We start from the raw sequence: 216,032 nt of genomic DNA on the forward strand, positions 1-216,032 counted from the left end.
TCACCCAAACTTCAGGGCAGAGCTTCGTGTTCCGACTTGGCACGCTTAGGGAGCTGGAAGCTCAGCCAGGCAAAGCCGATCTGGATCGCATCAAGAAGGGAATTGAACGTGGTGTAATCCCTTCAACAAGCCTGTTCGCACTGCAGACCCCGGTCAGTCTTGGTTCACTCCAGAACAATCGCTACCCCGTCACCAAAGGTTTGGAGTTGGGGCAGAAAGTGATCACCAGCAATCTGTTGAGCCTCCGCCATGGCGTGCCCGTGAAGGTGAACAACTGAGCGCCTGAGCCATGTCTGCATCCAATAATTTCATCACTCGACCGGTTCTCACCACGGTCTGCAGCATCCTGATTGTGATCGTGGGTTTGATCGCGATTCCGATCCTTCCGATTGAAAACCTGCCCGACATCGCGCCGCCCACCGTCAAGGTGCGTGCGAACTACACCGGAGCCGACGCCATCTCCGTGGAGGAAGGTGTCACCTCGGTGCTGGAGCAGCAGATCAATGGTGTGGAAAACATGGACTTCATCAAGTCCAACAGTTCGGCTGATGGTGTGAGCTCCATTGATGTGGCGTTTGCCAGCGGCACCAATGGCGACATCAATCAGGTCAATGTTCAGAACCGGGTCTCGCTAGCTGAACCTCAGCTCCCTGAAGAAGTTCGCAAAGCTGGGGTGACCGTCAACAAGGCCTCCAACTCAATCCTGCTTGTCTACAACTTCGGCAGCGAAGATCCAGACCAGATCACTTACAGCGCTGAGACGATCAGCGGCCTTCTTGATCTGAATCTCACGGACTCGATCAAGCGCGTGACCGGGGTTGGTGATCTCACCTATTTCGGCAATCGCAAGCTGGCGTTTCGCCTTTGGCTCGATCCAGACAAGCTCACGACCTTCGGTCTCACCTCAACGGATGTTGTCAACCAGCTGTCCAGTCAGAACCGTCTGGTGCCTGCTGGCCAGGTGGGCGGTGAACCATCACCAAAGGGGCAGCAGTTCACCTTCACAGTGCAGCTCCAAGGCCGTCTGCGCAGTATTGAGGAATTCGAGGCGATGGTCGTGCGCACCGCCGAAGAAGGCGGTCTCGTGCGATTGCGGGATGTGGGAAACGTGCAACTCGGGGGTGAGTCCTATGCCGTGAGCGCAACGGATCTCCAGGGCGTCCCTTCGGTGGGACTGGCCGTGTATCAGCTCACCGGAAGCAATGCGCTTGAGGTTTCCGATGGAGTGAAGGCGGTGCTGGCTGAGTTCGAAAAGACCATGCCAGTGGGCATGAAGATGGAGAAGATCTACGACAACACCGACTTCATCACCGCCTCCATCCAGGGCGTTGTGAATTCTCTGCGGGATGCGGTGGTTCTGGTGGTGTTGATCCTGTTTCTGTTTCTGCAGAACTGGAAGGCCACGCTGGTTCCAGGAATTGCCATCCCTGTCGCGCTGATCGGCACCTTCGGGCTGGTACTTGGTTTCGGCTTTTCGCTGAATCAGCTCACCCTGTTCGGTCTTGTGCTCGCGACTGGTCTGGTGGTCGATGACGCCATCACCGTGATCGAGGACACTTCCAGCAAGAAAGCCGAAGGAATGACGGCGCTTGAGGCGGCCAAAGCCACCATGGATGAACTGTTCTCCGCGGTGATCGCTACGTCACTGGTGAAGTTCGCGGTGTTTCTGCCAGTGCTCTTCTTTCCCGGGGCCACGGGAACGATTTACAAGCAGTTTGCGGCCACGGTGATCTTCTCGATCGCCATTTCCACCTTTAACGCCCTCACCTTTTCGCCCATGCTTTCGGCGTTACTTCTGGCACGCGAGTCGAAGGATCCTGGCCGCAAAACCTATGCCATCGCCGGCACCGTGATCGGTTTCGTCTATGGCCTGCTTGTGGTTGGTGGAGGTGCCGCGCTGGCGCTGGCCCCCACTGCCATCGGAGCCTTGGTCGGGCTCTTGTTGGGGCGCGTTTTGGATCGTCCGGCCACACTGCCCTTCACCATCGGTGGAGCCATGACCGGTTTGATCCTGGTGGGCGTGAGCCGCATTCTGCCTGTGGTGATTTACCCCGCATTGGGCTTGGGCTTGGGCTGGTTGACCCCGGTGATTTTCGCCAATTTCAACCGCGGCTATGCAGTGATGGAAAGCCGTTACTCCGCTGCCTTGCAATGGGCTCTTGGCCGGCGAAAGCTGGTGATGAGCATCCTCGGTGCTGGCATCCTGCTGACGGCTGTGGCCTTTCGTGCCATCCCCGGTGGGTTTGTTCCGATTGAAGACCAGGGCTATGCCATCGGCGTTGTGCAGGCGCCAGAGGGTGTATCCACCCAGGTCACTGAAGCGATCAATCAACAGGTGGCCGCAGTGCTGCGCACCGAAAAAGACATCACGGCCGCCTCCGTTTTCAGCGGTGCCAGCTTGGATGGCAACAGTCCGAATAAGGGCTTGTTTTTCTTCGGCACCACCAACTGGTCGGATCGCCAGAAGAAGGACCAGTCAGTGGCGTCGATCGTGGAGCGTCTCAATCAGAAGCTGGCGGCTTCTGTGGATGGTGCTCGGGTGTTTGTTGTGGAGCCTCCCTCCATTCCGGGTTATGGCACCGGCGGTGGTTTTGAGTTCCAGCTGCTCGACCAGAGCGGTGGTGCTTACAGCCTTGCGGAGTTCAACGCCACAGCCAGCCGTCTGATCCAGGCCGGCAATGCCGACCCCGAACTCAATCGGGTTTACACGTTCTTCTCGCCCGAATCACCCCAGATTGAAATCCAGGTCGACCGGGATCGGATGGCCGCGGTCGAGGTGGACTTCGGATCAGCGATGCAGACCTTCAGCGTCAATTTCGGCGGTTTGTATGTGAACGACACCTTCCAGGAAGGCAAGGTGCGTCGTGTCTATGTGCAGGCCAATGCAGAAAGCCGAGCCACACCCGAGCGTCTGTCCGCTGTTTACGTGAAAAGTGCCGCAGGTGATCTGATTCCGCTGTCTGAATTTTTCACCGTTCGGGAAACCTATGGCCCCACGGTGGTGCCCCATTTCAACCTTTACCGGTCGATCAAAATTGAAGGCACGCCCGCTCCTGGCAGCAGTTCCGGTCAGGCCATCAATGCCATGAAGGGGATCTTCGAAAGCGTGAACCCTCAGGGTCTCAGCTTTGACTGGACCGGTATTTCCCGGGAAGAAGTGAAGGCGGGTGCCCTTGCGGTGGTGATCTTTGCGCTCGGAATTCTGGCGGTTTATCTGGTGCTCTCCGCCCAGTACGAGAGCTATGCCGATCCCCTAATTATTTTGATGACCGTTCCTACGGCCATGCTCGGCGCCCTGATCTTTTTGGCGTTGCGTGGTGAGGTGCTCAACGTCTACGCCCAGGTGGGCCTTGTGATGTTGATTGGCCTTGCGGCAGGCAACGGCATCCTGATTGTGGACATGGCCAATCAGCGCATGCAGGCGGGTGCCAATGCGTTGGAGGCCGCGCGTTATGCGGCGAGCTCGCGTTTGCGTCCAATCCTGATGACAGCGATTTCTTCGTTGTTTGGTTTCGTTCCACTGGTGTTTGCCAGTGGAGCAGGCGCTCGGAGCCAAACATCACTTGGTGCTGTGGTGTTCGGTGGTTTGTTGGTGGCCACTGTGTTGTCGTTGTTTGTGGTGCCAGTGTTTTATGTGGTGATGAAGTCATTGCTGGGCCAGGCGGATGGGGCCATCGGTGGTCCAGAAGCAGGGAATGATTCGGGATTGATCACCTCATGACGCAGGGCAATCGACCCGGTGCTGACACCCAAAAGCCAGCTGACTTCAACGGCTATAAGGTTCTCTGGTCTGCATTGATCGGTGCCGGGATCGGTGTGGTGCTGTCGCTCTTTCTCGACACCTTCATCCGCAACACACCGGCGACCATTCGCCAAACTCGGCTGCATTACCTCTACGGGGTCGTGATCTCTTCGGCGGCTCTCTTCAGTGCCTCGATTGAGAGCATGCGCCAGCTTCAGGACAGTGCACCGGAAGAGGACTACCGCACGGGCAAGTCGATGGCAGGGAAGTCTCGTCGTTAGACGAACCTCTCCCTGCCAGGTTGGATGACCTGATCAGGTGATCACCGTGGGCTGATCCATGCCGGTGCGTTGTTGGATTTCAGCCAGGTCATTGATGGCGTTGATCATCTTGGCCAGGGCGATCTGAGGATCCTGGTTGAGGTCCCCGGTGTTGGGAACATAGCTCTCTAGGTAGACCCGAATCGTGGCCCCCTTAGTGCCAGTTCCGGACAGACGAATCACTACGCGGCTGCCGTCGTCTAGAAGAATTCGCAACCCCTGCCCCTGTGTTACCGACTGGTCCACAGGATCGATGTAGCTGAAATTGTCAGCACCGCTGATGGTCTGACCAGCAAAGGTTTGCCCCAACAGGGAGGGAAGCATCATTTCCAGGCGGTCATAAAGGCCGTGGGCGGCTTCCGTTGGGACCGCTTCGTAGTCATGGCGCGAGTAATAGTGCCTGCCAAAGCGTTGCCAATGGCTGTTCATGATGTCTGCGACGCTGCACCGGCGGACGGAAAGGATCTGCAGCCAGAACAGCACGGCCCACAAGCCGTCTTTTTCGCGCACGTGATTGCTGCCGGTTCCAAAGCTTTCTTCTCCACACAGGGTGATCTCGCCAGCATCCAGCAAGTTGCCGAAGAACTTCCAACCCGTGGGAGTTTCGAAGCAGTTGATGCCCAGATCCTTGGCGACCACATCCACCGCTGCGCTGGTGGGCATGGAACGGGCAACGCCCGCCAGCCCCCCTGCGTACCCCGGGGCGAGGGTGGCGTTGGCCGTGAGCACCGCGAGGCTGTCGCTGGGATTCACGAAGCAGCGGTGGCCCAGAATCATGTTGCGGTCACCGTCTCCGTCGCAGGCGGCTCCGAACCGGTACCCATCACCTTCGAGCAGAAGCCCTGCGAGGTCGTGGGCGTAAGTCAGGTTGGGGTCTGGGTGTCCCTTGCCGAAGTCCTCGAGGGGGATGCCATTGCGCACGCTCCCGGCTGGTGCGCCGAGCAGGTCTTCGAACACCCGTTTGGCATAAGGCCCTGTGACGGCATGCATGGCATCGAAGGCCAGCGGAAAGTCGCTCTTGAGCAAGTCGCTGATTTGCTCGAAATCAAACAGCTGCTGCATCAGGGCGACAAAGTCATCGACGCCATTGACAATTTCGACCTGCATCGCACCGATCTGATGCGTTCCCGGTTCTTCGAGGTTGAGGGGCTTCGCCTCGGCGATTGAATAGTAATCGAGTGTTTTCGTGCACTCGAAAACTGCATCGGTGAAGGAGCTGGGCGTGGGGCCGCCGTTGGCGCCATTCACCTTCACGCCAAAGTCGCCATCGGGCCCACCGGGATTGTGGCTCGCCGAAAGGATGATGCCTCCGATCGCTTGTCTCTGGCGGATCAGATTGGAGGCTGCGGGGGTCGACAGGATGCCGCCTGTGGCGACCAACACTTTGCTGAGCCCATGGGCTGCTCCCATGCGCAAAATTACGTCGATGGCGCGTCGGTTGCCGTAGCGACCGTCGCCACCGAGCACGAGGGTGCCGCCCTGCACGCCAGGCAGAGTTCTGAAGACCGCTTCAATAAAGCTCTCGAGGTAGTGAGGCTGCTCAAATTGTTGGCTGCTCTTGCGCAGTCCCGAAGTGCCAGGTTTTTGGTCAGTGAAAGGAGCGTCGAGTTGCACGATGGTGTGCGTGGGCTCGGCCGAGGCGGAGGCTGTCATCCCGTGCGGGTGGGGCGGATCTACGGAACCTAAACATGCCTGGACAAATCCAGGGTGTTCGGGGCAACCACTTGTCGCAGCTACTTTTTGTTCATCGCGTCGGCTGAACTGTGATGGAGATCGATCGCCCCAACGCAGTTCCTCTCTCCCAGGAGCAACAAGAGCTCATTACCCATGTCCGTCAGCGGTTGGAGTCGATGGTGTCCAGCCATGGCTTAACGGCTGATGACGTGGGCGAACTGATCCCGGAATTGCGAAGACATCCTGCGTTGAGCAGTGAACTGATGCAGCAGGTTCGCGATGAAGTGGAGCGCTTGCTCCCGGGGCAACGCTTCAGTTTCGACTGGGATTAACACCGGGGTCGCTCATGCCTGTGTGGGTGCCTGCGGCGCTGGTGCTGGAGCCTTCGCGCAGACCACAGTGAGTCTTCGGGCTGGGCGATCAATGCTGTCCCGCCGTTGAAAGCTGTTGGTGTTGGCCACATGAGACGCCTGGATCAATTCCCAGAGGGTGTCTTTGCAGGCGGCTGGAAGTCGTGGGTGATCCATCAGCGGATCGGCAATGCTTCGGGTCTGGTCGCAGTTGGTGAGGTCATTCTCCCGTGAGCAGCTGTAGGCGAGCAGCTGCAGCGAGCGCATCTCTTCTTGAGTGGGCATGGGAACGAACTTGACCTGCGTGAAGGCCGCGGGGGGCAGCATCAGCACAAGCCCCAAGAGGGACAGCGGCAATCTCACGGAGGGTGAATCAGTCATTGCAAGAGCATTCTGGCCCGACTGGTGTGGCGATCGGTCATCGGTGTTTGGGTTGACCAACGCCTTGCTTGCTGGGGATCAAGTTGGAGACGACCGGGTGTGGTTTTTGGAGGGATTGCTGTTGTCCAGTTTTCGACTTGAATTGTGTCAGCGGATGTTGCCAATGATCAATGTCAATGGATTCATCTTCGTGAATGGAATCTTTTGCAGTAGTCGTGATTCATTCATGGATCTGAGGTGATTTCTCCCCTTTGCTCTCCACTGCCGCACAGCGCTTGCTGACGCTCCAACTTGCGCTGCATTCGCAGAGTGATCCCCAGCTCAGCACTGCGCCACATTCGATTCATTTCACGGGTGAAATGCGCAGCAAGCTTCGGTGAGTGGATCACCAGCAGGGTTTCATCGTTGGTGTGTGCTGCAGATGGCGACCAATTGAAGCTCCCGGTGATCACCGTTTTGTTGTCGATCACGGCGAACTTGTGGTGCAGTTTGTCGCCACGCGCGAGGAGCGGGGTGCCGATGTTCTTTAACGGTGTAGTCAGGGGTTGATTGCCAGCTTCGAGTTTGCAGAAACGGTCTGGCAGTGCCAGTCCCAGCAGGTCCAGGACCTCTGAAAAGAAGCGGCTGGCAAAACCGGGATCAGCCAGCAATCGGATCGCCACGCCGGCGTTGTGGCGCTCAGTGAGCACGTCGGTCAGTGACTGCGCTGAGAACACGAACAAGGCCATGTCGATGGTTTGTCGTGCTTTGGCCAGCGTTCGGCCAATCAGGTTCAAGCCATGCTCCGGATCCTGTGGGGAATGGGGTGGGAACAGCACTTCCACCCTGATGCCGTCGATGCTTGCGACCTGTGGGCCTCGCCGCTCTTTCCCTCGACCGAAGCGGCTGTTGTTCAGCCCTGAGGGTCCGTCACCCCACATGAGTTCGAACTCCTCGCGGAATATCGCAGCCAGATCCATGCTGTCGATGCTGAGGAGATGATTCACGTTGCCCCGGCTATTCGGGGCACCGACATCACCATGCAATCCCGAACTGGTGAAGTTGGCGCTTCCTGTCACGACACGCCGTTGGTCCACCACGATGAATTTGTGGTGCATCAGGCCGCTCCCGCGACTGCCGTCTTCGGTGTCGTCGATGATCGGTACACCGCCGCGCTTCAGGATGGCAACGGCATCACCTCGCATCCGTTCTTCAGCGCTCAGTTGGCCGTCACGGTTGCGATCGGCGAGCTTTTGGAGTTGATGCAGGCGTTGACGGCCACGGGCCGGCAGGTCCGTGGGGTGCAGCTCGGTCCAGGGCGTGCTGTAAGTGTTCTCCAGAACCACGTGAACCTTCACTCCGTTCTGGCTGGCCTGCACCAAGGCCTCAGCGATGGCGGGCAATGACAGCTCTTGAACGGCCACGAGCAGTTCGTGCTCGGCGCTTTTGATCTGTGCGATCAACGCCTGTTCGAGGTTGTCGCCATTGCGCCATTCCCCCGTGAGCGGATGGCGGTAGCGGCTGCTGTCGCGGTGGTTGAAGTGCAGCGCAATTCCCTTGGGTCTTGGAAGTGGCTCGCTTCCATGTCCCACCACCTCACCGGGCTGGCTGCAGCTCAACAACAAAAAAGACAGCGTCGAAGCCACAATCGATGCCGCTTTCGGCGGGCATGCTCTTGGGCCCATGGGATCTCACCACTCCTGTGAAGGCAGTGTTCCCCTGTGCGGATGGAGGGTTAGTGGGGCATTTCTGCTGTGCTGAGCATGGTCACAAACCAGAGACTGCTTAGCACCAACGCCACGCCCACTCCGGCGCCGATTCCAAGTTTCGCCATGGTCAGAGGGACTAAGACGGGAAAGGCCATCGCTCCCACAAGGGGAGTGATGGCCACAAACCAACGGAGGGTGTTCCGTTTCATGGTCACGAGATCAGAACCACTCAGCTTTGGCTTCGCTGGCGGGATTGCTGTTGTCTTCCGGTGTCACGCGCTCGAAATTCAAGGTGATGTTGCGCTTCTGTTCGCCATCGGCAGCTGTGGCTTCGATGGCGTACATCTGCTCGCCGTCGCGGAAGGGCACCTGAATGCGGAAGGTACCTTCGTCAGAAAGGGGAACTTCTTCGCCGCCGATGGTGAGGCATGCCGAGGGATCAGTGGCGCCGTAAACGATCAGCTCGGCGTCAGCCACTAACCAGAAGGTGCGCTGGCGAGGGGCGACACCACCCAGACCTGATTCGTTGCGTCCGCTGGCCCAGAGTCCAGCGCCGGAATCGCTCAGTCCGCGCTGGTCACCCGCCATGGAGTCTTGCTCATGCAGCACTTCGGAACCCACCCTGCGGCTGCGGAAGTGGGTGGTCGCACTCTGATAGAGACGCTCGTGCAGACCGCTGTCGCTGGGCTCGGCGGGCGGGGCGACTGGCGCGGGAGCGGGGGCTGCCGCTTCGAGGCTGAAGGGAACGAACTGATCGAGAATCTGATCGCTGGGGTGCAAGGCGGGGACGCGGGCCACTGAGGAGAAGGCCAAGGAGATCCAGTTGCTGCCGGAACGAAAACCAAGTTCAACGCGGTAGTCGCGGTCGCACAGAGGGACAGGCAAATACCACTCGGTGCTGTGACTATCGACGGGGACCTCCTGGAGAGTGTGCGGGTGAGACGAACCGTCCTGTAGGCCAGTGACGTCTGCGAGGCGGAGGCTGAGGTGCGCGGCGCCTTCGGCTTGAGCACGACGGCGATCGCTGTCTGAAATTTCCCAAAACACGTAGGCCCATTGGGGATCCCTGGGGAGGAACACCACACGGGTGGTCGCTTGAGACAGGGCGGGTGGTGTGAGTTCAGCTTCAATGGCCTTGAGGTCGCCACCACGACGTTCTTGCCGCTCAGCAATCGCTGAGACCAAGTCTTCTTTGCTCTTGCGGCTGTAGAGAGTGACGCCTAGATCGCTAGCCATCTGACGCAGCTGACGCAGGGTCATGCGGGCGAGGGATGTGATGGCTTGCGTCACGTTCGAACTACCGGGTTTCTTTGGGATCAGTTTGCTGGAGATTTTTCTTTTTCAGGGCGCCAAGAGGCCCGGGGTCAGCATCTTCTGACGGCAATGCCCTTGGAGGGCCTGTGATCAACAAAAAAAAGGAGCCCCTCGGGGCTCCTTTTTGAAGGATTGAGCTGGGCTTGGACTCAGCGGCCGATGCTGCGGAACGGGACCTTGGAGAGGTAATCGATATCGGCGCTGCCGGTCGGTGACGCACCCATCCCGGAGGCCATGCCGCGGACCCAGGGGAGGTAGTCCTCGGTATATCCGCCGCGCTTGCGATTGGCGCGCTCGGGCAGAGCCTTGGCTTTGCCGGTAAAGACGATCTTCGGGAAGCCCAGGATTCCCCGGTAGTACTCGTCGTAGCGAGGCGTGGTGATGTTGAAAGGGGTTTCGCCGAGATCACGGCCAGGCAGTACGCGATTGCGCTGATAAGGCACCGTGTCGTAACCGAAGGCGCTCAAGTATTCCTCGCTGTCGAGCAAGGCATCGACCATGCCTTCGATGCCTTGGGAGGCAATCACGATGGACCAGGAAATCTCTTCCGATTGGCCGTGGGTCTTGCGGCCGAGGATTTTCTGCACAAGGTGGCGCACCACCTTGTAGTTGGAGTTGAAACCGTAGAAAGTCCGCTTGAAGGTGTCAGAGAGGCAGAGCCCACGAATGAAATCGCGGACCGTGATCTGACCGTTCCGAAGCTGGGATTCCAGGAAGGCGTCGCGGTCGCTCTTGAACGCGTGAAAGAACACCTGGCGGTACGCCGACTCGATGACCGTCTCAACGTTGTCAGCGTCCATCGCGATATCCATCTGCAGAGAACGTTCGTTCTCGTCGGATGCGACGCGGATGGGAGCAACGCGATTGTTTTGCGTGGTCGGTGCGTACTGCAGGAGAGGAAGAGCCACGCTGTTCGGAACACACTGCAACGATCGTAGAAGTGCGAATGAACGTGCTCCCCGCGGCTCCCTGGGCTACTCACAGTCCGTAACAGTGAGTGCTCACCATCCGAACGGCGAATGCACAGCTGTTGACGGAGCAGTTCCCCCGCTTGAGCCGTCTTCCTTCAATCGGGTCTCAACGCAGAAGGACGCGTTGTTGGACAGACCTTCCACCGTGCTGGAGCGAATCCGCACATCGACTCCCGAAAAGCTGAAGCGCTCCCAAACGGTCATCATCTCGTAGCTCGTGCAGAGAATCAGGCCATCCCTGTCGTCCATGCTGAACGTGGATGTGGCAGGAGATTTTTCTGCATAGCCCTGGTCTCTGAGCATGGTTCCCGATCGTGCGGACGCGCTGTCGCCGATCAAGGCAAAACAGGTCTCACCGTCGTGGGCATCTCCGTCGCGATCCCAGGCCATGGAAGCGCTCCAGCGCACATGGCTTCCTCCGATGATCCGATCTGGGTTTTGGCCGTGCTGACGGGCCATCTCCAGCAGCCGTGGATCGTCGATCTCCAGGTCGTCCACAACGATCAGAGATCCGCCGGCCTCGGCGCGACGGTGCAGCAGGTGGTGCACGCTGCGTTGGGATCGCCAGCTGCCGCAGCTCAGGCGGAAAAAGGTCGGCGCATCGGGGATGTCCAGGGTCATCAGCGTCGAATGCAATCGTTTGGATGATCGCAGGACGCAGTCGTCAACGTGATGGCCTGATTGCGAAGTCACGATGACTTGGAGCTTTCTAGCCGTTGCCTGCTGTCGCTCTCGCTGTGGCGGATGAGATCGTCCAGGCTGAGCTCGAGAGGGCTGATGCCTAGGTTGTTCGCCAGATTTTCCAGCTGTATTGCGATCACAGTGAACTGGATCATCAGGAGCTCCAAGAAGTCGGGGTCGTCGACCAGTTGCGGCTGCTGCTTGCACCAGCTCTGCCAGCGTTGGCGGTTCGGAAGCGGTCCCTGAACAACAGGGCGAGCCATGTGCTGGAACGTGGCCAGGCAGTGAGCCTGCAGCCTGAGGTGGTGACGATCCAGTGTGGGCAGCAAGGTGGCTTCGATCGCTTCGATCTGTTCACGGGATAGAGGTCCTGTCCCTGGGATCGCGTCACTGGTCATTTGTGAAGGTCTGACTTCGGCTGGGGGAGCGGATTGGCCTGGGGTTTGATTTCAAATCCACAGGAGTGTCCGGATTCCAATCGCCAGTGAACCCGTTCCACTTGGCAGTCCTGAAAGGTCATGCGAATCACTTGTAATTCCTGATCACAGACCGCTGGATGCTCTTCGGCAATCCGCTGGACGGAACAGTGATACTCATTGATGCACCACCCCGATCCGTCGGTGGCCGGCACCATTTCGCTGACATACCCTTCGTTGCTGCGCAACTGAACCAGGATGCGGATGCGTTCTTCGAGGGAGCCATCGCCGAGTTGACGTCTGTAAAGGTCCGCTTTATGCAGAGCCTGGCTGTTGAGCAGCGTGGCCAGGGTTTCGGCTGGGAGACTCGTGACCATTGACTCCAGCAGGTCGATGGCGAAGGTTTCGCTGCCGTCTGGAAAGTGCTGATGCCCTTGTTGCGTGAGTCGCCATTGGTTGGAGGGACGTCCTGGCCCTGCTGACACCGCACTTGATTCCACCAACCCTTCATCTTCGAGGGTGCGTAGATGCCTACGCATGGCTTGCACAGAGATATTCAGCTGACCCGCAAGGGCAGACGCACTGACTTGGCCCTGCCTCAGGAGCAGGGTCAGCGTCGCTTCACGTGTGGGAGCTTGCGCGGACGCGCCCATGGATTCAGGACGATACGGTCACGATGCCACGGGATCAAAGCAACTGCCTTGGGATTCAATTCAGATTTTGTCGAGACCTGGATCGGTCGCCATTGAGGGAGCGGTTGGGATCCAGGGTCCGTCACAATGAGCTCGACGTCGGGTGCCCGATCCGTGCCCTAGGCTCCGAATACGAAACTTTTCTGTTTCGTATCTCCCCGGCTTCGTTCCTCTGCCAGTTTCGTTGTCATGACTGAGTCCCCTGCGGGCAACCAAGAACCGACCGCGGAGAGCCTTGAAGTGATCCGCAAGTTTGCTGAAACCTATGCCCAGCGGACAGGCACCTATTTCTGCAGCGATCCCGGTGTGACGTCCGTGGTGCTGAAAGGACTTGCGCGCCACAAAGATGAGCTGGGAGGTGCGCTGTGCCCCTGCCGCCATTACGAGGACAAACAGGCCGAGGTATCGCAGGCCTTCTGGAATTGCCCCTGCGTGCCGATGCGAGAGCGCAAGGATTGCCATTGCATGCTCTTCCTCACTGAGGACAACCCGTTCCGTGGTGAGGAGCAGACGATCACCACCGAAACCATCCATGCCACTGCAGGCTGAGTGACATGACATCCACCTCCACCCGTGATCTCGTCAGCAAGCCGTACAAATATGGCTTTGTCACGGACATCGAGACCGACAAGATCGCCAAAGGTCTCAGCGAGGAGGTGGTGCGTCTGATCTCCAAGAAAAAGGAGGAACCTGATTTTCTTCTTCAATTCCGCCTGAAGGCCTTCCGGCACTGGTTGACCCTTGAAGAGCCGGATTGGGCTGAGTTGGGTTATGACCCAATCGATTATCAAGACATCGTTTATTACGCAGCTCCCAAGCAGCAGGAGAAAAAAACCAGCCTCGATGAAGTGGATCCCAAGCTTTTGGAAACCTTTGACAAGCTCGGTATTCCGCTGAGCGAGCAGAAGCGTCTGAGCAACGTGGCCGTGGATGCTGTCTTCGACAGCGTCTCGATTGCCACCACTTACAAGGAGAAATTGGCAGAGCACGGGGTGGTCTTTTGCTCCTTCAGTGAAGCCGTGAAAGAGCACCCCGAGCTGATTGAGCGTTATCTCGGGACTGTTGTTCCTAGCAATGACAACTATTTTTCCGCACTGAATTCTGCCGTTTTCAGTGACGGATCCTTCGTCTTTATCCCAAAGGGTGTGGAATGCCCGATGGAGCTTTCCACCTATTTCAGGATCAATTCAGGGGATACCGGTCAGTTTGAGCGCACTTTGATCGTTGCAGAAGAAGGTGCGTCGGTGAGCTACTTAGAAGGCTGCACCGCTCCGATGTTTGACACCAACCAGCTGCACGCGGCGGTGGTGGAACTCGTGGCTCTTGATGATGCGTCGATCAAATACTCCACGGTTCAGAACTGGTATGCCGGTGATGAAAATGGTGTTGGCGGCATCTACAACTTTGTGACCAAACGTGGCCAGTGCCGTGGTGATCGAAGCCGGATCAGCTGGACACAGGTGGAAACTGGGTCTGCCATCACTTGGAAATATCCCAGCTGTCTTCTTCAGGGTGCCGATTCCGTCGGAGAGTTCTATTCCGTGGCACTCACCAACAATCGTCAGCAGGCTGATACCGGAACAAAAATGGTTCACATTGGTCCCCGAACCCGCTCCACGATCGTGAGCAAGGGCATCAGTGCTGGGCAATCGAGCAATAGCTACCGGGGTCTGGTGCAGATGGGGCCGAAAGCCAAGGGTGCTCGCAACTACAGCCAGTGCGATTCGATGCTCATCGGCGATCAAGCTGCCGCCAACACTTACCCCTACATCCGTTCGCAGCAGCCTCAGGCTGCGATCGAACATGAGGCCAGCACCTGCCGCATCTCTGAAGATCAGCTGTTTTATCTCCAAAGTCGAGGCATCGGTTTTGAGGAGGCGGTTTCGATGATGGTGAGCGGCTTTTGCCGGGATGTGTTCAATCAGCTTCCAATGGAATTTGCTGCTGAAGCCGATAAGTTGTTGGCGCTCAAGCTTGAGGGTTCTGTGGGCTGAGTCTTTCTTTTCCCATCTCTATTCATCGTTTCTCATTATTCATCTCTTCCGTGATTCGTTCAGACGCCGAGTTGCTCCTTGATATCACCGACCTGCATGCTTCGGTTGACGACAAGCCCATCCTCAAGGGCGTCAATTTGCAGGTGCGAGCCGGCGAAATTCATGCCGTGATGGGGCGCAACGGCAGCGGCAAAAGCACGTTGTCGAAAGTTCTCGCAGGTCATCCCGCCTACCGTGTAACTGCTGGAACTGTGCGTTATCGCGGCGAGGACCTTTTTGACTTGGAGCCTGAAGATCGTGCCCGCCTGGGTATCTTTCTTGGTTTCCAATATCCAGTGGAAATTCCGGGCGTCAGCAACCTTGAATTTCTACGCGTCTCCACCAATGCTCGGCGTGATAAGCAGGGGCAAGAAGAACTCGACACCTTCGATTTTGAAGATCATGTGCGCGAGAAGCTCAACGTGGTCCAGATGGACCCAGCCTTCTTGGAGCGCAGTGTGAATGAAGGCTTCTCCGGCGGCGAGAAGAAGCGCAACGAGATTCTTCAGATGGCTCTTCTTGAGCCTGTGGTGTCAATCCTTGATGAAACGGATTCCGGCCTCGATATCGATGCTCTCCGCATCGTCGCCGGGGGTGTGAATCAGCTGGCGACGCCCGACAACGCCACGCTGTTGATCACCCACTACCAGCGTCTACTCGGTGAGATCACTCCGGATTATGTGCATGTGATGGCAGCGGGTCGAATCCTGCGCACCGGTGGTCGTGAGCTGGCACTCGAGCTCGAGGAAACCGGATACGACTGGGTGGATCAGGAACTGGCTGCTCAGGGGGTGGCCTGATGATGGCCAACAGTGTGCTCGCACCAGTCCAAGAACGCGGTCGTGCGGCCCTCGAACGGTTGGGCCTGCCAACCCGTCGGCAGGAGCCCTGGCGACTGACCGACCTGAAGCGGCTTGAGTGCATGGCGGCGTTGCCGCTCAGTGCAGATGCCAGTGATGGATCATTGCCGTTCAGTGCTGATGGCGTGTTGCGTCTCGTTCTGAATGGTCAGGCCAACCCTCTTGAGGGTTTGACCTTGCCGCCCGGCATCAGCGTCCTCTCCGAAGCAGAGCTCAAACAGGCTCTCGGGCATACGCTCGACCGCTGTGGCTGCGCCGAGGCTTGGCCTGTGGAGTTCAACCACGCCAGAAGCCGTCAGGTGCTGGCTCTGCGCATTCGTGGTTCGGTTCCACCGCTTGAAGTCGTGCTGACCGGTGGCGATGGACTCACAGCGACGCGCGTGCTCCTTTTGCTTGAAGAGAAAGCCTCGCTCGATCTGTTGGAGGTGGTGCTCGCAGATGGGACCAACGCTCACAGCCACGTGATCGAAGTCCATCTGGGTCAGGAATCCCAATTGCGACACGGCTTCCTCGCGATGTCTAGCGGAGCCGCCTCTCTGTTGACTCATTGCGCTGTGGAGCAAGAGCCCCGCAGCCGCTATGCCTTCACGTCGGTGGTGCAGGGCTGGTCGCTCGGCCGGTTGGAACCGCGCGTCGTTCAGGTGGATGGACAGGCCACCACCACCATCAAAGGGTTGGCAGTCACAAGCGCAGAGCAGCAGCTCGCCACCCACACATCGGTGAGTTTCAACGGCCCTGAAGGCGAGCTGGATCAACTGCAGAAATGTCTGGCGGCCGATCGTTCGCACACCATTTTCAACGGTGCCATCAACGTTCCTCGCGAAGCGCAGCGCACCAATGCCGCTCAGCTCAGCCGCAATCTTCTTCTCTCCGATCGCGCCAGAGTCGACACCAAGCCTGAACTAGAAATCGTTGCTGACGATGTGCGCTGCGCTCATGGCGCGACGGTCTCGCAACTTCAAGAAGACGAGCTCTTCTATCTCCAGAGTCGAGGCATCGGTGCTGCTGACGCCGCAGCATTGCTTTTGCGTGGAGCCTGCCAGGAGATCATCGGGCAGCTGCCGGAAGCGGCCCAGGTCTGGAGCCCGCTGGAGCGGGTCATGGAAGGACTGAGCTCATGACGCTGATGCAGTCAGCTCAGTCGCAGGCGGATCTCGGCGTCTTGCTGGCCCGGACCCGTGCCGATTTCCCGATCTTGGATCAGCAGGCTTCCGATGGCAGGCCGCTGGTTTATTTGGACCACGCTGCCACCAGCCAGAAGCCGCGTCAGGTGCTTGAGGCTCTGCAGCGTTACTACAGCGCCGACAACGCCAACGTGCACCGTGGTGCCCACCAGCTCAGTGCCAGGGCAACCGAATCGTTCGAGGCAGCCCGCGCGACAACCGCTGATTTCGTTGGTGCAGCCAGCGCCACTGAAATCGTGTTTACCCGCAATGCCACTGAGGCAATCAACCTTGTGGCGCGCACCTGGGGTGATGCCAATTTGCGCGAAGGCGATGAGGTGCTGCTCACGCTGATGGAGCACCACAGCAACCTAGTGCCTTGGCAGCAGCTGTCTCAGCGCACCGGTTGCGTGCTTCGTCACGTCGGCGTCACTGAGACCGGTGAGCTGGATCTCGATGATTTCCAAGCCAAGCTGAGCCCGCGAACCCGCCTGATGAGCCTTGTGCACATCAGCAATGCTCTGGGCTGTTGCAATCCGCTGGACGTGATCATTCCTGCGGCGCATGCCGTCGGCGCTTTGGTGCTCGTGGATGCCTGCCAGAGCCTGGCTCACAAGCCCATCAACGTGGCGTCTCTCGATGTTGATTTCCTTGTGGGCTCGTCCCACAAGCTCTGCGGACCTACGGGGATGGGCTTCCTGTGGGCACGGCAATCGCTTCTTGAAGAGATGCCGCCGTTCCTCGGCGGCGGCGAGATGATTCAGGATGTGTTCCTCGATCACAGCACCTGGGCGTCGCTCCCTCACAAGTTCGAGGCGGGAACACCAGCTATCGGTGAAGCTGTGGGTATGGGTGCCGCCATCCGTTATCTGCAGTCCATCGGGCTAGACACCATTCAGGCCTGGGAAGCCCAGCTCACGGGGCATTTGTTTGAACGCTTGCGGGGTATCGACGGACTGCGCATTCTTGGGCCGACTCCTGATCAGCAGTCCGGTCGCGGCGCCTTAGCCACCTTCCTGGTTGAGGACGTGCATGCCAATGACATCGCCGCCATGCTCGATCTGGCGGGCATTTGCATCCGCAGTGGTCATCACTGCTGCCAGCCTTTGCATCGCCATTACAACGTGACCGGTTCTGCGCGAGCGAGCCTCAGTTTCACCAGCACGGTGGATGAGATTGATCGCTTTGCGGACGAACTTCAGAGCGTGATCGCGTTTTTCCGCGAACACGCCTGAAGCATCCGCTCATCACGCTGGTGCGTCGCTGTTGGTGCGACGGCGCCCAAGGCTCAGACCCAACAGCAGGGAGGTCAACGTCAGCACCAACGCTGCAGCGCTGAAGCGAGGCAGTCCCCAGCTGATAATCAGTAGAGGTGAGAGTGCGGTCACCAAGCCCCCACCCAGAAAGGGTTCAAACAGCAGTTGCTTGAAGGAAAAGGCTTCCATGGCTCTGCTGCGTCCCCATGGATCGGCCATGCGCAGCAGCAGCAGTCCTGTGGCGGTCACGCCCGTTGCCTGACCGAAATCGGCGATGCCTCGTTCGAACCAGTGATCGCGGAAGATGCGCGGCGCTAGCCAGAGGAAAGCGCAGACGTTCCAGCTCAATCCCGCGATGGCCAGGGCCAGGAAGGGGATCCAGTTGTCTTCGAGCAACGGCAGGTTCAGGCTCGCCATCGCTGCCGTGATCAGCAGATCCATGGCGAGAGATCCCACACTGGCCTGAGCCACAGCGGACACCAGCTGTGTCTGCTGGGCGCGTTGCAGGATCATCTGCACGATCAGGCCTCCCACCATGGTCAGAGGGAATACGGGAATGGCCTGGAGCAGCTTGGCGGTTTCGGGTCCACCGAACACTCCCCCCAATCCGGTGAGACTGGCTTTGAGAAGGATGCCCAGACCCACCGCACCTCCGGCGAGCGCCACATTCACGGTCAACGAGTCGATGGTCATCGACCGGGCTGATTCCGGCTGGATCGTGCCTGCTGCACGTTCCAGACTCAGACGCTCATCGGCGGAGATGGGGTCCTGGTCTGTGCTCTTCAAGCCCTTGCGAGTGCGCCCGGTGGCGGTGGTGCCGTCTGGATCTCCGCTCACCAGCCAGTTGCGTCCGCGCCCGATCACCACGAGGGCGCTCCCCAGCAAAACGGCCGTGAGCACGCCCACTGTTGCCATGGCCAGACCCAGCGTTTCACCAGCCGGAAGCCCGAGTTCGCTGAATGTCGCTCCCATCCCTGCCGCCGTGCCATGGCCACCTTCGAAGCCCACTTCGATCAGTGCCGCCAACAAGGGGCTCGATCCGAGCAAAGGCTGGAGCACCAGCAGAACCAATAGGCCTCCCACCAGGTACTGGCCGAAGCCGAGCACCATGCCGAAGGCGGTCTGCCCTGCCGCCCGATTCCAGATCACTCGAGGGCTCGGCAAGGTCTGGCCGAGGAACAGCGTTGCGAAGACCAGTGCAATCAACACTCCAGGGGTTTGACCCCAGATCCGGTAAACCCGCTCGGGAAAGATGGACCAGGGACCGAAAGGACCGATCAACAGTCCGAGCAGTCCTGCCACGAGGGCTTCCGGAATGCCCAGAACCCTCAGCCAGCGCAGCCTTTGCCGTAAGGCCATCCCCAGGAGCAGCAGCAGACTGAGCCCGGAGAAGGCCACGAGAACATCAAACAGCTTGAGTTCCAAGCCCGCATTGCAAGTGTGGGCAGGTTGCCATCTCCCGTGGTGCGCTGGTCGTGGCGGGAAGCGGGGAGGCAAATTGATCAAGGTTCTCCGTTCACCCCCGCGCATGAACATTGACGGTCAGGCCTGGCGCACTATCGGCCTGGAACCGGATGGTCGATCGGTTTGGGTGATTGATCAGACGCAGCTTCCTCATCACTTCTGCACCCGCACCCTTACCAGTTGTGACCAGGCGGCCTCTGCGATCAGCACGATGGTGGTTCGCGGGGCTCCGTTGATCGGCGTGACGGGTGCCTATGGCCTGATGCTTGCGCTACAGGTCGATCCCAGCGATGCGGCTTTGGTGGCGGCCTTCGATCAGCTCAATGCCACCCGTCCGACGGCAATCAATCTTCGCTGGGCCCTGGAGCGGGTGCGTGACCGTGTGATCTCGTTGCCCCTCAACGAACGTGCGGCAGCCGCTAGGGAGGAAGCCGGTTTGATTGCAGATGAGGATGTGGCCATGTGCTCGACCATCGGTGATCACGGTCTCGGGCTGTTCCAGCAGTTGGCGGCGGCTCGTCCCCCTTCCCGTCAGGATCAGCCGTTTCAGGTGCTGACCCACTGCAATGCCGGCTGGCTTGCCACCGTGGACTGGGGGACAGCTTTGGCGCCGATCTACAAGGCCCATCGCGCTGGGCTGAAGGTGCACGTGTGGGTTGATGAGACCCGCCCCCGCAACCAGGGCGCTTCCCTCACGGCCTACGAACTTGCCTGTGAAGGGGTGCCGCACACCGTGATCGTCGATAACGCGGGTGGTCATCTGATGCAGCACGGAGAGGTGGATGCAGTGATCGTGGGCACCGACCGCACCACCCGCCGTGGGGATGTGTGCAACAAGATCGGCACCTATCTGAAGGCGCTCGCAGCCCACGACAATCACGTGCCCTTCTATGTGGCGTTGCCGGCCTCCACTATTGACTGGACCCTGGATGACGGTGTCGCTGAGATCCCTATCGAAGCGCGGTCCGCCGCTGAGGTGACGGCGATTCAAGGTCGGGTGCTCACAGGGGGCGCTGCCGGTGAGCTGGCTCAGGTGCAGCTCACGCCGGATGGGAGTGATGGATTCAATCCAGCCTTTGATGTGACTCCAGCACGGCTGGTCACGGCCTTGATCACCGATCGCGGTGTTGCCGAAGCCAGCGAGCCGGGGCTTCAGGGGTTGTACGGCTGTGGCTGATCCACAGCACCAGCTGCTGCTGCGTCAGCAGCTGGTGAGCGTCGGTCGTCGCATGAACGACATCGGTCTCAATCAGGGAACTTCTGGAAATCTCTCCGTACGCATCGAGGGCGGGATGTTGGTCACCCCGAGCTCGCTTCCCTATGAGCAGATGCAGGCCAATGATCTGGTGGCCCTTGATCTGAAGGGGCAACCGCTGCAGTCAGGCCAGCGACGACCGTCATCCGAATGGCGACTGCATGCGGATGTGCTCGCTTCACGCCCCGAAGCGATGGCCGTGCTTCATTGCCATCCCATCCATGCCACCGCTCTGGCATGTCATGACCGCGGCATTCCCGCCTTTCACTACATGGTGGCTGTGGCCGGAGGGGACGACATCCGCTGTGCTCCTTACGCCACCTTCGGCACCGCTGAGCTGTCGAACCACGTGGTGACAGCTCTGGTGCAGCGCCATGCCTGTCTGCTGGCCCGGCATGGACTGGTGACCTTGGGCGCTGATTTGGAGGCGGCTCTGCGGTTGGCGGTGGAGGTGGAGACTTTGGCGCGAATGTATTTGCAGGCTCTCCAGCTGGGCGCTCCTCCGCTGCTGACAGCAGCGCAGATGCAGCAGGTTCATGCCCAATTCAAGGGCCTGCACTACGGACAACAGGATCAGAGTCCGAGGTGATGACGGAAGAACGTTTCCGTGGCTTCCAGAACTTGGACCTTCACCGCGCTGTCTCGGAAGCCGTGGCCTTCTTCGGCGAAGGTCTGCACGTCAACCGGGATGCCCTTGGCCCTAAGGGCGGCTGCCATCCGTTCGGTCTGCTCAGGAACGACGACCTTGTCTTGCAGGCCCTGGAAAAAGATCACGGGGCATCGAATCCGATCGGCATGCTGCAGTGGTGAGCGTTCCTCGTAATGCGACTGTTCCTGCGGCCATCGACCCACCAGGGTGTCGAGATACCGCGCTTCAAACCGGTGGGTTTCCTTGGCTAAGGCACTGAGGTCACTCACTGCGTAACGACAGGCTCCAACGCGGAAGACATCGGTGAAGCAGAGGCAGGCCAGGGTGGTGAAACCCCCGGCACTGCCTCCTTCAATGGCGATCCGCTCCGGGTGTGCCTTGCCGGCTTGCACCAGTGTCGTTGCGGCGGCGGCACAGTCCTGCACATCCACCACCCCCCAACCGTTATTGAGACGTTCCCGGTAGGACCGTCCAAAACCGGTGGAGCCTCCGTAGTTGACATCCACCACCCCCCAACCGCGGCTGGTCCAGAACTGAATGCCCAGGTTGAGGCCGCGGCGGGCCATGGCGGTGGGTCCGCTGTGGCTCTTTACCAGCAAGGGCGCTTCTTGGTTTGCGCCTGCGTTGGGCGGGTAATACCAGGCATGGGTGCGCTGACCGTTGGCGCCTTCAAACCACAATGGTTCCGCGGTGCTGATGGCGTCAGGCTCCAACACCGCCTCGGTGGCAGGGGTGTGCCACCACGTGCCGCTGTGAAGGTCCAGCTCCAGGAGCCCCTGGCCGATGCTGTTGTTGCTGGCGATGGCCACGGCTCGTCCGGCATCGGCATCAAGATCCGCAAGGTCGTCGAAGGGCTGAGCCACCGGGCTGGTGCCGCCATCACTGGACAGCCGTGTGAGCTGCCAACGCCCCTCGGTGCAAATCGCAGCCAGCAAGTGAGTGCCATCCCAGGCGGTGGTGCGCATGCCGAACACCCACTGGGGCATGGCGGTTTCCGCCTGCATCGGCCAGGGACGCGCCCAGTTCTGGTCGTTATCAGAGGCACTGGCACTGCCGTGGTTGGCTTGGCGTAAGAGGTTCCACCAACCGCTTGAATCCTCCGCAGCCACCAAGGTTCCGTCTGGCAGCCAGAGGGGTTGAAACACGGAGATGCGCTTCTTTGCGCTGGGGCGGCTGCCTGCCAGGGTGTGGTGGTTCCCAAGTTGGCCTTGGGTGTCGATCGAGGCGCAATGCAGCTCTGAGGCATCCCAGGGCATCGCCGGCTGCTGCCATTCCACCCAGGCCAGCTGTTGAGCATCCGCACTGATGGCTGGATAGCCGGCGAAATCAGCGGCGCTGTGCAGCACGAGCGGTTCTTGATCGCTCCGATTCAGAGCAGCGCTCACGAGGTGGTCGCGTCCATCCCGCTCCAGCACACCAAGCCACCGCTGTCGCTGCAGATCGATCACGCCGCCTCCCAGGGAACCCGTGCCTGGTGCAGTCAGGCGTGTGAGCGCTGATGCGGCTGTGAGGGCCGTTGGCTGCGGCGATAGCAATCCTTGCCAGCTCTGCTGCCAAAGGCAGCGGTCCTGGTCGTCAACCCAGATGAGGAGCAGTTCGTCCCCGTTCGCTGCTGCGGAAAGAGGCCCACCGCCGTATTCATGAATGCGGCAGCGCAGGTTGGTGGGTGCCGGTGTTAGTTCCTGCGGCGTGATGTCGGGCTGGCCCCAGGGCCTGATCAAGGCCGTGGTGCGCCCTTTCTCTTGAGGGCGCTGTTCCAGCCACAGCACCCAGTTCCCCAGCAGTCGGGGCTCTTTGAACGCCGGAGACCGTCCAAGGGCAGTCCGGGCGGAGAGAGGCTGGGGACGGCTCATGGGAACGTTTCGTGCTCAGAGGAGACTGCCTAAGATCAGCGCAGACAGGACGCAGGTTGAGACCTTGGCAAGGAGCTTCGCCCAGTTGGCACGATCTGCGGAAAAATCCGGCTCGACGGTGGCTGTCCCGAAGACACCTCTTGAAGTTCCCCCGCTTGAGATCCACACGCTTGGCGATGACGTCTTGCGTCTCGATGCCCGCCGGATCGGCAAGGTGGATGCGACTGTGCGCGATCTGGCCCGCGACATGTTGCGCAGCATGTACACCGCTCGTGGGATCGGCCTGGCGGCGCCTCAGGTGGGAGTCCATAAGCAGTTGCTGGTGATCGACCTGGATCCGGAGAACGCCAGCACGCCACCGTTGGTGCTGATCAATCCTGAAATTGTTTCCGCCAGCGCCAGCCTTGACACCTACGAGGAGGGCTGTCTGAGCATTCCCGGGGTGTATCTCGATGTGGTGCGTCCCAGTGCTGTGCAGGTGAGCTACCGCGATGAGATGGGGCGTCCCCGCACCATGAAGGCCGATGGATTGATGGCCCGCTGCATCCAGCATGAGATGGACCATCTCACCGGCGTGCTGTTCGTGGACCGTGTCACGGATGTCGGGGGACTCGACAAAGAATTAAAGGATCATGGCTTCCAGTCCTCTGACGTTCGCGCCCTCTCCTGATCCCATGCCGATGAAACCTCTTGCAGGGCTGTTTTTGGCCCTCGCCTGTGTGCTGGGCATCGCCGCCACCGGAAGCGTCTTTGAGCTCTCCTATGGAGACCCTGATCTGGGGGTCGCTACAACGCGCTGGATTTTGGGTCTGAGCCTTCCCGCCACCGTCGGGTCACTTCTGGTTGCGATTCGGCTGAACAAACCGGCCTGAACCCGCAGACGCAGCACCTCCTCACTTTTACGATCCCAACACATCCTTCTGCTCTGATGGCCCGTCTTCGGATCGCCGCTGCCGCTCTCGCTGTCTTCGGCTCCACCCTCATCACGGAGCTGAACTCCTCGGTGCGTGCGCAGGGCTCCCTATTCACTTTCGCTGATGTAGACGAATCGAAATTCGTTCTTGTAGCAGCACCGATCGGCTCTGGGCCCAGATCTCAGCTCAACATCTACGAACAGAGAACCAGTGCCCGTCCCTGTTACGAGGTCAAGGGAAGTGCTCCTGCCGTGGTCGATCCCCTGATGGCGACATTCGACTTCACCGGGATCTGCAACCGCTACATCGATGGCAATGGCTATTCCCTGCGCATCGGTGGAGACGACCTGGGCACGCGCTATCGACTCTCGGTGACCAAGACGGCTGATGACATTGAGTTGATTGCCGTTCCCACCAAGAATCCAGCCCAACCCACGCTGGTGGTGGCTAAAGCCGGTGGTCCTGGCAACGGTTTCATCCAGCTAGTGCTTGAACCGGGCTGGAGTTTGAAGCGTCGTCAGTACGGCACCAAAACTTTGGGCCATCTCTACGTGTATCGCGATGCCATCCAGCCAGCCGCTGGCGTTGAGGAGCAATCGGCTGATGCGGAGGCTGCTGATGCGGAGGCCGCAGACACCACCCAAGACGGTGGCGCTGAAATGACTCCCTGAGGCCGCTTGCTAAGTTGGAGAGCTTAAATCCCTGCTTGTTGAATGACTCAGGTCACGGTCGGCGAAAACGAAGGCATCGAGTCGGCTTTGCGCCGGTTCAAGCGTCAGGTCTCGAAAGCAGGGATCTTCGCTGACCTCAAGCGTCTGCGTCACCACGAGACCCCGATCGAGAAGTACAAGCGCAAGGCTCAACAGCGCCGTCGCCGTCGCTGATCCGCGCACCGAACAGGCTGAAAGTTCGGTATTTCGGCCTGTTGGCGTCGTCTCTTTCTGCGCCGAGACTGAGTGAAGAGACGAGGCTGATCATGGGTCGCAAGTTCGATGAATTCCGTTCCTGGGTGATGGAGACCTTGTCTCATGCCATGGGCAATCCCAGGGAAGAAAAGTTGACCAACCCTCCGGCCATTGGCCCACAGCCCTACAGGGATGTGCCTGTGCATGGCCGCTGAGGTGCTCTTAGGTCATTCGTGGTGATCTGGCGTCAGGATTGCTCGAGATCAAAACTTCGAAAACAGAGCGCTGACGCCAGGTCGGCAACATCGACTGATTCGCTAGCGCGAAGGTCGGCAACGCTCCTGGCCACACGCAGCAGGCGCAATCCACTGCGAAGGCTCAGCCTGCGGGCATGGACGACGGCTTCCCAGCGATCGATTGTTTCGGCACTGAACTGACCGCTCTCGTAGAGCGCTTTGGCGTCGAGGTCTCGGTTGGTCCTTTGATCTGGATTCCGTTCCATCATTCGTTCTCTCGCCTGCAGGATCGTTTCCGCATTCAGGCGCGGCTCCAGATCTGTCGCGTCCTCGCCGAAACAGTGCCGCAGGTTGTCGGCAGCGGGAACCTCCAGTTTCAGTTGAAGATCCAGGCGGTCCAGCAGGGGGCCCGACAGTCGATTCCAGTACCGCTTGCGCTTGAGCTCGCTGCATGTGCAGCGGGGATCCCCGGCCCATCCGCAGGGGCAGGGATTGGTGGCAGCCACCAGAGTCACGCGACTAGGAAAGCGACAGCGCTGACGCGATCGGCTGAGCCAGATCGCTCCCTCTTCTAAAGGCTGCCGGAGTTGATCCAGCAGAGATCTGGGAAATTCCGCCATTTCATCAAGGAACAACACGCCTCCATGGGCCAGGCTCAGTTCTCCTGGGCGTGGATGCGCGCCACCCCCCAGCAAGGCCGCTGATGTAGTGGTGTGGTGCGGACTCCGGAACGGCCGCGTACGGATCAATTGCCCATGACCTCGGGTTAAGCCGGCAATGGAGTGGAGCCGAGTGATTTCTAGCGACTCTTGCCGTTTCAGGGGTGGAAGCAGGGCTGGCAATTGATGCGCCAGATGTGTCTTGCCGCAACCAGGCGGCCCCACCAACAACAGGTGATGTCCGCCCGCGGCAGCAAGGGCCAGTCCTTGCCGTGCCACGCGCTGGCCCGGGAGGTGTGCCAAGGGGGTGTTGGGTGAGGAGCAATTGGGTGATGAGCTGCTGGTCGGAGGTGGGGGCGGGGCCGATGGCGTGGCCAGCATCGATGCCTTTGAAGGATGGTTTTCGCCGAGTTCCCTGCTCACCTTGAGACTCTTCACCAGGTCATGCAGTGTGTTGGCGCTGATCACAGTCAGGTCGTCCACCAATGAGGCCTCTGCGGCGTCCTCGCCGGCCACGACAAGCCCGCGTGCCTTCTGCTCAGCGGCCTGGCAGGCAATCGCGAGAATGCCGCGGCAGGGCCTGATGCTCCCGTCCAGTCCGAGTTCGCCAGCGCACCAGAGTCCACGCAGGACGGTGGCATCCAGTTGTCCGCTGGCCACCAGTAGTGCTAAGGCGATGGGCAGATCGAAGCAGGGGCCCTCCTTCCGCAGGTCGGCAGGTGCCAGGTTCACCACCACCCGCACCAGAGGACCGCGGAAACCGCTGTTGCGCAGCGCGGCTCTCACCCGTTCGCGTGATTCCTGGATGGCAGCATCGGGTAGTCCCACCAGCTGGAGGCCAGGCAGTCCAGGGGCGAGGTCGACCTCCACAGTCACAGGGATGGCGTCGAATCCGAGCAGAGATGCGCTGAGGCAGCGTGCCAGCATTGGCTTGGTTAGGCGGTGCACGGTTCATGTGCCCCGCCTGTCTCATTTCCCCCTGCATGCGAGCTTCTGCGCCATGGCCGAGGACACGATCTTTTCCCGCATCCTGCGGGGCGAGATTCCCTGCGATGAGGTCTACAGCGACGACCGTTGCCTCGCCTTCCGCGACGTCGCGCCTCAGGCTCCGATTCATGTGCTGGTGATCCCGCGCGAGCCGATCCCCAGCCTGCGTGAAGCCAGCGATCAGCACGCTGCTCTGCTCGGTCACCTTCTGCTGGTTGCCGCCAAGGTGGCAAAACAGGAAGGTCTGGATGACTGGCGGACGGTGATCAACAGCGGCGCTGGCGCAGGGCAGACTGTGTTTCACCTGCATGTGCACGTGATCGGCGGTCGTGAGCTCGCATGGCCTCCCGGCTAGGCCTGAGCTGGTCAGAATGTCGTCATGATCAATTCTTCTGTGGCGCCTGCTGCTGGCCTTTCGGGCCAGCTGAAGAGGCTTCGTAACCTCGCCCAGCCATTTTTCCTCCCTCTCGATCAGGCCTCCGGTTGGCAATTCTCATGGCTGCTGCTTTCGCTTCTGTTCTGCGTGGGTGGCCTGGTGTTGGTGGCCCTCACGGGCTTGATCAATCTTTTGGAGCAACTGCTTCCAGTACTGACTGAGAAATATTTCGGTGGCATCAGTACCACCATTGATGGCATCTGGAGTGGCTGGTGGGGTGTCGTTTTTTCAGCACTGTTTGTGCTGGGTGCATCGTCATTTCTGCTGATGCGCCAGCAGCTGCGCAATCGACGCTGGCTGCATTGGCTCTTGCTTGGGGTCATTGTGCTGATGTTGCTCGCGGTCAATGGCATCAATGCCGGAATCGGATTTATTGCGCGAGACATCACCAATGCCTTGGTTGCGAGACAGCAAGAGGGCTTTAATCGAATTCTCGCGATTTATGCATCTTGTTTTGTTGTTGCGTTGCCCATCCGCACGGCTCAAATTTATTTTACGGCCAAGCTCGGTTTGATCTGGCGTGAGTGGCTATCGAGTGGATTGATCGATGAATATTTGAGTAATAGGGCTTATTACGTCTTGAACCCAAATGACGAGCAGTCGACGGGTCTTGATAACCCTGATCAGCGAATCACGGACGATGTGAAGGCATTCACTGAGCAAAGTCTGTTGTTTACACTGGGTATTTTTGATGCAATTTTAACGTTTTCGCTCAATATTCTTATTCTTTGGACGATTAGCCAAAGGTTAACATTTTACCTTTTTGCCTATGCGCTTTTGACGACAACATTGCTGGTTTTTGCTGGGCGCCGTTTGGTGCGAATTAACTTTGACCAGTTGCGTTATGAGGCGAATTTTCGTTATGGCTTGGTTCACATACGCAACAATGCCGAGTCAATTGCCTTTTATGCGGGGGAGGAGCCTGAGCGCCAGGAAACGTCCCGAAGGCTTGGCACAGTTGTGGACAACTTCAATCTTTTGATTGTGTGGCAGGTGATCATTAGCGCCATGCAACGATCGGTGGGATATGCGGGCATCTTTTTCCCTTATTTGATCATGGCCGGTCCGTTTTTTGCAGGCGAGATCGACTACGGGCGTTTTGTTCAGGCGGGATTCGCGTTCAACATGGTGGAGGGTTCACTGCTGTTTGTTGTGAACCGCATCGATGAACTCGCCAAATTCACGGCCGGTGTGACGCGTCTTGAAGGCTTCCAGAGTCAGGTTGAGCAAGTCAGTTGCGACACCATCGATGTGTCGCCTGTCCAGCAGGCGTCCAATTCGATTGTGATCCGCCATGCCGACCTCACGCCTCCAGGGAGTCAGTTGCCCATCCTCCGCGATCTGAGCCTCAGCGTTGGGGAGGCGGATCGTCTGCTGGTGGTGGGTCCCTCCGGTTGTGGCAAAACCTCATTGCTGCGCATGATTAGTGGTCTCTGGACTCCCAGTCGTGGCGATGTGATGCGACCGGCTACTGGAGACTTGCTGTTCATTCCCCAGAAGCCCTACATGCTGCTGGGATCGTTGCGCGAGCAGCTTTGCTACCCCACGGACGAAAGCCGCTACAGCGACGATCAGCTTCGTCATGTGCTTCAGGAGGTCAATCTCGGCGGATTGCTCAACCGCTATCCCGATCTTGACGTGAAGCAGGATTGGCCCCGGATCCTGTCGCTGGGTGAGCAGCAGCGGCTCGCTTTTGGACGGTTGCTGCTCAACGCACCGCGGTTCGTGGTGCTGGATGAAGCGACGAGCGCTCTGGATGTGGCGACAGAAGATCGGCTCTACTCGCTGCTACGCCAACGCGAACTCTCTGTGATCAGCATCGGCCACCGGCCCACGCTGAAATCGTTCCACGACACCGTTTTGGCCTTGGATGGTCAGGGTGGCTGGCAGCTCCTCCCTGCCGCCAGCTATGACTTTGGGCATTCCTGATCCCTGCGCATGACCACCAGCAGTGCCGACGCCAATGGCCAGGGGGCTGAAGCCGAAGCGATTCCGACCCCCAGTGCCACCACGACAGACATTCCCGCTTTCGGCTGGAGTGCTTACGCCGAACGGGTGAATGGCCGTTTCGCGATGATCGGATTTGTCGCCGTGCTGGTGGTTGAAGCCATCAGCCATGACACGTTCCTGCACTGGGCTGGCCTGGTGTCCTGACCGCGTGCAGCGACTCAGGGCAGACGGATCAAGTCAACGTCCCACTGTCCCCTGCGACTCACCTGAACAGCGAGTAGGCGTCCAGAGCCGTCGAGGCTCACGTTCCTTGGAACGCCTGCGGGTTCCAGGGGCAGTCGTTGCAGCAGTCCAACGTTGCGTCGGTAGAGGTTGAGTTCGGTCTGCCCGTTGCGCTGACGCACCAGCGCAATTCTGTCGCCATCAGCATTGACGCTCACACTCACGGGTTGTGCATCCGCCTGATTCAGGCCTGGCAGTGGCACTGGTGAACCGCTGCTTAGATCCACCAACTCGATGCGCTCGCGTCCGTTGCGGCTGGCGATGGAGACCATCCAGCGGTCGCTCAGGTCTGGCCAGCGACGACTATCCGCGCTGCGTTGCAAGGCGCTGCTGATCGCTGTTTGCGGTCTGAGTCCTGATCCGCTGCAACTGGCAAGAGAAAGGCTCGCCAACAAGGCGATGATCACCCTGTCAGGCCTGGTCATGGCGTGGACTCCATCGGAGTGCTCTGGCGCAGGCCTCCTGGGTTGTCGGGTTCCAGCACACCGCTGAGATCGAGAATCTCCACCTGCCAGCGACCGCGTTCTGCGGTCTGAACGGCCAGGCGCCGCGCATCCGGTGCAAGGCTCAACCGCACTGGGTTGCGCCCCGATGGGAGTCGCAGGGGGTGGGCGCGGCCGCTAAGGCGATCTTCCACAAGAACCATCCGGCGGTTTCCCCGTTGGACGATCACGGCCAGATAGCGCCCGTTCCAGCTCAGAGAGGGTGAGCTATGGGGCTGGTTTCGATTCAGGTGGCGAAGTGGCAGCGATCGCCCATCCCGAAGATCTTTCAGCTGAACCGTCGCGCGGCCGCGTTGGTCCGTAATCACCGCCAGCTTGCGTCCATCACCGCTCAAGGCAGGTTCCTGTTGCTGTTCAGGCAGGAGCGATCCAGGGGCACGTTGGGATCTGCCGCTGCACCCGGTCGCCATCAAGCTGACCACGAGCAGCAGCAGCGGGGTGAAGTGGATCAGTCGTCGAAGCGGGAACTGTTGTCCCGTGGACGGGAACTCCGGGGTGGCGTCCGGCCAGGCTCCTGTGGGCGGACGGCTGGGGACGAGGCGGCCGATGAGGGAGCTGCTGATGATGGAGCGTTGTTGGTCCGTCGGCTGGGGCTGTAAGCCGCGTCTTCGGCAGCTTGCCGATATGGGGTGCCCTGCGGAACCCCTGGCTGCCCGTTCATGGGTGCACGGCTGCTTGCCGAGGGGCGGGACCCTGAAGGTTTGGAATCATTCACAGCTGCACGAGGAGAGGCTGTGCTGTCGTTGCGTGCAGCGGCGCTAGGGCGGCTGCCGCGGCGTTGATCGTCTTTGCTGGTGCGGCGATCGCCAAAGTTGGGACCCGAAGTTGAACCCTCGTCATCGCGATTGCCGAATCGCGCCATCCGACGGTCCTGCTCGCTGTCACCAGCCCAAGCGGAGGATGCATCGGGGCGGCCCCGCCTGCGGCTGGCGGCCTGCTCGGGGATGGCGGCTCTTGAGTTCCGGCGCGGGCGATAGAAATCTTGCTCCGGTCCTTCCGTCTCATCGAAGTCCTGGGCCGCAAACCGTCGCCTGACGGGCTGGGGTTCATCGAAGCGGTCGTAGCTGTCGTCGTAGCCACGCATGCCTCCAGCTGGAGCCCTTGCTGGAGGCTCGTCATCGAAGTATGCGGAGCGACGGGCTTGCTCTGCCGAAACACCTCGCAGGCGAACGCTCTCGTAGGCAAAGAACACTGTTGTGCCCGCCAGCAGGAACTGTCCGAATTGAAGGATGGGATCGAGTCTCCAGCCCTGGAAGAACAAGATGCCGCCGCACAGAAGACCGATGGCAGCGAAGAAAACGTCGTAGTCGCGGGCGAGAGCAGGTTTAAAACTGCGCATGAAATAGAGCATCGCCCCGCCCACGGCAAGAACGATGCCCACAATGCTGGCCCAGTTAAGACTGGCGTTAACCACGTTGAGGCCCTCTGATTGGGTGGTCCGGTCACTAGAGACCGGAAACTTTCACACCCAGTTTACGAAGCGCGCCAGCGGTATCAGAGCTTGCGGTCGACCTGGTCGGTCTGACTGAGGAAAAACAGGCCGATCGAGGCGGGGACCACCACAATCACGGCACCCCAGGCCAGGCTGCTGAGGAAGTTGGCGAGGGATGGGGTCATAACGATCGAGTCGGAACCGACGTCTAAAGACTGAATGGAGCAGATCTTAGAGATCAGCGACGACTTTCTACGATGCCGTGGCCAATGTTTTGAGCTTTGTGACGCCGACGATGCTCCAGGTTCTGCCATCGATCCATCTGATCCTTGGCCTGCTCCTGGCAGCTTGGAGCCTGATGTTCTTGATGCGGATTGTGCTCACCTGGTATCCCCAGGTGAACTCGGCCTCAGGGGTCTGGGCGTTCGTGATCTGGCCGACGGAGCCGGTGCTGTCGCTCACGCGCCGTGTGGTGTCTCCCATCGGCGGAGTGGATGTCACGCCAGTCATCTGGTTAGGGCTCGTCAGCCTGTTGCGTGAGCTGCTCGTCGGGCAGCAGGGGGTCCTGTCTCAGATCCTGATGCGCGCTCAGATCGTGGCCTGATGTCTGGACGGGGTGTTTGCTGAGCGAGCCGACTCAGGGGAGCATTTCCTGCTCGACGAATTTGGTGTGCACATCACCATTGATGAATTCCGGCCTATCCAGCATTTCCAAATGGAAGTCAACGGTCGTAGGGATGCCGGTGACGGCGCATTCGTTGAGTGCTCGTTTCATGCGTGCAAGCGCATGGTTGCGATTGGTTCCCCACACGATCAGCTTCCCAATGAGGGAGTCGTAGAACGGTGGGATGTCATAGCCCGTGTACACGTGGCTATCGACGCGAACGCCGGGGCCGCCGGGGGGGAGCCATCCGGTGATCTTTCCCGGTGCTGGTCTGAAATTGTGGCGAGCGTCTTCGGCGTTGATTCGACACTCGATGGCATGACCGCGCAGCTGAATCTCCTCTTGACGAATGCTGATCGGTTCGCCACCTGCGATGCGTAACTGCTCGGTGATTAGGTCGACACCGGTGACCATTTCGGTTACAGGATGTTCCACCTGAATGCGGGTATTCATCTCCATGAAATAAAAACCGCCGTTGCGATCCAGCAGGAATTCGACGGTGCCCGCGCCTTCATAGTTGATGCTGCGGGCTGCCGCGACGGCGGCGTCGCCCATGCGGCGTCGCAGCTCAGGATCGAGGGCCGGACTGGGAGCCTCCTCGAGCAGTTTCTGGTGACGGCGCTGGATCGAGCAGTCGCGTTCGCCCAGATGCACAACGTTGCCGTGACGATCCGCAAGCACTTGCACTTCCACGTGACGCGGCCTGTCGATGAATTTCTCCATGTACAGCCCGGGGTTACCGAAGGCCGCTTCCGCCTCGCCCTGAGCAGCCTTGAAGAGTGTGTCGAGCTGATCAGGGCTCTGAACCAGGCGCATGCCGCGACCTCCGCCTCCGGCAGTGGCCTTGATCATCACCGGGTAGCCCATGGATTCGGCCAGGGCTGCGGCCTCTGAAGGATTGGCTAGGAGCCCCTCACTGCCGGGAACGGTCGGGACACCAACCGCTTGCATGGTCGATTTGGCGGTCGACTTGTCGCCCATCGACCGGATCGCGTGCGGCGATGGGCCGACGAACGTCAAGCCGTGGTCGCGGCACATCTCCGCAAACTTGTCGTTCTCGGCCAGGAATCCATAGCCGGGGTGGATGGCATCGACCCCCCTGGATGTGGCTGCCGCAAGAATGTTGGGAACATTGAGATAGCTGCGGTTGCTCGGCCCCTCGCCCACGCAAACCGCTTCATCCGCCAACTGAACGTGCAGAGCATTGCGGTCAACGGTGCTGTACACAGCGACCGTGCCAATACCAAGTTCCCTGCAGCTCCTCAGGATTCTGAGAGCGATTTCGCCGCGGTTGGCGATCAGCACCTTGCCGATGGGCATCCCGCAGTTTCAAAGCCAGGGCGGATCGTATCAGTGACTGCGTTTACCGTTCCTGCGCGAGAGAGCATCGACGTCTGGGCTTGCTGGGGATGGGCCCCCTAGCCGGTATATTTCTCTGCGATACAGCCCGAGTGGCTGAATCAACCACGCGGATGTGGTGGAATTGGTAGACACGCACGTTTGAGGGGCGTGTGGCTTCGGCCTTGCGAGTTCAAGTCTCGCCATCCGCATTCTTTTTCCCAGCACGATCCGGCACGCGTGACGCTCCGAACCCCGGATCCAACGCTTTCAATTCTGTTTGTGTCCAACGGTCCGGGTGAATTGAGCACCTGGGTCCGCCCCTTAGCGGAAGCGTTGCACCGCCAACTCCTGTTGCGGCCCCGCGCTCCGCAATCGGCACTGAGCCTCTCTTTGGTGCTGGTGCCCTGTCCCAATGCCACAGGACAGGAGGCGGATGCAGCAAGTCGCTGGAGCCAGTTCGACCGCATCATTCCGGCACGTCACTTTTGGTCTCTGCTGCTGCGTCCCCAGCGGTTTGGCAGCTGGCCATCGCAGGGGGTGGTGGTGTTTTTGGGGGGCGATCAGTTCTGGACGGTGTTGCTCTCAGCGCGTCTTGGTTACCGCCACATCACCTACGCGGAATGGGTGGCGCGATGGCCCCGTTGGAATGACCGCATCGCGGCCATGGCCCCGTCGGTGCGCGATCAGCTGCCCAGGCGATTGCGTTCCCGTTGCGAAGTGGTGGGAGATCTCATGGCCGATCTCTCCAGCCACGCCCGGGCTCAAGACCCTCTGCCTAAGGGGGAATGGGTGGCTCTGTTGCCGGGATCCAAGCCGGCCAAGCTTTCCGTTGGCGTTCCTTTCCTGGTCGAGACAGCGGACCGTTTGGCGGCCGAGCGTCCTGGGTGCCATTTTCTGCTGCCGGTCGCTCCCACCACCAGCGTTGAGGAGCTGCTTCGGTATCTGGAGCTTTCCAATCCCATCGCGGCGAGTTATCTGGCCGGTATCCAAACCCTGCTGCCACCGGGTGATAGCTGGCCGTGGCGGCGTTTACTCACCCGAGCAGGAACACTCATTCATCTGCAAGAAGAACCGCCAGCCCATGGTGTGCTCAGTCAGTGCGCCCTCGCGCTGACCACCGTGGGTGCAAATACTGCTGAGCTGGGGGCTTTGGGAGTCCCCATGATTGTGCTGGTGCCCACGCAGCATCTGGGGGTGATGCAGGCCTGGGACGGATGGATGGGGCTGGTGGCGCGGCTCCCGGGGTTGAATCGTGTGATCGGGTGGCTGTTGAGTGCCTGGCGCTTGCGCAATCACGGTCTTCTGGCCTGGCCCAACATCTCCGCGGGCCGCATGGTGGTGCCTGAACGAGTGGGTCCGATCACGCCTGCTCAGATCGCCATGGAAGCATCGGAGTGGCTGCAGTCGCCCGAGCGGCTTGAAGGTCAGCGACAGGACCTGAGGGCCTTGCGTGGACAGCCCGGCGCAGTAGCGGCTCTGGCGAAACAGGTTCAGGAGCTGCTGCCACTGGCGCTTTCCGACTAGCTTTTTTCAAGTGCAGCGCCTTGACCATGACCAGTCCAACTTCCGTCGGTGGCGATCGAATCGAACGCTCTCCGGAGGAATGGAGGGCGCAGCTCACCCCTGAACAGTTTCAAGTTGCCCGTCAAGGGGGTACTGAGCGTGCCTTCACTGGTGCTTACTGGAATCACAAGGAGGATGGGATGTATCACTGCGTCTGCTGTGATGCCCCCTTATTCAGTTCACGCACCAAATTCGAGTCAGGCACCGGTTGGCCCAGTTTCTGGGAGGGTGTCAGCTCGGGTGCGATCCGCACCAAAGAAGACCGCACCCACGGGATGGTCCGCACCGAGATCCTCTGCGCTCGTTGTGATGGACACCTGGGCCATGTGTTCAAGGACAGCCCCACTCCCACAGGGCAGCGCTACTGCGTCAACAGCGCTTCTCTGCAATTCAAAGGGGCAGATGCCGATTGATTTGATCTGAATGGGATCTGGTGAGCAATCACCAGGGATCATCCAACGGTTCATTCGGAGCCTGCTGCTCTTGGGGGGCTCGCTGTGGCGGTTCTGGATCCCGAGGGGCGCGATTGCGGGGCTCAAAGTCCATGGGCAGCCGCTCTCTTTCCATCGGTTCGACGTCCAGCGGAGCCCCCGGGCGTTCCACGGGTCGCCTGGACGCTGGGCGTGGCCGATCGTCGTAACGAGGTCTTTCGTCGTAAGCAGCAGGTTGTTCCCAGTCCCTGCGAGGCTCATTCAAGCGGGGTTCGGGATCTCTGTAGGTGCGCTCCTGTTGTTCCAGGCCACGGCTGCGATAGCGGTCCGGATCCCGGTAGGGCTCCGGGTCGTTCATCGGCATCTCGTCGAGGTAACGCCGCATTGTTTGCTCTTGTTCCCGAGGCTGCTCGAGTTCGACGTATTCCAACTCCGGTTGCTCGGCTTGGAAGGATTCGGCCTGGGACGCCTCGAGCTGACGGGGTGCTGATTCCGTTGGCTGGCCGGAGCTCAGCTGGTTCTCGACAGGCACCACGTTGAGCCGATAACGATCCCGTTCCTGCTCGTCCCAGCTGGAGCCCCCAACCCCGAGCTTCTCCAGGAATCCACTGTTGAGCTGCTTGAGCTTCTCTTCAGCTCCTTCGTAAACAATGATCCGGTCAGCGCCACTGCTGACGATCTCGTCCACGGGAATTTCCCAGGTGCTCAGGACGCCCTCACCCAGGAGCGGCACCCCCACCGCACCCATCACCAGGGTGGTGAGATCACCGGTTTCGATATCAAAGGAGAAGCCGAGCACCCGGCCAAGCTGTTGCCCGGATTCAGTGATCACTTGGCAATTGATCACTCGGCTGTAACGGTCCGCCGAAAATCCTTCGCTCAAAGAATCTGCTGAGTCGACCAGGATGACGTCGCCGACCTGACGGATGCGATCGAGCGGCATCCAGCGCGGCAGGCCCGGCAAAAAGCGTGTGAGGGGGTTGTCGCGCAGCCCCAGAGCCACCACTTCACGCCGGTCGATGTCCACAATCACCTCGCCCACGACGCCGAGGCGACGTCCGCTGTCGCGGGTGATCACCTGTGTGCCCATCAGTTCCGACCTCAGCCAGAGGCGGTCACTGGGCACGTTGGCCAAAGGATCGTTCGTTGTTGACGACAAGCTCAACCGCAGGCCTCAGCCGGAGTGATTGCGGCCATTTTGACGCAAGGACTCAAGGAGGGAAGATCAGGCGGCATCCGGAAGGCCCACCACCTGAGTGTGGGCGCCACGTGCCTGGGTGACGCCAATGGTGCGTGTCGAGGCACCGATCATCGGCCTCCGGTGGCTTACCACCAGAAACTGGGCCTGTTCGGCTTGCCGTGCGATCAAGGCGGCGAGACGCTCCACATTGACCCCATCGAGGAAGCTGTCGACCTCATCAAGGGCATAAAAGGGAGAGGGGCGGAAGCGTTGCAGAGCAAAGAGAAAACTGAGCGCCGTCAGCGATTTCTCCCCTCCGGACATGGCCGCTAGCCGCCGAACCGCTTTGCCTTTGGGATGCGCCACCAGTGTTAGTCCTCCCTCCAGGGGATCGTCCGGGTTGTCGAGCTGAAGTTTGCCGTCGCCGTCGGACAGGCTGGCGAAGATCTCTCTGAAATGGCTGTCCACCGCGGTGAACGCCTCCATGAACGCCTCCTGCCTCAGCGTGGCCACCGTTTCAATGCGCAGCAGCAGTTCCTCGCGTTCCTGGCTGAGCACATCCAGGCGTTCTCCAAGATCCCCAAGCCGCTGCTCCAGCTCCTGGAGCTCTTCGAGAGCGAGCATGTTGACCGGTTCCAGGGCTTCCATGCGGCCTTGCAGCTGCTGCAGTTGTTCCTGAAGCTGCTCTAGTCCTGCTTCGCGCAGGTCGTCGCTGATCTCCGGAAGCGGATTGGGAAGGGTGTTGCGCAGTTCTTCCAGGCGGATGCCACCGCTGCGCAGCTGCTCATCCAGGGCCGCGCGTTCTTCTCGCAGTCGCTCCAGCTCCCAGCGAGCCTGCTGCAATGCCTGGCGCTGTTGGGCCACTACCGCTTCGGCCTCATCCCGGGCCCGGCGCTCTTCTCCGAAACGCGTCTGCAGTTGCTGCTGCTGGGCTTCGAGTGACTCGCGACGGATTTTCAGAGCCTGTTGCTGTTCTCTCCAGCGGCCATGGGCGTCGGCGAGGGTCTGCACCGCTTGCTGCAGCGACTGTTCCTCCCGTTCGGTGCTCTGTTGCTGATCCGCCAATCTCTGCTGGGAGAGTTGGCGGTCACGTTCCTGCTGAAGTAGGGCATCCCGTTGACGGCGGGCCGTTTCCAGTCCCGCATCAGCCTGTTCCAGTTCCTGCTGCAGTGCCTGCCAGCGCTCGGCATCACCGTTGGCTTCCACTGCGGACTCCTGCTGGTTGAGCTGCTCCAGCTCGGTGTGCATTGGGGTCAGGCTGGCCGTTAGTTGCTGCAGCCTTTGTTCATGGGACTGCTGGGCTTGCTGTAGCTCATTCAGCTTGCGTTGACGCTGTTGCACGCGTTCCAGCAATGGGCCATGGGCGCGCTTGGCGGCCTGACGTTCGGCCTCCAGCGCCGCCTGGCGTTGCTCCAGCTGACGCAGCGCGGGACGCTGCTGATCCACCGCTTCCACCAGCCGTTGTTCTTCCCGCCTGCAGGCGGCGAGGGTTTCACCCAGTTCCAGCAGTCGCTGGCGCAAGGGGGCGGCCTCGTCACCATCACTGCTGATGCCGAAGCTCAAGCCGCCGCTGCGTTGGGAGAAGCTGCCACCGGTCATGGCGCCGCTTTTCTCGAGCAATTCACCTTCTAAGGTCACCGCGCGCGAGCGTCCTAGGAACTGACGCGCGCTACTGAGGTCAGAGAACACCTGGGTGTCTCCAAACACATAAGCGAAGACGTCTGCGTAGATCGGCTCATAGCGAATGAGATCCACAGCGCGACCCACCAGGCCTCCAGCACCGGTGGCTTCCGGGCGTCGTCCCCGTGCCATGGCGGCACCACCACCACCGGGTGCGCGGATCTTGTTCAGCGGCAGAAAGGTCAAGCGTCCGGCCCGTCGACTTTTGAGCAGATCGATGGCGCGTGCGGCGATGCGGTCGTCATCCACCACCACCTGGCCCATGCGTGCACCGGCGGCCACTTCGAGCGCCAGCCGGTGGCGGTCTTCAACCTCTCCAAGCTGGGCGACCGGACCATGAATGCCCTCCAGACCGGATTCCAGCAGCAGCCGGAGTGCGCCGGTGCCTCGGCTTTCCTGCAGCGCTTCCCGACGGCTGTCGAGACGGGCGATGTCCCGTTCAAGCCGCGCTTGCTCCTGTTCCAGCCGAGAGCGGGTGCGTTGCTGAATCGCGACTGACTCCAGTAACTGCTGAAGCTGTTCCTTGCCGTTTTTGATCGATTCGAGCAAGGTCTGCCACTCCTGCTCGAGCTGTTCGAGAAGTCCCTGAACGCGTTGATCCTCAGCGCCGTCTTGGTCACAATCCTGTTCCAGCTCACGCTGGCGTTCCTCGTCTTGGCGTCGGCGTTCCTTTAGCTGTTGACGTTCCTCTTGCAGCGGCTGAATGGATCTCAGCAGTTCCTGTCGCCGCCCAGAGCGTTGCTTCTGTTCCTCCAGCCAGCTCCCGGATCGGCCAGCCACTTCTCCGAGCCGACGCCGAGACAGTTCAACCGCCGCTTCCGCCTCTCTGCAGAGTTGCTCCACCTTCTCAAGGCCATCGGTATCGGTCTGGAGGTTCAGTGTGTCGCTCTCGGCTTGGAGCTGGCCGCGGCGGGCCTGAAGCTGATGCCGCAGCCCCTGGAGGCGTTCGCCCTCTTGTTGATGCTGTGCCGCCTGGCGCTCCAGTTCGCGGCTCTGCGGATCCAAGCCAGCCAGTTCCGCCTGCACGCTTAGAAGCTGGTCTTCTCCCAGTGCCTTAACACTGTTCTGCAGCGTCTGAAGACGCTTCGCTGATTCCTGCAGCGTGAGATCCCGTTGCTCGATCGTGCGCGCATCACGCTCGTCTTGTTCGCCCAGTTGCTGCTGGCGTTGCTGCAAGCGTTGACGTTCGGCCTGGGCGGCTTCAAAGGCCAGCACAAGCTCCTGGCGCCGTCCAAGTTGCACCTGTTCCTTGAGCTCCTGGTAAGCGCGTGCCTTGGCGCAATCTTTCTCCAGTCTCTGGCGGGCTGTCAGCAGCTCCTGCTCCACGATCCGACAGCGTTCCTGTCGTTCCTGAACCTCATCCAACTTGCGTCGTGTTTGCTCGATGCGGGTGTCGAACAGGGCCACTCCGGCTAGTTCATCAATCAGCCCGCGGCGATCGCGGTTGCTCATCGACACGATGCGGGTGACGTCCCCCTGCATCACCACGTTGCTGCCTTCCGGATCGATGCGTAGACGCCGCAACTGGGTTTGCAGTTGTTGAAGGTTGCAGGGGATGCCGTCGGCGCTGTAGCTGCTGCTGTAAGAACCGCCCGGCATCACCCGTAATTTGCGCGTGACCGTCCATTCCCTCTGATCCGCATGGATCCAGGGGCCTTCATCCGGGGCCTCCAGGCCCTCTTCGGCTGCATCGGGCTGCCAGTCCGACAGGTCGAAACGCACACTCACGGATGTTTCCGCTGATTTGCCGGCCTTGAGAACGCCACTGTTGACGAGATCGGGCAAGCGATCTGCGCGCATGCCACGGCTGTTGGCCAGGCCCAGACAGAACAGCACCCCATCCAGGATGTTGCTCTTGCCGGAGCCGTTGGGTCCGGTCACTACCGTGAATCCCTCCTCAAGAGGGATCGTCATGGCCCCACCGAAGGACTTGAACTGCGTTAGCCCAACCTGATTGATATGTACCAACAGGGGCCACGGCTGTTAGCTCATCGAAATTAGCGGAGCTTCGGAAAACCTCAAGTGCTGTCTTTAGAAAGCGTTTTGCTGCTTCGCAGACGGCATTGATTCCCCTCCAAATCCAGCACCACCTGCTCGGGCAGACCGATCATTTCCAGACCCGAGAGGAGCACGTGAATCGGCGCTAAGGGGTCGGGAGGTAGGGGAGCGGCCATCGCGCCGCCCACCACACGGCGAGCCCAACCTCTGCCGCCAGAGACTGCGGCGGCCTGCCGATCGAGCCACACCAACCGATGCGGTGGCAAGGCGGTGGCTCTGACTGCCGGGCCATCGAGGCCAGGAATGGCATCCAGTCGCCAGCTGCGGCAGCTGTCACCGTCTTCCAGCAGCAGATCGAGATGGCAGCCGCGCGGATCGTCCGGAGCACCGAAATGCTCCAGCAGCACGTAGCGCAGCGGATGCGCACCCATGGGTTTCCTCCGGCTGTCACCACCCTTACCCTGCGTGAGGATGTCAGCACCGTCATGGATTCAGCACCATCCCCTGCCGACGTGCCTGAGCAGTCGCCCGATCTGGCGCATCGATTCCGAGATCGTTTCGAGTCGCTGGTGCCTGAGATCCAGCAACGTTGGCCTGAGGTGACGCAACAGGCACTCGAGGCCACGCGCGGAAGCTTTGATGAGGTGGTGCAGCTGCTTTCGAAGCACAGCGATCGCGCCGGTCATGTGGTCAGCATCCAGCTCGAGGAACTGCTGCATCAGGCTGGGGATCGCACAAAGCATCTGGCAGACAGCCTGGATCCTTTGGAGGAGCAACTGGAGCGACTTCTGGATGAGCTCAACCAAACGTTGCGGCCCAAGATCGAGAAACCTGTGCGTGAGCGCCCCTTGCTGGCGTTGGCGGTCGCGGCCGGTGTGGGTGTCTTGGTGGGTGCCATCATCCGCGGCGGTGGGAGGTCCTCATGAGTGAACTGCCGCGTCAGCAGGACTCTCGGCCCCGTGGCCTTGGAGCTGCTGCCAGAGTCACCGCGCTGGCGGGATCCGTCATGGATCTCCATGTGCGCATCGCCCTGCAGGAGGTGGACCGCGAAAAACGCCGCCTGATCAGTGGTGGCGTCTTCTTGGCAATGGGTGGAACACTCATGCTGCTCGCCCTGGTGACAGCTGAAGCGGCCTTGCTGGTGTGGATGCTGGAGGTCGGGGGCTGGTCGTTGCTGCGATCTTTGCTCACGCTGGCTGTGTTGAATCTGGCCGTTGCTGGCGTCAGTTTGCGCATCGGCGGACAGGTGCTGAAGGGACCCTTCTTGCCGCAGACGTTGGATGGTGTCACCAAGACGATTCGTGCGCTTCTCGGCAAGGTTTGACCCTGCTCAGCGCATGGAGGCTTCTTGCACGCTCGATGGGGCGCGCAATCCGTAGTGAAGCCATCGGCAGTCAAGACCTCCATTGCTGACAGGGATGCGTTTTGAGGCTTTGAGCCTCAGGGCTCCTGTGAGCGAGCGGTTTCCGCTCAGCAGCCAGAGCTGCCAACCTGCAGCGTTCTGTTTCGCGTAAGTGCCAAGGTCGCGATAAAGAGCTTCGAGTTGCTGTTCATCGCCAATGCGATGGCCGTAGGGCGGATTGCAGACCAGAACGCCTGGTAAATCAGGAAGTGTTTGATCCAGAAAGTCGCCTGTGTGGATGTTGATGCATGCCTCCAGGCCTGCGGCTCTGACGTTGTCGCGCGCTTGCTCTGCGATTTCAGGGTCTTGTTCAAACCCCACGATGGGAGGAAGGGTTTGTGGCTCGCGCTGGCGAGTGCGAGCTCGATCGCATTCCCGTCGCCAAAGCTCTTGATCAAAATCGGCCCACCCCTCTAGCGCGAATTGACGTCCGAGCCCTGGGGCCTGTTGGAGCGCACTGAGCGCTGCTTCGATCAGCAGGATGCCCGAACCGCAACAGGGATCCACCAAGGGTGTTGAACCATTCCACTCGGTGAGTCTGATCAGGCCTGCTGCCAGGTTTTCCTTGAGTGGAGCCACACCCATGGCGGCCCTGTAGCCACGGCGGTGCAAGCTGCCGCCGCTGCCGTCGAGGCTGAGCACGGCATCGCCTCGTCCGAGGTGCACCTGCAAGGAGAGATCGGGATTCTGCAGATCAACGGAGGAACGTTCACCCCAGAGGTCGCGCTGCTGGTCCACCAGGGCGTTTTTCACCTGCAGAGCTGAGTAGTGGCTGTGGTTCAGTCCTGGCGCTGTGCCGGTGACATCCACCCGGAAGGTCATGGAGGGATGGAGCCAGCGCTCCCAGTTCATGGCCCGTCGGATGCCGTCATAGAGATCGTCTCTCCCCAGACAGGGAAAGCGGGCCATCTGGCGCAGCAACCTGAACGGCAATCGGGCCTGGAGGTGCAACCGATAGAGGCAGGCCATGTCGGCCTGGAAGGCGGCTGCACGCCGAAGTGGTCGCACCTCATGAGCCCCAAGGGCCTGAAGCTCTTCGCAGCCAGCGTCTTCCAACCCCTGGGGAAGCACGGCGACTGCGGAGATCCGGTTTTCACGACCCAACGGCAGTGCTCCCGGTCTGCACTGCTGTCAGAATGACAGGGTCCGGTTTTCCGGACTAGGTGATCCACACCAGTGTTTCGGACAGCGGTTCGATTCCGCTCAGCTCCATTTCTTCTTTCTCGGGGCTGCAATGGTTTCGACGGGGCATGAGGAGGGTGACTGAAGCCTGCTCGGTGAGAGCAAACCCGTAACTGCGAACAACATCGTTCGTTTCTCCCGTCAAGCAGCCCCTGTTGCTGCCTGACCCATTAAGGGAGATGGGGTGAGGTCAGCCTTATCACCCAATTGATCCACGGGGGCTGGAAGGCCCCCACCACCATTCCAGGGCAAGGGATTTCAGAGATTCAGTCCGTTGACAGAATCCAGCCCGTTGACAAGGCGTTGACAACGATCGGGGCATTCAGCCCACGTTGACAAAATTCAGCGTCCAGGCGATCGAGCACCATCGCCACCAGCAGACGCTTGCTGTTCCAGGTCAGGTGGGCCAGCAACAGACGCACCGTGGTCGCCGCCACCTCGGGGTCACCGGTGGCCAGGCCATCAAGCCATGGGCCCTCCAGCCTTTCCAAATCCGCCAGACCCTGAAGACACGTCATCTCGACGTTGGTCGTGGCGGTTCCCGGCATGGGCGTTTGTTGGCAACGCTTCAGTTTGGCGGCGGTGCTCACCACCAGTGCATTGACCACAAATGCACCCGGTTTAAAGCTGCTTCTCGTAGGCAACACCTCGGTAGGTCAGGCTCACAACTTTTTGGATCGCCGTCTGTGCCTTCAGACGATTGAGGATGTACTCCCCCCTTCTGTACTGCATCAGGTGGATGCGCTCAGAACGTTCAGCGATCAAGGCTCTTTGTCCAGAAACCGGGATAAAAGCATTGATTCGCCGCATCAAATCTGAAGCTAAGTGGAAGCTCCAACTGGGCTGGCGTCGGTGCTCACCGCCAGTCGGAATTACAAAAAAAGCGCCCCCGCAGGGATGCTCGAGTTTCAGGATTCCAGGGCCTTTTTGATCCGCCGCCGGTGGTCTGAGATCCACCGTGCCGCCCGTGCTGGGTCAAGCTCAGCAATCGCCGCCTGCAACAAAACCGCTGTCATTCCTGACTTCTCAAACGGATTTGATGGACTGATCTTGCTTGAATCAACGCCTGCCATCTTGCAAGCACGATTCAATAGTTGAATCTGATTTGGTGTCATGATTTACGGGCTGCAATGTCCCTAATTGACACCCTAATTTTAGCGAATGCGTTTTATCTACTTTGACTCAACTGCCCTTATCTATGCCAGGTATTGAAGGCTGATTGATGGAGTTAGTCAGACTAATTAGCAATGATAAACCTCTGTCAATGCAGGGGCTTTGGGGGTGTAGGCTCAACAATTGTGGCTGCACTCGAACGTCCAAACTCCCTCACAGGCTCCGCCAGCTGTAGCTTCCAGCTCCTCGACTGATAATTCTACCGATTGCATTGATTGAACATCTTCTGCAGTAATTGAAAAGCCTGCGTCTTTGGCGATTTCAACAGCAGCTTCAGGGGAGGCTGCTGCCTTGAGCTTGTCCTGAAGGCTGGTGTCAGCCATGACCTTCTCTAGGAACGCTTTGAGTTGCTCTTCTGACATTGGAGGGCGTGGAGCTACAGCCTGGTCATAGCAACGTTCGGTAGCGGTGTCAGTTAGTAATAAAACAGCGCGCTAAATGCGGGCGATGGTATTAGGTATTGAAGGCTGATTGAAGGGGTTAGTCAGACGATTGAAGCAATAAAAGCTCGTGACAATGCAGGAGCTTTGGGGACGTAGGATTACTTGCGCTAACCCAACCCCCAACCACAGGTCGCTGTGGGGTATCCCCCGCCGGATGCGCCCTCTAGCTCCTCGTCTGAAACTTCTACCGTTGCCGATTGCATTGATTGAACATCTTCTGCAGTAATTGAAAAGCCTGCGTCTTTGGCGATTTCAATGGCGGCTTCAGGTGAGGCTGCTGCCTTGAGCTTTTCCTGAAGGCTGGTGTCAGCCATGACCTTCTCTAGGAACGCTTTGAGTTGCTCTTCTGACATTGGAGGGCGTGGAGCTACAGCCTTTTGATAGTCACGATTGGCTTCAACGACTCAAACGGTCATCGATAAGCCACCAAACAGCCACTTGCGCATGGGTCGCATGCCAGGGCAACGACCCCATGGCTCAACTACTACCTAATTGACCCCCGCCACCAGCAATGGCAGCAAGGGCAACAGCATCCAGCTCGAAATCATCGAACTCGTCATCGTCATCCATCTGCCTGAGGAAGCCACGCACCTCTTCCACGGTGAGGGTCATCCCCTTCTCTGCCGCAATCTCCACCATGCGCTGGATCGAGGCATCAGGGTCTGAGGTCATCAGCTTGAACAGCTCACCCTGCACACTCATCGGCACCGCATCACGCATTGCCTTGAACTCGTCCAGGGTTGCCATCAGCGGATCTGCAGCGTGACTCCGTTGTAGCCCTGATGCGGCAACAGTTCAGCCACCCGGATCGAACCGGGTGACCCGCTTCAGCGCACTTGGACCCGAAGTCCTTCCTCGATGCGGTTTAAAGATGTTTGCTCGGAGTGAGTGGCGAGCATGCCAATGACGGTGAAGGCGATAACCAGTGCGCAAGCCATGAGCTGAGAAGTGTGTGGTTTGGGGTCTCCCCCTTCGATGCACACACCATCTCGGGAATCACCAAACGACTCGATGATCTGCCTTAAAGCAACCTGTGATGTTGCTCACAGGGTTTTAAAAGCACTGCAATGACTCGGTTTCAAAGACTCACTCCCCAGTTCCAGCCCACCATCCGATCTGCTTCCTCCTCGTTAAGTCATGGCACCGTGAAGTGACGCTTCAGCTCGTCAACCACATCCAGCAAAAGCTTGTAAAAGCCCAGCTCAAGCAATGACCCGTACCCAAAACTTTTTCGCACGTCATACAAGTATCAGTTCAATCAAGAGCATGACGGTCATCAATATTTCCAGTGTCAACGGTTTGGTTGAACTGCTGTAAGTGTTGATGACCGTCAGAAGAATCTGAGGTATGGCTAACAAGGATCGCCCGCTCGTTGATCATCATTCGCCCTAGGCTGGTGAAGTGGGTTGGCTGGCGAACGCTCAAGATTGGTGGTACGGATCAAACTCGCCGTCATGCCCACACTTTTGGGTTTCTACAAAAAATCAGTCTTGTGAGTACATCGTCGAAGTCTTAGTTAGTTTCATCAAGTACGCTGGGTTGGCACATCAAAATAATGAACCAGATGCCGCCTATAAACGGAACCAGGCTAATAAAGATCCACTGCCATTGTTTGCCAATGTCGCGAAGCCGACGAACCACGAGCGAAAGATTGGGGAAGATGCTCGCGACTCCATAGAAAAGGGTTAGAACAGCTCCAAACTCTGATGCATTTCCTAGCGATTGCAACACGAGTATGACGATGAACTGGGTGAGGAAGAACCACCAATATTCGGCTCTTGTTGCTTTACCGCCGTAGGTGAAGGCCTTTCTCCAAGCAGTAGTGAATGCTTCTGCAGGTCCCATGTGACTCAATGCAAGGTCTCCGTGCCTTGTTTTAGAGCTCAACAGAGCGACTGGCAGCACGAGGTTCACTACAGCACACAAAAGAGAGAGTCGTGCTAGTCGCAGCTTGTAGCCCACCATTCACATTCGTCGTATCCCAGCTGTCAGCTAGCTGCCCCAGCACAAGCATTGGAGTCCGCCGGCCGCGCCATCACTGCTCATCTACCGAAAGCCCCGCTTGAGATGTTTATCGCTCTTCAACAGAAATTGTGAAGCCTGCTTCCTTGGCAATGCCTCCAATGGCATCAGGGTCGGTGACACCTTTTAGCTTTTGTTGAAGCGCTGGGTCTGACTGAATGGCTTCCAGAACGCTTTGGTTGCTCTTTTTACATTGGAGTAAGTGATACTATAATTTAGCTGTAGCAACGGTCAGCACCATTTCGCTGATTGATCTTCAATGAGGGCGTTGGCTACTAGAAGACTTCACGAAATGCTCAAGCTTTCTTCTCTAGGCGTTTCTCGGACCTTACAGCACGCGTGCGGGTGGGTTTCCCTCGGTCTGAAACAAGCACGCTCTGCATCTGATGTCGATATCGAAGCTGGGAGATTGCACTCCTCCTGCTGCAGCTTCCAGCTCCTCGTCTGATACTTCTCCCGATTCCATTGATTGAATATCTTCTGCGGTAATTGCAAATCCTGCTTCTTTGGCGATTGCAATCGCAGCTCCAGGGGAGGCTGCTGCTTTCAGCTTTTCCTGAAGCCCGGTGTCGCCTTTGACAATTTCTAGAAAGGCTTTGACTTGTTCTTCGGACATTGAAGTGAGTGGGACTTCTGGCGTCTCCTAGCCACGATCGGCTTCAACGACTCAAACGGTCAGGGATGAGCCGCCAAAGAGCCATCTGCGCATGGGTCGCATGCCAAGGCAACGGCATCCAGCTCGATGTCATCGAACTCGTCATCGCCGTGCATCTCCCTGAGTAAGCCACGCACCTCTTCGGCGGTCATCGTCATCCCTTTCTCAGCAGCTCTCCACCATGCGTCGAACCGAAGCATCAGGTTGTTGAGGTCATCAGCCTGAACAGCTCCCCTTGCACATTCATCGTCACCGCATCTCGCATGGCCTTGAACTCTTCCAGCGTTGCCATCGGTCTTTGTGTGGAATCCCTGTTCGGGGTTGCGCAGCGACCGCCAAGAGATCTATCACGGACATGTAGCGACCGCTACTAAACGTTCACTCCACTTCTGTGGGGCGCAGCTCGATCCAAGCCATGGAACGGGGGCTTGGGCTCTGCAGGAGCTGTGATGACCGCGTTGTATTGGAACGGTTCAGCATTTGCACCAGTGAGGAAGACTGCCGCTAAGAAAGAGGCGGTTTTACTGCATCTGGAAGCAGCTTTCATGGGCGCCGATGCCATCCCCTCACAGAAGCACCGAGGATTGATGTATCTCCGCCAAAACGGATTCGCAGCAACCCGCTGAGTCTCTCAAGCGCTGAGTGGAGTGGTTTTGCAGACAACACCACACATCACGGCGTTGCAAGGCGGCTCTTTCTGAGTGCCCAGGGGTCTTTTTAGGGGTCTTTGGGAATCCAATCGGGTGACGGCCTACTCCACGTCCAGGTGATTTAGCGCCATTCCCTCCTCGCCATCGACTGTTTGCCGGTCCAATGACCCAATCAGTTACGGCAACGTTGTTGAAATCCCACTTCCCTGCTCCTAGAACCAGTCTTGAATGAGTCCCTACTTCCGATGAGAGCTGTCGTCACTTCACTCGTCCTTGTCTCGTCAGCCATCGCTGCACCGGCCTTCGCCCAAAAGGAAATTCCCAAAGCTCCGGGGCATGACCAGTGCCCGCTGGGTTACGTCAACACTCTGGGAACAACCTGCGTCTCTCCCATCTACTACGAGGTTGCGCCCACGAATGGCGGGGCATGCTTAGAGGGGTGGATGAACATCGGCGCTGGGTATTGCAAGAAGAAAACAGGTCCCCTCGGAATCCTCTAACCACCTCCGGAGCGATCGGCAAAAAGGTGGCTTCGTTGCCACCCTTCACTATCAGAATTCCAGCACTCTGTTGATCTGCTGCCGGTTGTCTCCCTGTTGTCAGGGGAATGCTGAGGCACAACGCCATCGAAGTCAGGGAAACCCTGCAGAGATCAGGAGGCCGGGAACGATGCTCCCTTCCCGGTGCTGACGATGCAAGCGCAGCTCGGCATTATGCGCGGACTAACTCTCGATCCATGCTGCGCCGTCTCCCCATTGGATTACTGGCGTCTGCTGTTGTCATGGCGCCACTGCCAGCTTTTGCTGAGCATTGCGACAATCAACCCACAGCTCGGGCTTTGATTGCCCCATGGAATGCTGCCGACCAGGAGTTCCTTGGAGGACGCACATCAATCAGCTATTTCTTTGAAATGCGGCGACGCCGCTATCAAGTGGTGTATGGCAATGCCAAAGGGGAAATTATCCCAGGCTCACCATGGCAAATGATCGAGTCTGATCCTTTTTATGACGAAGAAAAAACCTTGGGCATTGAGCTGATCAGGGCCACTGATCGGTTGATCAGCCTTGATTTTCGGGAGGTTCGGCGGGCCCAAGATGCTGACCTGGTCATCGTTGGATACTGCGATAAGAACGACGAAAAAGAGGGAGCGCTTGCGCAGAATGCTGGAGGGACTCAATACATCATGATCTTGAATGGATGTCGGGGAATCGCTACTGGGCAAGAAGATCCCGTCTGGTTATTCCTGCACGAATTTGGCCATGCCCTTGGCCTTGAACATCCCTTCTCAGACGTCGATGGGGATTGTCTCTATGACAACCAGCCCTTTTCAAAGGCTTCTGCGCATGCAGGGATAACGGTGATGGCTTACAAGCCAGGACCAGGTCGTCCGCCTCGGTTTTTTACTGATTATGACATTGCTGTCTTGCAGAGAATCTGGGGCTCGGAATGAAGAAGGGACTCCCATGATCGATGGATCAATAACTCTCTTAAATAGTCATTGGGTTTCAGGAATGCAGGACCAAAGCAAAGCAAGCGCACTGGGTGCAAGCCGATACGCACTCAGTCTCTGGTCAGGGGTAGCCCGTGATTCGTCAGACAAAACGTCTTAACGCCATTGATGCGTGGAAGAAGATGCAGCAAAGAAGCTTGCAACGGTCTTAGTCCCTGTGCACTTAACACTCTTCAAGGCTGCGAATGGTGCCAGGTCTTGGAGCTTCTGTTGAAGCGCTGGGGCTGATTGATTGCTTATTCGCCTTCATCATCTGGCTGCTTGGCCTTCCAACGTTCAAACCAAACAGCGACTGCGAGGGACACACCCATGGCAAATCCAGCACCAATCAGAACCACGCCAACTTCGACCGGCATCAAGACCACCTGTTACTGCCCCAAATCATCGGACAAGATCGACCATGGGTACCGGGGCACTTCCGCTTGAAGAGATCCTCCAGCCAATCCACTGCCGTAGGACTTCGATCAATCAGCTGACTGGAGCGATGCCGTGCCGCCACACCAGCCAGTTGCTGCGGAGTACTGCAAGCAACAGCTCAGACTGGGCTTTCAATTCAAGATGTGCTGAATCACGATTGCTTCATGGCCTCGAAGTTTTTCCACGTTCACCACGAGTTCCGTGCCGGTAAAGCGCAGCAGTGGTGGGAGACAGCGCAAGCTGCGATGGCCCCAGGTGGTGGTTGGGATGAGGCAGTCGCTCAAAATCTCGAAGCGGGTTTCTACAACCACGCCTTCTGCCCTGTTGGACCTGAGGGGCCTGCTTTCTGCATCTGGGAAGTCCGCGAGGGAATCACAGCAGAGGAGTTTCAAGAGTTCATCGACGGCCCCAATGGCGTGAACTTTGGATTGGGTGCATGGATGAATATTTGCAAGGAGATCAACATTGAAATGGCAGGGAACCCTCCGTATCCAAGGAAGTTCTGAAAACAATCGCGAATCAGTGCAGTGGTGATGAGCCATGCTCCCGCCAGAGCTCTGATCATTCAGGCCGAAGTTCGTCATCATGGTGATCGATGACACATTGTGGTTTGGTTCGTTTGGCTACGACTGAAGTGTTGTCTGATGGGTGGACATGGGTTTTGACGAACTGGATCGCACGACCAGGTACATCGTTGATGCCAAGGCTCGGGCCAGTGCAATGCTCGATGAGCAAGCTCCAAAGCTGACTGCTCTTGAGAAGGCCATTTGGGTGAAGTTAAAGCGGGATGAACGTCACTCACCCAGATAAGGGAGGCTTGAGGGTGTTGCAGTTCCTCAGGAGGGGGATGAAGAACACCTGTTGCGGCGTCCGGAGTTTTGATTTTTGAACTTTGACGCGCGTTGTGCAGTCATGCTCGGCATATTCTTTTGGCTTCATTGATCTCTGTTTGCCAGCAGTCTTTTGCAATCAATGAGCCAAATTTTTAGTTGAAATGCTGTTTTGCAACGTCAAAAGGCTATCGCGATCGATGCGATGGTATGAAAAAGGGTTGAAGTTGACCTGCCGATAGGTCGTTCCTTGATCGGCTGCTAGAAATTCAAAATTTCAATGTCTGCTCCAGATCTCTACGTGCGCCCGTGGTTTGGAGAAAGTCGGATTGGACGATTTCTCTAAACGGATTGTCTGCGTCTGTCGCGAGTTTGCACTCGACTTTGACGATTTCCTCGCTGATTCGTGTGAGTCAGAGTCATGGCGCGACCTTGTGGTAAAAGCAGACTCGGACTCCCCTCGCGCCCCTTCAGTCACTCAATTCATCCGTCGTTGAACTGGATCAGCCGTTCGCGTCCCCTTCAGCAAGTTTGCGGTGGGCTTTGTTTGCTTTTCTGATGATCTTCTGTGCTTCCTCTCGAGACAGGCAGTCTTGGGCCTTCAGCTGTAGCTTCTTGAGCTTGTGATGTTGCTTTTCAGGGTTCAATCGCTTGAAGGCTTTGGTTAAGAGCAAGTAAAGCATCTTAGGCCTTGGCTTGAAAGCCCCCGCGTTCATTCCTGGAGGCCACGTGCGACAGCGTTGCCTCAAGCGAACCTCGTCGATTTCTGTCCTTGGCGCATCGCTGAAGCTTTTCGGCCATGTGAGCCTCTGCATGACTTATTGCTTGACATGGCTAAGGGCGGAACTCGTTTTCTTTGTCGAGATCTCGATACCGATTTAGGGGAGAGACAACCTGGCCATCTCACGGTGATCGTCGAATTTGGATCTCTTGCTGAAGCGAAGGCGGCCAATGAAGCTTCCGACGATCAGGAGATTCTCAAGCTTCGACAGCCCCATGGCGATGTTTCCTTGTCCATCATCGAAGAGGCCGATCATGCTACGCATTAGAACGCATTCATCTCACTGAAATGGGCATAACTCTGTTGGTTGTGTCTCTGTCTCCCTGCTGTTGGGTTCTTTGATTTCGATGCTTTGGCTAAATTCAAGCTCATCAAGGTGAATGGCACCTGGTCTCTCATCTGTTGGCTCATTTCAGGACAATCCGACCAAAATTTGCTATGACGGACTGAGTGCATCAAGTGTTTGAGGCGTATGCGGCTGATTCGATTGATCCCCTTGCTTGCCGCCGTTCTGGTTGTCCATCCGAATGCACTACATGCATCAAGCATAAAGGCCGCTGGCAACATTAAGGACGAATTTGAGCGTGCCCAGGCGTGCGATTACTTCGAAGCTGAATTCATTAGTGATGTTGGCGTTTACACCGATGAGAAAGTGAGATATTGCATCAGTTCTGATCAGAAGGAATTGATTTATGTGATGGCAATGGGGACCTCTTGGGTTGTGCCATTCAATCGCCAATATCGTGCTGATGGTTTTGTCAACTATGTCACGTTGGAAGACGATCGCCTTGTCCTCTATCAGAAGGAGAATGGTGTGGTGACGCGGAAGGTTTTGGGTCGCCGTCGCTGATGAACTCCTTGATTGCTGCGCTCTGTTGAACCGATCGACGTGTTCCTGCTGATACGGACTCTGGGAGTTTTCATGCGACGATTGTGAGGAGTCAATTGTTTGAGTGATGTTTTTGATGCACTGGTCGTTCAAGACCGGTTACCACGAAATTGCCGCGAAAAAGTTCCTGGCGACAGGCGCTCCTTTCCCGCAATGCAAGTCTTTCAAGCGCTTGCATGGTCCTGGTTCCTGCGAGGGTTGGATCCTCGTGGAAACAGATGATCCCAAGGTCTGCTATGAGCATGCTGCTGAGTGGGCAGAAATCATGCATTGGACCGTGACGCCTGTCTGCACGGATGAAGAGGCGGCGCCTTTGATTGCCAAGGTTTACGGCTGAGTCCGTCATCCCACCAGGGCCGCCTTGCGCTTTGGTTCTGGTGGTCAATATGGGTATTCGATGCGTAGCTCTTCGCTTGTTGCGGAAAATTCGGTTTTGTCGACGTGCAAGCGGGGTTGGCACATGCTGATCACTGATCCCACACAGTCTTCATGCAGAGGATTGTGTGCATTTTTTCTAGATTGAATCAAGATTATATGTTCTAGAAGGATTTAAACTAGGTCGAAGGGCTGGACGCTTGACCGATATTTGTTGCGTTTACGATTTTGATAGGGTCATGTTTGTTTTTAATGAGTTTATAGATTCATTTCGCCTGTTATCGACTTTTTTAATATGCAGGTGTTCGTTGGTTAAGGCTTTTCGTTGCTTGATTTATGGTTTCCCAGGTTGTGGGATTCTCTCTAGCTAGTCGTCTTGGATTGATGATGTAGCATTTGATGTCTCTCATGATGCTTTTCGGAGACGCGAACAGGTGTTCAGAGATTGATTGATAGGTCCATCCTTGGTTCCTTAATGCCATGGCAATGCGCACCCGTTTGGATCTCCAACCCATGCTTGGACCAAGCCTCCTCGAGATGCTGCATGATGTTGTGTTCATGGAATTGCCGAAACTTTGATCATTTTCGGTAGTTGGTTTTTCCACAGTGAATGTTATGGCAGTGTTCTGTGTGCCGAATGAAACTTTTTAATGGATCAGTTGTTCTTGTGGAAGCACTTTTCAGGTGAATGTCCTTTGCGATTGATTGTTCTGCATGGATTGATCATTTGATACACGGTTTGCGTTGGAATCTCTATTACTTTCGTAGAGGTTTAGCTCAGGGTTATGGAAGCTGTAGATTGTGGGAAAGTGAAGTCGCTAGTCGTTGAGCTTTATCTAAATGCAACTTGTTCTGGCGTAATCAGCAAGAGTCAATTTCAAAAGTTGACTCAATTAGAATGTGTTGCCGATGTAGGGGAGTTGAAGCTTATTCGTCATCTCAATCTGCTGATTAAAAGGCGTGCGATTCGTATTCATAGGATCGCCTCTTGAGTCTTATTTTCACCTGAATGTTGTGCTTGATACTTGGATTGGTGCTTTTTAGAGCTCAGTGTTCCAGCTTCTCTTTGAAACTATTCAAAACTAGATGCCTCGTGGCTCCTCCTACTCTTTTTTGGGTTGATCTACAGCCCTCTTTGTATTGTCTGAATTCAAGACTTGCTCAGCGGTTAAGCCACTCTTTCACTGTGCGTCGTTGGTCTTTTTGCCATGACCCTGATGAAACTTGTTCCATTGATACTCTTCATAATCTTCTTAGAGAAACATTATTGGATGAAGATCAGCCCTCTCATCTGATTGGTCACGGCATCAGTGGCACAGTCGCATGCCTTTTCGCGCATCGTTACCCAGAGTTAGTGCAATCCCTCACGCTACTAGCGGTCGATACAAAGATTGCCAATCATTGGTCTTCTCACTACTTTCAGATGAGACGACAATTGCCTTGCTCAAGGTCGAATGTCTTAGCTCATTTGTCATCCTTATTGATCTCTAGTCAGCACTTGCGCGCTAAAGCATTATTTCCGCGGCTTCTTGAGAAGTGTCTTGATCAAGACTTTGTTGATGGCTCATTGCTGGATCACCAGCGATTGTCGGGCTGCTTGCAAGTACCTTCGATGCCGATGCTTGTTCTGAATGCTGCTAATGACATTGTGGTTGATTCTGGTTCTCATGCGCGTTGGGATCGATTGTTAAAGCCAGGCGATCGCTATGTAGAGGTGGAGCAAGGGAGACACTTTTTCCCTGCAGACAAATTTATGACCGCAGCTGATTCCATCACTAAATTCATTACTCTTGTGCCTGATCAGTGGCGCAACTTCGATATGCAGTCGACTAATCATTCTTCATTGCTGGGAGGCCGATCATGACCGATATCATTGAAGCGGACGTTTTGATTATTGGTGGAGGTCCCGCTGGCTGTGCTTGTGCTCTTTATGCCGCGCGATCGGCATTGAAAACGATTGTTTTGGATAAAAACCCTGCTGTTGGTGCTTTGGCGATTACGCATAAAATTGCAAATTATCCAGGAATATCAGCTGACACTACAGGTTCGGATCTTCTCAAGGTGATGCGTGACCAGGCTGTTGCTTATGGCGCTGAGTACCAGCAAGCACAGGTTTATGGAATTGATGTATCTGGTCCTTTGAAGTTGGTCTACACACCTGTTGGTGTCTTTCAATGTAAAGCCTTGGTTTTGGCTACAGGCGCAATGGGTCGGTCGTCAGTGCTTCCCGGTGAAGATGAATTTCTGGGGCGTGGTGTCAGTTATTGTGCCACTTGTGACGGGGCTTTCTATCGAAATCAGAATGTTGTTGTTTATGGAGCGAATCAAGAGGCAATTGACGAAGCGATGGTGTTATCGAAATTCGCCTCAACCGTGTATTGGGTGACAAACGCAAAGCCAAGCTCTTCAGCTTTGGGAGTTCAGCATCTTGAGTCTGCCCCGAATGTCAAGCGATTAAACCGTACGCGTTTGTTGTCAGTCGAGGGTAATGACTCAGGTGTCACGGGTGTCATGCTTCAGAAGTTAGGAGAGGATTGCTCTGCAAATCTTGAGGCCAATGGAGTATTTATTTACTCCACAGGCAGTCTTCCTATTACTGACTTTTTGCAGGGCCAGATTCCGCTTCGAAGCGATGGGGGTGTGGACGTCAATGCTGACATGATGACGGCTGTGGAGGGTGTGTGGGCTGTCGGTGATATCCGTAATACGCCTTTTAAGCAGGCTGTTGTTGCTTGTTCGGATGGCTGTATTGCCGCCATGTCGATTGATAAGTTTTTGAATCACCGTCGCGATATTCGTGTCGATTGGGTCCATCGATGAACTTTTCCTGATGCCAACATGCCCGCTGTTAGGCGGGCACACTGGCGTGAGGGAGTCTGTTTTTAGGCTTCGGAGTTGATCTGCTGGATCCATGCACTTAGGCGCTGATCTGTGAGTTCCGACTCGTTGTCCTCATCGATAGCCAGCCCGCAAAACTTGCCATCGATCACGCTTTTCGATTCGTCAAAAGTGTAGCCTTCTGTAGGGACTTTCCCGATTAATTTTGCCCCTGATTGCAAGAAAGCTGTGTAGAGCTCTTCCATGGCATCACAAAAGTAATCGCCATAGCCTGAGGAATCTCCTAGGCCAACGATGGCAACAGCTTTTCCTGCAAAGTCTTTGTCTGGAATCTCTTGAATCAGGTCATCCCATGCTGTTCCAGAGCGTGCTTCATCGGATCCCGTGTTCCATGTGGGAATGCAGCAGATTAGTTGTTCTGCGTTGACCAGCTCATCGATTGAGCTGATGTTGTCTACGTCTTTGGCCTCCGTGCCTGGAATTAATTCTTTTAAGCGGTCAGCTACATCCTCGGTTTTTCCTGTGGAGGTAGCGAAGAAGATTGTAAATGCCATGTGTGATGTAAATCTTTCTTATTCTTATTGAGCCTCTTCCGTGGGTGGATGGCTTATGACTTCATCCTGTGTTGTAGGTATTACAAGGGTTTGTAAGGTTGATACAATCTTGCTCGCGTTGAGATACTCCTTTCGCTGGTTGCCGTGAGCTTTCATCTTTTTTCGTGATTGCGTTTGATGGCGCTGTACTCCGATAGTGCCTGATCAAAGCCCACCTCTCGAACGCGTGAAAGCCAGTGCTTTCTCTTGATTCCATCCGCTTCGATGTGATCAATGAAGGATTCGAGTATTTCTCTTCCGGCTAGTGGCATCGGTTTAGGAAGACTTTGCTCCAGCATGCCGTCATCCAGACAGGAGTCTGTGTGCTCTTAGGCTTCTGCTGGTGTCGTAAGTGTCCTTTGTGCGGAAAATTTGGTTCGCTTTGCCGTGCTCTTGTGCGTCTGCTTTTGTGCTGCTTCCGTGTCGCTTAGCCTTTGTTGATTTGGCTTTTTGAATTTTTGATTTGATTTGATGTGTGCGGATGTTGTCGTCTTTTGGGGCTTGATCTCAGTAGCCAAAACCATACTCCTATCAGGGTTGTAGTTGGAACGATGATCACTAACAGTTGGCTAATGATCAAAACTCTGGCATCAGGATCCATGGTTCGTGTTCTGCTTTTTGCTCTCTAATTGGTGATTTGTCTGGGATTCTGATGTCAGGAGAGTTTGATTTGTTTCAGTGTTAGCCCAATCCAGGAATATCTGGGCCGGGTTTCACGGTTTGTGGATCAGGCCATGCTCCTTGGCCGAATAGGGCGTCTCCGATGCGCTGAAGCAGGCTTTTCTCCTGGCTGAGCTCTTGGCGAACGCTCCATTCAATTTCTTCCAGCTCGCTGGTTTCTAAGCCAAGTGCTGCGATCAATTCTCGGTACGCGGTGCGCTCCAGAGCATTGATGTCTTGTTGGTCGCCAGGGTTTCTGGACACACCTGCCACCAGGCCGGCAATCCGAGCGGCCAGGCATCGGTCTCCAGCTGTGGAGAGTTGTTGGGCCAGTGACGACAGGCTCGGCAGCGCTTGGCGGTCGCTCCCTGCTTCCGCCTCGATCCCCAGTCGTTTTGGCAGTTCCATGATGAGGTGCTCTTCCTCCTGCGAGATCGAGCCATCGCTGAGAGCGATCACCTGGGCAATCAGCAGCAGGGTCGAATGGTTGGAAGCACGCGTCATGGAGAGCTGATCATCCTGTCTTCCTGAGTCTGCAGCCAATGGCCTATGGATCAACCGTTCAGCCAGTTGGCAGCCTGTTGAAGAGCATCCAAGCGCTCATCCACCAGCTCGTGGATGCCGAACTGCGCCAGGCGTCGTTTGACCTTGCCCTTAGCGCCCGTGACGAGCACCCGTCGATTGTTTTCCTGCGCTTCTTCCACCATGCGTTCGATCGCGAGGCTTGCCGTGACGCCGAGGTGTGGCACATCGGTGATGTCGAGCAACAGGATTCGGTATTGCCGCACCAGCATCATCCGTTCACTGATCCCCTTCGCAGCACCGAAACTCAACGGCCCGTGCAGGTGGAACAGGATCAAGTCGTCGCCGCAGCGCTCCAGGAGCTGCTGTTCCTGTGTGGACAGGTGAGCCGTGCCGGTGTCCATGCTGCCTAGCTGATGGTCGGTGATTGATTCGATCGTGAGCAGGTTGGCCACAAACATGCCAACGACAACGGCACCAATCAGGTCCCAGAACACCGTCATTAACAGAACGCTCCACATCACCAGCGCTGTTTTCTTGGACAGGCGATGGGCTCGGCGCAGGAAACCCCAATCGATGATGTCGAGTCCCACTTTGATCAGGATTCCCGCCAGCAAGGCCGTGGGGATGCCTGCTGCTAGCGGGCCTGCACCCAGCAGAAGCAACAGCAAAACGATCGAATGGGTCATGCCGGAGAGGGGTGTGCGTCCTCCGGACTGGATGTTGATCACTGTTCGCATCGTGGCTCCAGCCCCAGGGAGTCCGTTGAACAGTCCAGCAACCGTGTTGGCGATGCCTTGACCCACCAGCTCACGGTTGGAGCGATGGCGAGTGTGGCTGATGTTGTCCGCGACCAGGGAGGTCAACAAGGAGTCGATCGCACCCAGCACGGCCAGCACAAGGCCTGCTCGAAGCAGGAGTGGCCACTGTTCCTGCCAGTTCGGAAGGTTGAAGCTCAGGCCACCCCCGGGGATGGAGCCGATGCGGGCCAGTCCTTCTGGAAAGACCAGCAGAGACAGCGGAGTGATCAAAACGAGCGCCAGCAGGGGTGACGGAATCCATTGGCTGATCCGCCGTGGAGTGGTGAACACCACCAGAAGGGTCACCAGGCCAACGATGAGAGCCGCGGGATTCGGCTCAAAATCACGGATCACCATCTGCAGCGATTGCAGCACTCCGCCCCGGCTGTTGATCCCCAGCAAGGGTCCGATCTGCAGGGTGAGGATGATCACTCCGATCCCCGACATGAAGCCGGAGACCACCGAATAGGGAACCATCGTGATGTAGCGCCCCAGCCTGAGAACGCCCATCAGGATCTGTAGCAGTCCGCCAATCACCACGGCCGCCATGACCAGGGGCAGCATGTCGCCATCTGCCAGATCTCGACTGGCACCAATGGCCGCAAGCGTGCTCACCACCCCGGCAACAGTGACGCTCATCGGGCCGGTCGGTCCACTCACCTGGGCCGGTGTGCCTCCGAACAAGGCGGCCAGAAAGCCAGTGATGATCGCCCCATACAGGCCATAGATGGCCCCTCCGGGCCCGAGAGCTGCATTGCCAAAGGCCAACGCCAGCGGCAAGGCCACAACGGCGGCGGTGAGTCCTCCGGTCAGATCACCTCGCCAATGCTGTCGACTGAAGCCAACGAAGAGGGCGGGCCGGCGCAAGGGCATGGCGTTAAGGGTTCGCACTCATGCCTGACCAGCGCTGCAGTTCCTCAAGCGATTGCACGCCGACACGACGATCACCGTTCGGCAGGATCCAGGTGGGATATGCACGGATTTCAGCGGTCTGACAGGCAGCGGCCTGAATCGGGAACTCATCGGGCTTGGCGCATTCCACATACGGAAGTCGGTTCACGGCATCCCCGAACAGGCGACCTTGGTATTGACAGGCCGAGCAGCGCCAGGAGCCGTAATAGAGGACCTTGGAAGCCCTGAGGTAATCCGCGAGTGCCGTCGGATCCGGTGCGGCGTTTACGGCCTCGCTACTCAACACAACTGAGCTGCCGCCAGCAAGGGCCGCCAACAGAAGAAATCTGACCATGGCCGAAATGTACGTGTGGTGCGACGTACGGGCATCCCGACTCCTGCTTCGGTGCCGAACCCCGGACGGAACTGGGACACTGGGGATCATGTGGAGCCCTCGGGGCTGAACGATCACCATGGCCGGCAGTGGCTACCGCGACTACTTCAAGGTGCTGGGAGTGGACCGCGGTGCCGATGCCGATGCGATCAAGCGCGCGTTTCGCAAGCTCGCGCGTCAGTACCACCCTGATGTGAACCCCGGCGATAAGGCAGCGGAAGCGAAGTTCAAGGAGATCAGTGAGGCCTACGAGGTGCTTTCGGATCCGGACAAGCGCCGTCGATACGAGCAGTTTGGCCAGTACTGGAATCAGGCAGGAGGTGGAGCTGGAGCAGGGCCGGGTGGTTTCGACGTCGATTTCGGTCGGTATGGCAATTTCGATGACTTCATCAATGATTTGCTGGGTCGTTTTGGTGGGCCTGGCGGCGGTGGGTTCGGCGGCGCACCCGGTGGCTTTGCTGGCGGAGGGTTTCCGGGGGGAGGCTTCCCTGGTGGTGGTTTCGGAGGGGGTGGGTTTCCCCGCAGCGCGTCACGGGCTCCCGTCAATCTCGATGCTGAAACCAGCGTGAAAATGAGCTTCGGTGAGGCCTTCCGCGGAGCTGAGAGAACCTTGTCGGTGAACGGTGAGCGCGTGCAGGTGCGCATTCCAGCCGGCGTCAAGACTGGATCTCGTCTGCGTTTGAAGGGGAAAGGCAATCTGCAGCCAGGGACCGGGCGTCGCGGTGACCTCTATCTCAATCTCGACGTGCAAGCCCATCCAGTGTGGCGTCTTGATGGTGATCAGCTCCGCGCCGAATTGCCCGTGTCTCTCGATGAGTTGGCGCTCGGTGGCACGGTGACAGTGATGACTCCCGATGGGGAAGCCGAGGTGTCGATCCCTGCAGGGACAGCACCCGGACGCAGCCTTCGTTTGAAAGGCAAGGGTTGGCCGGTGAAATCGGGTCGTGGCGATTTGCTGCTCAGCCTCAGCCTGCGCTGGCCGAGTGAGTGGTCTGAAGAACAGCGAACTCTGTTGGAACAGCTGCGGGGAGCACGCCATGAAGATCCGCGTGGAGACTGGCTACAGAAGGCCCGCCTCTGACAGGAAAGGCAGGGTTTGACGCCTACGATCGCCCTCCATTGAGCCACGCCCGTTGATGGACATCACCTATCGCCCTCGCCGCCTGCGCCGTTCACCGGCGTTGCGTGCCATGGTCAGGGAGACGGGTCTGTCTCCTGCTGATTTCATCTACCCCCTCTTCGTGCATGAGGGCGCCGATGTGCAGCCGATCGGTGCCATGCCGGGTGCTAATCGCTGGAGCCTTGAGAACCTCACCGGGGAGGTCAAGCGGGCCTGGGATCTCGGCATCCGTTGCGTGGTGCTCTTCCCCAAGGTGGCTGAAGAACTCAAAACCGAAGACGGTGCTGAGTGCTTTAACGAGGATGGCCTGATTCCTCGAGCCATCCGCCAGCTGAAGCAAGAGCTTCCTGAGATGGCGATCATGACCGATGTCGCCCTTGATCCTTATTCCTGCGACGGACACGATGGCATCGTTAGTGAGCAAGGGGTGGTGCTCAACGATGAAACCATCGAGCTGCTTTGCAAGCAGGCGGTTATGCAGGCCCGTGCTGGTGCGGATCTGATTGGCCCTAGCGACATGATGGATGGGCGGGTCGGTGCGATCCGTGAAGCGCTCGATGACGAGGGCTTCGAGCATGTGGGCATCATCAGCTACACCGCGAAATACTCCTCGGCCTACTACGGCCCCTTTCGCGAGGCGCTCGACTCAGCCCCCCGCGCTGCCGGCAGCAAGCCCATCCCTAAGAACAAGGACACATATCAGATGGATCCCGCCAATGCCAGGGAGGCCATCACGGAAGCCCAGCTGGATGAGCAGGAGGGTGCCGACATCATGATGGTGAAGCCTGGACTGGCCTATCTCGACATCATTCATCGCTTGCGGGAGGAGTCCGACCTGCCGATTGCTGCTTACAACGTCAGTGGTGAGTATTCGATGGTGAAGGCCGCAGCGGAGCGTGGTTGGATCGATGAGCGCGCGGTTGTGCTGGAAACACTGCTCAGCTTTAAGCGGGCTGGAGCGGATCTGATCCTCACGTATCACGCGTGTGATGCGGCGGAGTGGTTGAAGTAGGGGTGATTCTGCTGCCGACGGCTTGAACGCTGGAGCCTCGGCCCAGTCGCTGACATGGATGGTCTCGCTGGGCTCATCTCTCGTTCAGGATCAAGCGCACTACAGAATGAGCCGATCTGGAGAGCTCATTCATGTCTGCGGTGCAGCGCCTGGGTCATGTCGCCATCCGCGTCAACGACATGGAACGAGCCGTCGGCTTCTACACCGATCTCGGCATGCGCATGGTGTGGGAGGCCGACGACTGGTGCTACCTCGAAGCAGGAGACTCAAGGGACGGTCTGGCCCTGCTAGGGCCGAACTACAAGGCTGCCGGACCGCATTTCGCCTTTCACTTCCGCGACCGCGCAGAGGTGGATGTTGTGCATGCACGCCTGAAGGCCTCCGGTGTGGCGGTGGGTGGTGTGCACGACCATCGCGATGGAACGGCATCGTTTTATTTGCGTGACCCAGAGGGCAACTGGTTGGAGATGCTCTACGAACCGCCTGGAGGGATTCCATCCAATCAGCCAGGCGGGACGACGACCGGTTGATGTCTGCTTTCGAGGAAACCCTGGAGCTGCTCGAGTGGCCGCGGCTGTGTGATCACCTGTCCAGTTTCGCCAGCACGGTCCAAGGCCGTCGCGCCTGTCGTGTTGGTTCCCTGCCGGAGTCGCTGCCCGCCAGCCTGCTGCTTCAAGCCAGAACGCTGGAAATGGCCGCGCTGGATGGTCTGCTGGAAGGCGGACTCAGTTTCCAGGGCGTCAGTGATCTGGACCCGATCCTGCTGCGCTGCAGCAAGGGGGGGACCGCCTCCGGTGAGGACTTGCTGGCGGTGGCTGAGACCCTCGGGGCGGCTAGGCGCTTGCGCCGTCAGATTGATGATCCGGACTTGCGCCCGCACTGCACCGCACTGCTGGTGGATGTGGCCACACTGCCGGAGCTTGAACAGCGCCTTAAATTCGCGATCGAAGACGGGGGGCGCGTTGCCGATCGCGCCAGTGCGTTGCTTGAGGGCCATCGACGGCAGTGGCAGGAGCTGCGCGCCCGGCGTCGCGACAAGTTGCAGGAGATCATCCGGCGCTGGGCGTCCCATCTGCAGGACACGGTGATTGCGGAGCGCCATGGTCGCCCCGTGCTGGCGGTGAAAGCTGGCGCCGGAGGTCAGTGTCCCGGCATGGTTCATGACAGCTCCGCCTCCGGAAGCACGGTGTTTGTGGAACCCAAATCGGTGATCGATTTGGGGAACCGACTGGCCGATCTTGATGGCCGCATTCGCGAGGAAGAGCAGCGGGTGTTGGCGGAGCTGAGTGCTGCTGTGGCTGAGCAGGTGGATGGGCTGCAGGCGCTGATGGTGGTGTTGCTTGAGCTGGATTTGGCACTGTCGCGCGGTCGCTATGGCCAGTGGCTCGGCGCTGTGCCTCCCCGCCTGGAGGCCTCAGAGAATGCGCCATTCGCACTCAAGGACCTCCGCCACCCCCTGCTGGTGTGGCAAGAGCGAAAAGAACAGGGACCTGCCGTTGTGCCGGTCAGTGTGGACGTCTCCAGTTCCCTGCGGGTGGTGGCGATCACCGGTCCCAATACGGGCGGGAAAACTGTCACCCTCAAAAGCCTAGGCCTTGCGGCACTCATGGCCCGTGCCGGCCTCTGGCTCCCCTGTGGTGGGATCCCGACGCTCCCCTGGTGCGCCCAAGTGCTGGCTGACATCGGGGATGAACAGTCCCTGCAGCAAAGCCTTTCCACCTTCAGTGGCCATGTGAAACGCATTGGGCGCATCCTCGCTGACGTGGATTCCGGTCCAGCACCGGCCTTGGTGCTGTTGGACGAAGTGGGTGCAGGAACGGATCCCAGCGAGGGCACGGCTTTGGCGACAGCCCTGCTCCGCACCCTGGCGGATCGGGCGCGGCTCACCGTGGCAACCACGCATTTCGGGGAGCTCAAGGCCCTCAAATACAGCGACCCGCGCTTTGAAAATGCGTCTGTTGCGTTCGACAGCGAGACCCTGTCTCCGACTTATCACTTGTTGTGGGGGATCCCTGGACGCAGCAATGCCTTGGCGATCGCCACCCGTCTGGGCCTGGAGACGGGCGTGATCGAACAGGCCCGCAGCCTGTTGTCACCTGGAGGAGAGGGTGAGGCCAACTCTGTCATCCAGGGCCTGGAGGAACAACGGCAGCGCCAACAAGCTGCCGCTGAAGATGCCGCAGCCCTGCTGGCTCGTACCGAGTTGTTGCATGAGGAGCTTCTTCAGCGTTGGGAGACGCAGAAGCGTCATTCCGCAGAACGTCAGGAACAGGGGCGGCAACGGCTGGAGACCTCCATCCGTGCTGGCCAGAAAGAGGTGCGCCAGCTAATTCGTCGCCTGCGTGATGATCAAGCAGATGGTGAGACCGCACGCAAAGCAGGGCAGCGCTTGCGCAAGCTCGAAGATCGTCATCGCTCGACCCCAGAGCGCCGAAATCATCAGGGTTGGCGCCCCCAGGTCGGAGACCGCATTCGTCTGCTCGCCCTGGGGAAAGCAGCTGAGGTGCTAGCGGTTTCGGACGATGGTCTGCAACTTCAGGTGCGTTGTGGCGTGATGCGCAGCACCGTGGAGCTGTCGGCGGTGGAAAGTTTGGATGGGCGCAAGCCTGAGCCGCCCCAGGCACCTGTGGTGCAGGTCAAGGCTCGTCGGGGCAGTGGTTCGGCAGGGGTGCGCACCGCGCGTAACACCGTTGATGTGCGTGGCATGCGCGTGCACGAGGCCGAGGCCGCAGTTGAAGACGTGCTGCGTGGAGCCAATGGACCCGTCTGGGTGATTCACGGCATCGGCACAGGACGCCTGAAGCGTGGGCTACGCGACTGGCTTGGATCCTTGAACTACATCGACCGGGTCGTGGATGCCGATCAGGGGGATGGTGGCGCCGGCTGCAGTGTGATCTGGGTGCGCTGAGTTCAGTCGTTCAATTCAGCATGGTTCAGCTCAGTTTGGGCAGAACCGGCTCGTCATCGTTCAGGCGGCTGGCCGCCACGGGGCTGATCGCGCTTCCTTGCTGATCGAACAAACGCCATCCGCGCGGATCCGGCTCAAGGTGGATGAGAGCCCCAGGCACGGCATCGAGGCCGGGTTCGGCTCTCACCTGCACCAAGTGGTTGCCGTTGAGCAACCGGCAGGTAACCAGTTGTTCGTTGCCCAGCACTTCGCTGTGGCTTACCTCTGCTGGCAGATTGCGGTTGGTGGCAGGAGCCACCCGCAGTTGTTCAGCGCGGATCCCCCCACTGAGCTGCTGACCTTCCAAGGGGTCCAATGCATCGGCCAAGGGGCCTTCCACACTGAGGCGACGCTCTCCGAGCATGAGCGTCTGGCTTGGCCCCACCTGCACGGGAAGCACATTCATCGGAGGACTGCCCATGAACTGGGCGACGAACAGATTGGCTGGCCATTGGTAGAGCTCCATCGGTGTCCCCAGCTGCTGCAGCTCCCCTTGGTTCAGCACTGCGATCCGATGCCCCATGGTCATCGCCTCCACCTGATCGTGGGTCACGTAGAGGGTGGTGGTGCCCAGCTGGCGCTGCAGTTCCACGATCTGTTTGCGCGTGGATCCGCGCAATTTGGCGTCGAGATTGCTGAGGGGCTCATCCATCAGAAACACCGCCGGTTGCCGGGCCATGGCCCGGCCCAGGGCCACCCGCTGCTTCTGCCCGCCTGACAACTCTTTGGGACGTCGATCCAGGAGACGGTCCAGTTCGAGTGCGGCGGCCACTTCCTGCACTCGATGCTCAACCCTGGCTTCCCGTTGGGAGTTGTATTGCAGTCGCTCGGGGAGCCAGCGTGTGCTGCGATGCAGCTGATCCTGCAGTTGGTCGACGGTGGATCGCTGACGGCTGCGCCGCAGTCCGAAGCCCAAGTTGTCGCGCACGCTCAGGTGTGGGTAGAGCGCATAGCTCTGGAACACCATGGCCACGTTGCGCTTGGCGGGACGCAGCTGGCTGACAGCCTGATTGCCGACCCAGATCTCTCCGGAACTTGGCGCTTCCAGTCCGGCCATCAAACGCAGCAGGGTGCTCTTGCCGCATCCGGAGGGGCCGACGAGCACCAGGAATTCGCCATCATCGACGGCGAGAGACAGGTCTTTGATCACCTCGACGGGGCCTTCACCACCGCGTGCTGGGTAGCTCTTGCTGAGCGCTTCAAAGCGAACGCCGGCCAAGCTCAATCTCCCGTGCCTCGCGATCCTAGGGTTGGTGGTTGGCCACGACCGAGGCATTTCGTGCAGTTCATCGACCAGGCGCGAATCACCGTGAGGGGCGGCCGTGGCGGCGACGGCATCGTGGCCTTTCGGCGTGAGAAGTACGTACCCGCAGGGGGCCCCTCTGGCGGTGACGGCGGCCATGGCGCTCATGTGGTGCTGGAGGCGGATTCCAACCTTCAGACCCTGCTGGATTTCAAATACAAGCGCTTGTTCGCTGCCACTGATGGTCGTCGTGGTGGCCCCAATCGCTGCACAGGGGCATCGGGCCAAAATTTGGTCATCCCTGTTCCCTGTGGCACCGAGGTGAGACACCTCTCCACCGGCATCCTGTTGGGGGATCTCACGTCAGTGGGTGAACAGCTCACCGTCGCCTTTGGGGGGCGAGGCGGTCTTGGCAATGCCCACTATCTGAGCAATCGCAACCGTGCTCCGGAGAAGTGCACGGAGGGGCGCGATGGTGAGGAATGGCCGCTGCAGCTCGAGCTCAAGCTCCTCGCGGAGGTCGGCATCATCGGCTTGCCCAATGCGGGCAAAAGCACTCTGATCAGCGTGCTGTCAGCGGCACGTCCAAAGATTGCCGATTACCCCTTCACCACGTTGGTGCCCAATCTGGGTGTGGTGCGACGGCCCACCGGGGATGGCACAGTGTTTGCTGACATCCCGGGGCTGATTGCCGGTGCCGCGCAAGGCGCCGGACTAGGGCATGATTTTCTCCGCCACATCGAGCGCACACGGCTGTTGATTCATGTGGTGGATGGTGGTGCTGAGGATCCCCTCGGTGATCTGCGTGTGGTGGAGCGAGAGCTCGAGGCCTATGGCCATGGTCTGGTGGATCGTGAGCGCATGCTGGTGGTCAACAAGCTGGAGCTGCTGGATGACGCTGGTCGCGAAGAGCTGTCGGCGCAGCTGGAGCAGGCCAGCGGCCAAAAGCCTCTTCTGATCTCTGCGGCGATGGGGCAGGGGCTGGAGGCTCTGTTGAACCGGGTGTGGGCCGAACTGGGGGTCTGAGCCCCTCGCGCCTGTTTATGGGCGTGGGCACATTTGCACTTGTGTCGGGTGCTGGCCGTGGCGATAACAGAAGCACCGCGAGAACGTCTCATGACTTTCTTCACTTGTTTCGACAACCATGGTCAACTGATCGCCCGTTGTCAGACGCCTGCTCAGATTGAGGCTCTTCGTCGCCGGGGCCGCCCCATTGCAACGGTGCACGCCATGAAGCCTGAAGAAGCTGTCGTCTGCACGCTGACCGGCAGTCCCGCAGAATTTGATGAGGAGCAGTGATGGCTTGGCCATCAAAAAGCGGGGCCTTAGCCCCGCTTTTGAGTGATCCAACGCAGAGGCCAAAGACCGCTCAGTCGTCGTAGACGCGGCACTCATCGGCATCAGGATTCGCTTCGCAGTAGAGCTCCAGGGGAGTGGGGTCGTGGCTGTCGCCGGGATGCTCTTTCTTGTAATCCTGAAGAGACTCCAGCTCTTCGCTGATATGGCGAATTTTGGCGTCGTTGCCCTCGGCTTTAGCCGCTTCAAGATCGGTCAGGTCTTTCTTGATGTGTTCGTCGATCGATTTCATGGCAACGCGGCGTGTCCAAGCCGATGTCAACCTCTTCACCTTACGGCTGTCGAACGGGGCTGCCAGCACCCACGCCGAACCGCTGGTTTCCGTAACAACACCGTTGCAGCATTTTGGTGACCTCAGCTACCAGCAAAGAAGAGTGGGCTGGTGGTCATGGTCAGGATCCGACATCGTCAGGGGCGTCATTTCATGGATGATGAAGGGCGGATGTTCTGGATTAATGGTCCGGAAACGTTTTGCTACCTCTCTGAACAACGCCAGTGGCGCACTGGTCTGAGCTTTCAAGATGTGCTCGAGTGGAAGCAATGCGCGCCGTCGGGACTGGTGAGCCAGCGGTTCAAGTCCGTGCAGGCGGCTTGCGAAGCCTTTGAGCACAACCAGGTGCTCTGGTCGCATGACCTCTATCTGCGCCGGATGGGTGACCAGATGGCGCTCCATCGTTCTGCCTCGGATTACCGGCCAACGGCGATGAAACTGGCCGAAGCGTCAGGCCGGTCGGTCAGGCCGGCTCCCTGGATCAGTGAGGAGCCGGCCTGCCTGAGCTGCCCGATCCCTTCCATGGCGGAGGGTGATCACCCAACAGCGCCAGCAGTGGATGAACTGCTCCATCCGCGTCGCCGTCGACGCTCGCTCAGGGAGCCAGTTCACTGAGCTCAAGCCAGCGTTCCTCGCTGTTGTTCAGCGTCTCCAGCAGAGTGGCCAACTCCTGACTGAGGCTTGTCAGATCGCCTGTCCCTGAGGCGATGGCCTGCGCAAGTTCTGTTTTGCGTTGCTCCATCTGGGGCAGCTCGCGTTCCAGTGATTCCAGCTCCTTGGACTCCTTGAAACTGCGCCGTCGTGGGCCATCGCTGGGTTTCGGAGAAGCTTTTTTCTTGCCGGCCACATTCGTTCGGCTGCGATTGGCTTGGTCCGCAGCCGCTTTCTCCAGCTCGCGTCGGTAATCCAGGAACGCGCTGTAGTTGCCTTCGAAGCGTTCCAGTCGTCCAGCCTCGAAGCAGAAAAGGCGATCGACCGTGCGATCTAGGAAGTAGCGGTCGTGTGACACCACCACCACACAGCCACGGAAGTCTTCGAGTAGGTCTTCTAGGACGCTCAGAGTTTGCACATCAAGGTCGTTCGTGGGTTCATCCAGCAGGAGCACATTCGGCGCCTGAATCAACATCCGGCAGAGGCTCAGACGCCGGCGCTCTCCACCCGACAACTTGCTGAGGGGGCTGTGCTGCTGGGCGGGGGGGAAGAGGAAGCGCTCCAGCAACTGAGAGGCGCTCAACTGTTCCCCACCAAGGTCAATCCTGGATGCGGCCTCTTCGATGAATTCGATCACCTTGCGTTCCAGCCCACGACCTTCGGTGAGTGCATCGGTGTGTTGATCGAGATAGCCCAGGTGAACGGTCTCACCAAGGCGCAGGCTGCCGCCGGTGACGTCGCGTCGTCCCGCGATCAGGTCCAGCAGGGTGGACTTGCCGCTGCCGTTGGGGCCGATGATTCCGACGCGATCCTCTGGGCTGAAGCTGTAGGTGAAATCCTGAAGCAGCACTGGGCCGTCCGGGGTGCCGTCGGCCGTGACCATCAGCTGTTCCGCTTCGATGGCGAGCTTGCCGATCCGGCGGCTCACACTGCTCATCTCCAGCTGGGCACGACCCTGTTTCACCGGCGCTTCGCGCATGGCCTCGATCCGCTGGATCCGGGCTTTTTGCTTGGTGCTGCGTGCCTTAGGGCCTTGCCGCAGCCAGGCCAGCTCCCGGCGCATCACGCTTTTGAAGCGTGCGGCTTCCGCTGCGTCGGCCACCTCCTGCTCCGCCTTGCGTTGGAGATAGGTGCTGTAGTTGCCCTCGATGCTGGTGGCCTGACCGCGGTTCACCTCCACAATCCGTCGTGTCACCCGGTCGAGCACGTAGCGGTCGTGGGTGACCAGCACCACCGCTCCGGGGTAGCGATCCAGCCAGCTCTGCAGCCACTCCACAGCAGCGGCGTCGAGGTGGTTTGTCGGTTCATCGAGCAAGAGCACATCCGGGCTGGCCACGAGGGCCGAGGCCAGCCCAACGCGTTTGCGATACCCCCCGGACAGATCCTCCACTGGTCGATGCAGATCACTAATGCCCAGGCGTTGCAACACCTCTTGGCACTGTTGCTCCAATCCCCAGGCACCCTCTTCATCCATGCGCTCGCTCAGGGCGCCGAGCTCCTTCATCGCCACCGCGTTCTCGGGATCACGGGCCACGGCCTCCGACACCGCACTGAATCGCAGCAGCAGCTCACGCTTTTCTCCACAGCCGGCGAGCACCTGTTCCAGCACTGTTAGGCCTGGCTCCACAACGCTGTCCTGACCGACCAGTTCCACGCGCAGCCGCGATGAGCAGCGACGTTCTCCACCCCCTAGGGGTTCCTTGCCCGACAACACCCGCAGCAGGGTGGATTTACCGGCACCGTTGGGACCGATCAGTCCCACGCGGTCATTGTCACGGATGTGGAGCGTGAGGTCCTCGAACAGGGTTCGGATGCCGAAATCCTTGGAGGCATCAACCAGGCTGATCAGACTCACGGGTTGGCGACTTGGCGCTGGGCGTCCAGATAAGCAAACACGCTCTTGTCTCCCACGTCGGCCGCTGCGTCCATGCCGAATTTGCGCATCGACAGCACCAGGAGCAGCAGGGCGGCAATGAGCATTAGCCCCATGCAGCTGCTGGTGCCGACCAGGCCCGTTAACCGGCCCAGAAGGGCGATCGGCAGCAACAGGGTGAGGCCAACAGCTTCCGGGCGTCTGAAGCAGAAAAATTCTTTGAACCCAATGCCGGTCAATGCCGCGAACAGGGGGCCGACGGCCAGAATCCAAAGGGGATTGAGGCCAAGGGTCTGGAGGGCTTGGCCCGGTGAGACCTTCCACATCAGCACCAACCACCCCAGGCAGCCCATCAACCAAAAGAGTTGCAGCGCTTGATGCAGTGGGCGCAGGTAGATATGAATCCACTGCAAGGCCAAGCCAAGCCCGATGCAGAGCGGCATTAGCCAGACCCAGGCCCACTGGCTGCCGATCAGCCACCAATGGAGAAGGCCTGCGGTCATGGCGATGCCGCTGATGAGCAGGCAGAACCGGTAGCGCTGTACCTCCGCACGATCCGAGGCGGTGATTGTGAACGGCCCGTACACACCGTCGAACTGGGGATCGGCCATGGTCATGGCTGCGGGACTGGTTGATTCACCAGTGTGCTCAAGCTCGGTCCATCCGGGACGATCCCCCCGGGATGGAGCGGGAACAGGGCGCCGAAGTAGTCATGACGCCAGGCCGCGGCATCACAAGTGGAGGCCACTCCCGGCAGGTTGAGGAACCGCTGTCTCCAGGTCCATAGTGCTGGGAACATCCACAGCGGCTGGGCACTACAGCCGAACAAGGGGGCGTACACACTTTCCCAGCGAATCAAGGTCGGAAAAAGGCGCACATCCGCAAGGGTTAGGACCTCCCCGCACAGCCATGGCCCTGTTCGACGCAACGCCACTTCGGTGTGCTGCAGGGCTTCGAACAGGGCGGAGCTGGCTCGGTCGTAGGCCGCCTGCGTTCTGGCGAAGCCGCAGCGGTAGACCCCGTCATTGACCGCGGGTTGCAGCAAGGTCTGCCATCGCTCGATGGCGTCTTTCAGGTGCGGCGGTGACAAATCCGGCGCACCTGCTGCGGCTGGCCAGCGGTTCAGCGCAGCACTCAGAGGGCTGCTGTCATTGCCCAGAAGCCTGGCTTGGCTCTCTGGTCCAGCACCGGGGTCCACCAGCACGGGAACCGTGGCCCGCAGGCTTGGTTCGGCGCCGCAGTACCGATAAAGCTCCAACAGGCTTGAACAGTCCAGCCAGCTGGGCTCCAGCCGCCATCGCCCTTCGTTGTGATCTGCTGTGGCCATGAGCACTTGGATTGAATCGGTCAGACCGCGCAGTTGCACCATCAGCCACACCCGATGGGCCCAGGGGCAGCTGCGACCGATGATCAGTCTTGGCTGCCATGCCGGTTCACGTCGCTGCAAATCGTCAGCATCGAGAACTTCGGTTTGCATCGGTTGGCTCTCGGGGCGCTGATAGTTGCCTTGGCTGTCGGCCGGGCCGAGGCCGCCCATCAATTGCCTCCATTGCCACTGCCAGCCCTGTCGGACGCTGCGCACCACCAGCGGAGGGATTGACATCTCAGTTCCGTTTCGTTGCATTGTCCGCCAGGCTGACGGCGAGTGCAGCGTTGTGATGGCAAAGCCCCGAGTGCTGGTGGTGGCGGGCACCCACGGCAATGAGATCAATGGCCCCTGGTTGCTAGAGCAATGGACCAGCAATCCATCTCTGATCGACAGCTGCGGTTGCCAGGTGGAGACCATCATCGGCAATCCCGGTGCCCGTGCTGATGGGCGTCGGTATCGCGACCGGGATCTCAACCGCTCCTTCCGTCCCGACCTTCTCGAACGCGTCAGAGAGGACCCCGATCAAGCGGATCAGGAGATGCGGCGTGCTCATGAGCTATTGGAAGCGTTTGGACCGCACGGCCAGACCCCCTGTGATTGCGTCATTGATCTGCACAGCACCACAGCCGCCATGGGCAACTGCATGGTGGTGTACGGACGCCGGCCGGCTGATTTGGCACTGGCGGCTCTCGTTCAAGCCCATCTTGGTTTGCCCGTCTATCTCCACGAAGCAGATGCGGCGCAGCAGGGATTCCTGGTGGAACGCTGGCCCTTTGGCTTGGTGCTTGAGGTGGGCCCAGTGCCTCAGAACGTGCGACGCCACGACATCGTCGACCAGACCAGGCGCGGGCTTCAGGCCTGCTTGGAGGCGCTGGCCGCGGTGATCGACGGGTCAGCCCGCTATCCCGAACAGCTCGTGGTTCATCGTCATCTCGGCAGCATTGATCTGCCAAGGGGGAATGACGGTGGTGCATCAGCCCTCATCCATCCCCAGTTTCAAAATAGTGACTGGGTGCCTCTGCGTAGGGGCGATCCGTTGTTCATCACAGCCGACAACACGATCGTCCCTTTCGATGGTCCTCAAGGCGCCGTGCCGGTCTTTATCAATGAGGCGGCCTATGCCGAAAAAGCGATCGCCTTCAGTCTCACTTGCCGTGAATGCTGGCCCTTGTCACCAGACTGGGACAAGGGACTCCGATCATTGCTGAGTATGGATTAGCGGGGTGAGCCGTTGTAGAGGATGCTGTCGACCGTCCGGCCATCCGGTGAAATCTGAATCTCGGTTTCGGTGGTGGCATCACTGCCGTCCTCAGGCCAGCCAGGGGCCCCACCTAGAAACTGAAACGTGTAACCGCTTGGATCGTTCTGAAGGAGGCAATCCCCACCCCCGGAGCTGGTCTCGAGCATGCACGGTTGGGGGCGATAGATGCTCAATCCACCGTTTTCGGCAACAGCGGTATTGCGAGCCAGGTTGATCGCACGCACCTGCGCTGCAGGCACAGCTTCTTGACCCTTCACCGGTGATAAGGCGAGGGATCCTGTTCCGGCGATTAACGCCAGAGCGGTCAAGGTGGAGACGTTCATGGTCTTAAAGAAGACCTCTCCATCAGAGACATTTCGGAGACATTGAAGTTGTCTCTGTCAACAAATCAGTCGTAGTCCCTGGATCAAGAGGCGCCAGTCACCTCACCTCATCGAATTGGGCCGTTGTAGGGAACCGCCAGGATTCTGGTGCCGTCTTTGGAGACGACCACAGTGGTCTCGAGGCTGGGCTTGGGTGGCTTCTGCTGTTCCCATCCCGGCGCCCCCCCACGGAATCGGAAGGTGAAGCTTTCGCTGGTGCTCGAGACAAGACAGGCGCGTGCTCCCGTTTCGTACATGCAGCCTGCAGCTCGATAGGACGTCAGTCCTCCGTTGAGGGATTCTGCGCGCATCCTTGCCAGATTCGCGGCGTGGGGTTGAGCCATGGGCATCGAGGGTTCTGCACGCACGGGTGGCGTCGGCCCCATCGTGAACAGCAAGCCTGTGATGACGCTCAGCAGTCGGACAATCCGAAGAGCGGAGGCCACGTCAGCTTGGCCTTGCCGTTGGGATGGTGTGTTGACTTGGGCCAGAAACGGCACATCTTGACCTGGCTGTTTCAGAGGTCGAGAGTCGACCTCGACCAGGCTGTTACTCATCCGCACGCCCACGTTCCTTGCTCGAGGGTGCAGGGCAGATCGCTCACGGTGCCGTTTTCCCAATAGATCCTGACGCGATCGTCTGCGGTGCCGCTGCGGAAGGTGATCGATTGAATGGGTCCTGGAGGGATACGGTCGCCGGCGTCGTCGCTACGACTCAGGGCACTCACCTGTCGCTCCAGTTGCTCCAGTCGAGTTTGCAGGCGGTTGATTTCACCGCCGTTGCTTTGTGATGACGACGAAGATTGGCTTGATTTCGGCTGACAGGCTCCCAGCAAGGCCCCTGCCATCAGAACGAAAGAGGCCATCACCAGAGATCGCGTGACGGACGCTCTGAAGAGATGCATAACCCCAGTGGTCGATGCTCACCAGTCTGGGCGTTTAGCGCTGTTCGGCCAGTCGTTCGCTCCAATACACAACAGCACCCTGGGCTTCGAGTTCATGACGCCGATGGCGCGCATGCTCGGTTGGCACGGTCTCTTCAAGCCGTTGGCCCGAGATTAACCATCGAATCAAAACCACTGGCGTCTCATGAGACACGATCCGAGAATCTTAAGTGATCCTTTAGCCGATTTGCTCGTTTCGTCGTTTTATGAACCACCAGCTCAACGGTTCTTCATGTCAGCTTCATGAACGTGCCTACACGTTGCGCAATGTTGCTTTACACTCTGGCTTGGCAGGGCTTCCTGCCCTTCCATAACCCGTCTCTTCGGAGACATTCTTTCCCGTTCTCATGACCACCACCATTCAGCAGCGCTCCGGCGCCAATGGCTGGCAGTCCTTCTGCGAGTGGGTCACCTCCACCAACAACCGCCTGTATGTGGGCTGGTTCGGTGTGCTGATGATCCCCACCCTGCTGGCTGCCACCACCTGCTTCATCGTTGCGTTCATCGCAGCACCCCCCGTCGACATCGACGGCATCCGTGAGCCCGTTGCTGGCTCCCTGATCTATGGCAACAACATCATCTCCGGTGCTGTTGTGCCCTCCTCGAACGCCATCGGCCTTCACTTCTATCCCATCTGGGAAGCTGCCTCTCTCGACGAGTGGCTGTACAACGGCGGTCCTTACCAGCTGGTTGTCTTCCACTTCCTGATCGGCATCTTCTGCTACATGGGCCGCGAGTGGGAACTCTCCTACCGCCTCGGCATGCGCCCCTGGATCTGCGTTGCTTACAGCGCACCTGTGGCTGCTGCCTCCGCCGTGTTCCTGGTGTACCCCTTCGGTCAGGGTTCCTTCTCTGACGGCATGCCCCTGGGCATCTCTGGCACCTTCAACTTCATGTTGGTGTTCCAGGCTGAGCACAACATCCTGATGCACCCCTTCCACATGATGGGCGTCGCAGGTGTGTTCGGTGGATCCCTGTTCTCCGCCATGCACGGTTCCCTGGTGACCTCCTCCTTGGTGCGTGAAACCACCGAGAGCGAGTCCCAGAACTACGGTTACAAGTTCGGCCAAGAGGAAGAGACCTACAACATCGTGGCTGCCCACGGTTACTTCGGTCGCCTGATCTTCCAATACGCCTCCTTCAACAACAGCCGCAGCCTGCACTTCTTCCTGGCTGCCTGGCCCGTTGTCGGCATCTGGTTCACTGCCCTGGGCGTCAGCACCATGGCTTTCAACCTGAACGGTTTCAACTTCAACCAGTCCATCCTTGATGGTCAGGGCCGCGTCCTGAACACCTGGGCTGATGTGCTGAACCGCGCCAACCTCGGCATGGAAGTGATGCACGAGCGCAACGCTCACAACTTCCCCCTCGACCTGGCTGCTGCTGAGTCCACTCCTGTGGCTCTGCAAGCTCCCGCCATCGGCTGAGGCTGAAGTCTGCAAAAGATTCAGCTTCGGTTGAATCGGAAAGCCCCCTCTCACGAGGGGGCTTTTTGTTGGCTGATGCGTTGAACGACTGAACCGCGTTGAGGACGCTCCCACTGGGTGCTGCGTCGACGGGCCTCGGCAAAACCAGGCGCAACAATGGTTGTTGGGAGCAGATCTATTTGCATCTCAGAGAAGCTGTTGAGGTTTAGCGTTCTTTCGGAGACCGATTGATCGGAAGGAGACCAATCCAGCAATGTGAGCGAGGCCGGTGAGGTGACGCTGCTGCCGATCAGTCGCCGCGGTCCGCTGCCCATCGCGCCAAGGCTCAGCAGTCGAAGCCCCAGAGCCTCAGCGGGATACCAGGCATGGTGATGACCCGAGATCACGAGATCCACCCCGGCTTCGCGTAGCTCAGCAGCCAGCGATGCGGCGTTGAAGATGCATTCGCCAGCGCGTGCCCGGCCCTGGCTAAAGGCCGTTATGGGGAGATGGCCCACAACAAGGCAAAGGTCATCGCTCTGACGCTGCGGTGACTTCAACGTGCGGGAAAGCCATTGCCGCTGAGCACTGCTCACAGTTGCGGATGAGGCATCCATCACGACGAGAAAAAGACCTGGTTCATGCCAGGCGTACTGAAATGGAAAGTTCTCCCCTGCCGTGAGCCCTGATGGCAGCTCCTGCTGATGCTTGTTCCAAAACAGTGAGGCCTGCTGCCGCTCCCGCGCATAGATCCAGCGGCCTTGAGATCGTTGACTTGATGCGTCGTGATTTCCCATCGCTGGAAGTAGGGGAATGCCAGCCTCCTGCAGTGGCCGTCGCACGAAGGTCTCAAAGCCTTCCCACATCGCTGCGAGCTGGTGGTCGGAGAGCGATGTTTTTTGGCCCGCGACCATGTCTCCGGCGCAAATCACCAGGTCGGGCTTCTGCTGCAACAGAAGGTTCACGCCTCGTCCAACGCTGGCGCCATAGCTGGTGCTGCCGTACGAGCTGTTGAGATCGCTGATCAGCCCAATCCTGAGGCGCTCTGCTTGGAGTTGGGGAGGGCTGGTTGGTTCGGAAAGATGTGGTTGCGAAACCCCTTGTCTCAACAGGAGCTCCAAGGCCGAGCCCGACGCAGCGGCGCCGGCCATGAGCCGCAGAAAGTCTCGCCGTCCGGGCTGCTTCATCGGCTGAGCTTATGCCTGAATGCAGCCCATGCCATCAGCTGAGACTGAAGCTGAACACGATTCAGCTTGAGTTGAATCACCAAGCCCCCGCCGAGCAGGTGGCTTGGTGATTCCTTTGCAGGACCATGAAACCCTTGAAGACAGTTGTTTCGCGTCGCAAGGTGGTTCGCTTGATTTCAGCTGATGTGGCTCAATATTGAAGGGTCTTGGATTTTTAAACCAGAGAATTGAATGACATCAAGCCTTTGCCTGGCGTCAATCCAGGCCTAACTCCTTGATGGGAAGGCGAGCCGGCTCTTGCCAAGGTCTACAGAGAGTGTCAGCAGTGAGGGATTGAAAGTGATCGTTTTACAGGTTTATTTTTGCTTTTTAAGATTGCGCCTGCTTGTTTCTCGCTTTTGCCTGGTTTTTCAGTGCAAAGATTGGACGATTGCTTGGTTTAAAGCGCCTTCGATGGGCTCTGAAACTCTGTGCATTGCACTGGGTGCGGCTTTGGCGAATTCAGACCATCACCACCGATCAAGCCATGGCTGATGTCAGGGTTGCTGATCTTCGGTCAACTCTTGTGTGGTTGGTTTGGGTTGTGCTTCCGCTTCCATGGTCAATGGCGCTGAGTCTTGGGTGAGCCCACGCTCATCTCCTGACTGCGCATCATCCCCTGTGATTGCCTCGGTTGGCGACGGTGCGGGAGCTTCTGGGATCGGTGGAGGGCTCAGTAGCTGTCGGGCTTCAGGGCTGTTTTCGTTGGGTTGTTCTTTGGGACCGACGACATCCACTGCGGTGCGTTGAACCACCATCCTGAAGCGAATCGGTTGGCGGCGATTGATTTCCTCCTGCACTTTCGACACTTGTGTGAATGTGGGGCGGTTGGGGTCAGCGACACGCACAACCACACGAATCACCGGTGGGTTTTGATCCCAATCGATATCCACCCGCTCCACATCAACGGATTCAGGGTCTCCGAAGGTGAGGGTCTCCTTGGTCAGAAAGCGTTGAATGGTCCTTTGCACGATGTCTCTCGTGTTGTCTTTGCGGGCCTGCCCCAGCAGGCTCACAAAGCTGCTTCCCAGGGGAATTAACAACAGGCCTGTGAGCAGAAAACTGGCTGCACTCAGGTGACTGCGACGCAGTACATGGCGGAATTGCTGATCTTTCCAAGCCATCAGCATGAGGCCGCCAGTGAGGATCCCCAGCAGGTTGGTGGTGAAAAGCAGGCCAGCTCCGGAGGCCTCGCTCCAGCGCTGATGCGATAGCAGCAGACCCATGACACAGACCGGTGGCACGAGGGCGACGGCAATGGCTGTTCCTGCCACGGAACTCACCGCATCACTGCGCAATTTGGCGTAGGTCGCCAATCCCCCAGCCACGAGGGCAATGCCTAGATCCAGAAGGTTGGGCTCGGTCCTGGTCAGGACTTCTGCTCCGAATTTGGGGAGACCGGCCACCAAACCCAGGATCAACGACAGCAGCGTGGTGGTGGATACCCCCACCAGCAGAGTCCTGAGCGATCGTCCCAACAACCGCACCTCCCCAAGGAGAATGGCGAAGGCAGCAGCCCGCAGCGGTGTGATCCAAGGGGCAACCACCATCGCGCCGATCACCACAGCAGCGCTGTTGGCAAGCAGCCCCAGCGTGGCGATCAGACTTGCCCCCACGCTCAGCACGAGAAACACCTCATTCAGCTCTGCATCACGCATGTGACTGCGGTGCAGTCGCTTGAGCTTCCTGCTGGACAAGCTGTCCGCGTTCATGGAGTGTCAGACGGTCAGTGCAGTTTGGTCTGTCTGACCCAACGATTCGCCCCAAATGCAGGGATCATTCCAAGCCGATGACCTGACTTGAACAGGCGACCCACGCTTTACGAAAGCGTTGCTCTACCAGCTGAGCTACATCGGCGTCCCTAGGAAATTAACATTCGAGGCCCCGCAAAATCCTTTTGAACGACGGACCTGGTGGAGATTCGCGCTTGGATCCCGCTTTGCGTAAGAGGCTTCTGGAGGAGTCTCGTACGCCATGGAGAGGCCTGCGCCGCTTGCTCTGGCTGGCGTTGTTTGCGTCCGGTGGCCTAGGCCTTTTTGTGATGACCTTCCGCCTCTCCGCCGGGGATCAAGTTGTCATCAGTGACCTCACCATCCAGGTCGGGGCCGTCGTCCTCTTCGGCTTCCTGCTCTGGTTCGATCGATCCAGAGACAGCTGATTTCAGCGATTCGGCATCGTCAGCCGAGTCTGCAGGTTTCTGTGAGGGTTCAGCGTCTGCCGCAGGGTCGTCTGTTTTCGGCTCCTCGGTCTCAGGTTGTTCTGGTTCGGGCTCTTCAGGTTCGGATTGGTCCGGTTCGGCGCTGTCCGGTTCAGCCGCCGCTTCAGGCCTGCTGCTGAGGTCGTCAGTCGCGCTCAACGCGGGCCCGTCCTCTTCCGAGCAGATGGATGCTGGCGTTTCGGGGTCCTCGGCTTCAAGGGCGTCAGCTTCGGGGGCTTCGGTGGTGTCTGCGAGCTCCGGACTAGCGTCGGCGTTGTCTTTGGGAGTGTCCGTCCCTGACTCTCCTGTTTCGAGCTCTTCTGGTTCAGCCGCCGTTTCAGACCTGCTGCTGGGGTCGTCAGTCGCGCGCAACGCGGGCTCGTCCTCTTCGGAGCTGATGGATGCTGGCTTTTCGGGATCTTCGGCTTCGAGGGCGTCAGCTTTGGGGGCTTCGGTGGTGTCTGCGAGCTCCGCTGCTGCTTCGGGCTCACTGGCATCAGCGGTGGAGTCGTCGACGCCAGCAGCTGCCGCGGTTGGGGCTGGATCGGGGGTTTCGGGGGCCGGCCATTCGAGGGCTGGCAGTTGCAGGATGCTCAGCCCGAACGACACGGTGCGATCACGCAATTCAGCTTCGCTGATTGGCTTGATCTTTTCAAAGGCCTGGTCTGGTTGCGTGAGAAGCCAGATCGACTGCCAGAGCTGTTGCCACTGCCAAAGCATCAAGGTGAGGAGGGGACCTGCCAGCAGAAGCGCAGTCAGACGGCTGTCATTGGCTAGCGGTGACATCTGAGTGACCAGGAGGGCCGATCGGTCGATGCTCCAGAAGCTCAGCAGAAGGAGTGTCATCCCCAGAACAAGAGTCGCCTTCAGGGCAAGTGTCTGAGGTAACGCGCTGATGCGCCGTTGATCAGGACTCCGCCCAGGCAGGGGAAGACGAACCAAGAGCATGGAGCCCCAGTCCGCAGGGCGTCGCCATAACAGGAGGCCCGGTCCGATGACCGCCAGTCCCCAGATCAGAAGGCGTTCGAGAGCCGGGACTGGACCCAGCGCAGGTCCTGCAAGCAGAAGCCTGAGCAGCTCGAGCTCCAGGGGAATGACGGCAACGGCCATCAACTGGAGCCAGAGCAGTGGCTCTCGGCGCGTGATCATCAGGTGGTGAGCTTGCGACGCTGGGTCACCATCTTGAAGGCTTCGATGCGATCACCGTCTTGCCAGTTGGCAAAGCGATCGGTTCCCACCCCGCATTCGAAGCCCGTGGCCACTTCTTTGACGTCGTCCTTGTTGCGTCGCAGCGAGTCGAGATCGCCTGCGTACACGATCTCTTTGCCGCGATGCACGCGCACCTTGCAATTGCGCTGCAGTTTGCCGGTGGTGACGTAACAACCCGCCACAGCGCTCTTGCCGATGGTGAACACAGCACGCACCTCGGCTTCGCCCAATGCTTCCTCCACCAGTTCCGGTTCGAGCAGACCTTCCATCGCCAGCTGAATGTCTTCCAGCAGCTTGTAGATCACGTCGTAATCGCGAACGTCGACGCCATTGGCATCAGCAGCTTTTTTGGCACCCGATGCCATGGACGTGTTGAAGCCAATGATCACCGCGCCAGACGCAGCGGCCAGGTCCACATCGGTTTCGGTGATTTCTCCTGGTGCGGAGAGCAGAACACGAACCTGGACTTCATCCTTGGGCAGTTGTTCCAGGGATCCGAGGATGGCTTCCACGGAGCCCTGCACATCGGCTTTGAGGATGAGGTTGAGCTCTTTGAGTTCTCCTTCATTGGCTTGGCCGGACATCGCGGTGAGCGACACCCTGCGAGACGCCATCTGCTGAGCGAGACGTGTGGCACGCGCATCGGAAGCCCGATCGCCCACCACGGCTCTCGCCGATTTCTCATCCGCATAGACCTCGAACTCATCACCGGCGGTAGGTACTTCGCTGAAACCGAGCGCCTCCACGGCACAGGACGGACCCGCATCTTTGAGGCGCAGACCGGCGTCATCCACCATGGCGCGCACCTTGCCGAGCACGGGGCCAGCGGCCACCACATCACCGGTGCGCAGGGTGCCGTTCTGAACCAACAGCGTTGCCACAGGGCCTTTGGCCTTGTCGAGGTGGGCTTCGATCACGGTGCCACGTGCCATGCGATCGGGGTTGGCTTGAAGGTCTTCGACCTCGGTGACGAGCAGAAGCATCTCCAGGAGCTTGTCGATGTTTTCTCCCTTGATGGCACTCACAGGCACCATCACCACATCACCACCCCACTCCTCGGCCAAAAGATTTTGCTCGGAGAGCTCCTGTTTGACGCGGTCAGGAGAGGCGCCTTCTTTGTCGATCTTGTTGATCGCCACCACGATCGGTACTTCCGCCGCACGGGCGTGGCTGATGGCTTCCAAGGTCTGAGGACGTACGCCGTCATCAGCTGCCACCACAAGAACGGCAACGTCGGTGACTTTGGTGCCACGGGCACGCATGGCCGTGAAGGCTTCGTGACCCGGTGTATCCAGGAAGGTGAGCTTGCGGGCCTGGTCGTTGTGCTCAATTTCCACCTGGTAAGCACCAATGTGCTGTGTGATGCCACCGGCCTCGCCTGCGGCAACGCGAGCCTTGCGGATGGCATCCAGCAGGCTGGTTTTGCCGTGGTCGACATGGCCCATCACGGTGACGACGGGTGGGCGTCGGATCAGGTGCTCGCGATCGGCTTCCTCGATCATCTCGACGGTCTTCTTGGCCGCCTCCTCGACGTCGTCCTGGAGAACCGGTACACCGAATTCCTCGGCCACAGTCTCGATGGTGGGCATATCCAGGGTTTGGGTGACCGTGGCGATGATTCCTTTAAAGAAAAGGGATTTGATGATTTCGGAGCTTTCCACGCTGAGCATGTCGGCCAGCTCCTGCACCGTGAGGTTGTCCTCCGGCACAACGATCATTTCTGGACGTACCTGTTTGGCTTCGCGTGCTGCTCGCAATTCCATGGCTCGGCGACGTTGACGCTGACGTGCCGTTTCCTTGCGACGCTTGCGCATCGCTGCCACCGGTTTCGGTGTGGTTCTTTGCTGCGACTTGGGCTTGGCAGGACGAGCCAAGCTCGCCGACAAGACCATGTTCTCCTGCTCGCCAGCGAACCCACCGGTTTGCGCTGCGAGTGAATCATCGTTCTCACCGATGATGTGAACCTTCTGGCGCTGCTTCTGTGGCGAGCGGTTGCGGAGTGCTTCCAGCTTGGCGCTGTCATCCCAGTCGGGACGACCGGGACGGCGCTGGCCGCCTGGGCCTGCGCCCGGACGGAATCCAGGTCGTCGCGGTGCATTGGCCGGAGACGGAGGGGTCGGCCGAGTGGAGGGTGGTGTGGCCTTGGGACCATCACCACGAGGGCTGACGGGGGTTCCATCAGGACGACGTGGTGGAGGAACCGCCGGACGACCCGTGGGCTTCTGCAGCTGCATGAGCTCACCAGGTGCGACCGGTTTGCGCATACCTGTTGGCATGGCAGGCCGATTGCCAGCAGCGCCGCCGCGCTGTCCACCGCCGGGCCGGCCTGCATCACCGCGATTGCCGCTGCCATCACGGCGAATTGGTTTCCCAACCAGCTCCAGGGTGTTGCCGGGCCTTCCGGCCCCAGGGCGGCTGGCAGGAGAGCCAGGGCGGGAGGGGGCTCCGGGCCGTTGCGAACCGGCTGGACGCTGAGGGGATCCGGAGCGCTGCCCGCCTGCCGGGACCGGACGGGGTGCACCAGGACGCGCAGGAGCACCCGGTCGTGCAGGTGCACCTTGGCGTTTCGGCTGGGGACGGCCCACTAATTCCGGTCGGGTTGGCCGCTGCGGAGGTGGCGCAGTTCTGTTGATCGGTGATTTGGGCTGGGGTCGTGTCGGCGGTGGTGCCGAGGGACGTGCACCGTCAGCGGGCCCACGGCGAATCGGGGCTGCGCTGCGCGGTTTGGCTGCAGGACTGGGTGCTGTGGGACGTGCCGGCGGAGCAGTCGGTCGACTGGCGGTCCTGTTGGGCGCCGGCGCAGCAGCAGGTCGCGGGGTGGGTTGCTGCGGGGCACCAGACCGGCGCTCCACTGGTTTCTGTGCCGGTTGCTGGCGAACAATCGTTTGCTGGCGAGCGACCGGTTTTTGCGGGGCTGTCTTCTGGGGAGCCGTGACCTGTGGGGCGGAAGGTTTGGCCGGTGCCGCTGGTCGTGCTGGGGGCTTCTGTGCCGTAGCCCGGTTTGGAGCAGCTGGCGTGGCAACGGGCTTTTCAGCGACGGGCCGTGGCTGTGTCGGTTTGACCGGTGCTGCTGTCGGCGTGTCAGCGGCTTTCTTCACCGACAGGATGGCTTTGACAGGAGCAGGTTTGGTTGGAGCTGAGGTCGCGTTGGATCCACCACCGCTCTTGAGCAGGGTGCGGATCTTGCCTGCTTCGGATTCGCTGATCGAGCTGCTGTGACTCTTGGCCGCAATGGACAGCTTTTCAGCGGCATCCAGCACGTCTTTGTTGTCCAGGCCCAGGTCCTTGGACAGCTCATAGATTCTGACTTTGCCGCTGCTGGTCATTCAGGTCTCCGGTCGGTCCGCGCACGAGGTGCTCGGGGCGCCACACATGGTGGTGCCAGTGTTCATCTTGCCTCAGCGTCTGATTCCGTGTCGGATATCAGTCGCTCTCTCAGCTCCTCAAGCACGCTGTCAGGCACCTGGCATCGCAGGGCTTTCGGCAGGCGTTTGCGGCGCTGTGCTTCCTCAAGACAGCTCTCCTTTGGACAGAGGTAGGCCGAACGCCCCACGCCCTGATCCAGGAGAACCCCGTTCTGATGGTCGCGGATGACTCGCCAGAGCAGGCTGCGATCCAGCAGCTCGCGACAGGCGACACAACGACGCAGGACGGGGCGAACGTCGTTCACCGGGCTCCTTCCTCGGTTGCTTCCTCAGCAGTCATCTCTTCAGCACTGGCCTCATCAGCAGTTGCGCTGTCAGCTTCGGTTCCCAGATCGGCCTCGGCGGCTGTTTCCATCTGAGCCAGCTCTTCGTAGGTCTCGGATTCGGCAGCTGCGGCCAGCTCCTCGGCTCCATAGTCCTCTTCATCTTCCGGAAGCGGATACAACTCACGGAGACGCGCATCCTCTTCAGCGCGTGCGGCCTGTTCAGCAGCCAGACGTTCCTCCGCTTCGCGTTGGAGGGCTTCCTCCTGTTCACGCTGGGCAATCAATTCTGAGACGACCGCATCTTCCGAGGCCTGGTCGTATTCGCTGGCGTTCTTGATGTCGATCTTCCAGCCGGTCAGACGGGCTGCCAGACGAACATTTTGACCTTCACGACCGATAGCCAAACTCAACTGATCCGGTGGAACCAGCACGTGAGCATGCTGACCGACGGGATCGACAAGTCTCACCACATCGACCCGTGCTGGGCTGAGGGAGTTGGCGATGTACTGCGCTGGGTCCTGTGACCAGCGGATGACGTCAATTTTTTCTCCACGCAGTTCGTTCACAACCTGCTGGATACGCGAACCACGCGCACCGATGCAGGCACCCACGGGGTCGACTTCGCGTTCAATGCTGTCCACGGCGACTTTGGTGCGAGGACCCACGGAGCGAGAGGGGGGATTGGCTTCCCGAGCCACCGCCACGATGCGGACCGAACCCTCCTGAATTTCGGGAACTTCGTTTTCGAAGAGATACACCACCAAACCGGCATTGGCTCGGCTCACAAAGAGTTGGGGGCCACGCCGTGGAACCTCGCTGACCTCTTTGAGGAAGACTTTGAATGTCGCGTTGGCGCGATAGTTGTCGTTGGGGAGCTGGTCACGACGCGGCAGCTCGGCTTCCACTTCTGGGCGCCCGAGTCCAGAACTCACCGCCATGATCACGGATTGGCGTTCGAAGCGGATCACCCTCGCCGTCAGAACGGGATCTTCCAGATCTGCGAATTCTTCCTGGATCATGCGCCGCTGCTGATCCCGCAGCTTCTGGGCCAGCACCTGTTTGGTGGTGGCGGCTGCCATCCGACCAAAATCCTCTTTTTCCGGCGTGACGTCGAGAACAACCGTGTCGCCGGCCTGTGCGTCCTCCGCCACCTGCATCACCTCAGCCAGCGCAATTTGGTGGTCCTCGCTTTCCACCTCATCAACAATGATTTTGCTGGCCAGCACCCGATAGCCCTCCTCGTCCAGGTCGAGGGCAACATCGAAGTTGCTGAAATACTCCTCATCAAACGGGTCTTCACCGATTCCCAGGTAAAGGGTGCGGCGGTAGCGCTCATATCCCTTAAGTAGGGCTTCCCTTAGAGCGGCTTCTACCACCTGAGGCGGGAGTTTTTTCTCCTCGCTGATGTCATCGATCAGGTTGGTGAGGCCAGGAAGAAGAACGAGTGCCATGGCAGACGCGAGAGGAGGGAAAGGAGAGGGGTATCTGAGCGGTAATTGCGATCAGTTCAGCCGGTGGGGCTGGTGAGTTCGACGCTGATCACTGAATCCCGTGGGATGCGTTTGACCCGGCCGCGCATGTTGATCTGTACGTGATCTGCGGTGCGCTCCAGCAATGTCCCTGACTGACGTTGCTCGTGACCGTCGCCGTCTGTGTAGACAACGTCCACGGGGTAGCTCCGAAAGGTTTGAAAGTCTCTGTCTGACTGGAGACGGTCTCCGATGCCGGGACTGCTGATTTCCAGAACATACGCCTCCGTGAGCAGCGAGGATCCTTCGATGGCCTCGCCCATCGGGGCGCTGAAGCCAGCGCAGTCGTCCAGGGAAACATCCTCACCATTGCTGCAACGGATTTGGATCTGCAGCGTCATCGGTTGAAGGTGGGTCAGTACCTGGACGCTGACCATCTCAAAACCATGGCGTTCGGCGGTGGCCGATGCCAGGGTCGTTAGATCCGGCAGAAGAGGATGAGGCAAGGAGAGGTTGAGGGTGGTCTCGGGCTTTGGCCCGATGGTTGATGCAGTGATCACCCTCCCGAAGAGAGGAACTCAACGGGCCTAACAGCAATCTACGGGATGGCGGAACCCGAGCTGATCCGCCACCTGACGGTGATGTCAGAGGCCCTGGGAAACTCAGGCTCCAGCTGCGGTTTCCAGCTTTTCTAGCAGTACATCAACGGGTATTTGGCTTGAAAAGCGACAAGCACAGGTTTCGCTGGCATCCAAGCTGCCGTGCTCCCAGTATTTGTTGCTGCCAGTTCCCCCTCCGCAGAAGCCGTAATAGTCACACTCCTGTTTGCATCGCTCCATCCCCGAATTCATATCGTTGAGCAATGTCTGAAAGACGTCACTTTTCGTGGCTTCGATCAGTGAGAGATCGCGGATGTTGCCCAAATTGAATAAACCGTATCGCTCTGTTTCGACGGAGAGAAGTTCTGGATCAAAGGTGGAGAAGTTGCCTTTGGCATCCACGCTCAGAATGGAATATGGCCGATTCATCTCGTTCTGACGCAGACGCTGCCCCCCAGCGATCATCCCCATCACCTGCTCAAATTCACGCACCTTGACGGGGAATCCATCCCTTTGATTGCAAGACCAGAATTTGGCGAGGAAGGCCCGATAACGCTGCTCTTTCTCCTCGCCTTGCATGGACGAACTGAGGTTGACGCCTTCCTGCTCCTCCACATTGAAACCGACATGCAGGATGTCCTCGTCCCGGAAGAAGGCATACATCCGCTCCGGTTGATCCAAAGCGTCTGCCGTTAAAACGGAGATGGCATGAATCGGAATGTTCCGTTCGCGCAACTTGCGAATGCCACGCATGGTCATGCCATGGGAACCTTTGCCGTTGCGGAAGCGACGATGGCTGTTGTGAATGTCCTCCGGACCGTCCACACTGACGCCAACAACAATGTCGTTACGTTCGAAGCAGTCACACCATTCGTCATTGATCAATGTGGCATTGGTTTGAACATGTTGTTCAACGACCACGCCTTGATTTTGGAGCTCCGACGTTTGTTGGTGGATCAGTGATGTCGCGCGGTCGTAAAAGTGCGTGGGCAGGGTTAACGGTTCGCCGGCATGCCAGAGGATTGATAGGTGTGGGCCCCAGAACGGACTCTCATAAATCCGTTTGAGCAGCAGAGGGAGCTGCTGCTCAAGGTCGAAGATGTTCCTCCGCTGGCGATCCGGCAGGTAGCAGTAACTGCAGTCGAGATTGCAGAGCGACGTCGACTGGATCACCAGCAGCCCGATCGGGCCGTAATCGGAATGGTTCACCAATTGGCAAATCCGCCGCGGTATCCGTTGGCAAAGCCGCCGCCGCCGTTGCGGAAGCCGCCGCCATTGAGGAAGCCGCCGCCGTTGCCGAAACGACGTCCACCGTTACCCCAGGCGCGACCATTGCCATTGCCCCAGGCTCGGGCGATGACTTCATCGCCGGCAATGCCGTGTTGCTCCAGAACGGCCCAGGCCTCGGGGCTCATGCGCTCGATGCGCTGCTCGAGCGTGTTGCCAAGATCAGGCGCGCTGTGCACAGCGGCCTGCGCTGATTCGCAGAGGGCAGCACTCGTGGCCAGAACGGCGGCGAGGCTGAGAAGACTGGTCTTGTTCATGGTTAAAGATGCGGAAAATCTGAAGCAGTCGAAATCAGGATTGCTTGGAGAATTCAGCGGATGTGGAGAGCACGATCGAGAAGAAGCTGCCGATTTGGTCGTCGCTCAGACCAACGCTGCTGCCTTTACCGATCCATTGGTTGATGGCTGAGCGCACTTCGGTGTTGTCGTTGATGTAAGAGGAGAGCAGGCGACCGATGGCCAGGTTGCTGATGTTGAGCAGCTTCGGCGTGGTGTCGGCCACCACACAGGCGATGCTCGAACGTGCGTAAGGCAAGGTCGGCACCAGGGCTGCATCCGGTGCGGTTGCTGCCTGATTGGCTCTCAGCCAGAGGGTGTTTCCGCCCAGAAATTCGATGCTGCCGTCTTTCATGGCGGCCAAGGCATCGCCTGGGCTGTCGAAGAACTTGAAGGTGGCGTTGTCCACCGATGACGCCAGCACCGATGAGGCGAGGGTGTCTTTCACCACGCCCACAGTTTCGCCGTTGAGGCTCTCAGGTGTGCCGTCATTACCGGCTGGGGCAAGCACCCTGACGCCACCCATCGCGAACGGGAGTGTGTAGGTGAGAGTGCGCTGGCGCTGCCAGCTGAAGTCAACACCGCAGGCGATGTCTGCGTCGCCAGAACGAATTTTATCGAGCCCTTCGGTAGGGGAACTCACGGCCACAGGCTCGATGGAGACGTCCTTGTCCTTTCTCAGAGGCGAGACGTTGATCTGGTCGCGAATCGCATCCAGCACCACGAAGGACAATCCGTCATACCCGTCGCCATTTTTTTCGACCATCGGCAACGCGTCGCCGATCACCACAGCACGCAGCTTGCCTGTGTCGTAAACGCTGGCGGACGTGGCTGTATGGGTTGAGCTCGACGCTGCGTTCTGGGAAGTAACCAGAGCAATCGAAGACAAAGCGATCAGGCCCGTTGCGGCCGTCTTGATCAGGCGCATGGTGAAAACCCGTCAGATCCGTTTCGCTACCTCTAGACACGCCGCTGGAAAGCGTCCACGCGTGTGTGGACAAAACCTGCCCAAAACGGATCAGGATCAGGGCATGCTGTCGCCGATTTGAATGGCGTCGATTTCCTCAAAACCATCTCCTGGACGACAGTCTCCGCGGAGCTCGGGGTCCTGATTGATGCATCGGCTGCGCTGCGCATCGCTCTTGAGGTACTGACACACCCTGGCCCAAAGTTTGCTGCGGCTGCCAGGGGTGCCGCGGCTGAAGATCACCCGATCGGCTGGCCCACCTTGACCATGGATCTCCACCTCACAAAGAGGGCAACGCTCACGTTGATCAGTGGCAAGGCTCATCGAATCGGGGCGGAATTGTGCGGACACTAGTGCTGGATCTCGACCCATGAAGCTTGCTGACGGCTGGGGTGCAACCTGATGGTGCTGCCAAGGATGGGGTTTTCCGTCGCAGCGAGGAGAAACCGCATCTGTGGATGCTGCTCGCTGGATCCTCGTTCTGTACCGCTTATCACGGAAGGACAGCCCTAGCGTGCACCGAGAGCTTGCGCCTCCAGCTGTGCCTCAAGGTTCGTCGTTTCCTTCGCTGATTGTCCGCTGGTTCGCCGTGTTGTCAGCGATCGTTCTGACCGTGGGGCCCCCTGTGGAGGCGGCCTCTACACCAGTCCCAGGCCCCCACAGCTTTGTGGCTGATGCTGTGCGCAATGTGGCTCCCGCGGTCGTTCGCATTGACACCGAACGTGTTGTGGAGCGACAACCCTTTGATCCCAACTTGATTGATCCTCTGTTGCGTGACCTGCTTGGCGAGCCGGGCTACGGCCCCGAGCGTCAACGGGGGCAAGGTTCAGGCGTGATCATCGACCGAGAAGGCCTGGTACTCACGAATGCCCATGTTGTGGAGCAGGTGGAGGATGTCGGCGTCACTCTTGCCGACGGAGAGCAGCGCGATGGGGTGGTTGTCGGCCGTGACCCGATCACGGATCTGGCACTGGTGCGTCTGAAGGGCGAGGCTCCTCCGAAGCCGGCCCGTCTGGGTGATTCCGATGCCTTGGATGTCGGTGATTGGGCCATTGCTCTGGGCACTCCCTACGGATTGGAGCGAACCGTCACCCTTGGGATCGTCAGCAGCCTGCATCGCAACATCAGCAGTCTTGGCTTCAACGACAAGCGACTGGATCTGATTCAGACGGATGCGGCCATTAATCCTGGTAATTCAGGTGGCCCCTTGGTCAATGCCGAGGGGCGTGTGATCGGGATCAACACCCTGGTGCGCTCGGGTCCTGGCGCCGGTCTTGGTTTTGCGATCCCCATCAACCTCGCGAGGCGCGTGGCTGATCAGCTGCAGGAGGCTGGTGAAGTGGTCCACCCCTATTTGGGCTTGCAGCTGGTGCCACTCACCGCACGAATCGCCAGAGAACACAACAGTGATCCCAACGCGTTGGTGGAATTGCCGGAACGTTCTGGTGCACTGGTCCAGTCGGTTCTGCCGGATAGTCCTGCCCAGCGAGCCGGGCTGCGTCGGGGTGACCTGGTGGTGAAGGCCGGCGAAGTGCCGGTTGCCGACCCCCAGACACTCCTCCAGCAAGTGGATCAAGCCGAGCTTCACCGGCCCTTGCCGCTTCAGATCATTCGCGGTCAGAAAGATCTCCAACTCTCAGTCGAGCCAGAGCCCTTGCCAGGGTTCAGTTAAGACCCTTGCTACGGTCGCGCCGGATTAATCCTGCGTGATGTCAGATCTTCAGAACCAGATGAAGCGGGCCGTCGCCGAGGCGGCGGTCGAACAATTCCGTGATGGCATGGTTGTCGGTCTGGGGTCCGGTTCGACGGCGGCTCTGATGATTCAGGGCCTAGGTCAGCGACTGGCGTCAGGGCAGCTCAAAGACATCGTTGGGGTGACGACATCCTTCCAGGGTGAGGTGCTGGCTGCGGAGTTGGGGATCCCCCTCCTCAGCCTCAATGCCGTAGACCGAATCGATCTGGCCATTGACGGTGCGGATGAAGTTGATCCCTCTTTTCAGCTGATCAAGGGGGGCGGTGCCTGTCACGTTCAGGAAAAGCTGGTGGCGGCTCGCGCGGATCGTTTCATCGTCGTGGTGGATTCCACCAAGTTGGTGGACCGCCTCAACCTTGGGTTTCTGCTGCCGGTTGAGGTGTTGCCTGGAGCCTGGCGTCAGGTGCAGCAGCAATTGACCGGCATGGATGGTGCAGCCGAGCTGCGCATGGCGCAACGCAAGGCTGGACCTGTGGTGACTGACCAGGGCAATCTCGTTTTGGATGTGCGTTTCAACGGTGGAATTGCTGATCCTGTGGCCCTCGAACGCGAGATCAACAACATTCCCGGAGTGCTTGAGAACGGCCTGTTCGTCAACATCGCCGATGACGTGCTGGTCGGTGAGGTCAGCGATGGTGTCGCCGGTGTGCGCAGCCTCGAGAAGGCTGGTTGATCTCAGTTCAGGCGTACGCGGACAGAATTGGCATGGCTGTGCAGCCCTTCACTGCCAGCCAGCTCAATCACAGCCCCCCCGGTCGCTTCCAGGGCCTCCCTGCTGAACTCGATCATCGAGGTGTGGCGCATGAAGGTCTCCACGCTTAAGGCGCCGCTGTAGCGGGCTGATCCACAGGTGGGGAGTGTGTGGTTCGGGCCTGCCAAGTAATCACCAACCGCCTCAGGACTCCAGGGGCCAATGAAGATGGCGCCGGCCTGCTGGATCCGGTCGGCGAGCATCCGGGGCCGTTCGACCAACAGTTCCAGATGTTCGGGAGCAAAGCGATCGCTCAGGCAGGCGCATTCCTCAAGGCTGTCGCAGACCACCACCAGGCCCCATGCTTCCAGCGACTGACGGCAGATCTGTTCGCGTGGATGCCCTGCGAGCTGTCGTTCCAGTTCCGCTGGCAGGGCATCAGCAAGGCCCTGCGATGTGGTGAGCAAGATTGCAGCAGCCAGGGGGTCATGCTCTGCCTGAGCTAAGAGGTCTGAGGCCACTTGGGTCACGGAGGCCGAGGCATCGGCGATCACCAGCACCTCACTGGGGCCTGCGAGCGAGTCGATACCGACCTGGCCGTAGACCAACTTTTTTGCAAGGGTGACGTAAAGATTTCCAGGGCCACTGATCACGTCGACCCGGGGAATGGACTGTGTGCCGAAGGCAAGGGCGGCAATCGCCTGAGCCCCACCCACTCTGTACACCTCCTGAACGCCGGCGAGATGGGCAGCTGCCAGAACCGTTCTGTTGACGGTTCCATCAGGGCCTGCGGGGGTGACCATCACCACCCGCTCGACCCCGGCTGCCTTGGCAGGCACCGCGTTCATCAGCACAGTGCTGGGATAAGACGCCCGCCCGCCAGGGATGTATAGGCCTGCTGCCTGCACCGGCCGCCAGCGGCGACCGAGCTGTTCTCCGTGGACCCCCTTGACGTCGAGATTCTGAGGCTTCTGGCGCTGATGAAAATCCTGGATGCGGCGGTGCGCCAGCTCCAGGGCATCTCTCAGATTGGCGGGAGTCTGATCCCAGGCCTGATGCAACTCTGTCGGAGAGACCTGAAGAGGCTCAGGCCGGAACCCATCGAACTGCTCGGTGAGCGCCATCACTGCCTCATCCCCGTCGTTGCGCACTTGGTCGAGGATCGATTCCACAGTGGTGGTCGCGTCCTGCTGGGTTGACCCGGTGGTGCGTCTGGAAATCAGGTCGAGCTGGTGTTCAGCATCAGCTGTGTTGTGGAGACACCTGGGCAGTCCGGATTGGATTGAATCAGTGCTCAGGGTGCTCATCAACGCCCAGCGTCATGTTTGGGCACGCTAAGGCCCACCGGGTGATGTGATGGTGAAGAGAAGGGGGGTGCGTTATGGTTGCAGATTGTCGATCTGAAATCCGGCTCTGTGGCCAATAACAAGTCATCAAAGAAGCGCGTCGAGATCGCTGAGCGCAACCGCCTCCAGAACAAGGCTTACAAGTCCGCCATGCGCACTCTCATGAAGCGCTGCTTCAGTGCTTGTGATGCCTACACCGCTACTCCTGGCGATGAAGCCAAGGCCACTGTTCAATCCAGCCTGAATGCGGCCTTCAGCAAAATCGACAAGGCGGTCAAGCGCGGCGTTCTGCATCGCAACAGCGGTGCCCATCAGAAAGCACGTCTCAGTGTGGCGGTGAAGAAGGCCATCGATCCAGCTCCGACGACCGCCGGCTGATTCCAGTCGCTTTAAAAGCAAGTCGAAGGCCCATCCCTGCAAAATGGATCCTGAAGGCGCGTTTCAGGATCCAATGGCCATCCCGGCATTGATTGACAGTCACTGTCACATCGTCTTCCGCAACTTTGAAGAAGACCTCGACGAGGTCGCAACCCGCTGGCGAGAGGCTGGTGTTAAGTCGTTGTTGCATGCCTGTGTCGAGCCCAGCGAGATCCCTGCGATCCGCGCCCTTGCCGATCAGTTTCCGGAAATGCGTTACTCGGTGGGGGTGCATCCTCTTGATACCGAGCATTGGCGCGAGGACACGCCCGAGGTTCTGCGGCAGGCGGCTCAAGCTGATGCCCGTGTGGTGGCCATCGGCGAGCTCGGGCTGGATCTCTTCCGCGACAAGAATCTGGATGAGCAACTCGCGGTTCTTCGTCCCCAGTTGGATTTAGCGGTCGAGCTCGATCTCCCCGTGATCGTCCACTGCCGCGATGCGGCCGATCCGATGTTGAAGGAATTGCGTCGGCGTCAAGAGAAGGGGGAGTGCCCGCGAGGCGTGATGCACTGCTGGGGTGGCACCCCCGATGAAATGGACCAATTCCTCGAACTGGGTTTCTTCATCAGTTTCAGTGGCACCGTGACCTTCCCCAAGGCCACGCCTACGCATGACTGCGCCCGGCAGGTTCCGCAGGATCGTTTCTTGGTCGAGACGGATTGTCCGTTTCTGGCCCCCGTGCCACGGCGCGGAAAACGCAATGAGCCTGCGTTTGTGGCTTCCGTCGCAGCGCGTGTGGCCGAATTAAGGGAGCAGTCTTTGGAGCAGGTGGCTGAAGACACCACGGCCAACGCCCGTCGACTCTTTGGTCTTCCTTGAGTTGGTCAAGGGATCATGCGCGAAAGTGTAAGATGATTTATTGGCCTGGCCAAGCACGGTTTTCTGTGCTTGGGCTCCCGAAGCGTCCATTACCGTCCGGTGCATTGACGACGTCAGCTGTTCTGACCCGAGTCTTCTGAAGCCAGTGATCACGGTGGTTGTCCCTCCCCGTGGGGATGACCACCGTTGTGTTGGCTGCCAGTTTCGAGTTTGAGCCGCTGCCTACTTCAGGCCCCTCTGTCCCCTCTGATACCTGCAGGTCTCCGCATGAGCAGCAGCGCGATTCAGGTCGCCAAGACCGCTACCTATCTGCCCGATCTGGTGGAGGTTCAGCGTGCCAGTTTCAAGTGGTTCTTGGAGAAAGGTCTGATCGAGGAGCTTGAGAGCTTCTCCCCGATCACCGATTACACCGGCAAGCTCGAATTGCATTTCGTCGGTAGCGAGTACCGATTGAAGCGTCCGCGCCACGACGTCGAAGAAGCCAAGCGTCGTGATGCCACTTTTGCATCACAGATGTATGTGACCTGTCGTCTGGTAAACAAGGAAACCGGCGAAATCAAGGAGCAGGAAGTCTTCATTGGTGAGCTCCCGTTGATGACCGAACGGGGAACGTTCATCATCAATGGGGCTGAGCGTGTGATCGTCAACCAGATTGTTCGTAGCCCTGGTGTCTATTTCAAAGATGAAATGGACAAGAATGGTCGTCGCACCTACAACGCCAGCGTTATTCCAAACCGTGGAGCCTGGCTAAAATTTGAAACTGACAAGAACGATCTGCTGCATGTTCGTGTCGACAAAACCCGCAAAATCAATGCCCACGTGCTCATGCGCGCGATGGGTTTGTCTGATAACGATGTGATCGATAAACTCCGCCACCCGGAGTATTACAAAAAGTCGATAGATGCCGCTAACGATGAAGGCATCAGTTCTGAGGATCAAGCGCTTCTTGAGCTGTACAAGAAGCTGCGCCCCGGCGAACCTCCCTCGGTCAGCGGCGGTCAGCAGCTGCTGCAGACCCGCTTTTTCGATCCCAAGCGCTACGACCTCGGTCGTGTAGGCCGCTACAAGATCAACAAAAAGCTGCGCCTCACCATTCCTGATTCGGTGCGCACCCTCACCCATGAGGACGTGCTCTCCACTTTGGACTACCTAATCAACTTGGAGCTGGATGTCGGCGGCGCCAGCCTGGATGACATCGACCACCTCGGCAACCGTCGTGTCCGCTCGGTCGGTGAGCTGTTGCAGAACCAGGTCCGTGTTGGCCTCAACCGGCTCGAGCGGATCATCAAAGAGCGGATGACTGTGGGTGAGACCGACTCCCTCACCCCTGCTCAGCTGGTGAATCCCAAACCTCTGGTGGCGGCCATCAAGGAGTTCTTTGGCTCCAGCCAGCTGAGTCAGTTCATGGACCAGACCAACCCTCTGGCAGAGCTCACCCACAAGCGCCGCATCTCAGCTCTCGGCCCCGGTGGTCTGACTCGTGAGCGTGCCGGTTTCGCCGTTCGTGATATCCACCCATCCCACTACGGCCGTCTCTGCCCCATTGAGACGCCTGAAGGTCCCAATGCTGGCCTGATCAACTCCCTGGCCACCCACGCCCGGGTCAATGAATATGGATTCATCGAGACCCCGTTCTGGAAAGTTGAGAACGGACGGGTTTTAAAGGAGGGTGATCCGATCTACCTCTCGGCTGATTTGGAGGATGAATGCCGTGTCGCCCCAGGCGATGTGGCCACCGACAGTGATGGTTCGATCCTCGCTGATCTGATTCCCGTCCGCTACCGCCAGGACTTCGAGAAAGTCCCTCCTGAGCAGGTGGATTACGTGCAGCTCTCACCGGTTCAGGTGATCTCCGTTGCAACTTCTCTGATTCCGTTCCTGGAGCACGACGACGCCAACCGTGCGTTGATGGGCTCCAACATGCAGCGTCAGGCAGTGCCTCTGCTGCGCCCTGAGCGTCCCTTGGTGGGCACTGGGCTTGAAACCCAGGTGGCACGCGACTCCGGCATGGTGCCGATTTCACGGGTCAACGGCACCGTCACCTTCGTGGACGCCACGGCGATCGTGGTGCAGGACGACGATGGCAATGATCACAATCATTTCCTTCAGAAGTACCAGCGCTCCAACCAAGACACCTGCCTGAATCAGCGTCCGATCGTTCGTCAAGGCGACCGCGTCATTGTTGGTCAGGTACTAGCCGATGGCTCGGCCTGTGAAGGCGGTGAGATCGCCCTGGGCCAGAACGTTCTGATCGCTTATATGCCCTGGGAGGGATACAACTACGAGGACGCGATTCTCGTCAGCGAGCGTCTGGTGAACGATGACCTCTACACCTCGGTGCACATCGAGAAGTACGAGATCGAAGCCCGTCAGACCAAACTCGGCCCTGAAGAGATCACCCGCGAGATTCCCAACGTTGCGGAGGAGAGTCTCGGCAACCTGGATGAAATGGGCATCATCCGGATCGGCGCTTTCGTCGAAAGCGGCGACATCCTGGTGGGCAAAGTGACGCCCAAGGGTGAGTCAGACCAGCCGCCGGAAGAAAAGCTCCTGCGCGCCATCTTCGGTGAGAAGGCACGCGATGTGCGCGACAACTCCCTACGTGTTCCCAGCACCGAGCGCGGTCGCGTCGTCGACGTGCGGATCTACACCCGAGAGCAGGGTGATGAGCTACCCCCTGGCGCCAACATGGTGGTGCGTGTCTACGTGGCCCAGCGTCGCAAGATCCAGGTCGGCGACAAGATGGCTGGCCGTCACGGCAACAAAGGCATCATCAGCCGCATCCTTCCTCGGGAGGACATGCCCTATCTGCCCGATGGCACCCCCGTCGACATCGTGCTGAATCCCCTGGGTGTTCCCAGCCGGATGAACGTCGGTCAGGTGTTCGAGCTGCTAATGGGCTGGGCTGCCGCCAACCTCGATTGCCGCGTCAAGGTGGTTCCCTTCGATGAGATGTACGGCGCCGAGAAGTCGCAGCAGACCGTTGAGGCCTACCTCAAGGAAGCGGCCAAGCAGCCCGGTAAAGACTGGATCTACAACCCTGACGATCCCGGCAAGCTGCAGCTGATTGATGGCCGCACCGGCGAACCCTTCGACCAACCGGTGGCGGTGGGATATTCCCACTTCCTCAAACTGGTGCACCTGGTCGACGACAAGATCCACGCCCGCTCCACTGGCCCCTACTCCCTGGTGACTCAGCAGCCTCTCGGCGGTAAAGCCCAGCAAGGTGGACAGCGTCTTGGAGAGATGGAGGTGTGGGCACTGGAGGCCTATGGCGCTGCCTACACCCTTCAGGAGCTGCTGACGGTCAAGTCCGACGATATGCAGGGCCGTAACGAAGCCCTCAACGCGATCGTCAAGGGCAAACCGATCCCCCGCCCCGGTACGCCGGAATCCTTCAAGGTGCTGATGCGCGAGCTTCAGTCCCTGGGTCTCGACATCGCTGTGTTCACCGATGAAGGCAAGGAAGTTGACTTGATGCAAGACGTGAACCCACGTCGCAGCACGCCCAGTCGACCTACCTACGAATCCCTCGGCGTCGCGGATTACGACGAGGACTGACGGACCAACGAACGAACCGACAAACCGCTCCTTCTTCCTTAACCGTCAATGACCAACAGCAACCTCCGCACCGAGAACCACTTCGATTACGTCAAGATCACCCTCGCATCACCCGATCGGGTGATGGAGTGGGGACAGCGCACCCTGCCCAACGGCCAGGTTGTCGGTGAGGTCACCAAGCCGGAGACCATCAATTACCGCACCCTCAAGCCCGAGATGGACGGGCTGTTCTGCGAAAAGATCTTCGGCCCTTCCAAGGACTGGGAATGCCATTGTGGAAAGTACAAGCGCGTGCGTCACCGGGGCATCGTCTGTGAGCGCTGCGGCGTGGAGGTCACCGAAAGCCGGGTGCGTCGTCATCGCATGGGCTTCATCAAACTGGCGGCACCCGTTTCCCACGTCTGGTACCTAAAGGGGATCCCCAGCTATGTCGCCATTCTGCTGGACATGCCCCTGCGGGATGTGGAGCAGATCGTTTACTTCAACTGCTATGTGGTCCTGGATCCCGGCGATCACAAGGATCTGAAGTACAAACAGCTGCTCACGGAAGACGAGTGGCTGGAAATTGAAGACGAGATCTACGCCGAAGATTCCGAGATTGAGAACGAGCCCGTGGTGGGCATCGGTGCCGAGGCCCTCAAGCAATTGCTGGAAGATCTCACCCTTGAAGAGGTGGCGGAACAGCTGCGCGAAGAGATCGCCGGTAGCAAGGGTCAGAAGCGGGCCAAGTTGATCAAGCGTTTGCGCGTGATCGACAACTTCATCGCCACCAACGCCCGTCCGGAATGGATGGTGCTGGATGTCATTCCGGTGATTCCCCCCGACCTGCGCCCGATGGTGCAGCTCGATGGTGGACGTTTTGCCACCTCCGACCTGAATGACCTTTACCGACGGGTGATCAATCGCAACAACCGTCTCGCAAGGCTTCAGGAAATCCTCGCTCCCGAGATCATTGTCCGCAACGAAAAGCGGATGCTGCAGGAAGCCGTCGATGCCCTGATCGACAACGGCCGTCGTGGCCGCACCGTGGTAGGCGCCAACAACCGTCCGCTCAAGTCATTGAGCGACATCATCGAAGGCAAACAGGGTCGTTTCCGTCAAAACCTGCTCGGGAAGCGTGTCGACTACTCCGGGCGTTCCGTGATCGTGGTTGGTCCCAAGCTCAAGATGCACCAGTGTGGTCTTCCCAAGGAGATGGCGATCGAGCTGTTCCAGCCGTTCGTGATTCATCGCCTGATCCGGCAGAACATCGTCAACAACATCAAGGCGGCCAAGAAGCTGATTCAGCGGGCCGATGATGAGGTGATGCAGGTGCTGCAAGAGGTGATCGAAGGACACCCGATCATGCTCAACCGTGCTCCGACGCTGCACCGTCTTGGTATCCAAGCGTTTGAGCCCAAGCTGGTGGATGGTCGCGCCATCCAGCTGCACCCCCTGGTCTGTCCGGCCTTCAACGCCGACTTCGACGGTGACCAGATGGCTGTCCACGTGCCTCTAGCGATCGAGGCGCAAACCGAGGCCCGCATGCTCATGCTGGCCAGCAACAACATCCTGTCTCCAGCCACCGGCGAACCGATCATCACGCCCTCTCAGGACATGGTTCTCGGTGCCTACTACCTCACAGCACTTCAACCGGAGATGGCACCGATCGACTTCGGTGATCGCAGCCGCACCTTCTCGGGTCTAGAAGATGTGATTCACGCTTTTGAAGACAAGCGTCTTGGCCTCCACGACTGGGTGTGGGTGCGCTTCAACGGCGAAGTTGATGACGATGACGAGCGGGATGAACCCGTGAGCAGCGAAACCCTGTCCGATGGCACACGTCTGGAGCAGTGGACTTTCCGCCGTGATCGTTTCGATGAAGACGGAGCCCTGATCAGCCGCTACATCCTCACGACCGTGGGACGTGTGGTGATGAATCACACGATCATCGACGCAGTGGCAGCCACCTGAACGTCACCCCTCAATCCGCTTCTCACCTTCCTTTCACCGCGCTGTCATGACCTCCACTCCCTCCAAATCCCGTAAGTCCTCCAAGACGTCCAAAGCGGCTAAGGCCGCTAAGGCGGCAAAAGAAGCCCGCGCTCTAGCCAAGACACCACCACCCTTTCGCAACAAGGTGGTCGACAAAAAAGGTCTGAAGCAGCTGGTGGCCTGGGCCTACAAGCACCACGGTACGGCGGCCACCTCCGCGATGGCCGATCAGCTCAAAGATCTTGGCTTTAAGTACGCCACTCAAGCGGCTGTTTCGATCTCCGTCGACGACCTCAAGGTGCCTGAAGCCAAGCAGGATCTGCTGGGTCAAGCCGAGGAGTTGATCACAGCCACGGAGGAGTCGTATCGCCTTGGTGTGATCACGGAAGTGGAGCGTCACACCAAGGTGATCGACACCTGGACCGAGACCAATGAGCGTCTGGTGGATGCGGTCAAGAAGAACTTCAACCAGAACGACCCGCTCAACTCGGTCTGGATGATGGCCAACTCCGGTGCCCGAGGGAACATGTCCCAGGTGCGTCAGCTGGTGGGCATGCGCGGTCTGATGGCCAACCCGCAGGGTGAAATCATCGACCTTCCGATCCGCACCAATTTCCGTGAGGGTCTGACGGTCACTGAATACGTGATCTCCTCCTACGGCGCCAGAAAAGGTCTGGTTGACACGGCACTGCGCACCGCAGACTCCGGCTACCTGACACGACGCCTGGTGGACGTTGCTCAGGATGTCATCGTGCGCGAAGACGATTGCGGCACGACACGCTGCATCGTGGTCAAGGCGGAGGACGGCAAGTTCGGTAGCCGACTGGTCGGACGGCTGACCGCTGATCAGGTGGTGTCTGCCGACGGCGAAGTGCTTGCTGAGCGCAACACCGAGATCGATCCGCCCTTGTCCAAACGGTTTGAGGGGGCTGGTGTCGCTGCAGTGAGCGTGCGTTCACCGCTCACTTGTGAAGCCAATCGCTCGGTATGCCGGAAGTGCTACGGCTGGGCACTGGCTCACAACGAACTCGTCGATCTGGGTGAAGCCGTCGGCATCATTGCTGCTCAGTCCATTGGTGAGCCCGGAACCCAGCTCACGATGCGGACGTTCCACACCGGTGGTGTGTCCACGGCTGAAACCGGCGTGGTGCGTTCCAAGTTGGCCGGCACCGTGGAATTTGGTGCGAAAGCACGCGTTCGCCCGTATCGCACCCCGCACGGCGTGGATGCACAACAGGCTGAGGTGGACTTCAACCTGACCATTCAGCCCTCGGGCAAAGGCAAGGCCCAGAAGATTGAGATCACCAACGGTTCTCTGCTGTTCGTTGACAACGGCCAGGCCATTGACGCGGATGTCACCGTGGCCCAGATCGCCGCAGGTGCGGTGAAGAAGAGCGTTGAGAAGGCCACGAAAGACGTGATCTGCGACCTGGCTGGGCAGGTCAGCTACGACCCCACCATCCAGCCTCGGGAAGTCACAGACCGCCAGGGCAACATCACGCACAAAGCCCAACGATTGGGTCGGATGTGGGTGCTGGCCGGTGATGTCTACAACCTGCCTCCGAATGCTCAACCTGTGGTCACAGCTGGCGCGCAGGTGGTCGAAGCGCAGGTGCTGGCAGAAGCCAGCCAGGCGACTGAGTACGGCGGTGCCGTCCGCCTGCGTGAAGCTCTGGGTGATTCTCGCGAGGTTCAGATCGTCACCACGGCGATGACCTTGCGTGACTTCAAGCTCCAGGGTGAATCCACCCATGCTGGGGAGATCTGGAATCTTGAGGCCAAAGACGGCACCCGTTACCGCCTAAACACCATCCCCGGCAGCAAGATCGGCAGCGGCGAAGTTGTTGCTGAACTCAATGACGATCGCTTCCGCACGCAGACCGGTGGTCTGGTGAAGTTTGCTCCTGGTTTGGCGATCAAAAAAGCGCGTTCAGCCAAGAACGGTTACGAGGTGAATAAAGGTGGAACCCTGCTGTGGATTCCTCAGGAAACTCACGAGATCAACAAGGACATCTCCCTGTTGATGATCACCGATGGTCAGTGGATCGAGGCTGGCACCGAGGTAGTGAAGGACATCTTCAGCCAGACCGCGGGCATCGTGACAGTGACTCAGAAGAACGACATTCTTCGCGAAATCATTGTTCGTAGCGGCAGTTTCCATCTGTGCACCGAAAAGAAAGCGCTGGAGCGCTTCACCGGTGATGGCGTCATGGTCAACCCCGGTGAGCCCATCGCCAAGGGCATCAGCACCGATGCCACGGTCTACGTGCAGACCGTTGAAACCCCCGAGGGTACGGGTCTGTTGTTGCGTCCCGTTGAGGAATACACCATTCCCAATGAGGCTCAGCTGCCTGATCTTGGCCATGTCAAACAGCCCAATGGCCCGCACCTGGGTCTGAAGGCAACACAGCGTCTTGCGTTCAAAGACAACGAGCTGGTCAAGTCTGTTGAGGGTGTTGAGCTGCTGCGGACGCAGCTCATGCTCGAGACTTTTGACACCACACCGCAGATGACGGTTGACGTCGAGCGTGTGCCCGACAAGCGAGCCAAGACGATCGAACGTCTACAGCTGGTGATCCTGGAGAGCATTCTGGTTCGTCGCGACACCATCTCTGACTCGAGTCACGGTTCCACCCACACCGAACTCCAGGTGGAGGACGGCCAGTCCATCAAGGCTGGTGATGTGGTCGCCACCACACAGATCCTTTGCAAGCAGGAAGGTGTGGCTCAGTTGCCCGAACCCTCGGAGAACGAGCCAGTGCGGCGTCTGATCGTTGAGCGGTCTGAAGACACCGTGACCATCAACACAGCGTCTGCACCTGTGGTGACCGTTGGTCAGCGGATTGTTGACGGTGAACTGCTCGCTGAGGGTCAGGCTGCGGACTGCTGTGGTGAGGTCGAGAAAGTCGATGCCAAGGCCGTCACCCTGCGACTGGGTCGCCCCTACATGATCTCGCCGGATTCCGTGCTTCACGTGCGAGACGGCGACCTCGTGCAGCGTGGGGATGGTCTGGCGCTGTTGGTGTTCGAGCGGCAGAAGACTGGTGACATCGTTCAGGGTCTGCCCCGCATTGAAGAGCTGTTGGAAGCCCGTCGTCCGAGGGAGTCGGCCATCCTTTGCAAGAAGCCCGGCACCGTTGAGATCAAGCAGGGAGAGGACGACGAAACCACCGTTGTCACGGTCATTGAGGCCGATGATGCTGTCGCTGAGTATCCGATTCTTCTTGGCCGCAACGTGATGGTCAGCGATAGCCAGCAGGTGCTCGCCGGTGAGCTGTTGACCGATGGACCGATCAATCCCCACGAACTGCTCGAGTGTTTCTTCGAAGACCTGCGCAGTCGCAAGCCTCTAATGGAGGCCGCTCAAGAAGCGATCGCCAACCTTCAGCACCGTCTGGTGACCGAGGTTCAGAACGTCTACAAGTCCCAGGGCGTGTCGATCGATGACAAGCACATCGAAGTGATTGTCCGTCAGATGACCAGCAAGGTTCGGGTCGAGGATGCTGGTGACACCACGCTTCTTCCTGGCGAGCTGATCGAGCTGCGCCAGGTGGAGGACACCAACCAGGCCATGTCGATCACCGGTGGTGCGCCTGCGGAGTTCACGCCTGTCCTCCTCGGGATCACCAAGGCCTCTCTCAACACCGACAGCTTCATCTCTGCAGCCTCCTTCCAGGAGACCACCAGAGTGCTCACGGAAGCTGCCATCGAGGGCAAGAGCGACTGGTTGCGTGGTCTCAAGGAGAACGTGATCATCGGTCGCTTGATTCCGGCCGGTACCGGTTTCAGCGGATTCGAGGAAGAGCTCCGGGCTGAGGCTGGTCCTCATCCGGACATCCTTGCCGAGGATCCTGCTGGCTATCGCCGCATGCAGAACCTGCGCCCGGATTACACCGTTGACATGCCGGCCGCTCCTGCCGCCGATGCCTCTGCGGTTCTCGACGATCCCAGCGATGCGGATCTCGAGGCCACTCGCAGCCGTCATGGCATTGAAGCGGGCGCCAACTTTGCAGCGTTTGCCCGTCCTGAAGGCGACAACGAGCTGAAGGAAGAGCAGGTGGTGGATGCAGAAGCCGTCGAGGGTCTGCAGGAGGAGGGGCTTCTCAGTGATGAGTGAGTTCTGCGCTCGCTCTCGCGGCCGCTCCCCGGCGGCCACCAAACTGATCCACGATGCCCGTTCAGTCCATGATTGATCCCACCACGATCCCGGTTCGTCGACTGCCTCGGTATGGGTTTCACACCCACACTGAGCGCCTCAACGGGCGTGCTGCCATGCTCGGCTTCATTGCCCTTCTCGTGGTTGAGATCAAGCTTGGCCATGGCCTCCTGATCTGGTGAGCAAGACCCTGCTCGGCCGCAGCGCGGCCGAGCTTGAAGACTGGGTCGTGTCCCAGGGGCAGAAGCCCTTCCGGGGCCGGCAGCTCCACGATTGGTTGTACGCCAAGGGTGCCCGCTGTCTGGATGACATCACGGTGCTGCCCAAAGCGTGGCGATCCAGTCTTCAGGACGAAGGGGTGACTATCGGTCGCCTCAAGGAAGTGCACCGATCGGTTGCCGCAGATGCGACCACCAAGCTTCTGCTGGCCACCGAAGACGGTGAAACGATCGAAACCGTTGGCATCCCAACCGATCAGCGACTGACAGTTTGTGTGTCCAGCCAGGTGGGATGTCCGATGGCCTGCCGCTTCTGCGCAACTGGCAAGGACGGTCTGCAGCGCTCACTGCGCACGCATGAAATCGTTGATCAGGTGCTGAGCGTGCGCGAAGCCATGGATCGTCGCCCCTCCCACATCGTGTTCATGGGGATGGGTGAACCACTGTTGAACAGTCAAGCGGTGCTCGAGGCGATTCGTTGCCTCAACGATGATCTCGGCATCGGCCAGCGCCGGATCACCGTGAGCACGGTTGGCGTGCCAAAGACGCTTCCGCAGCTGGCGGAACTGGCCCTCGAGACACTTGGTCGCGCGCAATTCACACTGGCCGTCAGCCTGCATGCACCGAATCAGCAGCTGCGCGAGGAATTGATCCCCACCGCGCATGCCTACCCCTATGACGATCTCCTCGAGGATTGCCGTCACTACCTGGCGGTGACCGGTCGGCGGGTGAGTTTTGAATACATCTTGCTCGGCAATCTCAATGATCGTCCGCAGCATGCTGAGGAGCTGGCGGATCGTGTGGGTGGCTTTCAGAGCCATGTGAATCTGATTGCTTACAACCCAATCGAAGAAGAGGAGTTTCAGCGGCCCTCCCGTGAACGCATCGACGGCTTCAGGCGGGTGCTTGAGCGTCGTGGCATCGCTGTCAGCCTGCGGGCTAGCCGTGGTCTGGACCAGGATGCAGCCTGCGGTCAGCTGCGGCGCTCGCGCCTGAAGTAGGGGAGACTGCGGCCACCTGCCCGGTCTTATGGCCCCGATCGACTGGATCATCCTGATTGGCTACCTGGCAGCGACGTTGGCCCTTGGCCTCTGGTTGGCCAAACGCAACCGTGGTGAGGATGACTATTTCGTTGCAGGTCGCAGCCTCAGCGGTTGGCTCGCGGGCGCTTCGATGGCCGCCACGACCTTCTCCATCGATACGCCGCTTTACGTGGCGGGCATTGTTGGCACCCGAGGCCTCGCGGCCAACTGGGAGTGGTGGGGGTTCGGCTTAGCCCATGTGGCAATGGCCGTGGTGTTCGCACCGCTCTGGCGCCGGAGTGGGGTGCTCACGGATGCGGCCTTTACTGAATTGCGTTATGGAGGGCCGGCAGCGGCTTGGCTTAGGGGCATCAAGGCCTTTCTGTTGGCATTGCCGGTCAACTGCATCGGCATCGGTTATGCCTTCCTCGCCATGCGCAAAGTGGTGGAGGCTCTGGGCATCGTCTCCAACCGACCGGTGGTCGCCGCCGGGGGAATCCCCGACACGCTGCTGCTGCTCAGCATCGTCGCTGCATTGGTCCTGGCGTACACCGTGGCCGGGGGACTGTGGGCCGTGGTGATCACTGATTTCATTCAGTTGCTTCTGGCTCTGCTGGGGGCCTCTGCTGTGGCTTGGGCAGCGGTGCATGCGGCCGGTGGAATGGGCTCACTCCTGGATCAGCTCAGCGCCATCGAGCGCCCTGAGTTGCTGTCCCTCGTTCCCTGGCGCTGGGGTCCTAACGGTTTCGACTGGATCGGTGGGGCTGGCATCAGCATCTCGACCTTCCTGGCCTACCTCACCGTGCAGTGGTGGAGCTTCCGTCGCAGTGACGGTGGTGGTGAATTCATTCAGCGAATGCTGGCCACGAAAGACGAGCAGCAGGCTCGTCTTGCCGGCTGGGTGTTTCTGGTGGTCAATTATCTGGTTCGCAGCTGGTTGTGGGTGCTCGTGGCCTTGGCGGCTCTGGTGTTGCTGCCCGATCAGAGCGATTGGGAGATGAGCTATCCCGCCCTCGCCGTGCAGTTGTTGCCTCCTGTGGTGCTTGGTCTGGTGGTGGTGTCGCTCGTGGCTGCCTTTATGAGCACCGTGAGCACCTCCGTGAATTGGGGTGCCAGCTATCTGACCCACGATCTCTATCAACGTTTCCTGCGTCCGAACGCTTCGCCCCGCGAGTTGCTTCTGGTGGGTCAGGTGATGAGCGTGGTGCTGTTGGTACTGGGGGTGGCAACCGCTCTGATCAGCGACAGCATTGGAACGGTCTTCCGTCTGGTGATCGCCATCGGCACCGGCCCGGGGGTGGTGCTTGTGCTGCGCTGGTTTTGGTGGCGGATCAATGCAACAGCGGAGCTGGCCGCGATGCTCTGTGGCTTTGTCGTAGGCCTCACCACGTCGGTGGTGCCCCTGCTTCAGATCAGTGATTACGGTCAGCGGCTGATGGTCACCACCGCGCTCACCGCGGTGGTTTGGATCACGGTGATGCTGGTGACACCACCAGAGTCTTCGGATGTGTTGGAGCGTTTTGTGAAGACGGTGCAACCACCCGGCCCCGGTTGGAACCAGTGGCGTCGGCGCTTCGAAGTGCAGGCTAGCGAAAGCCTCCCAGACCTGCTGGCCCGATTTGTGTTCAGTTCGGGTGTGCTCTTTGGTGCCCTGTTGGGCTCCGGCGCTTTCCTTCTGCACCAGACGCCATTGGGCTGGCTCGGCTTGGTGGTGGCAGTGGTGTCGTTGACACTGCTTCGACTTCCACGCCGTTCGGTCGCAGCGCTCTGATCGAGCGCCAGTCACAATGCAATGAAATCAGGCAATGCCTTGGCTTTTTTTCGCAGCACCCTGCTCCCAATCCTGATCGTGGCTCTGTTCGCTTTGGCTCTCGTGGCCGTCAGCGCCAGGATTTGGCTTCCCGGTGACATGCTTGCGCCTGCACCTATCGGCTGAGATTACGATCGGCTCATGCGCGATTCATCCGGCAACCACAATGAGGAGCCGAGGCCGGAGTTGGCCATCGATCCTGATGTGCTGGCTCGCGAGCTCGAAGCGGAGCTTGTGGGAGACCCACTGGATGAGATCGCTCCGGATGATCCAGAAGGGGATGCGCTTGAAGCTGTGCGTTCCTGTGACGCCGGCTTGGAATGGCTCAAGCAAGGCCATGACCAAAAGCTTCAGGGCCTCAGAGTGTTCTGTGAACACCGTGATCCACGAGCCGTTCCATTGCTCTTGCCGCTGCTGGGCGAGACGTGTCCAGTGGTGAGGATGAGTGCCGTTTATGCGCTGGGACGGAACCCTTCAACCCAGGCTGTACAGGCGTTGCTCACTCTTCTGCAGGTCGATAGCAATGCCTATGTGCGCAAAGCCACGGCCTGGAGTTTGGGAAATTATTCAGATGCTCCGGTTCTCAACCCATTGATCCGCGCCTTGCAGGTCGACGTTGCAGCCGTACGACTTTGGGCATCGGTTTCTCTAGCTGAGGCTGGCAGTACCTCCCCTGCCAAGGCGGATCTCGCTGCGGGGCAACTGCTGCTCAGCCTGAAGATCGACAGCGAGCCTGTGGTTCGCAGCAACTGCATCTGGGCACTCGGTCGCCTCCACGACATGTTGGTCAAGCCTCGCCAAGAGGAAGTGGTCGAATGCTTCGTGGCGGCACTGCTGAAGGATCCGGAAACTGCTGTTCGCGATGAAGCGCGCACTGCTCTTGAGCAGTTGGATAACCCAGACTTGGTCGACCGGTTGCAAACCCTCCTGGACGAAGGTCTGCTGCTTTGACCCCTCAGGGGCTGAAGCTCTGACTCAAATCTGGTCGGATCCTGTGACAGGTGAACCTCAGATTTCGATCAGTTGCCCTTAACATGCGGCCAATTCTGTGTTGGTGCATGCCTCAACGCACAGTTCGATTCCGCATCCGCCCGGATGGGCGTGTTGAAGAGCAGGTGGAGGGTGTCAGTGGCGACGCCTGTCTGCAGCTCACGGATCGTTTAGAGGCGGCCCTTGGCACCGTTGAGCAGCGTCAGCCTACGGCTGAAGCCTTTTGTTCTCCTCAGGTCCTGACCCAATCGCAACCCCAGTCCGTCGAGCCTTCCTGATGTCTCACTTCAGTACTGTCAAAACCGAACTACGTCAGCTCCCCTCACTCCGAGCAGCGCTGGAAGATCTGGGATACACCCCTGGCGAGAGTCAGCAGGCAGTCCGGGGTTATCAAGGGCAAACTGTTGACGCTGAACTGGCTGTTGCGGTCGAGGGCAGTGCGGATTTCGGTTTCCGTTGGAATGAGACCAGCGGTGCCTATGAATTCGTCACCGATTTGGACCTGTGGCGTCAGCCCATTCCTGTCGAGCGATTCCTCTCCAAGCTCACCCAGCGTTACGCCCTGCGTTCGGTTCTTGAAGCCAGCCGCCAGGAAGGCTTCGATGTGGCCCAACAAACGGATTGCCAGGACGGTTCCATTGAGCTTGTAGTGACCCGCTGGGACGCCTAAGCCCATTCACGTTGCGTCTCTGATGACCAGTGGTTGATCCCTCGGCGGCCGCCTATGTCGCTGCCTCCTATGAACAGGACAAGCGCACTGGGAAGGAGCCTGTGCTCGGGGGTGAATTGCGCGAAAAGGCGGTGTGGGTGGATGAAGCGGTGTGTATTGGCTGTCGCTATTGCGCCCATGTCGCTACCAACACTTTCTGCATCGAACCCAATCTCGGGCGCTCACGTGCGATCCGTCAGGATGGCGATAGCACTGAACGCATTCAAGAAGCGATCGAGACGTGTCCCGTCGATTGCATTCATTGGGTCGCCTTTGATGATCTGCCAGCCTTGAAGCGGCAACTGGATGCTCAGGAATTGCTGCCGCTGGGCCTCCCTTCCCCGGCTCGACTGCGTCGGCAGCTGCCACGCAACACCAGTCACGACTGATGGCCAGCTCTGCCCTGCCGACACGACGCTTTGGGCGCACAGGGATTGCCATGCCGGTGCTCTCTCTGGGTGGCATGCGCTTTCAGCAGAGCTGGACCGACCTCGCGGCTGAGGCCATCACCGGAGAATCACAACGTCTCTTGGGAGACACTCTCAGTCGAGCCGTCGAGGCTGGCCTCCACCACGTGGAAACCGCACGGCATTACGGCAGCTCGGAGCGGCAACTGGGTTGGGCACTTCCTGAAAGCCCTGATGCATCTAGGATTCTTCAGACCAAAGTGCCGCCTCAGGCAGATCCCGAGGCCTTTGAGGCTGAGCTGGAGATATCGCTCGAACGCCTGCAAGTGCAACGGGTGGATCTGCTAGCGATTCATGGCATCAATCGTCATGACCATCTCGAGCAGACCATTCGATCCGGCGGATGTCTCGATGTGGTCCGTCGCTGGCAAGAGCAGGGGCGCATTGGCCATGTGGGGTTCTCCACCCATGGCGAACCCGAGCTGATCGTCGATGCGATCGAGACGGACTGTTTCGATTACGTGAACCTTCACTGGTATTTCATTCGTCAAGACAATGAACCTGCGATCGCAGCAGCCCATCGCCATGACATGGGAGTCTTCATCATCAGTCCGACGGACAAGGGGGGACATCTGCACACGCCTGGACCAAGGCTCCGCGCCTTAACGTCGCCACTGCATCCGATCGTGTTCAACGATCTCTTCTGTCTGCGAGATCCGAGGGTGCACACGATCAGCGTCGGCGCTTCCTCCCCCGACGACTTGAGACTCCACCTCGATGCGGTGGCTCTGCTCAACCAGGCGGATGCACTGATCACGCCGATTGAGCATCGCCTGCATCAGGCGGCGCGGGAGGTGCTGGGAGATGCCTGGATGGACAGTTGGCAGCAGGGTCTGCCGCCTTGGCAAGACACACCGGGAGAGTTGAATCTTCCCCTGCTTCTATGGTTGCACAACCTTGTCGAGGCTTGGGATCTCGAAGGTTTCGTCAAAGCCCGTTACGGTCTGCTGGGGCGTGGCGGCCATTGGTTTCCTGGTTCCAATGCTGATCCTCTGGATGCCACTGTGACGGAGACGGATCTGATGGCTGTTTTGCAGGACAGCCCCTGGCGAGAGCAAATTCCTGGAATCCTCCGACGTCTCAGAGATCGAGCAGGCGGAGAACGTCAAGAGCGCCTGTCGTCGGCCTGACATCCCAGAGGAAGCTTGGTCGGCACACCGATGGCGCGGGGATAAGTTTTGGGGGTTGCGCGATCAGCGCTGATGCGAATCAGTGTTCGTGGGCCCCGATCGGCAGGAAGCTCGGTGCGGCTGATGCCATGGGTCCGTGCGTTGAGAAGCTCAAGGGCCGGTTGCAGTTCGGCGTCGTCGCTGGCCTGCCAGCGGCCTCGATAGAGCAGCGCCTGTCCCTGCTGTTGCAGCAGGGGCACGAGGTATTCCGCCACGACTGGTGCTGCAGCCACAGCGCGCGCCATGGCCAGGTCGAATTGACCTCGGCACCCGGGATCGTGGCCCGTTCGTTCCACCCGTTCGGTGCGAACGACCACGCGCTCGCTCAGTCCAAGTGCAGACGCCATGGCAGCAACCGCTGCGGTTTTGCGCCCAACCGAGTCGACCAAAGTCAGGTGCGCACCCGGCAGCGCAATCGCCACGGCTAGCCCAGGAAATCCTCCACCTGTGCCCACATCAATGCAACGACGTGGTGTCTCCGGTTTCGCCAGCTCCGGCGAGAGAGGCCAAAGGCTATCCAGCACTTGCGCGATCCAGAAATCCTCGCCTTGCACCAGACGGGTGAGGTTGACGCGGCTGTTCCAGTCCTGCAGCAGCCTTTGTAAGTCGATCAGCTGTTGCAGTTGCTGGGGATCCGGAGTCCATCCGAGCAACCTCCAAAGTTCCGGCCCTGGCGTGGCGAACGGCGATGAATCCGGCATGGCGGCCTGCCCTTCAGACCTTTCTAGAATGCCGTTCTGGCCGGAGGTGTTCCTGCAAGCGATGGCTCCTTCGGCCCAGGACATGACCCATTACGAGCGTCTGGGCGTGTCCCGCAGCGCCGACGTCGACACCGTGCGGCAAGCGTTCCGCCGCCTGAGCAAGGCCGTGCATCCCGACACCACCCGCTTGCCGGCTGAGGATGCGGCCCACCAGTTCCAATTGCTGCGCGATGCCTATGAACAGCTCGCGGATCCGGGACTGCGGCGCCTCTATGACGCTGCGCTGCGCGAGCGCGACAATCCCCCAGCCTTGAAGACCCCCACGCTTCCAGTCCCCGACAACATCGGTCAGCGCCGGCCTCTTTCCGGGGGGGAATGGCTATCGCTGCTCTTGTTGCTGGGTGCTCTGGCCCTCTGTCTGCTGCTGGGTGTCGGTGTGGCCTGGAGTCGTGGGCTTGAGCTTCAGGTGCAGCCGAGCTGGTTGCTCGAGGAGCAGACTCAGAAAAGTGCTGAGCAATCCGGTGGTTCCGATGGCATCACTCCCTTCGCCAGAAACGCCGCTCAACCAGCACTCCCTCAGAGCCCTTGAACGTTGGTTGGAGACTCTGGGTGCTACCCGGAGTGAGCAGGATCCCTGCGACTGGATTTGGGAACAGCCTGACTGGCGGGCGCGGTTGCGTCTGGATCAGGAAGACCTTGGAGTGATCTGGGATTCGGCGCAGCCACCGCGAAGTTGCAGTTATTCCTACCGGCTGCCCCGATCCGACGTCGAGGCTGCCCTGCGATTCGGCCCTTGATCCGATTCATAGGTCGCTGGCAGGCAACGCCTCCAATCCGTTGGAGATGGCCTCGTAGCACTGATCAAGCTGGGTTTCGCTGATGCACAACGGCGGTAAGAGATAGACCACATCCCCCAGAGGACGAATCAGCACCCCCTGGTCCCTGACCAGTCGTCGCAAGACTTTGCCGGCGGGGTTGAGATAGCCCTGGGTTCCGCTCGTCACCAGGTCGAAGGCGGCGATCGTGCCGCAGAGGCGAGGACGCTGCACTCTGGGATGTTGCGCCAGGCGTTCCAATCGGGACCGATGGCGCTGTTCAAATTGTTCGTGCTGTTCCGGCTCGACTTCGAGCAGATCCAGGCTGGCATTGGCTGCGGCACAGCCCAGGGGATTGGCCGTGAAGCTATGGCCATGCCACAGGGTCTTGGTTGGATCGGTGCCGAGAAACTCCTCGAAGATCGCTTCCTTGGCCAGCGTGATTCCCATTGGCAGGAACCCTGCTGTGAGCCCTTTAGACAGAGCCACGAGATCCGGTGTGATGCCGGCTCTCTGCGAAGCCAGCAACCGGCCGCAGCGTCCGAATCCCGCCATCACTTCATCGGCGATCAGCAAACTGCCGGCCTCGCGCACCCGTTGTTCAACCGCTTGCAGAAACTGAGGACGCACGATGCGCATGCCGCCCGCTCCCTGAACGAGCGGCTCGAGAATCACCGCTGCTGTTGGTGTCCGTAGTGCCAGCCCTAGTGCGTCCAAGGCCTGTTGCTCGCGAGGCTCCACCTCCTCGTCGTTCCAGTGCGTGTGGGGCCACGGGATCCGGGTGACTGGGAACAGCAGCGGATCAAAGGGTTCGCTGAACAGACTGCGCGCCCCGACAGCCATCGCGCCAAAGGTATCCCCGTGATAAGCCCCGTCGAAGGCAATCAGCTGCTGACGCGCTTCGCCACGGTTGTGCCACCACTGCACGGCCGTCTTCAGGGCCACTTCCACGGCCGTCGATCCGTTGTCGGAGAAGAACACCCGCTCGAGGCCAGTGCGTCCGGCCAGGCGTTCCGCCAGGCGTTCCGCCTGGGGATGGGTGAATTCAGCGAAGATCACTTGCTCTAGCTTGGCGGCCTGTTCCGCGATCGCCTCAGCCACCACTGGGTGCGCATGGCCATGCAGCGTGACCCACCAACTGCTGATGGCATCGATCAGTGGTGGCCCTTCCGCTCTGTAGAGGACCGCGCCTTCGCCGCGAACCACCTGTTCCAGCGGTGGAGTGGTGGTGATGGAGGTGAAAGGAGGCCAAAGATTGGGGTGATGGTTCCGTGACACTGGGCACGTTCGATCGCCTGTTGTCATCATGGGCGTTCGACAAGAGGGGGGACAATGACCACACCTCAGGTCGGCAGTCGCCGGCTGCGATCTCCCTCCAATCGCTTTGTGGAGCCGGCGCCTCAGACACCGCGATTGGGCCCAGGTCGTGAAGGATCACGCAGCATCTTTTTCGAAGGCGGCTGGCCCTGCATCAAGGCACGTCTTGAAATGCGGGGATGGTCACCATCACAAATCGAACAGATTCATGAGCAGTTGCGCCAGGGATGGCCGTTGTCCATGGCTGTGCGCCACGTGGCCTTGCTGATGGGGCGTTGTCCTTTGCGCTCCAGGCCGCTGGGCTAAGCAAGGCAACCTCTTTGGGTTGGTTGAGTTCGCCAAGGCCGGATCAGCGGCAGACCTCGCTGTCTTGTTCGCTCTGGGTGGCGATCGGTCCGCAGTTGAACCAACGCACCAATTGCACCTCTACATCCGTGAACAGCACGAGAATGCCGCCACAGAGAAGAACAACGGCGGCGGTGGCCCAGGTCTGACGACTGGTCATTGATGGTCTGGGCATGCAGCGAGCGCCTCGAACTTAGGGCCCAGGCCCTGCTTTTGCCACGCGTCTGCCAGTGCAGCTGCGTTGAGAGGCTCCAACACCGGTAGTTCAGCCAGCACGGGAACATGCCCCAGTTCTGACAGGGTGCGCGGATTGTCAGCGTGCCGGGGACCGTTGATCACAAGACCCAGCACTGGAATGCTGCGGTTTCGAAGTGCCTCCAGGCTGAGCAGGGTGTGGTTGAGCGTGCCCAGACCACTGCGAGCCACGAGCACCACGGGGAGCCCCCAGCGCTGCAGTTGATCAATCTGCTGCCATGACCGGTTCAGTGGTACATGCAGTCCCCCCGCCGTCTCCACCACTAGGGGCGTCCCATCGTCGGCTGGCAGGGTCAGGCGGTCGGGGTCGAGTTGTCGATTCTCAAGCTCCGCAGCCCAATGCGGCGACACCGGAGCATCAAAGGCGTATGCCTCGGGTATCCACTGGGACGCTGGCAAGTCGATTAAATCCACCACCCGTTGCCGATCTCCGCCGCCCTCGAGTCCGCTCTGAACCGGTTTCCAGTAGCGGGCCTTCAGGCCCTGGACGAGCAGGGCACTGATCACCGTTTTGCCGACGTCTGTGTCGGTGCCGCAGACCACAAGGCGTAGTGGAGTCCGGGGTGCGGTCATCGGCGGATCAGCAGCAGTTGGATCACCCAGGTGAGTCTGAGCCTTCGATCGTCATCGCGATCAGGCCAACACCTCTGCAGCGCTCGCCAGTCCTGCACAGGTAGAGCCTGGGTCCGGCTTGAGCCGGCACCCACGCGGCGGAGCGGTTTCAGCAGCTGGGGGAGATTGATCGCACTCGTGGTGAAGTGAAGCTGTTGGGTGAATTGAAGCTGCTCTGATTCCAGATCACCACACAACGACGCGTGGTGTGGAAATGCCAGCGCGCTGCAGGCAATCCCGCTTTGTGCAGAAGCCTGATGCCACTGCGGGAAGCAGCCTTCAACCGGCAGAGCAAGCGCCAGCCATCCACCCGATTGAAGCCGGTTCAGCCATTGCTTCACCCGTTGTTCAGGGCAGTCCAGCCAGTGCAGACAGAAACTGGAGGCGAGCAGGCTGGGGCTGAGCTCCCAGCTGGGTAGGGGTTGCCTCAGGTCCCAAAGCTGGGTGCGCACAGATGACGGTTGCTGGCGCAACATGGCGTCACTTCCGTCCAGACGCAGCACCTGTTGCCCAGGGTGATGGCTCTCCAGTGCATCAGCGAGGTTCCCGGTGCCGCTGCCAAGATCAACCCACAATCCCTTGGGGACGCCGACCCTTCTGCAATGGCCGGCTAGGCGCCAGGCCACGGCACGCTGAAGCATGGACGCCGAGTCGTAGCGGTCGGCCGCGGCTCCGAAGCGTGACAGCACGCGGTCACCCCAGGCATCGGTGGTCATGCCGGGCCTGGGGACGCATGGTCCAGCCACTGTTGAACACGCTTCAGCAGATCGGGAACCAGCAAGGCATGGCCCGCCTTGCGCAGCTGCCAATGCTCTGGTGGTTGTTCGAGATGGCGTTCGAGTGCGAGCAGCTGATCTCGACGGGCTGCTGGAGCGACGATCGCATCCTCCTCAGCATCCACCACCAGAACCCTTGCGCTGGAGGGGAGTCCCTTGGGCAGGCCACAGGTGGCAATCAGTTGGTCAAGATCGTTGGCAAGCCGCTCTCGGCCTTGCGCAGAGAGCCCCTTCTGCACGGGGCCATGCGGCAAGCCATCGGCGTTGCCGGGTTGCGCGGCTCTTCGAAGAAACGTGCGCAACATGGCAGTTTCTCCTGCTCCGCCGATTGCCTTGCGCATTCCTCTAAGACCTGTTCGCAGCGCGCGCCCTTGCGGGCCTTCAGGAACGAATCGCCCGAAGCTGGCTAGCAGCACCACTTCGGTGGCCTGCGTCAGCACATCGGTCCCGATCAGATGCGGGCCTAGGGAATGGGCAATCACGGCACGGCACGGTTGGGATTCCCCTGGTTCCGACGTCTGCCAGAAGGGCATTGTGGGTGTGCGGTCGCCGTAGCCGCGTTCGCCACTGCACCAGCTCCAGCCATGCCGGCTGAAATGGCGCTCCCAGGCCTGCCAGCTGCCTCCGTCGCCGCTCCAGCCATGCATGGCGATGACCTGTTTCATTGAGCACTGCCGGTGCGAGCCAGAACCTGGATCAGAGAGTCCAATGTCTCATCGGGCAGGGTGCGATGCAGCACTAGACGGAGCCGGGCACAGCCTTCTGGCACCGTCGGTGGGCGGATCGCAACGGTGAGCAGACCCGCTTGCTCCAGCTCCCCCTGCAGGTCCAGTGAGGTTTGGTCGTCTCCTACTACGAGCGGCAGAATCGGACCGGTCCCCATCGGCCGCGTCCAGCCAGCGGTCTGCAGGCGGGCTCGCCAGATCTCGCCCCGTTGCAGCAGCTCCGCCCCCCAGCTGGGATTGTCCTGGATCAGCTGCAAAGCAGCGAGGGCCGCCGCGGCCAACGAAGGTGCGAGTGCTGTGGTGTACCGGAAGGCCCCACTGCTCTGCAGCAGATGGTCGCCAAGAGCTTCGTCACAGGCCAGGAAAGCGCCGCCGCTACCGAAGGACTTGCCGAAGGTGCCACTGATCATGGTCACGTCGCTCATCCTGTACCCCAGTCCCCGCCCACCGTCACCCAGCACGCCGAGGGCGTGCGCTTCGTCGAGCAGCAGCTGTGCTCCGTGCTGCCGACACAGTGCGGATAGCTCAGTTAGTGCAGGACTAGTTCCCTCCATGCTGAACAGGCTTTCCGTGATCACCAGCAGCGGAGCGCCGGGACGATCGTCCCGGCATTGCAGCAGCAGATGCTCCAGTGCTTGTAAGTCGTTGTGGGCAAATCGCCGGAGGCGGGCTCCGCTGGCTTGCACGCCCACCAGCAGGGAGTGATGAATCAGCCGATCTGCAAGCACGATCGTGTGACGGCCCGCCAGGGCGCTCACGGCCGCCAGATTGGCCTGGAAACCGCTGGGAAACAGCAGCACCCGTTCGCGTTCCAACCAGTGGGACAGAGCGGTTTCCAGTTGGTCATGCACGGGGCGTGTGCCGCTCACCAGGCGCGATCCAGCGGCTCCAGCACCACTTCGCAGCAGTTCCTCATGGGCTGCGGCGATCACAGCCGGATGGCGGCACAGGCTCAGGTAGTCGTTACTGGCCAGATCCAGCAATCCCTCATCGGCAGTCGCCATCCCCGCTTGCAAGCGACCATCCTTCCCTGATGGAGACCAGGTGCGCAGCTGACGGCGGCGGGCCGGAGGAATGTTCATGCCATCAGTCTCGGTCCCCACAGCCCAGCAGGATGGTTGACGTTGTTTGGCTTATGCGGCCTCCATCCATGGCCCGTGCCCTGGAGCATTTCACCCTCCTCTTTCCTCTCTGGACTCTGTTGGCTGCTGTCCTGTCACTGATGCAGCCCGATTGGTTTAGCTGGGTGAGCGGACCTGTGATCGTTTGGTCGCTGGCGCTAATCATGCTGGGGATGGGTCTGGGTCTAGCTCCATCCGATTTCCGTCGGGTGCTGGTAGCGCCCCGGCCGGTTCTGCTCGGCGTGGTTTGTCAGTTTGTGGTGATGCCGTTGCTAGCAGCCTTGGTGGCCTGGGTGCTGGGTCTGGCACCGCCGTTGGCCGTTGGGTTGATTCTCGTGGGCTGCTGCCCCGGGGGCACCGCCAGCAATGTGGTCGCCCTGATTGCCAGAGCTGACATCGCTCTTTCGGTGGTGATGACCTCGCTCAGCACGCTGCTGGCCGTGGTGTTGACACCTCTGCTCACCGGTCTGCTGGCGGGGCGTTACGTGCCCGTGGATGGTTGGACCCTGCTGGCCAATGTGCTGCAGGTGGTGCTCGTTCCGGTGGCCTTGGGCGTGTCCCTCAAGCAGGGGCTTCCGCGCTTCGCTGCCCGTGTCGAGCCGTTGATGCCTCCGGTGGCCGTGCTCGCGATCGCGCTGATTGTGGGTGGAATTGTGGGCAGTCAGCAGGAGGTGCTGTTGCGCCAGGGAGGACTGCTCGTGCTGGCTACACTGCTGCTGCACGGCGGCGGGTTCCTGCTGGGTGGGCTGTTTTCGGCGTTGATGGGGGAATCGGTGCCGGCGCAACGCACCATCAGCATTGAAGTTGGCATGCAGAACTCAGGATTGGCTGTCGTCCTGGCCCGCTCCGGTGGCTTTGCCAGCCCGCTGACCGCTTTGCCGGGTGCTATTTCAGCCGTGATCCATTCCCTGTTAGGAAGCCTGTTGGCGGCTCTGTGGCGGCAGCGTCCTTAGGATCGCCACATGCCGGATCCTGAGACCCAGGCTGCAAAGCCCGAAAGCGTGGGATCTCCGGATCCGGCGCAACTCTTTCCGTTTCCACTGGATGACTTTCAGTTGGACGCGATTGATGCGCTCAACCAGGGCCATTCGGTGGTGGTCAGCGCTCCCACGGGTTCAGGGAAAACGTTGATCGGTGAATACGCCATTCACAGGGCGATGGCGCATGGTCAGAAGGTTTTTTACACCACGCCCTTAAAGGCGTTGTCCAATCAGAAGCTGCGTGATTTCCGCGAGCAGTTCGGCGTTGAGAACGTCGGTCTGATGACCGGCGATCTCAGCGTCAATCGCGACGCATCGATCGTGGTCATGACCACGGAAATCTTCCGGAACATGCTTTACGCCGAGGCGGATGAGCATGACGACCCCCTGGCGGATGTGGAGGCCGTGGTGCTGGATGAGTGCCACTACATGAACGATTCCCAGCGAGGAACTGTTTGGGAAGAATCCATCATTCACTGCCCGCCGGTTGTTCAGCTCGTCGCGCTGTCGGCAACGGTGGCCAATGCAGGGCAGCTCACCGATTGGATTGAACGGGTCCATGGCCCCACCCGTTTGGTGCTCAGCGACTTCAGGCCGGTGCCGTTGCAGTTCAGCTTCTGCAGTGCCAAAGGGCTGCATCCGCTCCTCAACGATGAGGGCACTGGACTGCATCCCAACTGCAAGGTCTGGCGTGCACCCAAGGGCCACAAGCGCAAGGGGCGTTCGCCTCGTCCTCCTCAGCCGGAGCCCCCGCCGATCAGTTTTGTGGTGGCGCAGATGGCTGAGCGCGACATGCTGCCGGCCATCTATTTTATTTTTAGCCGCCGCGGTTGTGACAAGGCGGTGCGCGATCTTGGCGTGCAGTGTCTGGTCACGGACGCCGAGCAGGCTCGGATCCGAGATCGCCTGAAGGTTTACAGCGCTGCCAACCCGGAAGCGGTGCGCGATGGTCTGCATGCCGATGCTCTGCTCCGTGGCATTGCCGCTCATCACGCCGGGGTTCTGCCGGCCTGGAAAGAGTTGATTGAAGAGCTGTTTCAGCAGGGTTTGGTGAAGGTGGTGTTCGCCACCGAAACGCTTGCCGCAGGCATCAACATGCCCGCTCGCAGCACGGTGATCGCGTCTCTGTCGAAACGCACTGAGCGTGGCCATCGCCCGCTGATGGCGAGTGAATTCCTGCAGATGGCCGGACGGGCCGGACGACGTGGCTTGGATTCCAAGGGTTATGTGGTCACGGTGCAAAGCCGATTCGAAGGGGTACGTGAGGCGGGTCAGTTGGCCACCAGCCCGGCAGACCCTCTGGTGAGTCAGTTCACGCCGAGTTACGGCATGGTTTTGAACCTCCTGCAGCGTCACGACCTGGCCAAGGCGCGCGAGCTGGTGGAACGCAGCTTTGGTCGTTATCTGGCCAGCCTTGACCTTGTGGAAGAGGAAGAGATCCTCGAACAGCTGCGACTGCAGCTTGGGCAGTTGCAGGGATCAGCTGGTGATGTCCCCTGGGAAGATTTCGAGGACTACGAAAAGCGCCGGGGACGATTGCGAGAGGAGCGTCGTCTGCTGCGCATCCTTCAGCAGCAGGCTGAAGAAACCTTGGCCCATGAACTCACGCTGGCCTTGCAGTTCGCCAGCGTTGGGACCCTGGTCAGTCTGAAGTCGCCCCAGCTCAGAGGCGGAGTGACTCCCGCGGTGATCGTCCAGAAATGTGAGGGGCCAGGCCAGTTTCCGCTGCTGCTCTGTCTCACGCTCGACAATGTCTGGCTGCTGGTGCCGTGTCAGGCCGTGGTGAGCCTGCACGCCGAACTCAGCTGCCTTCAGGTGGAGGGTGTGCAAGCCCCTGAACTCAGCCGGCCCGGTGAATTGCGTCATGGTGACCAGCAAAGCGGTGGTCTGGCCCTTGCCGTGGGCCATATGGCTCAGCGGCATGACATGACCACGCCGCAGTACGACCTGGCGGGTGAAGTGCTGTCTCAGGCCCAGACCGTAAAGGATCTGGAAGCGGATCTCGAGGCGCATCCGGCCCATCGCTGGGGCGATCGCAAGCAGCTCAAGAAGCATCGCCGCCGCATGGAAGATCTGGAGGTGGAGATTGCCGAGCGCCAGCAGGTGTTGCATCACCGGGCGAACCGCCACTGGGACACATTCCTTTCTCTCATGGAGATCCTTCAGCATTTTGCGGCTCTCGATGACCTGGAGCCCACGGAGATCGGCCGCACCGTTGCGGCCTTGCGAGGCGACAACGAGCTGTGGCTCGGCTTGGCGCTGATGAGTGGTCATCTCGATGACCTGCCCCCGGCGGAACTGGCCGCAGTGTTTGAAGCCATCAGCACCGAAGTGAATCGACCGGATCTGTGGAGTGGCTTCCCGCCGCCGGCACGGGCGGAAGAGGCGCTCCAGGATTTGTCTGGACTGCGGCGGGAACTGTTGCGGGCTCAGGAGCACCACCAGGTGGTTGTGCCTGCCTGGTGGGAGCCCGAGCTGATGGGCCTCGTGGAGGCCTGGGCGAGTGGCACTTCCTGGAATGATCTGATCGCCAACACGTCTCTGGATGAAGGCGATGTGGTGCGGATCATGCGCCGGACTGTGGATCTGCTGGCTCAGGTGCCCTACTGCGAAGCGATCAGTGAGCAGCTCCGCAGCAAGGCCCGTCAGGCGCTGAAGGCCATCAATCGCTTCCCCGTGGCCGAAGCCGATGATCTTCTCAAGGCCGCGGCGGCCGAGGCGGAGGGGCTGAATCCGGCAACCGAGCGGGCCGCTTAATCAGCCTTTCGCCTCATCAGCCTTGGCAGATGGCCATCGCAGCGGGATCCACGATGCGATCAAATTCTTCACCGGTCACATAGCCCAGTTCAAGGGCGGCTTCGCGCAAGCTTGAACCCTGGTCATGGGCATGCTTCGCAATGGCACTGGCCTTGTCGTAGCCGATGACCGGAGCAAGGGGCGTCACCAGCATCAGCGACTGTTCCAGGTAGGACTGAATGCGTTTGGCGTTGGGTTCGATCCCCTCGACCATCGACACCCGGAAGCAGCGGCAGGCATCCGTTAGCAGGGTGATGGCCTGCAGCAGGTTGAAACCGATCAGGGGTTTGTAGACGTTCATCTGCAGATGTCCGCCGGAGCCAGCCATGGCCACAGCGGCGTCGAGACCGATCACCTGCGTGCAAACCATCGCCATGGCCTCACACTGAGTTGGGTTCACCTTGCCCGGCATGATCGAGCTGCCCGGCTCATTGGCGGGCAGCTCCAGCTCATTCAGCCCAGCCCTGGGTCCGCAGGCGAGCAAGCGGATGTCGTTGGCGATCTTGAGCAAGCTCACCGCCAGCTGCCGCAGCTGACCCATCGCATTCACCAGGCCGTCATGGCCTGCCATCACCGCGAACTTGTTGGGGGCTGTGCTGAATGGCAGGCCCGTGACCTTGGCCAGTTCCGCGGCAGCCTGCTCAGCGAAGCCGTTAGGCGCATTGAGTCCGGTTCCGACAGCTGTGCCTCCCAGGGGTAGCGGCAGCACTTCACTGAGGCTGGCATCGATGCGTTGGGCGGCCATGCCGATCTGGTCTCGCCAGGCCGAGGCCTCTTGGCCAAGGGTGAGCGGCACCGCATCTTGAAGATGCGTCCGACCGATCTTCACGATCGTCTCCCAGGCCGTCGCTTTGGCCGCGAAAGCAGCCTGCAGACACTCCAATTCCGGCAGCAATCGCCGAGTGATGCCCTCAACGGCTGCCACATGGATCGCCGCTGGAAACGCGTCGTTGGTCGATTGCGAGCAGTTGACGTGGTCGTTTGGATGCACGGGGTGGTGGCTCCCTAGCGGTTCTCCCGCAGCCTGGGAGGCCAGGTTGCTGATGACCTCATTGAGGTTCATGTTGGTTTGCGTGCCGCTCCCGGTTTGCCAGACCCGCAGGGGGAACTGGGCGTCGTGCTGTCCTTCGGCCACGGCGATGGCTGCTGCCACGATCTGTTCACAGCGCTCTTGATCCAGCACCCCAAGCCGTGCATTGGTGATGGCTGCTGCCTGTTTGATCCGCGCCAGAGCGTGGATCAATTCTGCAGGCATCTGGTCGGAGGCGATCGCGAAGTTTTGCAGTGATCGCTGGGTCTGGGCGCCCCAGAGCGCCTCAATGGGCACCTCCACGGCACCCATGCTGTCGGTTTCGATCCGTGTCGCTTCAGGCATTCCAGGCCAGCAGAAGGTTCATGAGCGCGGGCCCGCGCCGGGCCGCAGCACCAGAGCGATGATCAGCAGCATGCCGCTGACACTCACCACCACATAGATCCAGTCTGCGTAGGGGGTCCAGAACATGCCGTAATCGCCAAATCAGAGTCCGAGACGGTCCCAGATCACCCCCAGATTCTGCTGGTGCAGCTCGGTGCTGAAGCAGTCATTGAGCTGCTCAGGGGTGAGCTTCGCGGTGACGTCCGGATCGGCCGCCAGGTTGGCTCGGAAGTCGCCTCCATCGGTGTTCCAGGCGGTGTGTGCATTGCGCTGCACCACGCGATAAGCCTCTTCTCTGCTCATCCCTGCGTCCACGAGGCCCAGTAGCACCCGTTGGCTGAACACCACGCCGCCGTAGACATTCATGTTGCGGAGCATGTTGCCTGGGTAGACCCCGAGGCCAGCCACCACGGCGGTCATCTCGCGCAGCATGAAATGCAGCGTGACAGAACAGTCGGGAAGCATCATCCGTTCGGTCGAACTGTGGCTGATGTCCCGTTCATGCCAGAGGGCCACGTTTTCCAGTGCGGCCACGACGTAACTGCGAAGCACCCGGGCCAGGCCGCTGATGCGTTCGCTGCGAATCGGATTGCGCTTGTGGGGCATGGCTGAGCTGCCTTTCTGCCCTTTGGCGAAGCTTTCTTCCACTTCCAGCACATCGGTGCGTTGCAGGTTGCGGATTTCTGTGGCGAAGCGATCCAGTGATGCGCCAACCAGGGCCAGCGTCTGGATGTAGTCAGCGTGGCGATCGCGAGAGATCACCTGCGTGCTGGCGGTGTCGGGCGTCAGGCCGAGGCGCTCGCAGGTGAGACGTTCTACCTCAGGGTCGGTATTGGCGTAAGTGCCCATGGCGCCGCTGACTTGGCCCACGGCCACATCACCCTCCAGCCGCTCCAGTCGTTCGGCATTGCGCCGGGTTTCAGCTAGCCAGCCAGCCAGCTTGAAGCCGAAGGTGATCGGCTCACCATGGATGGCATGGGAGCGGCCGATCATCACCGTGGATTTATGTTCCGCAGCCAGTTTGGCAATGGCGGCATCCAGTGCCGCCAGCTCCTTGCGCAGCAGCGCCACCGAGGCCTTGAGCTGGAGTGCAACACCCGTATCCAGCACATCACTGCTGGTCATGCCCACATGGATGTAGCGCCCAGCATCACCCACGTGTTCATTCACGTTGGTCAGGAACGCGATCACGTCGTGACGCACTTCTGCCTCGATTTCCAGGATCCGCTCGGGTTCAAAAGCCGCTTTGCTGCGGATGTCAGCCATCGCCGCTTCGGGAACGCGTCCCAGGCTGCAGTTGGCTTCACAGGCAGCCACTTCCACATCGAGCCAGCTCTGGTACTTGGCCCGGTCGGTCCAGATCTCGCCCATTTCGGGCAGGGTGTAGCGCTCGATCAAGGGATCGCAGTCGAACGGTCAATCCATGACCATACGGTGACGCAGGTGCAACACCCTTTGGCTCGGCGTCAAGCCGAACGGAGGCGGCGATGGTCGACTTCCCACTGCACATGCTGGCCCCAGGCTTGCTGACGCACCCGGCACACACCACCCCGACATTCGATCACCTGGAAGGGAGGGAGATCGTTTGGGTGATTTTCAATGGTCACGAAGGTGCCGGGGTGCAGGAGTTCCAGCACGTTGCGACGCCTCTTGCACTGATGCGGGGGGTGCTTGGCTGACATGTCCGGTCAACGGCTCGGATCGATCTTCTCGGAGTTGTTTGGGGTCCTCAGTGAACCTCACAATTTTGTTCCGATTTGCCCTCTGCTTTTATGAAGAAATGGCCCGAAAACGCCGTCTGGATCTGCATCTCCTCACGTTGGGACTGGCGTCATCACGTCAGCAGGCCCAGCAGCTGATTCGTGCCGGCAAGGTTCGCGACGTCAATGGTCAACGCCTGGAGAAGCCGGGTCAGGAGATTTCGGAAGCTGCGCAACTGCGGGTTGAACAGCCACCACGTTTCGTGTCCAGGGGTGGGGAGAAATTGCTGGGTGCTTTGGAGGCGTTCCCCGTCTCAGTGACGGAAAGGGTTTGCCTGGATGGGGGGATTTCCACCGGCGGCTTCACCGATTGCCTTCTCCAACACGGGGCAAGCCGCGTCTACGGCATCGATGTGGGCTATGGGCAAACGGCCTGGAGTCTGCGCACCGATGAGCGGGTGGTGCTGCGCGAACGCACCAATCTCAGGCGTCTGACGGCAGAGGAGTTGTATGAGCAGGGCGATCCACGGCCGACGCTTGCGGTGGCCGATGTGTCGTTCATCTCGTTAGGGCTGGTGTTGCCGTCCTTGCGTGCCCTGATGGTGACCGAGGGTTCCCACGCTTCCAGTTGTGAAGCCATCGTGCTGGTGAAGCCTCAGTTCGAGGTGGGACGAGAACGGGTCGGCAAAGGGGGGGTTGTGCGCGATCCGGAGGCCCATGCCGATGCCATCGCCGGGGTCATGGCTCAGGCAGTTCCTTTGGGATGGCAAGCCTCTGGACTTGTGGGTTCACCCATCACCGGACCGGCAGGAAATCATGAGTACCTGCTTTGGCTCGCGTCAGCCGATCAACCCATAGTGAGCACATCCCAAATCGAGCGTGTGGTCAGCGCAACCTTGAGAATTTGAAAGGGCTGGGTGGCCTCAGAGTGCAGCACCGTCGCGGTCACCGGTGCGGATCCTCACCACGGTGTCCACGGGGGAGATGAAAATCTTGCCATCACCGATCTCACCCGTTTTGGCGGCTTCGGCAATGGAATTAACAACAGTGTCGACTCTTGAGTCGTCGATCACCACTTCAATTTTGAGTTTTTGCAAAAACTCAACGGTGAACTCAGAACCGCGATAGCGCTCCACCTGTCCTTTCTGTCGGCCAAAGCCACGTACTTCACTCACGGTCATGCCGACGATGCCGGCATTGACGAGAGCCAGCTTGACGTCCTCGAGCTTGAACGGACGGATAATCGCTTCGACTTTTTTCATGACGGCTGATCGTGATGGCCTGAAATTAGGTTCTCAGACGCGGTTTGAGGAGGTGGGGTAGGGCAACGGATTCAGTCTCAGACCTGCTTCAGCTGCATCAGAGCAGACCCTTTCAGCGTCATCTCTGCACAGGGTGATGAGCCCGTCGGCCAGGAGCTCCCAATGCTCCGACTCGAAGTAGGTCTGAAGCCAGAGAATCCCGTGGACGCTCGCTGGAACCACTCGGAAGGAAGTGCCTTCAGCGAGCAAACGGAGATCCATGTAGGAGCCGCAGACTACGTTTCCATTACGGCCTGCGGCTCTCTCGAGAGATGTACGCGTTGCTACAGAATTAGGAGTTGAGCTGGGCCTCTGCCTGCGCGCGGCGATGTTGATAAACGCTGCCGCGGTAATGGAGTTCCACGGTGGACTCGGCTGCTGGGGCGTGGCTTAAAGGGGCGTCGTAGTGCCGGCCGCGGTAGGTGTGGTCCACGCTGGCGTGGCTGAGGCGCTCGTGGTCTGCGGGGTTGTAGGTGACTCCGCGATAAGTGCGCTCTTGGGTCTTCATGGGGACTGGCCTCGAAGGGATGATGGGTTGTCCGATCGGTGATCGGGATCGCTTCGTGGGAAGGAGCGTTGCTTCGCCGCGCGGGTGGCTACTTCCGGCTGCTGAGGGGCTGGTAAGCCAGGCCCAAGCCCAACGGTTTGTCCTTCGATGCATTTCTACCTCATTTGCGCTGTTCGTGGTGAACTTTTTGTGTTCTGTGATGGTGTTTTGGTTGGATTCCGCTTGGCTCACGGCTTCCCGCCTACGGTCCCGTTGGGTTTTAGGGTTTTTACAAAGCGTTGCGTTTCTCTCCTTTGATGAGTGCTTCCACGTCGGATTCCACCCGGACCCCCCTGTATGGCGAGCGGGCCATCGCCGAAGCCGAACTGATCTGTTTTGACAATCCGCGTCCCGGTCGTCCCTACGAGGTGTCGATTGAACTGCCGGAGTTCACTTGCCTCTGCCCGTTTTCTGGCTATCCCGACTTCGCGGTGCTGCGCTTGCTCTATCAGCCCGGCCCTCGTGTGGTGGAACTGAAGGCCATCAAGCTCTACGTCAATAGTTATCGCGACAAGACCATCTCCCATGAAGAGGTGGCCAACCGCATCCTGGATGACCTGGTTGGAGCCTGCGATCCGGTCTGGATGCAGCTCGAGGCTGACTTTCATCCCCGCGGCAATGTGCACACGGTGGTGCGAGTCAGTCACGGAGAGCGTCAACCCTGCTGATGAGCGCAGGAAGTTCTGCTGCAAACCCAGCCAAGTTGCGATTGCAGAGGCCTGCCACGTGAAGGCGGGCCGATGTTGTTTCCGTCACGGCCCAGATCTGTCGGGTGGCCACCATGCTCAGTCCGCCTCCCAGCAGAGTGATGGCGAATCCGGCGTACACCAGGGGAACCCCAGGGTCTCGTTTCAGCAAAAGCCCGCTTGCGGGCATGATCTCAACCACCCGCAGCGGAAGACCTTTTACGTCTGTGCCATCGCCACCAGGCCGCAGATTCGTGATCAGGCTCCCGTCGGAATCGAACACCTGAACCGGCCCTTGTTCGCTGCCTGTGCTCAGAAAGACCGGTTCGCTGCCGTCTGGCCGTGTGGGAAGCACAAGGCCCCAAATCTGATCGCCAAGTTCTGGAAAGTTGCTGAGTGGCAGTTGCAACTGAGGACTCCGCCCGATTTGCACGGTGATTGCCGCTAGAGACCAGTCCGCCTGGTAGACGGTCATGCCCCGATAGCGCAGCGGATGATTCACGCTGATTTGCCGTTCGTCCTCGGGTTCACCGGCAGGCGTCAGCTGGAGGGTGGAGCTGAATTGTTCAGGTCGACCGGCGGGATCGCGCTCGATGGCGAAATCCTTGAGGGTGACACTCAGCCTGCTGTCGCCTGTGGGGCTCAGGAGATCCAGTGAACGTCCAGGAGCAAGAAAGCGCTCCAGTCGTTGTCCGGCCAATGCTCCCCACGCAGCTCCGACCAGCAGAAGCACCAAGCCGGTGTGTACCAGCAAAGGTCCGACTTTGCCAATCACGCCTCGACGGGCGGCCAATCGGTCGCTCTTTTGACGGACGTCCCAGCCGTTCGCTTTCAGCTCACCGGCCAGAGCATTCAGCGCTCCTTGACTGTCTGAGCAGGTGCGGGTTTCAGCCAGAGCTAGCTTGCTCAGCTGCCTTGGGCGGGAATAATCGATCCAGCGCAGCGCTGCTTGCAGGGCAGGCCATTGCCGTCGCCAGCTGCAGAGCATCAGAGCGAGTCCCAGCAGGGCCAGCAGGGTCAGAAACCAGTTGCTGGCGTACACATGATCAAGCTGCAATCGCAGCATCAGGTCGCCGTTGATCAGGCCAAGCCACGGGTCTGTATTGAAACGCTCCAGATACAAATCAGTGGCTTCTTGCTGAGGAAGGATGGTCCCCAGAGCACTGGCCAGAGCGATCAGCAGCAGCAAGGCGATTGCCAGTCGCAGGTCGGAAAGGATCGCCAGCAATCGTTTGAAGATCGGCATGCTCAGACCACTCTCGCCAGCAGGGTGAGCGTGCCGACCGTGAGCAGAATCACGCCGCTAACGCTGGGGATCCAGCGACTGACGGAGCGCAGAGCCATCAGTTTGGGAATGGAGGCAGCAACACTGCCCGCCAAGAGCAGTGGCAGCACCTGGCCGATCCCGAAGCTGAGCAGAAACAGTAGGCCGAGCACAGGATTCCCCGTGCTGGCAATCCAAGCCAGCAGGACCGCCAGTACAGGCGTGGTGCAAGGTGAAGCAGCCAGCCCGAAGGCGAGGCCAGCGGCAATTGGGGCTAGCGGTGCCGGCACACGTCGGCTCCAGGCCTGAGGATCGGGCCCTGCCGGCAGGGGCACACGCACAATTCCGAGCAGATTGAGCCCCATCACAACAGCCAGAATCGCCACGAGCGTGGGGATCAGCCCGGGAACCTGTCCGTAGATTCCGCCCAGCAATCCACTCAGACTGCCCAGCATCACCAGTGCAGCGACGATCCCGGTGCAGAACGCCAGGCTGCGTTGCCAGGCTGACTGTTCACTCTCGAACCCTGCCAGGTAAGCCATGGTCACGGGAAGCAATGACAGGGAGCAAGGGCCCAGGCTGGTCAGTGCCCCAACAAGGAGAACGATGCCCAGGCTCAGTGGACCCGGTTGCTGCAGGGTGCTGTTCAGCAGTTGCTCACCGCTGCGCGCCAGGTCGGACAAGGCCAGGTCGAGGAAGGCGATGGTGGTCTGCCCGATCCAGGGGAAACGCAATCAAGACTACTGATCTCGGCGGAGCCGTTGCTGAAGAGCAGCCTTGTTGGCGTTGTTTTTTGAAGAGGGAATCAAGCTGGATGATTGAGCGATCGTGTTGACCTTGTTCGTTGTCGACGTCGTTCCGAGCCCGGCCTCTGGCCGACGCTGCGTCCGCCGATCAGTCCCGTTGACTCCAGCGAGCAACGGATCAACAGCCCCACAATCATCAGGCTGGACAGAAGAGAGTTGCCTCCGTAACTCATCAGTGGCAGCGGCAGGCCGGTGGTGGGCATCGCCCCGGAGGCCACGGCGATGTTCATCACTGATTGGCCGACCAGGAGCGTGGCACAACCAATGGCGACGAGACGGGCTTGGTTGCTGCGGCAACGCAAGGCCACGCGGAGGCCTAAGTAGCCGATCAGCATTAGGAATAGCAACAGCAAGAGAGATCCCACCAATCCGAATTCCTCGGCGTAGACCGCAAAAATGAAATCAGTGCTTTGAATCGGCAGATACTGAAGCTTTTGGGTCGATAGTCCAAATCCCTGCCCGAACGGACCTCCCGAGCCGATGGCCAGAAGGCTCTGAATCAATTGGTAGCCATCGCCTTGTGGGTCTTTCCAAGGGTTCAGAAACGAAATCACCCGCAATCGCTGGTATTCGTTGATCAGGATGCTGGCCGTTCCAAGCATGGCTCCGCCGATGGCGGTGCCGAAGAGTTGAACCAGAGGAAGACCTGCTGAGAACGCCATCAACCAGATCAGGAGACCGCTCAGTGCTGCCGTGCTCAGGTTGGGCTGTTTGAGAATGAGCAGCACCAACATGCCGAAGCTGCTGAGCCAGAGCAGCTTCTGATCGAGGCCGGTCCGCTTCCAATGGGCGAAAAGATTGGCGGCCTGGAGCACCACGAATGGTTTGACCAGTTCTGAGGGTTGAATCTGGATGGGACCGATCACCAACCAGCGGCTGGCGCCATTGACGGTTGTTCCCATCACCAAGGTGGCGGCAATCAGCAGACAGCCCATCCAGAGTGCTGGTCCAGCCACCTTGAGCCATCGCCTCAGATTGATGGAAGCCGTGAAGGCCATCAGGCTCCAGCTGGCCGTCATCCAGACCAGCTGTCGTTTGAGGTAGTAGGCGCCTTCACCCTGTTCCCGGGCCGCAACCCACCAACTGGCTGAGGCCAGTACAAGCAATCCAGCCAGGCTCCAGATGGCTGTGAGGGTCAGCAAAAGTCTGGCCTCCGCAGGCCACAGCGTCCAGTCGAGAGGTAAGTGGCGTTGCCAGAAGGGTCTTGGGAGAGATGTTGTGGGGTTCCGCTCCTTCACCGTGCTCCGCCGTGAGGATCGACTCCTTTTGGAGATCACGCTGGCGCTGCTCAAAATAATTCACGATGTTGCCTCTATTGAGCCGTTCAAAGCAGGGTTTGCCAAGGGATCTCCCACAAAAAAACCCGGCTCAAGGCCGGGTTTCTGATGGTGGAGGAATGTTGTTCAGTTGCCCACGTTGATCTGTCGATTTCCCGTACAGAGCTCAACTTTGATGATTCGACCTCCCTGTTTTTGGATGCGCTGTTGTTCAGCGAACCAGCTGTCGTAGGGCACCCACTTCGTAAAGAAGGTGTTCTGTAATTCGCGCTGCGTCCGAACCTTTTCAGGACTGGGGATGCAAGCGGTGACTTTGAACAACCGCATGGGTTCAGTTGCCCAGGCCGGAGCAAATGTAGTCGAAGTACACGCCCATTTCCTTGCCGGCGTCAGGACCGACCAGAGATGCAGTCACTTCCTTCATGGCCTGAATGGCTTGGACCGTTGCGCCGATGGGCACACCCAGGGAGTTGTAAGTCTCCTTGAGGCCATTCAGCACACGCTCATCGAGGATGGAGGTGTCACCAGCCAACATGGCGTAGGTGGAGTAGCGCAGGTAGTAGTCGAGATCGCGGATGCAAGCTGCATAGCGACGGGTGGTGTACATGTTGCCGCCCGGACGGGTGATGTCCGAATAGAGCAGAGCCTTGGCAACCGCGTCACGGATGATGGCCGAGGCATTCGCACTGATGGTGGCGGCAGCCTTCACCCGGAGTTCACCGCTGGCGAAATAGCTCTCGAGATTGGTCATGGACGTCGTGTCCAGGTACAGACCTTGGACGTCGGACTTGTTGATGACGTTGGTGATCGCGTCTTGCATGGATCAGAAGTGACGTGAAGGGAGCGTTGGTTTCGGGGATCAGGCGAGAGCGCCCACCACGTAGTCGAAGTAAAAGCCGGCTTCCTCGGCATCAGCACCGCTGAGGATGCCCATGGCCACGGTTTTCATTTCGCGCACAGCTTCGGCCATGGCTTCGAGGGGGGTGCCTAGAGACCGGTAAAGCTCGCGTGCACCAATAACTCCAATCTCTTCGATCGGAGTCACGTCGCCGGCAACGACGCCATAGGTGACGAGTCGGAGGTAGTAATCCATATCGCGAAGACAGGTTGCTGTCATCGCTTCTCCGTACGCATTGCCGCCAGGGGAGATGACGTCGGGACGCTTTTGAAACAGCTGACCGCCTGCGGTCTTGACGATGCGTTCGCGGCTCTCGCTGAGAACCTGAGCGACACGTAGACGTCGTTGTCCTCCGCTGACGAAAGCCTTGATCTGGTCCAGTTCGCCTGGGCTGAGATAGCGGGCTTCGGCGTCCGCGTTGATGATCGAGTTGGAGACGATGCTCATGCAGTTCTACCTCGAAGCAAGCGGCCGCCCGTAGGAGACCGGTATCCGGTGAGTGGTGTGGAGATCTCGGTTGAGATCGAGATGCAGCTTAAAGGCCGCGAGGGCTCGAATCGGGGAAATTCGAGTGGAAAGAGGGTCAGATGTTGTATCTGTTGACTTTCCGGGTGGCGCCGGTCTGTTCGGGATGCCGAAAGCAGCCAGAGCACTGTGATTCTCAATCAGCAGCCTGAAGCAGCCGAGCCCCGGTAACAGATCTTCATTGGCAGTCTGAGGTGCAGAAGCTGAAGTTCTTCCTGCTGAATCGTGGTCTTTTTTTGATAAATAGACATGAAAAAGCCGGAGGTCTTGATGACTCCGGCTCAAACAATCTTGAGGTAAAACAAATTTGGCTCAAATCGGCTCCAATCGTCTTCTGACCATTAGAGGGCTTCCCCTGGAGGAGGCGTAAGACCTGCATTGCCACGGTAAAGGCTGGCGGTTCGAGTCAGCGTTGACTGGGAGAGCCCACGCCGGGAGCTCAGATTGTCAAGATCGGGTACTTCAGAGGGTTCAACGCCGGTTGATGAGCGGAGCACCAACACATCCTTGACGGCCTCGGGTTGACCGGATTCGGCCCGGATCTGCAGAAAACGGCTGGTTTCTGAAGGGGTTGAAGCCCGTCCCAGCAGGGCCAGGGTTGCGGCTGTTGCAGCGCGAAGCGGTGCCATCCGAGAGAGACGGTCTTGGAAGGCTTCACTGAGAGCGACCAACTCAATAAAACCCTCGAGATCGATCTGGCCGTCGCGCAGAAGCGACTCGGGTGAGATCAAGCGCTCGTCTTCGAGTGGAACACGATTCAGCAGTTGTCGATAAACAGCATCGACAACCTCACGGCGCTCTGATTCTGATGCCCCTCTAACGAGCGATAGTTTCATTGGTAAGCCAGACCGCTTGAGATAGCCAGCAGCATCACCGACAGGGAGTGATGCCTCAAGACGCGCACTGGGCTTGTCTGCTACGCCAGCACCACTAAGGCCGTTGCGGAAAGCACTTGGAGAGTTAAGTGAGCGACTCCAATCTTGAGCTGTCAGTGAGTCTTTGCCCCCCAATCTTGCGAGCGTTCGATTGGGAATTCGCTTCATCATCACCGACCAAGGCTCGATAGGAGCCACTTCGCTAACCCCACTGATCCATTGGTTGATGTCACCAGTGTTCCGCTGCGATTGATTGCGGGGTGTTGTGTCACCACTGGATTTGAACGCATCTTTCAGCCTGGAATCTGGGCGGGGCCTCACGGTGAGATCGGCCACAGCTGTTGCTGTGAAAGGCCTCCGCATGGATGGAGCTCGTCGAGTGGTCAGATCACCAGGGGTGATGAATCGCTCGTAAGGAACCGTGTCTTCGCCGAAGCAATCCTTGTAGTCCTTGCTGTCGATCAGGGCGTCAACAACGCCGTAAAAGCCTCGGCGAGCCGCGGTGTCGAACAACGCGTCGATTTCCCATCGGCCGAAGGTGGGACGTCCGAGCAAGCGGCGGTGCATTACCTCAATCGCTTTGGCGATGTAGAGGCCTTCCCAGTAACGACGTCGGAAGGCGTCGGAGCGCGCCACGCTGCGGATGAAATCCCTCAGGCTGATGTCGCCATTTTCCAGACGGGCTTCTTCGGATCCCAGGCGCTCACCGGCATAGCCGGCATTGCCGAGAACCTGGACGTAGACAGCCTGAATCACCGCTTGGGTGGACGATTCGGTGTTGCGGATGCTGGGTTGTCCTGCCCTGCGGGGCATGGCTGCTCCGCCGGTGGCAATTTGCTGCAGCCTCACCACACGGGGCCCCACCTTGCGTGGTCGACTACCGCGGAACTGAGGGCTGTCCATCTGTCCCGGTTGTGCCATGCCGTTGCTGACCAGCAGACGGCGCGTGTCGTAGCTGAACGGTGCCGGTCGGGTCGAGACGGACGCTGTGCCCGAGGGGAAGATGGCTCCGTACTGGTTGCCCACGGGATCGTTGCCGCCTCCGTAGACGTGCTGATCAGCCAGTGGTTGGCGGTAGGACGCGTAGAGCGTCACGTACTGAGGTGCGCCCTCGAAGGGTGCGCTGAATTTGAACAGGCGTCGGTTGGAGCCCCACCCTGCGCTCTCCTGGGCCTCTTCTCCCAGATCACGCAGGTAAGGAACGGTCTCCTCTCCGAAGGTCTGCGCATATTCATTGCTGTTGACCAGCACGTCCACAAGGCCATTCAGGCCTTGTTCACTCACGATGGAAAACGACTTCCGGAATTCCTCCAGGGAGCTGATGCCACGACCAAGAAAGTGGCGATAAGCCAACTCCACGACGCGGCTGTTCACAAAACGGCCGTAAAACTGCGTTCTATATTCCTTGCTCTTCCCAAGGGCGCGGATGAATTCCCGCATGGAGATCTTGCCCTGCACGAGCTGACTGGCTTCCGAGCGGCAAGGGGTCTGTGAGTAGCCCTTGGCGATGTCGCGTTCAAACACTTGCCTGTAAGCCGCGCGAACGATCTCAGCCTTTTCCGCGCCGGAAAGACCTGGCCGCATTTCAAAGCGCTGGGCCGATTCCGAAGCCAGGGCATAAATCGCAGGGAGCTGTAGGCCCTGACTCACTGGACTGCCGGGTTTCTGGCGTGTTGAGGGAGTGGCGACGGCCAGTTCCTTCAACAAAACGTTGAAGCAATCGATGGCTAGCCGACGTGCTTCGGGGCGCTCCCTCAGCAGGTCCGCGCAGGCAGCGCGCATCTCTTGAAGGGCCACGTTGGTGGCACTCAGCGAGCAGTTTTTCTCAAGGACGTCGCGCAGTCCTCGGGTGTTCACCGCAAGGATGCTGGGGTCACCGGCAACAAGGGCATAGCCCACATAACGCAGGAACCATCCGAGGTCGCGCACGGATTTGCGCATGAAGGCTGGACCGTATTTGGCCACGCTGATCGCGTTGAATCCGGTGGGAAGCACCACGCGGACGTCGGCGTCTCCACCGGTTCCTTCGAGCAATCGCGTGAAAAAGTTGCCCCGTTTGGTGATGCCGCTGTCGCCGGTGAAGGTGCGCACGGACTGCTCGAATGCCACCTGGTCGGCCGCCAGTGGAGTGGCGTCGGACGACCGGGCCATCTCGCCTGTGCTGAGAGGGGCTTCGAGGAATGACAGCGGTGTGCCACCAACAAAAATGCGATTGGCGGCACGGGCGACGATCGCCTCGGCATTTGACGCGATGATCCGCGACGCTTCCAGCCGGTCGTTGCCGCTGCGGAAGAAGGTGATCAGTGTGTCGAGCTCGCCGCCATCCGGAAAGCGGTCTTGCTGTTCTGCCTGGCGAACGCTGGAGAGCGGCAGGGTGTCGTACAGCTGAGGGGAAACCCTTGGGCTGCCGCTGCTGGCGGTCACGGTCATGAACGGGAGCAAGCAGGGTTTGGCCACGTTACGGCTCGTGCCGAGGCCTCCCGAGCCAGCATGAACAAATGTTTGCAGGGGTTGCTGCAATTGGCGTGCTGTGGGGGGCGCTCGTGAAATGCTCCAAATCCATCCCACCTACTGGAGTTCGCCGCCCCGTGCAGTCCACGCCTTCGGATGCCGCCACACCCGTGGTGAGCGATTTCTATGACCGCTTTCCCTATCCAGGCGACCCACTTCAAGATGGTCCGCCACCTGGATACAACTGGCGTTGGTGCCATGACAGCGTCCTGGCCGCTGTTCTTGGAGCTGTGCCCCAGCGCTCCGATCGCTCCGTTCCGGTGCGGATCCTCGATGCGGGATGCGGGACCGGTGTCAGCACCGATTACCTCTGTCATCTGAATCCCGGCGCCCAGGTTCTTGCTGTCGACATCAGCGCCGGAGCGCTCGCCGTGGCCCGTGAGCGGCTGCGACGGTCTGGAGGCGCCAAGCAGGTCAATGTCCTGCGTCAGGAACAGCGCAGTCTTCTCGACCTTCAGGGAGAGGGACCGTTCGACTACATCAACTCTGTGGGAGTGCTTCATCACCTGCGCGATCCGTTGGCGGGGCTCAAGGCACTGGCGTCGCTTCTGGCTGATGGGGGCCTGTTGCATCTGTTTCTTTACGCCAACGGCGGGCGTTGGGAGATCCACCGCACCCAGCGAGCTCTGACCCGTCTCGGAGCTGGCACGGGAGCCGAGGGACTGCGCCTGGGTCGGGACCTATTTCAGTCGCTGCCGGAGAGCAACCGCCTGCGGATCAATTACGAGCAGCGCTGGCGGATCGACACCGCAGCGGATGCCAATTTCGCGGATATGTATCTCCATCCCCAAGAGACCAGCTACGACCTCAGCAGCCTTTTCTCCCTGATCGAGACGGCGGGTCTTCAGTTCGCCGGGTTTTCCAATCCGGCGGTTTGGGATCCTTCCCGGCTGCTCGAGGGGGAGCTTTTGCAGAGAGCTCTTGCGCTTCCCGAGCGGGATCGGTGGCTGCTGGTGGAAGATCTCGACCCTGACATCAGCCATTTCGAATTCTTCGTGTCCCGCACGCCCATCCGTCCCCAGGCCTGGGATGACGACTGCGAGCTGCTCAAGACCCGTGGTCGTCGACAACCCTGTCTCTGGGGGTGGCCGTCCGCCAACCTGCTTGGGCCTGATCTCGAGCCGATCAGCTTGAGCGCCGCCGAGTTTGCCTTGCTGGAAGCCATCGAGAATCAGCCCTCTCGCTCGCTCGGTGAGCTGGGTCTGAGCGATGAGACTGCTTCGGTGGCAAGGGAGCTGATGGCCCGGAAACTGCTGCTCCTCGAGGTCTGAGCTGCTGGAGCTCGAGAAAACGCGTGATAGATTCCGCGCGCTTTCTCAGATGTTGTTTGCTGGCTACCACCACCACCGAATCAACTGCGGCATCCGTTGCGACTGATTCCGGTATGGGCGAGTACGCGAAGCTCCAACGACGTCTGATGCTGGCCACCTTGGCGTTATCTCTGGTCGCGGCTTTGATCGCGCTGGTTCGATTTGATGTCTTGGTGGCCCGCAGCCTGCTGGTGGGTTCCTGCGCTGGTCTTCTTTACCTGCGTCTACTCGCCCGCAGCGTCGCCCGGCTCGGCGGAGGTTCCCGCCAGGTTGGACGGTTCCAGTTGATTGTGCCAATGCTTCTTGTCGTTGCAGCGGCCAAGCTCCCCCAACTGGAATTGCTTCCAGCCTTCCTCGGATTCCTTCTCTACAAGCCAGCTCTGATTCTTCAGACCGTCATCGACGGCTGAGTCCGCGCACTTCCCCAACACATGGTTCCGTCGCTCCTCAACCTGCCGTTTGCCGAACTGGAGGTCGGTCAACACCTCTACTGGCAAATCGGCAACCTGAACCTCCATGGCCAGGTTTTTCTTAGCTCCTGGGTCGTGATCGGCCTGCTGCTGCTGCTCGTGGTGAGTGGCACCCGCAAAATGGAGCGCGATCCCAAAGGTGTGCAGAACCTCCTTGAGTTTCTCTGGGATTACCTCCGCGAACTCGCCCGGGAGCAGATCGGAGAAAAGGCTTATCGCGACTGGCTTCCCTTCGTAGGAACTCTGTTCCTTTTCATCTTCGTCTGCAATTGGGGTGGTGCTCTCATCCCCTGGCGTCTGATCGAGCTCCCCAACGGAGAGCTGGGTGCCCCGACCGCAGATATCAACACCACGGTGGCCATGGCCCTGCTGGTGTCGCTCTCTTACTTCTATGCAGGTTTGAGCCGGAAGGGACTGCGCTACTTCGAGTACTACGTGGAGCCGACGCCGATCATGCTTCCGTTCAAGATCATCGAGGACTTCACCAAACCGCTGTCACTGTCCTTCCGTCTGTTTGGAAACATCCTGGCGGATGAGCTTGTGGTGGCCGTTCTGGCCTTCCTGGTGCCTGTTCTGGTTCCCCTGCCGGCGATGTTCCTCGGTTTGTTCACCAGCGCCATTCAGGCTCTGATTTTCGCGACGCTCGCCGCTAATTACATCGGCGAAGCCGTTCATGAAGAGGCTCACTAAGCCTCGTCTCATCTTTCGCAGGTCCCCCGCGATCTGCTAAACACTTCGCGCGCAGGTCCGGGTGGAACCGGGCCCACTCTCATCAGTGAGAGTGTCCCGGGCGCGCCCTGCCCTTTCCGCGCTCATCCTGCGCAACTCCAACCGCTTTCCACCAATGAGTGATCTGACCTCCGCCGCTTCCGTTCTGGCCGCCGCCCTTGCGGTGGGTCTTGCCGCCATCGGCCCTGGTATCGGCCAAGGCACCGCAGCCGGTCAGGCTGTGGAAGGCATCGCCCGCCAGCCTGAAGCTGAAGGCAAGATCCGCGGCACCCTGCTGCTGTCCCTGGCTTTCATGGAAGCTCTCACCATCTACGGCCTGGTTGTGGCTCTGGTGCTCCTGTTCGCCAACCCCTTCGCCGGCTGATCAGGTCATCGCACGGAAGGATCCTTGCTCCTTCCGTGGTCCTGATTCGTTCGATTTGATTCACCCCATCGCACCCTTCCATGCCCTGGCTTCTGCTTGCTGAAGCAGGTGTTCCGGAGGGAGGTCTCTTTGACCTCGATGCCACCTTGCCGCTGATGGCGGTTCAGGTGGTTCTCCTCACCTTCCTGCTCAATTCCCTGTTCTTCCGGCCGGTCGGCAAGGTCGTGGAGGATCGCGAGGGTTACATCGCGACCAGTCGTGCTGATGCCAAGCAAAAGCTTGAGCAGATTCAGCGACTAGAAGCTGATCTCCAGGATCAACTCCGTGGAGCCCGTCAGGCTGCCCAAGCCGCCATCGTTGAGGCCGAACAAGAGGTGGACCGTCTTTACCGCGAGGCTCTCGCCGAAGCGGAGGCTGAAGCCAATCGCACACGCGAAAAGGCTCGGAGAGAGATCGAAGCTCAGCGTGAAACCGCTCAATCCCAGTTGATGGGTCAGGTGGATCAGCTCAGTGCCCAGATCATCAAACGACTTCTGGCTGCCTGATGATGATGCTTCCCACACTCTTCGCCTCTGAAGGCGGCTTCGGTCTCAACCTCAACTTGTTTGAGACCAACCTCATCAACTTGGTCATCGTGATCGGGGTTTTGTATTGGTTCCTCAAGGGGTTCCTCGGTGGAATCCTCGAACGTCGTCGTCAGGCCATCCTCAAGGATCTTGAGGATTCCGAAGGTCGTCTGCGTCAGGCCACAGCCGAACTCGCGCGTGCCCAGGAAGACCTGGCCGCTGCGCAGCAGAAGGCGGAAAAAATCCGTGTTGACGGCAAGGCCCGTGCTGAAGCCATCCGCAAGGACGGTGAGCTCCGCACCATTCAGGCCATGGCAGCTCTCAAGCAGGATGCTTTGGCTGATTTGAACGCTGAAGGTGCACGCCTCACCGAGGAGCTTCGTCGCCAGGCCGCCCTTGCCGCCATCGACAAGGTGATGGCTGAACTCCCCGGACGTCTTGATGCAGCGGGCCAATCCCGTCTCATCGATTCCTCCATCAGCAATCTGGAGGACGCCTGATGCCCCTACTCAACACTCTGGCCACCCCTTACGCCGAAGCTCTGCTTCAGGTCACCGACGCCCGCAGCGAATCGGATGACGTGGCTGCCCAGTGCAAGGAGCTGCTTGCTCTCTGGGACTCCAGCGATTCGCTGCGTGAGGCCATGACCTCACCAGTGCTCGAGCCCGCTGCCAAGAAGAAGGCTCTCACTGAACTGCTCTCCGAGCAGGTCAAGCCTTCCCTGATGAATCTGCTCAAGGTTCTTGCTGACCGTCAACGTCTTGCGGCGTTCGATTCGGTGTTGCGCCGTTTCCTCGAGTTGTATCGGGACTCGCGCAACATCTCCTTGGCCCATGTGCGCTCGGCCCAGGCACTCACCGAAGCTCAGACAGCGTCGCTGACGGCCAAGGTGCAGTCCATGGTCGGCACCGGCACGGTCGAAATCGATCTGACCATCGACCCAAGCCTCATCGGTGGCTTTGTCGTGAACATCGGTTCTCAGGTCATCGATGCCAGCCTGTCTGGCCAGGTCCGCCGTCTGGGTCTTGCTCTCGCCAAGGCGAGCTGATCCCTTTCTTCACCCCTCCGCTCCTCCTTTCACGCCCTTTCCCAGGGATTACCCGCCATGGTTTCCATCCGTCCTGACGAGATCAGCGCCATCCTCAAACAGCAGATCGAGGACTACGACAAGTCCGTTTCGGTCAGCAACGTGGGCTCGGTTCTGCAGGTGGGCGACGGTATCGCCCGTGTGTACGGCCTCCAGCAGGTGATGGCCGGTGAATTGGTTGAGTTTGAAGACGGCACTGAAGGCATCGCCCTCAACCTTGAGGACGACAACGTCGGTGCCGTGCTGATGGGTGAAGGCCTCGGCATCCAAGAAGGCAGCACCGTTCGCGCCACCGGCAAGATCGCTTCTGTGCCTGTCGGCGACAGCCTTCTTGGCCGTGTGGTCAACCCCCTGGGCGTGCCTCTCGATGGCAAAGGTGATCTCGGCACCACCGAGACCCGTCTGATCGAATCCCCCGCTCCCGGAATCATTCAGCGGAAGTCGGTTCATGAGCCGATGCAGACCGGCATCACCGCGATCGACGCGATGATCCCAATCGGTCGTGGTCAGCGTGAGCTGATCATCGGTGACCGTCAGACCGGTAAAACCGCCATCGCCATTGACACCATCCTGAATCAGGCTGATCAGGACGTGGTCTGCGTCTATGTGGCCATCGGCCAGAAGGCGGCCTCTGTTGCTCAGGTGACCGAAGTCCTGCGTGAGCGTGGCGCCCTCGACTACACCGTGATCGTTGCGGCGAACGCATCCGAGCCCGCTGCTCTGCAGTATCTGGCTCCTTACACCGGTGCCTCCATCGCCGAGTACTTCATGTACAAGGGCAAGGCCACTCTGGTGATTTACGACGATCTCTCCAAGCAGGCTCAGGCGTATCGCCAGATGTCACTGCTGCTCCGTCGTCCGCCCGGTCGTGAGGCTTATCCCGGCGACGTCTTCTACTGCCATAGCCGTCTGCTGGAGCGTGCCGCCAAGCTGTCCGATGCCATGGGCAAGGGGTCGATGACCGCTCTGCCGATCATCGAAACCCAAGCTGGCGACGTGTCGGCCTACATCCCCACCAACGTGATTTCGATCACGGATGGTCAGGTGTTCCTGAGCTCCGACCTGTTCAACTCCGGTCTGCGTCCCGCCATCAACGTCGGTATTTCTGTGAGCCGCGTGGGTGGTGCAGCCCAGACCAAGGCCATCAAAAAGATTGCCGGCACCCTGAAGCTTGAGCTCGCTCAGTTCGACGAGCTGGCTGCGTTCTCCCAGTTCGCTTCCGATCTCGATGCTGCAACCCAGAAGCAGCTGGGCCGCGGCAAGCGTCTGCGTGAGCTGCTCAAGCAGCCTCAGTTCAGCCCCCTGGTGCTGGCTGAGCAGGTGGCCATCGTCTACGCCGGCGTCAAGGGTCTGATCGACGATGTTCCCGTCGAACAGGTGGTTCAGTTCTCCCGTGAACTGCGCGAGTACCTGAAGAGCAACAAGCCCGAGTTCATCAAGAAGATTCAGGACGAGAAAGTTCTCAGTCCCGAGGCTGAAACCATGCTGAAGGAGGCCATCTCCGAAGTGACCTCCACCATGCTGGCGACCGCCAACTGAGGTCTGAGGCATGGCAAATCTCAAAGAGATCCGAGACCGAATTAAATCGGTCAAGAACACCCGCAAGATCACCGAGGCCATGCGCCTCGTGGCTGCGGCCAAGGTTCGCCGCGCTCAAGAGCAGGTGTTGCGCAGCCGTCCCTTTGCGGACCGGCTTGCCCGCCTGCTGGAAAATCTTCAGACGCGCATGCAGTTTGAAGACGCGGATGCTCCTTTGATGGAGCAGCGCAATGTCGAGTCGATCACCCTCGTCGCGGTCACCGGCGACCGGGGTCTCTGCGGCGGTTACAACACCAACATCATCAAGCGCACCGAAGTGCGTTTCGCTGAGCTTCAGAGCAAGGGTTACAAGGTTGATCTGGTGCTGATTGGTCGCAAAGCCATCAGCTATTTCACCAACCGCAACTACCCGATTCAGGCCACCTTCACAGGCCTGGAGCAGGTGCCCACTGCTGATGAAGCCGGTTCCATCGCCAATGAAGTGTTTGCGGAGTTCCTCTCCGAAACCACCGACCGCGTTGAGATCATTTACACCAAGTTCATCAACTTGGTGAGCTGCAAGCCTGTCGTTCAGACTCTGCTGCCTCTCGATCCTCAGGGCATCGCAGAAGCGGATGATGAAATCTTCCGTCTCACCACCAAAGATGGTGAGCTGCGGGTGGAGTCGGGTTCGGCTCCTGCCAACACCCAGCCGGAGCTTCCCTCCGACATCGTGTTTGAGCAGAGCCCTGAGCAGCTCTTGAATGCACTGCTTCCTCTGTATCTGCAGAATCAGTTGCTGCGCTCTCTGCAGGAATCGGCAGCATCCGAACTGGCCAGCCGGATGACGGCGATGAACAACGCCAGCGACAATGCCAAGGCGCTCGCCAAGACGCTCACCCTGGATTACAACAAGGCACGTCAGGCTGCGATTACGCAGGAGATTCTCGAGGTGGCAGGTGGTGCTGCTGCTGTTGGTTGATCGCATCACAACCGTTTTTCTTCGCCGGTCCCAGGGCCGGCTTTTTTATTGCCGATCGCTTCAGTGGTCTTGAACGAGGATGGGGAGGCGGTGTCATCGCCTGCCCGTGGAGCTGCACCATCTGTTCCCCACCGTTGTTGCAACGGATCGCCTTGTTCTTGACCCGCTGGATCTGGCGGCTCAACTGCAGACGCTCCTGGCGATGCGGGGTGACGCTTCCAGCAATCCCGATGAGGGCTGCGCCTGGACCGGTGATCTCAATGGTGTGTGGCAGTTGCATGAGCACCCTGATTTTCGTGACCTGGCGGATCAGGTGACGACTCGCGTCTGGCGCTACCTGACGATGACGGGATTCGATGCCGATGGCCTCGATCTTCATCTGCAGCGCTGCTGGCCTGTGCTCAGCGAGTGGGGGCAAGTGGTCGGGCGTCACCACCATCCCAATGCGCATCTCAGTGCTGTTCTCTATCTCAGCGGTGACGGCAGCGGTGTGGATGGGCCGTTGTGTCTGCACGCGCCGCAGCAGCTCAACGAACTGGTTCCGGGTTTGGCTGTCGGCCATGGCGGGCCCATCACCCATGACCATCCCTGCAATCAGCCGGAATGGATGCTGTCCTCGGAACCGGGTTTGCTGGTGTTGTTCACGTCGCGGTTGCACCACAGCGTGGCGGCCAACGAGACGGAGGATGCGTTGCGAGTCTCCGTCAGTTTTGATTTCGTGCTGACTGCGCGTGCTGCAGACCGTCCTTCGGAATACATGTCGCCCCATCCCCACCAATGGCAGCGCTGCAAACGGCCCGTGCCCTGAGAGGATGCCATGCCTGGAACGTTCCCTGAAGGATGAGCGAATCAACGGTGGCCACCTACACAATCAGTGTTGAGTTGGATGGTCAGCAGCATCAGTTCCAGTGTCGTGCCGATCAGACCGTGCTCTCGGCGGCTGAGGCGGCTGGGGTGATGGTGCCCAGTTCCTGTTGTGCAGGGGTTTGCACCACCTGCGCCGCCCGCCTCAGTGAGGGTGAGGTGCATCAGCCGGATGCCATGGGAGTGAAGGAGGATCTGCGCAAGGACGGCTTCTCTCTCCTGTGTGTGGCCTATCCCCGTTCGGATCTGAAGGTGATCGCCGGTCAGGAAGATGCGCTCTATGAGGCCCAGTTCGGTCAGTACCAGAAGTGAAGCTGACGTCGCTCAGGCTTGATCTGATTCGGCCTGAGTACCAAGGGATCGTTGAGATGCGTCGCTGGGTGCATCAGCAGTTGCACCCCCACGGGCAGCCGCTGCGATGGGCGATCACAGGTCTTGCCGTCAATGCGGCTGGACAGCAGTGCGTACAGGTGGAGGCCGTTGTCCTCACACCAACGGTGGACACGCCGTGACACGACCACTTCCCACCCTGATGGTGGTTCCCACAGGGATCGGCTGTGAGATCGGCGGCTTTGCGGGCGATGCCTTGCCCAGTGCCCGCTGCCTGGCAGCAGCCAGCGGTTGTCTGATCACGCACCCGAACGTGATGAACGGTGCGGCCCTCTACTGGCGTGATCCCCGCATTCACTACGTCGAGGGATATGCCCTTGACCGTTTCGCAGCAGGTGATCTGCGGCTGCGTCCCGTGCGGCGTCAACGCATCGGATTGCTCCTGGATGCCGGCATCGAGGCTGATCTGCGCCAGCGGCATCTGCAGGTGGCCGATGGCTGTCGGGCCACACTCGGCTTGGAGATCGGCCCTGTAGTCACCAGCGATGTGCCGTTGGGGGTGACGCTGGAGCAGGGTGAGAGCGGTGCGAGCTGGGGCACCATGCAGCGACCGGATGCGTTGCTGCGAGCCGGAGAACGGCTCAAGGCTGCCGGTGCGACAGCCATCGCTGTGGTCGCACGTTTTCCGGAGGATTCCGACGCCACCGCACTGGAGGCCTACCGCCATGGTTCTGGCGTGGATGCTTTGGCGGGTGCTGAAGCGGTGATCAGTCATCTACTGGTCCGGCATCTGCAGCTCCCCTGTGCGCATGCACCGGCCCTAGGGGCGCTTCCTCTCGATCCTGATCTGGATCCCCGAGCGGCTGGAGAGGAACTTGGACACACCTTTCTTGCCTGTGTGCTGGTGGGCCTGGCCCAGGCGCCGTCGCTGGTGGCCGCCTCCGGTTCAGTTCATGCCGAGGATCTGGCGGCGGAGCAGCTCGGTGCCATGGTCGTGCCGGATGGTGCCTTGGGCGGGGAAGCGGTCCTCGCCTGTCTTGAGCGCCGTATTCCCGTGATTGCCGTTCACAACCCTGGCGTGCTGTCGGTGACGGCCGAGGCCTTGGCGTTAGGCGAGCAGGTGCTGAAGGCCTCCTCCTACGCCGAGGCAGCCGGGTTGCTGATGGCGCTGCGCGAGGGCATCGCGCCGCAGGCCTTGATGCGCCCTCTGCCTGGCTTGCGGGAGCTGAGCTGATGGCACGGGGGTTTGCTACGGCCGCTGCATCGTGTCCGTGTCCCTGCGGCAGCGGTGACACCCTCGACCATTGCTGCGGTCCTCTGCACCGTGGTGAACGCAAGGCTGCGACGGCGGAAGCGCTGATGCGCTCGCGTTACTCCGCCTATGCCCTTGGGAAGCTCGACTATCTGATCGCCACCCATCCCATGCCCTCTGAAGCACCTGCTCAACGGCGTCGTGAGCTGAAACAGAGCTGTCGCGACAGTCGATGGCGCGGTCTCAAGGTTCTGTCCACCGAGGCCGGTACAGCCGATGATCTGGAGGGCACCGTGCGTTTCGAGGCGGTCTTCTCGGCCGGGGGCCAGCGCTTTGTGCACCGTGAGACGTCGCTGTTCCAACGCCGCAATGGAGACCCCGAGGGTGATTGGCTTTACATCCGCGCGTTGGATTGACGCTTCAACGCAGGCAGGCCATCGGATGCCGTGGGGGGACGCCCAGGGCCTTGGCGACGCCGGGGTGACAGACCGCACCCTTGACGGTGTTCAGGCCTGAGAGCAACTCCGGCCGTTCGGTTACGGCTTCTTCCAGGCCGCGTCCGGCAATGCCGAGGATGTAGGGCAGCGTCACGCTCACCAGGGCTTCCGTGGATGTGAAGGGCACAGCGCCGGGCATATTGCCGACGGCGTAATGCTGCACACCGTGAATGCAGACCGTTGGATTCGTGTGTGTGGTCTCCCGGCTGGTGGCGACACAGCCCCCCTGATCGACGGCCACATCCACAATCGCCGAGCCGGGCTGCATCTGCCTGACCATCTCTTCATCCACCAGGGTGGGCGCCCGACCGCCGGGGGTCAGCACGGCACCGATCAGCAGGTCGGCTGTTGGCACCAGCCGCTCCAGCAAGCCGCGACTGCTCACCATGCTGATCAAGCGTCCACGGCGATCGACTTCCAGGCTGCGCAACCGCTCCGGCGATCGATCCAGCAGCAGCACTTCGGCATCCATGGCGGCGGCGAGCCGGGCGGCATTCCAGCCCACCGTGCCGGCACCCAGCACCACCACCTTCGCTGGACGGACGCCGGTGCAGCCTCCAATCAACACACCGCGCCCACCGTTCGGACGTTCCAGCAGGCGTGCACCCACCTGGGCTGCCAAGCGTCCGGCGATTTCGCTCATCGGCGCCAGCAGCGGCAGGCTGCCGTTTTCCAATTGCACCGTCTCATAGGCCACGCCCGTGGTGCCTGCATCTAGCAGTGCCTGCCCCACCTTGCTGTAGGCCGCCAGATGCAAATAGGTGAACAGCACCATGTCGTCCCGCAGCAGGCCGAACTCCTCCGGCTGAGGCTCCTTCACTTTCACCACCAGGTGGGCGCCCCAGGCCTCCTCGCGATCCACCAGGCGAGCGCCTGCGGAGGCGAAAGCGTCATCGCTGATTCCGGCTCCCGCCCCAGCACCATGCTGGATGCGCACCTCCAGGCCGTGGGTCACCAGTTCACGCACTGCATCGGGGGTGAGCGCTACCCGCTGCTCATCAGCTTTGATTTCGGTGGGCACGCCGATGGTGGCCATCGGTGCCGTCAGGACGGAATGGGCCATGGAGGGCGGAATCGTCCCTTCAATCTGGCTCAGACGGCCGCGATCGGCAGCCGCCAGCCGCTACCGAAGGCCTGGCTGCTCATCTTCAGCAGAGGAGCGGCCTGTCGGCGTTTGAATTCCGCGCGTCGGAACAGGCGTTCGATCCGCTCCACATCCCTGGGATCATGACCGGCTGCGACCAGCTGATCCCCGCTGAGCCGATGTTCGATCAGATCGATCAGCAACGGATCCAGCCGGTCGTAGTCGGGCAGCGAGTCGCTGTCCTTCTGGTCTGGGCGTAGCTCGGCGCTGGGCGGTTTCTCGAGAATCGCTGTTCCGATCAGTGCGCCCTCAGCGGGCAGGCCGAGCTCGCTGCGGCAGGGGCCTGCGGCGTCGCTTTCCAGCCAGCGGCATAGGGCGAACACGGTCGACTTGTAGAGATCGCCAATCACTGCGAGACCACCATTCATGTCGCCGTAAAGGGTGCAATAGCCCACGGCCAGTTCGGATTTGTTGCCGGTGGTGAGCAGCAGTTGTCCCTGTTGGTTGGCGACGGCCATCAGCAGCGTGCCGCGGATGCGCGACTGCAGATTTTCTGCGGTGACACCGCTGGGCGCGGCCTGGAGGGTGGGGGTCAAGGTCGTCTCAAAGCCTTCCATCAGGGTTTCGATCGGAACGATGGAATGGGCCAATCCCAGACGCTCGCTGAGCGTGAGTGCATCGGTGATCGATCCTGTGGAACTCCATGGCGATGGCATCAGCAGCGTCTGCACCTGCTCAGTGCCCAGCGCTGCGGCGGCAATCACCGCCACCAGCGCGGAGTCGATGCCTCCGCTGAGGCCGAGCAGGGCTTTGCCGAATCCACACTTTCCGGCGTAGTCCCTCACCCCTGTCACCAGAGATCGGAACAGCAGCTCCAGCTCGTCACTGGCTTTGTTTAGGCCTTCTTGGTCGGTAGCGCGTCCGGTGTTCAGGCTCTGGGCTGCTTGTGCCGCTCCCTCTGCATTCCAGGTTGCGGTGGTGGTCACACAGCTCGGTAGCTGCAGCAGCGGCGTCTCGCTGTTGCTTCCCATCACGAAGCTGGCGCCATCAAACACCAGTTCGTCGTTCCCCCCCACCTGGTTCACATAGACCACAGGGCAGCGCAGCCGCTGTGCAGCCCGGAAGGCCAGACGCTGCCGCAGTGCGGCCTTGCGACGTCCGAAGGGCGAGGCGGAGCAGTTGATCAGTAGGTCAATGTGTTGGTCGATCAGGCCCCCCACAGGATCCGGTCCCACCAGTCGGCGATCGTGCAGTTCGTCCTCCACCCAGAGGTCTTCGCAGATGGTGAGGCCAATCCGCCAGTCCCGTCCCCCCTGGCGCAGCGTGACGTGTGCACCTCCCTGGCTGGGGCGGAAGTAGCGCGTTTCATCGAACACGTCGTAGCTGGGCAGCAGCTGTTTGCGGGCTGCCACACGCCATCCTCCGGCCTCCACCAGTGCGAGGGCATTGAACAGCGATGGATGGAGGGAATCGTCTGCTGCATCCGCGAAGCCCACCAGCAAGGCCATGGCCGAACCACGGCTGGCCAGGCCCTTGCAGAGCGCTTCAAGGGCTTCCGTCTGTTGCTGAAGGTGAGCAGAGCTGAACAGGAGATCTCGCGGTGGATAGCCCCATAGCGACAGCTCCGGCGTCACCATCAGGGCCGGAGGCGTCGCTTCGGTGTCGATCACCTTGTCGACGGCCTGCAGGATGCGGTCGGCGTTGCCAAGCAGATCGCCCACCACAGGATTGATCTGAGCCAGGGCGACATGCATCGGCAGTCAGGCGGTGGGAAGGCTGTATCCGTAGAGATTGTGCTTCAGCAGCAGCGGCGTGAGGCTTTCGGGCACCTGGTCCCGTTCACCGGCTTGACGCACCTTGGAGCTGGCCGTGCCAGGGATGCTGAGCGGCAACACCTGCAGTCGGGCTCCCAACGCGTTCAGAGCGTTGAGCGCACTGTCCGCAAGAGGCCAGCCGTCTCGCGGCACGATGCCCAGATCGCAGTGCGACAGCCAGTCCCGGCTGTTTTTCCAGCTGGGGATCTGGGCGGCCAGATCACTGCCCACCACGAAACAAAAGCGTTGACCTGGCCAGCGGTTCCGCGCACGCTCCAGGGTGGTGATCGCATAGGGACTGCTGAGCTCCTGGGCCAGCTCCAGCCTTGGATCGGCGATGTGCTGCACCAGGGCTTGGAGCAAATCGCGTCGCATGCTCAGATCAGCCGAGTGCTGTTTCATCGGGTTGTCGCTGGCCCATGTGGCCACCCGGGGGTAGTGCTCCAGCAGGCCAGTCAACAGCGCCTGATGGCCACGAGTGGGAGGGTCGGCACTGGTGCCGAACAGGGCGATGTCAGCCATGGTCAGGGCAGCAGCGACGGCAGCGGCGGCCGCGATGGCGGCTGGGGCCAGTCCCGCATCAGCTGAAAGATGCCGTGGTCTGATCGCGCCAGTCGACGCAGCAACGTGGCAGGACCAGGTGGTTGGCGGCGGCCCCGACCTCGCTCCTCGAGCAACCAACGCGCTGTTAGACGTCCTGTGCGACGGGTGGTGTGAACAGCGAGTGCAGCCTGGGCGACCGCCACGGGTGCAGCCGGAGCCAGGGTGAGTCCTGCGCTGAAGGGAGCCGCCAACAACAGCAATTGCCGCAAGGAGCCGAGGGCCACCTGCAGGCCCAGTTGAGCACCGCCCAGCAAGGCGTTCTGTCCGCTCAACTGGCGCAGCAACCGACGGGCTGCCGGGCCCCCCAGGGGCAGGTCGTAGAGCTCGCACAGATGGCGGACAAGGGCGGCATCACAGGCCATGCCCCCCGCCAGATCCAGCAATATCAGGGGATTGGCAGCCACACCGGTGGCCTTGAGGGCGGCGTAACGACCGATCAAGCCCTGGGCTTCCCGACGTCGGCGTTGCAGACGCCCAGTTTCGAGCTGCTGCTGAATTTTGGCGGCCTGGCGAAGGGTATTCAGCAGCAGCAGGCTGTGGCCGTGCTGCTCCAGAAGGGTGTCCAGACAGATTTCCAGCGGCGCCACATCGGCGGGCTGCTGCCGGCTGCGGATGCGGCCATCGGGCCGCTGCTCAGCACGTCTTGGTGCGGCGGCGACGGCCAGGGGGGCAGGCAGCCCTGAGGGCAAACGACCGTGGATGCTGCGCAGCAGATCCGGCAGCTGATCGGTGGGCCAGCAGTCGCTGCGGTTGAGCACCGTGAGCACCGGTTTGCCCATTGCCTGCAGCGTTTCCAGGGCATCCAGTTCCACCCGGGTGATATCTCCATCCAGCACCAGCAGCACGAGGTCGGCATGCAGCGCGACGCGGGCGGCCAGGCGTGCCCGGGCCGGTGCATCGACCTCATCGATTCCTGGGGTGTCAACCAGTTCGACGGTTTGCAATCCGGGAATCGGACGTGGCCATGACACCGCCTGCTGATGGCGTGTGCAGCCATGGGCGACGTCAGTGGCCATCACGTCGCGACCCACCAGCGCATTAACCAGGCTGGACTTGCCAACACCCACTCGGCCGAACACCGCGATGCGCAGCCTGTGGCTGTCGAGTCGTTGCAGCTGAAGGTCCAGCAGCCGCAGCGCCCCTGAGAGCAAGCCCTGTTCCCGGGGAGTAAGGTCAAGTTGTGCACGCCACCCCAGCAGGCGGTCGCGGCACTGATCTCCGATGCCGCTCATGGCGCAACACCCGCGGCCGTTTTGCGCCACCACCCCGCCAGCACTGCCAGCACCGCCTCCGGGCCGATCACACCAACAAACCCACCGAACTCATCCACCACGACGCGAACACCGCTGTTGTCCCGTCGGAAGGCGGTGAGCAGGCGGTCGGCTCGGATCATTTCGGGGACGAACTCAGCCGGCTCACTCAGATCAGCCGGTGTGAGTTGTCCCTGACTGCGCACAAGGGCAGTGAGTAGGCGATCACGGCTGGCCACGCCCAGCACTTTGTCGACGGCGTCGCCCAGCACAACCCACCACTGGGCCTCATTGTCGAGCAGCTCAGCGCGCAGTTGTTCCAGACGGGTGGCCCCATCGAGGGTGGGCGCTGCCACACGGGGCGTCATCAGATCCCTTGCCGTGAGGTCATTAAGGAGAAACACCTTGGAAATCATCGCGGCCTCATCGGCCTCGATCTGCCCCTTCTGCGATCCAAGTTTTGCCAGCAGCCGGATCTCCTCCTCATCGGTGCTGATCTCGTTTTCCTCGGTAATGGCTGGAAGCAGTCGTTCCAGCAGCAGCACGATTGGGCGCATCATGACGCCAAGCCAGTGCAGCACTGGAGCACTCGCCAGGGAAACAGGCAGGGCCAGGCGGCTGCCAATCGCCTTAGGCAGGATCTCGCCCAGCAGAATCACCAACACCGTGAGGCTCACGGAGAAGAGCGGCAGCGCGATGCTGCCCGCACCCATTCGTTCGCTAAAGACAACGGAGGCATAGCCACCCAGCATCAAGCTTCCAAAGATGTTGAAGCCGTTGTTGGCGATTACCAATACGGAGAGCGTCCGTCCCAGTCGCTGGCGAAGCTGAGCCAGTCGGCGGGCGCCGGTGACCGGACGGGGGCGGGCCGCGAGTTCATGCACGCGCACGGGATTCACCGTGAGCAACGCCGCTTCAACGCCAGAGCACAGCGCCGATCCGGTCAGCACCACCACCACGAGCAGCAGAAGGATGAGCAGGTCGGAGGTCATGCCAAGACGCTTTCCCTGCCATCCTGACGTTTCTCCGGTGACCTGTCTCTGCCGTGGCTGTACTCGCTCCTGTTTTTGATGCTCAGGTCTTCGCAGACCGCCGCAGGCGGTTCATGGCCGAACTCGGTGGGGCTGCTGCGGTTATTCCCGCTTCAACGTTGGTCACCCACCATGCCGACACCGAGTGGCCGTTCCGCCAGAACAGTGATTTCTGGTACCTCACGGGTCTGGATGAGCCTGATGCGGTGGCACTGTTTCTGCCCCACCGTCCCGAGGGTGAACGGTTCGTTTTGTTCGTGAATCCCAGGGAGCCCTCCGCTGAGGTCTGGACCGGGCGCCGCTGGGGTTGTGAAGGTGCCGTCGACCGTTTCGGTGCCGATTGTGCGCATCCCCGCATCGAGCTGGATGCCTTACTGCCGCAGTACCTGGAGGGCGCTGAGGGGATTGCCTACCGCATCGGCAGTCATCCGCTGGTGGAGCCGCTGGTGCTACGCGCCTGGGCGACGCAGCTGGACCGGGCACCGCGCACCGGCCGTGCGGCGTTGGCGTTGGTGGCGCCTTGTCCGCTGCTGCATCGCATGCGTCTGCGTAAGGAGCCCTCGGAGCTGGAGAGGATGCGCGAGGCCTGCAAAATCGCCGCCTCTGCCCATGAGCTGGCCAGAGCTGCCGTTCGACCGGGCATGACGGAGCGTCAGGTGCAGGCTTTGATTGAACAGCACTTCCTCGAGCATGGAGCCCGTGGTGCTGCTTATAGCTCCATCGTTGCGGGCGGAGACAACGCTTGCGTTCTGCATTACATCGACAACCGAGACACGCTCCAGGAGGGAGACCTGCTGTTGATCGATGCCGGTTGTTCGCTGCCGGATTATTACAACAGCGACATCACGCGCACCTTCCCCGTCGGTGGTCGTTTCACCGGTGAGCAGCGTGAGCTCTATTCGCTGGTGCTCGCTGCGCAGGAAGCGGCAATCGCCAGCGTCCATCCAGGCCAGACGGCCGAAGATGTGCACGCCACAGCCGTTCGGGTGATGGTGGAAGGGCTCGTGGACCTAGGCCTGCTCCTCGGGGATGTGGATGGCTTGATCGAACAGGGGGCTTATCGCCATCTCTATATGCACCGCACTGGTCACTGGTTGGGTCTCGATGTGCACGATGTGGGCGCTTACCGCCTCGGTGAGCATCACGTTGAGCTGGAGCCCGGCATGGTGCTCACGGTGGAGCCCGGCCTCTACGTGAGTGATCGTCTGGCGGTCCCCGAAGGACAGCCGCCTATCGACGATCGCTGGAAGGGCATCGGCATCCGCATTGAGGACGATGTGGCGGTCCGTGATCGTGAGGATGTGGCCTGTGGCCATGAAGTGCTCAGTGTGGAGGCTTTGAAGGCAGTGCAGGCCATGGAGCGCTAACGCATGCCAGGTCAAGCGTGAGCCAGCCCAGGCACACCTCCGGCTGCATCAGCTCGCTGCTCATCACCACCGGCGCCGATACGCAGAGCGAGTATCAAAAGCCCTGTTCGCATGTCCTGGACATCCTGAGACCAGTGCGGTGTGCTGGTCGTGGAATCCGGAGGTTCCTCTCCCGTTGGCCCGATCCTCAGCGTCCTGTCTGCCGTTCCAGCCATTGCGTGGCTGAGCGGGTGTCAGGAAGGATTTGGTCGGCTCCGGCATCGCGCAGTTGCTGCTCGTAGGCCCTGCGTTCAGGACTGCCTGGCCGAAGATGAGGGGGCGCGACCGCGAGGCTGATCCAGCGGCGCTCAGTACAGGCGCTGCGTGCGTTGACCACGGTTTGCACATCAGCAACTGTGTCGCCCAGGTAGGCGACGGTCCCGCCGGATTCGTCACTCAACAGGTTGTTGCTGAGCTGAATCAAGCCGCGCGGATCCGGCTTATCGGGTGCATCACCCATGGCGATCAGCGGCGGTGTTGCCAGCCTGAGACGCTGCTCCAGCACGAAGCGGGCTGATGGCGGTTCGGCACCGCTGACGAAGCCCCAGGTCCATCCCAGGTTGTGGATCGCGCTGAAGAAATCAGCGCTTACCAGCAGCGGTTCATCGCGGATGAAACCCTTCCAACCGCTGGGATCACCATCGGGATCACCACCAAAATAGAAGTTGCTGAAGATCTCGATCAGCGCCTGGCGTTTGGGGAGAGGGGCCCCATGTCTGCGCAGGAGTTCAAGACTGGCATCCCAGTCGTTGTTCCAGCATCCTTCTCCCTTGAGGGCATCTATGGCCGAGGGGCTCGGCCTCCAGCCGCTGTAGTGCTCCACGGTGGACTGAAGTGCTTTGCGGTAGCTGCCAGCCACATCGCGGATCACTCCGTCGATGTCAAACAGCAGCAGTTGACTCATGACTGGTCGCCGAATCAGGAACAGGGTTATGGCGGCTGGTAGGTTAGTTGTTTGTCCTTGATTCTTGAGCGCTGACACCATGACGGTTTCCGAAGGCGCTGCCGTCGACCAGGAGGTCACCGCCGAGGCAGCGACAGCTGATCAGGCTCCCCAGAGCACCAGCAGCGACGCTGATCAGCAGCAAGAGCCAAAGGAAGGCCGTCCGGTGATGCGTGGCGGTAACGCCGCCCTCGCTTCCGCCACCATCGACGCTGACGGTGTGCCCTCCGGCTACACCCCAAAGGCTGATGAAGGTCGCTTCCTTCTGAAGATCCTCTGGCTGCCCGACAACGTGGCACTGGCTGTCGATCAGATCGTCGGTGGCGGTCCGAGCCCTCTCACCGCCTACTTCTTCTGGCCCCGTGAGGATGCGTGGGAAACCCTCAAGAGTGAGCTGGAAGGCAAGAGCTGGATCACCGACAACGAGCGTGTCGAAGTACTGAACAAGGCCACTGAGGTGATTAATTACTGGCAAGAAGAAGGCAAGGGCAAGAGCCTCGATGACGCGAAGCTCAAGTTTCCCGACGTCACCTTCTGCGGCACTGCCTGATTTGTTGGTTCAGGGTCTTTCCGCCACGACCTGCATCAGCAGGTCGTTTTTTTTTGTCTGGTGGTTCAGAGTTGAGCACGAACCGTCTGAAATCATGCGCTGATGGAGAACGATGATCCAGTCATTACGCGCACGAACTGGACTCCGCTTGCCTTGCGTGGACACAGTTGGCCGACGCATCGCCTGGTTATTGATGAGGCTGGGGGTTGGGCGGAGTTGCGACCCAATGTTCCGCTGAACAGGCCGCTGTTGATCCTGAGTGAGGTCAGTGGACTGGTGTTATTGATCTGGCAATTCATCACGGATGGGCAGGGATCAGCCTTCGCGTTGCTAACGATTCTGTTGATTGCCACGCCTATTTTTGGCTTCACCCTGCGCACAGTGGTCTTTGATTTTCGATCAGGCTGGTTTTGGGAACAACGACTGGTTGCACCTTCGAAGCGCTTAGTGGAGGGTCGTCTTTCAAGCATCCATGCCGTTCAAGTGATTCCTGAACGGGTTTTTACTGGCGATACCTACGGGATGACTTATCGGCGCACATTTTTTATGAGTTATGAACTGAATCTGGTCAATCATCGTGGCGGGCGACTGAATCTGATTGATCACGCCATCTTGAGTTGGCTGCGGCAGGATGCGCACAGGCTGGCGCAGTTCCTAGATGTTCCGGTGTGGGACATCACCTGGGATTCGGACAATGCTCAGACCATGAACGAACTCAAAAAGCAGGTGTTGGACAATATCCGCTAATTAATTCAAGTCAAAAAAAATCCGGGAACTGGCGTTCCCGGAAGTGAACCAAGGGTTTTCAATCCAATGATTCAGTCTTGATTCTTGGCGGCCTGGGCTCGAGCACGGGCGCGATCGAGACTCTGTTGAGCTTTGACTTTCTCTGCGGACGCAGGTTGACCTTCCATCTTGCTCACAGCACTGCGCGCGGCCTGGAGCTCACTGTCTGCAGTGCTGCTGTCGATGGATGTGCCCAGCTCCGCTGAGTTCACCAGGATGGTGACATCATCAGCTTCAACTTCGGCAAACCCGCCCATCAAGGCAATGCATTGCCAGGTGCCTTGATCGCGGACGCGCAGCACACCCACGTCAAGCGCTGCCAGAAGGGAGACGTGACCTGGAAGGATGCCGAGTTGGCCGGTGGTGCTGGGCAGGATCACCTCATCGGCAGGGCCGTCGAACACGCTCTGGTTGGGTGCCAGCACGCGGAGGGTGAGGGACATGGGGAAGGAGAGCTTGGTGGAGGAGCGGTGGCGCTGAGTGGAACAACGGGGAGCATAAACTCATGCTCCCCGGATGATCACTTGGCTTCTTCAGCGATCTTGGCGGCCTTGGCCTTAACTTCCTCGATGTTGCCCACGAGGTAGAAAGCCTGCTCGGGCAGGTGGTCGAGCTCACCAGCCAGGATCTGGTTGAAACCGCTGATGGTTTCTTCCAGCTTCACGTACTTGCCAGGCATGCCGGTGAAGATCTCAGCCACGAAGAAGGGCTGGGACAGGAATTTCTCGATCTTGCGAGCGCGATCAACGGTCTGACGGTCGTCTTCGGAGAGTTCGTCGAGACCCAGGATGGCGATGATGTCCTGAAGTTCCTTGTAACGCTGCAGGGTGGACTGCACGGCACGGGCGGTGCGGTAGTGCTCGTCCCCAACGACAGCCGGCTGAAGCATGGTGCTGGTGGAATCCAGAGGGTCCACAGCGGGATAGATGCCCTTGGAAGCCAGGGCACGGTTCAGAACCGTGGTGGCGTCCAGGTGAGCAAAAGTGGTGGCCGGTGCCGGGTCGGTGAGGTCGTCAGCAGGCACGTAAACGGCTTGGATCGAAGTGATCGAACCTTCCACGGTGGAGGCAACACGCTCCTGAAGCGCGCCCACGTCGGTGCCCAGGGTGGGCTGGTAGCCCACAGCGGATGGCATACGGCCCAGCAGTGCGGACACTTCGGAGCCGGCCTGGACGAAGCGGAAGATGTTGTCGACAAACAGCAGCACGTCCTGCTTGTTCACGTCACGGAAGTGCTCAGCCATGGTCAGAGCGGAGAGACCCACGCGCATGCGGGCGCCGGGGGGCTCATTCATCTGGCCGTAGCAGAGGGCCACCTTCGACTTGGACAGGTCTTCGGAGTTGATCACTCCGGACTCCTTGAACTCCTCGTAGAGGTCGTTGCCCTCACGGGTGCGCTCACCCACACCGCCGAAGACAGAGACGCCGCCGTGTTCTTTCGCGATGTTGTTGATCAGCTCCTGAATCAACACGGTTTTGCCCACACCGGCACCACCGAACAGACCGACCTTGCCGCCCTGGCGATAGGGAGCCAGAAGGTCAATCACCTTGATCCCGGTTTCAAACACCTTGGGCTTGGTTTCGAGCTCGGTGAGCTTCGGAGCTTCTCGGTGGATTGGGGCGGTCTCGGAGGTGGTGACGGGACCCTGCTCGTCGACAGGCTCACCCAGCACGTTGAAAATGCGGCCGAGGGTGGCTTCACCCACGGGAACGGAGATGGCAGCGCCGGTGTCGACGGCTTCCATGCCACGGACCAGACCATCCGTGCCACTCATGGCCACGGCGCGAACTCGGTGATCGCCCAGCAGTTGTTGCACTTCGGCGGTCAGGGCCACGTTCTGGCCTGCAGGATTCTTGCCTTCGATGCGTAACGCGTTGAGGATTTTGGGCAGCTTGCCGGCGGGGAATTCCACGTCCAACACCGGGCCAATCACCTGGCGGACAACGCCTTTGGTACCGGCGGAAGCGGGAGCAGCAGCGGCCATAAGTAAGGAAATGTGTGAGGGAGGCGGGTAAAGCTTTCCCTTCCTGAGCGGCGCAACGATACCACCGCCGCGGTTGATCCCAAGGGGGTTCGGTCACCCGCACGCCTGGCGCATGGTCGGAAGGCGAAGCCCGGTCATAGGTTGGCAATCGTCGACCTTGAGTGCCAGCTCGAGTCGAATTGGCGCCAATGCGCCTTGTCCCTGCTCCTGCAAGAACCCATGGCTGCTGTTTCCCTCAGCGTCTCCACCGTTAAGCCCCTCGGCGATCGCGTATTCGTCAAGGTCTCTGAATCTGAAGAGAAGACCGCCGGTGGCATCCTTCTTCCCGACACCGCCAAAGAAAAGCCCCAGGTGGGTGAGGTGGTTCAGGTCGGACCCGGCAAGCGCAACGACGACGGATCCCGTCAGGCTCCCGAAGTTGGCGTGGGCGACAAGGTCCTCTACAGCAAGTACGCCGGTACCGACATCAAGCTCGGCAGCGATGAGTACGTGTTGCTATCCGAGAAGGACATCCTCGCCGTCGTCAACTGATCGGTTTGCGTCTGTCCGTTCCATGAACGGCAGCTGTTTGTTGTTCCCATTCCACTGATTTCCTGCCTCCCATGGCTAAGCGCATCATTTACAACGAGAACGCCCGTCGCGCGCTCGAAAAAGGCATCGACATCCTTGCTGAGTCCGTCGCCGTGACACTCGGCCCCAAGGGTCGCAACGTGGTGCTGGAGAAGAAATTCGGTGCTCCTCAGATCATTAACGATGGTGTGACCATCGCCAAAGAGATCGAACTCGAGGATCACATCGAAAACACCGGCGTGGCCCTGATCCGTCAGGCTGCCTCCAAGACCAATGATGCCGCTGGCGATGGCACCACCACGGCCACCGTTCTGGCCCATGCCATGGTCAAAGCCGGTCTGCGCAACGTCGCTGCCGGTGCCAATGCCATCACCCTGAAGAAGGGCATTGATAAGGCTTCCGAGTTCCTGGTTGAGAAGATCAAGGAAAACGCCAAGCCGATCGCCGACAGCAATGCCATCGCTCAGGTGGGCACCATCTCCGCCGGCAACGACGAAGAAGTGGGTCGGATGATCGCCGACGCCATGAACAAAGTCGGCAAAGAAGGTGTGATTTCCCTGGAAGAAGGCAAGTCGATGACCACCGAACTGGAGGTCACCGAAGGCATGCGCTTCGACAAGGGCTACATCTCCCCTTACTTCGCCACCGACACCGAGCGGATGGAAGCCGTCCTGGACGAGCCCTACATCCTTCTCACCGACAAGAAAATCGGTCTGGTGCAGGACCTGGTGCCCGTGCTGGAGCAGATCGCCCGCACCGGTAAGCCTCTGCTGATCATCGCTGAAGACATCGAGAAGGAAGCCCTGGCGACCCTCGTGGTCAACCGTCTGCGTGGCGTGCTGAATGTGGCCGCCGTGAAGGCTCCTGGTTTCGGTGATCGTCGCAAGGCGATGCTGGAAGACATGGCTGTTCTGACCAATGGTCAGCTGATCACTGAAGACGCCGGTCTGAAGCTGGAGAACGCCAAGATCGAGATGCTGGGTACCGCCCGTCGCGTCACGATCAACAAGGACACCACCACCATCGTCGCCGAAGGCAACGATGTGGCTGTGAAGGCCCGCTGCGAGCAGATCCGTAAGCAGATGGACGAAACCGAGTCCACCTATGACAAGGAGAAGCTGCAGGAGCGTCTGGCCAAGCTGGCCGGTGGTGTGGCTGTGGTGAAGGTGGGTGCAGCCACCGAAACCGAGATGAAGGACAAGAAGCTTCGCCTCGAAGATGCCATCAATGCCACCAAGGCGGCTGTTGAAGAAGGCATCGTTCCTGGTGGTGGCACCACCCTGGCCCACCTGGCGCCTGCACTGGAAGAGTGGGCAGCTGCCAACCTCAGTGGTGAAGAGCTGATCGGTGCCAACATCGTGGCGTCTGCTCTGACGGCGCCTCTGATGCGCATCGCCGAAAACGCCGGTGTCAACGGAGCTGTGGTGGCTGAGAACGTGAAGGCCAAGGCCTTCAACGACGGCTACAACGCAGCCAACGGTGAGTATGTCGACATGCTCGCAGCCGGCATCGTGGATCCCGCCAAGGTGACACGTTCCGGAATGCAGAACGCGGCATCCATCGCTGGCATGGTGCTGACCACCGAGTGCATCGTGGCTGACATGCCTGAGAAGAAGGAAGCAGCTCCTGCCGGCGGCGGCATGGGCGGCGGCGACTTCGACTACTGATCCCAACGCCTGTGGCCGCCAAGCATTGGGCGGACAGTTCAGCCCCCGTGTCAACGGGGGCTTTTTCATGCTTGTGTTGCAATGGAAGGCCTTTTCTTTGGCCTTCCATGTTTTACCGGCGCTGGATTCGTGAATTCACGGAATTCTTCTTTCAGAAGGGCAACGCCTTGAATCTGGCCATCGCGGTGGTGGTTGGCAGACAGTTTCAGCAGATCGTCGATGCGCTCACCAAGGATTTGCTGATGCCCCTGCTCAATCCCTTGATCCGTCAAGGTGATTGGGAGACCTGGGGTATCCCCTTCGGAGGCGGCGAGCTGTTGATCGGCCACGCCCTGAATGTGGTCTTGAATTCCATCCTGGTGGGCTGGGCGCTGTTCATGATCGTCAAGGCGATCAATCGCTCCCAGCGCCTGGCAGAAGAAGGAATCAACAAGGTTCGCCCTCGGCCGTCAACCGAATCCGATCTTTGATTCACACCCACGGGGCTGTGGCCAATGCAGCCCCCTTGCAAGCTGTGGGCTCGGCTTGACTCTCCCGCTTAGCTCAACCAGCCTGCGCTCAGGATCACGGCGAGTGTCAGGAAGATGGCCAGTGTGGTCCAGGTGAAGCGGTTGAGCGTCGCCTCAGCACTGCTCGCGCTGGTGAACGATGAACTGCCACTGGCGGCAAGGCCTCCCATGCCGTCCCCCTTCGGGCTATGGAGGAGCACAAACAGAATCAGAAGCAGCCCGCTGCCGATCCAAATCCAGGAGAGGACGGTAGTAATCATTCCCTAATTTTATGCGGAGGTGGCTCAGGCCGGCTGAGGCAGGCGAGCCGTTGAGGGCACAGCCGTGTCGATCGGTTCAATCAGGGTGCTTCCGGTCATCGCCGCAGGTTTGTCGAGATCCAGGAGCTGAAGCAGGGTCGGGGCGATGTCCGCCAGACCACCGTTCTCTCTCAGTCGGATGGCATTTCCCATACCAGGCACCTTGCGGCGCTCTCCCTCAACAAGGATCAACGGCACGGGGTTGGTGGTGTGCGCCGTCCAGGCCTGACCGTCGTCACCTTGCATCCGCTCGGCATTGCCGTGGTCGGCGGTGATCATCAGTGTTCCTCCCATGCGGCCGACCGCATCCAGGAGTCTGCCGATGCAGTGATCCACCGTTTGAATAGCCTCGGTGGCCGCTTCCATGACGCCGGTGTGCCCCACCATGTCTGGATTTGCGTAGTTAATCACCACCAGTGAATACACCCCTTGTTCAATCGCGTCGATGCAGCTGTCGGTGAGGGTGTTCGCAGCCATGGCCGGAGCCTGGTCGTAGGTGGCCACACGAGGGGAGGGCACGAGATGGCGGTCTTCTCCCTTGAGAGGTTGCTCCACTCCGCCATTCATGAAGTAGGTGACGTGCGGGTACTTTTCGGTTTCGGCCGTGCGGTACTGACGTAAACCTTGAGCGGACACCACATGTCCCAACAGGTCGTCGAGCGATTCGGGTGGGAAGGCGACCTCCACGGGCAGGGTCGCTTCGTATTGGGTGAAAGTCACCACATCCAGCTCAGGCCGTTGGGGACGCTCAAACCCATCGAAGGTCTCGCGAACGAGGGACTGAACGATTTGGCGCGCCCGATCGGGTCTGAAGTTGAACATCAGCAGCGCGTCTCCATCCTTGAGGTAGCTGTCGGCCAGCCGGATGGGTTCCACAAACTCATCGGTGATTTCGCTGGCATAGCTGGCCTCCAGGGCCTCGGTGGCCGAGAGCGGATTCACCGGCACCTCTGGGTTGGTCAGCAGGTCATAGGCCTTTTCTGTGCGCTCCCAGCGCTGATCTCGGTCCATCGCCCAGTAGCGGCCGCACAAGCTCACGATGCGGCCGACGCCGCTCGAGGCGATGGCGTTCTCAATCTGTTTCAGGTACCCCGGCCCGCTCTGGGTGGGCGTATCGCGTCCATCGGTGACCGCATGAATGGCGACATTGTTGAGGCCTTGGTCAGCGGCCCAGTGGAGCAACCCGCAGAGGTGATCCACATGGCTGTGAACGCCGCCATCGGAGCAGAGTCCGAGCAGGTGCAGCGTCCCACCATTGGTGCGCAGACGTCCTGCTAGAGCCTGCAGGCTGGGGACGGCGTCCAGTTGCTTCTCGCGGACCGTATCGCCGATCCGAACCAACTCCTGGCGAATGATCCGACCAGCGCCGATGGTGAGGTGACCGACTTCGGAGTTGCCCATTTGGCCATCGGGTAAGCCCACATGGGAGCCGCTGGCCTGAATCAATGTCTGGGGATATGCGTGCCGCAGCGCATCCATCACGGGTGTCTCTGCTGAACGGATCGCGTTGTGATCGGTGTCGCTGCGCTCGCCCCATCCATCAAGAATGGCCAGCACAACGGGTGCCACGGCCCGATCCTTGAGTGGACTTCGCTTATCACTCTCAGCAACGGTCAAAACGCTCTATCCGTTCTTAAGGCCTTCTCCAGAATCCAAAGCTACCTCCGGACCCCTCTCTCAGGGAATGCTTGTGCGCCGAACAGTCAGCTTTTGCATATCTGAAGGCCAAAAATCGGCATAAAGTCTCTTCTTCCATCGCTTCGGTCATGGTGTCACCCGGGAATGGTGAGCGAATCGAGATTCTTTCCGCCGATGACGTCAGGAGAACTCTGTCCAGGCTGGCCTCACAGGTTCTCGAATGTGTTGGCGGAGTTGAGCAGCTTGTACTGCTGGGAATTCCCACCCGTGGGGTTCAGCTTTCGGCGGTGCTTGCGCAGTGTCTGGAGGAGCAGAGCGGTCATCCGGTGGCGCAAGGAAGTTTGGATCCCACCTTTCACCGCGATGATCTAGAGCGGGTAGCGATGCGTCCCGTGCAGGCCACCGATCTTCCTGTCAGCGTCGAAGGACGCGATGTGCTTCTGGTCGACGATGTGATTTTCACAGGCCGGACAATCCGTGCCGCCCTTGAAGCGATTCAGGCCTGGGGGCGACCAAGACGAGTTCTGTTGCTTGTCATGGTCGACCGTGGCCATCGCGAACTGCCGATTCAGCCAGACTTCTGCGGACGTTCAGTCCCCACGCGGCGCACGGAAAGCATCGAGCTGCGTTTGCTGGATGTGGATGGGGAGGAAGGCGTTTTCCTCCGCAGCCTTCAGGAAGCGGACTGAAGTTCGTCGTCACGGAAGTGGGCTTTGTAGCGACCGAAGGCCACGATCACAGGGAGCGTCGGGCTGATCGGACGACCCTTCCATTCCGAAAGCACGTTGACGACGTCACCCTCGCTCCCTTTCATATCGAAAGCCTCGCCCCGATGCTGAGGGTGGTTGTAGACGATCACTGATGAGGTCACCACGACCTTGTCACCCGGCTGCATGCGCGATTGATCCCAATGCGGCACATCCTGTCACGGCTGCTTCGCTCATGGCGGCTTCGCTCACGGCTGCTTTGCTCACGGCTGCTCCGCCCTGCAGAGGCTCTCGGGACCTTCTTCCACCAGAACGCCGCCCAGATCGGAGCAACCTGCAACGAACGCACTCCAGGGATCCATCCCACTGGCCAGACGATCTTCGACGGCTGCATTCAGGCGCGCTCCATCGACGGTATGGGCAGGGAGGCTTCCATGGCTGTGGTGTTCCTGCAGGTCCCGGAGACTCTGAATCGCCAGCTCCACCTCCTGGCGCAGGGGCAGCGCATGGGTCTGCCACCAGGGATGATCCAGCTGATTGAGCACGCTGAGCGCTTCCCACCACTGCTGCCGCTCCACCTTGCTCTTCAGACGCTCATGGTCGATGCGATTGCGGTTCCAGGTTTCGCGCAGACTGTCGCTGAGTTGGCTGCCGGGTCGCTGACCTTTGAGTTCAAGCGGCTGGAGCGTGGCCAGCGCTGCGTCGAGATCGCCGGCTCGGAACTGTTCCAAGGCACGAGACTGCAACCGTTTGCGCCATTGGCTCAAGCGCTCACGATCCCTGTTGCGTTCTGTCTCCGAGCCAACCTCTGAAATCACTAGCTGCGACTGCAGCTGAAGCGCCTTGGCGCTTTCTCCGGCTTCCCAGGCCAGTTCCGCTTGGCGGCGTCGACACACCGCCTGTTCCGTCGGGGCATCCTGCGCCAGCCAGCGCAGGGCCGCCAGCTGCTCTCCGTAGCGCAGACACGCTTCGAAATCACTGCGGGAGGCCGCGTCTCGTAGGCGCTCCGGCAGTTGCTGTTCCCACCAGTACGCAACCCCGCACAAACCTGCCACACCACTCAATGTGGCGAACAACCAGAGACGTGGCAGGTGGCGGCGAAGCGCCAAGGCTGGACGGCAAATATCAACCTTTCTATGGATGACGCTTTGAGCGCACACGCCTCTGTGGACGGCCCGCTCACCGCACGGTGCCGAGAACCTGCCGCTCCAATGGGGCTCCTGTGCGCAGATCGTCTCCCTCCAGGATCAGCTCGGCCTTGTCATTCAGGTGAAAACGCAGTTTCAGGCAGTCTTCACCGGGTTGCCCAGGAGGCACCAGTGGCAGCTCACAGGTGATGCCGTCACGGCGGTTGACGTTGGTCCAGCTTTCGCTGGTTTCCAGCACCTGCGGCAGACCGTCGACCATCACCACTTCGTGGCGCATGTGTGGTTGCGCTTCCCCCAGAACCAGTTCAACAATTGTCTGGTCAGGGTTGCTGGCGCTCAGAACGAGCTCCAGCGGCTGGCTCGAAGGCCAGGGCTGGCCACGCATAAACAAGGGGTGCCAGTGATGGGCATGGCTGCGTCGGTTCCAGCAGCGCAATGAAATTCCTTTCTGGAGCAGATCTTGCAGGCGCACTCCAGGCGTGAGGCTCAGGGCCCCTTTGGCAACGGCCGCCATGGGTGGTGGGGTGAGCATCGGTGTCGAGGGCAGGGCCTGCTCCAGCCACTGCTTCAGCTGGGGTAGGTGGGCCCCGCCGCCCACCAGTACGACAGCATCCAGATCCTCACGGCGGCAGCCCTTGAGTTCGGCCTCCTTCAGGGTTTGCTCCAGCAGCCCTTCGAGTGCTGTGAATAATCCCCGATCGCTCAGCAGCTGACTGAAGGTCTGTCGGTCCATGCGCAGCTGCACAGGGTGTTCTAAATCCCTGCTGCTCGCTAGTTCGATGAGTGTTTCACGCTCGGATCGATCGCTGTCGCTCAGCCGACACTTCAGGCGTTCCGCTGCATTGAGCAGTGCGATTAGCCCATCGCCCTCACCAGGCAGTCCTTCCGGTTGCAATGCATCGAGGATCCAGCGGTCGAAATCCCGACCTCCGAGGTTGATTCCTGCTTTCCCCAGCACTGTTGCCTGTCGCAGGGTCTGACGGCTGTCCCTCAGGTCTTTTCCGCGAAAGCGAAGAAGCTGAGCCAAGGGCGCCGCACGGCCTTCTCCCCCCTCGAGGGCCACCAACGACAGGTCAAGGGTGCCCCCCCCAAGATCCACCACCAAGAGCTTGGATCCCGCCGCAAGGCCTGCACCCAGAGCCGCGGCTGTGGGCTCATCCACGAGCGCAACCTCACCCACATCCATGGGGGCACAGGCTTGAACAAGCCAGTCGCAATAGGCAGCTCCCTGGTCCACAGGGGCGGTGAGCACCAGGCGTTCGATGGTGAGTTCAGGAGGCATGCGCTTCCAGATCTCAAGAAGCAGTCGAGCACCAGCCTGCTCAGGACTCAAACGATGCGACGTCGTCTCGGCGATTGCGGCTTGACCGATCTGTCGTTTGAAGTCGCGATGCAACTGGGGGGCATCGCGCTCATTCAGGCCCCCTTCGAGCACCTGACGACCCACCAGAACCGCTCCGTCACCAGCATGTTCGGCCCAGATCAGAGATGGGACCGACCCTTGTTCGCGCGAGATGGCGGGCAGCTCGAGCAGTTCGATCTGCGCCTGGTTGGCGCGTTGGAAGGCCACCACCGTGGTGGAGCTGCCAAGGTCGATGGCCAGGGTTCCGATGCAAGCGGGTGGATCGGAAAGATGAAGGTTTTGTTCGCCAGCAGGGGTCTTGACCACCGCTATGGGCAGGTTGGGGACAGGTCGAGGCTACGGGGACCAACGATGGATCGGTTAAGACGGCTGGTGTTTTCCTTTTATCGGGAAGACCCCGAGATCGAAGCGGAGCTGGAACCGCTGCGGGATTGCCGCATGTCTCGAAGTTGGGGCACCATTCGTGTCGAGTGCGTCGATGCCCAGCATCTCGAGGAGGTCAGTGCACTGCTCAGTCACCTGCGCCGTCCCCTGGTTGCGATGGGGCTGGGTCGACAGATCATTCTGCGGGTGCCAGGACGGCCTCAACGCTGCTACCCAATGCGCATTCCCTTTCACAGCGATCTCTTCTCGTAGAATTAAGAATTACTGGGTTTGGGCATGCTCACTGCCGGAGTGGATCATCAGGACCTCGCCAAGCGCGGAGAAAGCCTGATCCGTCAGTCCAGCAACCGCTATCTGACGACAGTGCGGATTGCCTTTCGCGCCAAGCAGCGTCGCTTTGATGACTTCGACGGGCTCTTGGAAGAGTCCAGTGTCAAGCCGGTGCAACGCGCCATTGTTGAACTCAGCGATGAGCAAGACCAGCCTGACCTTCTGCCTGGATGATTCAGCAGGAGGGGCCGGGCTGGAGGTTGGCCCGTGATCCGCAGCGTTCAGGCTTCCCCGTGCTGATTGGAGGGGAAACCTGGGCTCTGGAACTTACCGAGACGGAAGCCTGCGCGTTGGCTTCCGTTTTGCGAAAACTTGTCGATCAGCACAGGTGCATCAGGGATCAGTTGATGCCGGATGAGGCGATCACGCTTGAGTTGGAGAACTCAGAGTGGTGGGCATGCCTGGATGGAGACTGCTCCACTTGGTCTTTGAGGGTGATTTTGAGTGCTGGCTCCTCCGGAGTCCGTGGCTTGGAAGTGCGCTGGCCGGCGCCCGCCGCTCAGGCGATGGCCGCGGCGATGAGAACCATGTGGGACAGCTGTCATGATTAGGGCAGCTAATGAATCGTCTCTGATTGATTTTCCCCGGAGATTCCCCATGACTCTGGGATGGTTTTCCACAGGCTTGGTACTTAGTTGGTCCATTCGATGGGGCTCTGTGGAAAACCCGCTTTGCGGTTGGTTGGTTGGTTGACGAATGTTCGACCTGCCTCTTCTGGCTTGACTCGTGAAAATCGCAGGCTGGAAACAGTTCCAGCTGCTGAAGTCTTGATGTGAGACGGCTTGAGAAGAGGCTTTTTCGGCGCCTTGACTCCGGCGCCGGGATGTGGAGAACTAGTGCTCACTTGAGCGATACGAATGCAAGGAATTGGGCGGTTCCAAGGTTCACAGGCCAAAACGTCCATGTCGGCGCAGGCGCAGCAGCTCCGCCTGTCGTCCACGGAGGCCGGCCTGCCAGAGAATTCAGCAGTGAGCTTTCACTCCGAACTCCCTCAGCCCCTTCAGCAAGCGATGGTGAGTTTCATTGAGCGCTGCCCCAACTGGGATCAATACCGCCTCGTGCAAGCGGCTCTCGCCGGCTTCCTGATTCAAAATGGAGTGGAATCCCGTGAGATCACCCGCCTTTATGTGGGCAACATGTTTTGCCGTGATTCCCTCACCCACGGCGTCTGAGTGCGGCAGCTGGCCATCAGCAACAGGGCGCTGATCGGGAGACTGAGAAGAAGGCCGAGACAAGCACCCATTAAGCCGAGCAGATTGATCCCGAGGAGAAGTCCCAGCAGCGCCAAAACCTTCAGCCGATTGGTCTGAACCAATCGGCGGCTGTGTTCCATTGCTGCCAGCGGGCGGTGGCCGTGATGCACCAGCAGGGGCAGCGCCAGAGATTGCCCCAAGGTCCAGATGGCCAAGGCCGTACCTCCTAGGAACAGAATCAAGTTGGAGAAAACGCCGCTGTGGCCAGCCACCACAGCGCTGGCCACCCGAATCAGATTCATCGCTCCGATCAGAATCACGCCTTCGAGCAGTGCCAGGGCAGCGGTCTGTTTGAACACCCAAAGCAGCTGCCGGTTTGATGGCGGATCTGCGCCAGATTCGTTCGACGACCCAGGAGGAAGAAGCCTGTCCGCAAGACGCAGAAGGGCGACGAGCGGAATCAGGGCTGTTGGAATGCTGATCACCAACAGCAAATCCCCGAGCGTGGCGAGCCTCCAGTGGCTGCTCTGCTGAAGATCCCTGGCGATCACCCCAAAGCCCGTCAAGATCACCAGCATCAGCGCGGTCAGACCGACAAACCGCCAGGGGGCCTGACTGAAACCGATCCAGGCCCGAGGAATGATTGTGGTGATGGGGAGTCGCTCGATCGGCTGACGCCCCGCGTTGTCAACGGAGTTCGCCAAGGCGTTCGAGCAGATCGCGGGCGATCGTTTCATCCACGGGAAGGATGGATAGCCGGTTGCCGCGACGCACCACAGCGAGTTGATCAGGCTCGTAGGCCTGGCGGAGATCCTCGAGGCTCAGCATTGTCTGGAATCGGCCGCGATAAGCAAGGCGCACACAGTCCCAACGTGGTGCCTCGGGTTTCGAGGCGGCGTCGTGGTATTTCGATGAAGGATCGAATTGGGTGGGATCCACCAGGCCTGTTTCCACCACGTCCATGAGGCCAACAATCCCCGGCGGCTTGCAGTTGGAGTGATAGAAAAATGCCTGGTCACCCACTGCCATTGTGCGCATGAAGTTGCGCGCCTGATAGTTGCGGATGCCGTCCCAAAGCGTGGTCTGTTCCTTCTGAAGATGATCGATCCCGTAGACGTCGGGTTCGCTTTTCATCAGCCAGTAGGCCACAGGATCCGGGAGGCTTCGCTCAGCCTAGGCCGCTTGTCTGGAAGCAATCAGCGATCGGAAATGATCTCCGCGTGCTTCGAAATCCACGTACTGATCGAAGCTGGCACAGGCGGGTGACAGCAACAGGCTTGCTGCCTTCTGCTCTTCAGCCAGCGTCAACCCATGGTCAAGGGACGCCTCCAGACCCTCGAACATCGCCACAGCGCCTGAAAACGAGCTGCTTGCAATCAGTGCGCGCAGTTCTTCGGCGCCAGCTCCAAACAACACCACAGCACTGCAGCGCTGATTGATGAGCTGCAGCCAGTCCCGAGCGTCGCCTTGCTTGGTTTGTCCGCCGGCCAAGAGCACCACGGGAGCCGTCACGGAGCGCAGGCCGACGGCTGCGGCGTCGTAATTGGTGGCTTTGCTGTCGTTGAAGACTGCCACGTCGTGCACGCAACCGAGCGGTTCGAGCCGGTGAGGCACGCCAGGGAAACTGCGCAGGGCCGCTTCAATGCAGTCCGGCAACAGTCCGGCCTCCAGTGCAGCCGCTGTGACCAGAAGCATGTTCTGACGGTTGTGCGCTCCCGGCATCGGCAGAGCGTCAGCGCTGAAAAGTCGCTCCTTGCCGCGACACACCCAGTCGTCCGAGCTGATCCTCAGGTCGCTGTTCTTGCTCTCGGCCTGAGTGCTGATCCAGCGAACCTGGGGATGCTGCCACTGGTTTCGGTTGCTGCTGATGTCGGGATCATCTCCGTTGAGCAGCGCCAGCTCGGAGCGTTCCAGCAGCCCACGCTTAATCGAGCGGTAAACCTCCAGCGTTCCATGCCGTTCCAGATGGTCAGGAGTCAGCGTTGTCCAGATGCCGATCCGGGGCGCTACCTCGGGGGCTGCTTCGATCTGGTAGCTGCTCATCTCCATCACCACCCAATCGGGTGAGGGTGTTGATCCGTCCTGGCAGGCCAGGGCGAGTTCCGCTGCTGAGAAGCCAACATTGCCTGCCATCGGTGCCTCGAGGCCTGCCTGGGTGAGCACGTGGTGCAGCAGGTGGGTGACGGTGGTCTTGCCGTTGGTGCCTGTGATGCCGATCCAGGGGCAATGGCCAAGCGCCTGCCAGGCGATCGCCATCTCTCCTCGGATGGTCACACCCTGTGCACGCAGGGCTTCGAGGGTTGGATGGGTCCAGGAAATCCCAGGGCTGATCACAACTTGCTCGATCGCGGCGAGCCAGGGCTCGAATTGGGCGAGTTCCAGCGCTTGCCCGAGCTTGACCTCGATCCCTTGCTCGTTCAGGGCCTTGGCTTTGCGCTGGGCCGCTGCGTCATCGGCATGCTCCAGCACGATGACCTCAGCACCCTGCGCCTTGAGCAGCCGTGCGGCACCGACTCCCGAGCGTCCGAGCCCGACGACGATGGTGCAGCTCATGGCCTGACTCCTGTTCCCACAAGGGAAATGGGCGATACTGGAATCGAACCAGTGACTCCTACCGTGTCAAGGTAGTGCTCTACCTCTGAGCTAATCGCCCGAAAGTTCACCCTTGAAGTGAATTCCCAATTCGGCTGAGATTCCCTCAACCGGACTCGACTGAAGTTAGCAGCTCACCGGCGCAGCATTTCCACCCGCCAGCGATCACGTTTGGTCAGCTGCAGGCTCAAGACCTCCACGCTGCCTCGGTCCTGAAGTTGGAGACAATCACCCACTTTCAGATCGCGGCTGGCCTGTCGCACGGGTTGCCAGTTCAGCCGAAGCCGGCCCTCGCGAATCTGCCGAGTCACTTTGGCCCGTGACAGGCCGAATCCAGCCGATGCAATGGCATCCAGCCGGCAGGAGGCTTCCACGCTATGGAACTTTTTCGAAGCTCTCTGGGCTGGCCACTGCAGCTGCTCGATCGTCACAGCTTCCACCAAGAGGGGAACGTCACGGACTTGCCCGGTTCGACCGTCTAGCTGTGATGCCGCTTCCGGTGTGCAGACCGCTTGAGCCCCACGGTCACCCCGCAGCCAGAGATCGCCGATGGACTCTGCTGTCGCCCCCAGTTCGATCAGGGCCTTTCGCATGTCGTCAGGCTCGGCTCGGTCGAACAGAAAGTTGCCTTCGAGGCGCAGACCTGCCATGGGAGCCGGCGACGGAGAGGACTCCTGATCGCTACGGCTCAATTGCAGACGGCAGCGCTCTGCGTCAGCACGCCCTCCATCCCGCACAAGCCGCAGTTCGCTGAGGGTCTCCAAACGCCGTGCTTCCTCCAGCTCAGGTCCGCTTAGGAAGGGGCTCCAGCAGGGTTGCCAGGTGCGCAAGGTCTCCTCGGCCTGGTCAAGCAGTTGCGCCATCGTTTCGGGATGGAGGGCGCCGTCGAGCAGTTGATCGCGGGGGAGACTCATAGCTCGCTGAGGCGCACCACTTGCTGGGGGCGTGTCTTCTGGACCAATTGCCAGGGCACTTCTCGTCCAGCGGGTGTTTCCAGCAACAGCAACCAGAGTTGTTCTTGGTGACGGTTGCGGAGGATGCGCACGCCGTCTTCGTTTTCCGATGGAACGCTGGCTGCGGCGGCGTAGCTACCCATCAGGCCCGACCCCATGCCCAGCAGTCCGCCGATCAGGGCTTCTCCGATCGGCCCGAATTGGGAGAAGGTGTCGAGAGTGGTGATCTGCGTGAAGGTGAGACCGGCCATGAACCCGAACGGCAGCAGCCAGCGCGACATCGACTTCTGACGTCGGTTCCTAGCAATGCTTGGGTTCAGCAGTTCAACTTGCTCCATGGGTTCAGGAGTGAGCACTCCCTGGCCAGGATCCCCTTGGTCGGGTGCTACCAGGGCCACACGGGTTAAAGGGACGCCAGCGTCCTGCAGCGATTCATAGAGAGTCTCGGCGGAGGCGCGTTCCTTGAGCACCAGGACGCAGGCAGGCATGAGCGAATCGGTGCGGGCCGCCATTCTCCATGGTGGAGCTGATCGTTGGTGGGTTTTTGGAGCCTTGCAAGGGCATTCCGGCGCTGGGGTGCTGATCGGGCCGATCTCTAAAGTGAATGACGGCTTTTTCCCCGCCGCTGGATGACCAAAGTTCTTGTTTCAGACCCCATCGATCAGGCGGGTTTAGACATCCTGGGGCAGGTGGCCCAGGTGGATCAACGGACCGGCCTCTCCGCTGAGGAACTCAAGGCGATCATCGGCGAGTACGACGCCCTGATGATCCGTTCCGGAACGCAGGTCACCGCCGATGTGATCGAGGCGGCTGATCGTTTGCGGATTATTGGGCGAGCCGGTGTGGGTGTCGACAACGTGGACGTGCCGGCGGCCACGCAGCGAGGTGTGCTGGTGGTGAATTCCCCTGAGGGCAACACCATCGCTGCCGCCGAGCATGCTCTGGCGCTGTTGCTCTCGCTCTCACGCCATGTGCCCCAGGCCCACGGTTCGATGCGCGCCGGCGCGTGGGACCGTAAGAAATACGTTGGAAACGAGCTCTATAAAAAGGTGCTCGGCGTGGTGGGTCTGGGCAAGATCGGCTCCCACGTAACCAAGGTTGCCAAGGCGATGGGCATGAATGTGATCGCCTTCGATCCTTTCGTGTCAGCCGAGCGTGCTCAGCAGATGCAGGTGCGATTGACAACGCTTGAGGATCTGTTCCGGCAGGCTGACTACATCACCTTGCATATCCCTCGCACTCCGGACACCGAAAATCTCGTGAACGCCGAGTTGCTGCGCACGATGAAGCCTACGGCGCGGATCGTGAACTGCGCCCGCGGCGGCATTGTGGATGAGGCAGCCATCGCGGAAGCAATCGAGACTGGTGTGATCGCTGGAGCCGGCCTCGATGTGTTCGCGTCGGAGCCTCTCGCTCAGGATTCGCCGCTGCGTGGCGTGGAGCGCGGTCTGGTGCTGACGCCCCACCTGGGTGCCTCTACCGAAGAAGCGCAGGAGAATGTTGCCATTGACGTTGCAGAGCAGATCCGAGATGTGTTGCTTGGGTTGCCGGCACGCAGTGCCGTCAATATTCCTGGGCTGAGTGCCGAGATCATGGAGCGGCTCAAGCCGCATCTTCAGCTGGCCGAGACCCTCGGACTGCTGGTGAGTCAGTTCAGTGGTGGTCAGCTTCAGGAGCTGGAGGTCCGTCTCCAGGGTGAATTTGCGAGCCATCCGTCACAGCCTCTGGTGGTGGCTGCCTTGAAGGGGCTTCTCACGAGTGCCCTCGGTGACCGCATTAATTACGTCAATGCCTCCTTAGAGGCCAAGGGGCGCGGCATCAACGTCTTGGAAGTCAAGGATGACGCCAGTCGTGATTTCGCGGGTGGTTCCCTGCAGCTCACCACCCGTGGCTCTCAGGGGGGGCACAGCGTCACCGGCGCCGTGTTTGCGGATGGGGAACTGCGAGTCACCACGATCGATGAATTTCCGGTGAATGTGCCGCCAAGCCGCCACATGTTGTTCACCCGTCACCGGGATATGCCTGGGATCATTGGCCACCTCGGCTCTCTGCTCGGAGAACACAATGTGAACATTGCTTCGATGCAGGTGGGCCGTCGCATCGTCCGGGGTGATGCCGTGATGGTGTTGAGCATCGACGATCCGATCCCGCCGGCTTTGCTGGCCACGATCAACAGCATTAATGGCATCCAGGAAGCTCATCCTGTGACGCTGTGATGTGGTGGCGGCTGTCTCTTCCGATTCAGCCCGAGCTTGAAGAATCGCTTCTCTGGAAGCTGAATGAGCTCGGCCTGCATCGGGTTGCTGTGCAACACGCACCGGAAACACCGGATCAGTGCACCTTGCTGGCATGGTTGCCGGCCCATGAGTGGCCGGTGGACCAGCGCCATGAGCTGCTTGGCAGCCTTGAGCCCCTCGCGCACACCTTTGGACTGGCTCTCGCGGCGCCTCGATGGGATGAGCTGGCTGATGAGGATTGGAGCCGGAGCTGGAAGCAGCACTGGCAACCGGATCCCGTTGGCCGCGGCATGCTCATCCTGCCGGCCTGGTTGGAGGTGCCTGAGGAGCATGCCGGTCGCCTCGTGTTGAAGATGGACCCCGGCAGTGCCTTCGGGACGGGCAGTCATCCCACGACACGGCTCTGCCTCGAAGCGCTTGAAGCAACGCCGCCAAAAGGATTGAGGGTGGCTGATCTGGGCTGTGGCAGCGGCGTTCTCGGACTGGCAGCCCTGGGGCTAGGTGCCCGTCAAGTGCTGGCTGCCGATACGGACTCCCTGGCGGTGCGAGCGACGAACGACAATGCTGCGATCAATGCGCTGGCGCCTGATGCCTTGAGGGTGCGTCAAGGCTCGGTAGAGGTGCTTCAGGAGTTGCTGTCAGGGGAGCCAGCGGACCTGTTGCTCTGCAACATCCTGGCCCCGGTGATCGAGGCGCTGGCACCCAAGTTTCAAGGGGTTCTGAGTGCCGGTGGGCGGGGCTTGCTGAGTGGATTGCTGGTGGAACAGGCTCCCCGGCTTACTGAGGTGCTGGAGGGACTTGGATGGTCGGTGCAGCCCCTGGCTGAGCAGGGGCGCTGGGGTCTGCTGGAGATTCAGCGCCATGCTTGATAAGCGGGCCTTATGGGTGTTTCCGCTTTGATTGGCCTTGCCTGCAAACGGGCCGTTAAGTCACTGTCTGGAGGCTTGGAGGATGTAGAAAGATGCCGTCCTGCAGGTTCGTTTGATACGAGCCGCTGCAAATTCTCACCACTCATGGCTTCTTACAAGGTCACCCTGGTCGCCGAAAGCGAAGGTCTCAACAAGACCATCGAAGTGCCCGACGATCAGTACATCCTCGATGCCGCTGAAGAGCAGGGCATTGACCTCCCCTACTCCTGTCGTGCCGGTGCCTGCTCCACCTGTGCAGGCAAGCTCACTGCGGGCACCGTGGATCAGTCTGACCAGAGCTTCCTGGATGACGACCAGATCGAAGCTGGTTTCGTGCTGACGTGCGTGGCCTACCCCACCTCTGACTGCACCATCAAGACTCACGCAGAAGAAGAGCTTTACTGAGCTTCCGGCTGCGCTCCGGTCGATTCATCTCTTGAAACTTCAGCCACCCCTCCACAGGGGTGGCTTTTTGCTGTCAGGGTGGTGCGGCATCGATCGTTCGCCGATGTCGGCTGTTCCTGCTGCATCCCTGGGCACTGACATGGTCACTCTGCTGGATCACGGCACGGTTCACACCAGTCCGGGGGGGCAATACAGCTTTCGTGTGATCGGCCCCTGTTGCCGCCTGTTTGATCGGGAGGACCTGCCTTGGCCCTGTTGTCGTCTCGCCTGGCGCAGCAAAGAGCCCAGCTGGCGCCGTGTGGGTCGCCGTTTTGTGCCGGATCTGGCGTCGCGCCGCTGCCCGTCGTACGCCGTTGAGCTGCTCCAGCCCGGGTCCCGGCCCACGCAGACAGTCTTAACGCTCTTTCCGCAGCGATTCACCCCTGAGATGCAGGAGTGGTGGTACAGCCGCCGCCCCAGCTCGATGGAGGCCAGCAATCTCGCCCCCTAGCGCGGTGAATGCTGCGGAGAACCCAAAAAAAAGCCTGCCCGAACGGGCAGGCTTTGATTGGATCGCGCTGATCGATGGATTGGCTGGGCTGCAAATCAGAAGTAGATCTTGCCGCCACCCCACTCGGGACCCAGAACTTTGGGGGCCACGAGGATGTAAGCCGACATCAACTCCAGATCTTCGTCGGTGAGATCACGCATGGCCGGATAGAGGTCGCGGCTGCGCATGCTGGGATGCAAGTCGGCGATGCTGTATTCGCCGTCGTAGGACGTGGGGTCCTGCAGGTAGTCCACCAAGGCGGCGATGTTGTCGCGGGCCGGGGTGGCTAGGGCCAACGTCTCAGGATCGAGTCCAACGTTGTGGTTGGTCTTGGTGATGCCACCGGCATGGCAAGTGCCGCAGCTGGTGTTGAACACCTTGCGTCCTGCTTTCACCTGCTGCTCACTGAAGGTGACCAGGCTTCCGTCTGGATCGGACGGAACCGTGAGTGTTTCGGCATCCCACTGGGCGGCCTGGGCGGGGGCGCTGATCAGGAGGCTGGCCAGCACTGGCAGCACGATCAGCAGTCGACTCAGCGACTGACGCAGGTTGGAAAAAAGAGAGGCCATGAAGGATGCCAGAAACTGACGAATACAGCGCACACGTTCTTGTATCACGGAGTGGGAACCACGCGTGGGGGATTCCGCTCCGGCGATCACGAACTGTTGCAGCAGGAGTCCTGGATGCTGGGGGTCACGTCCAGGGAGAGGAAGTCCTTGGCCAAGATCGTGTTGGGGAAGATGGCTTGCGCTTCGGCGAGAAGATCGTCTGCTGTCACTGCGTTTCCAGGGGCATAGCGGGGGCTGAGATGGGTCAGCACCAGCTGGCCAACGCCGGCTTCGCTGGCCGTCTGAGCCGCCATGGTGCTGGTGGAGTGCTGTTTCTGAAACGCCATGTCGGCTTCTGCGTGGGAGAAGGTCGATTCATGAATCAAGAGATCCGCCCCTTCAGCGAGCTGCACGGCTGCTTCGCAGAACACCGTGTCGGTGCAGTACATGAGGCTGGCTCCTAAACGTTCCGGTCCGCAAAGCTCCTGTCCATCAATGCGGCGTCCGTCCTCCAGCGTCACGGTCTCTCCGCGTTTCAGGGCGGCGTAAACCGGCCCGGGCGGGATGTTGAGCTCCTGGGCTTTTTGCACATCAAACCGGCCAGGACGCGGTTTCTGATCGATGCGGTACGCGTAGGCCGGCACCCGATGGTGAAGTGGCGTCGTGCGCACACGGAGGTCGTCGTCTTCGAAGACGACCCGATCGGTTTCGGCGGCCTCGCGCACCCGATGCACCGTCAGGGGGTAGCCGATCCGCGTGGAGCTCGTGCGCAGCACCCCCTGTAGATAGTTGTCGAGCGGATCAGGCCCATAGAGATCCACGCCGTTGCTGCTGCCGCTGAGCCCGAGGCTGGCCAGCAGCCCAGGCAGTCCGAACACGTGATCCCCATGCATGTGGGTGACGAAGATCCTGCGCAGTTGCGACAGGCGCAGATCACTGCGCATGAACTGGTGCTGGGTGCCTTCTCCGCAGTCGAACAACCACAGCTCAGCGCGCTGAGGCAGTCGGACCGCCACCGCTGAAACGTTGCGCGTGCGCGTTGGAACTCCGGAACTGGTGCCGAGAAAGGTGACCTGCACGATCGGGCGGGCTCAATGGTCAATCTGCCATGCAGGCCTGGCTGTATCGCTTCAGGCGGGGCACACTGAGTCCCCCTCGCCCTCACTGGAGTGCTCCTGCCCCTCTCCATGGCCCTGGTGGTGCTGGCGGCTGAACCGCGGGCTGCGATCACCCTCCAGGAGCCCCAGATGCGGGTGCTGGTGGCGGAGGACTCGCAGCTGCTGCTGCGGGCCGATGCTGATGAGCCGTTGCGGGTGCGCGGTCTGGGGCATCAGGAGCGGCGTCTTAAGCGTTTAAAGGTTCAGCTGCGTGGCGGTCGACTGCATCTTGCCGGAGGCGGGGTGGCGACCTCACTCCGGATCAGCAGCGATGATCCCCGGGGCATCTGGCTGGGCACACGGCGTTACCGCGGTGACCTGCGACTGCTCGTGCGTGACGGCAGGATTCTGGCCATCAATCAGCTGGGCATTGAGACCTATTTGTCCAGCGTTGTCGGCAGTGAAATGCCGTCAAAGTGGCCCCTGGCCGCTCTCCAGGCCCAGGCTGTGGCGGCTCGCACCTATGCCCTGCGCCAACGGGGGAGCAAAGGGGATTTCGACGTGCGGGCCACTGTGAGCAGCCAGGTTTATAAGGGCATCGAATCGGAGACCCCCAGCACCCTCGAGGCGGTGGCCACAACCCGCTCCCTTGTGTTGGTGCATGGCGGACGCTTAATCAACGCTGTGTTTCACAGCAGTTCCGGTGGGGCCACTGAGCCCAGTGGTGAGGTCTGGAGAATCCAGCATCCTTACTTGGTGAGCGTTGCGGACCACGATGACCACAGTCCGGTGCATCGTTGGAATCAACGGTTCGATGCCCTTGAGTTGCGTCGTCGTTTTCAGGAAACTGGAGGCGTCAACCAGCTGAGTGTTCTCGCCACAAGTTCCACGGGGCGGGTGCGTTCAGCCCGGATTCAGGGGCCGCGTGGATCGCTGGTGCTGACAGGGCGTGAGCTGCGTCAACGGCTTGGTTTGAAAAGCACCATGGTGCAGTTTTCAATGTTGCAGGGTGCTGGGGCCAGCGAAGGGTCGGAACCTCGCATGGAGCCAGATAGGGCTGAGCCCGCGCCGCAGTTGATTGGTCTTTGGCGTGACTCCGTTAGTGGTCTCAAGGTGTCGCCATCACCATCGCCCGCGCCAGTGCAGCCCTTGCGGGTGGGGTCGCTCGCGCCTCCTCCCACGCCACCACCGCTGCCAGAGCTGCCTACCTCGGCGCCTGCTAGAGCTACCGCTCCCATCGAGGCGCCAGTGCTCGAGGCGAGGGGGCGAGGTTTCGGCCATGGTGTCGGCATGAGCCAGTGGGGAGCGCACGGCCTGGCACTCAAGGGGGCCGATTTTCGCGAGATTCTCCGTCACTACTACCGCGGTGCCCTGATCAGGCCCTATCGCCCAGGTGATGACCCCTCGGTGGCAGCGAGCCCCCCATCCGAGCCAGTGTGGAGGAGTTGAGCTCTCCTGACGCTGCGTGCCTCTGCTTTCCACCCGCCTCGTGGTGCAACGCCGGCCAGAGCCGGTGGCCTTGATGCAGGCAGTAACGGATCACCTTGAGATGCATCTCGCTGCAGCTCTGAATCAGCACTCGTTCAAACCACTGGGACTGGCGACCGGGCGCACCATGGAGCCTTTGTATCGGGAGTTGGTGCACCGTCTGATGCGGTGGCCTGAGCAGCGCCTTGCGCACTTGAGACGTCGTTGGAGCAGTTTCAACCTCGATGAATATGTGGGGTTACCCAGCAGTGATCCGAGAAGTTTTGCCTTCTACATGCAGTCGCAGCTTGGTGATCCTCTGCAGCTGCCTGCTTCTCACTTGCGGCTGCCGGATGGCATGGCGGCGGACCCTGCCATTGAGGCGCTTCGTTATCGCGCTGATTTGCGCCAGGCCGGGGGCATTGGGCTGCAGTTACTGGGCCTCGGAGGGAATGGACATGTGGGATTCAACGAACCGCCTTCCGCCGCCGATGCGGCTTGCCGTGTGGTGACGTTGCAGCCGGCCACGCGGCTGCAGAATGCCGGAGCCTTTGGGGGCGATCCCGCCGCCGTTCCCTCGCAGGCGATCACCCTTGGCCTCGACGACATCCTCTCGGCCGACGAAATCCATTTGATCGTGACCGGTGCCGCCAAGGCGGAGATTCTGCGCAAGGCCTTGCTGGAGCCCTGCCAGGATGCGGTCCCGGCCAGCTGGCTGCAGCGCCATCCCAGCGTGCATCTGTGGGTGGATGATGCTGCCAGTGCACACCTCCCCAGCTCTTGAGCGGTTGGCAGTTCTGGATTGACCGCGGCGGCACCTTCACCGACCTGGTGGGTCGGAAACCCGACGGGCAGCTCGTGGTGCGCAAGGTGCTGTCCGTCCAACCAGGTGTTCTTGGAGACCCCGCTGTTGCGGCGATCCGCGCGCTCCTGGGTCTGCGTCCTAGCCAGCCCATCGCTCCCGGTTTGATTGATGAATTTCGGCTGGGCACCACCGTGGCCACCAACGCCTTGCTGGAGGGGGCCGGTGATCCCGTGCTACTTCTCACCAACAGGGGGCTGGCGGATCTGCTGCGCATCGGTGATCAGCATCGACAGGATCTGTTTGCCTTGGCGATCCCCGAGCCGCCATCCCTGATTACGGCTGTGGAAGAGGTGGATGGCCGTCTGGATGCGGAGGGCCATGAGATCGCTCCATTGCAGCTCGGAGCCGGGCTGCGCCAGCGATTGAGTCGTCACCATCAGGCCGGAATCCGCTGCTGCGCCATTGCGCTGATGCATGCCTGGCGTGATCCGGTGCATGAACAGTCGCTAGCGGAGCTGGTGCTTGCGCTTGGTTTTGAGACGGTGGTGTGTTCGCACCAGGCCAGCCCGATGCCGCGTCTGGTCCCGCGCGGTCAAACCACGCTGGTGGAGGCCGCGGTGCGGCCGGTGCTCTCCGCATATCTGAAACAGGTGCAACGGGCCCTCGGGGACCGCACCCGCCTGCAAGTGATGACCTCAAGCGGGGCGCTGCAGTCCTCCGGAACCTTGCTGGCCAAGGACACGATCCTGTCGGGGCCCGCCGGCGGCATGGTCGGCGCGGTTGCTGCCGCCCAGCGGGCGGGCCTGGGGGCGAAGGCGCTAGTGGGGGTTGATATGGGCGGCACCAGCACGGATGTGTTCTGCCTGCCGGCCGGTGCGGCAGATCGCGACTGGGAACGCAGTGCCGAGACCGAGATCGCCGGGTTGCTGTTGACGGCCTCGCGCCTGCCGATTCACACCGTTGCGGCCGGAGGTGGCTCGATCATCGAGCCGGATGCCGGACGACTATTGGTGGGGCCTCGGTCCGCCGGAGCCGATCCAGGACCGGCCTGCTATCGCAATGGCGGTCCGCTTACCCTCACCGATGCCCACCTGCTGCTCGGCCGGCTCCAGGCAGGGGCATTTCCTGCTGTGTTCGGTCCGGCGAGGGATCAGCGCCCGGATCTGGAGGCCACCCGTGCAGGCTTTCACAGGCTTTCCTCGGAGCTGGGTCAGACCCCGGAACAACTGGCGGAAGGCGCTCTCGATCTGGCGGTCGATGCCATGGCTGCGGCCATTCGTCAGGTGTCGTTGTTTCGCGGGCATGACATCCGCGGAGGCGTCTTGATCGCTTACGGCGGCGCCGCCGGTCAGCTGGCCTGTCGATTGGCGGAAGCCCTGGGATTGCAAGAGGTGCTGCTGCATCCGCTGGCGGGTGTGCTGTCGGCCTATGGCATCGGCCAGGCGCGGCAGCGGCAGCTGCATCAACGGGCCATCCGCCGACCTTTGGACGCTGACTTGCTGAAGCGGTTGCCGTCGATGGTCCGTGCCGATTTGGGTAGCGCCACGGACGCCCTGCGCCGGGAAGGCAGCGGCAGTACTGGCGCCTTGGACCATCAAATCCGGCTCGAGCTTCGTGATGCATCATCCGAGCAGGGCCTGATGCTCAGCCTGGAGCCCAACCCAGAAGCTCTATCGCTCCATTGGATGGAGGACCAGTTCGATCGCGCCCATCGGCTGCGCTTCGGTTACGTCGCCTCCCGCACGGCTCCGCTGATGGCCGAGCGCCTGGAGGTGGAGGTGTTGGAGACGCACCGGCTGGATGACGCCTCTGTTCTGGCTGCAGAGGCTGAGGGAGGGACCCCCTCGCCAGCAGCCCTGCGGCGTGCGCGCGTGCATTGGCGAGAGGCTGGATGGTGCGATGTGCCGGTGCTGCAGCGTTGGCAGCTGCCTCTGGATCAGCCCCTGGAAGGTCCGGCTCTGATCCTGGATCCCACCGCTGGCATTGTGCTGGAACCGGCCTGGACGGCTTGCCGTTCGAGCGATGGCAGCGTGTTGCTGCAACACCATCCGCTGACGCCGTCCCGCAGGACACCCAGCAGTAACGACGCGGTGATCACGCCCGGTGAGGTGGACGCCCGGCCGGATCCTGTGGATCTGAGCCTCTTTCATCACCGGTTCATGCAGATCGCCGAGCGCATGGGCGAGCGCCTGCGCCAGACCAGTCGCTCCGTGAATATCCGCGAGCGGCTGGACTTCTCCTGTGCGCTGTTTGATGCCCGTGGGGCGTTGGTGGCTAACGCGCCGCACATTCCCGTGCATCTGGGTTCGATGGGGGATGCGGTCGCTGATCTTCTGGCGCAGATCCAGCGCGGTGAGCGTCCGGCTCTGGTGGCTGGGGACACCGTGATCAGCAACGATCCCTTTCACGGTGGCACCCATCTTCCCGACATCACCGCCATCACGCCGGTGTTTGCGCCGGGAGCACCCCACCCCTTTGCCTTTGTGGCTTGCCGTGGTCACCACGCTGATGTGGGTGGGCTCACCCCTGGGTCGATGCCTCCTTTCAGCCAGACCATTGATCAGGAGGGTTGGCTGGTGCGCAATCACTGGCTCATCCGCGCGGGTGAGCTGTGCCATGCGTCATGGGTCGCCTGTCTGCAGGAGGCGGCCATCCCGCCACGGGATCTTGCGCTGCTGTGGGCTGATCTGCAGGCCCAGTCGGCCGCCAATCATCTGGGGGTGGATCTGTTGCAGGAGTTGCTGCAGATCGAGGGTGAGGCCCGTCTGCTCGGCTATCTGCAGCATGTTCAGGATCACGCGGCTGCCACCGTTCGTCGGCTGCTCGATGGCTTTCAGGATCGGGCGTTCCAGGTGGAGCTGGATAACGGCGCGTGCCTGACGCTCGCCGTGCGCATGGATCGGGAGCAACGAAGTGCCACGCTCGATTTCAGTGGCACCAGCGCCCAGGGGTATCACAACTTCCATGCCCCTCTGGCGGTGACCAAGGCCGCGGTGCTTTACGTCCTGCGTTGTCTTGTGGATGAGCCCATTCCACTGAACGCAGGCTGCTTCCTGCCGCTCACGCTGCTGGTTCCTGAGGGGTCTCTGCTGAATCCCAGGCCGCCAGCCGCGGTGGTGGCGGGCAATGTGGAGACCTCTCAAGCGGTCTGCAATCTGCTGTTTGCCTGTTTCGGCGTGATGGCTGCCGCTCAGGGAACGATGAACAACCTCACCTTCGGTGACGGTCGACGCCAGTACTACGAAACCATCGCCGGCGGCGGGGGGGCGGGAGAGGGGTTCAGCGGCTCCAGCGGTGTGCAGACCCACATGACCAACTCCAGGCTCACCGACCCTGAAATCCTTGAGCAGCGTTTTCCGGTGCAACTTGAACAGTTTGGTTTCCGCCGCGGCAGCGGTGGCGCCGGGCGTTGGAGGGGCGGTGATGGTTTGCTGCGTGAGATTCGTTTTTTGCAGCCGATGACGGCTGCGTTGCTGTCGGGGTCAAGAACAGTGGCACCGTTCGGATTGGCCGGCGGTGATCCTGGGGCCCCAGGAAGTGCTCAGCTCACCCGCGCCGACGGCACGGTCGAATCGCTTGCCGGTTGCGTGCAGCTTGCTGTCAGCCCTGGCGATCGCTTGTTGATTGCCACGCCGGGTGGCGGTGGATGGGGATCCCCTTCTTCAATGGTCGAGCGGCGGGACGCCTGATGGTGAGCTCGTCAGGGGCAGACTCTGCCGGTGGTAGTCACGCCAGGACTCCGACTGCGATGGCTTTTGTCTTTCTGGTGAACAGAAAATCATTCGCTTAAGGGAGGTTGACTTTGTTGACGATGTCAAAACCCACACGGCTCGCTGCCAGCAACGACTAGGCCTGACCTGGAAGGGAAATGGTGAATGCTTGGCAATCGATCGTGAAAACTTGATGCGGTTGCTCTGCGACGTTCATCAGCTGCCAAGCCAATTCACAATGACCGTTGATGGAACTTTCGACCACTGCTCATTCAGGCCATGAACGCCCTTCAGGCCAGGTGTGATTGCTTCATTGCATCAGCGTGTGGACTAGGCAAAGGCTTCAGAATTTGCTTGGGCAACTACTCGGTGGCTCAATAGCCGACAACCCTTAGGCAGATTTCAAGTGCTCCGAGACCAATCAGAAACGTACTGCCGAGCAGTAAGAGCTCTTTTCGATTCTGTGCCATGAGCAGTAGGGATGAGCCCACCAGCAACGCGCCAAAGAATCTAAAGGGAATCAGCAGCTCCAATGTTTCGGAAGATTGCTATTTGATTCAGGCTACAGCGTCTCGTTACCTGGCTTCATGAATTTGCTGTGATAAAAGCCAAAAAGTGGTCAATCGCTTCAGGGAAGTTAATGCTTGAACGATGAAAAAAGCTGCCTTGGTTGCCTGCGACCGGAGCTGATGGTTGATCTGTTTGTGTGGCCTTTGTCTGCGTTTTTGCTGCTCTCAATGCGCTGATGCTGGGTTGAGCGATGGGCAGGAGTGGGTGTTCCCGTCCATCGGGATCAAGTTTTGGCTCCGGTTCAGCTGGTGCTTTTTGCTCTCAGGGGCCCTCTGACCCCTTGCGTGCTGATTTCGGCCGCATTGGCTGCGTTGCGGGCCTGTGCGTTGTCCTCAGCGGTCAGGCTGCTGCGCATGCAGGATCGTTCTGACCGCGCCGCCGATGCTTCCCTTCACCCGCACGGTGGTGAAGGCTGGTTAGTGAATGGTGAGCAGGAGCTGATCGTGCAGTTCAGGCCCCTCGGCGCAGCCCCTCAGACCCAATGGGTGGAATTGAGGACGTTCCGGTGGGTGCGCCCTCATCCACCGGTGCCTCAAAGTCAGCGCCGCATGCTTCGCTCCAGCGCCATCGATGCCTGGCAGCACATGCTCAAGGTGGGTTGGCGGCGTTGTGCGGCGCCTGTTCGCTGACCGGTGTCGTTTCTGCTTGCTGTTGCGTTCCGTCGAGGCTGCGTGATGGGTTGCTGATTGAAGCGTGAGTGCTTCGACCAGCGGCTGGCTGGAGAGGTTGTTTTGTCAGCGCTCGACATCACCGTGGCGGATGTCCGGGCCATCGATCTGGACGTTGGCTCCTTCGCGGTGCAAAAGGCTGAGCTGCGGACGTGACGGATGGATTGCCGCACTGGCGGGCGAGAGCGCAGGCCTGAAACGGATGCGTTGTTCTTGCCGATCCTTCGGACCGTTCGACTGAAGGCTGTTTGGCCTGCCGCTCCGCATGGTCCCGAAGCTGCAGCACCTCTCTAGACGGTTTTGCAGCAGCTCAACCCTTGTTGTTGCAAGCACTTCTGGCCCTTGTGACCAGGATCACAAGGGCCCATGACCCAGGTCATCGGGTGGACCGGTGATTGCGGAGATGGTGTGTGCATCGGCGGGGGAGACCCCAACGAAGCAAATCTCCAACCACTCAAAACAATGACCAAATTCGATTTCAATCAACTCCAGAAGTTTTTCCCCAAGCAAGAGATCAAACTGAATAACGTTGTTGACCCTAAAAAACTTGAAGGGATCAAAGATCTCGAGCTGGTTAGTGAACTGCTGCAGGATTGGTGGCAATTCGGAACTGACGCAGATGATCTTCTCTTTACGGCTGATGCTGTGATGCAGTCAGGCCAGTTCGCTCATGTGGATGCCGGTGTGGGCGCCACGATCACAGCCGCTGGTTACGGTAATGATCGCATCGTCGGTGATGCCAGGAACAATGTGATTTACGGCAACAATGCGTATGCAGGTGCTGCACAGGCCTACGTTGAAGATATTTATTCCTTCACAGACTTTTCACGGGCTTTTGACCAAGGGATCGCTGATGATGACAACCTGGCAGGCGGTTTTGGTGATGATGTCCTTTACGGCTGCAGCGGTGATGATGTGCTGACGGGTGGATTTGGCAATGATCGACTGTTTGGAGGCACGGGCAATGACTTCCTCGACGCCGGTTATGGCTCAGATCTCCTCAAGGGAGGTGACGGCATCGACATCTTCAAGCTCAATCAAAGCTTTGATGGTGCTGGACAGCGGACCGCATTTCAGCACGTCACTGATATGAAGGATCAGTTTGACCGCATCAAGTTTGGTGGCGAGATCAAAGAAGCCGTTCTCGCGAATGGTGTTGGTTTTGAAGTGCTTGATGTCAGTGGCGCTGCTAGCCATGTTGTGGCCATGGCCGGAGATGAGATTCTGTTCTCTTTTGCGGCTCAGAACGGCACAACCCTCGGCTTTGATGCCAATGGTGTTTGGGTTTCTGAGAACACGGGCGATCTGAATGCAACGGCGATGTTTCAAGAAGCCGTGACAAACAACGAGTTCTGGGCTGAGCCTGGAATGTGAGCAGCCTTTCGGGGAGCCTGATGTTCAACCCATGAACTGAAAGCCATACAAGACCCTAAAAAGGAAAAGCAGGGCAGGTCGAGTGGTCTCCTGATCCATCCCCCGGAAGACCCCTTTGAGTGATCTGCTCCGCCTTGTGCGGAGCTTTTTTCATGGGTATGAAGTCATCTCAAAGCGGTCCAAAGTTTTCACGGGCAACAAGCTCCAGCGTCTTGAGTGCTTCGAGTTGTGCGAGTCGCTTCTGGGCCTGTGTGAGCATCGTTCGTCCATGAGGGGCGCAGGCATCAACCAGAGCAGCGCCTTCGGAGGCTTCGGCTTTGGTGCGTTCGATGCAGCGATCGATCTCACTGCTGACGGTCTCAGCCCCAGTGGCGTCAGAAAAGCCAGGGCCAGCGGCGAGTGCTAACAGTTTCAGCAGGGCCTGACGCGTTGCTTCCGAGGTTGGCTGCATAGGTCTTGCTGCAATCTCCACAGTCTGGCGACATCGTCATGGCTCTCTGGGCTGGCGCGACCTGGAGGCCAGGGCAATCAGTAAGCGGCTTCGGAAGGGAGGTGATCCCTCGAAAGGGGGATGAGAAGAGGGTTCGGTTTCACTCGAATGAGGGATGACCATTCAGGCTTGAGGCGAGATGGTGTGAATGAGGGATTGGATTTTGAACAATCGTTCCCTCAGTCAGTTCTCATTGGATTCACTTTTAATGTCAGTTTATTTTCAAAGGTGTTTGGCGCATCATGATTGCAGGGTAAGAGCCCTGCCTACCTGAAAAAGCGAACGAGCGAAACGTCAGGGGCTGATCAATGAGGCTGACTCTTCAACACTGCGTCAGAAAGAATTGGCAATCGACGTGGGGCGTTCACTTTGGAGTTCTGACAGCGTTGGGCTGAAAGCCAGGCGGGAATCTTCCGACAAACCATCGATCAAATCACGCTGAACATTATGCGACAAACGAATTTATGCATGACTGGAACAACTGCGAAAGCGCAGCTCGTTGAGATGCTGGTTGAACCACTCAAAGGATGCAAAGGGCTTTACAGCTACAGGCAAGATCTCATGAAAAAGGTGATGGCCATGCCTGATGTTCAAGTGAGAGAGTATTTGGATTATCAACGACGCATTCATCACCCAGCATGAGGGCATAGGCCCCGCCATTGGAATTTGCAATTCAAGCCCGATGGAAGCGCTGAACTCGTTGCGGTGATCACGGGCTGCAACCCAAAAGTTCTCGAATGGTTCCAGAGGCCGTGGTGATTAATTCACTCCGGCGGCGATGTAAAGGCAGCTCACCGCCGAAAAAATCAGAATCTGAATCAAGGCACTCACCCGCAGCCAGAGGCGGTCCCACTTGTAGGGAGCTTTGAGGATGGCTCCTATCAGCCAACTCATCGCAAACCCAAATCGGGTCAAGCTCACGACCTCATGATGCTTGGCGACGTGCAAGGTATCCAAGAGCAGCATCACTAAGGACACATAGGAGATGATTGCCCCGAGGTTGTAGAGAACAGCTCCCTGGCGATCCGTCAGACGCATCTCTTTTCGGATCAACTGCCTCATCCATAGCCAGGCAGCGATCGCGCGGCCTGCGTTGGCAGCGTCGATTGAAATTCAGGTCTCGTGATCAGCTCCACTGCTTCAACTGATTGAAGCCATGCAAGGGCAAAAGCCAGCGGTGTCAGTCAATCTCCAGGTCTGAAGTCAGCTCGAGATTGGAGCTGACGCAGCTCACGTCATCGAGATCTTCTAGGGCCTGCAGCAATTTGAGGCTTTCCTGCGCTGTGGGCTGATCACTGGGTGTGACCTGGGTCAGGGGATGCCAGCAGTGTTCCCACTCTTCGACGTCAAAGCCCCATGTCCGCAGGCCGATCTGCAGGGCTTCGAGTGCTTCGTAGGGACCGTGCACTATCGCCTGGTCAGCCTGGGTGAGCTCATAGCCGTCGGCATCCAGTTCCATCAGCGCGTCCAGCAGAGTGTCCTCATCCAGGTCGTTGGCTTTGATCCGAACTTCGCTTCGATGCTGGAAGAGGTAGCTGACGCAACCGGTCTCGCCCAGGTTGCCGCCGTGCTTGCTGAAGGCCAGACGCAGTTCCGCCGCCGTTCGGTTGCGGTTGTCGCTCAGGACTTCCACCAGTACCGCCATGCCACCAGGGCCGTAGCCCTCGTAGCGCATCGCTTCCAGGTGCACGCCGTCGCCGCCCTGTCCGGATCCCTTGGCGATGGCGCGTTCGATGTTCCCCGCCGGCACGCCGGCGGCTTTGGCCTTGGCAATGGCGGTGCGCAGCTGAAAGTTGCCCTCCGGATCACTGCCCTGGCGTGCGGCCACCGTGATTTCGCGACCGATACGGGTGAACACAGCCCCTCGCTTGGCATCGACCACAGCTTTGGTTCGCTTGATTTGGGACCATTTGCTGTGGCCTGCCATCGGCGGCTTCGATGTCTGTCTTTGCCTGAAACCTACCCAGGCTTCTGGCTTCAGCCCCGCGCTTCGAACACCACCTTGGGTTTCAGCCCACCCTCGCCGTCCAGCAGTCCAAGTCCGAGCATCCGCCCCCCTTCGCTGATCACAACGACTGCATCGGCTGGTGGCGTTCCATGGGGGTCAGGTCCGAGCCTGCGCCCACAGCTCCAGTCCTCCTGCTCGCTGGCAGTCAGCATTCGTTGCGGGAGATGCGGCAGCGCCAGTTCCGGGCGCAGCAGTGTCAAGCTTCCAGCCCCCACCTGCTCGGGTGCTTCAGGAAGGGGGACGGCCTGATCAGCGCGGAAACCCAGGGCCTCGATGCGCCGCAGCTCGGCGAGGGCTCCACCGCAGCCGAGCGCTTCGCCCAGGTCCCTTGCCAGCGATCGGATGTAAGTGCCCGCTGTGCAGTGGACCTCCACCTCCAGTTGAGCCTGCGCCGGGTCCCAGTTCAGCAGTTCCAGCCGATGCAGGGTCACCGTGCGGGCCGGTAAGTCCATCACTTCACCGCGTCGGGCCCGGGCGTGGGCCCGTTCTCCATCAACGTGCACGGCGGAGACCTGGGGAGGACGTTGACTGATGCTGCCGCGGAACACCGACAGAGCCTGCTCCAGGCTGATGCGGTTCAGCTCCGGCGGCGGCTTGCGGCTCAGCACCGCTCCCTGCAGGTCATCGGTGCCGGTGGTCACCCCGAGCTGGATCACGCCGCGGTAGGTCTTGTCGCCAGGCAGATAGGGCAGCAGCCGAGTGGCCTGGCCCACAGCGATGGGCAGCACGCCGGTCACGGCAGGATCGAGGGTGCCGCCATGGCCGACGCGGCGGGTCCCCAGCACCCTGCGGATGCGAGCCACACAGGCATGGGAGGTGAGGCCCGCCGGCTTGTCGATCACTGTGAAGCCGATGGGCGCTGTCAACGTGCAAAGGGGGTTTGGACTTCTGACTGTGGCACCCGGCCCTCGGTCGTTTCCGGCTCGCGCGTAGGTTTGCCAAACCGCCTCTGATGCCCCATGCCGCCTGTTCATGCTTCAGCTCCTGTGGGCGTCCAGGAGTTTTTGGCCAGCGGATTTGCGGTGAAGGAGCATCTGGCCTCCTACCTGGGTCTGACCGCTGAGGAGGTTGCAGAGCGCCTTCCGCAAAGCAAAGAGGATCTTGCTGCGATGCATCCGGGTGCCTTTGACCCAGACCGGGCGGCAGATTTCTATGAAGACACGGTCGGCACCGCTCACCTGTTTGAGCTAGCGGCCTGGCACCTCAGCAGTGCGGATTACATCGCCGACACCCTGCGACTGCAGCAGCAGTTCGCCCGTGGGGATGTGCTCGACTTCGGCGGTGGCATTGGCACCCATGCGCTAGCAGCAGCCGGTCTGGAGAGTGTGCGTCATGTGTGGTTCGTGGATCTCAATCCGCAGAACCGGGCGTTTGTGCAGGATCGTGCTGCGCGTCTCGGTCTGTCCGATCGCGTGTCGGTGCACCGCGATCTTGCCAGCGTTCCCGATCAGTCATTCGACACCGTGGTGTGCCTTGATGTGTTGGAGCATCTTCCCGAGCCTTCGGAGCAACTAATGGAGTTTCACCGGCGTCTGACACCGGACGGCCGAGCCTTGCTGAACTGGTTTTTCTTCAAGGGCCACGACGGCGAGTACCCGTTTCATTTCGATGACCCGCAGCTGGTGGACAGCTTCTTCCTCACCCTTCAGCGTCAATTCCTCGAGGTGTTCCATCCTCTGTTGATCACAACCCGGGTCTACCGACCACTCGAGAGTGGCCTTTGAAGACTCGATGACCCAATCCGCTGGCCAAGGACGCTGGCTGATCCGCTTGATTGTGATCAAGAAAGTGCTTCTGGCGGTCGTGCTGTTGTTAATCAGCTTGGCGGCCTTGTTCGGCGATGTGCACTACGCGCAGCTTTCAGATTTTGCCGCCAGTTGGGGGAAGGCCGACCGCCAGCTCCTCTCCGCGATGGCGCAGAGGGGAACTGTGCTGGGGCCAACCCGCCTGATGCGACTGGCGATGGTGTCGGGTTTCTATGCGGTATTGATCATTGTGGCGGCCTGGGCCACCTGGATCGGCCGCCGGTGGGGGGTGTGGTTGTTGGTGGGGATTTTGGCCTTGGCTCTCCCCCTGGAAATCATGCACGCCCTGCATGAACAAAGCCCCAGAACGCTGGTCGTTCTGGGGCTCACTGTTCTTGGCTTGGTGGTCACCACACGTCAGGCCCTGCGTTCGATGCGTGGCGATTAACCCCAACGCACCATGGGGCTGATCAGGCAACGCATCAGATCGATGCTGTGATGTTGATGCGCTTGCGGTTGCGTAGTCCACGGCGAATGGTCTCGAACTTGACCACGCCATCGGTGAGGGCAAACAGAGTGTCGTCTTTGCCTTGTCCGACGTTGATGCCGGGGAGCACGGCGGTGCCGCGCTGACGGATCAGGATGGAACCGGCGGTGACGGTCTCCCCGCCGTAGGCCTTGACGCCCAGGCGCTTGGAATTGGAATCGCGACCGTTGCGTGTTGAGCCTGTGCCTTTCTTATGAGCCATGAGTAGGAACGGAGTGGAGAGGTAGGTAGCGAGCTGAAACCGGGTTGATCAGCTGATGGCCTTGCCGCCGACAGAGATGGACTGAACCATGACGCGGGTCAGTTCTTGACGATGACCATTCTTGCGACGGGTCTTCTTCTTGGGGCGCATCTTGTAGACAATCACCTTGGGACCGCGGCGGTGGGCCATCACCTTCAGTTCGACACTGGCGTTTTTCACATAGGGCTTGCCCAGTGTGGTGCCCTTAGCGTCCTTCACGAGCAAAACATTGTCGAGCGTCACCGTGGCGTCGACATCGGCCTGGAGGCGGTCGAGATCGTAATAACGGTTGGGTTGCAGCCAGAACTGTTGGCCAGAGGCTTCAACGATGGCGTAGCTGCCCGTCTCAGGGGCTGCGGAGGTGGTGGTACTGGTTTCGGCCATGAAACGAAAAGACGCGGTCAGGCTCGGACAAGCCGATTCGGCCTGAGCCGCAATCGAAAGACAAACAAAGATCTTCGTTCTTCGCTCTGCCTTTCGTCAAGATTCACCTCAGGACCCAGTCGCGGTGGATGGCCCGTCCGGCACTCACGATCGCTTTGCTGTTGCGCACTCGAGCACTGGTTGATGTGTGTTGTCAGTGGTTGCCGGTGAATCGTTACGCCCCGGTGGATCTGGGGGAGGTGGAGTCGGGTCAGCAGGTGTTGGAGCTGCTGTCGCATCAGCGCGAGGCGGTGGATGCGGTGGTCATTGAGCAGTCCTTGCTGGATGGCACAACCCGTGAATCCCTCGGCCAAGAGGGTCTGCTGTTTCCAGCCGTTGTTGTGGGCGACTTGATGGGGCGGGTGGATTACCACCCGGAGGAAGTGCATCTCCCTGGAGATCAGCTTGAGCAGCTGGGTTACAACGTGGATGCCGCCATCTCACGCTTTCTGCGTCAAGGCCAGAAAGAGGTGATGCCAGAGGATGGCGCTGAGCAAAATGCCAGGCCCTCGATTGATGGCAGCGCCTGGAGGATGTCCAGCCGCCTTCAAGAACGGCTCGGTTACCTCGGCGTTTTTTACAAGCGCGATCCGTCACGGTTTCTCGCCAATCTTCCACTGGATGAACAGCGCGATCTGGTGCAGTCATTGCAGCGCACCTATCGCGATCTGCTCATCAGCTACTTCCGGGATCCAGCTGCTGCCAACCAGGCCTTGGAAAGCTTCGTGAACACGGCCTTTTTCGGTGACCTGCCCATCACCCGCGCTGTGGAGATCCATATGAATCTGATTGACGAGTTCTGGAAGCAACTCAGACTTGAAGGACATAAGAACGATTTCCTTCAGGACTATCGCCTCGCGTTGCTCGATGTCATGGCTCATCTCTGCGAGATGTACCGACGTTCGATTCCTGCTGAGGTCCCCTTGATGCCCTCTGCCGGGGAACGTCGCATTCTCAACGAACCGGAGGTGTCCCCATGAGCCCACGCAAGACCTACATCCTGAAGCTCTATGTCGCAGGGAACACGCCCAACTCCATGCGGGCGCTCAAAACCCTGCGCAACATCCTCGAAACGGAGTTCAAGGGGGTCTACGCCCTGAAGGTGATCGACGTGCTTAAAAATCCCCAGCTGGCGGAAGAGGACAAGATTCTGGCAACGCCTACCCTGTCCAAGATTTTGCCGCCTCCAGTGCGGCGCATCATCGGCGATCTCTCGGATCGGGAACGGGTGTTGATCGGTCTTGATCTGCTCTACGACGAGCTCACCGACAACAGCCTCACGTCTTCTCTGATGGAGTCTCTTGAGGGTGTCGACACAGTCGAGTCAGATTCTTAAGCCCGACGGTGCACCCGAAGATCAGCACATCTTTTCTCTTTAGCTTGGCTCCATAAGGTTGCCGCTATGCAGATTTCCAGCTCCAGTGGTTCCCCACAGATGCAGGTTCAGAAGCTCCCAACAGGGATTGAGGGCTTTGATGATGTCTGCCAAGGAGGCCTGCCAATCGGTCGCAGCACCCTGATCAGCGGCACGTCTGGTACAGGTAAAACGGTTTTTTCGCTCCACTTCCTGCACAACGGCATCGCTCACTTCGACGAACCGGGCATCTTCGTCACATTTGAGGAGTCACCGCTCGACATCCTGCGCAATGCCGCCAGCTTCGGCTGGAACCTGCAGGAGATGGTTGAGCAGGACAAGCTCTTTATTTTGGATGCATCCCCCGATCCGGATGGCCAGGATGTGGCCGGCAGCTTTGACCTCTCCGGGCTAATTGAGCGGATTAACTACGCCATCCGCAAATACAAGGCAAAACGGGTAGCAATCGATTCGATCACGGCGGTCTTCCAGCAGTACGACGCCGTCTTCGTGGTACGCCGAGAGATCTTCCGCCTGATTGCTCGTCTCAAGGAGATCGGCGTCACCACGGTGATGACCACCGAACGGATCGATGAATACGGTCCGATCGCGCGTTACGGCGTAGAGGAGTTCGTCTCCGACAACGTGGTGATTCTGCGCAACGTTCTCGAAGGAGAACGTCGCCGTCGGACGGTGGAAATTCTCAAGCTGCGCGGCACCACACACATGAAAGGGGAGTTCCCCTTCACCATGGGCGCCCATGGCATCAGCATCTTCCCGCTGGGAGCGATGCGTCTTACGCAGCGTTCGTCGAATGTGCGGGTGAGCTCCGGTGTGCCTCGTCTCGATGAGATGTGTGGCGGTGGATTCTTCAAAGACTCGATCATCCTGGCCACCGGTGCAACGGGCACCGGCAAGACGTTGCTGGTGTCCAAATTCATCGAGGACGCCTGCCGTAACAAGGAACGCGCGATCTTGTTCGCCTATGAGGAATCCAGGGCGCAACTGCTGCGTAACGCCACCAGCTGGGGCATTGACTTCGAGCAGCTGGAGCAGGATGGCTTGCTCAAGATCATTTGTGCCTATCCGGAATCCACTGGATTGGAAGACCACCTGCAGATCATCAAGACCGAGATCAGTCAGTTCAAGCCGTCGCGGATGGCGATCGACTCCCTCTCTGCCCTCGCGCGGGGTGTGAGTCATAACGCCTTCCGTCAGTTCGTGATCGGCGTCACGGGTTACGCCAAGCAGGAGGAAATCGCAGGCTTCTTTACGAACACCTCCGAGGAGTTCATGGGATCGCACTCCATTACCGACTCCCACATCTCCACAATTACCGACACCATCCTGCTGCTCCAATATGTGGAGATTCGCGGTGAAATGGCCCGTGCCGTGAACGTGTTCAAGATGCGTGGCTCCTGGCATGACAAAGGCATCCGCGAATTCGTGATCACAGGCAATGGTCCACAGATCAAGGACTCCTTCTCCAACTTCGAGCGGATCATCTCCGGTGTTCCCCACCGGGTCACCACCGATGAACGCAGCGAGCTGTCGCGCATCGCCCGCGGCGTTGCGACTGACTGACGCCTGATTCGTCCATGGTCGAATCAGTCCGTGAAGTTCCTGGAGGCGCTCAGCGGTCGGCGCTCCTCGGGGCTCTGGCGTTCAGCTCGCCACTTCAGTTCATCTGGATCTTCAAGGGTGAGGGGTAGATCGAACCAGAAGGTGGTGCCGACATCCAGTTCGCTCACCATGCTGATCTGGGTGCCGTGCTTTTCGAGGATGCCACGCACGATCGACAGGCCCAGGCCAGTTCCTACCTCGGTGTGCACAGCATTTTCAACACGATAGAAGCGCTCGAAGATGCGCTGTTGGTTGGCTTCGCTGATGCCGTATCCCGTGTCGCACACCTCGATGCGGATTTTCGGCAGCGGTGAACTCAGCGTGCAGGTCGGTCCGTCTTCCCCCACGCTGTTGGTGGCTGGTGACATCATCAGACAGCTGTCGGGCCAGGTGTAAGCCCGGATGACCAAGCGTCCACCACTGCGGCTGAACTTCAAGGCATTGCCGACGAGGTTGTCGAGCACCTGTAGAAGCAGATCCCAGTTGCCGAGCACTTCAGGCAGGTCGGGATCGGCTTCCAGGCTTAGTTCCACCTCCTTGTCGTTGGCGTTCAGTTTGTAACTGCGCAGAGTCTGTTCCAGGCCGGGGCGCAGATCGATCGGTGCGAATTCGACCGACCGGTTGGATTCCAGGCGCGACAGGTCGAGCACATCGTTGACGAGTCGCGTGAGCCGGTCGGTTTCGGAATTGGCGACCCCCAGAAACTCCTTGCGGTCGTCTTCGCTGAGCTGGTCGCCCATGTCGTGGAGTGTCTCCACGTAACTCTTGATGTTGAACAGTGGCGTGCGCAACTCGTGGGAGACGTTGCTGATGAAACGGCTTTGAGCTGCGTTGAGCTCCACCTCACGGGTGAGATCCTGAATGGTCACGGCAATGCCCTTGAGGACGTCACTGCTGGGTTCGCGTACGGCCTGCAACACGAAGCGCAGCGTTCGCGGCGGATCCCCGACGCTGCTGCGCAATTCGTTGGTGTCGGTCTGGTTCTCGAACACGGCTCCGAGCGGTTCGTAGAGCTCGACCGCCAGCAGTTCAGGCAGTTCGCTGAGGAACTCCTGTCCCTCGAGGTTGCGCCCCTCCCAGCGGAACAGACGCCGCGCCGTGGGATTGGCCAGCACGATGCGGCCGTCCCCATCGAGCAGCAGGGCGCCATCAGCCATGGTGGCGATCAGTGATGACTGCTTCACCTGCGCGGCTTGCAGTTCTTCGATGTTGGCTGCGTCGTAGGCCTGCAGCTGGGAGGCCATTGCATTGAATCCCTCCAGCAATTCGCCCAGCTCTCCTCCCATTGGCAGGCCGATGCGGGCCCGGAAATCTCCATCACCAATCGAACGCACACCGCGCAATAGTTCTTTCACAGGACGGGTGATGGTGAGCGCGTTGAAGACGGCCCCCAGGATCACCAGAACCCAGATGGAGATGAACACAGCCACCGTCACTTCACGGGTGAGGGCGGCGCTGGCTAGTGCGGTCTCGTTTGGATTGACCCCTAGAGCCAGAACGCCGAGATAGTTCTTGTTGTCCACCAGGGGCACGAACACATCCGTGACCTGGCCCTGAGGTGTGATGTGCTGACGCACAAGGGGGTTTTGGGGGCGGCTGCGCAACTCATCCGGCAGTTCGAGGCGGCGGTTCAGGCGCATGTCAGCGCTGCTGCCGGCGTCGCTACCGCTGATGGGAATGCCCAGGTAGACGATGCCGTCGGGGTCGGCGAAAAAGATGTAGCGGAGGCTGCGGCTGGAGCGCCAGAACGTTTCGGTGACGTTGGCTAGCTCGCGATCGCGACCCTCCGCCACCAGCTCCGTCACGTTGCCCGCCAGCAATAGACCGAGATCCCGCGCATAGCGGGTGTCGTTCATCGCTGTATCGCGCTGGATGCCGTTGAGTGCGAAGAAGGTGATGCCTGTCATCATCAGGCTCACCACCAGGGTGGCAACGGCCAGCAGCTTGGTCTGAAGACTGAACTCAGCCCACCACGACAACGTCCTTTGCCACAGGCTGCTGTCATCGGTCGGATTCGACCCTGAAATTGAAGCAGCCCAATCCGCCGGAGCGTTGTTTAGAGCCGATTCAGGATCGCTGGTCATGCTGCCCGCGTGCATGGGTAAAGCCTAGGCCCGGCGGACCTGATGCCCGATATCCCGGCGAAATTGCATGCCATCAAATTGCACCAGTTCCAGGCCCGCGTAGGCACGGGCAAACGCCTGGTCGAAGTTCTCGGCCTGGGCCACCTGGGTCAGCACTCGACCCCCTGCTGTCACCAGCGCGCCGTTCTCCTGGAGGCGCGTGCCGGCATGGAACAGCTGCCTACTGGCATCAGCATCGCTCTGCAGCTGAATGGGATCGCCCTTGCGTGGTGCATCCGGGTAGCCCTCAGCAGCGGCCACGATGCAGGCACTGCAGGCCTGGGTGATCGACAGGCTGGGAGCTAGGTCGAGACAACCCAAGGCGCAGGCCTGCAGGACCTGAGCCAGTTCAGGGCCGAGCAGCGGCATCAGGGTCTGGCACTCGGGGTCGCCGAAGCGGCAGTTGAATTCGATCACCTGGGGGCCGTCTGCCGTGAGCATCAGACCGGCGTAAATCACACCTCTGTACTGAATCCCCTTGGCTTGCAAAGCCTTCAGCGTGGGATCCAGCACCAGTGCACGGACCTCTTCCAGTCCGGCAGGGTCGAGCAGTGGGGCGGGGGCATAAGCACCCATCCCACCGGTGTTGGGGCCGCGGTCCCCTTCTAGCAATCGCTTGTGGTCCTGGGCGGGAGGCAGCAGCACCATCCGCTCCCCATCGCAGAGGGCGAACACCGACACTTCCGGACCCTGTAACCGCTCCTCCAGCACCACCCGCTCACCGGCGGCACCGAAACGGCCTGCAAAGGCCTCACGGATGGCGGTTGCGGATTCCTCGATGCTGTCTGCCACGGTCACGCCTTTGCCGGCGGCCAGGCCGTCGGCCTTCACCACCAGCGGCCGTTGGATGCGATCAAGCACCGCCAAGCCTGCGTCGGCATCGGCCACTGCCCAGTGGCCTGCGGTAGGGATGCCCGCTTCTGCCATCAAGGCCTTCGCCCAGGCTTTGCTTGCTTCCAGCTGCGCGCCATCGGCTGAGGGCCCGAAGACTGTCAGGCCGGCTGCGCGCAGATGATCGGCTACCCCAGCCGCGAGGGGCGCTTCAGGTCCGATCACTACCAGATCAATCGCTTGCTCGCGGCAGGCGGCAATTAAACCGTCGGAGTCGCATTCACCAATGCTCAACTGCCCGCAGTCACCCAGCGCAGCAGTGCCGCCATTGCCGGGAGTCACCCAGACCGCCTCCACTCCTGGGCAGCGGCGCAGGGCCCACGCCAAGGCCTGTTCGCGGCCGCCGCCGCCCACCACCAGCAGATGTCGCAGGGGAGGCAGGGCTTGGGGACGGGAACTTGAATGGGCCATGGGAGCAGGCGTGACGGGCGAAGACCCTTAGGTTTGAGCGTCGCTCCCTCGCTTTCAGCACTGGCTGTCGACGATGCGGAGACTCGTCCATCTTTGTTGAGCGCCTGCCAGCCCATGGGATTGCTCCCCCTGCCCTTGTCATTGCTGCTGGCGGCGGCCCCTGTGGTGACCCCGCTGGGATCCGCTCCTGCTCCCGCCTCGCTACCAATGGCTCAGGAGACCTTTGATGCGTTGCTGCTGGAGGGTGACCTGTCAGAACTGCAGGAGGCCTGCGTGGAGTCAGCTGGCTTCGGCGCCAATGATCGGCTGCAACAGCTGCGGGATCGGCTCCTGCAGGTGGCGCCGGCTCCCCAGCCTTTCTCTGTGGTGATGGCAAACGCCAGGGCTCTGATGACTTGCAAGGACCCTGCTGGTGCCCAGCGGGTGCTGAGTCGCTACGGACCTGGCACGGCGCGCCAGCGGCGCGAATGGCTGCTGCTCTCCTGGCATGCCGCGAGTGCAGCGCTGGATCAGGAGCGCGCCATCCTGGCGCTGCTGCGATTGGCTGACGGACAGCCCGGACGTCTGGAGGGGGAGCAGCTGGTGGTGGGTCTGGATGCGCAGGGCCAACCCCTTGTGCGTTCTGGCCTGGATGTGCTGGCGCAGGCGCAGGTTGCGTCTGGGCAGACGCTGGATGCGGTGCAGACGCTGTTGGCTGGTCGCACGCCTGGCAAGGTGGCAGCGCGTCGACTCGCGATCGTCGCGGAATTGCTGGCGGAATTGGAGCCGGACCGCAGCGCACCACTATTGGAGACGGCGCTGGATCAGGCGGCTGCCGATCAGGCCTGGAGCCTGGCGGAGGAGCTGCTGCGTCTGCAACTAAGACTGGAGTTGGCCAACGGTGGCAGTGGTGAGCGGCCGAGGGAGCGACTGCGTCGCCTGGCAACGCGTGTGGATGACCAGTTCACCCTGCTCGAGCTCGAGGAGGAGGATCCACTGCTAACCCCAGAGCAGCGCCAGCAGCTCGAGCAGCAGCTGCGCTCTCCCCGCGAGCCCGGGGGGCATGCCGCGCTGGGAGAATCGCCGAATCCTGAAGCCGGTGCGTCCGGTGTTGACGACCAGCCATGACCATCCCCCACGGTGATCTCCTCTACGAAGGCAAGGCCAAGCGCATCTATGCGAGCGACAGCGATCAACAGGTGCTGGTGGAATTCAAGAATGACGCCACGGCCTTCAATGCCCAAAAGAAGGCTCAACTCGACGACAAGGGACGTTTGAACTGTCAGATCTCCGCCTGTCTCTTTGAGCTGCTGGAGGCGCAGAACATCCCCACGCACTATCAGGGGCTGGTGAACGACACCTGGATGGCGGTGCAGCAGGTAGCTGTCATCCCTGTGGAGGTCGTGCTTCGCAACACCGCCACGGGGTCCTTGTGCCGGGAAACGCCGATTCCTCAAGGAACATCTCTCGATCCCGCCCTGCTGGATCTCTATTACAAAGACGATGGCCTGGGCGATCCGCTCCTGACCGATGCCCGTCTGGCATTGCTAGGCGTGGTGTCGGTAGAGATGCGGGATCGGATCGAGGTGTTGGCCAGACGGGTGAACGCTGTGCTGATTCCCTTCTTTCGATCCGTCGACTTGCAGCTGGTCGATTTCAAGCTGGAGCTCGGGGTGAATGCCACCGGTGATCTGTTGGTGGCTGACGAGATCAGCCCCGACACCTGCCGCCTCTGGGATCTGCGTAGTGCCGATGAGAATGAGCGGATTCTGGATAAGGATCGCTTCCGTCAAGACCTCGGCGGCGTGATCGAGGCCTACGGGGAGGTCTGCAAACGGGTACAAGGGGCGTGCCCCAAACCCCGCATCTGGGGCTAGTTTCTGCGACGTTTGTGGCCTTTAAGGCCAAGTTTCGCCCTCCCCCATGGCCGCTTTTTCCTCCCGCCGAACTCGGAATGCCGTTCGGCACGGCGCATTGGGGCTGGTGCTGTCCTTGCCACTGGTTGCGGGTCTGCCGACGCAGGCCCAAAGCGAGGGCTCCGAATCGGAACGTGATCAGGCCCAGCTCGAAGACGTGCAGGTGGATGCTCAGACCAATGGGTTGAGTGAAGAGCCGGGTGCTGCGGAGCCCATTGAAGTGGTGCCGGCTCCCGCTTCCGGTCCGCTGGCCGAACCGATCCCGGTGACGCCGGAGCAACCGCGGGTGTTGATCACGGAGGTGATCATTGAGGGCATTGATGGCCACCCTGAGCAGGAGCGTCTCGAACTGGCCGCCTATGACGCCATGGCCGTGCGTCCCGGCAGCCGCGTCACCCGAGATGAGCTGAAGCTCGACCTTGATGCGATCTACGCCACCGGTTGGTTCTCTGATGTGCGCATCGAGCCAGTCAATGGTCCGTTGGGTGTGCAGCTGGTGGTGCAGGTGATGCCCAATCCGGTGCTCAGCGAGGTGGTGCTCGCGCCGGAGGACAACTACATCGAGCCGCAGGTGATTGAGGACACCTTCAGTTCGGACTACGGCCGCACGCTCAATCTCAGAGAGCTGCAGCTGCGCATGAAGGAGCTGCAGAAGTGGTATGCCGATCAGGGCTATTCCCTGGCTCGGGTGAGTGGACCGACCCGGGTGAGCCCGGATGGTGTGGTGGAGCTCAAGGTGTTGATCGGCACCGTGGCCGGTGTGGAGGTCCAATTCGTCAACAAGGAGGGTGATAACACCAACGAGAAAGGCGAGCCGCTGAAGGGCAAAACCAGGCCTTGGGTGGTCTCCCGCGAGATTTCCCTGAAACCGGGCGAGCCGTTCAACCGAACGCAGCTCGAGGGTGACATCCGCCGCCTCTACGCCACGTCTCTGTTCAGCGACGTCAAGGTGACCCTGAAGCCAGTGACGGGTGAGCCGGGCGAGGTCACCATTGTGCTGGGCATCGTGGAACAGTCCACGGGCTCGCTCTCCGGTGGTCTCGGCTATAGCCAAAGCCAGGGTGTGTTCGGCCAGGTTCAGCTGTCGGACAGCAACCTGTTTGGTCGCGCCTGGAATCTGGCCCTCAACATCACCTACGGCCAGTTCGGTGGCCTGGCCAACCTGACCTTCTCGGATCCCTGGATCAAAGGCGATTCGCATCGCACCTCCTTCCGGACTTCGCTGTTCCTTAGCCGCGAAGTGCCGCAGGTGTTCCAGAGCCAGGACGAGGGCGATATCCGCACGCTGGATGCTTACGAGGACAATGGTTCCAGAAACGCCTATTCGATCAACTCCGACAAGAACCCGGCAGGTCGCAAATTCGACAATGTCGCGGAGGCCAGTGAGAAATTTCCCAACGTCAGCTGGTTTGATTACGAAGGCGATTCCGTGGCCTTGCAGCGGGTTGGCGGCAATGTGATCTTCGCCAGACCGTTGAACGGTGGCGATCCTTTTAAGCGGGTGCCCTGGTCCGTGCTGGCCGGTCTCAACCTCCAAAACGTCCGCCCGATCAACTTCAGTGGGGATACACGCCCTTACGGCATCCCCAACGACCGCTTCCGCGACGGCAAGATCCCCGACGACGAGATCATTTGCGTTGCGTTCAACTGCGCCAACGAGAACAATCTGGCAAGCCTGCGTCTGGCCGCCTCTTACAACAATTTGAACGATGCCCGCAATCCAACGTCGGGCAACTTCTTCAGTGTGAGCACGGAGCAGTACGTCTCCGTGGGTGAGAACTCACCCACGTTCAACCGCGTTCGCGGCACCTACACGCACTTCATTCCGGTGCGGTGGCTGAAGCTGTTCAAGGGTTGCCGACCGAAGGAGGGTGAGCCCGAGAACTGTCCGCAAGCATTGGCCTTTCAATTCAAGGCCGGCACCGTGATTGGTCAGCTGCCCCCGTACGAGGCTTTCTGTCTGGGTGGTTCCAACTCCGTACGTGGATGGTTTGATTGCGACCTGGCTGTGGGTCGCAGCTTTGGCGAAGCCACGATCGAATATCGCTTCCCATTGATCAGCATCTTTGCGGGCGAGGTGTTCATCGACGCCGGCACCGACTTCGGGTCTCAGGGCAATGTTCCCGGCAAGCCTGGCGAACTGCTCGACAAGCCCGGTTCCGGTGTGTCCCCAGGTGTGGGTGTGATCATCACCACGCCGGTGGGTCCTCTGCGTCTGGAGGTGGCCAGCCAGAATTTCACCGAAGAGTATCGCTTCAACCTGGGCGTCGGCTGGAAGTTCTGATGGTCTGCTGGCCCAGTGATTACGACGGTGCCTGGACCTTGGCCGGTTCAGCCCGTCGCAGCGGGATCGGTCTCCACAGCGGCCATGAGGTGGCTGTGCTGTTGCATCCCTGGCCGGATGCTGGCGTCTGGGTGAGCTGGTCAGGTGACTCCGAGCCACCGGTGCGGCTGCAGCCCTCTCAAGTGCGCGACAGTCAGCTCTGCACCACGCTGGAACTGGGGGATCGGCGTCTGTCCACAGTGGAACACCTGCTGGCGGCTTTGGCTGGCTGCGGCCTGACCCATGTGCATCTGGAGGTGGATGGCGGTGAAGTGCCGCTGCTAGATGGTTCAGCGCAGGGCTGGGTTAAGGCGATCGCTGAGGTGGGGATCACGCCTGCCGGTACACCCGCCGCCTCTCGCCCCGTGCTAGAGGGGCCGGTGACTCTCCACCGTGGCAACAGTGTGATCACGGCGACGCCAGCGGAGCAGTTCACGCTGGTGGGGATGATCGATTTTCCGCAAGCTGCGATCGGCCGTCAGCAATGGACCGTGGCGCTCACGCCGGAGCGCTTCGTCGCGGAGATCGCGCCCGCCCGCACCTTCGGCTTCCGTGAGCAGGTGGAGCAGTTGCGGGCCGCAGGCTTGATTCAAGGTGGGGCTTTGGACAATGCTCTGGTCTGCGACGGGGATCACTGGGTGAATCCACCTCTGCGTTTTCCCGACGAACCGGTGCGCCATAAGCTGCTGGACCTGATCGGTGATCTGGCACTGGTGGGTTTCCCGCGTGCCCAGGTTCTGGTCTACCGCGGCTCCCATGGTCTGCACACCGACCTCGCGGCGGCCCTGGCCGATCGTTCCGCTGTTCAGCTCTGACTGATTTGACTTCCCCTTCCACCACTGCCGCCACTGCTGCCGCCGCGATAGTCCCCGAGACCCTGCTCAATGCCGAGCAAATCATGGGGTTGCTGCCGCATCGCTATCCCTTCGCTCTGGTGGATCGTGTGATCGAGCATGTCCCCGGCGCAAAGGCGGTGGCGCTCAAGAACGTCACCTTGAACGAGCCGCAGTTTCAGGGGCATTTCCCTGGGCGACCGTTGATGCCTGGCGTTCTGATCGTTGAAGCGATGGCCCAGGTGGGTGGATTGATCGTCACCCAGATGCCCGATCTGCCCAAGGGGTTGTTCGTGTTCGCCGGTATCGATGGCGTGCGCTTCCGCCGTCCGGTGGTGCCTGGTGACCAGCTGCGCATCACCTGTGAACTGATCAGCCTCAAGCGTCAGCGTTTCGGCAAAGTGAAGGCTGTGGCGACAGTGGACGGCCAGCTGGTGTGCTCCGGCGATCTCATGTTCTCGTTGGTGGACTGAGCATGATGAGCGAAGAGCGTTCCCCCGCCGTGACTGCTGAGGACCGTCCTCCACAGATTCACCCGCTGGCAGCGGTCGATCCAGGCGCTGAACTGGCGAATGGAGTTGTGATTGGCCCTGGTGCCGTTGTGGGCCCTGAGGTGCAAATCGGAGCCCACACCTGGGTGGGCCCTCATGCCGTGCTCGATGGCCGGCTGACGATCGGCGCGCACAACAAGATCTTCCCTGGTGCCTGCATAGGGCTTGAGCCTCAGGATCTCAAATACAAAGGTGCCCCCACGCAAGTGGTGATCGGTGATCACAACGCCATCCGTGAATGCGTGACTATCAACCGGGCTACCGAGGAGGGAGAGGAGACTCGCATCGGTAACTACAACCTGCTGATGGCTTACTGCCATTTGGGCCACAACTGCGTGCTGGGCAACGGCATCGTGATGTCGAATGGCATCCAGGTGGCTGGTCACGTCTTGATCGAAGACAAGGCTGTCATCGGTGGATGTCTGGGTATCCACCAGTTCGTGCACATCGGTGGCATGGCCATGGTGGGAGGCATGACGCGGGTGGATCGCGATGTGCCTCCTTATTGCCTAGTGGAGGGTCACCCCGGCCGCGTCCGTGGTCTGAACCGCGTCGGCCTGCGGCGACGCGGCTTTAATGGCGAGGAGCTCAAGCAGCTCCAGGAGGTTTGGTCGTTGCTGTATCGATCGGACCATGTCATTGCCGAGGGTCTGCGCCTGGCGCGGGAGCAGTCGCTGATGCCCCTAGCGGATCATCTCTGCACCTTCCTTGAGGGCTCGATCTCCAAAGGACGGCGGGGTCCCATGCCAGCTGCCATCGGGCGCTGATGGTGCGGTTACTGATCAGCACCGGAGAGGTGTCAGGCGATCTGCAGGGCAGCCTGTTGATCGCTGCGTTGCATCGACAGGCTGCCCTTAGGGGGATCGACCTGGAGGTGTTGGCTCTCGGCGGTCAGCGCATGCGTGCCGCTGGTGCGGAGCTGCTGGCGGACACGGCCCCGATGGGGGCTATTGGGCTCTGGGAGGCCCTGCCGCTGGTGGTGCCTACGCTCAAGCTGCAGGCACGCGTGGATCGGCTGCTGGGGCAGCGTCCCCCGGATGGCGTGGTGCTGATCGACTACATGGGTGCCAACGTGCGCCTCGGCAACAGCCTGAGGCGGCGCTTGCCGCACATTCCGATCACGTATTACATCGCTCCCCAGGAGTGGGCCTGGCGCATCGGTGATGGTGGCACTACGGAGCTGCTCAAGTTCACCGACCGCATCCTGGCAATCTTCCCGGCGGAAGCAGAGTTCTATGAGCGGATGGGTGCTGAGGTCACCTGGGTGGGTCACCCCCTTCTCGACACGGTGCTAAGCCGACCGGAGCGGGCCGAAGCTCGTGCCCAGCTTGGCTTACCTGACCAAGGCAAGCTGCTGCTCCTGCTGCCAGCTTCGCGGCCCCAGGAGCTGCGTTACCTGATGCCAGTGCTTGTCGAGGCGGCGCTTCGCCTGCAACAACGGGACCCCAGCTTGGATGTGATGGTTCCCGCTGGGTTGGAACGATTTGAACAGCCCCTGCGTAAGGCCCTGGCTGCGGCGGGTGTGCGCTCCAGGGTGATTCCCGCCGATCAGGCGGACAGCCTCAAGCCACTGCTCTTCGCTGCGGCCGATCTGGCTCTCGGCAAGTCGGGCACCGTGAATCTGGAACTGGCCCTGCAGGGGGTTCCCCAGGTGGTTGGGTATCGGGTGAGCCGCGTGACCGCCTGGGTGGCCCGGCATCTGCTGCGCTTCAAAGTGGCGCACATCTCACCGGTGAACCTTTTGCTGAACGAGCGGTTGGTGCCGGAGCTGCTTCAGGATGAGTTCGATGTCGATCGCTTGGTGACGCTGGCGGCACCGTTGCTGGAGGCTGGCGAGGCACGTCAAGCCATGCTCAGTGGCTATGACCGGCTGCGTACAACTTTGGGTGAGCCGGGGGTGACTGATCGTGCCGCCGCCGCCATCCTCGACAAGCTCCCTGCGCCCTCCAACTCGTGATCCGATGCCTGTTGCCGCTGCTGATGGCGGTCCTGTTGCTGCTGTTCGCTCCCGTATCGGTGTTGGCGGCGGCGCAGGACGCGGTGCTGGCTGGGGGCTGCTTCTGGTGCCTCGAGAGTGATCTCGAACACCTGCCTGGGGTGCTGTCGGCGGAGAGCGGCTACACCGGTGGCACTGTGGCCCGGCCGACTTATCAGCAGGTGAGCAGCGAGACCACCGGTCATCAGGAGGCGGTGCGGGTGCGGTTTGATCCCGCAAAGATCAGTTACGCCCGCTTGCTGCAGTCCTATTGGCGCAATGTGGATCCGCTCGATGGCGACGGCCAGTTCTGTGATCGTGGTGATTCCTATCGCCCGGTGATCTTTACCCAGGGGGAGAGACAGCAGGATCAGGCCTTGGCCAGCAAAGCTGCAGCGGCCGCGGAGCTGGGTGTGCCGGAAACCGCGATCAAGGTGGAGATCAAACCGCTCACAACCTTCTGGAAAGCTGAGGGTTACCACCAGGATTACGCCATGCGGTCCAAAACCAAATACACCTATTACCGCTGGGCATGCGGTCGTGATCGCAAGCTTGACCAGGTTTGGGGAGCAAAAGCGCGAAGTGGGGCCCCATGGGCTGATTAATGCTTACTACCCCGCATGCTGTCCTGAGGTTCACAGGGCATGACTTGATGCTCGTCAGTCCGTGGTGCTTCGCTGTGGTGAACCCACTGCAGCGGCGGCGACTCACCCTCTCTAGAGATGCGTTGAGGAATCGCAGCGAACCAACGATGAGAGCGTTCGTTCGCTGCGCCAAACGATGTGTTGCCTTACGGAAAAAGGACGCGATCCTGAAGACAAGTTTTTAGTCGCTCCGTGATGTTCATCACTGTTTTTGGTCAAAAGGGTGGTGTCGCTAAAACATGCAGCAGTGTTCACATCGCAGCGTGCTGGAGCCACCAGCAAAAACGGGTGGTGCTGGTTGATGCCGATCGCAACCGCTCAGCGACGGCGTACGGGGCTAGAGGGCTCTTGCCTTATCCCGTTGTGCCCATTGAAGCGGCAGCCAAAGCGACGCGATCAGCAGAGATTGTGATCACAGATGGGCAAGCCAGCAGCAACGAAGAAGAAATGAAAAACTTAGTGGAGGGGGCTGATTTCATTTTGCTACCCACCACGACGCAGAGTCGATCAATCGAATTGACAGTTGAGATGTCACAAATGCTTAGGCAATACAAAATCCCGTTTGCTGCATTGCTTGTTAAAGTAGATGCACGCAAAGAAGCTGCGGCTGAACAAGCGATCGAGTTATTTGAAGGCTTCGATATCAAGGTTCTGGCTACGCAGATCCCACTCCTGAGTGCTTTTGAACAGGCAGAAACAGAAGGAGTCACGGTTGATCGGGCCATTGACAAGCGGGGTCGTGCCAATTCCCGCCGAATGGCAGGTTGGGCTGCATACAGTGCAGCCTGCAAGGAAATTGAGGGTCTATTTGAGGAGCACCACAAACAGTATCAGAATCATTCACCGATTGGATGGGACTTCACACCCATGGAAAATCGTATGGCGGCGTAAGACGAATGATGTGCGAACGAGCCGTCAACTCAACTCGCGGGATGAGGTCTTGCTGAGTTCAGAACGAACCTCGTTGCGACTCGTTTCTTTCGAGTTGTGACTGCAGGGGTCAACGCTGCCGCAGCCTGCTGAGCAGTCTGAAGTCCCGAACGAGGGGCTGGCATGACAGCCCCTCGTTCGGGACGACAGGTTGACCATTCACCGCCAGGACCCCAGGGAGCGCAACGCGATCCAGGACAACCTCGACTGCTGGGACTGCGGGCTTGACCGGCGCCTGAACGGCGTCTGGAGATCCAGGGCGCACGACAAGACCGCCTGGGGTATGCCTTCAGGGCGCAGTATTCGCCACGTCTTATTTTTTTGAATCTGAGGAAAATCTGTGGAAATTCTGTAGCAACTGATGCTATTGGATTCAGTCACTTCTCAGTGAAGGTGCGGGTTTTCCCCCCTCGACGTTGACCCAAACATTGCGTACTATCAAAGGACGAATTGTGAGAAAACTGTATGTATCTGCTGACCATCAAAGACGGTCTCGTGACACGTCATGTTGGTCCATACCCCTCTCCGAAGCAGGCCTCCGATGACCTTGAAAGAGTCATGGCCACCTGCTCGGATCGGGCTCGTTGGCAGATTCATGCTCTGGAGCAACCCCAATCGTTGGCAGTGATGGCCTCCTGAGGCTTAAGACTTGCGGCCTGGATATCCGCGCAATAAACCTGATTCGATCATCAGCCCAACACCGGCGTTGATCAGGATCAGGCTGAGTGTGCCGTACCACCACCAGGGGCCTCCATCGCTCCCCGCCAGCTGAAGGGTGCGACGGCTGACGGCCTCCCCGAACAGGCAAAGGCCCGCGGGGAGGAGCAGCACGCCCAGCTGAGCGCGGACGTACCAGCGGAGAGGGCTGGAAGCCATGGAGCTTGCTCCGGTCTGGATGGAATTTAGGCCGCTGCCGTCGAGGCCTGGCTCAGCACCCAGTTCACCAGCGTGCGAACGCCGTAGCCCGTGGCACCCGATGGGTTGAGATCCCGGCCCTTGTCAGTCCACACTGTGCCGGCGATGTCGATGTGCGCCCAGGGAATACCTGCTTCCACGAATTCTTTGAGAAACAGCGCTGCGGTGATTGAACCACCGGGGCGGGGACCGGTGTTCTTCATGTCTGCCAGCAGCGACTTCAAGCCCTTGCGGTAGCTGCTGTGCAGCGGCATACGCCAGAGCCCTTCGCCAGCATTGCTAGCGGCGGATTCCAGCGCTTCCGAGAGGCCGTCATCACCGCTCCACAGGCCAGCGATTTCATCCCCAAGGGCCACCACACAAGCACCGGTGAGAGTGGCGAGATCGACGATCGCGTCGGGCTTGAGCTCGCTGGCATACACCAGTGCATCCGCCAAGGTGAGGCGGCCTTCGGCATCGGTGTTGTTGATTTCGATCGTGGTGCCGTTGGAGGCGGTGACGATATCGCCGGGGTGCACAGCCGAGCCGTTAATCATGTTTTCGCAGGAGGCCACCAGCATGTGCACCTCCACGCCGGCGGGTTGCAGCTCTGCGATAGCGCGCATGGCGCCGAACACTGCAGCACTGCCGCCCATGTCGAACTTCATCATGTCGATCTGGGCCGCACCCACTTTGAGGTTGTAGCCGCCGGAATCGAAGGTGAGGCCTTTACCCACGAGCACCAGACGCTTGTGCACCGCATCGCTCGGGCGGTACGTGAGGTGAATGAACTTGGGATCCATGTCGGAGCCCTGGCAGACCGACAGGAAGGAACCCATGCCCTTGGCCTCGCAGTCGGATCGCTCCAGCACCTTGAGCTCGAGACCATGGTCTTTCGCGAGGGCCTCGGCGGTGTTGGCCAATTCGGTGGGGGTGACGCTGTTGGGCGGTGCAGCCACCAGCTCCCGGGCCAGTTCCACACCGGCGCACACCGGCTGAATCGCAGCCAGGGCTGCGTCGATGCCGGCAGGCCATTGACCCAGCAGCTCCAGCTGATCGGGGCAGGGTTTGGGCTCCGGCTTGCTGCGGAAACGCAGGTCGCTGTAAAGGCTGAGGCGCACGGCTTCCGCAGCGGCGATGGCATCGCCCGCCGGATCCTCTGATCCCCAGGGCAGATGCAGCGCCAGGCTGCCGCTCTGACCATTCGCCGCCCGGGCAGCCGCGGCAGCGGCTTTGCGCAGGCTGTTGCGGTCCACCTCAGCGGCATCCCCCAGGCCCACCAGCACCAGCGCTGTGCAGTCGCTCCTCAACAGCTGCAGGCTGGCCAGATCACCGCTTTTGCCGGTGAAAGGTTTCTGCTTTAGCCAAGCGCTGAGCTGCAGATCGAAGCGCCGCTCCATCGCCGCCACCAGGTCCTGTGGGTCGTCCTTGGGGATGCCAAGCGCCAAAACGGAACCACTCCAGGCCTCAGGGGTGGCTGGAGAGAGGGAGATCTTCATGGGGAGCTGATGCCTGGACTGATGCTAGAAGCTGCGCTCAGTCGGCTTGGAAGGGGGTGGCCCAGCGGTCGCGCATTTCCTTGTTGAACGGAGGCTGCCAGCGCCTGATCAACGTCTGTTCCAGTTGCCGTCGTGCTCGGGTCCCTTGGGGAACATCCCCCCAGAAGCGGATGCTGGGGCTGCAGCTCAGTCCGCAGCTGGCGCAGGCTTCCTGGTACGCCGCCAGATAGGCCTTGCAATCGTGTTCGCCCTTCCAGCGGCGATCGGCGGCCTTGGTTTCGCCTAGATAAAGAAGGATGGGAAGGTCGAGATGGTCCGGGCGGTCCATCACCCAGTAGAGAGCGGCCCCCTGGTGGGGACTCTCCGGCCAGCGCCAGAAACTGAGGGGGAGGGGATTCAGGCTCAGCGGTTGAATGTCTTCCGCCGGAGCGCTGACCGCCCCGAACAAGCTGCCCTGGCTGTCGACCTGGGCCTTGGCCTCAAACAACGGGGCTTGGGCGCGATGCACCCGCTCTTGCCAGCTGCGCAGTTGGTCAGCGGTGAGTGTGAGGGCAGCCGCCTGCTGATCGGATGCGCCGGCAGCTGCTTGATTGAACAGGTCGCCCTGGCGCGGAGCAGCAGCCATGGCGCTTAACCCCGTGGTGGCAGGGAGGGACCTGCGGGCCTGGCACCGAAACGCACCCGACCGATCAAAGCCTCCACGGCATCTGGCGGCAGACAAAGTCTTTCCTGAAGATCGGCGAGGTTCTTGAAGGGTTGGCGGCGACGTTCGGCCATCAGCCGTTCCAGGCGGTCATTCGGCCACTGCAACTGCCCTGCGAGCACCGCGCGGCTGGCGCCATTGAGATCGAGCGGTTTGGGCTGGGGCAAGGGCGGCGCATCACCGTGCCAGCGAAAAATCAGGTGGGGCTGCCACAGGTCGCGCAGATCCTCCGACAGATCGAGCAGCTGGGCTAGATCCTCCAGTTGGCTGAACTGCACGCCGCCCCGTTGCAGACGCAGCAGTAGATCCACCATGGCATCGCTGCAGCCAGGCAGTTGGCGCCATTGCTCGGCGCTAGCGCGGTTCACGTCGATGCAGAGGCTGTCGACAGAAGGGCTCCCGGCCGATGCAGCCTCCGGCTCGAGTGACGGGCTATGCGCCTCCTGCACGCGGGGCGCGGGGTCGGGGGGCAGCTCGCCCATGGCCTGGAGCACCTTGCGGGCCAGGGGATCGAGCCAGTGCCGGCGCGCCATCGCCGCGTCTCTCCTGAGCAGCTTCGCCAGGACCCTAGGTCCAGCGCGGCGGTCTGGTGGGCACCTGCACCAGCCCCTCACGAAATGCGGTCACCACCGCTGTGGTGCGATCCCGGGCCGGCAGCTTGCGCAGCAGGCTGCTCACGTGACTTTTCACGGTTTCGATCGAGACCACGAGGGCATCGGCGATTTCCTGGTTGGTCATGCCTCGGCAAAGGCCACGCAGCACGTCTTCCTCTCGCATGGTTAGCTCCTGGAGCGGCGTCTGCTGGCCACTGCGGCGCAAGCGGCTGTGGTGCAGCACGCCGCTGATCAGAGGGTCGATGTAATGCCCATCGGTATCAATGGCCGTGAGAGCCGCTGCCACCGTGCCGGTGCCGGTGGCTTCCGCGGAGCAGAGACCGTGGCAGCGAGCATCGATCGCATCAAGAATCGTGCGCGGGATCGGCCGTTGAAGCAGCATCAGCACCTTGAGGTCCGGGTGGTTCTTCCGAGCGCGGCGTACCAGGTTGGTGCCACTACCGCCTTCGAGGTTGTCAGTGCAGAGCAGCAGGTTGGCGCCGCTGCTTTGCAGTCTCTCCAGGCAGTCGTCTTCGCTGGTGCAGGCCGCCACCAAAGGACCCTGCCCTTCAAACCAGCTCATCCAGCTGGCAAGGAGCACGCGGTCGGCGCTGGCGATGGCGGTACGACTGCGCTTGAGCAGGCTGTAACCCTGGCGAGAGCGCTGCTGCAGTGAGGGGATCCGATCGCTGAGATCCACAGATGAACAGGCTCGTAGCCCTGACCGTTGCCTCACCATGGTGGCTCGGAACAAGGGGGTGTGGATCCGCACTGTTACCGCGAGCTCAAATTGTTCAGAATCTCTGAGTTGCATCGATGGCTCATGGCGTTCTTCGACTCGGACATCGTTCAGGAGGAGGCCAAGCGGCTGTTCGGCGACTACCAGCAGCTGATGCAGCTGGGCTCGGACTACGGCAAGTTCGACCGGGAGGGCAAGAAGAAATTCATCGACACGATGGAGGAGCTGATGGAGCGCTACCGGGTGTTCATGAAGCGCTTCGAGTTGTCGGAAGACTTCCAGGCCAAGCTCACCGTGGAGCAGCTGCGCACTCAGCTCGGCCAGTTCGGGATCACCCCTGAACAGATGTTTGATCAGATGAATCAGACGCTCGAGCGGATGAAGAGTCAATTGGATCAGCCCCCTAGCTGACGGCGGCTCGTACGATTCAGCCCGCTCACGTCCCGCTCGTCCATGGCCACGACCCCATCCCTGCCGGCTTGGTTGTCGCGTGGCATGGCTGATCTGTTCCCTTCCGGCGACCCCGGTGATGCGGACGAATCCCTTGCGGCGCGGCTGGCGCAGGCCGAGGCCGGAGGTCGGCCGCTGCGCATCAAGCTGGGCATCGACCCCACCGGCAGCAACATCCATCTGGGCCACAGCATCCTGTTCCGCAAGTTGCGGGCCTTCCAGGACGCCGGTCACACCGCGGTGCTGATCATCGGTGACTTCACAGCGCGGATCGGCGACCCCACTGGCAAGAGCGCCACTCGGGTGCAACTCACCAAGGAGCAGGTGGCTGCCAATGCCTCCACCTACCTGCGTCAGCTGGGGCAGGACCAGCCCAAGGAGACGGCGCTGCTGGATTTCGAGACGCCAGGCCGTCTGGAGGTCCGCTACAACTCCGAATGGCTGGAGAGCATGGATCTGCCTGCGGTGATCGGCCTTCTGGGCACCGGTACCGTGGGTCAGATGTTGGCCAAGGACGACTTCTCCAAGCGCTATAGCAGCGGCACGCCGATTGCCTTGCATGAATTCCTTTACCCGCTGCTGCAGGGCTATGACTCGGTGGCGGTGAACGCGGATGTGGAGTTGGGCGGCACCGATCAAAAGTTCAACGTGGCCATGGGCCGCGACCTGCAGCGCCGCTTCGACAAGGGCACCCAGTTCGGGTTGTTGCTGCCGATTCTGGTGGGTCTGGACGGCGTGCAGAAGATGAGCAAAAGCCTCGGCAACGTGGTGGGGCTGGAGGAGGATCCGTTGTCGATGTACTCCAAGCTGGAGAAGGTCGGCGATGCGGCCATCAACGACTACGTCACGTTGCTGACCGATCTGGATCTGGCCTCCCTACCGGAAAACCCGCGCGAGAAGCAGAAGGCGATGGCTCTGGCAGTGACGGCCAGCCGCCACGGACTGGCTGCGGCCAGCAAGGCACAGAGCGATGCAGCCTCCCTGGTGGGTGTCGGCGGTGATGCCGCTGCCGATGTGCCGGAGGCGTCGCTGGCGCAGGTGAACTTCCCCGCCAAAGCGTTTTATCTGCTCAGTGCCGTGGGCATCTGCGCCAGCAGCAGTGAGGCACGCCGCCAGATCAAAGGTGGTGCTGCCCGTCTGGAGGGGCAGAAGCTCACCGACCCCAACCAAGAGTTTGCTTCAGCGGCCGAGCTGGAGGGCAAGGTGCTGCAGCTCGGCAAGAAGACCTTCCGGCGGCTGATGGCCTGAGCTGCCAGATTCTCCTCGATTGGGAAATCCCCTGATTGAGCAGCGAAGCGATGCTGAATCGAAACTGAGAAGCTGATCCAGGCCTGCGTGTTCTGCATCTCTTCGAGGCACTCACCGCCGTTCTCGCTGGTCCCGTGTTCATGCGATGGCCTCATGCCGTCACCTGCAGCCTGAGCGTCGCCAACGTTGTGTTCGCCGGCTGGATGAGCATTGCGTCGATGCACGGCTCACCTCTTAGATGTCAGCCAAACTGGCAATAACAATGGGGTGTTGTGATGCGGCGGAGTCTCAGCTGGTTACGTGCCTGCGCTGCGGCTCTGCTGCTGATCGGTGCGCCGCTGAACGCCGAGGCGGAGCCCCGCAAGACTCTGGTGGTGGGTGTGGTGGATGAGGCGGCACCCTGTTCCAACCGCGTGGGGCCTCTGTATGAGGGCTATGCCGTTGAGATCTGGGAAGCCATCGCCTCCCAGAAGGGCTGGCCCTATCGCTTTGAGCCAGTGCCGTCACCAAATGCTGCGGTGTCGATGGCGGCGAGTGGTGAGATTGATGTGGGGGTGTCCTGCCTCAACCAGGTACCGGAGCGCCTGGCGGTGACCAATTTTTCTGTCGCCATCAGCTCTGATGGGCTGGCCTTCCTTTCCCCCCGTGAGAACAGCTACCCCCTGAGTGCGCTGCTCACAGGGATGGTGGGCAATGGCTTGCTGCTGCGTTCCTTGTGCTGGTTGTTTTTGGTGTCGCTGGCTGGGGCGGTGCTGCTGTGGTTGAGCTACGGGCGCTTCAGAAGCAAAGACGTGGAATGTGCCACAGCCCAGGGCACCTTCATCAAAGGCTGGATGATGCTGCTCATGGGCTCCGGCACCTACAAGATGAGCGACAGTGCCGGCGGCATTCTGTTGGTGCTGGTCACTAATTTGTTCCGCCTGGTGATCGTGTCGATCTTCGTGGGTGCGACGGCGAAAACACTGATCCGGGAATCGGTGCCAGTCGATGGCAACGCATCAGAGATCCTCGCCAGCAAACTTGCGGATGGGGTGGCGGTGGATGCCCAGACCATTTCCGAAACCTGGTTGCGTTTCAAGCTGGAACAGCTCCCCTCGGGGGCGCGCGAGGCAGCAAAGGTGGAACCCATCAGCGGTGATGAGCAACTGATTGAGGTGCTGCGTTCCGGAGTGGTGCAACATGTGCTGGCCGATAGCTCCCGGGTGAATTATCTGCACAATCAGGTGCTGTCTTCGTCGGATCGCTCCCGCTACGCCGTGTCAGCGCAGGTGTTCAACAGCACGCCCCAGGGCTTTGTGTTTGGCAGGGATCTACCGGAGACCACCCAGCGGCAGATCTCGGTGGCGATTGCCGATCTGCGTTTCCAGGGGGTGATCGACGCCATGGTCAACCGCAATCCCTAAGCGGCCTCTCGTATCCAGATGGATCAGAGGTTGCGCAGCACCTCCAAATCTTCTGGGTCAAGGGCCGTGGGAATGCCACATTTCACTAGCTCGGAAAAACCTTCATCACGGTTGAGCACCGTGAGCAGATAAAGGCGATCGGGGCCAGGGTTCTCGAAATCATGGGCAGCATCGGCCGGCACCACCACAAAGTCTCCGGTGTGGGCGGTGATGGAGCGATCGTCGATGTGAAACAGCACCGTGCCGCGCAGCACGAAATAGAACTCGGCGGAGCGGTGATGGCTGTGGGGCGGCACCCGGTCGCAGGGGTCGTGGATCTCTAGAAACAGGCTCATCGCTTCGCCGGAGCCGCGATCGTCGTCGCCATCGGCGGGTGCACTGAGCAGAGCCAGGCGGCAGTGATCCTGTGCGTGCAAGCGAAAGCCCTGGAGCTGCTCGGGGTGAACGATGCGCGGCAGCATGACGGCGGAACGGTGTGAGCTCAGGATGGAGGCAGTTGATGCCGTTGCCTTGGCTCCGTTGCTTTCTGCGAATCCCGCCGATCGGATCATCGTGGCCCTCGATGGCATGGCACTCGAGCAGGCGCTGGCTTTTGCCGGCCAGGTGGATGGGCTGTGCTGGGTGAAGGTGGGCCTGGAGCTCTTTGTCCAGGCCGGCCCGGAGGTGGTGGCGCAGCTGCGCGAGCAAGGGCTGCGGGTGTTTCTTGATCTCAAATTCCACGACATCCCGGCCACGATGGCCGGTGCTTGCCGGAGAGCGGCGGCTCTGGGGGCCGAGCTGATCACGGTGCATGCCTGCGCCGGCAGCGAAGCGCTCCAGGCGGCTCAGGCCGCGGCGATAGAAGGGGCACAAGGTGCTGGCCAACCCGCCCCCACATTGCTGGCGGTGACGGTGCTCACCAGCTGGGAGGAGCAAAGATTGCAACGGGAACTCGCCATCGCCCAGGGAATCGCCGAACGGGTGCCGGCGTTGGCGCAGCTGTCGGCAACTGCTGGGATCGGCGGTTGTGTGTGTTCACCCTTGGAGGTTGAGGCATTGCGGGCCCAGCACCCCGAGCCGTTTGCGTTGGTGACGCCAGGTATTCGCCCGAAAGGCTCTGCTGTGGGTGATCAGGCCCGTGTGATGGGGCCTGCTGAAGCGGTTGCAGCGGGGGCCAGTCAGCTGGTGATCGGCCGGCCGATCACCAAGGCCGAAGATCCCAGTGCTGCCTTTGGCCAATGTTGCTCTGAACTGATCGCTTAGGACTCGGGCCCGAACCAACCAGGCAGCTCATCGCTCGGCAGTCATGCCGACGTCCTTGGGGGGTTGGAGCGATCTGATGGGCCTGCGCACCTCCAACACCACCGCCGATGGCTGAAGTGACAATGATCACTCCAACGACGCCTTGCTCAGCTTTCTTGGCCGATCCGAGCACTGCTCCTTCAGCCGCTGTCGCATCCAAGCGGCAGCCGTGTTGGGATCTTGGTCGCTCCAGCGCTGCAAAGCTCTGGCCTCCTCCTCCAGGGCGTCGACACGCTGCTCAACATCCAGTTGCGCGGCCAGTTCCGGTTGACGGCAATGCTGCAGCCGGTGCATGGCTTCATGCAGCAGCGTGCTGGTGAGCGCTGCATCGCTGTTGTGGTTGTTGCGGCAGAGGCCGATACGGTTGCGCGATGGGGCGTAGAAGCCCTCCAGGCCAGCAGGGCAGTCGTCGAATAGCAGGACGCGCGTCTGGCCGGCGCTTTCCATCTGGGCGATCAGGGTGAGCAGGGCGATGCCGGCTGCTGCACTCAAGACTTCTGGCCCACTTTGGGTTCGGTGCCATTGATCAGCCGCTGGATGTTGCTGCGGTGGCGCCAGAGCACCAACGCCATTGCCACCAATGCCACCAGCAGGTTGGCGTTGCTGCCGGAACCGGTGGCCATCAGCAGCGGAAGGCTGATCGCGGCCACCACGCTGGCGAGTGAAACGATTTTGCTGAGGCTGAACACGGCAAGAAACACCCCGAAGCAGGCCAGCCCCACCGGCCAGGCCAGGCCCAGGAACAAGCCCAGCCCCGTGGCCACCGCCTTGCCGCCCTTGAAGCCCAGCCACACCGGCCAGATGTGTCCAGCCAAGGCCGCTAAGCCCGCGAGCACCTGAATCCAGTCGTTCAGTGGATGGGTCGCAGTCAGGGCACCAGCCAGCAGCACGGCAGCGGCACCTTTGGCCACATCCAGCAGGAACACCACCAGCGCCGGACCCTTGCCCACGTTGCGCAGCACGTTGGTGGCGCCGGTGGAGCCGGACCCGATCGTGCGCAGGTCGATTCCTTTGCACCAACGACCGGCCAGATAGCCGCAGGGCAGGGAGCCGAGCAGGTAGCCCAGCAGCAGTGCGAGGAAGGGCATCAGAGCAGGTCGTCGTCGTCGTCGTCGGTTTCGCCAGGCCCTGCCGCAAACGCCAGCCAGAGCGGGAACTGAAGCACAGGGATGTCGACAAACCTTTCGCCCGCGTCGATCAGAATCAGCGGCACCTCGCCGCGTTCCTCCAGTCGGTCGGCGCGCTCCACCAGAGCATCACCCCGTTCAAACAGCACGATGCCGCTGCTGGGGCCAAAGTCTTCTCGGCCTAGTCCGAGGGCATCCTGCAATCCCCGGCGCCACTCCCCCAGTCGTTCCGGTCTGCCAGCCAGCACCAGCGTCTGGAATTGATCGCCATAGAGCTCGCCGATCACCGCGATCAGGGCGGCGCCCACCAGCACGTTGCGCGGGCGGTTGCCGCGGCTGGCTTGAGCGCCACGGCCCCCCTGGTTGAAGAACCAGTCTTCGAGCATCGCTGTGTCGCTGGAATCGAGGCTGCGGCGCAGCTTCCAGGGTTCGGCGTAGAAATCGGGTTGCTCCAGGAAGCGCGCGATGTTGGCGCGGATCAGCGCCTCATCAGGGCGAAAGGTGTCCGCCACTGCCGGTGCGGTGCCATCGGTAGGAGCAACGGTGTCGTCGGCGTTGGCAGCGGCCTCTGAGTCCAGTGGTGAGGGCTGCACCACCATGGGCTGCACCACCAGTTCCATGGTCTCCACCGACTGCACCAGGCCTTGCAGGGCTCCTCCTAGGTAGTCCTGGAATCCCTTCACCTTGCGTGCGATCGCATCGGACTGACCCGCGAAGCTGGCGGTCATCTCCTTCTCCAGAGCTTGCTTGCGCTGGCTCAGGACCTCGATCTCCTGCTGCAGTGCATTACGGCGGTTCTGCAGATCAGTGAGGGCCAGCTGAATCAGAGCCTCGTGACCACCGTCGGTGGTTGATCGTCCTGTTGCGCTTGCGCTCGTTTGGTCCGTTTCGATGGCTGTGGATGGTTCAGCCGCTGCTGCCATTTCAGGGGCTGGAGCTTCACTGGTGACGTCCTCGGAACCCTCCGCGGCAGGTGTCGCGTCTTGGGGCGTCAGGGCGGTGTCGTCAGGCATGGCTGGCTTGTCCTGCTCTTATTTCAGCCGATCGCAGGGAGCTTGGCAGCGTAGGCACGCTGGCGTTCCTGTTTCGTATCTTTAACGTTACGTTAGTGTGCCGCTTGGTTCTGGCAGGTGGCCGCAGCTCAGGCTTTGGGTGTTTCCAGAGCTCCCACCCGCAGCTCCAGTTGCTCGCGCAGTTCCTTGGCGTTGAACAAGATCGGCAGGAAGTGAATGCTCTTCACCTCGCGGAAATAGAACAGGCCTGGCATCCAGGCGGCGAACAGACGCCAGCTCTGCCAGTCGGCATAGGGAAAGCGCCGCAGCTCCTGCTTACCGCGCCACACCACCAGGGTGTTGGCGGTGAACTCAAGCCGCAGGCTGTAGGTCTGAACCAGCAGGAACAGGCCAAACAGGCCAACCACCAGGGTCGGCCAAGGCCGCAGCGGCAGGGGCAGCAAAGCCCCGCTCAACAGCACCACTAGCAAGGCCAGCCGCGGGCTTGGGCTGATGCTCACGCTGGTGGCCTCGCTGCTGGGCTGTTCTGAGGGGGAGGGTGTGAAGGTCATCGAGGGCAAGGGCGGGTCAGCCGAATAGGAGTTGCGTGAGCAGGACGTCCATCAGGGCGACGGTCACCAAGATCATCACCACTGCGCCGGTGGTGCTGGTGCCCACTTCCTTGGGGCCGCCCTGCGTGGTCATGCCCCAGCCGCAGGAGAGCACCGCAATTTGCAGGCCAAAGATCAGGGCCTTCACCAGCATGAATGGGAGATCTTCCGGTGACAGCCAGGTGCGCACCGAGTTCCAGAACACCTCTGGAGGGATTTGATAGATCTCGGTGCTGCTGATCTGGCCGCCCAGGATCGCGACCCCGAAGAACAGCAGGCACTGCACCGGTGCCATCACCACCATCGCGATCAGGCGGGGCACGACGAGGTATTCCACCGGATCGGTGCGCAGCATTGTGATGGCGTCGATCTGCTCGGTCACCTTCATCGTGCCCAGCTGCGCTGCATAGGCGGTGGCCACCTTGCCTGTCAGCAGCGTGGCGGTGAGCAGCGGCGCGATCTCCCGTGCCAGGCCGATGGCCAGCACGCCGCCCACGGTGGCGTTGGCGCCCATGCTGTTCAGTTCCTTGGCCACCTGGATGTTGAACACCGTCCCCGCGGCCAGGGCGGTGATGATCACGATCAGAAAACTGCCGGGTCCGGCTTCTTGCAGTTGATCGAGCAAGTCGATCGTGTTGATCCGCCCTCGCGCGGTAGCCGTCACTGCCTGGCCACCGATGATCAGGCTGCTGCCCAGACGGTTCAGCCAGCGGGGTGATTTCAGACGGACGCGGAGGCGGGACGTGGTCATGTGCGTTGCAGATGGGCGCCGCGGTTGGGCCAGCGACGCATCACCAGGAGGCCAATGCCTACCAGGATGGCGGGAATCAGCCCCATGCTCATGCGGATGGCGAACAGTGCTGAGGCCGGCTGCTCGATGAAGTTCATGGCGCCTTCGCAGCTCGCACTGGAGATGTAGCCGGTCAGCGACAACAACCCACCGAACACGCTCATGCTCACGCCGATGATCAGTTTCTGGCCGAGCACCATCCAGGCGGTGTAAAGCCCGGCCGGTCGGGTGGGATCGGCGTCAATGGCGTCTGGCAGCAGTGACCAAGGGATCAGATAGGCGGTCGAGGCGCCGATGCCCACCAGCGCAATCAGACCGATCAGCGGAGTCAATTCAGCCGGGGTACCGCCGTGCTGCATGGCTGGGAACACCATCGAGATTAGGCAGGCCACGATCCACAGGCCCGCGCCCCAGCGCAGGGCCACCAGGCGCCCTCGCCTGTTGGAGAGCAGGCTCCACAGCTGCAGGCCCAGCAGGGCACTCAACTGGAAGGGCAGCAGGATCCAGGTGGAGAGATTCGGGGGAACGTGCACCACCTGCACCAGCCAGATCAAGGCCACCACCTGCATC

General features: G+C 60.2%; 238 protein-coding genes, 3 tRNA genes and 1 pseudogene (2 of these 242 running past the window's edge). 120 read left to right on the top strand and 122 right to left on the bottom strand.

The annotated features are described in order from the left end of the window. The 3 genes in view from SynA1825c_RS02835 to SynA1825c_RS02845 are tightly spaced (at most 11 nt apart) and all read left to right on the top strand, a layout consistent with a single transcriptional unit that may run on beyond the window. Positions 1–278 carry the 3' portion of an efflux RND transporter periplasmic adaptor subunit gene (locus SynA1825c_RS02835; RefSeq protein ID WP_186470978.1) on the top strand. Its footprint begins 784 nt before the window's first position, so the window shows 278 of its 1,062 coding nt (coding positions 785–1,062); its start codon lies off the left edge, out of view; the stop codon is at positions 276–278. A gap of 11 nt (positions 279–289) precedes the next feature. Beyond that, entirely contained in the window at positions 290–3,721 is a 3,432-nt protein-coding gene (locus SynA1825c_RS02840) for an efflux RND transporter permease subunit (RefSeq protein ID WP_186470192.1), read from the top strand. Further along, entirely contained in the window at positions 3,718–4,023 is a 306-nt protein-coding gene (locus SynA1825c_RS02845) for a hypothetical protein (RefSeq protein WP_186470193.1), read from the top strand. Before SynA1825c_RS02840 ends, SynA1825c_RS02845 begins: the two co-directional genes overlap by 4 nt. 33 nt (positions 4,024–4,056) lie before the next feature. Here the strand turns inward: SynA1825c_RS02845 and SynA1825c_RS02850 are convergent, their stop codons facing one another. After that, positions 4,057–5,715: an alpha-D-glucose phosphate-specific phosphoglucomutase gene (locus SynA1825c_RS02850; RefSeq protein WP_186470194.1), complete on the bottom strand. Its 1,659-nt coding sequence runs from the start codon at positions 5,713–5,715 to the stop codon at positions 4,057–4,059. Between the two features lie 113 nt (positions 5,716–5,828). Here SynA1825c_RS02850 and SynA1825c_RS02855 point away from each other — a divergent pair, with 113 nt between their 5' ends. Further along, on the top strand, positions 5,829–6,068 hold the full coding sequence (locus SynA1825c_RS02855) for a hypothetical protein (protein WP_186470195.1): 240 nt from the start codon (positions 5,829–5,831) through the stop codon (positions 6,066–6,068). Between the two features lie 12 nt (positions 6,069–6,080). On the opposite strand, the gene SynA1825c_RS02860 is transcribed toward SynA1825c_RS02855, so the two are convergent. The 8 genes from SynA1825c_RS02860 to sufR form a co-directional block, all read right to left on the bottom strand. After that, complete coding sequence (locus SynA1825c_RS02860) at positions 6,081–6,467, bottom strand: hypothetical protein (protein ID WP_186470196.1); 387 nt, start codon at positions 6,465–6,467, stop codon at positions 6,081–6,083. 224 nt (positions 6,468–6,691) lie between these two features. Next, positions 6,692–8,131 carry a phospholipase D-like domain-containing protein gene (locus SynA1825c_RS02865; protein ID WP_186470197.1) on the bottom strand — a complete coding sequence of 480 codons (1,440 nt, stop codon included), beginning with the start codon at positions 8,129–8,131 and terminating at the stop codon, positions 6,692–6,694. 50 nt (positions 8,132–8,181) lie between these two features. After that, a complete protein-coding gene (locus SynA1825c_RS02870; RefSeq protein ID WP_186470198.1) occupies positions 8,182–8,364 on the bottom strand; it encodes a hypothetical protein in 183 nt (60 codons plus the stop codon). 10 nt (positions 8,365–8,374) lie between these two features. After that, a complete protein-coding gene (locus SynA1825c_RS02875; RefSeq protein ID WP_186470199.1) occupies positions 8,375–9,445 on the bottom strand; it encodes a DUF4912 domain-containing protein in 1,071 nt (356 codons plus the stop codon). A gap of 173 nt (positions 9,446–9,618) precedes the next feature. Next, positions 9,619–10,377: a phycobilisome rod-core linker polypeptide gene (locus SynA1825c_RS02880; RefSeq protein ID WP_186470200.1), complete on the bottom strand. Its 759-nt coding sequence runs from the start codon at positions 10,375–10,377 to the stop codon at positions 9,619–9,621. Between the two features lie 93 nt (positions 10,378–10,470). After that, positions 10,471–11,061, bottom strand: a complete 591-nt coding sequence (locus tag SynA1825c_RS02885; protein WP_186470201.1) for a phycobiliprotein lyase — start codon at positions 11,059–11,061, stop codon at positions 10,471–10,473. A 68-nt stretch (positions 11,062–11,129) separates the two neighbouring features. Continuing rightward, positions 11,130–11,519 (bottom strand): hypothetical protein, encoded by a 390-nt coding sequence (locus SynA1825c_RS02890; protein WP_186470202.1) that lies wholly within the window; start codon positions 11,517–11,519, stop codon positions 11,130–11,132. Continuing rightward, complete coding sequence (gene sufR / locus SynA1825c_RS02895; RefSeq protein ID WP_186470203.1) at positions 11,516–12,190, bottom strand: iron-sulfur cluster biosynthesis transcriptional regulator SufR; 675 nt, start codon at positions 12,188–12,190, stop codon at positions 11,516–11,518. Before sufR ends, SynA1825c_RS02890 begins: the two co-directional genes overlap by 4 nt. Before the next feature lie 228 nt (positions 12,191–12,418). Here sufR and SynA1825c_RS02900 point away from each other — a divergent pair, with 228 nt between their 5' ends. The 5 genes from SynA1825c_RS02900 to SynA1825c_RS02920 are packed head-to-tail and all read left to right on the top strand — an operon-like array spanning position 12,419 to position 17,520. Continuing rightward, positions 12,419–12,778: a ferredoxin-thioredoxin reductase catalytic domain-containing protein gene (locus SynA1825c_RS02900; RefSeq protein ID WP_186470204.1), complete on the top strand. Its 360-nt coding sequence runs from the start codon at positions 12,419–12,421 to the stop codon at positions 12,776–12,778. Positions 12,779–12,783: 5 nt separating this feature from the next. After that, entirely contained in the window at positions 12,784–14,223 is a 1,440-nt protein-coding gene (gene sufB, locus SynA1825c_RS02905) for a Fe-S cluster assembly protein SufB (protein WP_186470205.1), read from the top strand. A gap of 50 nt (positions 14,224–14,273) precedes the next feature. Continuing rightward, positions 14,274–15,062, top strand: coding sequence for a Fe-S cluster assembly ATPase SufC (gene sufC / locus SynA1825c_RS02910; RefSeq protein WP_186470206.1), 789 nt, complete (start codon positions 14,274–14,276; stop codon positions 15,060–15,062). Positions 15,063–15,064: 2 nt separating this feature from the next. Continuing rightward, the gene (gene sufD, locus SynA1825c_RS02915) at positions 15,065–16,243 is read left to right on the top strand and encodes a Fe-S cluster assembly protein SufD (RefSeq protein WP_186470207.1); all 1,179 of its coding nucleotides are present in this window, start codon (positions 15,065–15,067) and stop codon (positions 16,241–16,243) included. After that, positions 16,240–17,520: a SufS family cysteine desulfurase gene (locus tag SynA1825c_RS02920; protein WP_186470208.1), complete on the top strand. Its 1,281-nt coding sequence runs from the start codon at positions 16,240–16,242 to the stop codon at positions 17,518–17,520. Before sufD ends, SynA1825c_RS02920 begins: the two co-directional genes overlap by 4 nt. 12 nt (positions 17,521–17,532) lie before the next feature. Here SynA1825c_RS02920 and SynA1825c_RS02925 read toward each other — a convergent pair whose 3' ends face one another. After that, entirely contained in the window at positions 17,533–18,966 is a 1,434-nt protein-coding gene (locus SynA1825c_RS02925) for a sodium/glutamate symporter (RefSeq protein WP_255478436.1), read from the bottom strand. Between the two features lie 103 nt (positions 18,967–19,069). Here SynA1825c_RS02925 and mtnA point away from each other — a divergent pair, with 103 nt between their 5' ends. Beyond that, positions 19,070–20,182 (top strand): S-methyl-5-thioribose-1-phosphate isomerase, encoded by a 1,113-nt coding sequence (gene mtnA, locus SynA1825c_RS02930; RefSeq protein ID WP_186470210.1) that lies wholly within the window; start codon positions 19,070–19,072, stop codon positions 20,180–20,182. After that, positions 20,175–20,849 carry a class II aldolase/adducin family protein gene (locus SynA1825c_RS02935; RefSeq protein ID WP_255477040.1) on the top strand — a complete coding sequence of 225 codons (675 nt, stop codon included), beginning with the start codon at positions 20,175–20,177 and terminating at the stop codon, positions 20,847–20,849. Before mtnA ends, SynA1825c_RS02935 begins: the two co-directional genes overlap by 8 nt. Here SynA1825c_RS02935 and SynA1825c_RS02940 read toward each other — a convergent pair. After that, positions 20,834–22,762: a S9 family peptidase gene (locus tag SynA1825c_RS02940; protein ID WP_186470211.1), complete on the bottom strand. Its 1,929-nt coding sequence runs from the start codon at positions 22,760–22,762 to the stop codon at positions 20,834–20,836. The genes SynA1825c_RS02935 and SynA1825c_RS02940 overlap by 16 nt on opposite strands. A 64-nt stretch (positions 22,763–22,826) precedes the next feature. Here SynA1825c_RS02940 and def point away from each other — a divergent pair, with 64 nt between their 5' ends. The 5 genes from def (at position 22,827) to SynA1825c_RS02965 (ending at position 24,796) form a co-directional block, all read left to right on the top strand. Next, positions 22,827–23,432, top strand: a complete 606-nt coding sequence (gene def, locus SynA1825c_RS02945; RefSeq protein ID WP_186470212.1) for a peptide deformylase — start codon at positions 22,827–22,829, stop codon at positions 23,430–23,432. Positions 23,433–23,436: 4 nt separating this feature from the next. Then, positions 23,437–23,634 carry a hypothetical protein gene (locus tag SynA1825c_RS02950; RefSeq protein WP_186470213.1) on the top strand — a complete coding sequence of 66 codons (198 nt, stop codon included), beginning with the start codon at positions 23,437–23,439 and terminating at the stop codon, positions 23,632–23,634. 56 nt (positions 23,635–23,690) lie between these two features. Next, on the top strand, positions 23,691–24,347 hold the full coding sequence (locus tag SynA1825c_RS02955; protein WP_186470214.1) for a DUF3747 domain-containing protein: 657 nt from the start codon (positions 23,691–23,693) through the stop codon (positions 24,345–24,347). A 42-nt stretch (positions 24,348–24,389) separates the two neighbouring features. Beyond that, the gene (rpsU, locus tag SynA1825c_RS02960) at positions 24,390–24,560 is read left to right on the top strand and encodes a 30S ribosomal protein S21 (RefSeq protein WP_006043142.1); all 171 of its coding nucleotides are present in this window, start codon (positions 24,390–24,392) and stop codon (positions 24,558–24,560) included. 92 nt (positions 24,561–24,652) lie between these two features. Beyond that, positions 24,653–24,796 carry a hypothetical protein gene (locus SynA1825c_RS02965; RefSeq protein ID WP_186470215.1) on the top strand — a complete coding sequence of 48 codons (144 nt, stop codon included), beginning with the start codon at positions 24,653–24,655 and terminating at the stop codon, positions 24,794–24,796. Positions 24,797–24,828: 32 nt separating this feature from the next. Here SynA1825c_RS02965 and SynA1825c_RS02970 read toward each other — a convergent pair whose 3' ends face one another. Beyond that, positions 24,829–26,403, bottom strand: a complete 1,575-nt coding sequence (locus tag SynA1825c_RS02970) for a YifB family Mg chelatase-like AAA ATPase (protein WP_186470980.1) — start codon at positions 26,401–26,403, stop codon at positions 24,829–24,831. Between the two features lie 73 nt (positions 26,404–26,476). Between SynA1825c_RS02970 and SynA1825c_RS02975 the strand changes: the two genes are divergently transcribed. Genes SynA1825c_RS02975 through SynA1825c_RS02985 form a run of 3 tightly spaced genes read left to right on the top strand, consistent with a single transcriptional unit; the run spans position 26,477 to position 29,053 of the window. Continuing rightward, a complete protein-coding gene (locus SynA1825c_RS02975) occupies positions 26,477–26,818 on the top strand; it encodes a histidine triad nucleotide-binding protein (protein ID WP_186470981.1) in 342 nt (113 codons plus the stop codon). Positions 26,819–26,842: 24 nt separating this feature from the next. Continuing rightward, complete coding sequence (locus SynA1825c_RS02980; RefSeq protein WP_186470216.1) at positions 26,843–28,828, top strand: ABC transporter ATP-binding protein/permease; 1,986 nt, start codon at positions 26,843–26,845, stop codon at positions 28,826–28,828. 9 nt (positions 28,829–28,837) lie between these two features. Beyond that, positions 28,838–29,053 (top strand): chlorophyll a/b-binding protein, encoded by a 216-nt coding sequence (locus tag SynA1825c_RS02985; RefSeq protein WP_186470217.1) that lies wholly within the window; start codon positions 28,838–28,840, stop codon positions 29,051–29,053. A gap of 14 nt (positions 29,054–29,067) precedes the next feature. On the opposite strand, the gene SynA1825c_RS02990 is transcribed toward SynA1825c_RS02985, so the two are convergent. The 4 genes from SynA1825c_RS02990 to psbX form a co-directional block, all read right to left on the bottom strand. Then, positions 29,068–29,556, bottom strand: a complete 489-nt coding sequence (locus tag SynA1825c_RS02990) for a hypothetical protein (protein ID WP_186470218.1) — start codon at positions 29,554–29,556, stop codon at positions 29,068–29,070. Beyond that, positions 29,553–30,044 carry a Tol biopolymer transporter periplasmic protein gene (locus SynA1825c_RS02995; protein WP_186470219.1) on the bottom strand — a complete coding sequence of 164 codons (492 nt, stop codon included), beginning with the start codon at positions 30,042–30,044 and terminating at the stop codon, positions 29,553–29,555. The genes SynA1825c_RS02990 and SynA1825c_RS02995 overlap by 4 nt, the downstream gene beginning before the upstream one ends. Positions 30,045–30,082: 38 nt before the next feature. After that, positions 30,083–31,048: a Ycf66 family protein gene (locus tag SynA1825c_RS03000; RefSeq protein ID WP_186470220.1), complete on the bottom strand. Its 966-nt coding sequence runs from the start codon at positions 31,046–31,048 to the stop codon at positions 30,083–30,085. Between the two features lie 80 nt (positions 31,049–31,128). Then, positions 31,129–31,251: a photosystem II reaction center X protein gene (gene psbX, locus SynA1825c_RS03005; protein WP_186470221.1), complete on the bottom strand. Its 123-nt coding sequence runs from the start codon at positions 31,249–31,251 to the stop codon at positions 31,129–31,131. Between the two features lie 110 nt (positions 31,252–31,361). Here psbX and SynA1825c_RS03010 point away from each other — a divergent pair, with 110 nt between their 5' ends. Continuing rightward, positions 31,362–31,670 (top strand): YggT family protein, encoded by a 309-nt coding sequence (locus tag SynA1825c_RS03010; protein ID WP_255477041.1) that lies wholly within the window; start codon positions 31,362–31,364, stop codon positions 31,668–31,670. A gap of 33 nt (positions 31,671–31,703) precedes the next feature. Here the strand turns inward: SynA1825c_RS03010 and accC are convergent, their stop codons facing one another. Continuing rightward, the gene (gene accC, locus SynA1825c_RS03015; RefSeq protein ID WP_186470222.1) at positions 31,704–33,050 is read right to left on the bottom strand and encodes an acetyl-CoA carboxylase biotin carboxylase subunit; all 1,347 of its coding nucleotides are present in this window, start codon (positions 33,048–33,050) and stop codon (positions 31,704–31,706) included. Positions 33,051–33,198: 148 nt separating this feature from the next. Between accC and SynA1825c_RS03020 the strand changes: the two genes are divergently transcribed. The 3 genes from SynA1825c_RS03020 to msrB all read left to right on the top strand — a co-directional run bounded on the left by SynA1825c_RS03020 (position 33,199) and on the right by msrB (position 35,047). Next, positions 33,199–33,280: transfer RNA gene (locus SynA1825c_RS03020), tRNA-Leu, on the top strand. A 28-nt stretch (positions 33,281–33,308) separates the two neighbouring features. Next, positions 33,309–34,595, top strand: a complete 1,287-nt coding sequence (locus tag SynA1825c_RS03025) for a glycosyl transferase (RefSeq protein WP_186470223.1) — start codon at positions 33,309–33,311, stop codon at positions 34,593–34,595. 26 nt (positions 34,596–34,621) lie between these two features. After that, positions 34,622–35,047 carry a peptide-methionine (R)-S-oxide reductase MsrB gene (gene msrB / locus SynA1825c_RS03030; protein ID WP_186470224.1) on the top strand — a complete coding sequence of 142 codons (426 nt, stop codon included), beginning with the start codon at positions 34,622–34,624 and terminating at the stop codon, positions 35,045–35,047. A gap of 28 nt (positions 35,048–35,075) precedes the next feature. Here msrB and SynA1825c_RS03035 read toward each other — a convergent pair whose 3' ends face one another. The 3 genes from SynA1825c_RS03035 to SynA1825c_RS03045 form a co-directional block, all read right to left on the bottom strand. After that, the gene (locus SynA1825c_RS03035; protein WP_186470225.1) at positions 35,076–36,230 is read right to left on the bottom strand and encodes a PRC-barrel domain-containing protein; all 1,155 of its coding nucleotides are present in this window, start codon (positions 36,228–36,230) and stop codon (positions 35,076–35,078) included. A 60-nt stretch (positions 36,231–36,290) separates the two neighbouring features. After that, the gene (gene smc, locus SynA1825c_RS03040; protein ID WP_370593770.1) at positions 36,291–39,839 is read right to left on the bottom strand and encodes a chromosome segregation protein SMC; all 3,549 of its coding nucleotides are present in this window, start codon (positions 39,837–39,839) and stop codon (positions 36,291–36,293) included. A gap of 104 nt (positions 39,840–39,943) precedes the next feature. Then, positions 39,944–40,354, bottom strand: coding sequence for a hypothetical protein (locus SynA1825c_RS03045; protein WP_186470227.1), 411 nt, complete (start codon positions 40,352–40,354; stop codon positions 39,944–39,946). Positions 40,355–40,408: 54 nt separating this feature from the next. Here SynA1825c_RS03045 and SynA1825c_RS03050 point away from each other — a divergent pair, with 54 nt between their 5' ends. Together SynA1825c_RS03050 and SynA1825c_RS03055 are read left to right on the top strand one after the other, a co-directional pair. Further along, positions 40,409–40,849 (top strand): hypothetical protein, encoded by a 441-nt coding sequence (locus SynA1825c_RS03050; protein ID WP_186470983.1) that lies wholly within the window; start codon positions 40,409–40,411, stop codon positions 40,847–40,849. Next, positions 40,846–41,247: a phage holin family protein gene (locus SynA1825c_RS03055; protein WP_186470228.1), complete on the top strand. Its 402-nt coding sequence runs from the start codon at positions 40,846–40,848 to the stop codon at positions 41,245–41,247. Before SynA1825c_RS03050 ends, SynA1825c_RS03055 begins: the two co-directional genes overlap by 4 nt. 6 nt (positions 41,248–41,253) lie before the next feature. Here SynA1825c_RS03055 and SynA1825c_RS03060 read toward each other — a convergent pair whose 3' ends face one another. From SynA1825c_RS03060 to SynA1825c_RS03110, 12 genes are all read right to left on the bottom strand, one after another. After that, positions 41,254–42,429: a class I SAM-dependent RNA methyltransferase gene (locus SynA1825c_RS03060; protein ID WP_186470229.1), complete on the bottom strand. Its 1,176-nt coding sequence runs from the start codon at positions 42,427–42,429 to the stop codon at positions 41,254–41,256. A gap of 344 nt (positions 42,430–42,773) precedes the next feature. Continuing rightward, the gene (locus SynA1825c_RS03070) at positions 42,774–43,151 is read right to left on the bottom strand and encodes a hypothetical protein (RefSeq protein ID WP_222930022.1); all 378 of its coding nucleotides are present in this window, start codon (positions 43,149–43,151) and stop codon (positions 42,774–42,776) included. Further along, positions 43,129–43,239, bottom strand: coding sequence for a DUF4278 domain-containing protein (locus tag SynA1825c_RS13735; RefSeq protein ID WP_222930023.1), 111 nt, complete (start codon positions 43,237–43,239; stop codon positions 43,129–43,131). The genes SynA1825c_RS03070 and SynA1825c_RS13735 overlap by 23 nt, the downstream gene beginning before the upstream one ends. A gap of 176 nt (positions 43,240–43,415) precedes the next feature. Then, complete coding sequence (locus SynA1825c_RS13590; RefSeq protein ID WP_255478437.1) at positions 43,416–43,523, bottom strand: tRNA dimethylallyltransferase; 108 nt, start codon at positions 43,521–43,523, stop codon at positions 43,416–43,418. 273 nt (positions 43,524–43,796) lie between these two features. Continuing rightward, positions 43,797–44,042 (bottom strand): Nif11-like leader peptide family natural product precursor, encoded by a 246-nt coding sequence (locus SynA1825c_RS03075; RefSeq protein ID WP_186470231.1) that lies wholly within the window; start codon positions 44,040–44,042, stop codon positions 43,797–43,799. A gap of 188 nt (positions 44,043–44,230) precedes the next feature. Then, positions 44,231–44,476: a Nif11-like leader peptide family natural product precursor gene (locus tag SynA1825c_RS03080; RefSeq protein ID WP_186470232.1), complete on the bottom strand. Its 246-nt coding sequence runs from the start codon at positions 44,474–44,476 to the stop codon at positions 44,231–44,233. Between the two features lie 124 nt (positions 44,477–44,600). Next, complete coding sequence (locus SynA1825c_RS03085; RefSeq protein WP_186470233.1) at positions 44,601–44,870, bottom strand: hypothetical protein; 270 nt, start codon at positions 44,868–44,870, stop codon at positions 44,601–44,603. A gap of 507 nt (positions 44,871–45,377) precedes the next feature. Further along, a complete protein-coding gene (locus SynA1825c_RS03090) occupies positions 45,378–45,548 on the bottom strand; it encodes a hypothetical protein (protein ID WP_186470234.1) in 171 nt (56 codons plus the stop codon). Between the two features lie 87 nt (positions 45,549–45,635). Further along, on the bottom strand, positions 45,636–45,968 hold the full coding sequence (locus SynA1825c_RS03095; protein ID WP_186470235.1) for a DUF805 domain-containing protein: 333 nt from the start codon (positions 45,966–45,968) through the stop codon (positions 45,636–45,638). 226 nt (positions 45,969–46,194) lie between these two features. Continuing rightward, positions 46,195–46,314, bottom strand: coding sequence for a Nif11-like leader peptide family natural product precursor (locus SynA1825c_RS13740; RefSeq protein ID WP_186470984.1), 120 nt, complete (start codon positions 46,312–46,314; stop codon positions 46,195–46,197). A gap of 159 nt (positions 46,315–46,473) precedes the next feature. After that, on the bottom strand, positions 46,474–46,761 hold the full coding sequence (locus SynA1825c_RS03105) for a Nif11-like leader peptide family natural product precursor (protein WP_186470236.1): 288 nt from the start codon (positions 46,759–46,761) through the stop codon (positions 46,474–46,476). A 59-nt stretch (positions 46,762–46,820) separates the two neighbouring features. Continuing rightward, positions 46,821–47,000, bottom strand: a complete 180-nt coding sequence (locus SynA1825c_RS03110) for a hypothetical protein (RefSeq protein WP_186470237.1) — start codon at positions 46,998–47,000, stop codon at positions 46,821–46,823. Positions 47,001–47,695: 695 nt separating this feature from the next. Here SynA1825c_RS03110 and SynA1825c_RS13595 point away from each other — a divergent pair. The 3 genes from SynA1825c_RS13595 to SynA1825c_RS03120 all read left to right on the top strand — a co-directional run bounded on the left by SynA1825c_RS13595 (position 47,696) and on the right by SynA1825c_RS03120 (position 49,883). Further along, positions 47,696–47,950: a hypothetical protein gene (locus SynA1825c_RS13595; protein ID WP_255477118.1), complete on the top strand. Its 255-nt coding sequence runs from the start codon at positions 47,696–47,698 to the stop codon at positions 47,948–47,950. A 236-nt stretch (positions 47,951–48,186) separates the two neighbouring features. Next, positions 48,187–48,900 carry a M66 family metalloprotease gene (locus SynA1825c_RS03115; protein WP_186470238.1) on the top strand — a complete coding sequence of 238 codons (714 nt, stop codon included), beginning with the start codon at positions 48,187–48,189 and terminating at the stop codon, positions 48,898–48,900. A 641-nt stretch (positions 48,901–49,541) separates the two neighbouring features. Continuing rightward, complete coding sequence (locus SynA1825c_RS03120; protein WP_186470239.1) at positions 49,542–49,883, top strand: hypothetical protein; 342 nt, start codon at positions 49,542–49,544, stop codon at positions 49,881–49,883. Positions 49,884–50,710: 827 nt separating this feature from the next. On the opposite strand, the gene SynA1825c_RS03125 is transcribed toward SynA1825c_RS03120, so the two are convergent. Continuing rightward, positions 50,711–50,890, bottom strand: a complete 180-nt coding sequence (locus SynA1825c_RS03125) for a hypothetical protein (protein ID WP_186471253.1) — start codon at positions 50,888–50,890, stop codon at positions 50,711–50,713. A gap of 147 nt (positions 50,891–51,037) precedes the next feature. On the opposite strand from SynA1825c_RS03125, the gene SynA1825c_RS03130 reads away from it, so the two are divergent. From SynA1825c_RS03130 to SynA1825c_RS03150, 5 genes are all read left to right on the top strand, one after another. Further along, positions 51,038–51,256 carry a DUF1330 domain-containing protein gene (locus SynA1825c_RS03130; RefSeq protein ID WP_186470240.1) on the top strand — a complete coding sequence of 73 codons (219 nt, stop codon included), beginning with the start codon at positions 51,038–51,040 and terminating at the stop codon, positions 51,254–51,256. Positions 51,257–51,484: 228 nt separating this feature from the next. After that, a complete protein-coding gene (locus SynA1825c_RS03135) occupies positions 51,485–51,838 on the top strand; it encodes a hypothetical protein (RefSeq protein ID WP_255478438.1) in 354 nt (117 codons plus the stop codon). A 115-nt stretch (positions 51,839–51,953) separates the two neighbouring features. After that, entirely contained in the window at positions 51,954–52,214 is a 261-nt protein-coding gene (locus tag SynA1825c_RS03140) for a DUF3303 domain-containing protein (protein ID WP_370593772.1), read from the top strand. A gap of 1,224 nt (positions 52,215–53,438) precedes the next feature. Continuing rightward, on the top strand, positions 53,439–54,116 hold the full coding sequence (locus SynA1825c_RS03145) for an alpha/beta fold hydrolase (RefSeq protein ID WP_186470242.1): 678 nt from the start codon (positions 53,439–53,441) through the stop codon (positions 54,114–54,116). Next, positions 54,113–55,072 carry an NAD(P)/FAD-dependent oxidoreductase gene (locus tag SynA1825c_RS03150; RefSeq protein ID WP_186470243.1) on the top strand — a complete coding sequence of 320 codons (960 nt, stop codon included), beginning with the start codon at positions 54,113–54,115 and terminating at the stop codon, positions 55,070–55,072. Before SynA1825c_RS03145 ends, SynA1825c_RS03150 begins: the two co-directional genes overlap by 4 nt. 62 nt (positions 55,073–55,134) lie before the next feature. On the opposite strand, the gene fldA is transcribed toward SynA1825c_RS03150, so the two are convergent. The 5 genes from fldA to SynA1825c_RS03175 all read right to left on the bottom strand — a co-directional run bounded on the left by fldA (position 55,135) and on the right by SynA1825c_RS03175 (position 58,911). After that, positions 55,135–55,644, bottom strand: coding sequence for a flavodoxin FldA (gene fldA, locus SynA1825c_RS03155; RefSeq protein WP_186470244.1), 510 nt, complete (start codon positions 55,642–55,644; stop codon positions 55,135–55,137). A 152-nt stretch (positions 55,645–55,796) separates the two neighbouring features. Further along, complete coding sequence (locus tag SynA1825c_RS03160) at positions 55,797–55,982, bottom strand: hypothetical protein (protein ID WP_186470245.1); 186 nt, start codon at positions 55,980–55,982, stop codon at positions 55,797–55,799. A 382-nt stretch (positions 55,983–56,364) separates the two neighbouring features. Then, positions 56,365–56,847 (bottom strand): TerB family tellurite resistance protein, encoded by a 483-nt coding sequence (locus SynA1825c_RS03165; RefSeq protein WP_186470246.1) that lies wholly within the window; start codon positions 56,845–56,847, stop codon positions 56,365–56,367. Positions 56,848–56,897: 50 nt separating this feature from the next. Further along, on the bottom strand, positions 56,898–58,538 hold the full coding sequence (locus SynA1825c_RS03170; protein ID WP_186470247.1) for a SulP family inorganic anion transporter: 1,641 nt from the start codon (positions 58,536–58,538) through the stop codon (positions 56,898–56,900). 4 nt (positions 58,539–58,542) lie between these two features. Further along, positions 58,543–58,911 (bottom strand): hypothetical protein, encoded by a 369-nt coding sequence (locus SynA1825c_RS03175; RefSeq protein ID WP_186470248.1) that lies wholly within the window; start codon positions 58,909–58,911, stop codon positions 58,543–58,545. 118 nt (positions 58,912–59,029) lie between these two features. Here SynA1825c_RS03175 and SynA1825c_RS03180 point away from each other — a divergent pair, with 118 nt between their 5' ends. The 4 genes from SynA1825c_RS03180 (at position 59,030) to SynA1825c_RS03195 (ending at position 63,990) form a co-directional block, all read left to right on the top strand. Further along, entirely contained in the window at positions 59,030–60,031 is a 1,002-nt protein-coding gene (locus tag SynA1825c_RS03180) for a DnaJ C-terminal domain-containing protein (protein WP_186470249.1), read from the top strand. A gap of 55 nt (positions 60,032–60,086) precedes the next feature. Continuing rightward, positions 60,087–61,082: a porphobilinogen synthase gene (gene hemB, locus SynA1825c_RS03185; protein WP_186470250.1), complete on the top strand. Its 996-nt coding sequence runs from the start codon at positions 60,087–60,089 to the stop codon at positions 61,080–61,082. A 131-nt stretch (positions 61,083–61,213) separates the two neighbouring features. After that, positions 61,214–61,612: a VOC family protein gene (locus tag SynA1825c_RS03190; protein ID WP_186470251.1), complete on the top strand. Its 399-nt coding sequence runs from the start codon at positions 61,214–61,216 to the stop codon at positions 61,610–61,612. Then, the gene (locus SynA1825c_RS03195; RefSeq protein ID WP_186470252.1) at positions 61,612–63,990 is read left to right on the top strand and encodes an endonuclease MutS2; all 2,379 of its coding nucleotides are present in this window, start codon (positions 61,612–61,614) and stop codon (positions 63,988–63,990) included. Before SynA1825c_RS03190 ends, SynA1825c_RS03195 begins: the two co-directional genes overlap by 1 nt. Before the next feature lie 25 nt (positions 63,991–64,015). Here the strand turns inward: SynA1825c_RS03195 and SynA1825c_RS03200 are convergent, their stop codons facing one another. Further along, positions 64,016–65,248, bottom strand: coding sequence for an ABC transporter ATP-binding protein (locus SynA1825c_RS03200; RefSeq protein WP_186470253.1), 1,233 nt, complete (start codon positions 65,246–65,248; stop codon positions 64,016–64,018). Between the two features lie 60 nt (positions 65,249–65,308). Here SynA1825c_RS03200 and obgE point away from each other — a divergent pair, with 60 nt between their 5' ends. After that, entirely contained in the window at positions 65,309–66,298 is a 990-nt protein-coding gene (gene obgE / locus SynA1825c_RS03205) for a GTPase ObgE (RefSeq protein WP_186470986.1), read from the top strand. Positions 66,299–66,388: 90 nt separating this feature from the next. Continuing rightward, positions 66,389–66,571 (top strand): hypothetical protein, encoded by a 183-nt coding sequence (locus tag SynA1825c_RS03210; RefSeq protein WP_186470254.1) that lies wholly within the window; start codon positions 66,389–66,391, stop codon positions 66,569–66,571. A 70-nt stretch (positions 66,572–66,641) separates the two neighbouring features. Here the strand turns inward: SynA1825c_RS03210 and SynA1825c_RS03215 are convergent, their stop codons facing one another. Next, a complete protein-coding gene (locus SynA1825c_RS03215; protein WP_186470255.1) occupies positions 66,642–66,860 on the bottom strand; it encodes a CP12 domain-containing protein in 219 nt (72 codons plus the stop codon). A gap of 156 nt (positions 66,861–67,016) precedes the next feature. Between SynA1825c_RS03215 and SynA1825c_RS03220 the strand changes: the two genes are divergently transcribed. Next, entirely contained in the window at positions 67,017–67,514 is a 498-nt protein-coding gene (locus SynA1825c_RS03220; protein ID WP_186470256.1) for a hypothetical protein, read from the top strand. On the opposite strand, the gene SynA1825c_RS03225 is transcribed toward SynA1825c_RS03220, so the two are convergent. From SynA1825c_RS03225 to SynA1825c_RS03235, 3 genes are read right to left on the bottom strand one after another with little or no spacing between them, the layout of a single operon-like run. Next, on the bottom strand, positions 67,495–69,405 hold the full coding sequence (locus tag SynA1825c_RS03225; protein WP_186470257.1) for an ABC-F family ATP-binding cassette domain-containing protein: 1,911 nt from the start codon (positions 69,403–69,405) through the stop codon (positions 67,495–67,497). The genes SynA1825c_RS03220 and SynA1825c_RS03225 overlap by 20 nt on opposite strands. Further along, entirely contained in the window at positions 69,402–70,040 is a 639-nt protein-coding gene (locus tag SynA1825c_RS03230; RefSeq protein WP_186470258.1) for a DUF2301 domain-containing membrane protein, read from the bottom strand. Before SynA1825c_RS03230 ends, SynA1825c_RS03225 begins: the two co-directional genes overlap by 4 nt. Further along, the gene (locus SynA1825c_RS03235; protein WP_186470259.1) at positions 70,037–71,026 is read right to left on the bottom strand and encodes a glutathione S-transferase C-terminal domain-containing protein; all 990 of its coding nucleotides are present in this window, start codon (positions 71,024–71,026) and stop codon (positions 70,037–70,039) included. Before SynA1825c_RS03235 ends, SynA1825c_RS03230 begins: the two co-directional genes overlap by 4 nt. Positions 71,027–71,081: 55 nt before the next feature. Between SynA1825c_RS03235 and SynA1825c_RS03240 the strand changes: the two genes are divergently transcribed. Further along, positions 71,082–72,011 carry an aspartoacylase gene (locus SynA1825c_RS03240; protein ID WP_186470260.1) on the top strand — a complete coding sequence of 310 codons (930 nt, stop codon included), beginning with the start codon at positions 71,082–71,084 and terminating at the stop codon, positions 72,009–72,011. Here the strand turns inward: SynA1825c_RS03240 and SynA1825c_RS03245 are convergent. The 3 genes from SynA1825c_RS03245 to SynA1825c_RS03255 form a co-directional block, all read right to left on the bottom strand. Then, positions 72,008–72,376, bottom strand: a complete 369-nt coding sequence (locus tag SynA1825c_RS03245; protein ID WP_186470261.1) for a hypothetical protein — start codon at positions 72,374–72,376, stop codon at positions 72,008–72,010. The genes SynA1825c_RS03240 and SynA1825c_RS03245 overlap by 4 nt on opposite strands. 107 nt (positions 72,377–72,483) lie before the next feature. Beyond that, entirely contained in the window at positions 72,484–72,972 is a 489-nt protein-coding gene (locus SynA1825c_RS03250) for a hypothetical protein (RefSeq protein ID WP_255478439.1), read from the bottom strand. Further along, entirely contained in the window at positions 72,969–73,280 is a 312-nt protein-coding gene (locus SynA1825c_RS03255; RefSeq protein WP_222930024.1) for a hypothetical protein, read from the bottom strand. Before SynA1825c_RS03255 ends, SynA1825c_RS03250 begins: the two co-directional genes overlap by 4 nt. Positions 73,281–73,705: 425 nt before the next feature. Here SynA1825c_RS03255 and psbA point away from each other — a divergent pair, with 425 nt between their 5' ends. Then, positions 73,706–74,785 (top strand): photosystem II q(b) protein, encoded by a 1,080-nt coding sequence (gene psbA / locus SynA1825c_RS03260; protein WP_006040880.1) that lies wholly within the window; start codon positions 73,706–73,708, stop codon positions 74,783–74,785. Positions 74,786–74,835: 50 nt separating this feature from the next. On the opposite strand, the gene SynA1825c_RS03265 is transcribed toward psbA, so the two are convergent. The 3 genes from SynA1825c_RS03265 to SynA1825c_RS03275 form a co-directional block, all read right to left on the bottom strand. After that, positions 74,836–75,951, bottom strand: a complete 1,116-nt coding sequence (locus tag SynA1825c_RS03265) for a metallophosphoesterase (protein ID WP_186470263.1) — start codon at positions 75,949–75,951, stop codon at positions 74,836–74,838. Between the two features lie 536 nt (positions 75,952–76,487). Continuing rightward, positions 76,488–77,702, bottom strand: coding sequence for a DUF389 domain-containing protein (locus SynA1825c_RS03270; RefSeq protein ID WP_186470264.1), 1,215 nt, complete (start codon positions 77,700–77,702; stop codon positions 76,488–76,490). Positions 77,703–77,774: 72 nt separating this feature from the next. Then, positions 77,775–77,847, bottom strand: a tRNA-Thr gene (locus SynA1825c_RS03275). Between the two features lie 136 nt (positions 77,848–77,983). Here SynA1825c_RS03275 and SynA1825c_RS03280 point away from each other — a divergent pair. Continuing rightward, positions 77,984–78,148 (top strand): photosystem II assembly family protein, encoded by a 165-nt coding sequence (locus SynA1825c_RS03280; protein WP_370523209.1) that lies wholly within the window; start codon positions 77,984–77,986, stop codon positions 78,146–78,148. 630 nt (positions 78,149–78,778) lie between these two features. Here the strand turns inward: SynA1825c_RS03280 and SynA1825c_RS03285 are convergent. From SynA1825c_RS03285 to SynA1825c_RS03325, 9 genes and pseudogenes are all read right to left on the bottom strand, one after another. Next, positions 78,779–79,336 (bottom strand): annotated as a pseudogene (locus tag SynA1825c_RS03285) (low-complexity tail membrane protein); the annotation flags it as partial. After that, the gene (gene infB / locus SynA1825c_RS03290; RefSeq protein WP_186470266.1) at positions 79,336–82,722 is read right to left on the bottom strand and encodes a translation initiation factor IF-2; all 3,387 of its coding nucleotides are present in this window, start codon (positions 82,720–82,722) and stop codon (positions 79,336–79,338) included. The gene infB and the pseudogene SynA1825c_RS03285, both read right to left, overlap by 1 nt. Positions 82,723–82,784: 62 nt before the next feature. After that, positions 82,785–83,066, bottom strand: a complete 282-nt coding sequence (locus tag SynA1825c_RS03295; protein WP_186470267.1) for a YlxR family protein — start codon at positions 83,064–83,066, stop codon at positions 82,785–82,787. After that, the gene (gene nusA, locus SynA1825c_RS03300) at positions 83,063–84,538 is read right to left on the bottom strand and encodes a transcription termination factor NusA (protein ID WP_186470268.1); all 1,476 of its coding nucleotides are present in this window, start codon (positions 84,536–84,538) and stop codon (positions 83,063–83,065) included. The genes SynA1825c_RS03295 and nusA overlap by 4 nt, the downstream gene beginning before the upstream one ends. A gap of 56 nt (positions 84,539–84,594) precedes the next feature. Beyond that, entirely contained in the window at positions 84,595–85,062 is a 468-nt protein-coding gene (gene rimP, locus SynA1825c_RS03305) for a ribosome maturation factor RimP (protein WP_186470269.1), read from the bottom strand. A 156-nt stretch (positions 85,063–85,218) separates the two neighbouring features. Next, complete coding sequence (gene grrM, locus SynA1825c_RS03310) at positions 85,219–86,364, bottom strand: cyclophane-forming radical SAM/SPASM peptide maturase GrrM/OscB (protein ID WP_186470270.1); 1,146 nt, start codon at positions 86,362–86,364, stop codon at positions 85,219–85,221. Further along, a complete protein-coding gene (gene grrA / locus SynA1825c_RS03315; RefSeq protein WP_186470271.1) occupies positions 86,361–86,699 on the bottom strand; it encodes a GrrA/OscA1 family cyclophane-containing rSAM-modified RiPP in 339 nt (112 codons plus the stop codon). The genes grrM and grrA overlap by 4 nt, the downstream gene beginning before the upstream one ends. Positions 86,700–86,733: 34 nt before the next feature. Next, positions 86,734–87,645, bottom strand: a complete 912-nt coding sequence (gene grrP, locus SynA1825c_RS03320; RefSeq protein WP_186470272.1) for an extracellular substrate binding-like orphan protein GrrP — start codon at positions 87,643–87,645, stop codon at positions 86,734–86,736. Positions 87,646–87,741: 96 nt separating this feature from the next. Then, positions 87,742–88,008: a hypothetical protein gene (locus SynA1825c_RS03325; RefSeq protein WP_186470273.1), complete on the bottom strand. Its 267-nt coding sequence runs from the start codon at positions 88,006–88,008 to the stop codon at positions 87,742–87,744. 283 nt (positions 88,009–88,291) lie between these two features. Between SynA1825c_RS03325 and SynA1825c_RS03330 the strand changes: the two genes are divergently transcribed. After that, a complete protein-coding gene (locus tag SynA1825c_RS03330) occupies positions 88,292–89,356 on the top strand; it encodes a trypsin-like peptidase domain-containing protein (RefSeq protein ID WP_255477119.1) in 1,065 nt (354 codons plus the stop codon). A 37-nt stretch (positions 89,357–89,393) separates the two neighbouring features. After that, positions 89,394–90,110 carry a ribose-5-phosphate isomerase RpiA gene (gene rpiA / locus SynA1825c_RS03335; RefSeq protein ID WP_186470274.1) on the top strand — a complete coding sequence of 239 codons (717 nt, stop codon included), beginning with the start codon at positions 89,394–89,396 and terminating at the stop codon, positions 90,108–90,110. 2 nt (positions 90,111–90,112) lie between these two features. On the opposite strand, the gene hisD is transcribed toward rpiA, so the two are convergent. Further along, the gene (gene hisD, locus SynA1825c_RS03340; RefSeq protein WP_186470275.1) at positions 90,113–91,435 is read right to left on the bottom strand and encodes a histidinol dehydrogenase; all 1,323 of its coding nucleotides are present in this window, start codon (positions 91,433–91,435) and stop codon (positions 90,113–90,115) included. Positions 91,436–91,543: 108 nt separating this feature from the next. On the opposite strand from hisD, the gene rpsT reads away from it, so the two are divergent. From rpsT to SynA1825c_RS03405, 14 genes are all read left to right on the top strand, one after another. Further along, on the top strand, positions 91,544–91,852 hold the full coding sequence (gene rpsT / locus SynA1825c_RS03345) for a 30S ribosomal protein S20 (protein WP_186470989.1): 309 nt from the start codon (positions 91,544–91,546) through the stop codon (positions 91,850–91,852). Between the two features lie 73 nt (positions 91,853–91,925). Next, positions 91,926–92,711: a TatD family hydrolase gene (locus SynA1825c_RS03350; protein ID WP_186470990.1), complete on the top strand. Its 786-nt coding sequence runs from the start codon at positions 91,926–91,928 to the stop codon at positions 92,709–92,711. A 267-nt stretch (positions 92,712–92,978) separates the two neighbouring features. Beyond that, positions 92,979–96,272, top strand: coding sequence for a DNA-directed RNA polymerase subunit beta (rpoB, locus tag SynA1825c_RS03355; protein WP_186470276.1), 3,294 nt, complete (start codon positions 92,979–92,981; stop codon positions 96,270–96,272). Between the two features lie 48 nt (positions 96,273–96,320). Then, positions 96,321–98,225 (top strand): DNA-directed RNA polymerase subunit gamma, encoded by a 1,905-nt coding sequence (locus tag SynA1825c_RS03360; protein ID WP_186470277.1) that lies wholly within the window; start codon positions 96,321–96,323, stop codon positions 98,223–98,225. 46 nt (positions 98,226–98,271) lie between these two features. Further along, positions 98,272–102,363, top strand: coding sequence for a DNA-directed RNA polymerase subunit beta' (locus SynA1825c_RS03365; RefSeq protein WP_186470278.1), 4,092 nt, complete (start codon positions 98,272–98,274; stop codon positions 102,361–102,363). 68 nt (positions 102,364–102,431) lie between these two features. Beyond that, the gene (locus SynA1825c_RS03370) at positions 102,432–102,584 is read left to right on the top strand and encodes a chlorophyll a/b-binding protein (protein WP_186470991.1); all 153 of its coding nucleotides are present in this window, start codon (positions 102,432–102,434) and stop codon (positions 102,582–102,584) included. Next, on the top strand, positions 102,581–103,621 hold the full coding sequence (gene rlmN / locus SynA1825c_RS03375; protein WP_186470279.1) for a 23S rRNA (adenine(2503)-C(2))-methyltransferase RlmN: 1,041 nt from the start codon (positions 102,581–102,583) through the stop codon (positions 103,619–103,621). Before SynA1825c_RS03370 ends, rlmN begins: the two co-directional genes overlap by 4 nt. 28 nt (positions 103,622–103,649) lie before the next feature. Then, positions 103,650–105,413 (top strand): sodium:solute symporter family protein, encoded by a 1,764-nt coding sequence (locus tag SynA1825c_RS03380; protein WP_186470280.1) that lies wholly within the window; start codon positions 103,650–103,652, stop codon positions 105,411–105,413. Positions 105,414–105,452: 39 nt separating this feature from the next. Beyond that, on the top strand, positions 105,453–105,578 hold the full coding sequence (locus SynA1825c_RS13600; RefSeq protein ID WP_255442756.1) for a hypothetical protein: 126 nt from the start codon (positions 105,453–105,455) through the stop codon (positions 105,576–105,578). A gap of 15 nt (positions 105,579–105,593) precedes the next feature. Continuing rightward, the gene (locus tag SynA1825c_RS03385) at positions 105,594–106,403 is read left to right on the top strand and encodes a HEAT repeat domain-containing protein (RefSeq protein ID WP_186470281.1); all 810 of its coding nucleotides are present in this window, start codon (positions 105,594–105,596) and stop codon (positions 106,401–106,403) included. A 107-nt stretch (positions 106,404–106,510) separates the two neighbouring features. Then, positions 106,511–106,720 carry a DUF2997 domain-containing protein gene (locus SynA1825c_RS03390; protein ID WP_186470282.1) on the top strand — a complete coding sequence of 70 codons (210 nt, stop codon included), beginning with the start codon at positions 106,511–106,513 and terminating at the stop codon, positions 106,718–106,720. Then, on the top strand, positions 106,720–107,112 hold the full coding sequence (locus tag SynA1825c_RS03395; protein WP_186470283.1) for a DUF1257 domain-containing protein: 393 nt from the start codon (positions 106,720–106,722) through the stop codon (positions 107,110–107,112). Before SynA1825c_RS03390 ends, SynA1825c_RS03395 begins: the two co-directional genes overlap by 1 nt. A gap of 29 nt (positions 107,113–107,141) precedes the next feature. Continuing rightward, entirely contained in the window at positions 107,142–107,540 is a 399-nt protein-coding gene (locus SynA1825c_RS03400) for a ferredoxin (protein ID WP_186470284.1), read from the top strand. Continuing rightward, the gene (locus SynA1825c_RS03405) at positions 107,540–108,748 is read left to right on the top strand and encodes an aldo/keto reductase (protein ID WP_255478440.1); all 1,209 of its coding nucleotides are present in this window, start codon (positions 107,540–107,542) and stop codon (positions 108,746–108,748) included. Before SynA1825c_RS03400 ends, SynA1825c_RS03405 begins: the two co-directional genes overlap by 1 nt. On the opposite strand, the gene rsmG is transcribed toward SynA1825c_RS03405, so the two are convergent. Further along, positions 108,724–109,488 (bottom strand): 16S rRNA (guanine(527)-N(7))-methyltransferase RsmG, encoded by a 765-nt coding sequence (gene rsmG, locus SynA1825c_RS03410; RefSeq protein WP_186470285.1) that lies wholly within the window; start codon positions 109,486–109,488, stop codon positions 108,724–108,726. The two genes, SynA1825c_RS03405 and rsmG, sit on opposite strands and share 25 nt — an antisense overlap. 28 nt (positions 109,489–109,516) lie before the next feature. Between rsmG and SynA1825c_RS03415 the strand changes: the two genes are divergently transcribed. Both SynA1825c_RS03415 and SynA1825c_RS03420 read left to right on the top strand, forming a co-directional pair. Next, positions 109,517–110,077, top strand: a complete 561-nt coding sequence (locus tag SynA1825c_RS03415) for a J domain-containing protein (protein ID WP_255477045.1) — start codon at positions 109,517–109,519, stop codon at positions 110,075–110,077. A gap of 7 nt (positions 110,078–110,084) precedes the next feature. Further along, positions 110,085–110,285, top strand: coding sequence for a DUF3143 domain-containing protein (locus tag SynA1825c_RS03420; RefSeq protein ID WP_370593774.1), 201 nt, complete (start codon positions 110,085–110,087; stop codon positions 110,283–110,285). A gap of 6 nt (positions 110,286–110,291) precedes the next feature. Here the strand turns inward: SynA1825c_RS03420 and bioA are convergent, their stop codons facing one another. After that, positions 110,292–111,581, bottom strand: a complete 1,290-nt coding sequence (bioA, locus tag SynA1825c_RS03425) for an adenosylmethionine--8-amino-7-oxononanoate transaminase (RefSeq protein ID WP_255478441.1) — start codon at positions 111,579–111,581, stop codon at positions 110,292–110,294. 54 nt (positions 111,582–111,635) lie between these two features. Here bioA and SynA1825c_RS03430 point away from each other — a divergent pair, with 54 nt between their 5' ends. Beyond that, the gene (locus SynA1825c_RS03430) at positions 111,636–111,926 is read left to right on the top strand and encodes a hypothetical protein (RefSeq protein ID WP_186470288.1); all 291 of its coding nucleotides are present in this window, start codon (positions 111,636–111,638) and stop codon (positions 111,924–111,926) included. Between the two features lie 43 nt (positions 111,927–111,969). On the opposite strand, the gene SynA1825c_RS03435 is transcribed toward SynA1825c_RS03430, so the two are convergent. Genes SynA1825c_RS03435 through SynA1825c_RS03455 form a run of 5 tightly spaced genes read right to left on the bottom strand, consistent with a single transcriptional unit; the run spans position 111,970 to position 115,415 of the window. Further along, a complete protein-coding gene (locus tag SynA1825c_RS03435) occupies positions 111,970–112,125 on the bottom strand; it encodes a hypothetical protein (RefSeq protein ID WP_186470289.1) in 156 nt (51 codons plus the stop codon). After that, positions 112,122–112,793, bottom strand: coding sequence for a dethiobiotin synthase (gene bioD / locus SynA1825c_RS03440; RefSeq protein WP_186470290.1), 672 nt, complete (start codon positions 112,791–112,793; stop codon positions 112,122–112,124). The genes SynA1825c_RS03435 and bioD overlap by 4 nt, the downstream gene beginning before the upstream one ends. Next, positions 112,790–113,548, bottom strand: coding sequence for a methyltransferase (locus SynA1825c_RS03445; protein ID WP_186470291.1), 759 nt, complete (start codon positions 113,546–113,548; stop codon positions 112,790–112,792). Before SynA1825c_RS03445 ends, bioD begins: the two co-directional genes overlap by 4 nt. Further along, positions 113,545–114,273 (bottom strand): alpha/beta hydrolase, encoded by a 729-nt coding sequence (locus SynA1825c_RS03450; protein ID WP_186470292.1) that lies wholly within the window; start codon positions 114,271–114,273, stop codon positions 113,545–113,547. Before SynA1825c_RS03450 ends, SynA1825c_RS03445 begins: the two co-directional genes overlap by 4 nt. Beyond that, complete coding sequence (locus SynA1825c_RS03455; protein WP_186470293.1) at positions 114,270–115,415, bottom strand: 8-amino-7-oxononanoate synthase; 1,146 nt, start codon at positions 115,413–115,415, stop codon at positions 114,270–114,272. The genes SynA1825c_RS03450 and SynA1825c_RS03455 overlap by 4 nt, the downstream gene beginning before the upstream one ends. Before the next feature lie 68 nt (positions 115,416–115,483). On the opposite strand from SynA1825c_RS03455, the gene SynA1825c_RS03460 reads away from it, so the two are divergent. Continuing rightward, on the top strand, positions 115,484–116,407 hold the full coding sequence (locus SynA1825c_RS03460) for a bile acid:sodium symporter family protein (RefSeq protein ID WP_186470294.1): 924 nt from the start codon (positions 115,484–115,486) through the stop codon (positions 116,405–116,407). 9 nt (positions 116,408–116,416) lie between these two features. Continuing rightward, on the top strand, positions 116,417–119,191 hold the full coding sequence (locus SynA1825c_RS03465; protein ID WP_186470295.1) for an RNA helicase: 2,775 nt from the start codon (positions 116,417–116,419) through the stop codon (positions 119,189–119,191). A gap of 16 nt (positions 119,192–119,207) precedes the next feature. On the opposite strand, the gene fumC is transcribed toward SynA1825c_RS03465, so the two are convergent. The 4 genes from fumC to SynA1825c_RS03485 form a co-directional block, all read right to left on the bottom strand. Then, positions 119,208–120,605 (bottom strand): class II fumarate hydratase, encoded by a 1,398-nt coding sequence (fumC, locus tag SynA1825c_RS03470; protein WP_186470296.1) that lies wholly within the window; start codon positions 120,603–120,605, stop codon positions 119,208–119,210. An 18-nt stretch (positions 120,606–120,623) separates the two neighbouring features. Then, positions 120,624–120,731 carry an adenylosuccinate lyase gene (locus tag SynA1825c_RS03475; RefSeq protein WP_186470297.1) on the bottom strand — a complete coding sequence of 36 codons (108 nt, stop codon included), beginning with the start codon at positions 120,729–120,731 and terminating at the stop codon, positions 120,624–120,626. Between the two features lie 15 nt (positions 120,732–120,746). Beyond that, positions 120,747–122,042 carry an adenylosuccinate lyase gene (gene purB, locus SynA1825c_RS03480; RefSeq protein WP_186470298.1) on the bottom strand — a complete coding sequence of 432 codons (1,296 nt, stop codon included), beginning with the start codon at positions 122,040–122,042 and terminating at the stop codon, positions 120,747–120,749. Positions 122,043–122,110: 68 nt separating this feature from the next. After that, positions 122,111–122,326: a hypothetical protein gene (locus SynA1825c_RS03485; protein WP_186470299.1), complete on the bottom strand. Its 216-nt coding sequence runs from the start codon at positions 122,324–122,326 to the stop codon at positions 122,111–122,113. A gap of 98 nt (positions 122,327–122,424) precedes the next feature. Here SynA1825c_RS03485 and SynA1825c_RS03490 point away from each other — a divergent pair, with 98 nt between their 5' ends. Continuing rightward, positions 122,425–123,252 carry a TlyA family RNA methyltransferase gene (locus tag SynA1825c_RS03490; RefSeq protein WP_186470300.1) on the top strand — a complete coding sequence of 276 codons (828 nt, stop codon included), beginning with the start codon at positions 122,425–122,427 and terminating at the stop codon, positions 123,250–123,252. A gap of 15 nt (positions 123,253–123,267) precedes the next feature. On the opposite strand, the gene SynA1825c_RS03495 is transcribed toward SynA1825c_RS03490, so the two are convergent. The 3 genes from SynA1825c_RS03495 to SynA1825c_RS03505 form a co-directional block, all read right to left on the bottom strand. Beyond that, positions 123,268–123,606 carry a P-II family nitrogen regulator gene (locus SynA1825c_RS03495; RefSeq protein WP_186470301.1) on the bottom strand — a complete coding sequence of 113 codons (339 nt, stop codon included), beginning with the start codon at positions 123,604–123,606 and terminating at the stop codon, positions 123,268–123,270. Positions 123,607–123,639: 33 nt separating this feature from the next. Continuing rightward, positions 123,640–123,867 carry a hypothetical protein gene (locus tag SynA1825c_RS03500; RefSeq protein ID WP_186470302.1) on the bottom strand — a complete coding sequence of 76 codons (228 nt, stop codon included), beginning with the start codon at positions 123,865–123,867 and terminating at the stop codon, positions 123,640–123,642. A 70-nt stretch (positions 123,868–123,937) separates the two neighbouring features. After that, entirely contained in the window at positions 123,938–124,153 is a 216-nt protein-coding gene (locus SynA1825c_RS03505) for a DUF4278 domain-containing protein (RefSeq protein WP_186470303.1), read from the bottom strand. A gap of 296 nt (positions 124,154–124,449) precedes the next feature. Between SynA1825c_RS03505 and queF the strand changes: the two genes are divergently transcribed. Beyond that, positions 124,450–124,860, top strand: coding sequence for a preQ(1) synthase (gene queF / locus SynA1825c_RS03510; RefSeq protein ID WP_186470304.1), 411 nt, complete (start codon positions 124,450–124,452; stop codon positions 124,858–124,860). Here queF and SynA1825c_RS03515 read toward each other — a convergent pair. From SynA1825c_RS03515 to SynA1825c_RS03545, 7 genes are all read right to left on the bottom strand, one after another. Next, positions 124,832–126,124 (bottom strand): cytochrome c biogenesis protein ResB, encoded by a 1,293-nt coding sequence (locus SynA1825c_RS03515; protein ID WP_186470305.1) that lies wholly within the window; start codon positions 126,122–126,124, stop codon positions 124,832–124,834. The two genes, queF and SynA1825c_RS03515, sit on opposite strands and share 29 nt — an antisense overlap. A 2-nt stretch (positions 126,125–126,126) precedes the next feature. Next, positions 126,127–126,795, bottom strand: coding sequence for a cytochrome c biogenesis CcdA family protein (locus SynA1825c_RS03520; protein ID WP_255478482.1), 669 nt, complete (start codon positions 126,793–126,795; stop codon positions 126,127–126,129). A 152-nt stretch (positions 126,796–126,947) separates the two neighbouring features. Continuing rightward, positions 126,948–128,240, bottom strand: coding sequence for an FtsW/RodA/SpoVE family cell cycle protein (locus SynA1825c_RS03525; protein WP_370593775.1), 1,293 nt, complete (start codon positions 128,238–128,240; stop codon positions 126,948–126,950). 111 nt (positions 128,241–128,351) lie between these two features. Then, positions 128,352–128,552, bottom strand: coding sequence for a phycobilisome linker polypeptide (locus SynA1825c_RS03530; protein ID WP_186470306.1), 201 nt, complete (start codon positions 128,550–128,552; stop codon positions 128,352–128,354). A 4-nt stretch (positions 128,553–128,556) separates the two neighbouring features. Beyond that, on the bottom strand, positions 128,557–129,045 hold the full coding sequence (gene apcB, locus SynA1825c_RS03535; RefSeq protein ID WP_186470307.1) for an allophycocyanin subunit beta: 489 nt from the start codon (positions 129,043–129,045) through the stop codon (positions 128,557–128,559). Between the two features lie 39 nt (positions 129,046–129,084). Then, positions 129,085–129,570 carry an allophycocyanin gene (locus SynA1825c_RS03540; RefSeq protein ID WP_067095786.1) on the bottom strand — a complete coding sequence of 162 codons (486 nt, stop codon included), beginning with the start codon at positions 129,568–129,570 and terminating at the stop codon, positions 129,085–129,087. A 419-nt stretch (positions 129,571–129,989) separates the two neighbouring features. Next, a complete protein-coding gene (locus tag SynA1825c_RS03545; protein WP_186470308.1) occupies positions 129,990–132,953 on the bottom strand; it encodes a phycobilisome rod-core linker polypeptide in 2,964 nt (987 codons plus the stop codon). A 158-nt stretch (positions 132,954–133,111) separates the two neighbouring features. Between SynA1825c_RS03545 and SynA1825c_RS03550 the strand changes: the two genes are divergently transcribed. The 14 genes from SynA1825c_RS03550 (at position 133,112) to SynA1825c_RS03615 (ending at position 142,922) form a co-directional block, all read left to right on the top strand. Beyond that, positions 133,112–134,305 carry a bifunctional 2-polyprenyl-6-hydroxyphenol methylase/3-demethylubiquinol 3-O-methyltransferase UbiG gene (locus tag SynA1825c_RS03550; protein ID WP_255477049.1) on the top strand — a complete coding sequence of 398 codons (1,194 nt, stop codon included), beginning with the start codon at positions 133,112–133,114 and terminating at the stop codon, positions 134,303–134,305. A 113-nt stretch (positions 134,306–134,418) separates the two neighbouring features. After that, positions 134,419–134,754 (top strand): hypothetical protein, encoded by a 336-nt coding sequence (locus SynA1825c_RS03555; protein ID WP_186470310.1) that lies wholly within the window; start codon positions 134,419–134,421, stop codon positions 134,752–134,754. A 21-nt stretch (positions 134,755–134,775) separates the two neighbouring features. Further along, positions 134,776–135,504, top strand: coding sequence for a F0F1 ATP synthase subunit A (gene atpB, locus SynA1825c_RS03560; protein WP_186470311.1), 729 nt, complete (start codon positions 134,776–134,778; stop codon positions 135,502–135,504). A gap of 154 nt (positions 135,505–135,658) precedes the next feature. Beyond that, positions 135,659–135,907, top strand: a complete 249-nt coding sequence (gene atpE / locus SynA1825c_RS03565; RefSeq protein ID WP_006911576.1) for an ATP synthase F0 subunit C — start codon at positions 135,659–135,661, stop codon at positions 135,905–135,907. Positions 135,908–135,987: 80 nt separating this feature from the next. Then, positions 135,988–136,452: a F0F1 ATP synthase subunit B' gene (locus tag SynA1825c_RS03570; RefSeq protein ID WP_186470312.1), complete on the top strand. Its 465-nt coding sequence runs from the start codon at positions 135,988–135,990 to the stop codon at positions 136,450–136,452. 2 nt (positions 136,453–136,454) lie between these two features. Further along, positions 136,455–136,973: a F0F1 ATP synthase subunit B gene (locus SynA1825c_RS03575; protein WP_255477050.1), complete on the top strand. Its 519-nt coding sequence runs from the start codon at positions 136,455–136,457 to the stop codon at positions 136,971–136,973. After that, a complete protein-coding gene (gene atpH, locus SynA1825c_RS03580) occupies positions 136,973–137,521 on the top strand; it encodes an ATP synthase F1 subunit delta (RefSeq protein ID WP_186470314.1) in 549 nt (182 codons plus the stop codon). The genes SynA1825c_RS03575 and atpH overlap by 1 nt, the downstream gene beginning before the upstream one ends. Positions 137,522–137,578: 57 nt before the next feature. Next, on the top strand, positions 137,579–139,099 hold the full coding sequence (gene atpA / locus SynA1825c_RS03585) for a F0F1 ATP synthase subunit alpha (protein WP_186470315.1): 1,521 nt from the start codon (positions 137,579–137,581) through the stop codon (positions 139,097–139,099). Between the two features lie 10 nt (positions 139,100–139,109). Next, a complete protein-coding gene (locus tag SynA1825c_RS03590) occupies positions 139,110–140,060 on the top strand; it encodes a F0F1 ATP synthase subunit gamma (protein ID WP_186470316.1) in 951 nt (316 codons plus the stop codon). A gap of 106 nt (positions 140,061–140,166) precedes the next feature. Then, entirely contained in the window at positions 140,167–140,868 is a 702-nt protein-coding gene (locus SynA1825c_RS03595; RefSeq protein ID WP_255478443.1) for a TIGR02466 family protein, read from the top strand. Positions 140,869–140,900: 32 nt separating this feature from the next. Further along, positions 140,901–141,236 (top strand): 2Fe-2S iron-sulfur cluster-binding protein, encoded by a 336-nt coding sequence (locus SynA1825c_RS03600; protein ID WP_186470318.1) that lies wholly within the window; start codon positions 140,901–140,903, stop codon positions 141,234–141,236. Then, positions 141,233–141,436 (top strand): hypothetical protein, encoded by a 204-nt coding sequence (locus tag SynA1825c_RS03605; protein WP_186471254.1) that lies wholly within the window; start codon positions 141,233–141,235, stop codon positions 141,434–141,436. The genes SynA1825c_RS03600 and SynA1825c_RS03605 overlap by 4 nt, the downstream gene beginning before the upstream one ends. 20 nt (positions 141,437–141,456) lie before the next feature. After that, a complete protein-coding gene (locus SynA1825c_RS03610; protein WP_186470996.1) occupies positions 141,457–142,488 on the top strand; it encodes a DUF3326 domain-containing protein in 1,032 nt (343 codons plus the stop codon). Continuing rightward, the gene (locus SynA1825c_RS03615; RefSeq protein ID WP_186470319.1) at positions 142,488–142,922 is read left to right on the top strand and encodes a YchJ family protein; all 435 of its coding nucleotides are present in this window, start codon (positions 142,488–142,490) and stop codon (positions 142,920–142,922) included. The genes SynA1825c_RS03610 and SynA1825c_RS03615 overlap by 1 nt, the downstream gene beginning before the upstream one ends. Positions 142,923–142,926: 4 nt before the next feature. Here the strand turns inward: SynA1825c_RS03615 and ald are convergent, their stop codons facing one another. Genes ald through SynA1825c_RS03640 form a run of 5 tightly spaced genes read right to left on the bottom strand, consistent with a single transcriptional unit; the run spans position 142,927 to position 148,746 of the window. After that, positions 142,927–144,066 (bottom strand): alanine dehydrogenase, encoded by a 1,140-nt coding sequence (gene ald / locus SynA1825c_RS03620; protein WP_186470320.1) that lies wholly within the window; start codon positions 144,064–144,066, stop codon positions 142,927–142,929. A gap of 29 nt (positions 144,067–144,095) precedes the next feature. Continuing rightward, complete coding sequence (locus SynA1825c_RS03625; RefSeq protein ID WP_186470321.1) at positions 144,096–145,841, bottom strand: NAD+ synthase; 1,746 nt, start codon at positions 145,839–145,841, stop codon at positions 144,096–144,098. Between the two features lie 6 nt (positions 145,842–145,847). Next, positions 145,848–146,423 carry a nicotinate-nucleotide adenylyltransferase gene (locus SynA1825c_RS03630; protein WP_186470322.1) on the bottom strand — a complete coding sequence of 192 codons (576 nt, stop codon included), beginning with the start codon at positions 146,421–146,423 and terminating at the stop codon, positions 145,848–145,850. A gap of 2 nt (positions 146,424–146,425) precedes the next feature. Next, positions 146,426–147,736 carry a GTP-binding protein gene (locus SynA1825c_RS03635; RefSeq protein WP_186470323.1) on the bottom strand — a complete coding sequence of 437 codons (1,311 nt, stop codon included), beginning with the start codon at positions 147,734–147,736 and terminating at the stop codon, positions 146,426–146,428. After that, positions 147,733–148,746 (bottom strand): CNNM domain-containing protein, encoded by a 1,014-nt coding sequence (locus SynA1825c_RS03640; RefSeq protein ID WP_186470324.1) that lies wholly within the window; start codon positions 148,744–148,746, stop codon positions 147,733–147,735. The genes SynA1825c_RS03635 and SynA1825c_RS03640 overlap by 4 nt, the downstream gene beginning before the upstream one ends. 53 nt (positions 148,747–148,799) lie before the next feature. Between SynA1825c_RS03640 and SynA1825c_RS03645 the strand changes: the two genes are divergently transcribed. Further along, the gene (locus tag SynA1825c_RS03645) at positions 148,800–150,152 is read left to right on the top strand and encodes an aminopeptidase P N-terminal domain-containing protein (protein WP_255478444.1); all 1,353 of its coding nucleotides are present in this window, start codon (positions 148,800–148,802) and stop codon (positions 150,150–150,152) included. Positions 150,153–150,339: 187 nt separating this feature from the next. On the opposite strand, the gene SynA1825c_RS03650 is transcribed toward SynA1825c_RS03645, so the two are convergent. Further along, the gene (locus SynA1825c_RS03650; protein WP_186470325.1) at positions 150,340–151,095 is read right to left on the bottom strand and encodes a TIGR01548 family HAD-type hydrolase; all 756 of its coding nucleotides are present in this window, start codon (positions 151,093–151,095) and stop codon (positions 150,340–150,342) included. Between the two features lie 79 nt (positions 151,096–151,174). Here SynA1825c_RS03650 and SynA1825c_RS03655 point away from each other — a divergent pair, with 79 nt between their 5' ends. Then, entirely contained in the window at positions 151,175–151,684 is a 510-nt protein-coding gene (locus SynA1825c_RS03655; RefSeq protein WP_186470326.1) for a 30S ribosomal protein PSRP-3, read from the top strand. Between the two features lie 102 nt (positions 151,685–151,786). Next, positions 151,787–152,431: a hypothetical protein gene (locus SynA1825c_RS03660; RefSeq protein WP_186470327.1), complete on the top strand. Its 645-nt coding sequence runs from the start codon at positions 151,787–151,789 to the stop codon at positions 152,429–152,431. Between the two features lie 71 nt (positions 152,432–152,502). On the opposite strand, the gene atpC is transcribed toward SynA1825c_RS03660, so the two are convergent. Together atpC and atpD are read right to left on the bottom strand one after the other, a co-directional pair. Further along, complete coding sequence (gene atpC / locus SynA1825c_RS03665) at positions 152,503–152,913, bottom strand: ATP synthase F1 subunit epsilon (RefSeq protein WP_186470328.1); 411 nt, start codon at positions 152,911–152,913, stop codon at positions 152,503–152,505. 77 nt (positions 152,914–152,990) lie between these two features. Next, entirely contained in the window at positions 152,991–154,454 is a 1,464-nt protein-coding gene (atpD, locus tag SynA1825c_RS03670; RefSeq protein WP_186470329.1) for a F0F1 ATP synthase subunit beta, read from the bottom strand. A gap of 219 nt (positions 154,455–154,673) precedes the next feature. Between atpD and groES the strand changes: the two genes are divergently transcribed. From groES to SynA1825c_RS03685, 3 genes are all read left to right on the top strand, one after another. Then, positions 154,674–154,985, top strand: a complete 312-nt coding sequence (gene groES, locus SynA1825c_RS03675; protein ID WP_006850452.1) for a co-chaperone GroES — start codon at positions 154,674–154,676, stop codon at positions 154,983–154,985. Positions 154,986–155,056: 71 nt separating this feature from the next. After that, on the top strand, positions 155,057–156,691 hold the full coding sequence (groL, locus tag SynA1825c_RS03680; protein WP_186470330.1) for a chaperonin GroEL: 1,635 nt from the start codon (positions 155,057–155,059) through the stop codon (positions 156,689–156,691). Positions 156,692–156,798: 107 nt separating this feature from the next. Continuing rightward, positions 156,799–157,161, top strand: a complete 363-nt coding sequence (locus SynA1825c_RS03685) for an MscL family protein (protein WP_186470331.1) — start codon at positions 156,799–156,801, stop codon at positions 157,159–157,161. Positions 157,162–157,229: 68 nt separating this feature from the next. Here SynA1825c_RS03685 and secG read toward each other — a convergent pair whose 3' ends face one another. Both secG and gpmI read right to left on the bottom strand, forming a co-directional pair. Then, entirely contained in the window at positions 157,230–157,460 is a 231-nt protein-coding gene (gene secG, locus SynA1825c_RS03690; protein ID WP_186470332.1) for a preprotein translocase subunit SecG, read from the bottom strand. 24 nt (positions 157,461–157,484) lie between these two features. Beyond that, a complete protein-coding gene (gpmI, locus tag SynA1825c_RS03695) occupies positions 157,485–159,068 on the bottom strand; it encodes a 2,3-bisphosphoglycerate-independent phosphoglycerate mutase (RefSeq protein ID WP_255477053.1) in 1,584 nt (527 codons plus the stop codon). Positions 159,069–159,265: 197 nt separating this feature from the next. Here gpmI and pyrR point away from each other — a divergent pair, with 197 nt between their 5' ends. Beyond that, complete coding sequence (gene pyrR / locus SynA1825c_RS03700; protein WP_186470334.1) at positions 159,266–159,826, top strand: bifunctional pyr operon transcriptional regulator/uracil phosphoribosyltransferase PyrR; 561 nt, start codon at positions 159,266–159,268, stop codon at positions 159,824–159,826. Here the strand turns inward: pyrR and SynA1825c_RS03705 are convergent. The 3 genes from SynA1825c_RS03705 to SynA1825c_RS03715 form a co-directional block, all read right to left on the bottom strand. Then, complete coding sequence (locus SynA1825c_RS03705; protein ID WP_186470335.1) at positions 159,811–160,032, bottom strand: ferredoxin-thioredoxin reductase variable chain; 222 nt, start codon at positions 160,030–160,032, stop codon at positions 159,811–159,813. The two genes, pyrR and SynA1825c_RS03705, sit on opposite strands and share 16 nt — an antisense overlap. Positions 160,033–160,107: 75 nt before the next feature. Beyond that, positions 160,108–160,953 carry a hypothetical protein gene (locus tag SynA1825c_RS03710; protein WP_186470336.1) on the bottom strand — a complete coding sequence of 282 codons (846 nt, stop codon included), beginning with the start codon at positions 160,951–160,953 and terminating at the stop codon, positions 160,108–160,110. A 70-nt stretch (positions 160,954–161,023) separates the two neighbouring features. After that, positions 161,024–162,667: an Hsp70 family protein gene (locus SynA1825c_RS03715; RefSeq protein ID WP_186470998.1), complete on the bottom strand. Its 1,644-nt coding sequence runs from the start codon at positions 162,665–162,667 to the stop codon at positions 161,024–161,026. Between the two features lie 39 nt (positions 162,668–162,706). Between SynA1825c_RS03715 and SynA1825c_RS03720 the strand changes: the two genes are divergently transcribed. From SynA1825c_RS03720 to SynA1825c_RS03735, 4 genes are all read left to right on the top strand, one after another. Next, a complete protein-coding gene (locus SynA1825c_RS03720; RefSeq protein ID WP_186470337.1) occupies positions 162,707–162,991 on the top strand; it encodes a hypothetical protein in 285 nt (94 codons plus the stop codon). Between the two features lie 24 nt (positions 162,992–163,015). Then, on the top strand, positions 163,016–163,243 hold the full coding sequence (locus SynA1825c_RS03725; RefSeq protein WP_006043334.1) for a DNA-directed RNA polymerase subunit omega: 228 nt from the start codon (positions 163,016–163,018) through the stop codon (positions 163,241–163,243). Next, on the top strand, positions 163,240–163,620 hold the full coding sequence (locus tag SynA1825c_RS03730) for a DUF1818 family protein (RefSeq protein ID WP_186470338.1): 381 nt from the start codon (positions 163,240–163,242) through the stop codon (positions 163,618–163,620). Before SynA1825c_RS03725 ends, SynA1825c_RS03730 begins: the two co-directional genes overlap by 4 nt. 351 nt (positions 163,621–163,971) lie before the next feature. Beyond that, complete coding sequence (locus tag SynA1825c_RS03735; protein ID WP_186470339.1) at positions 163,972–164,241, top strand: DUF2811 domain-containing protein; 270 nt, start codon at positions 163,972–163,974, stop codon at positions 164,239–164,241. Here SynA1825c_RS03735 and SynA1825c_RS03740 read toward each other — a convergent pair. The 6 genes from SynA1825c_RS03740 to SynA1825c_RS03765 form a co-directional block, all read right to left on the bottom strand. Further along, positions 164,193–164,966 (bottom strand): hypothetical protein, encoded by a 774-nt coding sequence (locus SynA1825c_RS03740; RefSeq protein ID WP_186470340.1) that lies wholly within the window; start codon positions 164,964–164,966, stop codon positions 164,193–164,195. The genes SynA1825c_RS03735 and SynA1825c_RS03740 overlap by 49 nt on opposite strands. Further along, entirely contained in the window at positions 164,950–165,411 is a 462-nt protein-coding gene (locus SynA1825c_RS03745) for an EVE domain-containing protein (RefSeq protein WP_255477054.1), read from the bottom strand. The genes SynA1825c_RS03740 and SynA1825c_RS03745 overlap by 17 nt, the downstream gene beginning before the upstream one ends. Before the next feature lie 24 nt (positions 165,412–165,435). Further along, positions 165,436–166,815, bottom strand: a complete 1,380-nt coding sequence (gene murD, locus SynA1825c_RS03750) for a UDP-N-acetylmuramoyl-L-alanine--D-glutamate ligase (protein WP_186470341.1) — start codon at positions 166,813–166,815, stop codon at positions 165,436–165,438. A gap of 28 nt (positions 166,816–166,843) precedes the next feature. After that, positions 166,844–166,915, bottom strand: a tRNA-Val gene (locus SynA1825c_RS03755). A 73-nt stretch (positions 166,916–166,988) separates the two neighbouring features. Then, positions 166,989–167,768, bottom strand: a complete 780-nt coding sequence (locus SynA1825c_RS03760) for a photosystem II S4 domain protein (RefSeq protein ID WP_186470342.1) — start codon at positions 167,766–167,768, stop codon at positions 166,989–166,991. Further along, the gene (locus tag SynA1825c_RS03765) at positions 167,765–168,295 is read right to left on the bottom strand and encodes a hypothetical protein (protein WP_186470343.1); all 531 of its coding nucleotides are present in this window, start codon (positions 168,293–168,295) and stop codon (positions 167,765–167,767) included. The genes SynA1825c_RS03760 and SynA1825c_RS03765 overlap by 4 nt, the downstream gene beginning before the upstream one ends. On the opposite strand from SynA1825c_RS03765, the gene SynA1825c_RS03770 reads away from it, so the two are divergent. From SynA1825c_RS03770 to SynA1825c_RS03790, 5 genes are all read left to right on the top strand, one after another. Continuing rightward, the gene (locus tag SynA1825c_RS03770) at positions 168,294–168,440 is read left to right on the top strand and encodes a hypothetical protein (protein WP_186470344.1); all 147 of its coding nucleotides are present in this window, start codon (positions 168,294–168,296) and stop codon (positions 168,438–168,440) included. The genes SynA1825c_RS03765 and SynA1825c_RS03770 overlap by 2 nt on opposite strands. Further along, a complete protein-coding gene (gene serA, locus SynA1825c_RS03775; RefSeq protein ID WP_186470345.1) occupies positions 168,437–170,023 on the top strand; it encodes a phosphoglycerate dehydrogenase in 1,587 nt (528 codons plus the stop codon). The genes SynA1825c_RS03770 and serA overlap by 4 nt, the downstream gene beginning before the upstream one ends. Further along, a complete protein-coding gene (gene prmA, locus SynA1825c_RS03780; protein ID WP_186470346.1) occupies positions 170,023–170,913 on the top strand; it encodes a 50S ribosomal protein L11 methyltransferase in 891 nt (296 codons plus the stop codon). Before serA ends, prmA begins: the two co-directional genes overlap by 1 nt. Before the next feature lie 144 nt (positions 170,914–171,057). Continuing rightward, on the top strand, positions 171,058–171,357 hold the full coding sequence (locus tag SynA1825c_RS03785) for a ferredoxin (RefSeq protein WP_186470347.1): 300 nt from the start codon (positions 171,058–171,060) through the stop codon (positions 171,355–171,357). Between the two features lie 139 nt (positions 171,358–171,496). Next, a complete protein-coding gene (locus tag SynA1825c_RS03790) occupies positions 171,497–171,847 on the top strand; it encodes a hypothetical protein (RefSeq protein WP_186471000.1) in 351 nt (116 codons plus the stop codon). Between the two features lie 95 nt (positions 171,848–171,942). Here SynA1825c_RS03790 and psbV read toward each other — a convergent pair whose 3' ends face one another. Together psbV and SynA1825c_RS03800 are read right to left on the bottom strand one after the other, a co-directional pair. Next, positions 171,943–172,455 carry a photosystem II cytochrome c-550 gene (gene psbV / locus SynA1825c_RS03795; RefSeq protein WP_222930025.1) on the bottom strand — a complete coding sequence of 171 codons (513 nt, stop codon included), beginning with the start codon at positions 172,453–172,455 and terminating at the stop codon, positions 171,943–171,945. A gap of 86 nt (positions 172,456–172,541) precedes the next feature. Continuing rightward, the gene (locus SynA1825c_RS03800) at positions 172,542–173,513 is read right to left on the bottom strand and encodes a ribonuclease Z (protein ID WP_186470348.1); all 972 of its coding nucleotides are present in this window, start codon (positions 173,511–173,513) and stop codon (positions 172,542–172,544) included. A 108-nt stretch (positions 173,514–173,621) separates the two neighbouring features. On the opposite strand from SynA1825c_RS03800, the gene SynA1825c_RS03805 reads away from it, so the two are divergent. From SynA1825c_RS03805 to SynA1825c_RS13745, 4 genes are all read left to right on the top strand, one after another. After that, positions 173,622–174,980 carry a SpoIID/LytB domain-containing protein gene (locus SynA1825c_RS03805; RefSeq protein ID WP_186471002.1) on the top strand — a complete coding sequence of 453 codons (1,359 nt, stop codon included), beginning with the start codon at positions 173,622–173,624 and terminating at the stop codon, positions 174,978–174,980. 16 nt (positions 174,981–174,996) lie between these two features. Then, positions 174,997–175,782, top strand: a complete 786-nt coding sequence (locus tag SynA1825c_RS03810) for a glucosamine-6-phosphate deaminase (RefSeq protein ID WP_370593777.1) — start codon at positions 174,997–174,999, stop codon at positions 175,780–175,782. Further along, positions 175,779–179,492 carry a hydantoinase B/oxoprolinase family protein gene (locus tag SynA1825c_RS03815; RefSeq protein ID WP_186470349.1) on the top strand — a complete coding sequence of 1,238 codons (3,714 nt, stop codon included), beginning with the start codon at positions 175,779–175,781 and terminating at the stop codon, positions 179,490–179,492. The genes SynA1825c_RS03810 and SynA1825c_RS03815 overlap by 4 nt, the downstream gene beginning before the upstream one ends. Before the next feature lie 791 nt (positions 179,493–180,283). Then, the gene (locus SynA1825c_RS13745) at positions 180,284–180,712 is read left to right on the top strand and encodes a DUF1651 domain-containing protein (protein ID WP_370593778.1); all 429 of its coding nucleotides are present in this window, start codon (positions 180,284–180,286) and stop codon (positions 180,710–180,712) included. A 105-nt stretch (positions 180,713–180,817) separates the two neighbouring features. Here SynA1825c_RS13745 and SynA1825c_RS03825 read toward each other — a convergent pair whose 3' ends face one another. After that, the gene (locus tag SynA1825c_RS03825; protein WP_186470350.1) at positions 180,818–181,018 is read right to left on the bottom strand and encodes a hypothetical protein; all 201 of its coding nucleotides are present in this window, start codon (positions 181,016–181,018) and stop codon (positions 180,818–180,820) included. A 99-nt stretch (positions 181,019–181,117) separates the two neighbouring features. Here SynA1825c_RS03825 and SynA1825c_RS03830 point away from each other — a divergent pair, with 99 nt between their 5' ends. Beyond that, a complete protein-coding gene (locus SynA1825c_RS03830) occupies positions 181,118–182,125 on the top strand; it encodes a calcium-binding protein (RefSeq protein WP_186470351.1) in 1,008 nt (335 codons plus the stop codon). A gap of 169 nt (positions 182,126–182,294) precedes the next feature. On the opposite strand, the gene SynA1825c_RS03835 is transcribed toward SynA1825c_RS03830, so the two are convergent. After that, the gene (locus SynA1825c_RS03835; RefSeq protein WP_255478446.1) at positions 182,295–182,576 is read right to left on the bottom strand and encodes a hypothetical protein; all 282 of its coding nucleotides are present in this window, start codon (positions 182,574–182,576) and stop codon (positions 182,295–182,297) included. A gap of 486 nt (positions 182,577–183,062) precedes the next feature. On the opposite strand from SynA1825c_RS03835, the gene SynA1825c_RS03840 reads away from it, so the two are divergent. After that, the gene (locus tag SynA1825c_RS03840; RefSeq protein ID WP_186470352.1) at positions 183,063–183,257 is read left to right on the top strand and encodes a hypothetical protein; all 195 of its coding nucleotides are present in this window, start codon (positions 183,063–183,065) and stop codon (positions 183,255–183,257) included. A gap of 117 nt (positions 183,258–183,374) precedes the next feature. Here SynA1825c_RS03840 and SynA1825c_RS03845 read toward each other — a convergent pair whose 3' ends face one another. The 3 genes from SynA1825c_RS03845 to truB form a co-directional block, all read right to left on the bottom strand. Continuing rightward, on the bottom strand, positions 183,375–183,653 hold the full coding sequence (locus SynA1825c_RS03845) for a hypothetical protein (protein ID WP_186470353.1): 279 nt from the start codon (positions 183,651–183,653) through the stop codon (positions 183,375–183,377). 142 nt (positions 183,654–183,795) lie between these two features. Next, positions 183,796–184,542 carry a YebC/PmpR family DNA-binding transcriptional regulator gene (locus tag SynA1825c_RS03850; protein WP_186470354.1) on the bottom strand — a complete coding sequence of 249 codons (747 nt, stop codon included), beginning with the start codon at positions 184,540–184,542 and terminating at the stop codon, positions 183,796–183,798. A gap of 50 nt (positions 184,543–184,592) precedes the next feature. Beyond that, positions 184,593–185,489, bottom strand: coding sequence for a tRNA pseudouridine(55) synthase TruB (truB, locus tag SynA1825c_RS03855; RefSeq protein ID WP_186470355.1), 897 nt, complete (start codon positions 185,487–185,489; stop codon positions 184,593–184,595). Between the two features lie 93 nt (positions 185,490–185,582). On the opposite strand from truB, the gene SynA1825c_RS03860 reads away from it, so the two are divergent. Both SynA1825c_RS03860 and SynA1825c_RS03865 read left to right on the top strand, forming a co-directional pair. Then, positions 185,583–186,347, top strand: coding sequence for a bifunctional 2-polyprenyl-6-hydroxyphenol methylase/3-demethylubiquinol 3-O-methyltransferase UbiG (locus SynA1825c_RS03860; RefSeq protein ID WP_186470356.1), 765 nt, complete (start codon positions 185,583–185,585; stop codon positions 186,345–186,347). 7 nt (positions 186,348–186,354) lie between these two features. After that, positions 186,355–186,816: a DUF2127 domain-containing protein gene (locus SynA1825c_RS03865; RefSeq protein WP_186470357.1), complete on the top strand. Its 462-nt coding sequence runs from the start codon at positions 186,355–186,357 to the stop codon at positions 186,814–186,816. Positions 186,817–186,850: 34 nt separating this feature from the next. Here SynA1825c_RS03865 and rpmA read toward each other — a convergent pair whose 3' ends face one another. After that, positions 186,851–187,117, bottom strand: a complete 267-nt coding sequence (gene rpmA, locus SynA1825c_RS03870) for a 50S ribosomal protein L27 (protein ID WP_186470358.1) — start codon at positions 187,115–187,117, stop codon at positions 186,851–186,853. A 48-nt stretch (positions 187,118–187,165) separates the two neighbouring features. Then, on the bottom strand, positions 187,166–187,540 hold the full coding sequence (gene rplU, locus SynA1825c_RS03875; protein WP_186470359.1) for a 50S ribosomal protein L21: 375 nt from the start codon (positions 187,538–187,540) through the stop codon (positions 187,166–187,168). A 128-nt stretch (positions 187,541–187,668) separates the two neighbouring features. Here rplU and SynA1825c_RS03880 point away from each other — a divergent pair, with 128 nt between their 5' ends. The 3 genes from SynA1825c_RS03880 to kaiC all read left to right on the top strand — a co-directional run bounded on the left by SynA1825c_RS03880 (position 187,669) and on the right by kaiC (position 190,517). Continuing rightward, positions 187,669–188,559: a circadian clock protein KaiA gene (locus SynA1825c_RS03880; protein ID WP_186470360.1), complete on the top strand. Its 891-nt coding sequence runs from the start codon at positions 187,669–187,671 to the stop codon at positions 188,557–188,559. Further along, on the top strand, positions 188,556–188,915 hold the full coding sequence (kaiB, locus tag SynA1825c_RS03885) for a circadian clock protein KaiB (protein ID WP_186470361.1): 360 nt from the start codon (positions 188,556–188,558) through the stop codon (positions 188,913–188,915). The genes SynA1825c_RS03880 and kaiB overlap by 4 nt, the downstream gene beginning before the upstream one ends. Positions 188,916–188,981: 66 nt before the next feature. Further along, the gene (gene kaiC, locus SynA1825c_RS03890) at positions 188,982–190,517 is read left to right on the top strand and encodes a circadian clock protein KaiC (RefSeq protein WP_186470362.1); all 1,536 of its coding nucleotides are present in this window, start codon (positions 188,982–188,984) and stop codon (positions 190,515–190,517) included. Between the two features lie 23 nt (positions 190,518–190,540). Here the strand turns inward: kaiC and SynA1825c_RS03895 are convergent, their stop codons facing one another. Then, positions 190,541–192,640 carry a HAMP domain-containing sensor histidine kinase gene (locus tag SynA1825c_RS03895; protein WP_186470363.1) on the bottom strand — a complete coding sequence of 700 codons (2,100 nt, stop codon included), beginning with the start codon at positions 192,638–192,640 and terminating at the stop codon, positions 190,541–190,543. Positions 192,641–192,664: 24 nt separating this feature from the next. Further along, a complete protein-coding gene (purD, locus tag SynA1825c_RS03900; RefSeq protein ID WP_186470364.1) occupies positions 192,665–193,981 on the bottom strand; it encodes a phosphoribosylamine--glycine ligase in 1,317 nt (438 codons plus the stop codon). Positions 193,982–194,095: 114 nt separating this feature from the next. Here purD and SynA1825c_RS03905 point away from each other — a divergent pair, with 114 nt between their 5' ends. The 9 genes from SynA1825c_RS03905 (at position 194,096) to SynA1825c_RS03945 (ending at position 203,093) form a co-directional block, all read left to right on the top strand. Next, the gene (locus tag SynA1825c_RS03905) at positions 194,096–195,088 is read left to right on the top strand and encodes a hypothetical protein (protein WP_186470365.1); all 993 of its coding nucleotides are present in this window, start codon (positions 194,096–194,098) and stop codon (positions 195,086–195,088) included. Beyond that, entirely contained in the window at positions 195,085–195,837 is a 753-nt protein-coding gene (purC, locus tag SynA1825c_RS03910; protein ID WP_186470366.1) for a phosphoribosylaminoimidazolesuccinocarboxamide synthase, read from the top strand. The genes SynA1825c_RS03905 and purC overlap by 4 nt, the downstream gene beginning before the upstream one ends. Positions 195,838–195,883: 46 nt before the next feature. Continuing rightward, positions 195,884–198,160: a BamA/TamA family outer membrane protein gene (locus tag SynA1825c_RS03915; protein WP_186470367.1), complete on the top strand. Its 2,277-nt coding sequence runs from the start codon at positions 195,884–195,886 to the stop codon at positions 198,158–198,160. Then, positions 198,160–199,014, top strand: a complete 855-nt coding sequence (gene lpxC / locus SynA1825c_RS03920) for a UDP-3-O-acyl-N-acetylglucosamine deacetylase (protein WP_186470368.1) — start codon at positions 198,160–198,162, stop codon at positions 199,012–199,014. Before SynA1825c_RS03915 ends, lpxC begins: the two co-directional genes overlap by 1 nt. 83 nt (positions 199,015–199,097) lie before the next feature. Next, entirely contained in the window at positions 199,098–199,505 is a 408-nt protein-coding gene (gene fabZ / locus SynA1825c_RS03925) for a 3-hydroxyacyl-ACP dehydratase FabZ (protein WP_186471006.1), read from the top strand. Positions 199,506–199,510: 5 nt separating this feature from the next. Continuing rightward, positions 199,511–200,350, top strand: coding sequence for an acyl-ACP--UDP-N-acetylglucosamine O-acyltransferase (gene lpxA, locus SynA1825c_RS03930; protein WP_186470369.1), 840 nt, complete (start codon positions 199,511–199,513; stop codon positions 200,348–200,350). Further along, positions 200,350–201,540: a lipid-A-disaccharide synthase gene (lpxB, locus tag SynA1825c_RS03935; RefSeq protein WP_186470370.1), complete on the top strand. Its 1,191-nt coding sequence runs from the start codon at positions 200,350–200,352 to the stop codon at positions 201,538–201,540. The genes lpxA and lpxB overlap by 1 nt, the downstream gene beginning before the upstream one ends. A 23-nt stretch (positions 201,541–201,563) precedes the next feature. Further along, a complete protein-coding gene (gene msrA, locus SynA1825c_RS03940; RefSeq protein ID WP_186470371.1) occupies positions 201,564–202,163 on the top strand; it encodes a peptide-methionine (S)-S-oxide reductase MsrA in 600 nt (199 codons plus the stop codon). 234 nt (positions 202,164–202,397) lie between these two features. Further along, a complete protein-coding gene (locus tag SynA1825c_RS03945) occupies positions 202,398–203,093 on the top strand; it encodes a ParA family protein (RefSeq protein WP_186470372.1) in 696 nt (231 codons plus the stop codon). 681 nt (positions 203,094–203,774) lie between these two features. Here SynA1825c_RS03945 and SynA1825c_RS03955 read toward each other — a convergent pair. From SynA1825c_RS03955 to SynA1825c_RS03975, 5 genes are read right to left on the bottom strand one after another with little or no spacing between them, the layout of a single operon-like run. After that, positions 203,775–204,008, bottom strand: a complete 234-nt coding sequence (locus SynA1825c_RS03955) for a hypothetical protein (protein WP_186470374.1) — start codon at positions 204,006–204,008, stop codon at positions 203,775–203,777. Positions 204,009–204,034: 26 nt separating this feature from the next. Then, positions 204,035–205,525, bottom strand: coding sequence for a leucyl aminopeptidase (locus tag SynA1825c_RS03960; protein ID WP_186470375.1), 1,491 nt, complete (start codon positions 205,523–205,525; stop codon positions 204,035–204,037). 37 nt (positions 205,526–205,562) lie between these two features. Beyond that, positions 205,563–206,150, bottom strand: a complete 588-nt coding sequence (locus tag SynA1825c_RS03965) for a GIY-YIG nuclease family protein (RefSeq protein WP_186470376.1) — start codon at positions 206,148–206,150, stop codon at positions 205,563–205,565. Between the two features lie 5 nt (positions 206,151–206,155). Beyond that, positions 206,156–206,761, bottom strand: a complete 606-nt coding sequence (locus SynA1825c_RS03970; protein WP_186470377.1) for a hypothetical protein — start codon at positions 206,759–206,761, stop codon at positions 206,156–206,158. A 34-nt stretch (positions 206,762–206,795) separates the two neighbouring features. Next, positions 206,796–207,521, bottom strand: coding sequence for a response regulator transcription factor (locus tag SynA1825c_RS03975; protein ID WP_255477121.1), 726 nt, complete (start codon positions 207,519–207,521; stop codon positions 206,796–206,798). Between the two features lie 123 nt (positions 207,522–207,644). On the opposite strand from SynA1825c_RS03975, the gene SynA1825c_RS03980 reads away from it, so the two are divergent. From SynA1825c_RS03980 to SynA1825c_RS03990, 3 genes are all read left to right on the top strand, one after another. After that, the gene (locus SynA1825c_RS03980; RefSeq protein WP_186470378.1) at positions 207,645–207,971 is read left to right on the top strand and encodes a DUF1825 family protein; all 327 of its coding nucleotides are present in this window, start codon (positions 207,645–207,647) and stop codon (positions 207,969–207,971) included. A gap of 42 nt (positions 207,972–208,013) precedes the next feature. Then, positions 208,014–209,258, top strand: a complete 1,245-nt coding sequence (gene tyrS / locus SynA1825c_RS03985) for a tyrosine--tRNA ligase (RefSeq protein ID WP_186470379.1) — start codon at positions 208,014–208,016, stop codon at positions 209,256–209,258. Between the two features lie 275 nt (positions 209,259–209,533). After that, on the top strand, positions 209,534–210,661 hold the full coding sequence (locus tag SynA1825c_RS03990) for a transporter substrate-binding domain-containing protein (protein WP_186470380.1): 1,128 nt from the start codon (positions 209,534–209,536) through the stop codon (positions 210,659–210,661). 23 nt (positions 210,662–210,684) lie between these two features. Here the strand turns inward: SynA1825c_RS03990 and SynA1825c_RS03995 are convergent, their stop codons facing one another. Beyond that, positions 210,685–211,122, bottom strand: a complete 438-nt coding sequence (locus tag SynA1825c_RS03995) for a cupin domain-containing protein (protein WP_186470381.1) — start codon at positions 211,120–211,122, stop codon at positions 210,685–210,687. 49 nt (positions 211,123–211,171) lie between these two features. Here SynA1825c_RS03995 and pyrF point away from each other — a divergent pair, with 49 nt between their 5' ends. Further along, a complete protein-coding gene (gene pyrF / locus SynA1825c_RS04000; protein WP_186470382.1) occupies positions 211,172–211,903 on the top strand; it encodes an orotidine-5'-phosphate decarboxylase in 732 nt (243 codons plus the stop codon). 126 nt (positions 211,904–212,029) lie between these two features. On the opposite strand, the gene SynA1825c_RS04005 is transcribed toward pyrF, so the two are convergent. The 6 genes from SynA1825c_RS04005 to SynA1825c_RS04030 all read right to left on the bottom strand — a co-directional run. Further along, positions 212,030–212,434, bottom strand: coding sequence for a DUF6782 family putative metallopeptidase (locus SynA1825c_RS04005; RefSeq protein ID WP_186470383.1), 405 nt, complete (start codon positions 212,432–212,434; stop codon positions 212,030–212,032). Further along, positions 212,431–213,030: a glycerol-3-phosphate 1-O-acyltransferase PlsY gene (gene plsY / locus SynA1825c_RS04010; protein WP_186470384.1), complete on the bottom strand. Its 600-nt coding sequence runs from the start codon at positions 213,028–213,030 to the stop codon at positions 212,431–212,433. Before plsY ends, SynA1825c_RS04005 begins: the two co-directional genes overlap by 4 nt. Beyond that, the gene (locus tag SynA1825c_RS04015) at positions 213,030–214,082 is read right to left on the bottom strand and encodes a DUF3086 domain-containing protein (protein WP_186470385.1); all 1,053 of its coding nucleotides are present in this window, start codon (positions 214,080–214,082) and stop codon (positions 213,030–213,032) included. Before SynA1825c_RS04015 ends, plsY begins: the two co-directional genes overlap by 1 nt. Positions 214,083–214,210: 128 nt before the next feature. Further along, positions 214,211–214,633 carry a DUF3119 family protein gene (locus tag SynA1825c_RS04020; RefSeq protein ID WP_186471008.1) on the bottom strand — a complete coding sequence of 141 codons (423 nt, stop codon included), beginning with the start codon at positions 214,631–214,633 and terminating at the stop codon, positions 214,211–214,213. A gap of 16 nt (positions 214,634–214,649) precedes the next feature. After that, a complete protein-coding gene (locus SynA1825c_RS04025; protein WP_186471009.1) occupies positions 214,650–215,396 on the bottom strand; it encodes an ABC transporter permease in 747 nt (248 codons plus the stop codon). Between the two features lie 23 nt (positions 215,397–215,419). Then, on the bottom strand, positions 215,420–216,032 hold the 3' portion of the coding sequence (locus SynA1825c_RS04030; RefSeq protein WP_186471010.1) for an MFS transporter. Its footprint extends 704 nt past the window's final position; only the last 613 of its 1,317 coding nucleotides appear in the window; its start codon lies beyond the right edge, outside the window — the gene reads right to left on this strand; its stop codon occupies positions 215,420–215,422.

This window comes from Synechococcus sp. A18-25c (assembly GCF_014280035.1).
In the GTDB taxonomy this organism is placed as follows: Bacteria; Cyanobacteriota; Cyanobacteriia; order PCC-6307; family Cyanobiaceae; genus Synechococcus_C.

What these genes read in the sequence shown, in the direction of transcription:
- SynA1825c_RS02840 (WP_186470192.1), top strand. Translation starts at nt 290, where the DNA reads ATGTCTGCATCCAATAATTTCATCACTCGACCGGTTCTCACCACGGTC.
- SynA1825c_RS02845 (WP_186470193.1), top strand. Translation starts at nt 3,718, where the DNA reads ATGACGCAGGGCAATCGACCCGGTGCTGACACCCAAAAGCCAGCTGAC.
- SynA1825c_RS02850 (WP_186470194.1), bottom strand. Translation starts at nt 5,715, where the DNA reads ATGACAGCCTCCGCCTCGGCCGAGCCCACGCACACCATCGTGCAACTC.
- SynA1825c_RS02855 (WP_186470195.1), top strand. Translation starts at nt 5,829, where the DNA reads ATGGAGATCGATCGCCCCAACGCAGTTCCTCTCTCCCAGGAGCAACAA.
- SynA1825c_RS02860 (WP_186470196.1), bottom strand. Translation starts at nt 6,467, where the DNA reads ATGACTGATTCACCCTCCGTGAGATTGCCGCTGTCCCTCTTGGGGCTT.
- SynA1825c_RS02865 (WP_186470197.1), bottom strand. Translation starts at nt 8,131, where the DNA reads ATGGGCCCAAGAGCATGCCCGCCGAAAGCGGCATCGATTGTGGCTTCG.
- SynA1825c_RS02870 (WP_186470198.1), bottom strand. Translation starts at nt 8,364, where the DNA reads ATGAAACGGAACACCCTCCGTTGGTTTGTGGCCATCACTCCCCTTGTG.
- SynA1825c_RS02885 (WP_186470201.1), bottom strand. Translation starts at nt 11,061, where the DNA reads ATGACCCTGGACATCCCCGATGCGCCGACCTTTTTCCGCCTGAGCTGC.
- SynA1825c_RS02890 (WP_186470202.1), bottom strand. Translation starts at nt 11,519, where the DNA reads ATGACCAGTGACGCGATCCCAGGGACAGGACCTCTATCCCGTGAACAG.
- sufR (WP_186470203.1), bottom strand. Translation starts at nt 12,190, where the DNA reads ATGGGCGCGTCCGCGCAAGCTCCCACACGTGAAGCGACGCTGACCCTG.
- SynA1825c_RS02900 (WP_186470204.1), top strand. Translation starts at nt 12,419, where the DNA reads ATGACTGAGTCCCCTGCGGGCAACCAAGAACCGACCGCGGAGAGCCTT.
- sufB (WP_186470205.1), top strand. Translation starts at nt 12,784, where the DNA reads ATGACATCCACCTCCACCCGTGATCTCGTCAGCAAGCCGTACAAATAT.
- sufD (WP_186470207.1), top strand. Translation starts at nt 15,065, where the DNA reads ATGGCCAACAGTGTGCTCGCACCAGTCCAAGAACGCGGTCGTGCGGCC.
- SynA1825c_RS02920 (WP_186470208.1), top strand. Translation starts at nt 16,240, where the DNA reads ATGACGCTGATGCAGTCAGCTCAGTCGCAGGCGGATCTCGGCGTCTTG.
- mtnA (WP_186470210.1), top strand. Translation starts at nt 19,070, where the DNA reads ATGAACATTGACGGTCAGGCCTGGCGCACTATCGGCCTGGAACCGGAT.
- SynA1825c_RS02940 (WP_186470211.1), bottom strand. Translation starts at nt 22,762, where the DNA reads ATGAGCCGTCCCCAGCCTCTCTCCGCCCGGACTGCCCTTGGACGGTCT.
- SynA1825c_RS02950 (WP_186470213.1), top strand. Translation starts at nt 23,437, where the DNA reads ATGCCGATGAAACCTCTTGCAGGGCTGTTTTTGGCCCTCGCCTGTGTG.
- SynA1825c_RS02955 (WP_186470214.1), top strand. Translation starts at nt 23,691, where the DNA reads ATGGCCCGTCTTCGGATCGCCGCTGCCGCTCTCGCTGTCTTCGGCTCC.
- rpsU (WP_006043142.1), top strand. Translation starts at nt 24,390, where the DNA reads ATGACTCAGGTCACGGTCGGCGAAAACGAAGGCATCGAGTCGGCTTTG.
- SynA1825c_RS02965 (WP_186470215.1), top strand. Translation starts at nt 24,653, where the DNA reads ATGGGTCGCAAGTTCGATGAATTCCGTTCCTGGGTGATGGAGACCTTG.
- SynA1825c_RS02970 (WP_186470980.1), bottom strand. Translation starts at nt 26,403, where the DNA reads ATGCTGGCACGCTGCCTCAGCGCATCTCTGCTCGGATTCGACGCCATC.
- SynA1825c_RS02975 (WP_186470981.1), top strand. Translation starts at nt 26,477, where the DNA reads ATGGCCGAGGACACGATCTTTTCCCGCATCCTGCGGGGCGAGATTCCC.
- SynA1825c_RS02980 (WP_186470216.1), top strand. Translation starts at nt 26,843, where the DNA reads ATGATCAATTCTTCTGTGGCGCCTGCTGCTGGCCTTTCGGGCCAGCTG.
- SynA1825c_RS02985 (WP_186470217.1), top strand. Translation starts at nt 28,838, where the DNA reads ATGACCACCAGCAGTGCCGACGCCAATGGCCAGGGGGCTGAAGCCGAA.
- SynA1825c_RS02990 (WP_186470218.1), bottom strand. Translation starts at nt 29,556, where the DNA reads ATGACCAGGCCTGACAGGGTGATCATCGCCTTGTTGGCGAGCCTTTCT.
- SynA1825c_RS02995 (WP_186470219.1), bottom strand. Translation starts at nt 30,044, where the DNA reads ATGGCGACCGGGTGCAGCGGCAGATCCCAACGTGCCCCTGGATCGCTC.
- psbX (WP_186470221.1), bottom strand. Translation starts at nt 31,251, where the DNA reads ATGACCCCATCCCTCGCCAACTTCCTCAGCAGCCTGGCCTGGGGTGCC.
- SynA1825c_RS03010 (WP_255477041.1), top strand. Translation starts at nt 31,362, where the DNA reads ATGCTCCAGGTTCTGCCATCGATCCATCTGATCCTTGGCCTGCTCCTG.
- accC (WP_186470222.1), bottom strand. Translation starts at nt 33,050, where the DNA reads ATGCCCATCGGCAAGGTGCTGATCGCCAACCGCGGCGAAATCGCTCTC.
- msrB (WP_186470224.1), top strand. Translation starts at nt 34,622, where the DNA reads ATGACCAGTCCAACTTCCGTCGGTGGCGATCGAATCGAACGCTCTCCG.
- smc (WP_370593770.1), bottom strand. Translation starts at nt 39,839, where the DNA reads ATGACGATCCCTCTTGAGGAGGGATTCACGGTAGTGACCGGACCCAAC.
- SynA1825c_RS03045 (WP_186470227.1), bottom strand. Translation starts at nt 40,354, where the DNA reads ATGGGTGCGCATCCGCTGCGCTACGTGCTGCTGGAGCATTTCGGTGCT.
- SynA1825c_RS03050 (WP_186470983.1), top strand. Translation starts at nt 40,409, where the DNA reads ATGGATTCAGCACCATCCCCTGCCGACGTGCCTGAGCAGTCGCCCGAT.
- SynA1825c_RS03055 (WP_186470228.1), top strand. Translation starts at nt 40,846, where the DNA reads ATGAGTGAACTGCCGCGTCAGCAGGACTCTCGGCCCCGTGGCCTTGGA.
- SynA1825c_RS13735 (WP_222930023.1), bottom strand. Translation starts at nt 43,239, where the DNA reads ATGCAGTACAGAAGGGGGGAGTACATCCTCAATCGTCTGAAGGCACAG.
- SynA1825c_RS13590 (WP_255478437.1), bottom strand. Translation starts at nt 43,523, where the DNA reads ATGACAGCGGTTTTGTTGCAGGCGGCGATTGCTGAGCTTGACCCAGCA.
- SynA1825c_RS03075 (WP_186470231.1), bottom strand. Translation starts at nt 44,042, where the DNA reads ATGTCAGAAGAGCAACTCAAAGCGTTCCTAGAGAAGGTCATGGCTGAC.
- SynA1825c_RS03080 (WP_186470232.1), bottom strand. Translation starts at nt 44,476, where the DNA reads ATGTCAGAAGAGCAACTCAAAGCGTTCCTAGAGAAGGTCATGGCTGAC.
- SynA1825c_RS03085 (WP_186470233.1), bottom strand. Translation starts at nt 44,870, where the DNA reads ATGGCAACCCTGGACGAGTTCAAGGCAATGCGTGATGCGGTGCCGATG.
- SynA1825c_RS03095 (WP_186470235.1), bottom strand. Translation starts at nt 45,968, where the DNA reads ATGGGACCTGCAGAAGCATTCACTACTGCTTGGAGAAAGGCCTTCACC.
- SynA1825c_RS03105 (WP_186470236.1), bottom strand. Translation starts at nt 46,761, where the DNA reads ATGTCCGAAGAACAAGTCAAAGCCTTTCTAGAAATTGTCAAAGGCGAC.
- SynA1825c_RS03110 (WP_186470237.1), bottom strand. Translation starts at nt 47,000, where the DNA reads ATGCTTCGGTTCGACGCATGGTGGAGAGCTGCTGAGAAAGGGATGACG.
- SynA1825c_RS13595 (WP_255477118.1), top strand. Translation starts at nt 47,696, where the DNA reads ATGAGAGCTGTCGTCACTTCACTCGTCCTTGTCTCGTCAGCCATCGCT.
- SynA1825c_RS03115 (WP_186470238.1), top strand. Translation starts at nt 48,187, where the DNA reads ATGCTGCGCCGTCTCCCCATTGGATTACTGGCGTCTGCTGTTGTCATG.
- SynA1825c_RS03120 (WP_186470239.1), top strand. Translation starts at nt 49,542, where the DNA reads ATGGCCTCGAAGTTTTTCCACGTTCACCACGAGTTCCGTGCCGGTAAA.
- SynA1825c_RS03125 (WP_186471253.1), bottom strand. Translation starts at nt 50,890, where the DNA reads ATGCTTTACTTGCTCTTAACCAAAGCCTTCAAGCGATTGAACCCTGAA.
- SynA1825c_RS03130 (WP_186470240.1), top strand. Translation starts at nt 51,038, where the DNA reads ATGGCTAAGGGCGGAACTCGTTTTCTTTGTCGAGATCTCGATACCGAT.
- SynA1825c_RS03140 (WP_370593772.1), top strand. Translation starts at nt 51,954, where the DNA reads ATGCACTGGTCGTTCAAGACCGGTTACCACGAAATTGCCGCGAAAAAG.
- SynA1825c_RS03150 (WP_186470243.1), top strand. Translation starts at nt 54,113, where the DNA reads ATGACCGATATCATTGAAGCGGACGTTTTGATTATTGGTGGAGGTCCC.
- fldA (WP_186470244.1), bottom strand. Translation starts at nt 55,644, where the DNA reads ATGGCATTTACAATCTTCTTCGCTACCTCCACAGGAAAAACCGAGGAT.
- SynA1825c_RS03160 (WP_186470245.1), bottom strand. Translation starts at nt 55,982, where the DNA reads ATGCTGGAGCAAAGTCTTCCTAAACCGATGCCACTAGCCGGAAGAGAA.
- SynA1825c_RS03165 (WP_186470246.1), bottom strand. Translation starts at nt 56,847, where the DNA reads ATGACGCGTGCTTCCAACCATTCGACCCTGCTGCTGATTGCCCAGGTG.
- SynA1825c_RS03170 (WP_186470247.1), bottom strand. Translation starts at nt 58,538, where the DNA reads ATGCCCTTGCGCCGGCCCGCCCTCTTCGTTGGCTTCAGTCGACAGCAT.
- SynA1825c_RS03175 (WP_186470248.1), bottom strand. Translation starts at nt 58,911, where the DNA reads ATGGTCAGATTTCTTCTGTTGGCGGCCCTTGCTGGCGGCAGCTCAGTT.
- SynA1825c_RS03180 (WP_186470249.1), top strand. Translation starts at nt 59,030, where the DNA reads ATGGCCGGCAGTGGCTACCGCGACTACTTCAAGGTGCTGGGAGTGGAC.
- hemB (WP_186470250.1), top strand. Translation starts at nt 60,087, where the DNA reads ATGGACATCACCTATCGCCCTCGCCGCCTGCGCCGTTCACCGGCGTTG.
- SynA1825c_RS03190 (WP_186470251.1), top strand. Translation starts at nt 61,214, where the DNA reads ATGTCTGCGGTGCAGCGCCTGGGTCATGTCGCCATCCGCGTCAACGAC.
- SynA1825c_RS03195 (WP_186470252.1), top strand. Translation starts at nt 61,612, where the DNA reads ATGTCTGCTTTCGAGGAAACCCTGGAGCTGCTCGAGTGGCCGCGGCTG.
- SynA1825c_RS03210 (WP_186470254.1), top strand. Translation starts at nt 66,389, where the DNA reads ATGACTTTCTTCACTTGTTTCGACAACCATGGTCAACTGATCGCCCGT.
- SynA1825c_RS03215 (WP_186470255.1), bottom strand. Translation starts at nt 66,860, where the DNA reads ATGAAATCGATCGACGAACACATCAAGAAAGACCTGACCGATCTTGAA.
- SynA1825c_RS03220 (WP_186470256.1), top strand. Translation starts at nt 67,017, where the DNA reads ATGGTCAGGATCCGACATCGTCAGGGGCGTCATTTCATGGATGATGAA.
- SynA1825c_RS03230 (WP_186470258.1), bottom strand. Translation starts at nt 70,040, where the DNA reads ATGACCATGGCCGATCCCCAGTTCGACGGTGTGTACGGGCCGTTCACA.
- SynA1825c_RS03235 (WP_186470259.1), bottom strand. Translation starts at nt 71,026, where the DNA reads ATGTCAATCCCTCCGCTGGTGGTGCGCAGCGTCCGACAGGGCTGGCAG.
- SynA1825c_RS03240 (WP_186470260.1), top strand. Translation starts at nt 71,082, where the DNA reads ATGGCAAAGCCCCGAGTGCTGGTGGTGGCGGGCACCCACGGCAATGAG.
- SynA1825c_RS03245 (WP_186470261.1), bottom strand. Translation starts at nt 72,376, where the DNA reads ATGAACGTCTCCACCTTGACCGCTCTGGCGTTAATCGCCGGAACAGGA.
- SynA1825c_RS03250 (WP_255478439.1), bottom strand. Translation starts at nt 72,972, where the DNA reads ATGAGTAACAGCCTGGTCGAGGTCGACTCTCGACCTCTGAAACAGCCA.
- SynA1825c_RS03255 (WP_222930024.1), bottom strand. Translation starts at nt 73,280, where the DNA reads ATGGCCTCTTTCGTTCTGATGGCAGGGGCCTTGCTGGGAGCCTGTCAG.
- psbA (WP_006040880.1), top strand. Translation starts at nt 73,706, where the DNA reads ATGACCACCACCATTCAGCAGCGCTCCGGCGCCAATGGCTGGCAGTCC.
- SynA1825c_RS03265 (WP_186470263.1), bottom strand. Translation starts at nt 75,951, where the DNA reads ATGAAGCAGCCCGGACGGCGAGACTTTCTGCGGCTCATGGCCGGCGCC.
- SynA1825c_RS03270 (WP_186470264.1), bottom strand. Translation starts at nt 77,702, where the DNA reads ATGAACGCGGACAGCTTGTCCAGCAGGAAGCTCAAGCGACTGCACCGC.
- infB (WP_186470266.1), bottom strand. Translation starts at nt 82,722, where the DNA reads ATGACCAGCAGCGGCAAAGTCAGAATCTATGAGCTGTCCAAGGACCTG.
- nusA (WP_186470268.1), bottom strand. Translation starts at nt 84,538, where the DNA reads ATGGCACTCGTTCTTCTTCCTGGCCTCACCAACCTGATCGATGACATC.
- grrA (WP_186470271.1), bottom strand. Translation starts at nt 86,699, where the DNA reads ATGAACAAGACCAGTCTTCTCAGCCTCGCCGCCGTTCTGGCCACGAGT.
- grrP (WP_186470272.1), bottom strand. Translation starts at nt 87,645, where the DNA reads ATGCGCCTGATCAAGACGGCCGCAACGGGCCTGATCGCTTTGTCTTCG.
- SynA1825c_RS03325 (WP_186470273.1), bottom strand. Translation starts at nt 88,008, where the DNA reads ATGAGCCTTGCCACTGATCAACGTGAGCGTTGCCCTCTTTGTGAGGTG.
- rpiA (WP_186470274.1), top strand. Translation starts at nt 89,394, where the DNA reads ATGTCAGATCTTCAGAACCAGATGAAGCGGGCCGTCGCCGAGGCGGCG.
- hisD (WP_186470275.1), bottom strand. Translation starts at nt 91,435, where the DNA reads ATGAGCACCCTGAGCACTGATTCAATCCAATCCGGACTGCCCAGGTGT.
- SynA1825c_RS03350 (WP_186470990.1), top strand. Translation starts at nt 91,926, where the DNA reads ATGGCCATCCCGGCATTGATTGACAGTCACTGTCACATCGTCTTCCGC.
- rpoB (WP_186470276.1), top strand. Translation starts at nt 92,979, where the DNA reads ATGAGCAGCAGCGCGATTCAGGTCGCCAAGACCGCTACCTATCTGCCC.
- SynA1825c_RS03360 (WP_186470277.1), top strand. Translation starts at nt 96,321, where the DNA reads ATGACCAACAGCAACCTCCGCACCGAGAACCACTTCGATTACGTCAAG.
- SynA1825c_RS03365 (WP_186470278.1), top strand. Translation starts at nt 98,272, where the DNA reads ATGACCTCCACTCCCTCCAAATCCCGTAAGTCCTCCAAGACGTCCAAA.
- SynA1825c_RS03370 (WP_186470991.1), top strand. Translation starts at nt 102,432, where the DNA reads ATGATTGATCCCACCACGATCCCGGTTCGTCGACTGCCTCGGTATGGG.
- SynA1825c_RS03380 (WP_186470280.1), top strand. Translation starts at nt 103,650, where the DNA reads ATGGCCCCGATCGACTGGATCATCCTGATTGGCTACCTGGCAGCGACG.
- SynA1825c_RS03385 (WP_186470281.1), top strand. Translation starts at nt 105,594, where the DNA reads ATGCGCGATTCATCCGGCAACCACAATGAGGAGCCGAGGCCGGAGTTG.
- SynA1825c_RS03390 (WP_186470282.1), top strand. Translation starts at nt 106,511, where the DNA reads ATGCCTCAACGCACAGTTCGATTCCGCATCCGCCCGGATGGGCGTGTT.
- SynA1825c_RS03395 (WP_186470283.1), top strand. Translation starts at nt 106,720, where the DNA reads ATGTCTCACTTCAGTACTGTCAAAACCGAACTACGTCAGCTCCCCTCA.
- SynA1825c_RS03405 (WP_255478440.1), top strand. Translation starts at nt 107,540, where the DNA reads ATGGCCAGCTCTGCCCTGCCGACACGACGCTTTGGGCGCACAGGGATT.
- rsmG (WP_186470285.1), bottom strand. Translation starts at nt 109,488, where the DNA reads ATGCCGGATTCATCGCCGTTCGCCACGCCAGGGCCGGAACTTTGGAGG.
- SynA1825c_RS03415 (WP_255477045.1), top strand. Translation starts at nt 109,517, where the DNA reads ATGCCGTTCTGGCCGGAGGTGTTCCTGCAAGCGATGGCTCCTTCGGCC.
- SynA1825c_RS03430 (WP_186470288.1), top strand. Translation starts at nt 111,636, where the DNA reads ATGACCACACCTCAGGTCGGCAGTCGCCGGCTGCGATCTCCCTCCAAT.
- SynA1825c_RS03435 (WP_186470289.1), bottom strand. Translation starts at nt 112,125, where the DNA reads ATGACCAGTCGTCAGACCTGGGCCACCGCCGCCGTTGTTCTTCTCTGT.
- bioD (WP_186470290.1), bottom strand. Translation starts at nt 112,793, where the DNA reads ATGACCGCACCCCGGACTCCACTACGCCTTGTGGTCTGCGGCACCGAC.
- SynA1825c_RS03445 (WP_186470291.1), bottom strand. Translation starts at nt 113,548, where the DNA reads ATGACCACCGATGCCTGGGGTGACCGCGTGCTGTCACGCTTCGGAGCC.
- SynA1825c_RS03450 (WP_186470292.1), bottom strand. Translation starts at nt 114,273, where the DNA reads ATGAAACAGGTCATCGCCATGCATGGCTGGAGCGGCGACGGAGGCAGC.
- SynA1825c_RS03455 (WP_186470293.1), bottom strand. Translation starts at nt 115,415, where the DNA reads ATGAACATTCCTCCGGCCCGCCGCCGTCAGCTGCGCACCTGGTCTCCA.
- SynA1825c_RS03460 (WP_186470294.1), top strand. Translation starts at nt 115,484, where the DNA reads ATGGCCCGTGCCCTGGAGCATTTCACCCTCCTCTTTCCTCTCTGGACT.
- SynA1825c_RS03465 (WP_186470295.1), top strand. Translation starts at nt 116,417, where the DNA reads ATGCCGGATCCTGAGACCCAGGCTGCAAAGCCCGAAAGCGTGGGATCT.
- fumC (WP_186470296.1), bottom strand. Translation starts at nt 120,605, where the DNA reads ATGCCTGAAGCGACACGGATCGAAACCGACAGCATGGGTGCCGTGGAG.
- SynA1825c_RS03475 (WP_186470297.1), bottom strand. Translation starts at nt 120,731, where the DNA reads ATGTTCTGGACCCCCTACGCAGACTGGATCTATGTGGTGGTGAGTGTC.
- SynA1825c_RS03485 (WP_186470299.1), bottom strand. Translation starts at nt 122,326, where the DNA reads ATGTCAGCCAAGCACCCCCCGCATCAGTGCAAGAGGCGTCGCAACGTG.
- SynA1825c_RS03490 (WP_186470300.1), top strand. Translation starts at nt 122,425, where the DNA reads ATGGCCCGAAAACGCCGTCTGGATCTGCATCTCCTCACGTTGGGACTG.
- SynA1825c_RS03495 (WP_186470301.1), bottom strand. Translation starts at nt 123,606, where the DNA reads ATGAAAAAAGTCGAAGCGATTATCCGTCCGTTCAAGCTCGAGGACGTC.
- SynA1825c_RS03500 (WP_186470302.1), bottom strand. Translation starts at nt 123,867, where the DNA reads ATGGATCTCCGTTTGCTCGCTGAAGGCACTTCCTTCCGAGTGGTTCCA.
- SynA1825c_RS03505 (WP_186470303.1), bottom strand. Translation starts at nt 124,153, where the DNA reads ATGAAGACCCAAGAGCGCACTTATCGCGGAGTCACCTACAACCCCGCA.
- queF (WP_186470304.1), top strand. Translation starts at nt 124,450, where the DNA reads ATGAGTGCTTCCACGTCGGATTCCACCCGGACCCCCCTGTATGGCGAG.
- SynA1825c_RS03515 (WP_186470305.1), bottom strand. Translation starts at nt 126,124, where the DNA reads ATGCCGATCTTCAAACGATTGCTGGCGATCCTTTCCGACCTGCGACTG.
- SynA1825c_RS03530 (WP_186470306.1), bottom strand. Translation starts at nt 128,552, where the DNA reads ATGCGGTTGTTCAAAGTCACCGCTTGCATCCCCAGTCCTGAAAAGGTT.
- apcB (WP_186470307.1), bottom strand. Translation starts at nt 129,045, where the DNA reads ATGCAAGACGCGATCACCAACGTCATCAACAAGTCCGACGTCCAAGGT.
- SynA1825c_RS03540 (WP_067095786.1), bottom strand. Translation starts at nt 129,570, where the DNA reads ATGAGCATCGTCTCCAACTCGATCATCAACGCGGACGCCGAAGCCCGC.
- SynA1825c_RS03545 (WP_186470308.1), bottom strand. Translation starts at nt 132,953, where the DNA reads ATGACCGTGACCGCCAGCAGCGGCAGCCCAAGGGTTTCCCCTCAGCTG.
- SynA1825c_RS03555 (WP_186470310.1), top strand. Translation starts at nt 134,419, where the DNA reads ATGGGCGAGTACGCGAAGCTCCAACGACGTCTGATGCTGGCCACCTTG.
- atpB (WP_186470311.1), top strand. Translation starts at nt 134,776, where the DNA reads ATGGTTCCGTCGCTCCTCAACCTGCCGTTTGCCGAACTGGAGGTCGGT.
- atpE (WP_006911576.1), top strand. Translation starts at nt 135,659, where the DNA reads ATGAGTGATCTGACCTCCGCCGCTTCCGTTCTGGCCGCCGCCCTTGCG.
- SynA1825c_RS03570 (WP_186470312.1), top strand. Translation starts at nt 135,988, where the DNA reads ATGCCCTGGCTTCTGCTTGCTGAAGCAGGTGTTCCGGAGGGAGGTCTC.
- SynA1825c_RS03575 (WP_255477050.1), top strand. Translation starts at nt 136,455, where the DNA reads ATGATGCTTCCCACACTCTTCGCCTCTGAAGGCGGCTTCGGTCTCAAC.
- atpH (WP_186470314.1), top strand. Translation starts at nt 136,973, where the DNA reads ATGCCCCTACTCAACACTCTGGCCACCCCTTACGCCGAAGCTCTGCTT.
- atpA (WP_186470315.1), top strand. Translation starts at nt 137,579, where the DNA reads ATGGTTTCCATCCGTCCTGACGAGATCAGCGCCATCCTCAAACAGCAG.
- SynA1825c_RS03590 (WP_186470316.1), top strand. Translation starts at nt 139,110, where the DNA reads ATGGCAAATCTCAAAGAGATCCGAGACCGAATTAAATCGGTCAAGAAC.
- SynA1825c_RS03600 (WP_186470318.1), top strand. Translation starts at nt 140,901, where the DNA reads ATGAGCGAATCAACGGTGGCCACCTACACAATCAGTGTTGAGTTGGAT.
- SynA1825c_RS03610 (WP_186470996.1), top strand. Translation starts at nt 141,457, where the DNA reads ATGGTGGTTCCCACAGGGATCGGCTGTGAGATCGGCGGCTTTGCGGGC.
- SynA1825c_RS03615 (WP_186470319.1), top strand. Translation starts at nt 142,488, where the DNA reads ATGGCACGGGGGTTTGCTACGGCCGCTGCATCGTGTCCGTGTCCCTGC.
- ald (WP_186470320.1), bottom strand. Translation starts at nt 144,066, where the DNA reads ATGGCCCATTCCGTCCTGACGGCACCGATGGCCACCATCGGCGTGCCC.
- SynA1825c_RS03625 (WP_186470321.1), bottom strand. Translation starts at nt 145,841, where the DNA reads ATGCATGTCGCCCTGGCTCAGATCAATCCTGTGGTGGGCGATCTGCTT.
- SynA1825c_RS03630 (WP_186470322.1), bottom strand. Translation starts at nt 146,423, where the DNA reads ATGGCTGACATCGCCCTGTTCGGCACCAGTGCCGACCCTCCCACTCGT.
- SynA1825c_RS03635 (WP_186470323.1), bottom strand. Translation starts at nt 147,736, where the DNA reads ATGAGCGGCATCGGAGATCAGTGCCGCGACCGCCTGCTGGGGTGGCGT.
- SynA1825c_RS03640 (WP_186470324.1), bottom strand. Translation starts at nt 148,746, where the DNA reads ATGACCTCCGACCTGCTCATCCTTCTGCTGCTCGTGGTGGTGGTGCTG.
- SynA1825c_RS03650 (WP_186470325.1), bottom strand. Translation starts at nt 151,095, where the DNA reads ATGAGTCAACTGCTGCTGTTTGACATCGACGGAGTGATCCGCGATGTG.
- SynA1825c_RS03655 (WP_186470326.1), top strand. Translation starts at nt 151,175, where the DNA reads ATGACGGTTTCCGAAGGCGCTGCCGTCGACCAGGAGGTCACCGCCGAG.
- SynA1825c_RS03660 (WP_186470327.1), top strand. Translation starts at nt 151,787, where the DNA reads ATGGAGAACGATGATCCAGTCATTACGCGCACGAACTGGACTCCGCTT.
- atpC (WP_186470328.1), bottom strand. Translation starts at nt 152,913, where the DNA reads ATGTCCCTCACCCTCCGCGTGCTGGCACCCAACCAGAGCGTGTTCGAC.
- atpD (WP_186470329.1), bottom strand. Translation starts at nt 154,454, where the DNA reads ATGGCCGCTGCTGCTCCCGCTTCCGCCGGTACCAAAGGCGTTGTCCGC.
- groES (WP_006850452.1), top strand. Translation starts at nt 154,674, where the DNA reads ATGGCTGCTGTTTCCCTCAGCGTCTCCACCGTTAAGCCCCTCGGCGAT.
- groL (WP_186470330.1), top strand. Translation starts at nt 155,057, where the DNA reads ATGGCTAAGCGCATCATTTACAACGAGAACGCCCGTCGCGCGCTCGAA.
- SynA1825c_RS03685 (WP_186470331.1), top strand. Translation starts at nt 156,799, where the DNA reads ATGTTTTACCGGCGCTGGATTCGTGAATTCACGGAATTCTTCTTTCAG.
- secG (WP_186470332.1), bottom strand. Translation starts at nt 157,460, where the DNA reads ATGATTACTACCGTCCTCTCCTGGATTTGGATCGGCAGCGGGCTGCTT.
- pyrR (WP_186470334.1), top strand. Translation starts at nt 159,266, where the DNA reads ATGGTGTCACCCGGGAATGGTGAGCGAATCGAGATTCTTTCCGCCGAT.
- SynA1825c_RS03705 (WP_186470335.1), bottom strand. Translation starts at nt 160,032, where the DNA reads ATGCAGCCGGGTGACAAGGTCGTGGTGACCTCATCAGTGATCGTCTAC.
- SynA1825c_RS03720 (WP_186470337.1), top strand. Translation starts at nt 162,707, where the DNA reads ATGGATCGGTTAAGACGGCTGGTGTTTTCCTTTTATCGGGAAGACCCC.
- SynA1825c_RS03725 (WP_006043334.1), top strand. Translation starts at nt 163,016, where the DNA reads ATGCTCACTGCCGGAGTGGATCATCAGGACCTCGCCAAGCGCGGAGAA.
- SynA1825c_RS03730 (WP_186470338.1), top strand. Translation starts at nt 163,240, where the DNA reads ATGATTCAGCAGGAGGGGCCGGGCTGGAGGTTGGCCCGTGATCCGCAG.
- SynA1825c_RS03735 (WP_186470339.1), top strand. Translation starts at nt 163,972, where the DNA reads ATGTCGGCGCAGGCGCAGCAGCTCCGCCTGTCGTCCACGGAGGCCGGC.
- murD (WP_186470341.1), bottom strand. Translation starts at nt 166,815, where the DNA reads ATGAGCTGCACCATCGTCGTCGGGCTCGGACGCTCGGGAGTCGGTGCC.
- SynA1825c_RS03760 (WP_186470342.1), bottom strand. Translation starts at nt 167,768, where the DNA reads ATGAGTCTCCCCCGCGATCAACTGCTCGACGGCGCCCTCCATCCCGAA.
- SynA1825c_RS03770 (WP_186470344.1), top strand. Translation starts at nt 168,294, where the DNA reads ATGAGCGAATCGGTGCGGGCCGCCATTCTCCATGGTGGAGCTGATCGT.
- SynA1825c_RS03765 (WP_186470343.1), bottom strand. Translation starts at nt 168,295, where the DNA reads ATGCCTGCCTGCGTCCTGGTGCTCAAGGAACGCGCCTCCGCCGAGACT.
- serA (WP_186470345.1), top strand. Translation starts at nt 168,437, where the DNA reads ATGACCAAAGTTCTTGTTTCAGACCCCATCGATCAGGCGGGTTTAGAC.
- prmA (WP_186470346.1), top strand. Translation starts at nt 170,023, where the DNA reads ATGTGGTGGCGGCTGTCTCTTCCGATTCAGCCCGAGCTTGAAGAATCG.
- SynA1825c_RS03785 (WP_186470347.1), top strand. Translation starts at nt 171,058, where the DNA reads ATGGCTTCTTACAAGGTCACCCTGGTCGCCGAAAGCGAAGGTCTCAAC.
- SynA1825c_RS03790 (WP_186471000.1), top strand. Translation starts at nt 171,497, where the DNA reads ATGGTCACTCTGCTGGATCACGGCACGGTTCACACCAGTCCGGGGGGG.
- psbV (WP_222930025.1), bottom strand. Translation starts at nt 172,455, where the DNA reads ATGGCCTCTCTTTTTTCCAACCTGCGTCAGTCGCTGAGTCGACTGCTG.
- SynA1825c_RS03805 (WP_186471002.1), top strand. Translation starts at nt 173,622, where the DNA reads ATGGCCCTGGTGGTGCTGGCGGCTGAACCGCGGGCTGCGATCACCCTC.
- SynA1825c_RS03825 (WP_186470350.1), bottom strand. Translation starts at nt 181,018, where the DNA reads ATGCGGAGCGGCAGGCCAAACAGCCTTCAGTCGAACGGTCCGAAGGAT.
- SynA1825c_RS03830 (WP_186470351.1), top strand. Translation starts at nt 181,118, where the DNA reads ATGACCCAGGTCATCGGGTGGACCGGTGATTGCGGAGATGGTGTGTGC.
- SynA1825c_RS03835 (WP_255478446.1), bottom strand. Translation starts at nt 182,576, where the DNA reads ATGCAGCCAACCTCGGAAGCAACGCGTCAGGCCCTGCTGAAACTGTTA.
- SynA1825c_RS03840 (WP_186470352.1), top strand. Translation starts at nt 183,063, where the DNA reads ATGCGACAAACGAATTTATGCATGACTGGAACAACTGCGAAAGCGCAG.
- SynA1825c_RS03845 (WP_186470353.1), bottom strand. Translation starts at nt 183,653, where the DNA reads ATGCGTCTGACGGATCGCCAGGGAGCTGTTCTCTACAACCTCGGGGCA.
- SynA1825c_RS03850 (WP_186470354.1), bottom strand. Translation starts at nt 184,542, where the DNA reads ATGGCAGGCCACAGCAAATGGTCCCAAATCAAGCGAACCAAAGCTGTG.
- SynA1825c_RS03860 (WP_186470356.1), top strand. Translation starts at nt 185,583, where the DNA reads ATGCCGCCTGTTCATGCTTCAGCTCCTGTGGGCGTCCAGGAGTTTTTG.
- SynA1825c_RS03865 (WP_186470357.1), top strand. Translation starts at nt 186,355, where the DNA reads ATGACCCAATCCGCTGGCCAAGGACGCTGGCTGATCCGCTTGATTGTG.
- rpmA (WP_186470358.1), bottom strand. Translation starts at nt 187,117, where the DNA reads ATGGCTCATAAGAAAGGCACAGGCTCAACACGCAACGGTCGCGATTCC.
- rplU (WP_186470359.1), bottom strand. Translation starts at nt 187,540, where the DNA reads ATGGCCGAAACCAGTACCACCACCTCCGCAGCCCCTGAGACGGGCAGC.
- SynA1825c_RS03880 (WP_186470360.1), top strand. Translation starts at nt 187,669, where the DNA reads ATGGCCCGTCCGGCACTCACGATCGCTTTGCTGTTGCGCACTCGAGCA.
- kaiB (WP_186470361.1), top strand. Translation starts at nt 188,556, where the DNA reads ATGAGCCCACGCAAGACCTACATCCTGAAGCTCTATGTCGCAGGGAAC.
- kaiC (WP_186470362.1), top strand. Translation starts at nt 188,982, where the DNA reads ATGCAGATTTCCAGCTCCAGTGGTTCCCCACAGATGCAGGTTCAGAAG.
- SynA1825c_RS03895 (WP_186470363.1), bottom strand. Translation starts at nt 192,640, where the DNA reads ATGACCAGCGATCCTGAATCGGCTCTAAACAACGCTCCGGCGGATTGG.
- purD (WP_186470364.1), bottom strand. Translation starts at nt 193,981, where the DNA reads ATGGCCCATTCAAGTTCCCGTCCCCAAGCCCTGCCTCCCCTGCGACAT.
- SynA1825c_RS03905 (WP_186470365.1), top strand. Translation starts at nt 194,096, where the DNA reads ATGGGATTGCTCCCCCTGCCCTTGTCATTGCTGCTGGCGGCGGCCCCT.
- purC (WP_186470366.1), top strand. Translation starts at nt 195,085, where the DNA reads ATGACCATCCCCCACGGTGATCTCCTCTACGAAGGCAAGGCCAAGCGC.
- SynA1825c_RS03915 (WP_186470367.1), top strand. Translation starts at nt 195,884, where the DNA reads ATGGCCGCTTTTTCCTCCCGCCGAACTCGGAATGCCGTTCGGCACGGC.
- lpxC (WP_186470368.1), top strand. Translation starts at nt 198,160, where the DNA reads ATGGTCTGCTGGCCCAGTGATTACGACGGTGCCTGGACCTTGGCCGGT.
- fabZ (WP_186471006.1), top strand. Translation starts at nt 199,098, where the DNA reads ATGGGGTTGCTGCCGCATCGCTATCCCTTCGCTCTGGTGGATCGTGTG.
- lpxA (WP_186470369.1), top strand. Translation starts at nt 199,511, where the DNA reads ATGAGCGAAGAGCGTTCCCCCGCCGTGACTGCTGAGGACCGTCCTCCA.
- lpxB (WP_186470370.1), top strand. Translation starts at nt 200,350, where the DNA reads ATGGTGCGGTTACTGATCAGCACCGGAGAGGTGTCAGGCGATCTGCAG.
- msrA (WP_186470371.1), top strand. Translation starts at nt 201,564, where the DNA reads ATGGCGGTCCTGTTGCTGCTGTTCGCTCCCGTATCGGTGTTGGCGGCG.
- SynA1825c_RS03945 (WP_186470372.1), top strand. Translation starts at nt 202,398, where the DNA reads ATGTTCATCACTGTTTTTGGTCAAAAGGGTGGTGTCGCTAAAACATGC.
- SynA1825c_RS03955 (WP_186470374.1), bottom strand. Translation starts at nt 204,008, where the DNA reads ATGGCTTCCAGCCCTCTCCGCTGGTACGTCCGCGCTCAGCTGGGCGTG.
- SynA1825c_RS03960 (WP_186470375.1), bottom strand. Translation starts at nt 205,525, where the DNA reads ATGAAGATCTCCCTCTCTCCAGCCACCCCTGAGGCCTGGAGTGGTTCC.
- SynA1825c_RS03965 (WP_186470376.1), bottom strand. Translation starts at nt 206,150, where the DNA reads ATGGCTGCTGCTCCGCGCCAGGGCGACCTGTTCAATCAAGCAGCTGCC.
- SynA1825c_RS03970 (WP_186470377.1), bottom strand. Translation starts at nt 206,761, where the DNA reads ATGGCGCGCCGGCACTGGCTCGATCCCCTGGCCCGCAAGGTGCTCCAG.
- SynA1825c_RS03980 (WP_186470378.1), top strand. Translation starts at nt 207,645, where the DNA reads ATGGCGTTCTTCGACTCGGACATCGTTCAGGAGGAGGCCAAGCGGCTG.
- tyrS (WP_186470379.1), top strand. Translation starts at nt 208,014, where the DNA reads ATGGCCACGACCCCATCCCTGCCGGCTTGGTTGTCGCGTGGCATGGCT.
- SynA1825c_RS03990 (WP_186470380.1), top strand. Translation starts at nt 209,534, where the DNA reads ATGCGGCGGAGTCTCAGCTGGTTACGTGCCTGCGCTGCGGCTCTGCTG.
- SynA1825c_RS03995 (WP_186470381.1), bottom strand. Translation starts at nt 211,122, where the DNA reads ATGCTGCCGCGCATCGTTCACCCCGAGCAGCTCCAGGGCTTTCGCTTG.
- plsY (WP_186470384.1), bottom strand. Translation starts at nt 213,030, where the DNA reads ATGCCCTTCCTCGCACTGCTGCTGGGCTACCTGCTCGGCTCCCTGCCC.
- SynA1825c_RS04015 (WP_186470385.1), bottom strand. Translation starts at nt 214,082, where the DNA reads ATGCCTGACGACACCGCCCTGACGCCCCAAGACGCGACACCTGCCGCG.
- SynA1825c_RS04020 (WP_186471008.1), bottom strand. Translation starts at nt 214,633, where the DNA reads ATGACCTTCACACCCTCCCCCTCAGAACAGCCCAGCAGCGAGGCCACC.